The 196579-nt window shown below is 57.7% G+C and carries 179 protein-coding genes, 14 tRNA genes, 1 other RNA gene, 3 pseudogenes and 1 riboswitch (1 of these 198 only partly in view); of the genes and pseudogenes, 95 read left to right on the top strand and 102 right to left on the bottom strand.

The window, feature by feature from the left end:
- The 8 genes from mrdA to leuS all read right to left on the bottom strand — a co-directional run.
- Nucleotides 1–279, bottom strand: the 5' end (the start) of a protein-coding gene (mrdA, locus tag ACKLKD_RS05915) for a peptidoglycan DD-transpeptidase MrdA (RefSeq protein WP_080897283.1). It extends 1623 nt beyond the left edge of the window; the window shows 279 of its 1902 coding nt (coding positions 1–279); the start codon lies at nt 277–279; its stop codon lies beyond the left edge, outside the window.
- 27 nt (nt 280–306) lie between these two features.
- Complete coding sequence (rlmH, locus tag ACKLKD_RS05920; protein ID WP_002894620.1) at nt 307–774, bottom strand: 23S rRNA (pseudouridine(1915)-N(3))-methyltransferase RlmH; 468 nt, start codon at nt 772–774, stop codon at nt 307–309.
- Nucleotides 775–777: 3 nt separating this feature from the next.
- Nucleotides 778–1095, bottom strand: coding sequence for a ribosome silencing factor (gene rsfS / locus ACKLKD_RS05925; RefSeq protein ID WP_002894623.1), 318 nt, complete (start codon nt 1093–1095; stop codon nt 778–780).
- A 222-nt stretch (nt 1096–1317) separates the two neighbouring features.
- Nucleotides 1318–1947, bottom strand: coding sequence for an adenosylcobalamin/alpha-ribazole phosphatase (locus ACKLKD_RS05930; protein ID WP_025711866.1), 630 nt, complete (start codon nt 1945–1947; stop codon nt 1318–1320).
- 75 nt (nt 1948–2022) lie between these two features.
- Nucleotides 2023–2673 carry a nicotinate-nucleotide adenylyltransferase gene (nadD, locus tag ACKLKD_RS05935; RefSeq protein ID WP_025711865.1) on the bottom strand — a complete coding sequence of 217 codons (651 nt, stop codon included), beginning with the start codon at nt 2671–2673 and terminating at the stop codon, nt 2023–2025.
- Nucleotides 2666–3697: a DNA polymerase III subunit delta gene (gene holA, locus ACKLKD_RS05940; RefSeq protein ID WP_025711864.1), complete on the bottom strand. Its 1032-nt coding sequence runs from the start codon at nt 3695–3697 to the stop codon at nt 2666–2668. Before holA ends, nadD begins: the two co-directional genes overlap by 8 nt.
- Nucleotides 3697–4287 carry an LPS assembly lipoprotein LptE gene (gene lptE / locus ACKLKD_RS05945; protein ID WP_025711863.1) on the bottom strand — a complete coding sequence of 197 codons (591 nt, stop codon included), beginning with the start codon at nt 4285–4287 and terminating at the stop codon, nt 3697–3699. Before lptE ends, holA begins: the two co-directional genes overlap by 1 nt.
- 14 nt (nt 4288–4301) lie before the next feature.
- The gene (gene leuS / locus ACKLKD_RS05950) at nt 4302–6884 is read right to left on the bottom strand and encodes a leucine--tRNA ligase (RefSeq protein ID WP_042929189.1); all 2583 of its coding nucleotides are present in this window, start codon (nt 6882–6884) and stop codon (nt 4302–4304) included.
- Nucleotides 6885–7110: 226 nt separating this feature from the next.
- On the opposite strand from leuS, the gene ACKLKD_RS05955 reads away from it, so the two are divergent.
- Nucleotides 7111–7593: a zinc ribbon-containing protein gene (locus tag ACKLKD_RS05955; protein WP_025711861.1), complete on the top strand. Its 483-nt coding sequence runs from the start codon at nt 7111–7113 to the stop codon at nt 7591–7593.
- A 47-nt stretch (nt 7594–7640) separates the two neighbouring features.
- Here the strand turns inward: ACKLKD_RS05955 and ACKLKD_RS05960 are convergent, their stop codons facing one another.
- The 11 genes from ACKLKD_RS05960 to miaB form a co-directional block, all read right to left on the bottom strand.
- Nucleotides 7641–9434, bottom strand: coding sequence for a filamentous hemagglutinin N-terminal domain-containing protein (locus ACKLKD_RS05960; RefSeq protein ID WP_025711860.1), 1794 nt, complete (start codon nt 9432–9434; stop codon nt 7641–7643).
- Between the two features lie 64 nt (nt 9435–9498).
- Nucleotides 9499–11169, bottom strand: a complete 1671-nt coding sequence (locus tag ACKLKD_RS05965; protein ID WP_080897280.1) for a ShlB/FhaC/HecB family hemolysin secretion/activation protein — start codon at nt 11167–11169, stop codon at nt 9499–9501.
- Between the two features lie 371 nt (nt 11170–11540).
- Nucleotides 11541–12266 carry an amino acid ABC transporter ATP-binding protein gene (locus ACKLKD_RS05970; RefSeq protein ID WP_025711858.1) on the bottom strand — a complete coding sequence of 242 codons (726 nt, stop codon included), beginning with the start codon at nt 12264–12266 and terminating at the stop codon, nt 11541–11543.
- Entirely contained in the window at nt 12266–12940 is a 675-nt protein-coding gene (gene gltK, locus ACKLKD_RS05975) for a glutamate/aspartate ABC transporter permease GltK (protein ID WP_087806422.1), read from the bottom strand. Before gltK ends, ACKLKD_RS05970 begins: the two co-directional genes overlap by 1 nt.
- Entirely contained in the window at nt 12940–13680 is a 741-nt protein-coding gene (locus tag ACKLKD_RS05980; RefSeq protein ID WP_002894709.1) for an amino acid ABC transporter permease, read from the bottom strand. The genes gltK and ACKLKD_RS05980 overlap by 1 nt, the downstream gene beginning before the upstream one ends.
- A 164-nt stretch (nt 13681–13844) precedes the next feature.
- On the bottom strand, nt 13845–14756 hold the full coding sequence (locus tag ACKLKD_RS05985) for an amino acid ABC transporter substrate-binding protein (RefSeq protein ID WP_025711857.1): 912 nt from the start codon (nt 14754–14756) through the stop codon (nt 13845–13847).
- A gap of 356 nt (nt 14757–15112) precedes the next feature.
- A complete protein-coding gene (gene lnt / locus ACKLKD_RS05990; RefSeq protein ID WP_025711855.1) occupies nt 15113–16651 on the bottom strand; it encodes an apolipoprotein N-acyltransferase in 1539 nt (512 codons plus the stop codon).
- Between the two features lie 128 nt (nt 16652–16779).
- A complete protein-coding gene (corC, locus tag ACKLKD_RS05995) occupies nt 16780–17658 on the bottom strand; it encodes a CNNM family magnesium/cobalt transport protein CorC (protein WP_004197606.1) in 879 nt (292 codons plus the stop codon).
- Between the two features lie 147 nt (nt 17659–17805).
- On the bottom strand, nt 17806–18279 hold the full coding sequence (gene ybeY / locus ACKLKD_RS06000) for an rRNA maturation RNase YbeY (RefSeq protein ID WP_002894722.1): 474 nt from the start codon (nt 18277–18279) through the stop codon (nt 17806–17808).
- A complete protein-coding gene (locus tag ACKLKD_RS06005) occupies nt 18276–19322 on the bottom strand; it encodes a PhoH family protein (protein WP_004176871.1) in 1047 nt (348 codons plus the stop codon). The genes ybeY and ACKLKD_RS06005 overlap by 4 nt, the downstream gene beginning before the upstream one ends.
- Before the next feature lie 153 nt (nt 19323–19475).
- Nucleotides 19476–20900: a tRNA (N6-isopentenyl adenosine(37)-C2)-methylthiotransferase MiaB gene (miaB, locus tag ACKLKD_RS06010; protein WP_025711850.1), complete on the bottom strand. Its 1425-nt coding sequence runs from the start codon at nt 20898–20900 to the stop codon at nt 19476–19478.
- Between the two features lie 179 nt (nt 20901–21079).
- Here miaB and ubiF point away from each other — a divergent pair, with 179 nt between their 5' ends.
- Nucleotides 21080–22255 (top strand): 3-demethoxyubiquinol 3-hydroxylase, encoded by a 1176-nt coding sequence (gene ubiF / locus ACKLKD_RS06015; RefSeq protein ID WP_025711848.1) that lies wholly within the window; start codon nt 21080–21082, stop codon nt 22253–22255.
- Between the two features lie 119 nt (nt 22256–22374).
- Here the strand turns inward: ubiF and ACKLKD_RS06020 are convergent.
- From ACKLKD_RS06020 to nagB, 12 genes are all read right to left on the bottom strand, one after another.
- Nucleotides 22375–22449, bottom strand: a tRNA-Gln gene (locus ACKLKD_RS06020).
- A gap of 75 nt (nt 22450–22524) precedes the next feature.
- Nucleotides 22525–22599: transfer RNA gene (locus tag ACKLKD_RS06025), tRNA-Gln, on the bottom strand.
- Nucleotides 22600–22646: 47 nt separating this feature from the next.
- Nucleotides 22647–22723, bottom strand: a tRNA-Met gene (locus ACKLKD_RS06030).
- A 23-nt stretch (nt 22724–22746) separates the two neighbouring features.
- Nucleotides 22747–22821: transfer RNA gene (locus tag ACKLKD_RS06035), tRNA-Gln, on the bottom strand.
- Between the two features lie 36 nt (nt 22822–22857).
- A tRNA-Gln gene (locus ACKLKD_RS06040) sits at nt 22858–22932 on the bottom strand.
- A 23-nt stretch (nt 22933–22955) separates the two neighbouring features.
- Nucleotides 22956–23040: transfer RNA gene (locus ACKLKD_RS06045), tRNA-Leu, on the bottom strand.
- Nucleotides 23041–23048: 8 nt separating this feature from the next.
- Nucleotides 23049–23125 (bottom strand) — tRNA-Met (locus ACKLKD_RS06050).
- 236 nt (nt 23126–23361) lie between these two features.
- Entirely contained in the window at nt 23362–25026 is a 1665-nt protein-coding gene (gene asnB / locus ACKLKD_RS06055; protein WP_025711847.1) for an asparagine synthase B, read from the bottom strand.
- A gap of 278 nt (nt 25027–25304) precedes the next feature.
- Nucleotides 25305–26057, bottom strand: coding sequence for an HAD-IIA family hydrolase (locus ACKLKD_RS06060; protein ID WP_025711845.1), 753 nt, complete (start codon nt 26055–26057; stop codon nt 25305–25307).
- Nucleotides 26058–26173: 116 nt separating this feature from the next.
- Nucleotides 26174–27394, bottom strand: coding sequence for a DNA-binding transcriptional regulator NagC (gene nagC / locus ACKLKD_RS06065; protein ID WP_025711844.1), 1221 nt, complete (start codon nt 27392–27394; stop codon nt 26174–26176).
- 8 nt (nt 27395–27402) lie between these two features.
- Nucleotides 27403–28551 carry an N-acetylglucosamine-6-phosphate deacetylase gene (nagA, locus tag ACKLKD_RS06070; protein WP_080897279.1) on the bottom strand — a complete coding sequence of 383 codons (1149 nt, stop codon included), beginning with the start codon at nt 28549–28551 and terminating at the stop codon, nt 27403–27405.
- Nucleotides 28552–28666: 115 nt separating this feature from the next.
- Nucleotides 28667–29467: a glucosamine-6-phosphate deaminase gene (nagB, locus tag ACKLKD_RS06075; RefSeq protein WP_012542446.1), complete on the bottom strand. Its 801-nt coding sequence runs from the start codon at nt 29465–29467 to the stop codon at nt 28667–28669.
- A 315-nt stretch (nt 29468–29782) separates the two neighbouring features.
- Here nagB and nagE point away from each other — a divergent pair, with 315 nt between their 5' ends.
- Both nagE and glnS read left to right on the top strand, forming a co-directional pair.
- Nucleotides 29783–31732: a PTS N-acetyl glucosamine transporter subunit IIABC gene (gene nagE, locus ACKLKD_RS06080; RefSeq protein WP_087806420.1), complete on the top strand. Its 1950-nt coding sequence runs from the start codon at nt 29783–29785 to the stop codon at nt 31730–31732.
- A 178-nt stretch (nt 31733–31910) separates the two neighbouring features.
- Nucleotides 31911–33578 (top strand): glutamine--tRNA ligase, encoded by a 1668-nt coding sequence (gene glnS, locus ACKLKD_RS06085; protein WP_087806418.1) that lies wholly within the window; start codon nt 31911–31913, stop codon nt 33576–33578.
- Nucleotides 33579–33631: 53 nt separating this feature from the next.
- On the opposite strand, the gene ACKLKD_RS06090 is transcribed toward glnS, so the two are convergent.
- On the bottom strand, nt 33632–33784 hold the full coding sequence (locus ACKLKD_RS06090; RefSeq protein WP_410476992.1) for a hypothetical protein: 153 nt from the start codon (nt 33782–33784) through the stop codon (nt 33632–33634).
- 230 nt (nt 33785–34014) lie between these two features.
- Between ACKLKD_RS06090 and chiP the strand changes: the two genes are divergently transcribed.
- Together chiP and chiQ are read left to right on the top strand one after the other, a co-directional pair.
- Entirely contained in the window at nt 34015–35418 is a 1404-nt protein-coding gene (chiP, locus tag ACKLKD_RS06095; protein WP_087806416.1) for a chitoporin ChiP, read from the top strand.
- A 47-nt stretch (nt 35419–35465) separates the two neighbouring features.
- Nucleotides 35466–35798 (top strand): ChiQ/YbfN family lipoprotein, encoded by a 333-nt coding sequence (gene chiQ / locus ACKLKD_RS06100; protein ID WP_025711839.1) that lies wholly within the window; start codon nt 35466–35468, stop codon nt 35796–35798.
- A 50-nt stretch (nt 35799–35848) separates the two neighbouring features.
- Here the strand turns inward: chiQ and ACKLKD_RS06105 are convergent, their stop codons facing one another.
- From ACKLKD_RS06105 to ybfF, 5 genes are all read right to left on the bottom strand, one after another.
- Entirely contained in the window at nt 35849–36292 is a 444-nt protein-coding gene (locus tag ACKLKD_RS06105; RefSeq protein ID WP_165931828.1) for a citrate transporter CitA domain protein, read from the bottom strand.
- 121 nt (nt 36293–36413) lie between these two features.
- Nucleotides 36414–36866: a ferric iron uptake transcriptional regulator gene (gene fur / locus ACKLKD_RS06110; RefSeq protein WP_002894761.1), complete on the bottom strand. Its 453-nt coding sequence runs from the start codon at nt 36864–36866 to the stop codon at nt 36414–36416.
- Between the two features lie 291 nt (nt 36867–37157).
- Nucleotides 37158–37688 (bottom strand): flavodoxin FldA, encoded by a 531-nt coding sequence (gene fldA, locus ACKLKD_RS06115; protein ID WP_002894765.1) that lies wholly within the window; start codon nt 37686–37688, stop codon nt 37158–37160.
- Nucleotides 37689–37839: 151 nt separating this feature from the next.
- Nucleotides 37840–38133, bottom strand: coding sequence for a LexA regulated protein (ybfE, locus tag ACKLKD_RS06120; protein WP_002894767.1), 294 nt, complete (start codon nt 38131–38133; stop codon nt 37840–37842).
- A gap of 133 nt (nt 38134–38266) precedes the next feature.
- Nucleotides 38267–39040 (bottom strand): esterase, encoded by a 774-nt coding sequence (gene ybfF / locus ACKLKD_RS06125; protein WP_025711833.1) that lies wholly within the window; start codon nt 39038–39040, stop codon nt 38267–38269.
- Nucleotides 39041–39223: 183 nt separating this feature from the next.
- Here ybfF and seqA point away from each other — a divergent pair, with 183 nt between their 5' ends.
- The 3 genes from seqA to ACKLKD_RS06140 are packed head-to-tail and all read left to right on the top strand — an operon-like array spanning nt 39224 to nt 41937.
- A complete protein-coding gene (seqA, locus tag ACKLKD_RS06130) occupies nt 39224–39772 on the top strand; it encodes a replication initiation negative regulator SeqA (protein WP_025711831.1) in 549 nt (182 codons plus the stop codon).
- Between the two features lie 32 nt (nt 39773–39804).
- Nucleotides 39805–41445 (top strand): phosphoglucomutase (alpha-D-glucose-1,6-bisphosphate-dependent), encoded by a 1641-nt coding sequence (gene pgm / locus ACKLKD_RS06135; protein WP_002894773.1) that lies wholly within the window; start codon nt 39805–39807, stop codon nt 41443–41445.
- Between the two features lie 54 nt (nt 41446–41499).
- A complete protein-coding gene (locus ACKLKD_RS06140) occupies nt 41500–41937 on the top strand; it encodes a hypothetical protein (RefSeq protein ID WP_025711829.1) in 438 nt (145 codons plus the stop codon).
- Here the strand turns inward: ACKLKD_RS06140 and kdpE are convergent.
- From kdpE to kdpF, 6 genes are read right to left on the bottom strand one after another with little or no spacing between them, the layout of a single operon-like run.
- Nucleotides 41919–42596, bottom strand: a complete 678-nt coding sequence (kdpE, locus tag ACKLKD_RS06145; protein WP_025711828.1) for a two-component system response regulator KdpE — start codon at nt 42594–42596, stop codon at nt 41919–41921. The two genes, ACKLKD_RS06140 and kdpE, sit on opposite strands and share 19 nt — an antisense overlap.
- Complete coding sequence (gene kdpD, locus ACKLKD_RS06150; protein ID WP_087806412.1) at nt 42593–45280, bottom strand: two-component system sensor histidine kinase KdpD; 2688 nt, start codon at nt 45278–45280, stop codon at nt 42593–42595. The genes kdpE and kdpD overlap by 4 nt, the downstream gene beginning before the upstream one ends.
- Nucleotides 45281–45856, bottom strand: coding sequence for a potassium-transporting ATPase subunit KdpC (gene kdpC, locus ACKLKD_RS06155; protein ID WP_025711826.1), 576 nt, complete (start codon nt 45854–45856; stop codon nt 45281–45283).
- Nucleotides 45857–45866: 10 nt separating this feature from the next.
- Nucleotides 45867–47915: a potassium-transporting ATPase subunit KdpB gene (gene kdpB / locus ACKLKD_RS06160; RefSeq protein ID WP_004147607.1), complete on the bottom strand. Its 2049-nt coding sequence runs from the start codon at nt 47913–47915 to the stop codon at nt 45867–45869.
- Nucleotides 47916–47935: 20 nt separating this feature from the next.
- Nucleotides 47936–49615: a potassium-transporting ATPase subunit KdpA gene (kdpA, locus tag ACKLKD_RS06165; protein WP_080897276.1), complete on the bottom strand. Its 1680-nt coding sequence runs from the start codon at nt 49613–49615 to the stop codon at nt 47936–47938.
- On the bottom strand, nt 49615–49704 hold the full coding sequence (gene kdpF, locus ACKLKD_RS06170) for a K(+)-transporting ATPase subunit F (RefSeq protein WP_020323459.1): 90 nt from the start codon (nt 49702–49704) through the stop codon (nt 49615–49617). The genes kdpA and kdpF overlap by 1 nt, the downstream gene beginning before the upstream one ends.
- A gap of 305 nt (nt 49705–50009) precedes the next feature.
- Between kdpF and ACKLKD_RS06175 the strand changes: the two genes are divergently transcribed.
- The gene (locus ACKLKD_RS06175; RefSeq protein ID WP_025711824.1) at nt 50010–50219 is read left to right on the top strand and encodes a DUF2517 family protein; all 210 of its coding nucleotides are present in this window, start codon (nt 50010–50012) and stop codon (nt 50217–50219) included.
- A 184-nt stretch (nt 50220–50403) separates the two neighbouring features.
- Entirely contained in the window at nt 50404–51846 is a 1443-nt protein-coding gene (phrB, locus tag ACKLKD_RS06180; protein ID WP_087806410.1) for a deoxyribodipyrimidine photo-lyase, read from the top strand.
- Here phrB and dtpD read toward each other — a convergent pair.
- On the bottom strand, nt 51818–53296 hold the full coding sequence (gene dtpD, locus ACKLKD_RS06185; RefSeq protein ID WP_025711822.1) for a dipeptide permease DtpD: 1479 nt from the start codon (nt 53294–53296) through the stop codon (nt 51818–51820). The two genes, phrB and dtpD, sit on opposite strands and share 29 nt — an antisense overlap.
- Before the next feature lie 267 nt (nt 53297–53563).
- On the opposite strand from dtpD, the gene ACKLKD_RS06190 reads away from it, so the two are divergent.
- From ACKLKD_RS06190 to nei, 6 genes are read left to right on the top strand one after another with little or no spacing between them, the layout of a single operon-like run.
- Nucleotides 53564–54307 (top strand): type 2 GTP cyclohydrolase I, encoded by a 744-nt coding sequence (locus ACKLKD_RS06190; RefSeq protein ID WP_025711821.1) that lies wholly within the window; start codon nt 53564–53566, stop codon nt 54305–54307.
- Nucleotides 54308–54321: 14 nt separating this feature from the next.
- Nucleotides 54322–54978: a 5-oxoprolinase subunit PxpB gene (gene pxpB, locus ACKLKD_RS06195; protein ID WP_025711820.1), complete on the top strand. Its 657-nt coding sequence runs from the start codon at nt 54322–54324 to the stop codon at nt 54976–54978.
- A complete protein-coding gene (gene pxpC / locus ACKLKD_RS06200) occupies nt 54972–55904 on the top strand; it encodes a 5-oxoprolinase subunit PxpC (protein ID WP_025711819.1) in 933 nt (310 codons plus the stop codon). The genes pxpB and pxpC overlap by 7 nt, the downstream gene beginning before the upstream one ends.
- Nucleotides 55894–56646, top strand: coding sequence for a 5-oxoprolinase subunit PxpA (pxpA, locus tag ACKLKD_RS06205; protein WP_025711818.1), 753 nt, complete (start codon nt 55894–55896; stop codon nt 56644–56646). Before pxpC ends, pxpA begins: the two co-directional genes overlap by 11 nt.
- A gap of 29 nt (nt 56647–56675) precedes the next feature.
- A complete protein-coding gene (pcp, locus tag ACKLKD_RS06210; RefSeq protein WP_025711817.1) occupies nt 56676–57320 on the top strand; it encodes a pyroglutamyl-peptidase I in 645 nt (214 codons plus the stop codon).
- 15 nt (nt 57321–57335) lie between these two features.
- On the top strand, nt 57336–58127 hold the full coding sequence (gene nei / locus ACKLKD_RS06215) for an endonuclease VIII (protein ID WP_080924567.1): 792 nt from the start codon (nt 57336–57338) through the stop codon (nt 58125–58127).
- Between the two features lie 64 nt (nt 58128–58191).
- Here nei and gltA read toward each other — a convergent pair whose 3' ends face one another.
- Nucleotides 58192–59475 carry a citrate synthase gene (gene gltA, locus ACKLKD_RS06220; RefSeq protein WP_025711815.1) on the bottom strand — a complete coding sequence of 428 codons (1284 nt, stop codon included), beginning with the start codon at nt 59473–59475 and terminating at the stop codon, nt 58192–58194.
- Nucleotides 59476–59689: 214 nt separating this feature from the next.
- On the bottom strand, nt 59690–59791 hold the full coding sequence (locus tag ACKLKD_RS06225) for a hypothetical protein (protein ID WP_418133188.1): 102 nt from the start codon (nt 59789–59791) through the stop codon (nt 59690–59692).
- A 324-nt stretch (nt 59792–60115) separates the two neighbouring features.
- On the opposite strand from ACKLKD_RS06225, the gene sdhC reads away from it, so the two are divergent.
- The 29 genes from sdhC to pnuC all read left to right on the top strand — a co-directional run bounded on the left by sdhC (nt 60116) and on the right by pnuC (nt 83390).
- Nucleotides 60116–60520, top strand: a complete 405-nt coding sequence (gene sdhC / locus ACKLKD_RS06230) for a succinate dehydrogenase cytochrome b556 subunit (protein WP_004142216.1) — start codon at nt 60116–60118, stop codon at nt 60518–60520.
- Nucleotides 60514–60861, top strand: coding sequence for a succinate dehydrogenase membrane anchor subunit (gene sdhD, locus ACKLKD_RS06235; protein ID WP_002894949.1), 348 nt, complete (start codon nt 60514–60516; stop codon nt 60859–60861). Before sdhC ends, sdhD begins: the two co-directional genes overlap by 7 nt.
- Nucleotides 60861–62627 carry a succinate dehydrogenase flavoprotein subunit gene (gene sdhA, locus ACKLKD_RS06240; RefSeq protein ID WP_008805685.1) on the top strand — a complete coding sequence of 589 codons (1767 nt, stop codon included), beginning with the start codon at nt 60861–60863 and terminating at the stop codon, nt 62625–62627. The genes sdhD and sdhA overlap by 1 nt, the downstream gene beginning before the upstream one ends.
- A gap of 15 nt (nt 62628–62642) precedes the next feature.
- The gene (sdhB, locus tag ACKLKD_RS06245) at nt 62643–63359 is read left to right on the top strand and encodes a succinate dehydrogenase iron-sulfur subunit SdhB (protein ID WP_002894954.1); all 717 of its coding nucleotides are present in this window, start codon (nt 62643–62645) and stop codon (nt 63357–63359) included.
- A 445-nt stretch (nt 63360–63804) separates the two neighbouring features.
- Nucleotides 63805–66612, top strand: a complete 2808-nt coding sequence (gene sucA, locus ACKLKD_RS06250) for a 2-oxoglutarate dehydrogenase E1 component (RefSeq protein WP_087806408.1) — start codon at nt 63805–63807, stop codon at nt 66610–66612.
- A 14-nt stretch (nt 66613–66626) separates the two neighbouring features.
- The gene (gene odhB, locus ACKLKD_RS06255; RefSeq protein WP_025711811.1) at nt 66627–67853 is read left to right on the top strand and encodes a 2-oxoglutarate dehydrogenase complex dihydrolipoyllysine-residue succinyltransferase; all 1227 of its coding nucleotides are present in this window, start codon (nt 66627–66629) and stop codon (nt 67851–67853) included.
- A 103-nt stretch (nt 67854–67956) separates the two neighbouring features.
- Entirely contained in the window at nt 67957–69123 is a 1167-nt protein-coding gene (gene sucC / locus ACKLKD_RS06260) for an ADP-forming succinate--CoA ligase subunit beta (protein ID WP_025711810.1), read from the top strand.
- Complete coding sequence (gene sucD / locus ACKLKD_RS06265) at nt 69123–69992, top strand: succinate--CoA ligase subunit alpha (protein WP_014169173.1); 870 nt, start codon at nt 69123–69125, stop codon at nt 69990–69992. Before sucC ends, sucD begins: the two co-directional genes overlap by 1 nt.
- Nucleotides 69993–70810: 818 nt before the next feature.
- Nucleotides 70811–72379 carry a cytochrome ubiquinol oxidase subunit I gene (gene cydA / locus ACKLKD_RS06270; protein ID WP_002895047.1) on the top strand — a complete coding sequence of 523 codons (1569 nt, stop codon included), beginning with the start codon at nt 70811–70813 and terminating at the stop codon, nt 72377–72379.
- Nucleotides 72380–72394: 15 nt separating this feature from the next.
- A complete protein-coding gene (gene cydB / locus ACKLKD_RS06275; RefSeq protein ID WP_025711808.1) occupies nt 72395–73534 on the top strand; it encodes a cytochrome d ubiquinol oxidase subunit II in 1140 nt (379 codons plus the stop codon).
- Nucleotides 73535–73549: 15 nt separating this feature from the next.
- Nucleotides 73550–73663, top strand: a complete 114-nt coding sequence (gene cydX / locus ACKLKD_RS06280) for a cytochrome bd-I oxidase subunit CydX (protein ID WP_004100325.1) — start codon at nt 73550–73552, stop codon at nt 73661–73663.
- A 130-nt stretch (nt 73664–73793) separates the two neighbouring features.
- Nucleotides 73794–74078: a cyd operon protein YbgE gene (ybgE, locus tag ACKLKD_RS06285; RefSeq protein WP_008805691.1), complete on the top strand. Its 285-nt coding sequence runs from the start codon at nt 73794–73796 to the stop codon at nt 74076–74078.
- A 149-nt stretch (nt 74079–74227) separates the two neighbouring features.
- Nucleotides 74228–74632, top strand: a complete 405-nt coding sequence (gene ybgC / locus ACKLKD_RS06290) for a tol-pal system-associated acyl-CoA thioesterase (RefSeq protein WP_025711807.1) — start codon at nt 74228–74230, stop codon at nt 74630–74632.
- On the top strand, nt 74629–75321 hold the full coding sequence (gene tolQ, locus ACKLKD_RS06295; RefSeq protein ID WP_025711806.1) for a Tol-Pal system protein TolQ: 693 nt from the start codon (nt 74629–74631) through the stop codon (nt 75319–75321). Before ybgC ends, tolQ begins: the two co-directional genes overlap by 4 nt.
- A gap of 3 nt (nt 75322–75324) precedes the next feature.
- The gene (gene tolR, locus ACKLKD_RS06300) at nt 75325–75753 is read left to right on the top strand and encodes a colicin uptake protein TolR (protein ID WP_002895061.1); all 429 of its coding nucleotides are present in this window, start codon (nt 75325–75327) and stop codon (nt 75751–75753) included.
- 99 nt (nt 75754–75852) lie between these two features.
- A complete protein-coding gene (gene tolA / locus ACKLKD_RS06305; RefSeq protein WP_080897273.1) occupies nt 75853–77169 on the top strand; it encodes a cell envelope integrity protein TolA in 1317 nt (438 codons plus the stop codon).
- Nucleotides 77170–77300: 131 nt separating this feature from the next.
- Nucleotides 77301–78593: a Tol-Pal system beta propeller repeat protein TolB gene (gene tolB / locus ACKLKD_RS06310; RefSeq protein WP_080897272.1), complete on the top strand. Its 1293-nt coding sequence runs from the start codon at nt 77301–77303 to the stop codon at nt 78591–78593.
- A 34-nt stretch (nt 78594–78627) separates the two neighbouring features.
- Nucleotides 78628–79152 (top strand): peptidoglycan-associated lipoprotein Pal, encoded by a 525-nt coding sequence (pal, locus tag ACKLKD_RS06315; RefSeq protein WP_002895068.1) that lies wholly within the window; start codon nt 78628–78630, stop codon nt 79150–79152.
- Between the two features lie 9 nt (nt 79153–79161).
- Nucleotides 79162–79962 (top strand): cell division protein CpoB, encoded by an 801-nt coding sequence (gene cpoB / locus ACKLKD_RS06320; protein WP_025711802.1) that lies wholly within the window; start codon nt 79162–79164, stop codon nt 79960–79962.
- A gap of 161 nt (nt 79963–80123) precedes the next feature.
- A tRNA-Lys gene (locus ACKLKD_RS06325) sits at nt 80124–80199 on the top strand.
- Between the two features lie 125 nt (nt 80200–80324).
- Nucleotides 80325–80400: transfer RNA gene (locus ACKLKD_RS06330), tRNA-Val, on the top strand.
- Between the two features lie 2 nt (nt 80401–80402).
- A tRNA-Lys gene (locus tag ACKLKD_RS06335) sits at nt 80403–80478 on the top strand.
- A gap of 79 nt (nt 80479–80557) precedes the next feature.
- A tRNA-Val gene (locus tag ACKLKD_RS06340) sits at nt 80558–80633 on the top strand.
- 3 nt (nt 80634–80636) lie between these two features.
- Nucleotides 80637–80712 (top strand) — tRNA-Lys (locus ACKLKD_RS06345).
- A 146-nt stretch (nt 80713–80858) separates the two neighbouring features.
- Nucleotides 80859–80934: transfer RNA gene (locus ACKLKD_RS06350), tRNA-Lys, on the top strand.
- 132 nt (nt 80935–81066) lie between these two features.
- Nucleotides 81067–81142, top strand: a tRNA-Lys gene (locus tag ACKLKD_RS06355).
- A gap of 22 nt (nt 81143–81164) precedes the next feature.
- Nucleotides 81165–81300, top strand: a non-coding RNA gene (locus ACKLKD_RS06360) — RtT sRNA.
- A gap of 291 nt (nt 81301–81591) precedes the next feature.
- On the top strand, nt 81592–82635 hold the full coding sequence (nadA, locus tag ACKLKD_RS06365; RefSeq protein WP_040153374.1) for a quinolinate synthase NadA: 1044 nt from the start codon (nt 81592–81594) through the stop codon (nt 82633–82635).
- A 35-nt stretch (nt 82636–82670) separates the two neighbouring features.
- The gene (pnuC, locus tag ACKLKD_RS06370; protein WP_008805696.1) at nt 82671–83390 is read left to right on the top strand and encodes a nicotinamide riboside transporter PnuC; all 720 of its coding nucleotides are present in this window, start codon (nt 82671–82673) and stop codon (nt 83388–83390) included.
- On the opposite strand, the gene zitB is transcribed toward pnuC, so the two are convergent.
- Together zitB and ACKLKD_RS06380 are read right to left on the bottom strand one after the other, a co-directional pair.
- Nucleotides 83387–84331, bottom strand: coding sequence for a CDF family zinc transporter ZitB (gene zitB / locus ACKLKD_RS06375; RefSeq protein ID WP_087805751.1), 945 nt, complete (start codon nt 84329–84331; stop codon nt 83387–83389). The two genes, pnuC and zitB, sit on opposite strands and share 4 nt — an antisense overlap.
- 117 nt (nt 84332–84448) lie before the next feature.
- Nucleotides 84449–84826, bottom strand: a complete 378-nt coding sequence (locus ACKLKD_RS06380) for a YbgS-like family protein (protein ID WP_080897269.1) — start codon at nt 84824–84826, stop codon at nt 84449–84451.
- Nucleotides 84827–85141: 315 nt separating this feature from the next.
- On the opposite strand from ACKLKD_RS06380, the gene aroG reads away from it, so the two are divergent.
- Entirely contained in the window at nt 85142–86194 is a 1053-nt protein-coding gene (gene aroG, locus ACKLKD_RS06385; RefSeq protein WP_012542422.1) for a 3-deoxy-7-phosphoheptulonate synthase AroG, read from the top strand.
- Nucleotides 86195–86267: 73 nt separating this feature from the next.
- Here aroG and gpmA read toward each other — a convergent pair whose 3' ends face one another.
- From gpmA to modE, 7 genes are all read right to left on the bottom strand, one after another.
- Nucleotides 86268–87020, bottom strand: a complete 753-nt coding sequence (gene gpmA, locus ACKLKD_RS06390) for a 2,3-diphosphoglycerate-dependent phosphoglycerate mutase (RefSeq protein ID WP_002895089.1) — start codon at nt 87018–87020, stop codon at nt 86268–86270.
- A gap of 290 nt (nt 87021–87310) precedes the next feature.
- A complete protein-coding gene (gene galM / locus ACKLKD_RS06395; RefSeq protein WP_087805753.1) occupies nt 87311–88354 on the bottom strand; it encodes a galactose-1-epimerase in 1044 nt (347 codons plus the stop codon).
- A complete protein-coding gene (gene galK / locus ACKLKD_RS06400; protein WP_025711793.1) occupies nt 88348–89496 on the bottom strand; it encodes a galactokinase in 1149 nt (382 codons plus the stop codon). Before galK ends, galM begins: the two co-directional genes overlap by 7 nt.
- A gap of 2 nt (nt 89497–89498) precedes the next feature.
- Nucleotides 89499–90545, bottom strand: coding sequence for a galactose-1-phosphate uridylyltransferase (gene galT / locus ACKLKD_RS06405; RefSeq protein WP_025711792.1), 1047 nt, complete (start codon nt 90543–90545; stop codon nt 89499–89501).
- A gap of 9 nt (nt 90546–90554) precedes the next feature.
- The gene (gene galE / locus ACKLKD_RS06410; protein WP_025711791.1) at nt 90555–91571 is read right to left on the bottom strand and encodes a UDP-glucose 4-epimerase GalE; all 1017 of its coding nucleotides are present in this window, start codon (nt 91569–91571) and stop codon (nt 90555–90557) included.
- A gap of 209 nt (nt 91572–91780) precedes the next feature.
- A complete protein-coding gene (gene modF, locus ACKLKD_RS06415; protein WP_025711790.1) occupies nt 91781–93253 on the bottom strand; it encodes a molybdate ABC transporter ATP-binding protein ModF in 1473 nt (490 codons plus the stop codon).
- 67 nt (nt 93254–93320) lie between these two features.
- Nucleotides 93321–94109: a molybdenum-dependent transcriptional regulator gene (modE, locus tag ACKLKD_RS06420; protein ID WP_025711789.1), complete on the bottom strand. Its 789-nt coding sequence runs from the start codon at nt 94107–94109 to the stop codon at nt 93321–93323.
- Between the two features lie 152 nt (nt 94110–94261).
- Here modE and ACKLKD_RS06425 point away from each other — a divergent pair, with 152 nt between their 5' ends.
- The 4 genes from ACKLKD_RS06425 (at nt 94262) to modC (ending at nt 97077) form a co-directional block, all read left to right on the top strand.
- Nucleotides 94262–94411: an AcrZ family multidrug efflux pump-associated protein gene (locus tag ACKLKD_RS06425; protein ID WP_025711788.1), complete on the top strand. Its 150-nt coding sequence runs from the start codon at nt 94262–94264 to the stop codon at nt 94409–94411.
- A gap of 142 nt (nt 94412–94553) precedes the next feature.
- Complete coding sequence (gene modA, locus ACKLKD_RS06430; RefSeq protein WP_025711787.1) at nt 94554–95327, top strand: molybdate ABC transporter substrate-binding protein; 774 nt, start codon at nt 94554–94556, stop codon at nt 95325–95327.
- A complete protein-coding gene (gene modB / locus ACKLKD_RS06435; protein ID WP_087805755.1) occupies nt 95327–96016 on the top strand; it encodes a molybdate ABC transporter permease subunit in 690 nt (229 codons plus the stop codon). Before modA ends, modB begins: the two co-directional genes overlap by 1 nt.
- A 2-nt stretch (nt 96017–96018) precedes the next feature.
- Nucleotides 96019–97077: a molybdenum ABC transporter ATP-binding protein ModC gene (gene modC, locus ACKLKD_RS06440; RefSeq protein WP_087805761.1), complete on the top strand. Its 1059-nt coding sequence runs from the start codon at nt 96019–96021 to the stop codon at nt 97075–97077.
- Here the strand turns inward: modC and ACKLKD_RS06445 are convergent, their stop codons facing one another.
- Complete coding sequence (locus tag ACKLKD_RS06445) at nt 97078–97896, bottom strand: pyridoxal phosphatase (RefSeq protein ID WP_025711784.1); 819 nt, start codon at nt 97894–97896, stop codon at nt 97078–97080.
- Nucleotides 97897–98124: 228 nt separating this feature from the next.
- Between ACKLKD_RS06445 and pgl the strand changes: the two genes are divergently transcribed.
- A complete protein-coding gene (gene pgl / locus ACKLKD_RS06450) occupies nt 98125–99120 on the top strand; it encodes a 6-phosphogluconolactonase (RefSeq protein WP_025711783.1) in 996 nt (331 codons plus the stop codon).
- Between the two features lie 98 nt (nt 99121–99218).
- Here pgl and ACKLKD_RS06455 read toward each other — a convergent pair whose 3' ends face one another.
- The 3 genes from ACKLKD_RS06455 to ycgZ form a co-directional block, all read right to left on the bottom strand.
- Nucleotides 99219–99485 (bottom strand): biofilm development regulator YmgB/AriR family protein, encoded by a 267-nt coding sequence (locus tag ACKLKD_RS06455; RefSeq protein ID WP_025711782.1) that lies wholly within the window; start codon nt 99483–99485, stop codon nt 99219–99221.
- Nucleotides 99486–99536: 51 nt separating this feature from the next.
- Nucleotides 99537–99842 (bottom strand): hypothetical protein, encoded by a 306-nt coding sequence (locus tag ACKLKD_RS06460; protein ID WP_042929181.1) that lies wholly within the window; start codon nt 99840–99842, stop codon nt 99537–99539.
- A gap of 124 nt (nt 99843–99966) precedes the next feature.
- Nucleotides 99967–100212, bottom strand: coding sequence for a regulatory protein YcgZ (gene ycgZ / locus ACKLKD_RS06465; protein ID WP_025711780.1), 246 nt, complete (start codon nt 100210–100212; stop codon nt 99967–99969).
- 329 nt (nt 100213–100541) lie between these two features.
- Between ycgZ and ACKLKD_RS06470 the strand changes: the two genes are divergently transcribed.
- Entirely contained in the window at nt 100542–101753 is a 1212-nt protein-coding gene (locus ACKLKD_RS06470) for a diguanylate phosphodiesterase (protein WP_025711779.1), read from the top strand.
- 154 nt (nt 101754–101907) lie between these two features.
- Complete coding sequence (locus ACKLKD_RS06475) at nt 101908–102642, top strand: MerR family transcriptional regulator (protein WP_025711778.1); 735 nt, start codon at nt 101908–101910, stop codon at nt 102640–102642.
- A 42-nt stretch (nt 102643–102684) separates the two neighbouring features.
- Here ACKLKD_RS06475 and ACKLKD_RS06480 read toward each other — a convergent pair whose 3' ends face one another.
- Nucleotides 102685–103239 carry a helix-turn-helix transcriptional regulator gene (locus ACKLKD_RS06480; RefSeq protein ID WP_025711777.1) on the bottom strand — a complete coding sequence of 185 codons (555 nt, stop codon included), beginning with the start codon at nt 103237–103239 and terminating at the stop codon, nt 102685–102687.
- A gap of 83 nt (nt 103240–103322) precedes the next feature.
- Entirely contained in the window at nt 103323–103535 is a 213-nt protein-coding gene (locus ACKLKD_RS06485; RefSeq protein WP_025711776.1) for a biofilm development regulator YmgB/AriR family protein, read from the bottom strand.
- Between the two features lie 733 nt (nt 103536–104268).
- Here ACKLKD_RS06485 and ACKLKD_RS06490 point away from each other — a divergent pair.
- Nucleotides 104269–104775 carry a hypothetical protein gene (locus ACKLKD_RS06490; RefSeq protein WP_025711775.1) on the top strand — a complete coding sequence of 169 codons (507 nt, stop codon included), beginning with the start codon at nt 104269–104271 and terminating at the stop codon, nt 104773–104775.
- A gap of 16 nt (nt 104776–104791) precedes the next feature.
- Here ACKLKD_RS06490 and ACKLKD_RS06495 read toward each other — a convergent pair whose 3' ends face one another.
- The 3 genes from ACKLKD_RS06495 to ACKLKD_RS06505 are packed head-to-tail and all read right to left on the bottom strand — an operon-like array spanning nt 104792 to nt 109905.
- Complete coding sequence (locus ACKLKD_RS06495) at nt 104792–105715, bottom strand: acyltransferase (protein WP_025711774.1); 924 nt, start codon at nt 105713–105715, stop codon at nt 104792–104794.
- Between the two features lie 38 nt (nt 105716–105753).
- The gene (locus tag ACKLKD_RS06500) at nt 105754–108819 is read right to left on the bottom strand and encodes an efflux RND transporter permease subunit (protein ID WP_025711773.1); all 3066 of its coding nucleotides are present in this window, start codon (nt 108817–108819) and stop codon (nt 105754–105756) included.
- Nucleotides 108820–109905 carry an efflux RND transporter periplasmic adaptor subunit gene (locus ACKLKD_RS06505; protein WP_025711772.1) on the bottom strand — a complete coding sequence of 362 codons (1086 nt, stop codon included), beginning with the start codon at nt 109903–109905 and terminating at the stop codon, nt 108820–108822.
- A 533-nt stretch (nt 109906–110438) separates the two neighbouring features.
- Here ACKLKD_RS06505 and ACKLKD_RS06510 point away from each other — a divergent pair.
- The gene (locus tag ACKLKD_RS06510) at nt 110439–110870 is read left to right on the top strand and encodes a universal stress protein (RefSeq protein WP_025711771.1); all 432 of its coding nucleotides are present in this window, start codon (nt 110439–110441) and stop codon (nt 110868–110870) included.
- 42 nt (nt 110871–110912) lie between these two features.
- Nucleotides 110913–113600: a cation-transporting P-type ATPase gene (locus tag ACKLKD_RS06515; protein WP_025711770.1), complete on the top strand. Its 2688-nt coding sequence runs from the start codon at nt 110913–110915 to the stop codon at nt 113598–113600.
- Nucleotides 113601–113873: 273 nt separating this feature from the next.
- Here the strand turns inward: ACKLKD_RS06515 and ACKLKD_RS06520 are convergent, their stop codons facing one another.
- Nucleotides 113874–115157, bottom strand: coding sequence for a putative acyl-CoA thioester hydrolase (locus ACKLKD_RS06520; RefSeq protein ID WP_025711769.1), 1284 nt, complete (start codon nt 115155–115157; stop codon nt 113874–113876).
- Between the two features lie 154 nt (nt 115158–115311).
- On the opposite strand from ACKLKD_RS06520, the gene hutI reads away from it, so the two are divergent.
- The 6 genes from hutI (at nt 115312) to ACKLKD_RS06550 (ending at nt 123202) form a co-directional block, all read left to right on the top strand.
- The gene (hutI, locus tag ACKLKD_RS06525) at nt 115312–116631 is read left to right on the top strand and encodes an imidazolonepropionase (RefSeq protein WP_165931826.1); all 1320 of its coding nucleotides are present in this window, start codon (nt 115312–115314) and stop codon (nt 116629–116631) included.
- Nucleotides 116628–117584, top strand: a complete 957-nt coding sequence (hutG, locus tag ACKLKD_RS06530) for a formimidoylglutamase (protein ID WP_025711766.1) — start codon at nt 116628–116630, stop codon at nt 117582–117584. The genes hutI and hutG overlap by 4 nt, the downstream gene beginning before the upstream one ends.
- A 57-nt stretch (nt 117585–117641) precedes the next feature.
- Nucleotides 117642–118367: a histidine utilization repressor gene (locus ACKLKD_RS06535; protein ID WP_060876137.1), complete on the top strand. Its 726-nt coding sequence runs from the start codon at nt 117642–117644 to the stop codon at nt 118365–118367.
- Between the two features lie 142 nt (nt 118368–118509).
- Nucleotides 118510–120198: a urocanate hydratase gene (gene hutU / locus ACKLKD_RS06540; protein ID WP_080897263.1), complete on the top strand. Its 1689-nt coding sequence runs from the start codon at nt 118510–118512 to the stop codon at nt 120196–120198.
- Complete coding sequence (hutH, locus tag ACKLKD_RS06545) at nt 120195–121721, top strand: histidine ammonia-lyase (protein WP_080897262.1); 1527 nt, start codon at nt 120195–120197, stop codon at nt 121719–121721. The genes hutU and hutH overlap by 4 nt, the downstream gene beginning before the upstream one ends.
- 98 nt (nt 121722–121819) lie before the next feature.
- Nucleotides 121820–123202 (top strand): amino acid permease, encoded by a 1383-nt coding sequence (locus ACKLKD_RS06550; RefSeq protein WP_025711762.1) that lies wholly within the window; start codon nt 121820–121822, stop codon nt 123200–123202.
- A gap of 98 nt (nt 123203–123300) precedes the next feature.
- On the opposite strand, the gene ACKLKD_RS06555 is transcribed toward ACKLKD_RS06550, so the two are convergent.
- The gene (locus ACKLKD_RS06555) at nt 123301–123777 is read right to left on the bottom strand and encodes a kinase inhibitor (protein WP_008805732.1); all 477 of its coding nucleotides are present in this window, start codon (nt 123775–123777) and stop codon (nt 123301–123303) included.
- 70 nt (nt 123778–123847) lie between these two features.
- Complete coding sequence (gene bioA / locus ACKLKD_RS06560) at nt 123848–125137, bottom strand: adenosylmethionine--8-amino-7-oxononanoate transaminase (RefSeq protein ID WP_025714212.1); 1290 nt, start codon at nt 125135–125137, stop codon at nt 123848–123850.
- 212 nt (nt 125138–125349) lie between these two features.
- Here bioA and bioB point away from each other — a divergent pair, with 212 nt between their 5' ends.
- From bioB to bioD, 4 genes are read left to right on the top strand one after another with little or no spacing between them, the layout of a single operon-like run.
- Complete coding sequence (bioB, locus tag ACKLKD_RS06565; protein ID WP_025714211.1) at nt 125350–126390, top strand: biotin synthase BioB; 1041 nt, start codon at nt 125350–125352, stop codon at nt 126388–126390.
- Entirely contained in the window at nt 126387–127544 is a 1158-nt protein-coding gene (gene bioF / locus ACKLKD_RS06570; RefSeq protein ID WP_080897260.1) for an 8-amino-7-oxononanoate synthase, read from the top strand. The genes bioB and bioF overlap by 4 nt, the downstream gene beginning before the upstream one ends.
- Nucleotides 127528–128283 carry a malonyl-ACP O-methyltransferase BioC gene (bioC, locus tag ACKLKD_RS06575; protein ID WP_080897258.1) on the top strand — a complete coding sequence of 252 codons (756 nt, stop codon included), beginning with the start codon at nt 127528–127530 and terminating at the stop codon, nt 128281–128283. The genes bioF and bioC overlap by 17 nt, the downstream gene beginning before the upstream one ends.
- Nucleotides 128276–128998: a dethiobiotin synthase gene (gene bioD / locus ACKLKD_RS06580; RefSeq protein WP_025714207.1), complete on the top strand. Its 723-nt coding sequence runs from the start codon at nt 128276–128278 to the stop codon at nt 128996–128998. The genes bioC and bioD overlap by 8 nt, the downstream gene beginning before the upstream one ends.
- Here bioD and ACKLKD_RS06585 read toward each other — a convergent pair.
- Nucleotides 128940–129662 (bottom strand): ABC transporter ATP-binding protein, encoded by a 723-nt coding sequence (locus ACKLKD_RS06585; protein ID WP_025714206.1) that lies wholly within the window; start codon nt 129660–129662, stop codon nt 128940–128942. The genes bioD and ACKLKD_RS06585 overlap by 59 nt on opposite strands.
- Nucleotides 129663–129751: 89 nt before the next feature.
- Nucleotides 129752–129961: pseudogene (locus tag ACKLKD_RS06590) on the bottom strand (hypothetical protein); the annotation flags it as partial.
- Between the two features lie 410 nt (nt 129962–130371).
- Between ACKLKD_RS06590 and uvrB the strand changes: the two are divergent.
- Entirely contained in the window at nt 130372–132393 is a 2022-nt protein-coding gene (uvrB, locus tag ACKLKD_RS06595) for an excinuclease ABC subunit UvrB (RefSeq protein WP_025714205.1), read from the top strand.
- Between the two features lie 239 nt (nt 132394–132632).
- Here the strand turns inward: uvrB and pmrB are convergent, their stop codons facing one another.
- The 4 genes from pmrB to yvcK form a co-directional block, all read right to left on the bottom strand.
- A complete protein-coding gene (gene pmrB, locus ACKLKD_RS06600) occupies nt 132633–133730 on the bottom strand; it encodes a two-component system sensor histidine kinase PmrB (protein ID WP_080897256.1) in 1098 nt (365 codons plus the stop codon).
- Nucleotides 133731–133733: 3 nt separating this feature from the next.
- On the bottom strand, nt 133734–134405 hold the full coding sequence (gene pmrA / locus ACKLKD_RS06605) for a two-component system response regulator PmrA (RefSeq protein ID WP_025714203.1): 672 nt from the start codon (nt 134403–134405) through the stop codon (nt 133734–133736).
- A complete protein-coding gene (gene eptA, locus ACKLKD_RS06610; protein WP_025714202.1) occupies nt 134405–136045 on the bottom strand; it encodes a phosphoethanolamine transferase EptA in 1641 nt (546 codons plus the stop codon). The genes pmrA and eptA overlap by 1 nt, the downstream gene beginning before the upstream one ends.
- A 103-nt stretch (nt 136046–136148) precedes the next feature.
- Nucleotides 136149–137054 (bottom strand): uridine diphosphate-N-acetylglucosamine-binding protein YvcK, encoded by a 906-nt coding sequence (gene yvcK / locus ACKLKD_RS06615; protein WP_025714201.1) that lies wholly within the window; start codon nt 137052–137054, stop codon nt 136149–136151.
- Between the two features lie 208 nt (nt 137055–137262).
- Nucleotides 137263–137401, top strand: a riboswitch (molybdenum cofactor riboswitch).
- Here yvcK and moaA point away from each other — a divergent pair.
- From moaA to ACKLKD_RS06645, 6 genes are all read left to right on the top strand, one after another.
- Nucleotides 137389–138378, top strand: coding sequence for a GTP 3',8-cyclase MoaA (gene moaA / locus ACKLKD_RS06620; RefSeq protein WP_080897253.1), 990 nt, complete (start codon nt 137389–137391; stop codon nt 138376–138378). Its footprint overlaps the riboswitch before it by 13 nt.
- Nucleotides 138379–138401: 23 nt before the next feature.
- A complete protein-coding gene (moaB, locus tag ACKLKD_RS06625; RefSeq protein WP_025714199.1) occupies nt 138402–138914 on the top strand; it encodes a molybdenum cofactor biosynthesis protein B in 513 nt (170 codons plus the stop codon).
- A 3-nt stretch (nt 138915–138917) separates the two neighbouring features.
- Nucleotides 138918–139406 carry a cyclic pyranopterin monophosphate synthase MoaC gene (gene moaC, locus ACKLKD_RS06630; RefSeq protein ID WP_080897251.1) on the top strand — a complete coding sequence of 163 codons (489 nt, stop codon included), beginning with the start codon at nt 138918–138920 and terminating at the stop codon, nt 139404–139406.
- Complete coding sequence (gene moaD, locus ACKLKD_RS06635) at nt 139399–139647, top strand: molybdopterin synthase sulfur carrier subunit (protein ID WP_008805749.1); 249 nt, start codon at nt 139399–139401, stop codon at nt 139645–139647. Before moaC ends, moaD begins: the two co-directional genes overlap by 8 nt.
- 1 nt (nt 139648) lies before the next feature.
- Nucleotides 139649–140101: a molybdopterin synthase catalytic subunit MoaE gene (gene moaE / locus ACKLKD_RS06640; protein ID WP_080897249.1), complete on the top strand. Its 453-nt coding sequence runs from the start codon at nt 139649–139651 to the stop codon at nt 140099–140101.
- Nucleotides 140102–140146: 45 nt separating this feature from the next.
- On the top strand, nt 140147–140851 hold the full coding sequence (locus tag ACKLKD_RS06645; RefSeq protein ID WP_046882498.1) for a Bax inhibitor-1 family protein: 705 nt from the start codon (nt 140147–140149) through the stop codon (nt 140849–140851).
- A 906-nt stretch (nt 140852–141757) separates the two neighbouring features.
- Here ACKLKD_RS06645 and ACKLKD_RS06650 read toward each other — a convergent pair.
- The 3 genes from ACKLKD_RS06650 to ACKLKD_RS06660 are packed head-to-tail and all read right to left on the bottom strand — an operon-like array spanning nt 141758 to nt 144722.
- Complete coding sequence (locus tag ACKLKD_RS06650) at nt 141758–142723, bottom strand: lysylphosphatidylglycerol synthase domain-containing protein (RefSeq protein WP_025714747.1); 966 nt, start codon at nt 142721–142723, stop codon at nt 141758–141760.
- Nucleotides 142720–143964 (bottom strand): cardiolipin synthase ClsB, encoded by a 1245-nt coding sequence (gene clsB, locus ACKLKD_RS06655; RefSeq protein WP_025714748.1) that lies wholly within the window; start codon nt 143962–143964, stop codon nt 142720–142722. The genes ACKLKD_RS06650 and clsB overlap by 4 nt, the downstream gene beginning before the upstream one ends.
- The gene (locus ACKLKD_RS06660; RefSeq protein ID WP_025714749.1) at nt 143961–144722 is read right to left on the bottom strand and encodes an endonuclease/exonuclease/phosphatase family protein; all 762 of its coding nucleotides are present in this window, start codon (nt 144720–144722) and stop codon (nt 143961–143963) included. Before ACKLKD_RS06660 ends, clsB begins: the two co-directional genes overlap by 4 nt.
- Nucleotides 144723–144853: 131 nt before the next feature.
- Between ACKLKD_RS06660 and ACKLKD_RS06665 the strand changes: the two genes are divergently transcribed.
- Entirely contained in the window at nt 144854–145264 is a 411-nt protein-coding gene (locus ACKLKD_RS06665) for a YbhQ family protein (protein ID WP_025714750.1), read from the top strand.
- Here ACKLKD_RS06665 and ACKLKD_RS06670 read toward each other — a convergent pair.
- The 6 genes from ACKLKD_RS06670 to ACKLKD_RS06695 form a co-directional block, all read right to left on the bottom strand.
- Nucleotides 145226–146332: an ABC transporter permease gene (locus tag ACKLKD_RS06670; protein WP_025714751.1), complete on the bottom strand. Its 1107-nt coding sequence runs from the start codon at nt 146330–146332 to the stop codon at nt 145226–145228. The two genes, ACKLKD_RS06665 and ACKLKD_RS06670, sit on opposite strands and share 39 nt — an antisense overlap.
- Before the next feature lie 76 nt (nt 146333–146408).
- The gene (locus tag ACKLKD_RS06675) at nt 146409–147542 is read right to left on the bottom strand and encodes an ABC transporter permease (protein WP_080897598.1); all 1134 of its coding nucleotides are present in this window, start codon (nt 147540–147542) and stop codon (nt 146409–146411) included.
- Nucleotides 147532–149271, bottom strand: a complete 1740-nt coding sequence (locus ACKLKD_RS06680) for an ATP-binding cassette domain-containing protein (protein ID WP_080897597.1) — start codon at nt 149269–149271, stop codon at nt 147532–147534. The genes ACKLKD_RS06675 and ACKLKD_RS06680 overlap by 11 nt, the downstream gene beginning before the upstream one ends.
- A complete protein-coding gene (gene hlyD, locus ACKLKD_RS06685) occupies nt 149264–150259 on the bottom strand; it encodes a secretion protein HlyD (RefSeq protein ID WP_025714754.1) in 996 nt (331 codons plus the stop codon). The genes ACKLKD_RS06680 and hlyD overlap by 8 nt, the downstream gene beginning before the upstream one ends.
- Nucleotides 150259–150918, bottom strand: a complete 660-nt coding sequence (gene cecR, locus ACKLKD_RS06690) for a transcriptional regulator CecR (protein ID WP_042930026.1) — start codon at nt 150916–150918, stop codon at nt 150259–150261. Before cecR ends, hlyD begins: the two co-directional genes overlap by 1 nt.
- 73 nt (nt 150919–150991) lie before the next feature.
- Nucleotides 150992–151915, bottom strand: coding sequence for a LysR substrate-binding domain-containing protein (locus tag ACKLKD_RS06695; RefSeq protein ID WP_080897596.1), 924 nt, complete (start codon nt 151913–151915; stop codon nt 150992–150994).
- Here ACKLKD_RS06695 and ACKLKD_RS06700 point away from each other — a divergent pair.
- The 8 genes and pseudogenes from ACKLKD_RS06700 (at nt 151907) to ybiB (ending at nt 161228) form a co-directional block, all read left to right on the top strand.
- Nucleotides 151907–152044: pseudogene (locus ACKLKD_RS06700) on the top strand (hypothetical protein). The gene ACKLKD_RS06695 and the pseudogene ACKLKD_RS06700 sit on opposite strands and share 9 nt — an antisense overlap.
- A 290-nt stretch (nt 152045–152334) precedes the next feature.
- Complete coding sequence (locus tag ACKLKD_RS06705; RefSeq protein ID WP_080897595.1) at nt 152335–153666, top strand: MFS transporter; 1332 nt, start codon at nt 152335–152337, stop codon at nt 153664–153666.
- A 50-nt stretch (nt 153667–153716) separates the two neighbouring features.
- Entirely contained in the window at nt 153717–154466 is a 750-nt protein-coding gene (locus ACKLKD_RS06710) for an SDR family NAD(P)-dependent oxidoreductase (RefSeq protein ID WP_012542384.1), read from the top strand.
- A gap of 13 nt (nt 154467–154479) precedes the next feature.
- Nucleotides 154480–155325 carry a transketolase gene (locus tag ACKLKD_RS06715; protein WP_025714758.1) on the top strand — a complete coding sequence of 282 codons (846 nt, stop codon included), beginning with the start codon at nt 154480–154482 and terminating at the stop codon, nt 155323–155325.
- The gene (locus ACKLKD_RS06720; protein ID WP_025714759.1) at nt 155325–156317 is read left to right on the top strand and encodes a transketolase family protein; all 993 of its coding nucleotides are present in this window, start codon (nt 155325–155327) and stop codon (nt 156315–156317) included. The genes ACKLKD_RS06715 and ACKLKD_RS06720 overlap by 1 nt, the downstream gene beginning before the upstream one ends.
- Before the next feature lie 213 nt (nt 156318–156530).
- Nucleotides 156531–157886 carry an ATP-dependent RNA helicase RhlE gene (gene rhlE, locus ACKLKD_RS06725; RefSeq protein WP_080897594.1) on the top strand — a complete coding sequence of 452 codons (1356 nt, stop codon included), beginning with the start codon at nt 156531–156533 and terminating at the stop codon, nt 157884–157886.
- 187 nt (nt 157887–158073) lie between these two features.
- Nucleotides 158074–160230, top strand: a complete 2157-nt coding sequence (dinG, locus tag ACKLKD_RS06730) for an ATP-dependent DNA helicase DinG (RefSeq protein ID WP_025713988.1) — start codon at nt 158074–158076, stop codon at nt 160228–160230.
- A 29-nt stretch (nt 160231–160259) separates the two neighbouring features.
- Nucleotides 160260–161228 carry a DNA-binding protein YbiB gene (gene ybiB / locus ACKLKD_RS06735; protein ID WP_080897593.1) on the top strand — a complete coding sequence of 323 codons (969 nt, stop codon included), beginning with the start codon at nt 160260–160262 and terminating at the stop codon, nt 161226–161228.
- 108 nt (nt 161229–161336) lie between these two features.
- Here the strand turns inward: ybiB and ybiJ are convergent, their stop codons facing one another.
- The 4 genes from ybiJ to ACKLKD_RS06755 form a co-directional block, all read right to left on the bottom strand.
- Nucleotides 161337–161597: a DUF1471 family protein YbiJ gene (gene ybiJ / locus ACKLKD_RS06740; RefSeq protein ID WP_004176772.1), complete on the bottom strand. Its 261-nt coding sequence runs from the start codon at nt 161595–161597 to the stop codon at nt 161337–161339.
- A 285-nt stretch (nt 161598–161882) separates the two neighbouring features.
- Entirely contained in the window at nt 161883–162149 is a 267-nt protein-coding gene (locus ACKLKD_RS06745) for a DksA/TraR family C4-type zinc finger protein (protein WP_080897603.1), read from the bottom strand.
- Between the two features lie 20 nt (nt 162150–162169).
- Nucleotides 162170–162430, bottom strand: a complete 261-nt coding sequence (locus tag ACKLKD_RS06750) for a DUF1471 domain-containing protein (RefSeq protein WP_087805014.1) — start codon at nt 162428–162430, stop codon at nt 162170–162172.
- 139 nt (nt 162431–162569) lie between these two features.
- A complete protein-coding gene (locus ACKLKD_RS06755; protein ID WP_080897591.1) occupies nt 162570–163184 on the bottom strand; it encodes a flavin reductase family protein in 615 nt (204 codons plus the stop codon).
- A gap of 96 nt (nt 163185–163280) precedes the next feature.
- On the opposite strand from ACKLKD_RS06755, the gene rlmF reads away from it, so the two are divergent.
- The gene (gene rlmF, locus ACKLKD_RS06760; RefSeq protein WP_080897590.1) at nt 163281–164195 is read left to right on the top strand and encodes a 23S rRNA (adenine(1618)-N(6))-methyltransferase RlmF; all 915 of its coding nucleotides are present in this window, start codon (nt 163281–163283) and stop codon (nt 164193–164195) included.
- Nucleotides 164196–164197: 2 nt separating this feature from the next.
- On the opposite strand, the gene ybiO is transcribed toward rlmF, so the two are convergent.
- The 6 genes from ybiO to rhtA all read right to left on the bottom strand — a co-directional run bounded on the left by ybiO (nt 164198) and on the right by rhtA (nt 170798).
- A complete protein-coding gene (gene ybiO / locus ACKLKD_RS06765; RefSeq protein ID WP_080897589.1) occupies nt 164198–166393 on the bottom strand; it encodes a mechanosensitive channel protein in 2196 nt (731 codons plus the stop codon).
- 108 nt (nt 166394–166501) lie between these two features.
- Nucleotides 166502–167224, bottom strand: coding sequence for a glutamine ABC transporter ATP-binding protein GlnQ (gene glnQ, locus ACKLKD_RS06770; RefSeq protein WP_008805775.1), 723 nt, complete (start codon nt 167222–167224; stop codon nt 166502–166504).
- Entirely contained in the window at nt 167221–167880 is a 660-nt protein-coding gene (gene glnP, locus ACKLKD_RS06775) for a glutamine ABC transporter permease GlnP (RefSeq protein WP_002895837.1), read from the bottom strand. Before glnP ends, glnQ begins: the two co-directional genes overlap by 4 nt.
- A 125-nt stretch (nt 167881–168005) precedes the next feature.
- On the bottom strand, nt 168006–168752 hold the full coding sequence (gene glnH / locus ACKLKD_RS06780) for a glutamine ABC transporter substrate-binding protein GlnH (protein WP_025713995.1): 747 nt from the start codon (nt 168750–168752) through the stop codon (nt 168006–168008).
- Between the two features lie 417 nt (nt 168753–169169).
- On the bottom strand, nt 169170–169673 hold the full coding sequence (gene dps / locus ACKLKD_RS06785) for a DNA starvation/stationary phase protection protein Dps (protein ID WP_002895841.1): 504 nt from the start codon (nt 169671–169673) through the stop codon (nt 169170–169172).
- A gap of 237 nt (nt 169674–169910) precedes the next feature.
- A complete protein-coding gene (gene rhtA, locus ACKLKD_RS06790) occupies nt 169911–170798 on the bottom strand; it encodes a threonine/homoserine exporter RhtA (RefSeq protein WP_025713996.1) in 888 nt (295 codons plus the stop codon).
- Between the two features lie 351 nt (nt 170799–171149).
- Here rhtA and ompX point away from each other — a divergent pair, with 351 nt between their 5' ends.
- Entirely contained in the window at nt 171150–171665 is a 516-nt protein-coding gene (gene ompX, locus ACKLKD_RS06795; RefSeq protein WP_008805777.1) for an outer membrane protein OmpX, read from the top strand.
- 90 nt (nt 171666–171755) lie between these two features.
- On the opposite strand, the gene ACKLKD_RS06800 is transcribed toward ompX, so the two are convergent.
- Both ACKLKD_RS06800 and mntS read right to left on the bottom strand, forming a co-directional pair.
- On the bottom strand, nt 171756–173336 hold the full coding sequence (locus ACKLKD_RS06800; RefSeq protein WP_080897588.1) for a phosphoethanolamine transferase: 1581 nt from the start codon (nt 173334–173336) through the stop codon (nt 171756–171758).
- A 268-nt stretch (nt 173337–173604) separates the two neighbouring features.
- The gene (gene mntS, locus ACKLKD_RS06805; protein WP_042929743.1) at nt 173605–173730 is read right to left on the bottom strand and encodes a manganase accumulation protein MntS; all 126 of its coding nucleotides are present in this window, start codon (nt 173728–173730) and stop codon (nt 173605–173607) included.
- A 185-nt stretch (nt 173731–173915) separates the two neighbouring features.
- Here mntS and mntR point away from each other — a divergent pair, with 185 nt between their 5' ends.
- The 4 genes from mntR (at nt 173916) to ACKLKD_RS06825 (ending at nt 177828) form a co-directional block, all read left to right on the top strand.
- Entirely contained in the window at nt 173916–174389 is a 474-nt protein-coding gene (mntR, locus tag ACKLKD_RS06810) for a manganese-binding transcriptional regulator MntR (RefSeq protein ID WP_025713998.1), read from the top strand.
- A complete protein-coding gene (locus ACKLKD_RS06815; protein WP_080897587.1) occupies nt 174386–175498 on the top strand; it encodes an anion transporter in 1113 nt (370 codons plus the stop codon). The genes mntR and ACKLKD_RS06815 overlap by 4 nt, the downstream gene beginning before the upstream one ends.
- A 168-nt stretch (nt 175499–175666) precedes the next feature.
- On the top strand, nt 175667–177043 hold the full coding sequence (locus tag ACKLKD_RS06820; RefSeq protein WP_087805012.1) for a glycoside hydrolase family 1 protein: 1377 nt from the start codon (nt 175667–175669) through the stop codon (nt 177041–177043).
- Nucleotides 177044–177111: 68 nt separating this feature from the next.
- Nucleotides 177112–177828: a GntR family transcriptional regulator gene (locus ACKLKD_RS06825; RefSeq protein ID WP_080897585.1), complete on the top strand. Its 717-nt coding sequence runs from the start codon at nt 177112–177114 to the stop codon at nt 177826–177828.
- A 124-nt stretch (nt 177829–177952) separates the two neighbouring features.
- On the opposite strand, the gene ldtB is transcribed toward ACKLKD_RS06825, so the two are convergent.
- Together ldtB and ACKLKD_RS06835 are read right to left on the bottom strand one after the other, a co-directional pair.
- Nucleotides 177953–178867, bottom strand: a complete 915-nt coding sequence (gene ldtB / locus ACKLKD_RS06830) for a L,D-transpeptidase (RefSeq protein WP_025714147.1) — start codon at nt 178865–178867, stop codon at nt 177953–177955.
- A 198-nt stretch (nt 178868–179065) separates the two neighbouring features.
- Nucleotides 179066–179981: pseudogene (locus tag ACKLKD_RS06835) on the bottom strand (tyrosine-protein phosphatase).
- Nucleotides 179982–180029: 48 nt separating this feature from the next.
- On the opposite strand from ACKLKD_RS06835, the gene ACKLKD_RS06840 reads away from it, so the two are divergent.
- Nucleotides 180030–181622: an ABC-F family ATPase gene (locus ACKLKD_RS06840; RefSeq protein WP_025714150.1), complete on the top strand. Its 1593-nt coding sequence runs from the start codon at nt 180030–180032 to the stop codon at nt 181620–181622.
- 78 nt (nt 181623–181700) lie between these two features.
- Here the strand turns inward: ACKLKD_RS06840 and ACKLKD_RS06845 are convergent, their stop codons facing one another.
- The 6 genes from ACKLKD_RS06845 to moeA all read right to left on the bottom strand — a co-directional run bounded on the left by ACKLKD_RS06845 (nt 181701) and on the right by moeA (nt 189585).
- Entirely contained in the window at nt 181701–182966 is a 1266-nt protein-coding gene (locus ACKLKD_RS06845; RefSeq protein ID WP_025714151.1) for a DUF1479 domain-containing protein, read from the bottom strand.
- Nucleotides 182967–183106: 140 nt separating this feature from the next.
- On the bottom strand, nt 183107–183922 hold the full coding sequence (locus tag ACKLKD_RS06850; protein ID WP_025714152.1) for a Cof-type HAD-IIB family hydrolase: 816 nt from the start codon (nt 183920–183922) through the stop codon (nt 183107–183109).
- Nucleotides 183923–184101: 179 nt separating this feature from the next.
- Complete coding sequence (locus ACKLKD_RS06855; RefSeq protein ID WP_087805010.1) at nt 184102–186534, bottom strand: formate C-acetyltransferase/glycerol dehydratase family glycyl radical enzyme; 2433 nt, start codon at nt 186532–186534, stop codon at nt 184102–184104.
- 4 nt (nt 186535–186538) lie between these two features.
- Nucleotides 186539–187438, bottom strand: a complete 900-nt coding sequence (locus ACKLKD_RS06860; RefSeq protein ID WP_080897584.1) for a glycyl-radical enzyme activating protein — start codon at nt 187436–187438, stop codon at nt 186539–186541.
- Between the two features lie 156 nt (nt 187439–187594).
- Nucleotides 187595–188350 carry a molybdopterin-synthase adenylyltransferase MoeB gene (moeB, locus tag ACKLKD_RS06865; RefSeq protein ID WP_025714155.1) on the bottom strand — a complete coding sequence of 252 codons (756 nt, stop codon included), beginning with the start codon at nt 188348–188350 and terminating at the stop codon, nt 187595–187597.
- Complete coding sequence (gene moeA, locus ACKLKD_RS06870; RefSeq protein WP_087805009.1) at nt 188350–189585, bottom strand: molybdopterin molybdotransferase MoeA; 1236 nt, start codon at nt 189583–189585, stop codon at nt 188350–188352. The genes moeB and moeA overlap by 1 nt, the downstream gene beginning before the upstream one ends.
- A gap of 235 nt (nt 189586–189820) precedes the next feature.
- Here moeA and iaaA point away from each other — a divergent pair, with 235 nt between their 5' ends.
- Genes iaaA through gsiD form a run of 5 tightly spaced genes read left to right on the top strand, consistent with a single transcriptional unit; the run spans nt 189821 to nt 196093 of the window.
- Complete coding sequence (gene iaaA, locus ACKLKD_RS06875) at nt 189821–190762, top strand: beta-aspartyl-peptidase (protein ID WP_008805796.1); 942 nt, start codon at nt 189821–189823, stop codon at nt 190760–190762.
- Between the two features lie 17 nt (nt 190763–190779).
- Nucleotides 190780–192633 (top strand): glutathione ABC transporter ATP-binding protein GsiA, encoded by a 1854-nt coding sequence (gene gsiA, locus ACKLKD_RS06880; RefSeq protein ID WP_087805007.1) that lies wholly within the window; start codon nt 190780–190782, stop codon nt 192631–192633.
- A gap of 38 nt (nt 192634–192671) precedes the next feature.
- Nucleotides 192672–194213, top strand: a complete 1542-nt coding sequence (gene gsiB / locus ACKLKD_RS06885; protein ID WP_080897583.1) for a glutathione ABC transporter substrate-binding protein GsiB — start codon at nt 192672–192674, stop codon at nt 194211–194213.
- Nucleotides 194214–194259: 46 nt separating this feature from the next.
- The gene (gsiC, locus tag ACKLKD_RS06890; RefSeq protein ID WP_025714159.1) at nt 194260–195180 is read left to right on the top strand and encodes a glutathione ABC transporter permease GsiC; all 921 of its coding nucleotides are present in this window, start codon (nt 194260–194262) and stop codon (nt 195178–195180) included.
- Nucleotide 195181: 1 nt separating this feature from the next.
- Entirely contained in the window at nt 195182–196093 is a 912-nt protein-coding gene (gene gsiD / locus ACKLKD_RS06895; RefSeq protein ID WP_025714160.1) for a glutathione ABC transporter permease GsiD, read from the top strand.
- Nucleotides 196094–196579: the final 486 nt, after the last annotated feature.

Raw genomic sequence — 196579 nt, forward strand, 5'->3', positions numbered from 1 at the left:
CTCCGGCATCATCTCCAGCTGATAAATGGTGCGGTTAAGCGCCAGCGGGGTGCCGTTGCGATCGTAAATGATGCCGCGGCTTGGCGGGATCGGCACCAGTTTGATGCGGTTTTCGTTCGAGCGCGTCTGATAGTCGTTGAAGCGAACGATTTGCACATTATACAGGTTGGCGACCAGAACGCCGGAAAGCAGCAAAATCCCCAAAAAAGCGACCAGCGCCCGGCGCACGAACAGCGAGGATTCAGCCGTATAGTCGCGGAAAGAATTCTGTAATTTCATTCGCTGCTTAGTCTACCCTGATCATCATTACTCACGGTGGTACGGGTGGTTGGTGGTAATGCTCCACGCCCGATACAGACTCTCGGCCACCAGTACACGCACCAGCGGGTGAGGTAAGGTGAGGGTCGAGAGCGACCAACTCTGTTCCGCCGCGGCTTTACAGGCGGGAGAGAGGCCTTCCGGGCCGCCAACCAGCAAACTGACGTCACGCCCGTCCTGTTTCCAGCGTTCCAGTTCGCGCGCCAGCTGCGGCGTATCCCATGGTTTTCCCGGAATATCCAGGGTCACGATACGGTTCTTGCCGGCAGCAGCCAACATCATTTCGCCCTCTTTTTCGAGGATACGTTTGATATCAGCGTTCTTGCCGCGCTTACCGGCGGGGATCTCCACCAGTTCGAACGGCATATCTTTGGGAAAACGGCGCAAATACTCGCTAAAGCCGGTCTGTACCCAGTCCGGCATTTTGGTGCCCACGGCCACCAGCTGCAACTTCACGCATTAACTCCAGAGTTTTTCCAGCTCGTACAGACGACGGCTCTCTTCCTGCATGACGTGAACCATCACGTCACCGAGGTCGACGACGATCCAGTCGGCGGCAGCTTCGCCTTCAACGCCCAGCGGCAGCATGCCGGCGGCGCGGGATTCCTGAACCACGTGGTCGGCAATGGACATCACGTGACGTGTGGAAGTGCCGGTGCAGATAATCATGCAATCGGTGATGCTGGATTTGCCATGTACATCAATGGCAACGATGTCCTGACCTTTCAGGTCATCAATTTTGTCGATAACAAAATCCTGGAGTGCTTTACCCTGCAAGTGTTCCCCCTGGGTGCGTGAAGATTGATAATCATAAAGAGCCTGACAGTATACCCGAACTGATGAAAAAGTCGGATGAAATGTCTGTCGGCAGGCGTTCGTGGCGGGCTATCATCCCATCCCTCGCCAGGGATTGCATCGCCATTTTTGTAAAACAATTTCTGCAAACACGTTTCGGCGGATGTTACCTGGCAGCGGAGAATAACAGCCTGCACTGGCCTGTCAATGGTCTGACGGGAATTCTTCCTGCGGCTGCCAGACAGCCCGGCTATTTAATACCCGCAGGGTGGTAAAATCCTCTCGGATGTCGAGCTGGCTCCAGGCGCCATGTTCAATGGGAAAGTGCCACATCGCCGCCGCGGGCATCTGCAACAGCAGAGCCGTCAGCAGGCTCAGGACGCCCTGATGGCCGACAATCAGCAGGTGGTCAAGATGGCGGTGGTCGGTCAGGGTTGGGATAAAATCACTGACGCGGCGGGCAAAATTCTGAAAGCTTTCGCCGTTGGTGGGGGAGGCATGCTGCCAGTCAGCACACCACGCGGCGTAATTTTCCGCATCTTCCCGCTGGAGATCGCGATGGTGACGCATCTCCCAGTCGCCAAAAAACATTTCGTTGAGCGCGGGATGGTGTTCACGAGGGATATGGCGATCGCCAAGCAGCAGATCGGCCGTTGTCCCGGTTCGCGCCAGCGCGCTACACATGACTTTATCGAAAGGCACCGCGCGTAACCGCTCGCCGAGGGCTTGCGCCTGGGCAACGCCGCGCGGCGTCAGGGAGGTAGGCGCGTGGCCGCTATATAATCCGGCCACGTTGGCTTCGGTTTCGCCGTGGCGAACTAACCATAATTTCATGATGATGCTCAAACAGGCGGTAGAGACGTGGCGTTACGATAGCGCGTTTTTCGCGTCAGGCCCAGCCTGCTGGCGTCAGCAATAAAGTCCCTGCTCGCGGATGTAGTCCAGCACCGCGGCGGGCAGCATCTCGGCACAGGATTCCCCCAGCTCGAGTCGCTGGCGGATAATCGTCGCCGAAATGTCGAACCACGGTGTTTCCGCCAGGTAGATGACCCCGGCAGGGCGATTATGCAGGCACTCTACGTCATGAGTTAAATGGCGATTCAGCCAGCGCTGGTCGGCTTCCTGTGCCATGGTCAACGGGTAACCCGGGCGGCGGCAGACAATAAGGTGAACATTGTCGAGAATGGTTTCGTAATGGTGCCAGGTAGGGAAAGTGAGCAGGGAATCCTGGCCAATGATAAACGCCAGCGGCTTCTCTGGCCCCTGTTCCTGGCGCCACTCCTGTAGGGTTTGCGCCGTCCAGGAAGGGGTGTCGCGCTGTAGTTCGCGTTTGTCGAGCGTGAACAGCGGCTTGTCGGCAATCGCCAGCTCCAGCATATGCACACGCTGGGCGCTGGAGGCTTCCGGCTGTGGTCGGTGCGGCGGAACGTTATTGGGCATAATGATGACCTTACTCAGGCCAATCTGATTCGCCAGGATCTCAACCGGCTTGAGGTGACCGTAATGCACCGGATCGAAGGTACCGCCATAGATTGCCTGCAACTGAGTCATATCAACCATCAATAAAAACGTCCGCCAGGGCCTTGTGGCAGAGCAACAACGAAAGACTTTCCAGTTCGGGCCAGACGTCGTGCCCGTAATCCTGTTTAAAGGTCAGTTCGGCTCGGGTCAGTAGCGTCACTGCCTGGCGCAGCTGTTCACCGCTCAGGCGGGCGAGGGCGTCGCTGAGCAGCTGGCGACGGTTTTGCCAGACCCGATGCTTATCAAACAGCGAGCGCAGCGGCGTCTGTGCCGACTGGCGCTTGAGGGTGACCAGCAGCAACAGCTCCCGCTGCAGCGTGCGCAGCAGAATAGCGGGTTCGCAGCCTTCCAGACGCAACTGCTGCAGAACGTGCAGCACGCGCTTGCTTTTGCCTGCCAGCAGCGCATCGACCCAATGGTACGGCGTAAAATGGGCGGCATCGTTAACCGCCTGCTCAACCCGGGGCAGGGTCAGTTTGCCGTCCGGCCAGAGGAGCGCCAGACGTTCCAGCGCCTGCGCCAGCGCCAGCAGATTACCTTCGTAACAGTAGCACAGCAGCTGACTGGCCGCGTCGTCGAGCTGCAGCTGATGCTGTTTCGCCCGGGCGGCGAGCCAGCGTGGGAGCTGCGCGTATTCCGGCGTCTGGCAGCTGACCTGGACGGCCCGCTGCGCCAGGGCGGTAAGCCACGCGGCATTCTCCTGGGCTTTGGTCAGCTTATTACCGCGAACTATCAGCAGCAGATCGTCGTGCAGCAGGCCGACCAGCGTGGCGAGCTGTTCGTTGATCGCCGCGTTGGGGCCGTTTTCCGGCAGGATCAACAGCAGTGTTTGCCGGCTGGCAAACAGGCTCATCGCCTGGCTTAAGGCGAAAAGCGCCTGCCAGTCGGTGCTATTGTCTATGGTGAAGGTGTGGTGTTCGGTAAAGCCCTGCGCGGCAGCGGCTTCACGAATGGCGTCCTGGCTTTCCTGCAACAGCAGGGGATCGTTGCCAAGCAGCAGATAGGCCGCGCGCAGCCCTTCAGTGAGCTGCGCGCGGAGCTGTTCCGGGTACAACCGAATCATCATTGACCCAGCGTGGTGGAGACGCGGTTACCCGAGGAAGCCGGTGCCGTGCTGCCAGCGACCGGTTTCTCTTCCTGCTGGGTTGCTTCAACATCCGCCACCTGTACGCTTGGCAGCTTACGAATCAGCTGTTCCGCCGCTTTGTCGTACATTTCCTGGATAATCATATCCTGCTCGGCGTCTTTCGCTAACGCCGCCTGCGGGTTATCGAAGAACGAACGATAGACCTTGGTGGAAATCGGATAGATATCATGACCCGGGATCAGAACGCTGGCATGAACGGTCATGACCATCTGATATTCCGCGGTACGACCATCCTGGAACACCGATGCCGTATCTTTCTGAATCGACGACCCGTCGAGGCGCAGAGAAGGGACATCCTTACGCAGCGTGCTGGCGTCGATCAGTTCCACGCCATTAAGACGCAGCTGATTACGCACCGCGCGGCTTAACGGCCCGTTCGGATCGCTTGACTGGAAAATCATGGTTTTCATGGTGGTTGGCACCTGCGTAGTGCTACGCAGATGCCAGCCACAGCCGGCGGTGACAAGCACCGCCAGAGATAACAACATTGTTGCCAGATATCGCACGCTTCCTCCCGCGCTTAGCCAACGACCAGATTGAGCAGTTTGCCCGGAACGTAAATCACTTTACGTACGGTTTTCCCGTCGAGATATTTCGCCACCAGATGTTCCTGGCCAGCGCGCTCACGAACCTGCTCTTCAGTTGCATCTACCGCAACGGTAATTTTACCACGAACTTTGCCATTGACCTGGACGACGACGAGGGTGCTGTCTTCCACCATCGCGCTTTCATCCGCCACCGGCCACGGCGCGTTGTCGATATCACCTTCGCCGTTCAGCTCACGCCACAGGGTGAAGCTGGCGTGTGGGGTGAACGGGTTGAGCATACGTACCACCGCCAGCAGCGCTTCCTGCATCAGGGCGCGATCCTGCTCATCTTCCTGCGGTGCTTTCGCCAGCTTATTCATCAGCTCCATGATCGCCGCGATAGCGGTGTTGAAGGTCTGACGACGGCCGATATCGTCGGTGACTTTGGCGATGGTTTTGTGGATATCGCGACGCAGCGCTTTCTGATCTTCGCTGAGGGCCGCGACGTTCAGAGCCGCAACGTCCCCTTTGGTGGTGTGTTCGTAGACCAGCTTCCAGACGCGTTTCAGGAAGCGGTTAGCCCCTTCAACGCCAGATTCCTGCCACTCGAGGGTCATATCCGCCGGGGAAGCAAACATCATGAACAGACGCACGGTATCTGCGCCGTAGCGTTCAACCATCACCTGCGGGTCGATGCCGTTGTTTTTCGACTTGGACATCTTGCTCATGCCGGTGTACACCAGCTCGTGGCCTGCCGCGTCTTTGGCCTTCACGATGCGGCCTTTCTCGTCGCGCTCAACGATAGCGTCAACCGGAGAGACCCAGTTACGTTCGCCGTTTTCGCCCACGTAGTAGAACGCGTCAGCCAGCACCATACCCTGGCACAGCAGCTGTTTCGCCGGCTCATCGGAGTTCACCATACCCGCGTCGCGCATCAGCTTGTGGAAGAAGCGGAAGTAGAGCAGGTGCATGATGGCGTGTTCGATACCACCGATATAGATATCTACCGGCAGCCAGTAGTTGGCCGCTTTTGAATCCAGCATCCCTTCCTGATACTGCGGGCAGGTGTAGCGCGCATAGTACCAGGAGGATTCCATGAAGGTGTCAAAGGTGTCGGTTTCGCGCAGCGCTGGCTGGCCGTTAACGGTGGTCTTGGCCCACTCAGGATCGGCTTTGATCGGGCTGGTGATGCCGTCCATGACCACGTCTTCCGGCAGGATCACCGGCAGCTGATCTTCCGGCGTTGGCAGCACGGTGCCGTCTTCCAGTGTGACCATCGGGATCGGCGCGCCCCAGTAACGCTGACGGGACACACCCCAGTCGCGCAGGCGGTAGTTAATTTTACGCTCGCCCACGCCCATGGCTGCCAGTTTGTCGGCAATGGCGTTGAAGCCGGCTTCATAATCGAGGCCGCTGAACTCGCCGGAGTTAAACAAGACGCCTTTCTCGGTCAGCGCCTGTGCGGAGAGATCCGGCTCGGAGCCGTCGGCAGCCAGGATTACCGGCTTGATGTTCAGACCGTACTTGCTGGCGAATTCATAGTCGCGCTGGTCGTGACCCGGAACGGCCATGACCGCGCCGGTGCCGTATTCCATCAGCACAAAGTTTGCCGCCCAAACCGGAATTTCTTCGCCGGTCAGCGGGTGAATAGCTTTAAAGCCGGTATCGACGCCTTTTTTCTCCATCGTCGCCATGTCGGCCTCGGCCACTTTGGTGTTACGACACTCGTCGATAAAGGCGGCCAGCGCCGGATTGTTCGCCGCAGCCTGCTGCGCCAGCGGGTGACCCGCGGCGACGGCCAGGTAGGTGCAGCCCATAAAGGTATCCGGGCGGGTGGTGTAGACGGTCAGCTTATCGGCGTAGTCGTTGACGTCAAAGGAGATTTCTACCCCTTCGGAACGGCCGATCCAGTTGCGCTGCATGGTCTTCACGGTGTCCGGCCAGTGATCCAGCTTATCCAGATCGTTGAGCAGTTCATCGGCGTAGGCGGTGATTTTAATAAACCACTGCGGGATCTCTTTACGCTCAACTTTGGTATCGCAGCGCCAGCAGCAGCCGTCGATAACCTGTTCGTTAGCCAGCACGGTCTGATCGTTCGGGCACCAGTTCACCGCGGAGGTTTTTTTGTAGACCAGGCCTTTTTTGTACAGCTCGGTGAAGAACTTCTGCTCCCAGCGGTAGTATTCCGGGGTGCAGGTCGCCAGCTCGCGGCTCCAGTCATAGCCAAAGCCCAGCATTTTGAGCTGGTTTTTCATGTAGGCGATATTGTCGTAGGTCCACGGCGCTGGCGCGGTGTTATTTTTCACCGCCGCCCCTTCCGCCGGCAGACCAAACGCATCCCAGCCGATCGGCTGCAGAACGTTTTTGCCCAGCATGCGCTGGTAGCGGGCAATCACGTCGCCGATGGTGTAGTTACGCACGTGACCCATGTGTAGTCGACCAGAAGGATAAGGAAGCATCGACAGGCAGTAATACTTCTCTTTGCTCTCGTCTTCAGTTACTTCAAATGTACGATTTTCGTCCCAGTGAAGCTGGACTTTCGATTCTATCTCTTCCGGGCGGTATTGCTCTTGCATGGCAGCCAGTGGTCCTGTTTTCAATACAGCTACAAAATGTAGCCAATGGATGTGTTATTTCAGATCGGCATAGCATAGCCCAAACGCCCCCGTCAAAACAGCTTTTCGCACATCAACATCGGCAAAAGCTGCGCAGATTATTTCGCGACTCTGTGGGTTGCCAGACACAGCGGGAGAGGAATAAGGTCTATTATCAGAAGACGTTAACCACACCGGAGGCGAAATGATGAACAAGGTTGCTCAATATTACCGTGAACTGGTTTCCTCGCTCAGCGAACGGCTCCGCCATGGAGAGCGCGATATCGATGCGCTGGTGTCGCAGGCCCGGGACCACATCGTCCGCGCCGGCGATCTGACACAGAGCGAGATTGAGTCGGTGATTGCGGCGGTGAAGCGCGATCTCGAGGAGTTTGCCCGCAGCTACGAAGAGAGTCACGAAGACGAGAGCGACAGCGTGTTTATGCGGGTGATCAAAGAGAGCCTGTGGCAGGAGTTGGCTGATATCACCGACAAAACGCAGCTCGAGTGGCGCGAAGTCTTTCAGGATCTGAATCACCACGGTGTGTACCACAGCGGAGAGGTGGTTGGTCTGGGTAATCTGGTCTGCGAGAAGTGCCACTATCACCTGGCGGTATATACCCCGGATGTGCTACCGCGCTGTCCGAAGTGCGGCCACGATCAGTTCCAGCGTCGGCCCTTCGAACCTTAAGCAGTGCGAAAAAACGATGCGCGAGACTTCGCGCATCGTGGACTGCCTTATTTCACCGTGTTGATTTCGGTGCTCTTGAAATACTGATAGCCACCCATGTTGCTGGCATAGCTGTGTGAAGAGTTGAGAACCAGCTTGTTAGCGCTGAGGGTGCCGACGTCACAAGTGTTAAACCCTAACCAGCCGCAGCCGCGTCCACTGTTAACGACCTTTTTCGCATTCATCGTCAACGTACCACCCGCCTGAATCAGGGAATAGTTGGAGATGTTGCCTTTGTTTTGCGTATTCAGCAGCAGGTCTCCGGTACTGTACAGGGTACCTTCGTTAACAATATTGGAATAAGTCGTGATGGAGATATTACCCGCAGAGATTTTGCCGGTGTTATTCACGACGCCATGATCGGTGGTGATGTCGGTAGCTTTCATTGCGCCATTATTGTTGAGCCAGTAGCTATGCGCCGTAATCGCATTGGTGGCATCCATGCGACCACTGCTGCTTTGTGCCAATGTGCCAGTGGTCTGCAGGTTGATATTTTCGCCGGTGATATTACCGAGGTTATAGATTTCCCCGCTGTTTGCGCTGCCATCCTGCTTAAGCGACTGAATGGTGGTTTGGCCGGTAGAGTTAATGTTGCCGGTATTCTTAAAGCTGCTGCCAACGAAAGTCAGGCTGGTGTTTTTGGCGCTGATTTTGCCTTCATTGAGGAAATCACCCATCGCCGTGGCGGCGATCTGGTTATTTGACAGCAGGGAGGCTTTGGCCTCATTGCGGATTTTCCCGCCGCTGGTCAAGCTTAATCCACTGGTGCCGGTCATCGTGCCTGAGTCGCCGTTAGTGATATTACCATTGGCGGAGGCAATCAGCTGGCCGCCGGTGAGGGAGCCGACGTTGACGATATAGTCGCCGCTGGAAAGCATTAAATAATAGGCGCCAGCGATGCTGCCGTTATTGGTAATCCCCGTGGCGGTGGAAACCTGGCTCAGCAAACCTTTGCTCGTTATTGTGCCTTTGTTCAGCAGGTTACCGTTGCTGGTGAGCTGCAGCGTGCTGTTAGCGACAATGGAGCCCTGGTTACGTACGCCAAAGCCGATGTTGTTGCCGACCATGCTGATGCTGTTGGCCTCGATCCCGCCAAGGCTGCTGACGTCGATGCTGTACTGCGGGTTAACCGTCATCTGGATAAGGGTGGCCTGCTTACCGGCGGAGGTCACCGAGCCGGTGCTGTTATCCATGGTGAAGTTGCCTGCGCTGACCAGGGCGTTGTTGGCCTGTACTTTACCGTTAATCTTAATCGCGTCGGCGAGCAGAACCGCGTAGCCGTTAGCGGCGTTCATGCCATTTTCGCCGATGGTGAGGGTGCCGCCCGTCACGGTATAGCTGCCGATAGCGCCGTCGCTGGTCATGTTGACTTTACCGGTGGTCAGGATGGCCTTGTTGGTATTGACAAAGCTACAGCCGGAGCAGGTGATGCCGTTCGGGTTGGCGATCACCACGTCCGCTTTCTGGCCGTTGACTTCGATAAAGCCCTTTAGGCTACTGGCGTTTTTGGAGGTGACCTCGTTCAAAATCACCGAGGCGCTGCCGGCGGTCAGATTATTGTTGCGGGCGATATTGCCAAAGGTGCTGTGGCTGACATCATCGCCGCTGTTATTGAGGATGGTGCCATTGGTGCCAACGTTGAAGTCGCGGTACAGGTTATGGGAGACGCCGGCGGCGTTCGGCTTTTCAATATCGATAACCGTGGCGCCGGACGAATGCGTATAGCTGGTCGGGTCGGCATAGACCACCGACGAGGTTAATACTGCCGCCAGCGCGACATATGAAGCTTTAAACTTAAACATTTTATTTATTCCTTTAAATTAAGATTAATAAACAACGTAGCTGAAAGGGTCGATAATGACTGAATTAATACCTCCACTGTAATGAAAAGCCCATATTCAGGGCGTCGCTATGAAACTTATCCGGCTTACTGAGCGGGGTGCTAATAAACAGATCATATTGTGTTGACCATAGCTGGCCGCGCAGGCCGCTGACGGCGCCGGAAAGGACTTTGCCTTTTTGATACAGATCGGCGCCGATAAGGCGACCCACATCCGCGCCCAGATAGAATTGCCGCTCGTGGGTGGGCAGATCCCAGATAAAATCGTTGCGCCAGTACCATCCCTGATTGCCGGACAGGCTGTTTTCACCGTCAAAACCGCGCACGCTCCAGCGGCTGCCAAGATTGAATTTATTATCGGAAGCGAGTTTATCCGGACTGAACTGGGCGCTCACTCGCGGAGCCCAGGTAAATTTGTCGCCGGTGGCGTCAAATTTCATCATCGCCTGCAGATTGCCATGGACGATACGCGACAGTGGGCTGTATAGCCCGGCTTGCTCTTCTGGCGTTGGCATCGAGCTGAGCCACGGCAGACTGCGCTGGATGCCGATGCTGGCATCGACAATCTTTTTATTAAAGTAGTGCTGGTGGTTGAGGGTGAACTCCCAGGCGGGCGTTTGTTTGCGCATTACCTGTAGTTCACTGCCGCCGAAGTAATAATGCGAGGTGCTCTTGGCAATCCGCAGATCGGCGGTGGTTTTTTGCTGCCGGGTGTGGGAGAGCAAACGGCTCAGCGTGGCGCTGTAGTAGCGATTCTTGCTCTTATAATCCATCGTCGACCAGTTGCCGTTAAACTGCTGGCGATACTGGCTGTATGCCCCGTAGGCGCTCAATGACCAGTAGCCGAAGGGAATAGAATAATACAGGCTGCCGTTGTGGTTGCCGTCGTTGTGCTGGTTGAATTCAATGTCCCCCCCACCGGAAAGGTACAGGATATCGTTGAGGGAGGTCAGGTCGTAGAGATAGAGGGCGCCGCCGGCCTGGTAGCGGCCGCTGGCTTTGCTGCCGGCGTCGTCAAGCCAGGCGCCAAGCTGCCATTTTTTCTCCAGGCTGCGGGCAATCTGGATATCGCTTTCCCCCTCGTGCTGCCCCGGCAGCAGTTTCATGTGCGCGGTGGTGCCGGGCAGGCGTTGCAGATTGGCCATCCCCTGTTCGAGATCGCTTAAACGCAGAATAGTGCCGGAAGAAGTTGGGAGCGAATTCCACAAGCGGGTGCTGTCTGATCCGTCGGCATAGTCGATAGCGCCCACTTTGCCATAGTGCAGCGTCAGCCTGAGAATGCCTTGCTCCAGCGACTGGGAGGGCACATCAATCAGCGAGGTGATGTAGCCTTGCGCGATCAGCTCATTTTGCAAGGTATAGGCCAGCAGACGAATGCCTTCACCACCCAGACAGCGCCCCTGCGCCTGCTGCGCCGTTTTAGCCAGTAATTGGCGGGTAAGCGTCTGGTTATCGGAATCGATATCGACCCGGTTGATCAATTTACACTGCGTTTCCTCGGGAAAAAGGATACCCTGCGGCGTCACGCGCTGTTGTGATGACTGAAAATCCTGCTGCTGTGGCGTCAGCGCCTCCTGGCGGGCTTTATCCTGTTCCGTCTGATGGGGGCTGGTGGTCAATTGTGCGGCCCCGGCGGCAGAGGTGGCGGCGAGGGTCATCAACAGCAGCCCAGGGAGCGTGCGAGAGCGTATTAACATGAAGCAATATCCATTTGTTTCATTGATCCGATTAACCGTTAATTATTTGGCCAGAAGCTATTGTATTAATTGGTTTTATTTCGCACAGGCGAGGTCAGGCAAGAATATTATATTTAAACAATAAAATAATCATGCGGTGAACCTGTTACGAGGCGTTATATGCTAGCGATACAGGAAGGAGAGTTCCACGAATTCATTATTGAATTCTTTATGAATTGATCAATTTAATAAATGAGTTCAGCTTTTATTGGCTTAATTTATTTTTTACGTAAATAATATTAGCGCTATTCAGCGAAATAAATAACATTGATGAATAACGTGGTAATAAAGATAAACTGCGCATACCGGACGGTATGCGCAGAGAAAAACCATTAATGAAGTATTTTGGCGAGGAAATCTTTGGCACGCTCGGATTGTGGATTGGCAAAGAATGCTTCTTTATCGGCATCCTCGACAATCTTCCCTTCATCCATAAAGATGACCCGGTTTGCCACCTTGCGGGCGAAGCCCATTTCATGAGTGACCACCATCATGGTCATGCCCTCGTTAGCCAGTTCGACCATGACGTCCAGCACCTCGTTGATCATCTCCGGGTCGAGCGCCGAGGTGGGTTCATCGAACAGCATGGCGATCGGATCCATACATAGGGCACGAGCAATGGCCACGCGCTGTTGCTGACCGCCGGAGAGCTGCGCCGGGTATTTTTCCGCATGCGCCGCCAGACCAACGCGCTCCAGCAGCTTGAGACCTTTCTTGCGCGACGAGGCTTTATCGCGATTAAGCACTTTGACCTGCGCCAGCGTCAGATTGTCGATAATCGACAGATGCGGGAACAGTTCAAAATGCTGAAACACCATCCCGACGTGCGAGCGCAGTTTGGCCAGGTTGGTTTTTTTGTCGTTGACCACCGTGCCATCAACAATTATCTGCCCCTGCTGTACAGGTTCAAGACCGTTTACGGTTTTAATCAGCGTGGATTTACCGGAACCTGACGGCCCGCAAACCACCACCACTTCGCCTTTTTTCACTTCCGTGGAGCAATCGGTCAGCACCTGAAAGTGACCATACCATTTTGAAACGTTTTTCAGGGTAATCATTACACAGTCCTTTTCTTCAACCAGCTGACCAACAGCGAAGCGCTGAGGCTAATCACAAAATAGACGCCGCCCGCGAACAGGATCATTTCGACCTGGGTCCCGTCACGCTCACCGATGGTGGAGGCGGTACGGAAGAAGTCGGCGAGACTCAATACATACACCAGCGAGGTATCCTGGAACAGGACGATCCCCTGGGTTAACAGCAGTGGCACCATGGCGCGGAAGGCCTGCGGCAGGATCACCAGCCGCATTGACTGCCAGTGGGTCATTCCCAGCGCCAGCGCGGCGCTGGACTGGCCGCGCGAGATGCTCTGGATGCCGGCGCGGATAATCTCTGAATAGTAGGCGGCTTCGAACATCGAAAATGCGACCATTGCCGAGATCAGGCGGATATCCGTCTTCGGCGATAGCCCCAGGACGTTCTGCAGGAAGCCAGGGACAATCAGATAGAACCACAGCAGGACCATCACCAGCGGGATAGAACGGAATACGTTGACGTAGGTTTTAGCAAACCAGGCCAGCGGCAGAAAGCTGGACTGGCGCATTACCGCCAGCAAAGTACCCCAGACGATGCCGATCACGATGGCGATCACCGTAATCTTCAGGGTAATCACCAGACCCGCCAGCAGGTAGGGCATGGATGGAACGATCGAACTCCAGTCAAAATCGTACATTATTTGCCTCCCATATTGCCAGGCAGGCGAACCTTACGCTCGACCACATACATAATCAGCATAATCACCGCATTAATGAAGACGTAGGCCAGGGTGATGGCGGTAAAAGACTCCCAGGCATGAGCGGAGTAGTCCAGCAGCTTGCCCGCCTGCGCGGCCATATCGGCCAGACCGATGGTGGAGGCGATGGCCGAGTTTTTCACCAGGTTCATCATTTCCGAGGTCATCGGCGGCACGATAACGCGGTAGGCGTTCGGCAGCAGCACGTAGCGGTAGGTTTGCGGCAGGGTCAGACCCATCGCCAGGCCGGCATTCTTTTGCCCGCGCGGCAGCGACTGGATGGCGGCACGTACCTGTTCGCAGACGCGAGCGGCGGTAAACAGCCCCAGGCACAGCATGGAGGAGACAAAAAACTGAATGTTTGGGTCGAGTTCCGATTTAAACCACATGCCGATATTTTCCGGCAGGAACTCCGGCACCACCAGGTACCAGGTAAAGAACTGCACGATCAGCGGCACGTTGCGAAACAGTTCGACATAGCAGGTGCCAATCCCCGAGAGGAAGCGATTAGGGACCGTGCGTAAAATGCCGAACAGCGAGCCGACGAGGAAAGCGATGATCCAGGCCGAGATGGAGAGGGCGACGGTTATCTGAAAACCACTCCACAGCCAGCCCAGGTAGGTAGTGTTGCCGAAGGGGGCCTGTTGCAGGAATATCCCCCAGTTCCAGTCTATTGACATACATGACTCCTGGAAAAAAAAGGGTAGCCATTGCTACCCTCGAAGACGGTTGTCCAGCTTGTTTCGGTATTCGCGACGGCTGGGGAACGACCAGCCACCGTATAGTCTGTCCGTGCTGTGACAATCATCGGGAGGGCAGGATATCCCGCCCCTGGTTGTTATAATTAGTTCAGTGCTTTGTCATTAGGTGATTTGAACAGCGCTTTCATGTCGTCAGACAGTTCGAAGTTCAGGTTAAGGTTTTTCGGCGGAATTGGATTTTTGAACCATTTATCAAACCACTTCGCCGCTTCGCCAGAGGTCTGGGCCTGGGCAACGGTTTCATCGACCAGCGCTTTGAAAGACGGATCGTCTTTACGCAGCATGCAGCCATAGGCTTCTTTTGACTGCGCGGTGCCGACGATTTCCCAGTTATCCGGTTTCTTTGCCTTCGCGCGTTCGCCAGCCAGCAGGGCATCATCCATCATAAAGGCCACCGCGCGCCCGCTTTCCAGGGTACGGAAAGAGTCGCCATGATCTTTAGCGCTGATAATGCGCATATTCATTTTTTTCTCATCGTTCAGCTTATGCAGCAGGATCTCTGAGGTGGTCCCGGAGGTGACAACCACCGCTTTGTCCTTCAGGTCCGGGAAATCTTTGATCGGGCCGCCTTTCTTCACCAGCAGACGGGTGCCGACCACGAAGATGGTGTCGGAGAAGGCTGCCTGTTTCTGGCGCTCAAGGTTGTTGGTGGTTGAGCCGCACTCGAAATCAAAAGTGCCGTTCTGCAGCAGCGGGATACGGTTCTGGGAGGTGACCGGGATCAGTTTCACCTGCAGGTCGGGCTTGTTCAGTTTTTTCTTGATGGCATCGACGATGGCGTTGGAGTAGTCCTGAGAGTAGCCCACAACCTTCTGCTGATTATCGTAGTAAGAGAACGGGACGGAAGATTCACGATGCCCGACAACGATAACCCCGTTTTTAGCGATCTTATCCAGAGTGCTCTGGCCAGTCGCCGGGGCGGCATCTTCTGCCTGTGCCAGACCGGCAGTCATCCCCATCACCAGCATTGCTGTGGCCAGTTTACGTAATTGCATATCCAACTCCTTATCCGCAGCGTCAGCGACGCTATTGATACCCATTGTGATTGTGTGTGTTGTTATTAGGGGCACGCATCCACGTGCCGCATTTGTATGTGTTTGTTAGCATTTAGTTTGGCTTAATGTAAAGATTTTGCTGTTTTATTGTTTATTTTTGCGAAGTGCTCCGCACCAATGGGAGGCAAAGATCTTCCATTGCACCAAAATAGCGCGACCATCGAACGTTAATGGTGCAACCCGGTTGCACTGAGGCGGACGACGGCGCTACCCGATAAAAATAAAGCAATGTCTGTGCCAGAATGGCAGAGGGCGGGGTGAAAAAAGCCGGCGACGGGCGTCGCCGGCGGAGAAACTTATCGGCGACGCTGACGCAGACTCATCAGCAGGGCGCCGAAGCCAAACAGCACCGTCAGCGCCCATAGCGGCCAGTTGCCGGTGCGGGCATAAGGCGTTAGGCCGCTGGTGGGCGTAACGGTGGTGGTCAACACCGCGCGGGTAAACTGCGGGATCATCTGCTGGATCTCGCCGCGCGGGCCGATCACCGCAGTAATGCCGTTGTTGGTGCTGCGCAGGAGTGGGCGGGCCAGCTCCAGCGCGCGCATGCGCGCCATCTGGAAGTGTTGCCACGGACCGATGGACTTACCGAACCAGGCATCGTTGGATATGGTCAGCAGGAAGTCGGTGTCCGGCCGGAAGTTATCGCGTACCTGTTCCCCGAGGATTATCTCGTAACAAATGGCGGCGGTGAGCTTCAGATTATGCGCCATCAGCTGCGGCTGCACGTAGGGGCCGCGGCTGAAGGAGGACATCGGCAGGTCAAAGAACGGCGCCAGCGGGCGCAGAATTGACTCCAGCGGCACAAACTCACCGAACGGCACCAGATGGTTCTTGTTGTAGCGATTGGTCGAGTCGTAGCGATACGGGTTATCTTTACCGAGCGTAATGATGGTGTTGTAGGTATCGTAGCGGTTCTGCTTATTGAGACGTGCATCGACAATGCCGGTGATCAACGAGCTGTCTTTTGCGCGCAGCAGATCGTCCATCATGCTGAGGAACTGCTGCTGGTTGATCTCCAGATCCGGGATCGCCGACTCAGGCCAGATAATCAGCTGCGAGTGGCCGATATGCGGCTGGGTCAGCGCCAGGTACGTTTTCAGGGTGTTGACCAGCTGCTTCTCATCCCACTTCATGGCCTGCGGGATATCGCCTTGCACCAGCGACACCTGGGTCGCACGCGCCGGCAGCAGTTGATACCACTGGATATAGCGCAGCGGGAACGGCAGGGCGAACAGCAGCGCGGCGATGACCAGCGGCTTCCAGTTACGCTGGACGAGGGCCAGAGCCAGCAGGCCGCTGATTATCATCAGCAGGAAGTTAATCGCCTCGACGCCCATCACCGGCGCCAGGCCTTTCAGCGGGCCGTCAATCTGGCTGTAGCCGAACTGTAGCCACGGAAAGCCGGTCAGCACCCAGCCGCGCAGGAACTCGGTGATCTGCCAGACGACAGGGGCGGCAATAGCCATGCGGATCCAGCTGGTTTTGGGCCACAGACGGGCGAGCAGGCCGGCAAACAGGCCAGTATAGAGCGACAGATAGGCCGCCAGCAGAACGACGAGGAAAACGTTAACCGGGCCGGGCATGCCGCCAAACTGCGCGATGCTGACATAGACCCAGTTGATACCCGTGCCGAACAGGCCGAGTCCCCAGCAATAGCCGATGCTTGCGCTTTGCAGCGGGCGCCGGTTGAGAGTTAATGCCTGCAGGCCAACCAGCGAAACGATAGCCGCTGGCCAGATGTCATAAGGTGAAAAAGCCAGCGTTCCGCTGGCTCCGAATAACAGCGCCAGCAACAGGCGTACCCGCTGGCGTTCAAGAAGAGAGGCAAATACCATTTAGGTTAATCGTCCCGTTAATTAACGCCTGTTGTCACAGGCTATGCTCTTTGCCAGCCGGGTGAGGGGACAACCAGGTATCGCCCACGGTCTGTCTCCCGGCTGGCCGTGACCTTCGGTGCTGCCGCTTACTCTTCCAGCTTCGGCTGAGGAGCGTCATCCGGCAGCTTTACATGCACCTGAATGATACGACGGCTATCTGCCATTGCTACCTTGAATTGGTAACCATCAATGTCGATAGATTCGCCGCGGGCCGGCAGGTGGCCAAAGGCCTGCATCACCAGCCCGCCAATGGTATCCACTTCTTCATCGCTAAAGTGCGTATCAAAGGCGTCGTTGAAGTCTTCGATGGAAGCCAGAGCGCGCACCGTCCAGGTATGGCGGCTCAGCTGGCGAAAATCGATATCTTCTTCTTCGTCGTACTCGTCTTCGATTTCTCCGACGATGAGCTCAAGGATGTCCTCGATGGTCACCAGGCCGGAGACGCCGCCGAATTCGTCAATAACGATCGCCATATGGTAGCGCTGTGAGCGAAACTCTTTCAGCATGCGGTCGACCCGCTTGCTTTCCGGGACGACAACCGCCGGCCGTAACACTTTTTCCATGCTGAAAGCTTCGGCGTCGCTGCGCATAAACGGCAGCAGGTCCTTGGCCATCAGAATCCCTTCGATGTGATCTTTATCTTCACTGATGACCGGGAAACGCGAGTGGGCGGATTCAATGATGACATCCAGGCACTCATCCAGCGTCTGGTTGCGTTTCAGGGTAATCATTTGTGAACGGGGGATCATAATGTCGCGGACCCGCTGGTCGGCGATATCCATTACCCCTTCGAGCATGTCACGCGTATCTTCATCGATAAGGTCGTTTTGCCCGGAATCACGGATCAGCGCCAGCAGTTCATCGCGGTTTTTCGGTTCCCCGTGAAAAAGCTGGCTGAGTAACAGGGAGAAAAATCCCTTTTTGCTGTTTACTGTGTCACTACTGTGTGAATTGTCGTCGCTCATGGCGTCGTTTGGGTTCTCATGTTGATTTAACTGTCGCTCGTCGCGCGTAAACTCAGCGCCGGACGGCATGGGTTGCCTGACGATCAGGCAGGTAAAACGCAGGAACAGCGGCCGGATGAGGCGCTAGCGCCGCCATCCGGCTGGGTGCTATTCCGCAATCTTCTCGGAAATGTACGGGTCCTCATAGCCCAGAGCAAGCATTATCTCTGTTTCAAGGCCTTCCATCTCTTCCGCTTCGTCGTCTTCGATATGATCGTAGCCCAGCAGATGCAGGCTACCGTGTACCACCATATGCGCCCAGTGCGCCTCAAGTGGCTTACCTTGCTCGCTGGCTTCCTGCTCTACCACCTGACGGCAGATGATCAGATCGCCGAGCAGCGGCATTTCAATTCCCGGCGGCGCTTCAAACGGGAAAGAGAGGACGTTGGTCGGCTTATCCTTGCCGCGGTAGGTCAGGTTCAGCTCATGGCTTTCTGCAACGTCGACCAGACGAATCGTTAACTCTGACTCCTCCTGAAACGGCGGAATGACGGCATCCACCCAGCGTTGAAAAAGGGCTTCGTCCGGCAGGCCGCTGGTCTCTTCGCAGGCCAGCTGTAAATCGAGGATCACCTGACTCATTTTTGCTCCTGTTCCTGGGCTTCGCGTTTGCGCTCGGCGGCCAGCTCTGCTTTACGTTTCTGGTCTGCGGCTTCCCACGCCTCGTAAGCGTTCACGATGCGGGCGACCACCGGATGGCGCACCACGTCTTCGCTATGGAAGAAGTTAAAGCTGATCTCATCGACTTCGGCCAGCACTTCGATGGCGTGACGCAAACCGGATTTGGTGCTGCGCGGCAGGTCTATCTGCGTGATGTCGCCGGTGATCACCGCCTTGGAGTTAAAGCCGATGCGGGTCAGGAACATCTTCATCTGTTCGATGGTGGTGTTCTGGCTTTCATCAAGAATGATAAAGGCGTCATTCAGCGTCCGTCCGCGCATATAGGCCAGCGGGGCCACTTCGATGACGTTACGCTCAATCAGCTTTTCCACTTTCTCAAAGCCGAGCATCTCAAACAGCGCGTCATACAGCGGGCGCAGATACGGGTCGACCTTCTGGCTCAGATCGCCGGGCAGGAAGCCGAGCTTTTCGCCTGCCTCAACGGCCGGGCGGGTCAGCAAAATACGGCGGATCTCCTGGCGCTCCAGCGCATCGACCGCTGCCGCCACCGCCAGATAGGTTTTACCGGTACCCGCCGGGCCGACGCCGAAAGTGATGTCGTGATCGAGGATATTGGCGATGTACTGTGCCTGGTTCGGCGTACGCGGTTTGATTACCCCGCGCTTGGTCTTGATATTGACGGCTTTGCCGTACTCCGGCACGCTTTCGGCGCTCTGCTCCAGTACGCGCGCTTCTTTGATCGCAAGGTGGATCTGCTCTGGTTCAATATCCTGAATCTGACCGCGCATCGGCGCTGTGTCGACATACAGGCTGCGCAGAATATCGGCGGCAGCGTGCACGCACAGGGCGCGGCCGGTCAGTTTAAAGTGATTGTCACGGCGGTTGATCTCAATGCCTAACCGACGCTCCAGCTGTTTGATGTTGTCGTCAAACGGGCCGCACAGGGCTAACAGGCGTGCGTTATCCGCTGGCTCCAGGGTAATTTCACGAGTGTCTATGTTCAAACTGTTCCTCTTTACGCAGGTGGCCGGACGCGGCGCGTGGCCGGCTAATCAGGAAATTATTTACGTCACAGGAAAATGGCGCAAGCATTGCTGTAGATATAGGGACGGAGAGAGGAATTACAAGGCCTGCCGGAACCGACAGGCCTGAAGGGATCACGGCTGATAGATACCCACGCCAAGATCGTTCTCTTTACGGGTGCGGGCAATCACTGATTCGGGTGATTCAGCGATACGCAGACCCATCTCCGCTTCGGTACGCACGATTTTGCCGCGCAGCGAGTTGGTATACACATCGACAATTTCGACATCGACAAACTTACCGACGAGATCCGGTGTGCCTTCGAAGTTGACCACCCGGTTGTTCTCCGTACGCCCGGAGAGCTCCATGATGTTCTTCCGCGAGGTACCTTCCACCAGAATGCGCTGTACCGTGCCGAGCATGCGCCGGCTCCAGGCCATCGCCTGCTGGTTGATACGCTCCTGCAGAATATACAGACGCTGTTTTTTATCGGCCTCGGGCACGTCATCGACCATATCCGCTGCCGGAGTACCCGGGCGAGCGGAGAAGATAAAGCTGTAGCTCATATCGAAATTGACGTCGGCGATAAGCTTCATGGTCTTTTCGAAATCGTCTGTGGTTTCGCCGGGGAAGCCGACAATAAAGTCAGAGCTTATCTGAATATCCGGGCGCGCCTCACGCAGCTTGCGAATAATCGCTTTGTACTCCAGCGCGGTATGGGTGCGTCCCATCAGATTCAGCACCCGGTCAGAACCACTCTGCACCGGCAGGTGCAGGAAGCTCACCAGTTCCGGCGTATCGCGATAGACCTCGATGATATCGTCGGTAAATTCGATCGGGTGGCTGGTGGTGAAGCGAATACGGTCGATACCGTCGATGGCGGCGACCAGACGCAGCAGATCGGCAAAGCTGCCGGTGGTGCCATCGTAATTCTCACCGCGCCAGGCGTTCACGTTCTGGCCCAGCAGATTGACCTCACGCACTCCCTGCGCCGCCAGCTGGGCGATTTCAAACAGGATATCGTCGCACGGACGGCTGACCTCTTCCCCGCGGGTGTACGGCACCACGCAGTAGGTGCAGTATTTGTTGCAGCCTTCCATAATCGAAACAAAGGCGGTAGGGCCTTCGGCGCGCGGTTCTGGCAGGCGATCGAATTTTTCAATTTCCGGGAAGCTGATATCAACCACCGGGCTGCGGTTGCCGCGCACGGCGTTAATCATCTCCGGCAGGCGGTGCAGGGTTTGCGGCCCGAAAATAATATCGACATAGTGCGCGCGCTGACGAATATGGTCCCCTTCCTGGGAAGCCACGCAGCCGCCAACGCCAATAATCAGGTCCGGATTTTTCTCTTTCAGCAGCTTCCAGCGGCCAAGCTGATGGAAAACTTTTTCCTGGGCCTTCTCACGAATTGAGCAGGTATTGAGCAACAGCACATCTGCTTCTTCCGCCACTTCGGTCAGTTGATACCCATGTGTCGCATCCAGCAGATCGGCCATCTTTGATGAATCATACTCGTTCATCTGACAGCCCCAGGTTTTAATATGGAGTTTTTTTGTCATTGACTTGCTCATGCTCAGTAATAGATATCCAAAACGCGGGGATATATACAGGGTGAATTTCGCTTTCCAGGGCGCGTATTGTAATGCTTTGGTCGCCCCCTGACCAGTGCGAGCGTTATCACCGCAAGAGGGCGAAAAATCCGGTAAACTTAACGGATTCTGTTTTAAGGATAATAGCCATGACAATTCACGCAACAGATGTCGCCATCGTGGGCGGCGGCATGGTCGGCGGCGCCCTGGCGTTAGGGCTGGCGCAACAGGGATTTACCGTGACGGTGCTTGAGAAAACGGCGCCTCCGGCTTTCGAACCGGCATCCACCCCGGATGTGCGGATCTCGGCGATCAGCGCGGCCTCTGTCGGCCTGCTGAAGAGCCTCGGCGTCTGGGATGCGGTGCGGGCGATGCGCGTCCATGCTTACCGTCGTCTGGAGACCTGGGAGTGGGAGAGTGCGCACGTCGCCTTTGACGCCGCAGAGCTCAAACTGCCGGAACTGGGCTACATGGTCGAGAACAAGGTTCTGCAATGGGGCTTGTGGCAAGCGCTGGCGGCGCATGAAGGGGTCACCCTCCGCGTCGGCGACGAACTGGAGGCGATGCAGCGCGGCGAGGCGCATACTGCGCTGCATTTACGCGAGGGCGAGGCGATCCACGCCCGGCTGGTTATCGGCGCCGACGGCGCCAATTCCCAGGTGCGGGAGATGGCCGGCATCGGCGTACACGCCTGGCAATATCAGCAGTCCTGTATGCTGATCAGCGTCGAATGCGCCGACGATCCCGGCGATAGCACCTGGCAGCAGTTTACCCCCAGCGGGCCGCGCGCCTTCCTGCCGTTGTTTGACCGCTGGGCCTCGCTGGTCTGGTACGACACGCCAGCGCGGATCCGTCAGCTGCAGAGCATGACCATGACGCAGCTCCAGCAGGAGATCGCCAGTCACTTTCCGGCGCGGTTGGGACGAGTAACGCCGCAGGCGGCCGGCGCCTTTCCGCTCACCCGGCGGCATGCGCTGCAGTATGTCCAGCCGGGACTGGCGCTGGTAGGCGATGCGGCGCACACCATTCATCCGCTGGCGGGGCAGGGGGTTAACCTTGGCTATCGCGATGTGGATGCCCTGCTGGCGATCCTCGCTGAATCCCGCGGCCGCGGCGAAGACTGGGCCAGCCTGCCGGTGCTGAAGCGCTACCAGGCGCGGCGGCGGGCGGATAATTTTATTATGCAGTCGGGAATGGATCTGTTTTATGCCGGTTTCAGCAATGACCTGGCGCCGGTGCGGATGCTGCGCAATATCGGCCTGATGGCGGCCGAACGTGCCGGAGTATTGAAGCGTCAGGCGCTGAAGTATGCGTTAGGTTTGTAAAAGTGGTTTCCCGGGCAGGGGCGTAGCAGAAAGCCCCTGCCCGACAGTCAGTGCTGTGTAAGCATGCCTGAACGCCAATAGCAAAAAAGCCCACCGAAGTGAGCTTTTTTGCATTTAAGTGGCTGGGGTACGAGGATTCGAACCTCGGAATGCCGGAATCAGAATCCGGTGCCTTACCGCTTGGCGATACCCCAATTGTCTGTTGCGCTTTACCGTAACTACCCCGGTTGAGGGCAACAGTGCGTTCATTGCTGAACGACTTTTTAATTTGGCTGGGGTACGAGGATTCGAACCTCGGAATGCCGGAATCAGAATCCGGTGCCTTACCGCTTGGCGATACCCCAACAAATTTTTTACGGATTTATCGATGTGTATCGATACGTCCTGAATATGGTGGCTACGACGGGATTCGAACCTGTGACCCCATCATTATGAGTGATGTGCTCTAACCAGCTGAGCTACGTAGCCAAATTGTCTTACTGCTTCTTCGATGGCTGGGGTACCTGGATTCGAACCAGGGAATGCCGGTATCAAAAACCGGTGCCTTACCGCTTGGCGATACCCCAATACCGTCGCGGTTAACCGCAAATATCGAAGAAATATGGCTGGGGTACCTGGATTCGAACCAGGGAATGCCGGTATCAAAAACCGGTGCCTTACCGCTTGGCGATACCCCATCCGTACAACGCTGACTGGTGAATGGTGCGGGAGGCGAGACTTGAACTCGCACACCTTGCGGCGCCAGAACCTAAATCTGGTGCGTCTACCAATTTCGCCACTCCCGCAAAAAAGATGGTGGCTACGACGGGATTCGAACCTGTGACCCCATCATTATGAGTGATGTGCTCTAACCAGCTGAGCTACGTAGCCATCTTTTTTCGCGTAACCTTATCGGCGTTGCGGGGCGCATTATGCGTATTGGGCCTGCGAGCGTCAACCTCTTTTTCAAGGAAAATCGTTGTAATGTGACTGTTTGGTTAGGTTGCGAACAGCTCGCTGCAATATTCGGCAATTATTGGTTATTTATCGTTTTTCAGCGGCATAAATCCTGCAAAAAGAAAACGGACCCCGGAGGGTCCGTTTCGCGTGTCACCGCCCGTCAGGGCTTATTTGTAGGCCGACTGGTGGACGCCTACCGCACGGCCCGACGGATCGTTCATGGTCTTGAACGCTTCATCCCACTCAATGGCTTTCGCAGAAGAGCAGGCCACCGACGGACCGCCAGGCACACACTCCGCCGCGCTTGGCAGTGGGAACAGTTCTTCGAAGATCTCGCGGTACAGATAGCCTTCTTTGGAGGTCGGCGTGTTGTACGGGAAGCGGAAGCTCGCCGTTTCCAGCTGCTGATCGCTGATCTGCTTCGCGGCCACTTCTTTCAGCGTATCGATCCAGCTGTAGCCGACGCCGTCAGAGAACTGCTCTTTCTGCCGCCAGGCGACGCTGGCCGGCAGGTAAGATTCAAAGCATTCGCGCAGGATGTGTTTTTCCATTTTGCCGTTGCCGCACATCTTATCCTGCGGGTTAATGCGCATCGCCACGTCGAGGAATTTCTTATCGAGGAACGGTACGCGGGCTTCCACGCCCCAGGCGGACATCGCTTTGTTGGCGCGGGCGCAGTCAAACATATGCAGCGCCTGCAGCTTACGCACCGTCTCTTCGTGCAGTTCTTTGGCGTTCGGCGCCTTATGGAAGTAGAGGTAGCCGCCGAACACTTCGTCCGAACCTTCGCCGGAAAGCACCATTTTGATGCCCATGGCTTTAATTTTACGCGACATCAGGTACATCGGCGTCGAGGCGCGAATGGTGGTCACATCGTAGGTCTCGATGTGATAGATAACGTCGCGGATCGCATCCAGCCCTTCCTGCACCGTAAAGTGAATTTCATGATGCACGGTACCGAGGTGGTTGGCCACTTCCTGCGCCGCTTTCAGGTCAGGAGAACCTTCCAGACCAACCGCGAAGGAGTGCAGCTGCGGCCACCAGGCTTCGCTACGCTCCTGATCTTCGACGCGACGGGCGGCGAATTTCTTGGTGATAGCCGAGATGACCGATGAATCCAGACCACCGGAGAGCAGCACGCCGTAAGGCACGTCGGACATCAGGTGGCTTTTTACCGACTCTTCCAGCGCCTGGCGCAGCTCGTTTTTATCAGTAACGTTGTCTTTCACCGCGTCGTAATCGAACCAGTCGCGCTGATAGTACTGACGAATTTCGCCGTCTTTGCTCCACAGGTAGCTACCCGCCGGGAACTCTTTAATGGTGCGGCACACCGGCACCAGCGCTTTCATTTCGGAGGCGACATAGAAGTTGCCGTGTTCGTCATGACCCATGTACAGCGGAATAATACCGATATGGTCGCGGCCAATTAAGTACGCGTCTTTTTCGCTGTCGTACAGGGCGAAGGCGAACATCCCCTGCAGGTCGTCGAGAAACGCCGGACCTTTTTCCTGATACAGCGCGAGGATTACTTCGCAGTCGGAACCGGTCTGGAACTGGTAGCGATCGCCATATTCCGCGCGCAGCGCCTGATGATTGTAGATCTCGCCGTTAACGGCCAGCGCATGGGTTTTTTTGGCGTTGTACAGCGGCTGGGCGCCGGCGTTGACGTCGACAATCGACAGGCGTTCGTGCGCCAGAATCGCTTTGTCGCTGGCATACACGCCAGACCAGTCCGGACCGCGGTGGCGCATGAGGCGGGAAAGCTCCAGCGCCTTTTTACGCAGCTCGCCTGCGTCAGTTTTAATATCCAGTACGCCAAAAATAGAACACATAGCCTTCTCCATTACCCTGTCGTGTTTGATGTTGTGCTGGCTTCGTCTCGTGGCGAAGCCTGAGTGCGTGCTTAAGAAAATGCCGTAAAGGGGGAGCAGGCGCAAGGGTTTTGCGGCCGGAAAAAGAAAAAACGCAACTGCGATTGTTGAATAGTGAAAAAAGAGTATCTTTTGAACGCCTTTATTGAGGAATTCGTATTTATAGGCCGTTTTTATTAGATGGAGTAATTCTGATGGGCGCTATAAATAAAAAACCACGTCCTGAGACGTGGCGGGTATTAGAAAAGATCGATTTCCGCGACGGAAGGGTAAATCCACGATGGGCGGAACGGCATGCTGTCGATGTCGTCGAGGGTGGAGACGCCGGAGAGCACCAGAATGGTCTCCAGCCCCGCCTGGAAGCCGGCCAGTATGTCGGTGCGCAGGTTATCGCCGACGATCACCGTCTGCTCGGAGTGAGCCTGCATTTTATTCAGCGCTGAACGGATGATCCACGGGCTCGGTTTGCCGACGTAAAACGGCTTACGGCCGGAGATCTTCTCGATCCCGGCACACAACGCGCCGCAGGCCGGGTAGAAGCCGCGACCGTGCGTATCCGGGTTGGTGGCAATGAAGCGGGCGCCGTTGGCGACGAAGAAGGCGGCCTTATGCATCATTTCCCAGTTAAAGGAACGCGTTTCCCCGACGATGACAAAATCCGGGTTCACATCGGTAATGGTAAAGCCAGCTTTGTACAGCTCGTGGATCAGCGCGCCTTCTCCCACCACGTAGGCTTTTTTGCCTTCCTGGCGACGCAGAAAATCGGCGGTGGCCATCGCTGAGGTGTAAAAGGCGCTATCCGGCACATCGATGCCGGCGGTGGCGAAACGGTTCGCCAGATCCTGGCCGGTTTGCGACGGGTAGTTGGTCAGCATTACCAGCGGCATGCCTTTATCGAGGATGCGTTTGATAAACTCGGCAGCGCCGGGAACGGCGACGTTATCGTGCATCAGCACGCCGTCAATATCACAAATTATGTTTTGAATGGTCATGGTGGGTCCAGAATCATTAACAAAGACGAAACTATACGCGTCATCGATGAGGTTTCCCACCTCTGACGGGCGAGGCCCGCCAGTGTCAGGGTGACGCGCTATCAGAAAAGGGGCGATTAGCTCTCAAGCAAACGCTGCAGTAATGTGCCGTTGAGCATGGCGCGTTTGACCAGCGCGAAGGCGCCAATCGCAGAACGGTGATCGAGGGTAGAGCGTACCACCGGCAGGTTCTTACGAAACGCCTTCAGCGCCTGGGCGTTAATGCAGCCTTCAATGGCCGGAAGAAGGACCTTTTCAGCTTCCACTATTTCGCCGGCGACAACAATTTTTTGCGGATTGAACAGGTTAATCGCGATGGCGATCGTTTTGCCGAGGTGACGGCCCACGTACTCGATCACCTCACAGGCCAGGGCATCGCCCTTATTAGCCGCTTTGCAGATGGTTTTGATCGTGCAGTCATCCTGCGTCAGGCGGCTCTGGTAGCCCTGCTCCAGCAGGTGGCGAACCCGCTGTTCGATGGCGGCATTGGCCGCGACGGTCTCCAGACAGCCGAAGTTGCCGCAGTGGCAGCGCTCGCCCAGCGGGTCGACCTGAATATGGCCAATCTCGCCGACATTGCCGTTACGGCCAATAAAAATGCGCCCGTTGGAGATGATCCCCGCCCCGGTACCGCGGTGTACGCGCACCAGAATGGAATCTTCGCAATCCTGGCTTGCGCCAAAATAGTGCTCGGCCAGCGCCAGGCTGCGGATATCGTGTCCAACAAAACAGGTGACGTTGAAGCGTTTTTCCAGCGCCCCGACCAGCCCCCAGTTTTCCACTGCAATATGCGGCATATAGCGGATCACGCCGCTCTCCGGATCGACCAGCCCCGGCAGAATGACCGAAATGGCGATAAGCTCGCGGATTTTGCGCTGACAGTTTTCAATAAAGGTGGCGATGATATTCAGCAGGGCGTGTTCCAGCGTTTCCTGGGTGCGCTCGGGCAGCGGGAAGTGCTCCTCTTCCAGCGTCTTGCTGCTTAAATCATAGAGGGTCAGAGTGGCGTCATAGCGACCAAGGCGCACGCCAATGGCGTTGAAGTTGCGGGTTTCTGCGATGATGGAGATGGCGCGGCGGCCGCCGGTGGAGGCCTGCTGATCGACTTCTTTGATCAGGCCGCGCTCAATAAGCTGACGCGTGATTTTGGTCACGCTGGCAGGGGCAAGCTGGCTTTGTTCCGCGATCTGAATGCGCGAGATAGGCCCATGCTGGTCAATCAGGCGGTACACGGCCGCGCTGTTCAGTTGTTTTACGAGGTCAACGTTACCAATTTGAGCTTGTCCGCCTGCTGTCATACTTTTACTTACTCAGTGACGACCTCGTTACCATTAACGATGGTCTTGGTGATTTTATAATCGCGGGTAAAGGCGGTCAGGTTAGCGACCATGCCAGGCGCAATGCTGCCAAGCTGCTTGTCCACACCAATGGCGCGCGCCGGATAGAGCGTGGCCATGCGTAGTACTTCGTCCAGTGCGACGCCGCAATGCTCAACGAGATTACGTACCCCTTCAATCATGGTCAGTGAAGAGCCGCTGAGTGTGCCGTTTTCATCCACGCACAACCCATTGCGGTAGTATATTGTTTTCCCGGCAAAAATGAACTGGTCAATATTCGCCCCCGCCGGTGCGGTGGCGTCGGTGACCAGGCACAGTTTGTCGCCTTTCAGACGCTTGGCGTTGCGCACGTTGGCGTAATCGACATGCATCCCGTCGACAATGATACCGCAGTAGACATCCGGCTCGTCAAAAATCGCCCCGGCCAGACCCGGTTCGCGGCCGGTAATGTACGGCATCGCGTTATACAGGTGGGTGGCAAAGGTAATGCCTGCGCGGAAGCCGACTTTCGCCTCTTTCAGCGTGGCGTTGGAGTGGCCGGCGGAGACAACGATCCCGGCGGCAACCAGTTTGCGGATCACCTCTGGCTCAACGCGTTCCGGGGCGAGGGTGACTTTGGTGATCACATCGGCGTTGTCGCACAGGAAATCAACCAGCGCGGCGTCCGGTTTACGCACGTAGTCCGGGTTGTGGGTGCCTTTCTTGACGATATTCAGCCACGGACCTTCCAGATGCAGACCCAGCGCCTGGTTCGGGTGTTTTTGCAGGTATTCCCGCATCACGCGAACCCCTTGTTTCATCAGGTCGTCGCTGGAGGTAATCAGCGTCGGCAGGAAACTGGTGCAGCCCGAACGTTCATTCGCCTTCTGCATAATCTCCAGTGTTTCAACGGTAACCGCCTCTGGGCTGTCGTTAAACTGCACGCCACCGCAGCCGTTCAGCTGGACGTCGATAAAACCGGGGGCGATTATTGCGCCGTTCACTGAGCGCTGCTCGATGTCTGACGGCAAATCCGCCAGCGGACAGAGACGTTCGATAAGGCCATTAGCGATAACAACCGCATGGTCATCGAGAATTTCATGACCGGTATAAACCCGGCCCTGGGTTAATGCATACATTACGACCCCCGGTATATACGCCTCATCACGCCAGCAATCGCTCTTTTGCCGCCGGCCTGATGTTGCATACAAAGAAAAAAGATGGTCCCGCGCAACGCCGCGGGACGCGACTACATTACAGACCTTTAATATTTTCAGCTTCTAATTCGTTGAAATATTTCAGGGTCTTCACTTTCAGCTCCATAGTGGACGGCTCGTCGCAGACGATCACCGCTTTCGGATGCAGCTGCAGACAGGTAATGGTCCACATATGGTTGACGTTACCCTCTACCGCCGCCTGCAGCGCCAGCGCTTTCTGATGACCCAGCACCAGAATCATCACTTCTTCTGCATCCAGCAGGGTACCCACGCCGACGGTCAGCGCATATTTCGGCACCAGATCCACATCGCCATCGAAGAAGCGGGAGTTTGCCACGCGGGTATCATGGGTCAGGGTTTTGATACGGGTGCGGGACGCCAGCGAAGAGGCCGGTTCGTTAAACGCGATGTGACCATCGTTGCCCACACCGCCCATGAACAGGTGGATTTTACCGTAGGAACGAATTTTTTCTTCATAGCGACGGCATTCCGCATCGATGTCTGGCGCGTTACCATTCAGCAGGTTGATATTTTCTGCCGGAATATCAACGTGGTCAAAGAAATTACGGTGCATGAAGCTATGATAGCTTTCCGGATGCTCTTTCGGCAGGCCAACATATTCATCCATGTTAAAGGTGACGACATGTTTGAAGCTAACCTGGCCTGCTTTATGCATCTCAACCAGCGCTTTGTAGGCGGTCAGCGGGGTGCCACCGGTCGGCAGACCCAGTACGAACGGGCGGTCCGCGGTCGGCTTGAATGCATTAATACGGTTAACGATGTGGCGGGCAGCCCATTTGCCGACCTGCTCAGCGGTTACCAGGGGGATCAGTCTCATTCTTCACCTCTATAGTTAAAGTAGAATCTGGCGGATTGGCGCCAGCACTCTGAGGAGAGTATTGCAGCAACTGCGCCGACCGGGGTCAATCCGTGTTGATTTTTTGAATGATAAAATAAGTTTTCGATGTTAGCCAGTATAAGGCAGGGGGGAATACGATATTTGGTGATAATAGTCACAAAAAATACCCTTTTAATTTGCGATACGAATTAATTTTTCACACACTTTGCCGGTAAGTGATAAAACCGACCTTGTTACACAATAAAAAAGTGGCTTTGAAAATGAGCCTCATTGGGGTCTCATAGGGGGAATAAGATGAATATTTTAGGTTTCTTTCAGCGACTGGGTAGGGCGTTACAGCTCCCTATCGCAGTGCTGCCGGTCGCGGCATTGCTGCTGCGCTTCGGGCAACCAGACCTGTTGAATGTACCCTTCATCGCGCAAGCGGGTGGGGCGATCTTTGATAATCTGGCGCTGATCTTCGCAATTGGTGTGGCATCAAGCTGGTCCAAGGATAACGCCGGTTCGGCGGCGCTGGCCGGTGCGGTGGGGTATTTCGTGATGACCAAAGCGATGGTCACCATTAACCCGGAAATTAACATGGGCGTACTGGCCGGTATTATTACCGGTCTGGTGGCAGGTGCGGTATACAACCGCTGGGCCGGCATCAAGCTGCCGGATTTCCTGAGCTTCTTCGGCGGCAAACGCTTCGTGCCGATCGCCACCGGCTTCTTCTGTCTGATCCTCGCGGCGATCTTCGGCTACGTCTGGCCGCCGGTGCAGCACGCTATCCACTCTGGCGGCGAATGGATCGTCTCCGCAGGGGCGCTGGGTTCCGGTATCTTCGGTTTTATCAACCGTCTGCTGATCCCAACCGGTCTGCATCAGGTGCTGAACACCATCGCCTGGTTCCAGATTGGTGAGTTCACTAACGCCGCAGGCGCTGTGTTCCACGGCGACATCAACCGCTTCTACGCCGGTGACGGCACCGCGGGGATGTTCATGTCCGGCTTCTTCCCGATCATGATGTTTGGTCTGCCGGGTGCGGCGCTGGCGATGTATCTGGCAGCACCGAAAGCGCGTCGTCCGATGGTCGGCGGTATGCTGCTGTCTGTTGCTATCACCGCGTTCCTGACCGGGGTAACCGAGCCGCTGGAATTCCTGTTCATGTTCCTGGCTCCGCTGCTGTACCTCCTGCACGCAGTCCTGACCGGGATCAGCCTGTTCATCGCAACGGCGCTGGGGATCCATGCGGGCTTCTCCTTCTCCGCGGGTGCAATTGACTATGTGCTGATGTACAGCCTGCCGGCGGCCAGCAAAAACGTCTGGATGCTGCTGGTGATGGGCGTGGTGTTCTTCTTCGTCTACTTCCTGCTGTTCAGCGCGGTGATCCGCATGTTCAACCTGAAAACGCCGGGTCGTGAAGACAAAGCCGCTGACGTGGTAACGGAAGAAGCGAACAGCAACACCGAAGAAGGTCTGACCCAGCTGGCGACCAACTACATCGCAGCCGTAGGCGGTACCGATAACCTGAAAGCTATTGATGCTTGCATCACCCGTCTGCGTCTGACCGTCGGCGACTCGGCGAAAGTCAACGATGCCGCCTGTAAACGTCTCGGCGCGTCCGGGGTGGTGAAACTGAATAAACAAACGATCCAGGTTATCGTCGGTGCGAAAGCAGAGTCTATCGGCGATGAGATGAAAAAAGTGGTCACTCGCGGTCCGGTCGCTGCAGCCGCCCCGGCTGGCGACGTCGCCACCGCAGCGCCAGCGGCTAAACCGCAGGCAGTCGCGAACGCGAAGACCGTTGAGTCGCTGGTGTCGCCAATTACCGGTGACGTGGTGGCCCTCGAGCAGGTGCCGGATGAAGCCTTCGCCAGCAAAGCCGTCGGCGACGGCGTCGCGGTGAAACCGACCAGCAATATCGTGGTCGCGCCGGCTGCGGGTACCGTAGTGAAAATTTTCAACACCAACCACGCGTTCTGCCTCGAAACCAACAACGGTGCGGAAATCGTTGTTCATATGGGCATCGATACCGTGGCGCTGGAAGGCAAGGGCTTCAAACGTCTGGTGGAAGAGGGCGCGGAAGTGAAGGCGGGTGAGCCGATTCTGGAAATGAATCTGGACTTCCTCAACGCCAACGCGCGTTCAATGATAAGCCCGGTCGTCTGCAGCAACAGCGATGACTACAGCGCGCTGGTGATACTGGCGAGCGGTAAGGTCGTTGCCGGCCAGACGCCGCTATATGAGATTAAAGGCAAGTAAGGCTCCTGAGTCGAGTTTATGCCTCAGCGGCGAAGGGAAACCTTCGCCGCTTTTTTTTCCAGCAATCGGCCCCATAATCCTCTTCTGATACCTATTTTACGTAACTAATAGTTGTCACTACGCCCTGCTTGTAAGATCATGTGCCGTTATACGTTGTTTACGCTTTGAGGAACCCGTGATGAGTGAGGCAGAAGCCCGCCCGACTAACTTTATCCGTCAGATCATTGATGAAGATCTGGCTACCGGTAAGCATACCACCGTTCACACCCGCTTCCCGCCGGAGCCGAACGGTTATCTGCACATTGGCCATGCGAAATCCATCTGCCTGAACTTCGGCATCGCCCAGGATTACCAGGGCCAATGCAACCTGCGTTTCGATGACACCAACCCGGTGAAAGAAGATATCGAATACGTGGAGTCGATTAAAAACGACGTGCAGTGGTTAGGTTTCCACTGGTCCGGGGACGTTTGCTACTCGTCTGATTATTTCGATCAGCTGCATCAGTATGCGGTTGAGCTTATCAACAAAGGGCTGGCCTACGTTGATGAACTCTCTCCTGATGAGATCCGTGAATATCGCGGCACCCTGAAAGCGCCGGGTAAAAACAGCCCGTATCGCGATCGCAGCGTAGAAGAGAACCTGGCGCTGTTTGAAAAAATGCGCAGCGGCGGTTTCGAAGAGGGCAAGGCCTGTCTGCGTGCCAAAATCGATATGGCGTCGCCGTTTATGGTGATGCGCGATCCGGTGCTGTACCGCATTAAGTTCGCTGAGCATCATCAGACCGGCAACAAATGGTGCATCTACCCGATGTACGACTTCACCCACTGCATCAGCGATGCGCTGGAAGGCATTACTCACTCGCTGTGTACCCTGGAGTTCCAGGACAACCGCCGCCTGTACGACTGGGTGCTGGACAACATCAGCATCCCGGTGCATCCGCGTCAGTATGAATTTTCGCGCCTGAATCTCGAATACACCGTGATGTCCAAGCGTAAGCTGAACCAGCTGGTGACCGAGAAGCACGTGGAGGGCTGGGATGACCCGCGCATGCCGACCATTTCCGGTCTGCGTCGTCGTGGCTACACCGCTGAATCCATCCGCGAGTTCTGCAAGCGCATCGGCGTGACCAAACAGGACAACACCATCGAGATGGCGTCGCTGGAATCCTGCATTCGCGAAGATCTGAACGAAAACGCCCCGCGCGCGATGGCGGTGATCGATCCGGTGAAACTGGTTATCGAGAACTATCCGCAGGGCGAAAGCGAAATGGTGGCGATGCCGAATCATCCGAACAAGCCGGAGATGGGCAGCCGCGAAGTGCCGTTCAGCGCCGAAATCTGGATCGACCGCGCGGACTTCCGCGAAGAAGCTAACAAGCAGTACAAGCGTCTGGTGCTGGGTAAAGAAGTGCGTCTGCGCAATGCCTACGTGATCAAAGCGGAACGCGTAGAGAAAGATGCCGAAGGCAATATCACCACCATCTTCTGCACCTACGATGCCGACACCCTGAGCAAAGACCCGGCCGACGGCCGCAAGGTCAAAGGCGTGATCCACTGGGTGAGTGCGGCGCATGCGCTGCCGGTGGAGATCCGTCTCTACGATCGTCTGTTCAGCGTACCAAACCCGGGGGCGGAGGAAGATTTCCTCGCGGTGATCAACCCGGAGTCGCTGGTGATCAAACAAGGTTACGCCGAACCGAGCCTGGCGCAGGCTGAAGCGGGTAAAGCTTACCAGTTTGAGCGTGAAGGATACTTCTGCCTCGACAGCCGCTATGCAACCGCAACCAGTCTGGTGTTCAACCGCACCGTCGGCCTGCGTGATACCTGGGCGAAAGCAGGGGAATAACGTCTCCGCCATGAAAAGCGTCGCATTGTGCGGCGCTTTTTTTTGTTTCAGAATCAGCCAATTACTCTTTTTATTTTCGCGATGCGAATTAATCCTGTTTCAGGATGGCAATAAATAGATCTTCTGATGTTTCCTGTCATATACAAAAAACCAATGTAATCGCTTTCAGTCTTTTCTTTTTTCCCTGATTTTGCAATGACTTCCATGACAAAATCATCAGAGATAAGACTGTAACAAAACGACATAAATTATGTGCGCTTTGTCATAATCTTAAGCTTTGCCTCACGAAAAACATTGATAATTCGCGTCACGAAAAATAGTCTATCTACAGTGGTTTCGCGGCCTTTTTCACCGCCCCACATTTTGCAGTTTTATTTATTTTTTTAGCGAATGACCCCTGGTCTTCGCCTTTTAAAACGTCAAAGAGGATATGCACATGCGTACGTTTAGTGGCAAACGTAGTACGCTGGCGCTGGCTATTGCCGCCGTCACCGCGATGTCGGGCTGGGTTGTGGTTCCGCAGGCCAGCGCAGCAGGCTTTATCGATGATTCAACCTTAACCGGCGGTATCTATTACTGGCAGCGTGAGCGTGACCGTAAAGATGTGACCGACGGCGACAAATACAAAACCAACCTTTCTCACTCCACCTGGAACGCCAACCTGGACTTCCAGTCCGGCTATGCCGCCGATATGTTTGGCCTGGATATTGCCGCGTTTACGGCGATTGAAATGGCGGAAAACGGCGACAGCGGCCACCCGAACGAAATCGCCTTCTCGTCGCGTAACAAAGCCTATGACGAAGATTATTCCGGCGATAAGAGCGGCATCAGCCTGTATAAAGCGGCAGCGAAATTCAAATATGGTCCCGCGTGGGCACGCGCAGGTTATATCCAGCCAACCGGCCGGACTCTGCTGGCTCCGCACTGGAGCTTTATGCCTGGTACCTACCAGGGGGCGGAAGCCGGCGCCAACTTCGACTATGGCACCGCGGGCGCGTTAAGTTTCTCCTACATGTGGACGAACGAATATAAAGCGCCATGGCATATCGAGATGGACGATTTCTATCAGAACGACAAGAAAACCAAAGTCGATTATCTGCACTCCATCGGCGCTAAATATGATTTCAAAAATGACCTGGTGCTGGAAGCGGCGTTTGGTCAGGCTCAGGGCTATATCGATCAGTACTTTGCTAAAGCCAGCTACAAGTTTGACGTCGCCGGTGCACCGTTGAGCACCAGCTATCAGTTCTACGGCACCCGCGATAAGGTCAGCAATGGCGGGGTCAACGACATCTATGACGGCACCGCATGGCTGCAGGCATTAACCTTTGGCTATAAAGTGGCGGATGTGCTGGATCTGCGTCTGGAAGGGACCTGGGTGAAGGCCGATGGCCAGCAGGGCTACTTCCTGCAGCGTATGACGCCGACCTACGCCTCCTCCAACGGTCGTCTCGATATCTGGTGGGATAACCGCTCTGACTTTAACGCCAACGGCGAAAAAGCGGTCTTCTTCGGCGCGATGTATGACATGAAAAACTGGGACATGCCTGGCTGGGCGTTTGGCGCCTCTTATGTCTACGCCTGGGATGCGAAGCCGGGCAGAATGTCCTCTCCGGATGCGTACTACGATCCTGACTATCGCCTGAAAGAGTCGGCCTACAGCCTGGATGCGCTGTATACCGTGCAGGAAGGTCGGGCGAAGGGCACGCTGTTCAAACTGCACTTTACCCAGTACGACAACCATTCCGATATCCCGAGCTGGAGCGGTGGCTACGGCAACATCTTCCAGGATGAGCGCGATGTGAAGTTCATGGTTATCGCCCCGTTCACTATTTTCTGATACCTGCGCGGCGGGCGTGAGCCTGCCGCACCTCCGGGAGAACGACAATGAAAAAAATGCTGTTCATTGCCATGATGGCATCGGGTCTGGCGGGCTGTACCGCTTCGCCGGCACCCGAAGAAGATTCTAAACTCAGAAATGCCTATAGCGCCTGTATTAATACGGCGGAAGGGAATCCGGACAAGATTGAAGCGTGTCAGAGCGTACTGAATGTCCTGAAAGAGGATAAACAGCACCAGCAGTTTGCTAACCAGGAGAGCGTCCGGGTACTGGATTACCAGCAGTGTATTCAGGCCACCCGCACCGGTAACGATCAGGCGGTGAAAGCGCGTTGCGACCAGATCTGGAAGGAGATCCGCAGCAATAATACGACCCATTAATCCAGACGATAGCGGCAAACGGGCGGAGTCTCTCTCCGCCCGTTTGTTTTTTAGCGCTGGCTCTCTGCCGGTTGGTAGCTGCGGCTCAGACGCACGAACAGCAGGACGGTGGCGACAAACCCGCACAGCGCGGCGCACATTAGCCACCAGCCGGGCGCGCTTTTATCGCCGGTGAGCTCGACCAGGGCGGTAGAGATAGCCGGCGTCAGTCCGCCGAAGATCGCGGTGGCAAGGCTGAAGGCCAGCGAAAAGCCCACCGTGCGGACATACACCGGCATCACTTCGGTGAGCGCCGCCACCATCGCGCCGTTATACATGCCAAAAAAGAACGAGAACCACAGCAGGACCAGCGTCATACGCGTAAAATCGGGCGCGGCGGTGAGCCAGTGCATCACCGGCCAGGTGGTGAGCAGGGCCAGCACGGTAATGCCCATCAGCACCGGACGACGACCGATCCGATCAGAGATCGCCCTGCTGGCGAAGTTCCATATCAACTCTCCGGACAAAGCGGGGATGAGGAAAGTCACCCCAGGGGCGTGTGCGGGAAGGGTGCCAGAGGCGCCCATAAAAAAGCCAACCGGCAGGTTGGCTTTTCAGTCTCAGCGAAACGGGGAATTATTTTTCCACCGCGTCGTGGGCGTGTTCGTCCTCGCGGCAATCCCCTTCCGCACAGTGACCATACAGATATAAACTGTGGTTGGTCAGGCGGATGCCGTGGCGGGAGGCAATTTCACGCTGGCGTAATTCGATCGAGTCGTCGCTGAATTCGATCACTTTGCCGCAGTCGAGGCAGATCAGGTGATCGTGGTGATGCTGCTGGGTCAGTTCGAAAACGGATTTTCCGCCTTCGAAATTATGACGAGTCACGATGCCGGCGTCATCAAACTGGTTGAGGACGCGGTAAACGGTCGCCAGACCGATCTCTTCGCCCATGTCGATCAGGCGTTTATATAAGTCTTCCGCACTGACATGATGGTTATCCGGTTCCTGCAGCACTTCAAGGATTTTTAGTCGAGGAAGTGTGACTTTCAGGCCAGCCTTCTTTAATGCGGTATTGTTGTCAGTCATGCGGAATCTGTCCTGTTGCTAAACGATCTACTTCCTTCAACGGAAGTCATACAGAAATTAACCCGACGTAATGCGTCTCATTATAGAACTGCCACTGGTAAATGAAAACTGCAAGCATCAGGCCTGGTTTGCTGTCAAAAACGAGGCACCAGCTACAAACTGCGTCACGTGCCTCGTAGAATCAGAGGACATTGTACAGATATGTGATTAAAAGTTAAAAACTTGTAGCTATTAGTTTGATTGCTTTTGTCTATTAATGCGACGCAACTCAATAGTTACGCCGCTTAATCATCAGGCGTTTTTGATTTCTTCGAGGTGCAGCTCTTCGGCAACCTGCTTCACCCACTTCTCCACGCGCTCGTTGGTCAGCTCCGGCTGGCGGTCTTCATCGATGGCGAGGCCGACGAAGTGGTCGTCATCCGCCAGGCCTTTGGAAGCCTCAAAATGATACCCGGCCGTCGGCCAGTGACCGACGATGGTCGCGCCGCGTGGCTCAATGATGTCGCGGATGGTGCCCAGCGCGTCGCAGAAGTATTCTGCGTAGTCTTCCTGGTCGCCGCAGCCGAACAGCGCCACCAGTTTGCCATTAAAGTCGATCTCTTCCAGCGTCGGGAAGAAGTCGTCCCAGTCACACTGCGCTTCCCCGTAGTACCAGGTCGGGATGCCGAGCAGCAGGATGTCGTGGGCTTCCAGGTCTTCTTTGCTGCTTTTGGCAATGTCGTGAACATCAGCAACATCTTTACCAAGCTGCTTTTGAATCATTTTTGCAATATTTTCGGTGTTGCCGGTGTCGCTGCCAAAAAAGATGCCGATGATTGCCATGAGTAAAATAACCTCTTGAAACTTAAATGATGTGGTAGGGACGCGATGCCCATAGATAACGGCAATCATAGCAGAACAGGCAAGGGCGCGGAAACAGCAATCACGCCCGACTGCACACTCTGCTACATGAATGCGGGTTTTTCGCGGAAAGTTAGACTTTTCCCTGGCTGCGCAGGGCGGTTAATTGCGTCATCAGCATCTCTTCGATGAGATCGCTGCGGCTCATATTACGCGCTTCCGCCAGCTCGTTGAGCGCATCGACCGCATCCGCGTTGAGTTTTAACTCGACGCGCTTCAGCCCGCGCACTTTATCGCGTTTCAGCTGATTACGTTTGTTGATGCGCAGTTGTTCATCGCGCGACAGCGGATTGGTTTTCGGTCTTCCCGGGCGACGCTCGTTTGCGAACAAATCTAATGTCGTACGGTCCGTTTGTTCTTTTGCCATGATTCTGAGTGACTTCGGGGAAACAAGCAGCCGGGCTCTAGCCGGCGCAGATAGCGCGCCATCATACATCAGGCGAACGGCTGCGCCAACGACCGCGGGCATTCTGCGGCGCGGTCGGGCATATTTTAGCCAATCAGACGGCGATGCTCGTCAGGTAACGACGGATCGCGCGTAATACCGCCTCGGGTTTCTCGGCATGGACCCAGTGTCCGGCGCCGGCGATGACGTGGGCCCGCGCCTGCGGGAACTGGGCCAGCAGCGCTTCACGGTAGGCATCGGTCACATAGGGCGAGTTGCCGCCGGGAATAAACTGCGTTGGGTGTGGCCAGGCCGGAATAGTTTCCCAGCCGACGATATGCGGATACTGGTCCCACAGCACCGGCACGTTGAAGCGCCAGTCGCCGTCGACGAAGGATTTCAGCAGGAACTGAATTACCCCTTCCTCCTGCAGATGCTCGCGCATCACCTGCGCCGCCTGCTGGCGGGTGCTGGCGGCGGATTCGCTGACGGCGCGGATAGCGGCGAAGATCTCATCATGGCGGCGTACGTGATAATCCACCGGCGCGATATCGATCGCCACCAGTCCGCTGATGCGTTCCGGCGCCAGGGCGGTGAGCGCCATCACCGCTTTGCCGCCCATCGAATGGCCGATAAAGGTGGCGCGCTCAATCTGGTGCGCGTCGAGCGTATCGAGCAGATCCTGCGCCATGGCGGGGTAGGTCATCTCTGGCGACCGCGGCGATAATCCGTGGTTACGCATATCGACCTGCACAATATCGTGGTCGGCGATCAGGTCGCGGGCGAGGATGCCCAGGTTGTCCAGGCTGCCAAACAGACCGTGGACCAGCACGATCGGGGAGTGGTTGTGCGAATTCTGTGCAGATTGCGCTCGGCTATTTAATTTCATGGCAAAGTTCTTTTTTTCGCTCCGTCGGGTTAGGGTATTATGTTGGACATTCTGCCATCCGGCTGCAAGACCCAGAAGTTTTCTGAGTTTTACCGCCATCCTGGTTTGACGCTATCCGCCGTTGGGATTTGTACTTATAATCCCAACGATTTGTATTCAGAAAAGATATCGCACTGGATTAAGATGAAAACAATTGAAGTTGATGATGAACTCTATCGCTATATTGCCAGCCACACTCTGCATATCGGCGAGAGCGCATCCGACATTTTACGGCGCATGCTGAAATTTTCCGCCGTTTCCCAACCGGCTACACCGGTCAGCAAAGCCGCGCCGGCACTGGTGCCAGCGCCTGCCGTTGAGGTGAAAGCCGCTAACCCGGTGAAAGATAAAGTCCGCGCCATGCGCGAGCTGCTGTTATCTGATGAATACGCCGAGCAGAAGCGTGCGGTGAATCGTTTTATGCTGGTGTTGACGACCCTCTACTCCCTGGACAGTCAGGCATTTGCTGAGGCCACCGAGTCTCTGCATGGCCGCACGCGCGTCTACTTCGCGGAAGATGCGCGTACGCTGCTGAAAAGCGGCAACCAGACCAAACCGAAACAGGTTCCTGGTACCCCGTGGTGGGTTATCACCAATACCAATACCGGCCGTAAATGCAGCATGATCGAGCACATCATGCAGTCGATGCAGTTCCCTACGGAGCTGATTGAGAAGGTTTGCGGCACGATCTAGTTTTTTAACATTTGCACCAGAAGGATCAGGCAATGGCAATCGATAAACGTGCGGGGCAGCCTGCGCAACAGAGTGATTTGATTAACGTCGCCCAACTGACTGCTCAGTACTATGTGCTGAAGCCTGAAGTCGGTAATGCGGAGCATGCGGTAAAATTCGGTACCTCTGGCCATCGCGGTAGCGCGGCGCGCCACAACTTCAACGAACCGCATATCCTGGCCATCGCCCAGGCCATTGCGGAAGATCGTGCGAAGAACGGGATCACCGGGCCGTGCTATGTCGGCAAAGATACCCACGCCCTTTCCGAGCCGGCGTTTATCTCGGTGCTGGAAGTGTTAACCGCCAACGGTGTTGACGTGATCGTGCAGGAAAACAACGGTTTCACCCCGACGCCGGCGGTTTCCAACGCGATTCTGGTGCATAACAAAAAAGGCGGTCCGCTGGCGGACGGCATTGTGATCACCCCGTCACATAACCCGCCGGAAGATGGTGGTATCAAGTACAACCCGCCAAACGGCGGCCCGGCGGATACCAACGTCACCAAAGTGGTGGAAAACCGCGCCAACGAACTGCTGGCCGCGGGCCTGCAGGGCGTGAAACGCATTTCTCTGGACGCGGCGCTGGCTTCTGGCCACGTTAAAGAACAGGATCTGGTGCAGCCGTTCATCGAAGGCCTGGCGGATATCGTCGACATGGCGGCGATCCAGAAAGCCGGCCTGACGCTGGGCGTCGATCCGCTGGGCGGGTCCGGTATCGAATACTGGAAACGCATTGGCGAGCACTACAAGCTCAATCTGACCATTGTCAACGATCAGGTGGATCAGACCTTCCGCTTTATGCACCTCGATAAAGACGGCGCCATCCGTATGGACTGCTCCTCGGAGTGTGCGATGGCGGGCCTGCTGGCGCTGCGCGATAAGTTCGACCTGGCGTTTGCTAACGATCCGGATTACGACCGTCACGGGATTGTCACCCCGGCCGGGCTGATGAACCCGAACCACTACCTGGCGGTGGCGATTAACTACCTGTTCCAGCATCGTCCGCAGTGGGGCAAAGAGGTGGCAGTCGGTAAAACGCTGGTCTCCTCCGCGATGATTGACCGCGTGGTGAACGATCTGGGCCGCAAGCTGGTGGAAGTGCCGGTGGGCTTTAAGTGGTTCGTTGACGGCCTGTTCGACGGCAGCTTCGGCTTCGGCGGCGAAGAGAGCGCCGGGGCCTCCTTCCTGCGCTTCGACGGCACGCCGTGGTCGACCGATAAAGACGGCATCATCATGTGCCTGCTGGCGGCGGAAATCACCGCCGTCACCGGGAAAAACCCGCAGGAGCATTACAACGAGCTGGCGGAACGCTTCGGTGCGCCGAGCTATAACCGTCTGCAGGCTTCCGCGACCTCCGCGCAGAAAGCGGCGCTGTCCAAGCTCTCTCCGGAAATGGTCAGCGCCGATACGCTGGCGGGCGATCCGATCACTGCCCGTCTGACCGCGGCGCCGGGCAACGGGGCGGCGATTGGCGGTCTGAAGGTGATGACCGACAACGGCTGGTTCGCGGCGCGTCCGTCAGGCACCGAAGATGCCTACAAGATCTACTGCGAAAGCTTCCTCGGCGAAGAACATCGCAAGCTGATTGAAAAAGAAGCGGTAGAGATTGTCAGTGAAGTGCTGAAGAACGCGTAACTACGCACTACTCTCAGGCCCCTTGCGGGCCTGATTTTTTTCGCAAGGATAGCGATGAAAATACAACGGAAGTCCCTGTTTTTGTTCTGGGCGTGGATGGATCTCTTTTTCGTCCTGCAATTCTTATGGTGGAATATTTCCCACCGCCGTCTCCCTTTCTACGACGACATGCTGGCGTATCTTCAGCTGTTGCACACCTGGGGCTCCGCGGCGGTCTGGCTCTATCCGCTGAATGTTCTGCTGATTATCAGCATCCCGCTGTCGATGATCCTTTTTTTCCGCCAGAGCCGCTATGCGCTGTGGCTGGCCTGGGGGCAGGCGCCGCTCAGGCTGGTGTTTATGCAGCCTTCGCTGTCGCTGGGTCTGTGGCTGATTCAGGCTGCCGGCGTCAGGCATGTAGCGATCCTGGCCGGTTTTCTGCTGCTCTCTGAAGGGCTGAAAATCGCCAGCCTCTGGTACTGCAGAGGCGGGGCTCAGGGCATAAAGCGATAGCCAATGCCGGTTTCGGTCAGCAAATGCTGCGGCCGTGCCGGATCGACCTCCAGCTTTTGCCGCAGATGACCCATATAGATCCGCAGATAGTGGCTGTGCTCCACGGCGTTAGGCCCCCACACCTGATTCAGCAGCTGGCGCTGGGTAAGCACTTTGCCGGGATTATTCAACAGCGCCGCCAGCAGACGAAACTCGATAGGCGTCAGGTGGATCTCTTCGCTGCCGCGCAGAATGCGGCGGGCGGGGATATTGACCTCCAGGTCGGCGAAGCGCACCACCGGCTCATCGGCCTGCGCCGCGCCGTGGCGACGCAGCGCGACGCGCAGGCGGGCCTGCAGCTCGCCGATGCCAAAGGGTTTACTTAAGTAGTCATCGGCGCCGGCATCCAGGGCGGCGATTTTGTCATGCTCTTCGCTACGCGCTGACAGGACGATAATCGGTATCTGACTCCACTGACGCAGGTCGCGAATAAAATCGATGCCGTCACCATCCGGCAGGCCCAGATCGAGGATCGCGAGGTCGGGCTTACGGGTGGCGGCTTCAATGAGACCACGCTGCAGGGTTTCCGCTTCAAATACGCGCATGCCGTCGGCTTCCAGCGCGGTGCGCAGAAAGCGACGGATAGCGTGTTCATCTTCGATAATCAGAACGTTAATCACAATTCCTCAGGTAACTCTTCCAGTTCAGGGGGCGCTTCTCCCGGGAGTGTAACACGGAAAGAGGCACCGCCCTCGGGCCGGTTGCTGGCGGAAATGGTCCCGCCGTGGACGTCGACGATGGCCTGACAGATGGCAAGGCCCAGCCCGACGCCGGGGATCGCCGACTCTTTGTTGCCGCGGGCGAATTTATCAAAGATAGCCTGTTCCTGGCCCGCCGGGATCCCCGGACCGTTGTCCCAGACCTCCAGCGACAGCTGCCTGGCGTCCGCTTCGGCGCGGATACCGATGTCTGCCCGGCCCCCGGCATACTTATGGGCATTTTCCAGCAGGTTGATCAGCACCCGCTCGAACAGCGGCCCGTCGACATGCACCAGCTGGAGGGGATCGGGGAGATCGAGCTGAATGTGCTGGCCGCCGAGGCTCGGTTCGAGCATGCGCAGCGCGCTGCCGATCACTTCCTCCAGCGTCAGCCACTCTTTATGCAGATTAAAGCCGCCGGACTGGATCCGCGCCATATCCAGCAGGTTGTTTACCAGCCGGGTGGTGTTGAGCACATGCTGGCGAATTTCGGCGGCCTGCGGGGCATGTTTCGAGCCCTCGCTGGCCAGGTCGAGGGTCAGGATTTCCGCCTGGCCAAACAGCACGGTCAGCGGAGTACGCAGATCGTGGGACAGGGCGGCGAGCAGCGAGTTACGCAGGCTTTCGCGCTCGCTGGTCAGCCGGGCCTGCTCTTCGCTGGCGGTCAGGGTGAGGCGCTCCAGCGCGCTGGCCACCAGCAGGGTGAAGGTCTCCAGCAGCCGCTGCTGCTCCGGGATCATCAGCTGGCGCAGATTCTCTGGCTCCACCACCAATAGCCCCCAGGTTCGGGTGGCGCTCTTCAGCGGTAAAATCTGGTACGGCACCCCGGGCAGGGTATCGGTGCCGGCGCCGGCAGGTTGGCCCTTATCAAAGCTCCAGCGGGCGATGGCGTCATCCCATGGGGTCAGCCCAGGCTGATGGGTTAAGGGCAGCAGTTTTCCCTGGGCGTCCGGCAGCAGCAGCTGGCTGCGGGCCTGAAAGGTAGAGGCGATAAACCGCTCGCTGGTGGTGGCGATATCCTGCTGGCTGCGACCCACCGCCAGCGCTTTAGACATCTCATACAGGTGGCGGGTACGGCGTTCACGGTAGCGCGCCACCCGCGCCTGGTAGCGCACGCCGGCGGTGAGGTTACCGATAAGCAGACCCACGGTGAGCATCACGCCGAAGGTGAGCAGATACTGGACATCCGACACCGCCAGCGTCCCGCGCGGGGCGACAAAAAAGAGATCGAAGCTGATAACGTTGATCACCGTCGCCAGCACCGACGGCCAGCGGCCATAGACCAGGGCGATGATTACCACTCCCAGCAGATAGAGCATCACCAGATTGGCGGCTTCGAAGGCCATCAACCACTGCATGGCTACCAGGGTAATGATGGCGCATAGCGCCACCGCCACCGCGCAGCCCTGCAGCTGCAGGCGCCACTTCTCCAGCGCTGTACGGCTGTCGTTGGCCCGCGCAGGGAGAGGGGACGGTTTTTCATCGAGGGCGATCACCACCAGATCGAGGTCCGGCGCATGGCGAGCCAGACGGTCGGCGAAACCGCTGCGATCCCACCAGCGGCGCTTGCGCTGGCGGCCGATGACGATTTTGCCGAGGTTATGCTCGCGGGCGTAATGGAGGACCGCTTTCTCTTCCGACGGATCGGAGAGGGTGGCGGTTTCGGCGCCCAGCTCCTGGGCCAGACGCAGCGCGGCGAGAATAGCCCGTCGCCGGGCTTCCGGCAGCCGGTGCAGGGAAGGGGTCTCGACGTACACCGCATGCCAGACGCTGCCCAGGCGGGCGGCGAGCCGGGCGGCGGCGCGCACCAGCTTTTCGCTGCCGGTGTTGTGCCCGATACAGAGCAGGATCGCATCGCGGGTGTGCCAGACTTTCTCCTGGCCCTGACGGTCGCGCCAGGCGCGCATCTGCTCATCGACGCGATCGGCGGTGCGGCGCAGGGCCAGTTCGCGCAGCGCAATCAGATTGCCCTTGCGGAAAAAATTTTCGATAGCGCGCTCGGCCTGGCCGCCGATATAGACTTTGCCCTCATTGAGCCGCTGGCGCAGATCGTCCGGGGGGAGGTCCACCAGCACCACGTCGTCCGCGGCGTCAAAGAAGGGGTCGGGGACGGTCTCCCGCACCTGCACGCCGGTGATCCCGCTGACGACGTCATTCAGGCTTTCCAGATGCTGGACGTTAACGGTGGTAAAGACATCAATCCCGGCCTCCAGCAGTTCATCCACGTCCTGCCAGCGCTTTGGGTGGCGGGAGCCGGGCGCGTTGCTGTGCGCCAGCTCATCCACCAGAATCAGCGCCGGACGGCGGGCGAGGGCGGCGTCGAGATCGAACTCATAGACGTACCGCCCGCGATGAGCGAGCCGCCGCGGCGGCAGGGTGCTCAGGCCCTCCAGCATCGCGGCGGTCTCTTTTCGGCCGTGGGTCTCCGCCACGCCAATCAGAATATCCAGCCCCTGGGCGCGCAGCCGCTGCGCTTCCGCCAGCATCGCCCAGGTTTTCCCCACTCCGGCACAGGCGCCGAAGAACACTTTCAGTTTGCCGCGATGCGGGGCGGCGGTGTGCTGCAGCAGGCGGTCAGGGTCCGGGCGCAGCGGCTCGTCACTCATTTACTTATCCTTCAGGGCATCCAGCGCCATATTGAGTTGCAGTATATTCACCACCGGCTGGCCAAGGAAGCTCAGCAGCGGCGTTTCTGTGGCCTGATTCACCAGCTGGGTTACCTGCTCAACGCTCAGCTGGCGCGCTTTGGCCACCCGGGGGACCTGCCACAGCGCGGCGGCCGGAGTCAGGTTGTTATCGAGACCGCTTGCCGAGGTGGTGACCAGCTCGACCGGCACCCGCGGGTCGGCGTCCGGGTTGGCGGCGCGCAGAGCCTGCACGCGCTCGCTCACCGCGTTATCCAGCGCCGGGTTGCTGGCGGCGAGATTGCTGCCGCCCGAGGCCATGGGATTATCCGCCGTCTCAGCGGTGGCCGACGGGCGGCCCTGGAAATAGCCTGCGGCAGTAAAGTTCTGACCAATCAGCGCCGAGCCGCGCACTTCACCGTTCAGGCGGATCAGCGAGCCGTTAGCCTGCGGGTTAAACCACCATTGTCCCAGGCTGGTGGTAAGCAGAGGATAGACGCCGCCGGTGAGCAGCGTTAACAGAACAAATAGCACAAGTGCTGGACGAATCAATGACATCGTTTTTTCCTCACACCAGACCGCTCAGGGTCAGCAGCAGGTCAATGGCTTTAATACCGATAAAGGGCACCAGCAGACCGCCGAGGCCGTAGATCCACAGGTTGCGGCGCAGCATCGCCGAGGCGGAGAGCGGACGGTAACTCACGCCTTTCAGGGCCAGCGGGATCAGGAAGACGATGATCAGCGCGTTGAAGATAACGGCGCTGAGGATCGCCGATGACGGCGAATGCAGGCCCATCACGTTCAGCATGGCCAGCTGAGGATAGACCGCGGCAAACGCCGCCGGAATAATGGCGAAATATTTCGCCACGTCGTTGGCAATACTGAAGGTGGTCAGCGAGCCGCGCGTCATTAACATCTGTTTGCCGATATGGACCACCTCAATCAGCTTGGTGGGGTTGGAATCCAGGTCGACCATGTTGCCCGCTTCCTTCGCCGCCTGGGTGCCGGAGTTCATGGCTACCGCCACGTCGGCCTGAGCCAGCGCGGGCGCATCGTTGGTGCCGTCGCCGGTCATCGCCACCAGCCGACCTTCCGACTGATACTGGCGGATCAAGGCCAGCTTGGCTTCCGGCGTCGCTTCGGCGAGGAAATCATCGACGCCGGCCTCGGCGGCGATCGCCGCGGCGGTCAGGCGGTTATCGCCGGTGATCATCACCGTTTTAATGCCCATTTTGCGCAGCTGGGCGAAACGTTCTTTGATGCCGCCTTTGACGATATCTTTGAGCGCAATAATCCCCAGCACCTTTTCGCCTTCGGCGACCACCAGCGGCGTGGCCCCCTGGCGAGCGACCTCTTCCACCTGTTTATCGACATCGGCAGGGAAGTGGCCGCCGTTGGCCTCCACGTGGCGGCGAATGGCGTCCACCGACCCTTTGCGGATCATGCGCTGATCGATATTGATGCCGCTCATCCTCGTTTGCGCGGTAAAGGGGACAAAGGTGGCGTGCAGCGACTGCAGATCGCGTTCGCGCAGGTTAAAGCGCTGTTTCGCCAGCACCACGATGCTGCGCCCCTCAGGGGTTTCATCCGCCAGCGAGGAGAGCTGGGCGGCGTCGGCGAGGGTTCGCTCTTCCACGCCGCGCGCCGGCAGGAAGGCGGAGGCCTGGCGGTTGCCGAGGGTAATGGTCCCGGTTTTATCCAGCAGCAGAACATCGACGTCGCCAGCGGCTTCCACCGCACGGCCGCTGGTGGCGATCACGTTGGCGCCGAGCATACGGCTCATCCCGGCGACGCCGATGGCCGACAGCAGCCCGCCGATGGTGGTCGGGATCAGGCACACCAGCAGGGCGACCAGTACGGTAACGCTGACCGCATTGCCGCTCCACGCCGAGAAGGGCCAGATGGTGGCGGTGGCCAGCAGGAACACCAGCGTCAGGGCGATCAGCAGGATCGTCAGGGCGATCTCGTTCGGCGTTTTACGGCGCTGGGCGCCTTCCACCATGGCGATCATCCGGTCGAGGAAGGTTTCTCCCGGGTTCACGCTGCAGCGGATCACCAGCCAGTCGGAGAGAATGCGTGTCCCGCCGGTCACCGAGGCGAAATCGCCACCGGATTCACGGATCACCGGGGCAGACTCGCCGGTAATGGCGCTTTCGTCCACCGAGGCGCCGCCTTCGATGACTTCGCCATCGCAGGGGATAATATCCCCGGCTTCCACCAGCACCACGTCGCCTTTGCGCAGGTCTTCCGCCGGCACGTGGTCGACCGGTGCGTCATGCTGCGGGGCGCGCAGTTTGCGGGCGAACGCCGTTTTTTTCACCCCTTTCAGGCTGTTGGCCTGGGCTTTGCTGCGGCCTTCCGCCATCGCTTCGGCAAAGTTAGCGAACAGCACGGTAAACCACAGCCAGATACTGACGGCGGCGGTAAAGGTGGCGCTACCGGTCAGGGCACCGCCCGCCATGGCGATGGCCAGCAGGGTGGTTAACAGGCTGCCGACCCAGACGATAAACATCACCGGATTGCGCCATTGCACCATCGGGCTGAGTTTTTTCACGGCATCCAGCAGCGCCTGGCGCACCAGCGTCGGCTCCAGCAGGGCTAATTGTTTGCGACTCATAACAGGGTGCTCCGCATCGCTCAAAGTAAGGAAAAGTATTCAGCCAGCGGGCCAAGCGCCAGCGCAGGAATAAAGGTCAGGGCGCCCACCAGCAGTACGGTGCCGATCAGCAAACCGATAAACAGGGCGTCGTGAGTGGCGAGGGTACCGGGGCTGGCCGGCTGTATTTTCTTCGCCACCAGCGAGCCGGCGATGGCCATCACCGGAATGATGACGGCGAAGCGGCCGACCAGCATGCAGAACGCCAGCAGCAGGTTCCAGAACGGCGTCGCCGCACCCAGGCCAGCGAAGGCGCTGCCGTTGTTATTGGCCGCCGAGGTGACGGCGTACAGCACTTCGCTAAAGCCGTGCGGCCCGGGGTTGAACATCCCGGCGCGACCGGCGTCGGTCATCATCGCCAGCGCCGTGCCGAGCAGCACCAGCGTCGGGGTGACCAGAATGGCGAGGGCGATCATTTTCATTTCCCGGACATCGATTTTCTTCCCGAGGTACTCCGGGGTGCGGCCGACCATCAGCCCGGCGATAAATACCGCCAGCATGACGAACAGCAGCATGCCGTACAGGCCCGAGCCGACGCCGCCGAACACCACTTCGCCAATCTGCATCAGCCACATCGGCACCATGCCGCCCAGCGCGGTGAAGGAGTCATGCATGGCGTTGACCGCGCCGCAGGAGGCGGCGGTGGTGATCACCGCGAACAGACTGCTGGCGAGAATACCGAAGCGACTCTCTTTACCTTCCATATTCAGGCTACTGTCAGCGCCCAGCGTCAGCAGGTGGGGGTTGCCGCGAGTTTCCGCCCACATCACCACGGCGACGCAAAGGATAAAGATCAGCGTCATTGCCCACAGGATGGCGCGTCCCTGACGGCGATCGCTCACCACCTCGCCGAAGGCGAAGCACAGCGCCGCCGGGATAAGGAAGATCGCCAGCATCTGCACGATATTGGTCAGCGCGGTTGGGTTTTCAAACGGGTGAGCGGAGTTGGCGTTAAAGAAACCGCCGCCGTTGGTGCCCAGCAGCTTAATCGCTTCCTGCGAGGCGACAGGCCCCATCGGCAACAGCTGGTGCGCCCCTTCGAGGGTGGTAAAGGGCTGGTAGGCCAGCAGATTCTGCGGCACACCCTGCTGAATAAAGAACAGGGCCACCAGCAGGGAGAGCGGCAGCAGGAGCCACAGGGTAATGCGCGTCAGGTCGACCCAGGCATTGCCAAGGGTGGACATTTTCTGCCGGGCGAAGGCGCGGGTCAGGGCGAAGACCACGGCGATCCCGGTGGCGGCAGAGAGGAAATTCTGCACCGTCAGGCCGACCATCTGGCTGAGATAGCTCATGGTGCTTTCGCCGGCGTAAGCCTGCCAGTTGGTATTGCTGACAAAGCTGACCGCGGTATTGAGCGCCAGATCCCATGACAGCCCCGGCAGGTGCTGCGGGTTAAACGGCAGCACGCCCTGCAGCATCAGCAGGGCGAACAGGACCAGGCCGCCGAGGGCGTTAAACAGCAGGATCGCCAGCAAATACTGCAGCCAGCCCATCTCCTCGGCGCGGATCCCGGCCACGCGCCACAGGACGCGCTCGACGCCGGCCAGGCCGGGAAGCGGGATATCGTTCACCATCCTCGCCAGACACGCCCCCAGCGGGCGCGCCAGCACCAGCAATACCAGCAGATAGCTGGCTAATAATAAAAATCCCTGGGCAGCCATCAGAATGCCTCCGCATGTATCAAGGCATAAACCAGATAAGCCAGTAACAGGAACACCAGCCCAACGCCAGTGAGTACGCCTGCAGTCACAATCCACCTCCGGGTGTCTTTTTGATTTACCAGGAGAATAGAAATTACGGCGCAAAGATTTCGCAAAAATCCGCGGGCGCGGTGTAAAAAAAGTATAAAAATGACAAAGGCACAAATTAACTGATGGTTAGTATTAATTTAACTTTTTTGTAACTAATTTACGCGATGAATGTAAATTAAGTATAAATACGTGCTTTTTAGTGGTCGGATGAGTAGTAAAATTACAACCAACACGGTACTATTTTGCTCAGACAAACAAGTTAATTTTACCGGCGCTGCTTGCCGGCCTGATAAAGGGGAGAGAAATGATGGCGTTGTACAAAGCTTATCCTGCTCATATTATTTTGCTGCGTCGTGCTTTCGCCGTCGTGGCTGGCGTCGTGGCGCTGCCGGTGATGCTGTTCTGGAAAGATCGCGCCCGCTACTACAGCTGGCTGCACCGGGTATGGTCGAAAACCAGCGAGCAGCCGGTATGGATGGCGCAGGCGGAAAAAGCCGCTCACGATTTTTATTAATCGTCCTGCTGCGAAGAACATAAGAAAACCGCCGGGTTGCCCCCGGCGGTTTTTTTTCGTCGCTTGTCTACACTCGTTTTCATGCGCCGCAACGGAATTGGCAGGTGCTTATTTTGCCGGAGCGCGCTATTTTTGCCGGCTTATATCATGAGATGAGTTTTGCTGACGGATAATGAGGAGTGATATGGCCACCCATCTGGTCTGGTTACGCACGGATTTACGCATTCACGATAACCTGGCGCTGGCCGCCGCCTGCCGCGATCCGCAGGCGCAGGTGCTGGCGCTGTTTATCGCCACCCCGGGGCAGTGGCGTGAGCATTACCTGGCGCCGCGGCAGGCCGCGTTTATCGCCAGCCATTTGCACAGTCTGCACGCCGCGCTGGCGGAACGGGGCATACCGCTGTGGGTCGAAGAGGCGAATGATTTTACCACCAGCGTCGAGCTGCTGGCCCATTTCTGCCAGCAGCATCAGGTCAGTCACCTGTTCTACAACTATCAGTACGAATTCAATGAACGCCAGCGCGATGCGGCCGTTGAGAACACCTTGCGCGACGTGATTTGCCAGGGATTTGACGACAGCGTCCTGTTGCCGCCCGGCAGCGTACTGACCGGCGGCGGCGAAATGTATAAAGTCTTCACCCCGTTTAAGAATGCGTTTATTCGCCGTCTGCGGGACGGGTTGCCGGCGTGCGTGGCGGCCCCGAAGGCGCGCCAGACGCCAGCCCGCCAGGCGCCGCCGGTGCCTGAGCTTAACTACCCGCAAACGCCGTTTGATGGGCTGCTGTTTGCCGCGGATGAAAAAACGGCGCTGGCCCGTCTGCGCGCGTTTTGTCAGCAACCGGCGGCGGATTATGAGGAGCAGCGCGATCTCCCCGCCGTGGAAGGGACCAGTCGTCTGTCGCCCTGCCTCGCCACCGGGGTGCTGTCGCCGCGCCAGTGCCTGCATCGTCTGCTGGCGGAGCACCCGAACGCGCTGGACGGCGGGGCCGGCGCCACCTGGCTTAATGAGCTGATCTGGCGCGAGTTTTACCGCCATCTGATGGTTTACTATCCGAAACTCTGTAAAGGACGCCCGTTTATCGCGTGGACCGATAAGGTCGCCTGGCGTGAAGATGAGGCCGCCCTGCAGGCCTGGCAGCGCGGGGAGACCGGCTTTCCGATTGTCGATGCCGCGATGCGCCAGCTTAACGCCACCGGCTGGATGCATAACCGGCTGCGTATGATTGTCGCCAGTTTCCTGACGAAGGATCTGCGCCTCGACTGGCGGGCAGGGGAGCGTTATTTCATGAGCCAACTGATTGATGGCGACCTGGCGGCGAACAACGGTGGCTGGCAGTGGGCAGCCTCGACCGGCACCGACGCCGCGCCCTATTTCCGCATTTTTAATCCCACCACCCAGGGCGAGAAGTTTGATAAGCAGGGGGTGTTTATGCGTCGCTGGCTGCCTGAGCTGGCAAAGGTGCCGGAGAAGGCGCTGCATCAGCCGTGGGTGTGGGCGGATAAACAAGGGATCAAACTGGATTATCCGCGCCCGATGGTCGATCACAAACAGGCGCGGCAGGAGACGCTGGCGGCCTGGGAGGCCGCCAGAAAGGGGATTACTCCACCGCCAGACGGCGGGTCCTGACCTTCAGCGAGTGATACAGCCAGATGACCAGCACCACGCCGACGCAGGCCAGCGCGCCCCAGGTGATCTGGCTGAAGACCTTGATGTAGGCGTCAATGGAGTAGTTCACCGCCCCGGCGGCGTCGAATGACGCCTGCGAGGTCTGGTCGGCGATGACGCCGGCCAGATAGTTGGCGATGGCCCCGGAGAGCAGCATATAGATACCGGTCAGCACCCCGGTGACCCCCGGGATCTCAATGCGGGTGATTTGCGACATCGCGACCGGATCGATAAACAGTTCGGCAAAGCCCATCACCGCCAGCCCCAGCACCATCAGCGGCATGGACGACTGGCCATAGGCCGCCGACCAGCGGGCGCTAAGGGTCAGAATGCAGAACCCGGCGCTCATCAGGCCCAGACCGAGGGCGAATTTCCCCCAGATGCGTACGGTGCGATTGCCACCCACGCTCTCTTTCACCAGCCACGCCAGCACCATCCCACAGAGCATTACCGCGAAGGCGTTGACCGACTGGAACATGGCGGTGGGAACTTCATAGCTCATGATATGGCGGTTAACGAAGCGGTCGATATACAGGCTGATGGAGCTGCCGCCCTGCTGGGCGAAGGCCCAGAACAGCAGGCTAAACGCGGTGAGGACGACGATCAGCCGCAGATCCTTGCGCTGCTTATCGGTCTCGGCGCGCAGGTAGATCCGCGCCAGTACCACCAGGCCAATCGCGGTCGCCACGATCAGGGCATACACCGACCACTCCTGCCAGAACAGCACCGCAATCAGCAGCGGGGCGGTGACCAGCAGCACCAGCAGCCAGCCCCAGTTTGGTAGCAGAACACGGCGCGCGCACAACGCCTGGCGGTTGACGCCGGCGGTATGCCGGAAGTGACGGTTGCCGCAGAGGAAAATCACCAGCCCCGCAATCATGCCGATGGCCGCGAGGGCAAAGCCCATCGCCCAGCTATACTCTTCCTGTACGTAGCCGCAGGCGATCGGCGCGATAATCGAGCCGATATTGCCCGCGGCATACATCAGCGAGAAGCCGCCATCGCGACGCGGATCGGCGGGTTCGTAGAGTTCGCCCAGCAGACAGCTGACGTTGGATTTAAACAGCCCGTAGCCGCAGACGATGATCGCCAGCGACAGGTAGAGGAAGATAGGAGCCGCTTCGCTGGCCCCGAGCACCAGATGGCCAATGGCCATCAGCAGCGCGCCGAGCATCACCGCCATCCGGTTGCCTAACAGCTTATCGGCCAGATAGCCGCCGAGGATCGGCGTGACATAGACCAGCGAACAGTAGGCGCTGAACAGGGCATAGGCGTGGTTATCGTCATATTTGAGCTGATTGGTGAGATAGAGGATCAGCAGGGCGCGCATGCCGTAGAAGCTAAAATACTCCCAGATCTGCAGCGCCACGACGTAGTAAATCGCCCGCGGCTGCGATGATGTTGTCTTCATATGAAGTGTGGTTCCTGGCGTAAAGCGAAAGTCGATCGTTCTGCATGAATAGCGATGTATTAGTCATATTCATGGCTTGAGGGGCTTTCTGGTTATTTAATATGCTTTATAAGTGCATAAATATACATGAATGCGCGACGGTATGAATAGACAAATTGCGGGATTCGCTAAAAAGTCATGGTCAGCGGCGGTAGCGGACTATCGACGACCCGAATGGATATGGTTATGTTATGCCTTTGTATACCCTGATTATCTGCTGGAGTGGCGATGAAAAATAGCGAACTGGAACAACTGATTAACGACAAGCTCAATAGTGCGGCCATCAGTGATTTCGCCCCTAACGGTCTGCAGGTGGAAGGACGCGACACGATACACAAGATCGTCACCGGGGTGACGGCCAGCCAGGCGCTGCTGGATGAGGCCGTTCGGCTGCAGGCGGATGCGGTGATTGTTCATCATGGCTATTTCTGGAAAAACGAATCGCCAGTGATCCGCGGCATGAAGCGCCGCCGCCTGAAAACTCTGCTGGCCAACGATATCAATCTTTACGGCTGGCACCTGCCATTGGATGCCCACCCGGAGCTGGGCAATAACGCGCAGCTGGCGCATCTGCTGGGGATTAATGTGCTGGGTGAAATCGAACCGCTGGTGCCGTGGGGCGAACTGTCGATGCCGGTTTCCGGCCTCGAACTGGCCTCGTGGATCGAAGCCCGGCTGGGGCGTAAGCCGCTGTGGTGCGGCGATACCGGGCCGGATACCGTCAGCCGCGTCGCCTGGTGTACCGGCGGTGGCCAGAGCTTTATCGACGCCGCGGCGCGCTTCGGGGTGGATGCGTTTATCACCGGCGAGGTGTCAGAACAAACCATTCACTCTGCCCGCGAGCAGGGGCTGCATTTTTATGCCGCCGGCCACCACGCCACCGAGCGGGGCGGCATTCGCGCCCTCAGCGAATGGCTGACGGAAACGACCGACCTGGATATTACCTTTATTGATATTCCTAACCCTGCCTGACGGGAGAGAAAAAAGTGCAGCGAGCGCGTTGTTATTTGTTAGGAGAAACGGCCGTCGTGCTGGAGCTGGAGCCGCCGGTCACGCTCGAGAGCCAGCAACGGATCTGGGGATTGGCCCAGCGGCTGTCTCACCACGAAGCGGTGGTTGACGCCATTCCCGGCATGAACAATATCACCGTGGTGCTCCGCCGCCCTCAGGAGATGGCATGGGAGGCGATAGACCGTCTGCAGCGCTGGTGGGAGGAGAGCCTCGCACTGGAGCCGGAGTCGAGATCATTGACCATCCCGGTGGTGTACGGCGGCGAAGCCGGGCCGGACCTCGGGGTGGTGGCGCAGCACAGCGGCCTGAGTGAAAAACAGGTTGTGGAGCTGCATGCCTCGGTGGAATACCTGGTCTGGTTTATTGGTTTTCAGCCGGGATTCCCCTACCTGGGCGGGCTGCCGCCGGCGCTGGCGACCCCGCGTCGCGCCGAACCGCGCGTGCGGGTCCCGGCCGGATCGGTGGGCATTGGCGGCGCGCAAACCGGCATCTATCCGCTGGCGACGCCCGGCGGCTGGCAGCTGCTGGGGCGGACCGCGTTGACGCTGTTTGACCCGGCGCGTAAGGAGCCTGCGCTGTTGCGCGTGGGCGATAAAATTCGCTTTGTGCCGCAAAAGGAGGGGGTATGTTAACCCTGATCCGCGCCGGTCTGTACACCTCGGTACAGGACGGTGGACGAGAAGGCCTGCGTCAGTCTGGCATCAGCCGCTGCGGCGCTCTGGATTATCCCTCGCTGGTGATTGCCAATCTGCTGGTTGGCAACGAGGCGAACGCCGCCGGGCTGGAGATTACCCTCGGTCAGGTGGAGATCGAATTTGCCCGCAGCGGCTGGTTCGCGCTGACCGGCGCCGCCTGCGAAGCGACGCTGGACGGCAAAGCGGTCTGGGTGGGCTGGCGCACCGCCTACCGGGCCGGGCAACGGTTGGTGCTGAAAACGCCGCAGCATGGCATTCGTAGCTATCTGGCGGTGGCGGGCGGGGTCGCGGTCCCGGTGGTGCTTGGCTCGCGCAGCACGGATCTTAAGGCGGGGATTGGCGGTCTGGAAGGACGCCGCCTGCAGGATGGCGACCAACTGAAGCTCGGGAAAGCCGCTCGGCGCTTTACCACCTCGCGCGGTGTCAAGCAGCTGCCGCTGGGCAACCGCATTCGCGCGCTGCCGGGCCCGGAGTATCATGAGTTTGATGCGGCCTCGCAGGCGTCGTTCTGGCGCTCCCCCTGGCAGCTCAGTCCGCAGAGCAATCGCATGGGCTACCGCCTGCAGGGGCAGCCGTTGAAACGGATCACCGATCGCGAGATGCTGTCGCACGGTCTGCTGCCGGGCGTAGTGCAGGTGCCGCATAACGGCCAGCCCATCGTCCTGATGAACGATGCGCAAACCACCGGCGGCTATCCGCGCATCGCCTGCATTATTGAGTCCGATATGTACCAGCTGGCGCAGATCCCGCTGGGGCAGCCGATCCACTTCGTCGCCTGTTCGCTGGAGGAGGCCCTGAAGGCGCGGGCCGATCGTCAACGTTATCTTGAACAACTGGCCTGGAGACTCCACGATGATGATTGATCTCAATGCCGATCTCGGGGAAGGCGGGGCGAATGATAGCGCGCTCCTCCAGCTGGTCTCGTCGGCAAATATCGCCTGCGGCTTTCACGCCGGCGACGCCGGGCTGATGGTGCAGAGCGTACGCGAGGCGCTGAAGTACGGCGTAGCGGTCGGCGCCCATCCAGGGTATGCCGACCGGGAAAATTTCGGCCGCACAGCGATGGATCTGCCGCCGGAAACGGTCTATGCCCAGACGCTGTATCAGATTGGCGCCCTGGCGGCGATCGTTCAGGCGCAGGGCGGTGAGCTGCAGCACGTGAAGCCGCACGGCATGCTGTATAACCAGGCGGCCAAATCACCGCCGCTGGCGGACGCGATTGCCCGCGCGATCCGTGATGTGAATCCGAAACTGGTGCTGGTGGGGCTGGCGGGCAGCGAACTGGTCCGCGCCGGGCAGCACTATGGTCTGACGACGCGCCAGGAGGTGTTTGCCGATCGCGGCTACCTGGCCGACGGTAGCCTGGTGCCGCGCAGCCAACCCGGGGCGCTGATTGACAGCGAAGAGCAGGCTCTGGCGCAAACTCTCGAGATGGTGCAACACCACCGGGTGCGTAGCGTCAGCGGCGAATGGGCGAACGTGGTGGCGCAGACGGTGTGTCTGCATGGCGATGGCCCACACGCGCTGGATTTTGCCCGCCGTCTGCGGGCGGCCTTTGCCGGGCGCCATATTCAGGTCAGCGCTCAGCTGGACGCAGAAATATGACAATCTGACTGACCGCGAAGGAGAGGATGATGGCGGGAGTACTGATAACCGGGTTTGAACCCTTCGACGGCGAGACGGTGAACCCTTCCTGGGAAGTGGTGCAGCAGCTGGACGGGACGATGATTGCCGGTCAGACGGTGATCGCCCGCCAGCTTCCCTGTGTGTTTGGCGAGGCGCTGTCGGTGCTCTATACGGCGATAAACGCGCTGCAGCCAAAGCTGGTTATCGCCGTGGGGCAGGCTGGCGGTCGCGTCGATATCAGCCTCGAACGTGTGGCTATCAACGTCGATGATGCGCGTATTCCTGATAATCAAGGCCAGCAGCCGGTCGACACGCCGATCGTCGCCGGCGGGCCGGCGGCGTGGTTCAGCACTTTGCCGATCAAAGCGATTGTCAGCGCGCTGCGCGATCGCGGGATCCCGGCGTCGGTGTCGCAAACCGCCGGCACCTTCGTCTGCAATCACGTCATGTACGGCCTGCTGCACAGGCTGCAGGGGCAGACTGAGGTGCGGGGCGGCTTTATCCATATTCCCTGGCTACCGGCGCAGGCGGCGGCCCATCCCGGCGAGCCGAGCATGGCGACCGCCACTGTGCGTGAGGCGCTGGAAACGGCCATTGCCGTGGCGCTGCGTCAGCCGGTAGATAGCAAACTGGGTGGCGGTGCTACCCACTAACAAAAGGATGACAGTATGCCGGAAGGTCCGGAGATCCGCCGTGCGGCGGACAAACTGGAGGCGGCAATCAAAGACGAACCCTTAACTGACGTCTGGTTCGCCTTTCCCCAGTTGCAACCCTACCAAACCTCGCTGACGGGTCAGCGGGTGACGCGTATCGATACCCGGGGGAAAGCCCTGCTGACCCGCTTCTCCGGCGGACTGACCCTGTACAGTCATAATCAGCTGTACGGCGTCTGGCGCGTGGTTGATGCCGGTGAACAGCCCACTTCCAACCGCGTGCTGCGCGTCAGGCTGCAGACGGCGAGGAAGGCGATTTTGCTCTACAGCGCGTCAGATATTGAGATGCTCACGGCGGAGCAGGTTGCCCATCACCCGTTCTTACTGCGCGTGGGACCGGATGTGCTGGATATGACGTTAACCGCGGAGGCGGTGAAAGCGCGGCTGCTGTCGGCCAAATTCCGCCATCGTCAGTTTTCCGGCCTGCTACTCGATCAGGCCTTTCTGGCCGGGCTCGGTAACTATCTGCGGGTGGAAATTCTCTGGCAGGTGGGATTAAGCGGGAAGCGTAAAGCTGCTGAACTGAGCGACAGCCAGCTGGATGCGCTGGCGCACGCGCTGCTGGCTATCCCGCGGCTTTCTTATCACACCCGCGGCCTGGTGGATGACAACAAGCATCACGGCGCGCTGTTCCGCTTTAAGGTCTTCCATCGTGCCGGGGAACGCTGCGAGCGCTGCGGGGGGATAATTGAAAAGACAACGCTCTCCTCGCGGCCGTTTTACTGGTGCCCGCGATGCCAGCATTAAGCCAGTTTCAGACAGATAAAAAAAACGCGCCAACAGGCGCGTTTTTGTCATCCGGACCGCAAGATTAACGCTTAATGTCGGACTGGTAATCGCGTTTGGCGTAGCCGGTGTACAGCTGACGCGGACGGGCGATTTTCATGCCATCGCTGTGCATTTCGTTCCAGTGCGCAATCCAGCCCACGGTACGCGCCATGGCGAAGATAACGGTAAACATGGAGGACGGAATACCCATCGCTTTCAGGATAATACCCGAGTAGAAGTCGACGTTCGGGTACAGTTTCTTCTCAATGAAGTACGGGTCGTTCAGCGCGATATGCTCCAGCTCCATGGCCACCTGCAGCAGGTCGTCTTTGGTGCCCAGTTCTTTCAGCACTTCGTGGCAGGTTTCACGCATCACGGTGGCGCGCGGGTCGTAGTTCTTGTACACGCGATGGCCGAAGCCCATCAGGCGGAAAGAGTCATTCTTGTCTTTCGCACGACGAACAAATTCCGGAATGTGCTCAACGGAGCTGATCTCTTCCAGCATTTTCAGCGCCGCTTCGTTGGCACCGCCGTGTGCCGGTCCCCACAGGGAGGCGATGCCCGCAGCGATACAGGCGAACGGGTTCGCGCCGGAGGAGCCCGCGGTACGGACCGTCGAGGTCGACGCGTTCTGCTCGTGATCGGCATGCAGGATCAGAATACGATCCATGGCGCGCTCAAGCACCGGATTGACTTCATACTCTTCGCACGGCGTGGCGAACATCATGCGCAGGAAGTTGCCGGCGTAGGAGAGGTCGTTGCGCGGATAAACAAACGGCTGACCGATAGAATACTTGTAACACATGGCTGCCATGGTTGGCATTTTGGACAGCAGACGATAGGCGGCAATCTCGCGGTGACGTGGGTTATTGACGTCGAGAGAGTCATGATAGAACGCCGCCAGGGCGCCGGTGATCCCGCACATAACGGCCATCGGGTGAGAATCGCGACGGAACGCATGGAACAGACGGGTGATCTGCTCATGAATCATGGTGTGACGGGTGACGGTGGTTTTAAATTCGTCATATTCGGCCTGGGTCGGTTTTTCACCGTACAGCAAAATATAACAAACTTCGAGATAGTTAGATTCGGTCGCTAACTGGTCGATCGGGAAACCGCGGTGCAGCAGGATCCCCTCGTCACCATCGATAAACGTAATTTTAGATTCACAAGAAGCCGTTGATGTGAAACCTGGGTCAAAAGTAAATACGCCTTTTGAACCAAGACTACGAATATCAATAACATCCTGACCGAGCGTGCCTTTTAGCACATCCAGTTCAATAGCAGTGTCACCACCCAGGGTGATTTTTGCTTTAGCATCAGACATTTATGGTCTCCTTAGCGCCTTTATTGCTTAAGACTGCCGGGTGGTGGATTTGCTTTCGGCCCGCGCCTGCATACGTTACCAGTTTGTTATGTTGCACACAGCTCTGCGTCAGCGAAAAGGGCAGGGTACAGAGCAACGGCGCTTGATGGCACGTTCTTCAGGGCTGCGGTGAAACAACAGCAAATCAGCGTTTTAGCAGTCCGAATATTAAAACCTATATACCACTAATAACTGTCCTGATTACATCGGTCAATACTGACACACTGTTACATAACTTATTCTCAGGTGAAAGAGTGACCCCATAACTTTTGAGCATTATTGCATTTAACTGGTAATGGTTGTAACAAGAATGTTTAATATTTGTCAAATCAGGTGATTAAAAATTAAAAAAATGTTGTTATCGTGACCTTGATCACTGTTCCGGAGAAAACCCAACAAACTATATGTAGGTTAATTGTAATGATTTTGTGAACGGCCTATACTGCGGCCAGGTCTCCGGAACACCCTGCAATCCCGAGCCACCCAGCGTTGTTTAGTGATGTTTTAATGCCTGAAAAGACGTTTTAACATGACTTCTGGTTATAGAAAGGACGCTGTCTGACCCGCAAGCAGACCGGAGGAAGGAAACAATAAGAACAGCATGTGGGCGTTATTCATGGTAAGAAATGTGAAAAAACAAAGACCTGTCAATCTGGATCTACAAACGATACGGTTCCCAATCACGGCGATAGCGTCCATTCTCCATCGCGTTTCCGGTGTCATCACCTTCGTGGCGGTCGGAATTCTGCTTTGGCTGCTGGGCACCAGCCTTTCCTCCCCTGAAGGTTTTCTGACGGCGGCCTCCATCATGGATAGCTTCTTTGTGAAGTTCATCATGTGGGGCATTCTCACCGCGCTGGCCTATCACGTTGTGGTCGGTATCCGCCATCTGATGATGGACTTTGGCTACCTGGACGAAACCCTCGAAGCAGGGAAACGTTCCGCCAAAATTTCTTTTGTTATTACTGTCGTGCTTTCACTTCTCGCAGGAGTCCTCGTATGGTAAGCAACGCCTCAGCACTGGGACGCAACGGCGTACATGACTTTATTCTGGTCCGTGCTACCGCCATCGTTCTGACCCTCTACATCATCTACATGGTTGGCTTCTTCGCCACCACCGGTGAAATCTCATGGGAAGTGTGGACCGGATTCTTTGCCTCCGGCTTCACTAAAGTCTTCACTCTGCTGGCTCTCGTCTCCATTCTCATCCATGCCTGGATCGGGATGTGGCAGGTGTTAACGGACTACGTTAAACCACTGGCTCTGCGCCTGGTTCTGCAACTGGCTATCGTTGTGGCGCTGGTGGCTTACGTTCTTTATGGATTTGTTGTGGTGTGGGGTGTGTAATGAAATTGCCAGTCAGAGAGTTTGATGCTGTTGTCATCGGTGCCGGCGGCGCAGGTATGCGCGCGGCGCTGCAAATTTCCCAGAGCGGACAGACCTGTGCACTGCTCTCCAAAGTATTCCCGACCCGTTCCCATACCGTATCCGCGCAGGGTGGCATCACCGTCGCGCTCGGTAACTCCCATGAAGATAACTGGGAATGGCATATGTACGACACCGTAAAAGGGTCGGACTATATCGGCGACCAGGACGCCATCGAATACATGTGTAAAACCGGTCCGGAAGCGATTCTTGAGCTGGAGCACATGGGGCTGCCGTTCTCCCGTCTTGACGACGGCCGTATTTATCAGCGCCCGTTCGGCGGCCAGTCGAAGAACTTCGGCGGCGAGCAGGCGGCACGTACTGCGGCGGCGGCTGACCGTACCGGCCACGCGCTGCTGCACACCCTGTATCAGCAGAACCTGAAAAATCACACCACTATCTTCTCCGAATGGTACGCGCTCGATCTGGTGAAAAACCAGGATGGCGCGGTGGTCGGTTGTACCGCCCTGTGCATCGAGACCGGTGAAGTGGTCTACTTTAAAGCCCGTGCGACCGTGCTGGCGACCGGCGGCGCAGGCCGTATCTATCAGTCCACCACCAACGCCCACATCAATACCGGTGACGGCGTGGGGATGGCTATCCGCGCTGGCGTGCCGGTGCAGGATATGGAAATGTGGCAGTTCCACCCGACCGGCATCGCCGGGGCAGGGGTGCTGGTCACCGAAGGGTGTCGCGGCGAAGGCGGTTACCTGCTGAACAAACACGGCGAGCGCTTTATGGAGCGTTATGCCCCGAACGCGAAAGACCTGGCGGGTCGTGACGTGGTGGCGCGTTCCATCATGATCGAAATCCGCGAAGGCCGCGGCTGCGACGGTCCGTGGGGCCCGCACGCGAAACTGAAACTGGATCACCTGGGTAAAGAGGTTCTGGAATCTCGTCTGCCAGGCATCCTTGAGCTGTCCCGTACCTTTGCTCACGTTGATCCGGTGAAAGAACCGATTCCGGTTATCCCAACCTGCCACTACATGATGGGCGGTATTCCGACCAAAGTCACCGGCCAGGCGCTGACCGTGAACGAGAAGGGCGAAGATGTGGTGATCCCGGGCCTGTTCGCGGTAGGCGAAATCGCCTGCGTATCGGTCCACGGCGCCAACCGTCTCGGCGGCAACTCGCTGCTTGACCTGGTGGTCTTTGGCCGTGCGGCGGGTCTGCATCTGCAGGAGTCCATCGCCGAACAGGGTACGCTGCGCGACGCCAGCGAATCGGATGTCGAAGGCTCGCTGGACCGCCTCAACCGCTGGAACAACACCCGCTCCGGCGAAGACCCGGTGGAAATCCGCAAAGCGCTGCAGGAATGTATGCAGCACAACTTCTCGGTGTTCCGCGAAGGCGATGCGATGCACAAAGGTCTGGAGCAGTTGAAAGTGATCCGCGAGCGCCTGAAAAACGCGCGTCTCGACGATACTTCCAGCGAGTTCAACACCCAGCGCGTTGAGTGCCTGGAGCTGGACAATCTGATGGAGACCGCGTTTGCGACCGCCGTGTCCGCTAACTTCCGTACTGAAAGCCGTGGCGCCCATAGCCGCTTCGACTTCCCGGATCGTGATGATGAAAACTGGCTGTGCCATTCCCTGTATCTGCCAGAGTCGGAATCCATGACGCGTCGTAGCGTCAACATGGAACCGAAACTGCGTCCGGCATTCCCGCCGAAGATTCGTACTTACTAATGCGGAGACAGGAAAATGAAACTCGAGTTTTCAATTTATCGCTATAACCCGGATGTTGACGACGCTCCGCACATGCAGGATTACACCCTCGAAGCGGAAGAAGGTCGCGACATGATGCTGCTGGATGCGCTGATCCAGCTGAAAGAAAAAGATCCGTCGCTGTCGTTCCGTCGCTCCTGCCGTGAAGGGGTGTGTGGTTCCGATGGCCTGAACATGAATGGGAAAAACGGTCTGGCGTGCATCACGCCGATCTCCGCGCTGAATCAGCCGGGCAAGAAGATTGTCATCCGTCCGCTGCCTGGATTACCGGTGATCCGTGATTTGGTGGTGGACATGGGGCAATTCTATGCACAATATGAGAAGATTAAGCCTTACTTATTGAATAATGGGCAAAATCCTCCGGCTCGCGAGCATCTGCAGATGCCGGAACAGCGTGAGAAGCTCGATGGTCTGTACGAATGTATTCTGTGCGCATGCTGTTCGACCTCGTGCCCGTCGTTCTGGTGGAACCCGGACAAGTTCATCGGCCCGGCTGGCCTGCTGGCCGCGTATCGCTTCCTGATTGACAGCCGCGATACCGAAACCAGCGAACGCCTCGACGGTCTGAGCGATGCTTTCAGCGTATTCCGCTGTCACAGCATTATGAACTGCGTCAGTGTGTGTCCGAAGGGGCTGAACCCGACGCGCGCCATCGGCCATATTAAGTCGATGCTGCTGCAGCGCAGCGCGTAAGCAACACGGTCTGTCCCGGATGGCGCTTGCGCTTATCCGGGCTACCAAAAGCAGTAACCCCGGTAGCGTTTGTGCCACCGGGAAATGAATACCCTAAATAATTCGAGTTACAGGAAAGCCAACGCACATGTAACTTGAAGTATGAAGGGGATAGCAGGAAATCTTTAAAAACCGCCACAAGATGTACCAGTAATCGAGGCGTTCAGTGCGAGGTAAGGCGGCAACTGAGCGCATCCCCGGGAGCATAGTGAACTATGTGACCGGGGTAAGCGAAGGCAGCCAACGCAACCGCAGCCGGAACGCTGAAGATTAATGGCAGTTTTTAAAGGTTCCTTAGCGGATAGAAACCACAACTCGTCCGCAACAAGTGAACCCCGGCACGTACACGCGGTGTGCGTGGTAGTTTCTACGGCGAAATAAGCATATGAATGCTTAAGGGATCACGATGCAGAACGGCGCAATGAAAGCCTGGCTGGACTCTTCTTACCTCTCTGGTTCGAACCAGAGCTGGATAGAACAGCTCTATGAAGACTTCTTAACCGATCCTGACTCTGTTGACGCCAACTGGCGTTCAATGTTCCAGCAGTTACCTGGCACCGGAGTTAAACCGGATCAATTTCATTCCAAAACGCGTGATTATTTCCGTCGACTGGCGAAGGATGCCTCACGTTACACTTCTTCGATTTCCGACCCAGATACCAATGTGAAGCAGGTTAAAGTCCTGCAGCTCATCAACGCATACCGTTTCCGTGGTCACCAGCATGCGAATCTCGATCCGCTGGGACTGTGGAAGCAAGAGAGAGTGGCGGATCTCGATCCGGCCTACCACGATCTGACCGAGGCCGATTTCCAGGAAAGCTATAACGTAGGTTCATTTGCCATCGGTAAAGACACGATGAAGCTGGGCGACCTGATTGCCGCCCTCAAGCAAACCTACTGCGGCTCCATCGGCGCGGAATACATGCATATCACCTCTACCGAAGAAAAACGCTGGATCCAGCAGCGCATTGAATCGGTAGCCGGTAAAGCGAACTTCAGCGCGGAAGAGAAAAAACGCTTCCTCAGCGAGCTGACCGCCGCAGAAGGCCTGGAGCGTTACCTCGGCGCCAAATTCCCGGGGGCGAAGCGCTTCTCGCTGGAGGGTGGCGACGCCCTGATCCCGATGCTCAAAGAGATGATCCGCCATGCGGGCAAGAGCGGCACCCGTGAAGTGGTGCTGGGTATGGCGCACCGCGGCCGCCTCAACGTGCTGGTCAACGTGCTGGGTAAAAAACCGCAGGACCTGTTCGACGAGTTCGCTGGCAAACATAAAGAACACCTCGGCACCGGCGACGTGAAGTACCACATGGGCTTCTCTTCCGATATCGAAACCGAAGGCGGTCTGGTGCACCTGGCGCTGGCGTTTAACCCGTCGCACCTCGAGATCGTCAGCCCGGTGGTTATCGGTTCCGTACGCGCCCGTCTGGATCGTCTGGACGAGCCGAGCAGCAACAAAGTTCTGCCGATCACTATCCACGGCGACGCCGCCGTCACCGGCCAGGGCGTGGTTCAGGAAACCCTGAACATGTCGAAAGCCCGCGGCTACGAAGTGGGCGGTACCGTGCGTATCGTTATCAACAACCAGGTGGGCTTTACCACCTCGAACCCGCTGGATGCGCGTTCTACGCCATACTGCACCGACATCGGTAAAATGGTGCAGGCGCCGATTTTCCACGTTAACGCGGATGACCCGGAAGCCGTTGCTTTCGTCACCCGTCTGGCGCTGGATTTCCGCAATACTTTCAAACGCGATGTCTTCATCGATCTGGTGTGCTACCGCCGTCACGGCCATAACGAAGCCGATGAGCCGAGCGCAACCCAGCCGCTGATGTACCAGAAGATCAAAAAGCATCCGACTCCGCGCAAAACCTATGCTGATAAGCTGGAGCAGGACAACGTCGCGACCCTGGAAGACGCCACCGAGCAGGTGAATCTCTACCGCGATGCGCTGGATGCCGGCGAGTGCGTGGTGCAGGAATGGCGCCCGATGAACATGCACTCCTTTACCTGGTCGCCGTACCTCAACCACGAGTGGGACGAGAGCTATCCGGATAAAGTGGAGCCGAAGCGTCTGCAGGAGCTGGCCAAACGCATCAGCACGGTGCCGGAAGGTATCGAAATGCAGTCCCGCGTGGCGAAAATTTACGCCGACCGCCAGGCGATGGCGGCAGGCGAGAAGCTGTTCGACTGGGGCGGTGCCGAAAACCTGGCCTACGCCACACTGGTTGACGAAGGCATCCCGGTGCGTCTGTCCGGGGAAGACTCCGGCCGCGGCACCTTCTTCCACCGTCATGCGGTGATCCATAACCAGACCAATGGTTCAACCTACACGCCGCTGCAGCATGTCCATAACGGCCAGGGTCAGTTCCGCGTTTGGGACTCGGTTCTGTCCGAAGAAGCGGTGCTGGCGTTCGAATACGGTTACGCCACCGCCGAACCGCGCACTCTGACCATCTGGGAAGCGCAGTTTGGCGACTTTGCCAACGGCGCGCAGGTGGTGATCGACCAGTTCATCTCCTCCGGTGAGCAGAAGTGGGGCCGGATGTGCGGCCTGGTGATGCTCCTGCCGCACGGCTACGAAGGCCAGGGTCCGGAGCACTCCTCCGCGCGTCTGGAACGCTATCTGCAGCTGTGCGCTGAGCAAAACATGCAGGTTTGCGTGCCGTCCACCCCGGCGCAGGTTTACCACATGCTGCGTCGCCAGGCGCTGCGCGGTATGCGCCGTCCGCTGGTGGTGATGTCGCCGAAGTCGCTGCTGCGTCATCCGCTGGCGGTCTCCAGCATGGATGAGCTGGCGAACGGTACTTTCCTGCCGGCCATTGGTGAAATCGATCAACTCGATCCGCAGGCTGTGAAGCGCGTTGTGCTGTGCTCTGGTAAGGTTTACTACGACCTGCTGGAACAGCGCCGCAAAAACGAGCAAAAAGATGTCGCTATCGTTCGTATCGAGCAGCTCTATCCGTTCCCGCACCAGGCGGTACAGGAAGCGCTGAAAGCGTATGCGCACGTGCATGATTTTGTCTGGTGCCAGGAAGAGCCGCTCAACCAGGGCGCATGGTACTGCAGCCAGCATCACTTCCGTGAAGTGATTCCGTTTGGGGCCTCTCTGCGTTACGCAGGCCGCCCGGCCTCCGCCTCTCCGGCGGTAGGGTATATGTCCGTTCACCAGAAACAGCAACAAGATCTGGTCAATGACGCGCTGAACGTCGATTAATTAAAGGATACACAATGAGTAGCGTAGATATTCTGGTTCCCGACCTGCCTGAGTCCGTAGCTGACGCAACCGTCGCCACCTGGCACAAAAAACCGGGCGACGCGGTTGTCCGTGACGAAGTCCTGGTCGAAATCGAAACTGACAAAGTGGTACTGGAAGTACCGGCATCAGCGGACGGCATTCTGGATGCAGTACTGGAAGACGAGGGCGCCACCGTCCTGTCTCGCCAGATCCTTGGCCGCCTGCGCGAAGGCAACAGCGCAGGTAAAGAAACCAGCGAAAAAGCCGATGCGAAAGCCTCCACCCCGGCACAGCGTCAGCAGGCCTCTCTGGAAGAGCAGAACAACGATGCGCTGAGCCCGGCGATCCGTCGTCTGCTGGCGGAACACAACCTCGACGCAGCGGCCATCAAAGGCACCGGCGTCGGCGGCCGTCTGACCCGTGAAGACGTCGAAAAACATCTGGCGAAAGCCCCGGCGGCGCCAGAAGCCAAAGCGCCAGCCGCAGCCGCAGCAGCCGCACCGGCGCCGCAGCTGGGCCACCGCTCTGAAAAACGCGTCCCGATGACCCGCCTGCGCAAACGCGTGGCTGAGCGTCTGCTGGAAGCGAAAAACTCTACCGCCATGCTGACCACGTTCAACGAAGTCAACATGAAGCCGATTATGGATCTGCGTAAGCAGTACGGTGAGGCGTTCGAAAAACGTCACGGCATCCGTCTGGGCTTCATGTCCTTCTACGTGAAAGCGGTAGTGGAAGCGCTGAAACGCTATCCGGAAGTGAACGCCTCTATCGATGGCGACGACGTGGTGTACCACAACTACTTCGACGTCAGCATGGCGGTCTCTACCCCGCGTGGCCTGGTTACCCCGGTTCTGCGTGACGTCGACCTGCTGGGCATGGCAGATATCGAAAAGAATATTAAAGAGCTGGCAGTGAAAGGCCGCGACGGCAAGCTGACCGTAGACGACCTGACCGGCGGTAACTTCACCATTACCAACGGCGGCGTTTTCGGCTCCCTGATGTCCACGCCAATCATTAACCCACCGCAGAGCGCCATTCTGGGTATGCATGCCATTAAAGACCGCCCGATGGCGGTGAATGGTAAGGTAGAAATTCTGCCGATGATGTACCTGGCGCTCTCTTATGACCACCGTCTGATCGATGGACGCGAGTCGGTAGGCTTCCTCGTGGCGATTAAAGAGCTGCTGGAAGATCCGACCCGTCTGCTGTTGGACGTGTAGTCAGTAAGAGTATGACTTACCGTAGGCCGGATAACACGCGTTAGCGCCGTTATCAGGCCTACAGGTTTAAAGATAATTACACCCTGAAGGATGGACTGAACACATGAACTTACATGAATATCAGGCAAAACAACTTTTTGCCCGCTATGGCTTACCGGCGCCGGTGGGTTATGCCTGTACTACTCCGCGTGAAGCAGAAGAAGCCGCTTCAAAAATCGGCGCGGGTCCGTGGGTAGTGAAATGTCAGGTTCACGCTGGTGGCCGCGGTAAAGCGGGCGGTGTGAAAGTAGTGAAGAGCAAAGAAGAGATCCGTGCTTTTGCTGAGCACTGGCTGGGCAAACGCCTGGTGACCTATCAAACAGATGCGAACGGCCAGCCGGTAAACCAGATCCTGGTTGAAGCGGCGACCGACATTGATAAAGAGCTGTACCTGGGCGCGGTTGTTGACCGTAGCTCCCGTCGCGTGGTGTTCATGGCCTCTACCGAAGGCGGCGTGGAAATCGAAAAAGTGGCGGAAGAAACCCCGCACCTGATCCACAAAGTCGCGCTGGACCCGCTGGCGGGCCCGATGCCTTACCAGGGTCGTGAACTGGCGTTCAAACTGGGTCTGGAAGGTAAACAGGTTCAGCAGTTCACCAAGATTTTCATGGGTCTGGCGACCATTTTCCTTGAGCGCGATCTGGCGCTGATCGAAATCAACCCGCTGGTTATCACTAAGCAGGGCGACCTGATCTGCCTCGACGGTAAACTGGGCGCTGACGGCAACGCGTTGTTCCGCCAGCCGGATCTGCGCGAAATGCGCGACCAGTCTCAGGAAGACCCGCGTGAAGCCCAGGCGGCACAGTGGGAACTGAACTACGTCGCACTGGATGGCAATATCGGTTGCATGGTTAACGGCGCAGGCCTGGCGATGGGGACCATGGACATCGTTAAGCTGCACGGTGGCGAACCGGCTAACTTCCTCGACGTGGGCGGCGGCGCAACTAAAGAGCGCGTGACCGAAGCGTTCAAAATCATCCTCTCTGACGACAACGTTAAAGCGGTTCTGGTTAACATCTTCGGCGGTATCGTGCGTTGCGACCTGATTGCTGACGGCATCATCGGTGCGGTCGCAGAAGTTGGGGTTAACGTTCCGGTCGTTGTTCGTCTGGAAGGTAACAACGCCGAACTGGGCGCGAAAAAACTGGCTGACAGCGGCCTGAATATTATTGCAGCGAAAAGTCTGACGGACGCAGCACAGCAGGTTGTTGCCGCAGTGGAGGGGAAATAATGTCAGTTTTAATTAATAAAGATACCAAGGTTATCTGCCAGGGCTTCACCGGTAGCCAGGGGACCTTCCACTCTGAACAAGCGATCGCTTACGGTACGCAAATGGTTGGCGGCGTGACGCCAGGTAAAGGCGGCACTACTCACCTGGGCCTGCCGGTGTTCAATACCGTGCGCGAAGCCGTTGAAGCGACCGGCGCGACCGCGACCGTGATCTACGTTCCGGCGCCGTTCTGCAAAGACTCCATTCTGGAAGCGATCGACGCGGGCATTAAGCTGATTATCACCATCACCGAAGGTATCCCGACGCTGGATATGCTGACTGTGAAAGTGAAGCTGGACGAAGCGGGCGTGCGTATGATCGGCCCGAACTGCCCAGGCGTTATCACTCCGGGCGAGTGCAAAATCGGCATCATGCCGGGTCACATTCACAAGCCGGGTAAAGTGGGCATCGTTTCCCGTTCCGGTACCCTGACCTATGAAGCGGTTAAGCAGACCACCGACTACGGCTTCGGTCAGTCTACCTGCGTCGGTATCGGCGGCGACCCGATCCCGGGCTCCAACTTCATCGATATCCTGAAAATGTTCCAGGAAGACCCGCAGACCGAAGCAATCGTCATGATCGGTGAGATCGGCGGCAGCGCGGAAGAAGAAGCGGCAGCGTACATCAAAGAGCACGTGACCAAGCCGGTTGTCGGCTACATCGCGGGCGTTACCGCGCCGAAGGGCAAGCGTATGGGCCACGCCGGCGCCATCATCGCTGGCGGTAAAGGTACTGCTGATGAGAAGTTTGCCGCGCTGGAAGCGGCCGGTGTGAAAACCGTTCGCAGCCTGGCCGACATCGGCGAAGCGCTGAAATCCATCATCAAGTAAACCCTCTCTGTTTGTCCGCAAGCAGATATCTGTCCGATTTCGACATGGTTGGCCACCGTCAGGTGGCCTTTTTTATGGGCGTTATCTCGCCTCGTCAGTAGCGCAGCGCCAACAGTAAAACCGTTTTTTCAAAAGACCCTATCTATCATATTGATTTTATGTGTTATTTTATTAATATTTTCGCCGTACCCTGGTTGGCAGTGAAAATATCCTCCGGTCATACCGTAGAGAAACAAAAGCGGGAGCGAAGAAAGGTATTGGGCAGGGGATATGAAAGCAGGCAAAATACTGTGAGCAGTCTAACATTATTCAGATCGGTTCGTTTTTTCCCGCGACGTTAAATAATATTACCTATGATTCGCATATCTCTCTTTTTAGTAACCAATAAGGTTATGCTTTAAACATAACTTTAACATTAAGTTCACCAATATTCTTTATTGGGCTACATAATTAACACGAAGGGTAAAAATTGATTTATATCAATACTTAATACTTGGAAAAATCATTCAAAAAACGTTAAATTGTCTCAAGTCAAATTGGCTTAAACCGGCCATCTTCGCTATATATTGATCACCGTCGAAAAATGTAAAACTGGAACAATAAAAACATATTTATTGTAAGGTTATTGCGGCGTAATATATTGGGGAATCAATTGGGTTTTTCGTTAACGTATTTGTAACCTTGTCCTGGCATGGTTTTACCTTCGGTTGAAACCTGCAGTGGGCGGGCAACAAATAAAATTTGTATTGGGGCATGCGTATGAGCCAGAGCTTCTCGGTTCATTTTCGGAGTCTTCATGCGATGAGCAAGGAGTCATGATGTTAGATATAGTCGAACTGTCGCGCTTACAGTTTGCCTTGACCGCGATGTACCACTTCCTGTTTGTGCCACTAACGCTCGGTATGGCGTTCCTGCTGGCCATCATGGAAACGGTCTACGTCCTTTCCGGCAAACAGATTTATAAAGATATGACCAAATTCTGGGGCAAGTTGTTTGGTATCAACTTCGCGCTGGGTGTGGCGACCGGTCTGACCATGGAGTTCCAGTTCGGGACTAACTGGTCGTATTACTCACACTACGTGGGCGATATCTTCGGTGCGCCGCTGGCCATTGAAGGTCTGATGGCCTTCTTCCTCGAATCCACCTTTGTAGGTCTGTTCTTCTTCGGTTGGGATCGTCTCGGTAAAGTTCAGCACATGGCGGTCACCTGGCTGGTGGCGCTGGGCTCCAACCTCTCCGCACTGTGGATCCTCGTCGCTAACGGCTGGATGCAAAACCCGATCGCATCGGACTTCAACTTCGAAACCATGCGTATGGAGATGGTCAGCTTCTCTGAACTGGTGCTTAACCCGGTCGCCCAGGTGAAATTCGTTCACACCGTGGCGTCTGGCTATGTCACCGGCGCGATGTTCATCCTCGCCATCAGCTCATGGTACATGCTGAAAGGCCGTGATTTTGCTTTTGCCAAGCGCTCTTTTGCCATCGCAGCCAGCTTCGGTATGGCGGCGATCCTCTCCGTTATTGTGCTGGGTGACGAATCCGGTTACGAAATGGGTGACGTGCAGAAAACCAAACTGGCGGCTATCGAAGCAGAGTGGGAAACCCAGCCGGCGCCGGCGGCCTTTACCCTGTTTGGTATTCCCGATCAGAATGCGCAAACCAACCACTTCGCGATCCAGATCCCTTACGCGCTGGGCATTATTGCCACCCGCTCGGTGGATAAGCCGGTTATCGGTCTGAAGGATCTGATGGTTCAGCACGAAGAGCGTATCCGTAACGGGATGAAAGCGTACGCGCTGCTGGAGCAACTGCGTGCCGGTTCGACTGACCAGGCCGTGCGTGATCAGTTCAATAATGTGAAGAAAGACCTCGGCTATGGCCTGCTGCTCAAGCGCTATACCCCGAACGTCGCGGACGCTACCGAAGAGCAGATCGCCAAAGCGACTAAAGACTCTATACCGAGCGTCGCGCCGCTGTACTTCGCCTTCCGTATCATGGTGGCGTGCGGCATCCTGATGCTGTTGATTATCGGCGCCTCTTTCTGGAGCGTGATCCGTAACCGCATTGGCGAGAAAAAATGGCTGCTGCGCGCCGCGTTCTATGGCCTGCCGCTGCCGTGGATTGCCGTGGAATCAGGCTGGTTTGTTGCCGAATATGGCCGTCAGCCGTGGGCGATTGGTGAGGTCCTGCCGACGGCGGTGGCCAACTCGTCGCTAACCGCAGGCGATCTGATCTTCTCTATGTTGCTGATCTGCGGTCTGTACACGCTGTTCCTGGTGGCTGAACTGTTCCTGATGTTCAAGTTTGCCCGCAAAGGACCTAGCAGCCTGAAAACCGGCCGCTATCACTTTGAACAGTCCTCTGCGGCTATTCAGTCGGCACGCTAAGACAGGAGTCGTCAAATGATCGATTATGAAGTATTGCGTTTTATCTGGTGGCTGCTGATTGGCATTCTGCTGATTGGCTTCGCTGTCGCCGACGGGTTCGACATGGGGGTGGGCATGCTCACCCGTTTCCTCGGCCGTAACGACACCGAGCGTCGGATTATGATCAACGCCATCGCTCCGCACTGGGACGGTAACCAGGTGTGGCTGATCACCGCCGGCGGCGCGCTGTTCGCTGCCTGGCCGATGGTTTACGCCGCGGCGTTCTCCGGCTTCTATGTGGCGATGATTCTGGTACTGGCCTCGTTGTTCTTCCGTCCGGTTGGTTTTGACTACCGTTCCAAGATCGAGGATACCCGCTGGCGCAACATGTGGGACTGGGGCATCTTCATCGGTAGCTTCGTGCCGCCGCTGGTGATTGGCGTGGCCTTCGGCAACCTGCTGCAGGGCGTGCCGTTCCACGTCGATGAATACCTGCGTCTGTTCTATACCGGTAACTTCTTCCAGCTGCTGAACCCGTTTGGTCTGCTGGCCGGTATCGTCAGCGTGGCGATGATCCTGACCCAGGGCGCCACCTACCTGCAGATGCGTACCGTAGGCGAACTGCACCTGCGTACCCGCACCGTTTCCACGGTGGCGGCGCTGGTGACGCTGGTCTGCTTCGCGCTGGCGGGCGTGTGGGTCTACTACGGCATCGACGGCTATGTGGTGAAATCGGTAATGGATCATACCGGTCCGTCGAACCCGCTAACCAAAGAAGTGGTGCGTGAGGCCGGCGCGTGGATGGTGAACTTTAACAATATGCCAGCGCTGTGGGCCGTTCCTGCCCTGGGCGTGGTGCTGCCGCTGCTGACCGTCGTCTCGACTAAAGCGGATAAAGGCGCCTGGGCATTCCTGTTCTCCTCGCTGACCCTGGCCTGCATCATTCTGACCGCCGGTATCGCGATGTTCCCGTTCATCATGCCGTCCAGCACCATGCTGAACGCCAGCCTGACGATGTGGGACGCGACCTCCAGCCAGCGGACGCTGAATCTGATGACCTACGTGGCGATTGTCTTTGTGCCGATTATTCTGGCCTACACCAGCTGGTGTTACTGGAAGATGTTTGGCCGCATCACGCGCGAAGACATCGAAAAGAACACCCACTCGCTGTACTAAGGTAAGGAGCTATATATGTGGTACTTCGCATGGATTTTGGGAACGCTTCTTGCCTGTGCCTTTGGGGTGATTACCGCGCTGGCGCTTGAGCACGTGGAAGCCACCAAAGCAGGTAAAGAAGAACACTGATGAGTATTGTCGTGATGCGATATACGAAATCATTCGGGTTGCATCGAGGCGGCAAGTCTGTGAATCCCCAGGAGCTTACACCAGTAAGTGACTGGGGTAAGCAGACGTAGCCAACAAAGAGGCGACGTGAATGATAAAGTATATGTATGCGATAATGGACAAGCGCCCGTTAAGGGCGCTTTCCTTATTGATGGCGCTGCTGCTGGCCGGCTGCATCTTCTGGGATCCGTCGCGCTTTGCGGCGAAGACCAGCGAGCTGGAAATCTGGCATGGTTTCTTGCTGATGTGGGCGGTTTGCAGCGGTGTTATTCACGGCGTGGGCTTCCGTCCGCGTGCCGTTCACTGGCAGGGGATTTTTTGTCCGCTTATCGCTGATATCGTGCTCGCTTTAGGTCTCTTCTTTTTCTTCTTTTGAATAAGAGATCTCTGTTAATGGTATGGGCTTGCATAAGCCCATAAAAATTTACGCCCCGTTTACTTTCCCCCATTCCAAACCACCTTTCCCGCGCGTATAGTAGCGAAGTTTGAAAGCTCTAACCTTTTTTTGCATTACCGGGATGTAAAGTGAATACAACGCTGTTTCGATGGCCGGTTCGGGTCTACTACGAAGATACCGACGCCGGTGGTGTGGTTTACCACGCCAGTTACGTCGCTTTTTATGAAAGAGCACGCACAGAGATGCTGCGCCACCATCACTTTAGTCAACAGGTGCTGTTGGCTGAACGCGTTGCCTTCGTGGTTCGCAGAATGACGCTGGAGTATTTTGCCCCCGCCAGACTCGACGACATGCTCGAAGTCCAGACGGAAATTACCTCGATGCGCGGCACCTCTTTGGTTTTCACGCAGCGAATCGTCAATGCCGAGAATACAGTGTTAAACGAAGCTGAGGTTCTCATTGTGTGCGTTGATCCACTCTTAATGAAGCCTCGTGCGCTTCCCAAGTCTATTGTCGCGGAGTTTAAGCAGTGACTGACATGAATATCCTTGATTTGTTCCTGAAGGCGAGCCTTCTGGTTAAACTTATCATGTTGATTTTGATTGGTTTTTCTATCGCTTCCTGGGCTATCATTATTCAGAGAACGCGTATCCTTAACTCGGCCGCGCGTGAAGCAGAAGCGTTCGAGGACAAATTCTGGTCCGGGATCGAGCTGTCCCGTTTGTACCAGGAGAGCCAGGGGCGTCGCGATAACCTGACCGGTTCGGAACAAATCTTCTACAGCGGTTTCAAAGAGTTTGCGCGCCTGCATCGGGCCAACAGCCATGCGCCGGAAGCGATCGTCGAAGGGGCCTCGCGCGCGATGCGTATTTCGATGAACCGCGAACTGGAAACGCTGGAAACCCATATTCCGTTCCTCGGCACCGTGGGTTCCATCAGTCCGTATATCGGTCTGTTCGGTACCGTGTGGGGGATCATGCACGCCTTTATCGCCCTGGGCGCGGTGAAGCAGGCCACCCTGCAGATGGTGGCGCCGGGTATCGCCGAAGCGCTGATCGCCACCGCGATCGGTCTGTTCGCTGCTATTCCGGCGGTCATGGCGTATAACCGCCTGAACCAGCGCGTGAACAAGCTTGAACTGAATTACGACAACTTTATGGAAGAGTTCACCGCCATTCTGCACCGTCAGGCCTTTACCAGCAGCGAAAGCAATAAGGGGTAAGCCATGGCCAGAGCACGTGGACGCGGACGTCGCGAACTGAAGTCCGAGATCAACATCGTTCCGCTGCTGGATGTCCTGCTGGTGCTGTTGCTGATCTTTATGGCAACGGCGCCGATCATTACGCAGAGCGTGGAAGTCGATCTGCCGGACGCCACGGAATCGCAAGCGGTGAAAAGCAATGACGATCCGCCGGTGATTGTAGAAGTCTCCGGGGTAGGGCAGTACAGCGTGAAAGTGGGGCAGGAGACGCTGTCCCAGCTGCCGCCGGAGCAGGTGATTGCCGAAGCGAAGCGACGTCTTGAAGCCAATGAGAAAACGGTGTTCCTGATCGGCGGTGCGAAAGACGTCCCTTACGATGAAATTATTAAAGCGCTGAACCTGTTGCATAGTGCAGGGGTTAAATCGGTCGGCTTGATGACCAAACCTATTTAATCGCTTCAGGTAGGTGCGTCCGCGCGGCGTCCGGTGGCGAGTATCGCTCGCCGTCGGTGCGTATCGCGGGTACAGGCGAACAGTTTTTGGGAACCGATAGTGTCAAAGGCAACCGAACAAAACGACAAGCTTAAACGAGCGATCATCATTTCAGTCGCGCTGCACATCATTCTGATCGCGCTGCTGATCTGGAGTTCGTTTGACGAGCATCTGGATGCCTCTGCCGGCGGCGGTGGGGGATCGTCGATTGATGCCGTCATGGTCGATCCGGGGGCGGTGGTAAATAACTATAACCGTCAGCAACAGCAGCAGGCCAGCGCACGTCGCGCCGCTGAACAGCGTGAAAAACAGGCGCAGCAGCAGGCAGAAGAGTTACGTGAGAAACAGGCGGCGGAACAGGAACGGCTGAAACAGCTCGAACAGGAACGGCTGCAGGCGCAGGAAGCGGCGAAAGAAGCGAAGGAACAGCAGAAGCAGGCTGAGGAAGCGGCTGCCAAGGCTGCCGCGGCGGCGAAAGCCAAAGCGGATGCGCAGGCCAAAGAAGCGCAGGAAGCCGCTGCTAAAGCGGCTGCTGATGCAAAAGCGAAGGCAGACGCCCAGGCAAAAGCGGCAGAGCTGGCCGCAGCAAAAGCCGCCGCTGACGCGAAGAAACAGGCCGAAGCTGCCGCAGCGAAAGCCGCCGCCGATGCCAAAAAACAGGCGGAAGCCGAAGCAGCGAAAGCCGCGGCAGAGGCACAGAAGAAAGCGGAAGCGGCAGCAGCGAAGAAAGCCCAGCAGGAAGCGGAGAAGAAAGCCCAGCAGGAAGCGGCTAAGCAGGCAGCGGCAGAAAAAGCGGCTGCTGAGAAAGCTGCCGCACAAAAAGCAGCCGCTGAGAAGGCCGCTGCCGAGAAAGCCGCAGCCGCTGAAAAAGCGGCGGCAGCCAAAGCGGCAGCAGCAGAGAAGGCTGCCGCCGACAAAGCGGCCAAAGCGGCAGCAGCAAAAGCCGCGGCAGCGAAAAAAGCGGCGGCGGCGAAAGAAGCGGACGGCGTTGACAACCTGCTTGGCGATCTGAGTTCGGGTAAGAATGCGCCGAAAGGTAGCACCAGCGGTAGCACAGGTGGCTCTTCACCTGCTAAAGGAAGTAAACCGGGGCAGGGCGGTGCGTCTCAGGCGGAGATTGCCAGCTATATTTCGCAGGTGCAGGCCGCGATTAAAGGACATCTCTATGACTGGGATACGTACAAGGGTAAAGTATGTACGTTGCGCGTAAACCTGGCTCAGGATGGAACGTTATTGAGTGTGAAATCGGAAGGCGGCGATCCGGCCTTCTGTCAGCAAATGCTGGCGGCAACCAGTCGGATGAGCAAATTCCCTAAACCGCCTTCGCAGGCTGTTTATGAAACGTTCAAAAATGCGCCACTGGACTTCAAACCTTAAGCGCTTTTTCCCTCGCGCCAGCGGGGGAAAAGAATATAGGGCGGTCATGGGTTTTGGTAGTTTTGTGTATTTGGGTTTGTTAACATTCTGCTAAATTATCGTGGGCTTTCCGCCCGGATAAGGGAGATATGATGAAGCAGGCATTACGAGTAGCATTTGGTTTTTTAATGCTGTGGGCGGCGGTGCTGCACGCAGAAGTACGTATCGAGATCACCCAGGGGGTGGACTCGGCGCGCCCTATCGGCGTGGTACCGTTCCAGTGGGCCGGCCAGGGCGCTGCGCCGGAAGATGTTGGCGGTATCGTGGCAGCTGACCTGCGCAACAGCGGTAAATTCAACCCGCTGGATCGCTCGCGTCTGCCGCAGCAGCCGACCAGTGCCCAGGAAGTGCAGCCTGCAGCCTGGTCTGCGCTGGGTATCGATGCCGTGGTCGTCGGTCAGGTCACGCCAAACCCGGATGGTTCTTATCAGGTGGCGTATCAGCTGGTGGATACCGGCGGCGCGCCGGGCACAACGCTGGCACAAGGCTCTTTCAAAGTCACCAAACAGTATCTGCGCTATGCGGCGCACACTGCCAGTGACGCGGTATTTGAAAAGCTGACCGGTATTAAAGGCGCTTTCCGTACCCGTATCGCCTACGTGGTGCAGACCAACGGCGGTCAGTTCCCGTACGAGCTGCGCGTCTCCGACTATGACGGTTATAACCAGTTTGTGGTGCACCGCTCCTCCCAGCCGCTGATGTCTCCGGCCTGGTCTCCTGACGGCGCTAAACTGGCTTACGTGACCTTTGAAAGCGGTCGTTCTGCGCTGGTGGTGCAGACCCTGGCGAACGGCGCAGTGCGTCAGATCGCCTCCTTCCCGCAGCACAACGGCGCGCCGGCGTTCTCACCGGATGGCTCTAAACTGGCCTTCGCCCTGTCGAAAACCGGTAGCCTGAACCTGTATGTAATGGATCTGGGCTCGGGTCAGATTCGTCAGGTGACCAACGGTCGCAGCAACAACACTGAACCAACCTGGTTCCCGGACAGCCAGAACCTGGCCTTCACCTCTGACCAGGCCGGTCGTCCGCAGGTGTATAAAGTCAATATCAATGGCGGCACGCCGCAGCGTATCACCTGGGAAGGTTCGCAGAACCAGGACGCCGACGTGAGCGCGGATGGTAAAATCATGGTAATGGTTAGCTCGGCCGGCGGGCAGCAGCACATTGCCAAACAAGATCTGGAAGCGGGTGGTGTACAGGTTCTGTCATCAACGTTTTTAGACGAAACGCCAAGTCTGGCACCTAACGGCACTATGGTAATCTACAGCTCTTCTCAGGGGATGGGATCCGTGCTGAATCTGGTTTCTACAGATGGGCGTTTCAAAGCGCGTCTTCCGGCAACTGATGGACAGGTAAAATCACCTGCCTGGTCGCCGTATCTGTGATAATAAATAATTGATTATTAAAGGAATCAAAGAAATGCAACTGAACAAAGTGCTGAAAGGGCTGATGATCGCTCTGCCGGTTATGGCAATCGCGGCGTGTTCTTCTAACAAGAACGCCAGCAACGACCAGAGCGGTGAAGGCATGCTGGGTGCCGGCACTGGTATGGACGCTAACGGTAACGGCGGCAACATGTCTTCTGAAGAGCAAGCTCGTCTGCAGATGCAGCAGCTGCAGCAGAACAACATCGTTTACTTCGATCTGGACAAGTACGATATCCGTTCTGACTTCGCTGCGATGCTGGACGCGCACGCTAACTTCCTGCGTAGCAACCCGTCCTACAAAGTGACTGTAGAAGGTCACGCGGATGAGCGCGGTACGCCGGAATACAACATCGCTCTGGGTGAGCGTCGTGCTAACGCCGTTAAGATGTATCTGCAGGGCAAAGGTGTTTCTGCCGATCAGATCTCCATCGTTTCTTACGGTAAAGAAAAACCTGCAGTACTGGGTCATGACGAAGCGGCATATGCCAAAAACCGTCGCGCCGTACTGGTTTACTAAGAGAATTGCATGAGCAGTAACTTCAGACATCATTTATTGAGTCTGTCGTTACTGGTTGGCATAGCGGCCCCCTGGGCCGCTTTTGCTCAGGCGCCAATCAGTAGTGTCGGCTCAGGCTCGGTCGAAGACCGTGTCACTCAACTCGAGCGTATTTCCAATGCTCACAGCCAGCTTTTAACCCAACTCCAGCAACAACTCTCTGATAATCAGACTGACATTGATTCTCTCCGTGGTCAGATCCAGGAAAACCAGTATCAGCTGAATCAGATCGTTGAGCGCCAGAAGCAGATCTTGCTGCAGATAGATAGTCTGAGCAGCGGAGGCGGCGCAGCGGCAGCATCAGGTGCGCAGGCTTCGTCGTCTTCTGGCGATCAGAGCGCGGCTACCGCCAGCGCAGCGCCAGCGGCCTCGTCAGGCGCCCCGGCGATGACCGGCGATGCGAACACCGATTACAATGCCGCCATTGCTCTGGTGAAGGATGCCTCACGCCAGGATGACGCGATGGTGGCGTTTCAGAACTTCGTTAAAAAGTACCCGGATTCAACCTATCAGCCGAACGCTAACTACTGGCTCGGACAGTTGAACTACAATAAGGGGAAAAAAGACGATGCGGCGTTTTACTTCGCCTCGGTAGTGAAGAACTACCCGAAATCGCCGAAAGCGCCAGACGCGATGTTTAAAGTCGGCGTGATCATGCAGGACAAAGGTGATACTGCGAAAGCGAAAGCGGTTTACCAGCAGGTGATCAATAAATTCCCCGGTACCGATGGTGCCAAACAAGCGCAAAAACGTCTTAATGCTCTTGGTTGATTATGGCATGACCAGAAATCGCGTTATTTCTGGTCTTGTCGCCTGAATCGCCAGCAGTTAAGTGATCTTTATCGAAATTTTAGTTGCGCTGAATTCTGAAATCAGTAATATATGCCGCCGTTGCCAAGGGATATCAAACAAGCCCAAAGCGATGCCAGAGTGGGTCGTTAGCTCAGTTGGTAGAGCAGTTGACTTTTAATCAATTGGTCGCAGGTTCGAATCCTGCACGACCCACCAATCGTTCTGGTGGAACGCGATAGTAAAACGTGAAGGATAACGTTGCGTCAGCAACGGCCCGTAGGGCGAGGCGAAGCCGAGTCATCCTGCACGACCCACCACTTAGCAGTATCCAGCGTAGTATCGGGTGATTAGCTCAGCTGGGAGAGCACCTCCCTTACAAGGAGGGGGTCGGCGGTTCGATCCCGTCATCACCCACCACCGGGTCGTTAGCTCAGTTGGTAGAGCAGTTGACTTTTAATCAATTGGTCGCAGGTTCGAATCCTGCACGACCCACCATCTTTAACATCGGACGTCGGTGTTAAACGTGAATGATGGGGTCGGTGGACGCAGTATCAGTAGTATCCAGCGCAGTTTCGGGTGATTAGCTCAGCTGGGAGAGCACCTCCCTTACAAGGAGGGGGTCGGCGGTTCGATCCCGTCATCACCCACCACTCGGGTCGTTAGCTCAGTTGGTAGAGCAGTTGACTTTTAATCAATTGGTCGCAGGTTCGAATCCTGCACGACCCACCAATTTCAGCATTTAACTCAGATGTTGAACGTGAAGGATAACGTTGCGTCAGCAACGGCCCCAAGGGCGAGGCAAAGCCGAGTCATCCTGCACGACTCACCAATTTCACTATTGGTGTCGAGTGAAATTATTCAGGTAGTACCAGAGCGGGTCGTTAGCTCAGTTGGTAGAGCAGTTGACTTTTAATCAATTGGTCGCAGGTTCGAATCCTGCACGACCCACCAATTTCAGCATTTAACTTAGATGTTGAACGTGAAGGATAACGTTGCGACAGCAACGGCCCGAAGGGCGAGGCGAAGCCGAGTCATCCTGCACGACCCACCATCCTGAATGATGACAGCAGTAAAATCCCGCAAGGGTCGTTAGCTCAGTTGGTAGAGCAGTTGACTTTTAATCAATTGGTCGCAGGTTCGAATCCTGCACGACCCACCAATGTAAAAAGGCGCCCTAAAGGCGCCTTTTTGCTATGCGTAGAACTCAACGATTCGAACCTGCCGCAGGTTCGGGTCGAACGTAGTGAGACAACGGAGCCGCTTGCGGCGACGGCCCGAAGGGCGAGGCGAAGCCGAGTCATCCTGCACGACCCACCAATGTAAAAAGGCGCCCTAAAGGCGCCTTTTTGCTATGCGTCATTCTCCACAATCCTACTTCAGCATGACCCCCTGCCGCCGCTTACCGTGACGCCATAAGGCACGAACCGGTAGCCCGGGAAGATGCGTAGCATCGTCCCCGGGGAATAGGTGCTCATGTACAAAATTCATCACGACATTTTGCTCGCAATCGGCTATCTTGTTTAGCATATAAAACACCATGACCGTATTAAGGCGCAGACAGGCCATACTGACGGTCTTAGAGTTAAGCCAGTAAAACGAGATTGCATGATGAGCGTAATGTTTGATCCTGAAACGGCGATTTATCCCTTCCCAGCGAAACCGCAGCCGCTGACCGTCGACGAAAAGCAGTTTTATCGTGAAAAAATCAAGCGCCTGCTGCGCGAGCGCGACGCCGTGATGGTGGCGCATTACTACACCGATCCCGAAATTCAACAGCTGGCGGAAGAGACCGGCGGCTGTATCGCCGACTCGCTGGAGATGGCGCGCTTTGGCGCCCGTCATTCAGCCTCCACGCTGCTGGTCGCCGGGGTGCGTTTTATGGGGGAAACCGCCAAAATCCTCAGCCCGGAAAAGACCATTCTGATGCCGACCCTGAACGCAGAGTGTTCGCTGGATCTGGGCTGTCCGATTGAGGAATTCAACGCCTTCTGCGATGCCCATCCCGATCGCACCGTGGTGGTCTATGCCAACACCTCCGCCGCGGTGAAGGCTCGTGCCGACTGGGTGGTCACCTCCAGCATCGCCGTCGAACTGATTGACCATCTGGATAGTCTTGGTCAAAAGATCCTCTGGGCGCCGGACCGCCACCTTGGCCGCTACGTCCAGCGTCAGACCGGCGCAGACGTGCTGTGCTGGCAGGGGGCGTGCATCGTGCATGATGAGTTTAAAACCCAGGCGCTGACGCGGATGAAGGCTCTTCACCCGGAAGCCGCCGTGCTGGTCCATCCCGAGTCGCCGCAGGCGATTGTCGAGATGGCGGATGCCGTAGGCTCCACCAGCCAGCTGATTGCGGCGGCGAAAAGCCTGCCCCAGCGCCAGCTGATCGTGGCCACCGATCGCGGTATCTTCTATAAAATGCAGCAGGCGGTACCGGAAAAAACATTGCTGGAAGCGCCTACCGCTGGCGAAGGGGCGACCTGCCGCAGCTGCGCGCACTGCCCGTGGATGGCGATGAACGGCCTGAAAGCCATTGCCGAGGGGCTTGAACAGGGCGGAGCTGAACATGAAATTCACGTTGACGAAGCGCTACGGACCGGCGCATTAATTCCGCTTAACCGGATGCTGGATTTTGCAGCTACACTACGGGGATAACCTATTGTCGCGTCGGCAGACGCTGAGGGGATAAAATGGATTTTTTTAGCACGCAGAATATTTTAGTACACATACCCATCGGCGCCGGGGGGTACGATCTGTCATGGATTGAGGCCGTGGGGACCATCGCCGGGCTGCTGTGTATCTGGCTGGCGAGCCTGGAGAAGATCAGTAACTATGCTTTTGGACTGGTCAACGTCACGCTGTTTGCCATCATCTTCTTTCAGATCCAGCTGTATGCCAGCCTGCTGCTGCAGCTGTTCTTCTTTGCCGCTAACGTTTACGGCTGGTATGCCTGGTCGCGACAAAGCAGCAACCATGAGGCTGAGCTGCAGATCCGCTGGCTGCCGCGCAGCAAAGCGCTGGGCTGGCTGGCGGCCTGCGTGGTGGCGATCGGCTTGCTGACCCTGTTTATCAACCCGTTTTTTGCTTTCCTGACGCGGATCGCGGTCAGCCTGATGCAAGCGCTGGGTCTGCAGGTCTCCATGCCGGTGCTGCAGCCGGATGCCTTCCCGTTCTGGGACTCCTGCATGACGGTGCTGTCGGTGGTGGCGATGATCTTAATGACCCGCAAGTATGTTGAAAACTGGCTGCTGTGGGTGATTGTCAACGTGATAAGCGTGGTGATTTTTGCCCGCCAGGGCGTCTATGCCATGTCGCTGGAATACCTCTTGCTGACGTTCATTGCGCTGAACGGCAGCCGGATGTGGATAAACAGCGCGCGTGAGCGAGGTTCTCACGCGTTTTCTGGCTAATGGTGGTGGTGATGATCGTGCCCGGCGTGCATCGTGTTGAGATGGCACTCCGGGCCGCTGCAGGGCTGGTACTCCATCTGCACCGTGGCATGCTCAATTTCATATTTATGTTCCAGGAAATGCAGGATACGGTTGAGTAACGCATCATGATCGTGCGGCGGGACCACCTGAACATGGAGCGTCATCACCGGTTTTTCCCCCACCAGCCAGACGTGGACGTGGTGAACATCGCGTACCTCCGGGATAGAGCGACGGATATCCCGCTGCAGGGCCGCCACATCCAGCGAACGCGGCGCGCCTTCCAGCAGTTCATTCAGACTTTCCTTCAGTAATCGCCAGGCGCTACGTAATACCAGGCAGGAGACCAGCACGGAAAGAATCGGGTCGACAGGCGTCCAGCCGGTGGTGAGGATCACCACGGCCGCCACAATCGCGCCAACCGAGCCCAGCAGGTCGCCGAGCACGTGTAGCGCTGCGGCGCGCACGTTGAGATTCCGCTCTTCGCTGCCACGATGCAGGATCCAAAACGCCAGCACGTTGGCCAGCAGACCGGCGACGGCAATGACCATCATCGTCACGCCGGCTACCGGCTGCGGATGCTGGAAGCGCTGAATCGCCTCCCAGACAATCAGAATGGTGATCACCACCAGAGCAATAGCATTGAGAAACGCCGCCAGGGTGGTTAAACGCAACCAGCCAAAGGTATGGCGGGCATTTGGTGGGCGGCTGGCGAAGCGAACCGCCAGCAGCGCAAACAGCAGGGCGGCGGAGTCGGTGAGCATATGGCCAGCATCCGCCAGCAGGGCCAGCGAGCCGGAGATAGCGCCGCCGATAGCTTCAATCAGCATAAAACCGGCGGTGACGATAAACGCCCAAAGCAGCCGGCGGGCGTTGCTGTTATCCGGAGCCTGAGCTGGGGTGTGCGAATGCGGGTGCGCCATAGTGTCGTCCCTTGATAGTTATCATTATTACGCTATGACATCATAAACAGAGGGCGATAACAAACGAAGAAAAGGCGAGCCGGGCTCGCCTTTCTCTATTTGTACCCACCGCCTCAATTACTGGGTGGTGCCGTCGGTCTTGCTGTTGTCTTGGGTCGTGTTGCCGCCGTTATCCAGTTTTTTCCCGGTATCCGGACAGCGACCGTCTTTACACATCGAGTTTTTATGCACTTCATCACTCGACATATTATCCTGGGTCATCGTCGAGCCGTCAGGATGAAGCATGGTGCCGCCAGAACCTGAATTGATTTGGCTATTATCCACGTTATTTGGCGCCACGTTCTCACGGGCATCCGGCGCCACCTGGCCGGCATCCGCGGAAGCGTTGGCCTGACCGTTATTGGACTGGGCGCCGGTATCTGCCGCCAGGGCTGCGCCGCTGGCAAGACTTAAAGTGGCGGTGAGCAAAAGGGTCGTCAGTTTTTTCATATTCATCGGATACTCCTGTTGAGTCGGGAAGCGGTAAAAACGTCTCCCTCGTTGAGTGTGCCAGGGATCTGACTCGTTATGGTTAAAGACTCCGCAGACGATCGCAGTGTCACTATATAATCCTGAAACGTAAGACTTAATTAGCTTTAACAGTTAAATATTGTAGTGCATGCGCCTGGTTTCGCTACTTTATGGCGTATTTTTGCCTATTTCCAGGATTATTCCATCACTACTGTAAAATCACGTTTACACTTTTTCAGCGAAGAGATAGATTGGAGGGATTGCATTTCATTGAATAAGTATGGCAACGCTGGAAAGAAGATGAATTATCAGAACGACGACTTACGCATTAAAGAGATCAACGAATTATTACCTCCCGTTGCGCTCCTGGAAAAATTCCCTGCTACCGAAAATGCTGCAAACACCGTTGCACATGCTCGCAAAGCGATCCATCAGATCCTCAAGGGCGATGATGATCGTCTGCTGGTAGTGATCGGGCCCTGTTCTATTCACGATCCGGCGGCGGCGAAAGAGTACGCTTCCCGTCTGCTGCCCCTGCGCGAGGCGCTGAAAGGTGAGCTCGAGATCGTCATGCGGGTCTATTTTGAAAAACCGCGCACCACCGTTGGCTGGAAAGGGCTTATCAACGATCCCCATATGGATAACAGCTTCCGCATCAACGACGGGTTGCGCATTGCGCGCAAACTGCTGCTGGACATCAACGACAGCGGCCTGCCGGCGGCGGGGGAATTCCTCGATATGATCACCCCGCAGTATGTCGCCGATCTGATGAGCTGGGGCGCCATTGGCGCGCGTACTACCGAATCCCAGGTGCACCGTGAGCTTGCTTCCGGACTCTCCTGCCCGGTGGGCTTTAAAAACGGTACCGATGGCACCATCAAGGTGGCTATCGATGCGATTAACGCCGCTGGCGCACCGCACTGTTTCCTGTCGGTCACCAAGTGGGGCCACTCCGCCATCGTGAATACCAGCGGTAACGGCGACTGCCATATTATTTTACGCGGCGGCAAAGAGCCGAACTACAGCGCGAAGCACGTGGCGGATGTGAAGATCGGCCTGGCGAAAGCGGGCCTGCCGGCGCAGGTGATGATCGACTTCAGCCATGCCAACTCCAGCAAGCAGTTCAAGAAGCAGATGGAAGTGGGCGCCGACGTATGCCAGCAGATTGCCGGCGGTGAGCGGGCGATCATGGGCGTGATGATTGAAAGCCATCTGGTGGAAGGCAACCAGAGCCTCGAGAGCGGTGAACCGCTGACTTACGGCAAGAGCGTTACCGACGCCTGCATCGGCTGGGAGGATACCGAAACGATCCTGCGCCAGCTGGCGGAAGCGGTGAAAACCCGCCGCGGCTAAGCGAATCTGCGCTGGCGCAGGCAATAAAAAAAGCGTGGAGATTTCCACGCTTTTTTGTTCTCACCGGGAGGAATTACTTCGCTTTACCCTGGTTGGCGACGGCAGCAGCTTTCGCCGCGATCTCTTCCGCGTTGCCCAGATAGTAATGTTTGATCGGCTTGAAGTTTTCATCGAACTCATACACCAGCGGTACGCCGGTCGGGATGTTCAGTTCGAGGATCTCGTCTTCGCCCATGTTGTCGAGGTATTTCACCAGCGCGCGCAGGGAGTTACCGTGAGCGGCGATGATCACGCGCTCACCGCTTTTCAGGCGCGGCAGAATGGTTTCGTTCCAGTAAGGCACGACGCGGTCGATGGTCAGCGCCAGGCTTTCAGTGGTCGGCAGTTCCGCGTCGGTCAGTTTTGCATAGCGCGGATCGTGGCCCGGGTAGCGTTCGTCGTCTTTGGTCAGCTCCGGCGGAGTGACGGCGAAGCCGCGACGCCACTGTTTGACCTGCTCGTCACCGTATTTCTCCGCGGTTTCCGCTTTGTTCAGGCCCTGCAGCGCGCCGTAATGACGCTCGTTCAGCTTCCAGGACTTCTCCACCGGCAGCCAGGCCTGATCCAGTTCGTCCAGCACGTTCCACAGGGTGTGGATGGCACGTTTCAGCACGGAGGTATAAGCAAAATCAAAGCTAAAGCCTTCAGCCTTCAGCAGTTTACCTGCCGCTTTCGCTTCGCTAACGCCTTTCTCGGACAGATCAACGTCGTACCAACCGGTGAAGCGGTTTTCGTTGTTCCACTGGCTTTCGCCATGACGAACCAGTACCAGCTTAGTTACAGCCATTCTCTTACTCCTCTCTACACGCCATCCTTCACGCCGCGAACGGCGCGCTGAACGTGATGGTGTCTGTGTTATTGATTGATAACTATTCTCATTATATTGCCGTGATTTGGCTCACGGCAATGCTTATCCCTAACCATAGCGAAAATAGTGGCTCAGTGTAAGGTGCTTGTAATACACAGGTTATTTTTTTGTCCTTTAATGACGGAAAATAGAGCAGGATGATGAAAAAAGAGGCGGGGAGATAGCGAGGGAGGCGAAAAATAGCGCCCCCCGATGGAGGGCGCTGGCGGTTATCGGGCGATAAACTGATATTCGGTCAGGCTGACATACTCCTGACCCGGACGTAATACACAGTCCGGCTGCGGCCAATGCGGATGGTTCGGCGAATCCGGCAGGAATTCGCTCTCCAGCGCCAGCCCTTGCCAGTCGGCGTAGGGCTGCGTCGTCTGCGACGGCGTGCCGCCGAGATAGTTGCCGGAGTAGAACTGCAGCGCCGGGGCAGAGGTATAGACCGTCATCTGCAGCTTGCCGTCCTGCGACCAGACCTGGGCTGCAGGCTGGTTGGCGTCGCCTCTGGCGTCCAGCAGGAAGGCATGATCGTATCCCTTCACCTTTTGCTGATCGGCGTCGGCGAGGAAGTCGGCGGCGATGGTTTTCGGCTGGAGGAAATCAAAGCTGGTGTTAGCAACATCTTTCAGTTCACCACCCGGGATACCATCGCTCTCTACCGGCAGATACGCCTGGGCGAGGATCTGCAGCTGGTGCTGGCGCACATCGCCCTGCACACCGTCGAGGTTGAAATAGACGTGATTGGTCATGTTCACCGGGCAGGGTTTATCCACGGTGGCGCGATAGGTAATCGCGATGCGGTTATCGTCGGTCAGACGATAGTGCGCGGTGGCCTGCAGCGTGCCCGGAAAGCCTTGATCGCCGTCGGGCGAGGTCAGGGCGAACAGCACTTCCTGCTCGTCGGCGCGGACGATATTCCAGCGACGTTTATCAAACCCTTCCGGGCCACCGTGGAGCTGGTGACCCGCGTCGTTTGACGGCGTGACGTTAACGAGCTGGCCGTCAAGCGGGAAGCGGCTATTGCCAATACGGTTGGCGTAGCGGCCTACCGAGGCGCCGAGGAACGCGGCCTGACGGGAGTAATCTTCCAGCGTCGCGCAGCCCAGCAGCGGACGACGCACGCTGCCATCGGCCAGTGGCACCTCGGCACTGAGCAGCGTCGCGCCCCAGTCCGCCACGGTGACGGTCATCCCCGCCTTATTGCGCAGGGTCACCTGCTGCCATGGCTGGCCGTCCGGCGCCAGCGCGGTGGTTTGCGTTACCATTGGCCTGCCCCCTGTGACGGTTTGCAGACATAGAACGTCTCTTTAATTCCGGTTTTCGCTTCATACTCGTTGGCAACGGCCTGCTGAACGGTATCGACCAGATCTTCCGGCACCAGCGCAACAATACAACCGCCAAAGCCGCCGCCGGTCATGCGTACGCCGCCTTTATCGCCGATCGCGGCTTTAACAATCTCCACCAGGGTGTCGATCTGCGGGACGGTGATCTCGAAATCATCGCGCATCGAGGCATGGGATTCGGCCATCAGCTCACCCATCCGCTTCAGGTCGCCTTTTTCGAGAGCGCTGGCGGCTTCCACGGTGCGGGCATTCTCCGTCAGCACATGGCGTACGCGCTTCGCGACGATCGGATCCAGCTCATGGGCGACAGCGTTAAATTGTTCAAGGCTGACATCGCGCAGGGCGGGCTGCTGGAAGAAGCGCGCGCCGGTTTCGCACTGTTCACGACGGGTGTTGTACTCGCTGCCGACGAGGGTACGCTTAAAGTTGCTGTTGATGATCACCACTGCCACGCCTTTCGGCATCGAGACGGCTTTGGTACCGAGTGAACGGCAGTCGATCAGCAGCGCGTGGTCTTTTTTACCCAGCGCCGAAATCAGCTGATCCATGATGCCGCAGTTGCAGCCGACGAACTGGTTTTCCGCCTCCTGGCCGTTCAGCGCAATTTGCGCGCCGTCCAGCGGCAGATGATACAGCTGCTGGAAAACGGTCCCGACGGCGACTTCCAGTGAGGCTGAGGAACTTAATCCCGCGCCCTGCGGTACATTGCCGCTGATCACCAGATCCGCGCCGCCAAAGTGGCTGTTCCGCTGCTGCAGATGCTTTACCACGCCGCGGACATAGTTCGACCACTGCTGGGTGTCGTGGCTGATAATCGGCGCGTCGAGAGAGAACTCATCGGTCTGATTGTCGTAATCGGCGGCAATCACCCGCACGGTACGATCGTCACGCGGCGCACAGCTGATCACCGTCTGGTAGTCGATGGCGCAGGGCAGCACAAAACCGTCGTTATAATCGGTATGCTCGCCGATCAGGTTGACGCGGCCTGGCGCCTGAATCACGTGGCTGGCCGGGTAGCCGAAGGCGTCAGCAAACAGGGTTTGGGTTTTCTCTTTCAGACTCATCATTACACTCCGGATTCACGAAAATGGACGTCGCTGACGGCGCGCAGTCGTTCGGCAGCTTGCTCGGCGGTCAGATCGCGCTGGGTTTCGGCCAGCATTTCGTAGCCAACCATAAACTTGCGGACCGTCGCGGAGCGCAGCAGCGGCGGATAAAAGTGGGCATGAAGCTGCCAGTGGTTATGGTCTTCGTCGTTAAACGGCGCGCCGTGCCAGCCCATGGAGTAGGGGAAGGAGCACTGGAACAGGTTGTCGTAACGGCTGGTCAGCTTTTTCAACGCCAGCGCCAGATCGCTGCGCTGGGCGTCGGTGAGATCGGTAATACGCTGCACATGCGCTTTTGGCAGCAGCAGCGTTTCGAACGGCCAGGCGGCCCAGTAAGGCACCACCGCCAGCCAGTGCTCGGTGTCGACCACCGTGCGGCTGCCGTCGGCCAGTTCGCGCTGCACATAGTCCAGCAGCATCGGCTGGCCCTGTGCGGCGTAATAGTCTTTCTGCAGACGGTCTTCCCGTTCCGCTTCATTGGGCAGGAAGCTGTTGGCCCACACCTGGCCGTGCGGGTGCGGGTTGGAGCAGCCCATCGCTGCCCCTTTATTTTCAAAAACCTGAACCCACGGGTAGCTTTTCCCGAGGTCCGCGGTCTGCTCCTGCCACGTTTTAACCACGCCTTCCAGCGCTTCAAGGCTCAGTTCCGGCAGCGTTTTGCTGTGGTCTGGCGAGAAGCAGATCACCCGACTGGTGCCGCGGGCGCTCTGGCAGCGCATCAGCGGGTCGTCACTCTCCGGCGCGTCCGGGGTGTCGGTCATCAGGGCCGCAAAGTCGTTGGTAAATACGTAGGTACCGGTGTAATTCGGGTTGGTGTCGCCCGTCACGCGGGTGTTGCCCGGGCACAGGAAGCAGTCCGGATCGTGGGCCGGCAAGGTCTGTTTTGCCGGCGTTTCCTGCGCCCCCTGCCAGGGGCGCTTGGCGCGATGCGGAGAAACCAGAATCCACTGCCCGGTTAACGGGTTATAACGACGATGTGGATGGTCAACGGGGTTAAATACGCTCATGAAGGTTCCTTAGTCTGGATAACCCTGCGGATGACGGGACTGCCAGTGCCAGGTGTCCTGCGCCATTTCGTCCAGGTTGCGCGTCACGCGCCAGTTCAGCTCGCGGTCGGCCTTGGCAGCGTCCGCCCAGTAGGCCGGGAGGTCGCCATCGCGGCGCGGCGCGAAATGGTAGTTAATGGGTTTGCCGCAGGCCTTGCTGAAAGCATTGACCACGTCGAGCACGCTGCTGCCGACGCCGGCGCCAAGGTTGTAGATATGCACGCCGGCTTTGCCAGCCAGTTTTTCCATGGCCGCGACGTGGCCATCGGCGAGATCCATCACGTGGATATAATCGCGCACGCCGGTGCCATCTTCGGTCGGGTAGTCGTTACCAAAAATGGCCAGCGATTCGCGACGGCCAACGGCGACCTGGGCGATGTAAGGCATCAGGTTGTTCGGGATCCCCTGCGGGTCTTCCCCCATGTCGCCCGACGGGTGGGCGCCGACCGGGTTGAAGTAGCGCAGCAGCGCAATGCTCCACTCGGGCTGGGCTTTCTGCAGGTCGGTCAGGATCTGTTCCACCATCAGTTTGCTTTTGCCGTAGGGGCTTTGCGGGGTACCGGTCGGGAAGCTTTCGACATACGGGATTTTCGGCTGGTCGCCGTAGACGGTGGCGGAGGAGCTAAAGATGAAGTTCTTCACGCCTGCGGCGCGCATGGCAGAGACTAATTTCAGTGTGCCGGTGACGTTATTGTCGTAATATTCCAGCGGTTTGGCGACGGACTCCCCGACGGCTTTCAGCCCGGCGAAGTGGATCACCGCTTCAATCGCGTGATCGTGGAGGATCTCCGTCATCAGCGCTTCGTTACGAATATCGCCTTCAATAAAGGTGGCTTCTTTGCCGCCAAGACGTTCAATCACCGGCAGTACGCTGCGCTTGCTGTTGCAGAGATTGTCGAGGATCACCACCTCATGTCCCTGCTGCAGCAGTTGAACGCAAGTATGACTTCCAATGTAACCGCTACCACCTGTAACCAGAACTTTCATGATTCGCTCCATTCGGCTTATCGTTTGTGAGGAAGATAGCATATCAAAGAAGTGAAAAGTGTGACATAGGGCAAGTTAGTGGAATCGTTTACACTTGAGATATAAATAGCGTAAATTTTATATTTTTCATTTTAATTCATTGTGTTATGTTTGTTTGGCGCTATTTTTCTGAAAAATACCAGGGATCTTTCGACCCCTGGCAGAGGGCGTCAGGCCACGGGACCGAGCTGATAAGTGTAACCGTCTCCACTGGGGATAAACGCCAGACGGTGGGTAATACAGTCCGGTGCGTCTTCGGCATGATGTGAGACAAACAGCAGTTGCGTCGCGCCTTCGCCAATCAACACGTCGACAAAGCGCCGCACCAGCTGGCGATTGAGGGGATCCAGCCCCTGCAAGGGTTCATCAAGGATCAGCAGGGTCGGATGCTTCACCAGCGCGCGGACGATGAGCGCCAGCCGCTGCTGGCCCCACGACAGGCTATGAAACGGCGCGTCGGCGGTACGTTTATCGATACCGAGAATATCCAGCCACTGCTGTACCAGTTTGTGCTGTTTGTCGGAAACTGCCTGATAAATGCCGATAGAGTCAAAGTAACCCGACAGAATAACGTTGCGGACGTTGGTGCTGACCCGGTAATCCAGATGCAGGCTGCTGCTGACGTAGCCAATATGCTTTTTGATGTCCCAGATGGTCTCGCCGCTGCCGCGACGGCGGCCAAAGAGCGTCAGATCGTTGCTGTAGCCCTGCGGATGATCGCCGCTGATCAGGCTCAGCAGCGTGGATTTACCGGCACCGTTGGGGCCGACGATCTGCCAGTGTTCGCCCGGGTTTACGGTCCAGGAAAGGTGGTTGATGACCGGGCGATCGTTATAGGAGACCACGCCGTCATTGAGCACGATTCGCGGCGCTGTGTCTGCCAGCGCTTGCCGGGCCGGCGGGACATCCGGCTCCGGCAGGCTGATACCGTCCAGTTTTTCACTGTGCGCCAGCTGGGCCACCAACGCCTGCTGCAGCAGGGACGACGTCGCGCCGGTGTCGATGAGAGTGCAGTCAGCCAGCACGCCGGCAAATTGCACGAACTCCGGGATCTCATCGAAGCGGTTGAGAACCAGCACCAGGGTGATGCCGGCGCGATGCAGGTCGGCCAGCAGGGCGGCCAGCTGCTGGCGGGAACTGACGTCGAGGCCGTCGAAGGGCTCGTCGAGGATCAACAGTTGCGGATCGCTCATCAGGGCCTGGCACAGCAGGGTCTTACGCGTTTCGCCGGTCGACAGATACTTAAACCGCCGGTTCAGCAGGGCGCTGATGCCAAACTGTTCGGCAAGCTGCGCGCAGCGGGCAGGATCTTTTACCTCATCCTGGATAATCTCCGCCGTGGTGCGACCGGTATCTTCTTCACCGGGGCTGAGCAGGTCGGTGTTATTGCGTTGCCACTCGTCGCTGACCAGCTTCTGCAACTGTTCGAAGGAGAGGCGGGTCACGCGGGAGAACTGGCTTTCGCGCTGGCCGCTGAGCAAGGTCAGGTCGCCGGCAAGCGCCCGCGCGAGGGCAGATTTGCCGCTGCCGTTACTGCCGACAAACGCCCAGCTTTCACCGGTGGTCACGCGCAGATGGTCTATTTTTAAGGTTTTTGTATCGCTCAGGCGAAACGTGCCTTGCGAAATTTGCAATGATGACATGATGTATCCCATTTTTTGCAGCGATGTGCATCAGGGATACGTCTTCAGGCGCGTAATGTCAATGGGGTCAGCATAACGTCGCGAGAATGATGCGATCGGCATTGAAGTAAGCGATCGCCTCCGTCCCTTCCGCCAGGCCAGACGTGTGCGCTTGCGGCAGGGTGGCGCACAGGGTCTGGCCGTCCGCCAGGGTCATCAGCACTTCGCACTGTCCGGACCCGCATTCGAGATGGCTGATGCGGCCAGGTAACTGGTTATCAGCCTGGCGGGCCACGTCCGGGTCAAGGGTGATGCCGACCCAGGGCGCTTTCAGCAGCACCAGCACCTCCTGGCCCTCATCGAGCCCCAGCTTCTTAGCGCTCTGCGCGGTAATGGCGACGTTCAGGCGGGTCTGCCCGTCGGCCAGCAGCACCTCGACGTGCTGCTGTACCCGCTGGCGATCGCGACCGGTAATGGTGCCGAACCACTGGTTACGGGCGCTGGTTTGCAGAGAAAAGCGTGAAATAGCCGCCAGCAGGCTGTCCAGCGGCAGGGCATCGTCATCGCTGAGGACGTCAAAGGCTTTCTGCTGGATCTGCGCCAGCAGATCGTACAGCTGGATCAGGCGCTGCCCATAGCGGGTCAACACCGCGCCGCCGCCGCCTTTACCCCCGGTGGCGCGATCCACCAGCGGCTGTTCGCTGAGCTGGTTCATCTCGTTGATCGCATCCCACGCGCTCTTATAGCTGATGCCCGCGTGCTTTGCCCCCTGGCTTATCGAACCGGTCTGGTCAATCTGTTTAAGCAGGGCGATCCGCCGGGGATCGGCAAACAGGCGCTGCTGTAGCTTAAGGGTGAGAAGAATTTCGGCCTGCATAATCGTATCCTGACAAAAAGCCTATTGTGACTGATAGCGGCCCTGATGCAAAATGCTGCTGCGCGGTTTTGTTACTTCCCACCGCACAAATGGGGCGTGTTTTTTCGGCTGAAACCGTTACAATCAGGGTATCGTACTATCTGGAGTGAACCATGTTAGAGCTTTTGAAAAGTCTGGTTTTTGCGGTCATCATGGTACCGGTGGTGATGGCGGTGATCCTGGGGTTGATTTACGGCCTCGGCGAAGTGTTCAACGTCTTTTCCGGTGTAAGTCGTAAAGATCGCAGCCAGCAAAATCACTGATTTCCCGGCGCCCGGTTTAACCGGGCGCTGTGCTATTTCCTTCCTCTATATTTTCCCTTCGTTTTATTGTTCTGAGTCACTATAAAAAAGCCTGGCTTACCGTTATATTATCGACTACATAACGAATTGACAGGAGATTCAGATGGCAGGTTCTTGGTTACGCGGCTTTATCGGGGCATCACTCACGCTGTTCGTCGCCGGGCAGGCACTGGCGCAAGAGGGGAAAGTGACCGTTTTCGCCGCCGCGTCGTTAACTAACGCGATGCAGGATATTGCCCAGGCGTATAAGAAAGAAAAAAACGTCGATGTTGTGTCGTCGTTTGCCTCGTCGTCGACGCTGGCGCGGCAGATTGAAGCGGGCGCGCCGGCGGATCTGTTTATCTCCGCCGATCAGAAATGGATGGATTACGCGGTAGAGAAAAAAGCCATTGATACGGCGACCCGTACGACCCTGCTTGGCAACAGCCTGGTGGTGGTCGCGCCAAAAGCCAGCGAACAGGGGACGATAACCATTGATGAGAAAACCAACTGGACCAGCCTGCTGAAAGGAGGCCGTCTGGCGGTGGGCGATCCGCAGCATGTCCCGGCCGGTATTTATGCCAAAGAAGCGCTGCAGAAACTCGGTGCCTGGGAGACGTTGTCGCCGAAGCTCGCCCCGGCTGAAGACGTTCGCGGCGCGCTGGCGCTGGTGGAGCGCAACGAAGCGCCGCTGGGGATTGTCTATGGCTCCGATGCCGTAGCCAGCAAAGGGGTGAAAGTGGTTGGCACCTTCCCGGAAGCCTCGCATCAGAAAGTCGAGTACCCGCTGGCGATTGTCGATGGTCACCGCAACGCGGTCGTGAGCGCCTTCTATGACTACCTGAAAGGGCCGGAAGCCTCCGCTATTTTTAAACGTTACGGATTTACCACTCACTGATGTTTCTGAGCGAACCCGAATGGCAGGCGGTGCTGCTGAGCCTGAAAGTCTCCTCCCTGGCGGTGGTATTGAGCTTACCCTTCGGGATCTTTTTTTCCTGGCTGCTGGTACGGCGTTCCTTTCCCGGCAAGGCCCTGCTCGACAGTATTCTCCATCTGCCGCTGGTGCTGCCGCCGGTCGTGGTCGGGTATCTGCTGCTGGTGGCCATGGGACGACGCGGATTTATTGGCAGCTGGTTGTATGACTGGTTCGGCATCAGCTTTGCCTTCAGCTGGCGCGGGGCGGTACTGGCGGCAGCGGTGATGTCTTTCCCGCTGATGGTGCGCGCCATCCGCCTGGCGCTGGAAGGGGTGGACAGTAAACTGGAACAAGCGGCCAGAACCCTTGGCGCCAGCCGCTGGCGGGTATTTTTCACCATAACATTGCCCCTGACCCTGCCGGGAATTATCGTCGGCACGGTGCTGGCCTTCGCCCGCTCGTTAGGGGAGTTTGGCGCGACCATCACGTTCGTTTCCAATATTCCCGGCGAAACGCGCACCCTGCCTTCGGCGATGTACACCTTGATCCAGACGCCGGGCGGGGAAGGGGCGGCGGCCCGCCTCTGTATTATCGCCATCGTGCTGGCGCTGGTCTCGCTATTGATTTCGGAATGGCTGGCCCGCGTGAGTCGTCAGCGCATGGGAGGATAATGATGCTGGAACTGGACTTTACCCAGACCCTTGGCAGCCACAGCCTGCAGATCCGTGAAACCCTGCCCGCCAGCGGTATTACCGCTATTTTTGGCGTCTCCGGCGCGGGCAAAACCTCGTTGATCAACGCCATCAGCGGCCTGACCCGTCCGCAGACGGGGCGGATCGTACTCAATGGCCGGGTGCTGAACGACACCGCGCAGCGTATCTGCCTGGCCCCGGAGCAGCGCCGTATCGGCTATGTCTTTCAGGATGCGCGCCTGTTTCCTCACTATAAAGTGCGCGGCAATCTGCAGTATGGGATGGCGAAATCCATGGTCAGCCAGTTCGATAAGCTGGTGGAGCTGTTGGGGATTGCGCCGTTGCTGGATCGCCTGCCAGGCCGACTGTCTGGCGGCGAAAAGCAGCGGGTGGCTATCGGCCGCGCCCTGCTGACCGCACCGGAGCTGCTGCTGCTGGATGAGCCGCTGGCGTCGCTGGACATTCCGCGCAAACGCGAGCTGTTGCCCTACCTGCAGCGGCTGGCGCAGGAGATCCATATTCCGATGCTCTACGTCAGCCACTCGCTGGATGAGATCCAGCATCTGGCCGATCGCGTGCTGGTGCTGGAGGCCGGTAAGGTGAAGGCGTTCGGTCCGCTGGAGGAGGTCTGGAGCAGCAGCGTGATGCACCCCTGGCTGCCGGCGGAACAGCAAAGCACTATCCTCAGCGCCACTGTCGCCGCGCAGCACCCGCAATACGCGATGACCGCCCTGGCGCTGGGGGACCAGCTGCTGTGGGTTAACCGACTCGATCGTCCCGCCGGCGAGAGTGCAAGGATCCGCATTCAGGCGTCGGACGTCTCGCTGACGTTAGCGCAACCGTCCGGGACCAGTATTCGTAATATCTTGCGCGCCCAGGTAGTTCAGTGTCTGGAGGTCAACGGGCAGATTGAGGTGCAGCTCAGGGTGAGCGGTCGTCTGCTGTGGGCCCGAATCAGCCCGTGGGCGCGGGACGACCTGGCGATAGCGCCAGGCCAGCAGGTGTTTGCCCAGATCAAAAGCGTGTCGATTGCTGCCTGATTACAACAACTGGCGGTAGATAAACTCGGCGATGCTGGTGGACTCATTGTCGCCGATAACCACGTTGGCGCGAGCTTTCACCTCGTCCACCGCATTGCCCATCGCCACCCCGGTGCCCGCCGCCTCCAGCATACTGAGATCGTTATAGTTATCGCCGAAGGCAACGACATCCTTCATCGACAGCCCCTGGTCGGCCACCCATTGCGCCAGCCGTTTGCCTTTGCTGTTGCCGGCGCGAGCGATATCCACCTGATCGTGCCACGACCATTCACACTCGAGTCCCAGGGTCTCGCCGACCTGCTGCGCAAACCGCTGCAGACGGGGAATATCATCGTCAGTGAGGGCGAATTTCCATACCGCGTTGACTTCGCGGACCGCCTGCGCCAGCGAGTCGACCTGGCTGAAGACCGGGCGCTGATCCTCCGGTAACGACTGCGCCCAGTTGCGGGTGCGGATCACGTGCCCGGTGGGCTGCTCGAAAAGCATGGCATCATCTACATACGCCAGGCCGTGAATCTGCTGTTCGGCAAGCATAGTGGTCAGGCTGACGGCGTGATCGACCGACATCGGATCGGCGGCCAAAACCTTTTTTGCGTGATAATCATACAAATAGGTGCCATTACAACAAATTGCAGGTGTATCGAGAGCCAGTGCCTGATAAAAAGGATGAATCGCGACGTGATGACGTCCGGTAACGACGATCACCTGATAGCCCGCCTCTCTGGCGCGAGCCAGCGCCTCCAGCGAAGCGGGAAGGATTATTTTTTTGCTGGTGAGCAACGTGCCGTCTAAATCCAGGGCAATCACGCGTGTTGTCATGTGTTATTTCCGGTTGATGTTGAAAAGTGACCTGGCCATGATGGTACACCGCCGTGGCGTCAGGACCAATTTTTCCACATCTGCCGTCAATGTTTGTATGCCCTTTGTGCCGCTGTCCGGCGGAAATCCGCTGGACTTTGCGAGTATCATGGGCGGATGTCTTATAATTTTCAGGGTGCTGTTATCCTGAAAATGAAAATTCCATGTGCAGTGAGGGAAGGAGTAGTCATGAAACAAACCGTTTATACCGCCAGCCCGGAAAGCCAACAAATCCACGTCTGGAGTCTTGAAGCGGACGGCAAACTGACGCTGGTGCAGGTGGTTGATGCCCCGGGGCAGGTACAGCCGATGGTGGTCAGTCCCAACAAGGAGTACCTGTACGTTGGCGTTCGTCCGGAGTTTCGCGTGCTGGCCTATCGCATCACGCCGGATAACGGGGCGTTAACCTTTGCTGGCGAAGCGGCGCTGCCGGGCAGCCCGACCCATATTTCTACCGATCATCATGGCCGCTTCGTGTTCAGCGCTTCCTATAATCAGGGTTGCGTCAGCGTGACGCCGCTGCAGGACGGTCTGCCGGGTGAAACCGTCACCGTGGTGGAAGGCCTGGAAGGGTGCCACTCGGCCAATATCTCCCCGGACAATCGCACCCTGTGGGTGCCTGCGCTGAAGCAGGATCGCATCTGCCTGTTTACGCTTAGCGACGATGGTTTCCTCTCGGCGCAGGAGCCGGCGGAAGTGACCACCGTTGAGGGGGCCGGTCCACGCCACATGGTGTTCCATCCCAACCAGCAGTATGGCTACTGCGTCAATGAACTGAACAGTTCAATCGACGTCTGGGAGCTGAAAGATCCGAATGGCAATATCGAATGTGTACAAACTCTGGATATGATGCCGCAGGATTTCACCGGCGTGCGCTGGGCTGCGGATATTCATATCACACCGGATGGCCGTCATCTGTACGCCTGCGATCGTACCGCCAGCATCATCACGGTATTTAGCGTCTCGGAAGATGGCAGCGTGCTGGCTGTTGAGGGCTATCAGCCGACCGAAACCCAGCCACGTGGCTTTAACCTCGATCACAGCGGTAAGTATCTGATTGCGGCAGGTCAGAAGTCGCACCATATTGCGGTGTATGAAATTGCCGGCGAGCAGGGGCTGCTGCAGGAGAAAGGCCGCTATGCCGTAGGGCAGGGCCCAATGTGGGTGGTGGTCAACGCCCACTAAACCATCAGGCGGCAGTAAAAGAAAAAACCTCGCAGTCGCGAGGTTTTTTTATCAGAGCGGACAGGCTCTGTAGGGAAGGCGCTGTGTTGGCGGACCAGTTAGATATCGTCCATGGTGTAGCCGACGACAATCTCCAGTGTTTTACGGATGACGTCCGCGGTGACCACGTCATCGGTGGTTTCCAGCGCCTGAATCAGCCATAAGATAATGGCCTTATTGTTCAGATGCCCCTCTGACTGCAGAATACTGTTGATGGCGAGCGACATGACGGCGGACTCATCAACCAGTTTATCACCGGCGTTACGGAAATAGTCTGAGAGCGCGGTGTCCTGCAGTCCTGCGTAAATATCGGGTTGCTGATGCATAGTCTGTCTCATCACATTCTCACTCTGTTTTATTCACCATGGTTGGGGCGATCAGTGGATCTTTTTGCTTTCCGACGCCATATTGCTTTGCGCCAGCGATCCTCTGGATTCCCAACGGCCATTGATTTTCTTTACCTGCAAAGGCGCTTGCTTGCGTTGTTGGGCTAGCTTTGCGCAAATTTCTTCGATCACCGCCGCGATGATTTTTCGTCGCTGGCAATCTGGCTCCGTCGCCTGCATCAACCGAAGCCGGACCAGCAGGGTCGGGGTAGTAATTGGGCGATTCGTTTTCAACAGCGCGAGAACCGCCTCGCCGATGATTTCATCGGTTATTTCCTCAGTTTCACTGCTTTTCATAACCGTCTCTCTGCATGCCACTCTTTTCTGAATGGACAAAGGCCATTCAGGTCAGCAGCAGGTTTATGGACAGCGATCGCCCCATCTCTGCTGCGTCTGTTGCATCAGGCGACGATCGATGACGTTACTCCTGACCGGCAAACAGCAAACCAATTAAGGTTTGATAATGGCTCTCTTCTTCGGGAGCACGGGCGCGGTCAAGGCGGTTCAACAGTTTGGTACACAGCGCCTTGCGGTTGAGATGGCGTCCTTCATTAAGAATATCCATCACGATCTGACCCAGCGTCTCCTGTTGGGAAGGTAACGATGCTTTATTGAAATACTGGGCAATTGCGTTCGCTGTATCTGGAATGTAACCATTCTGCTGCATATGTGCTCCTTTAATTTCACTCATCTGTTAACTGCCAATAAACTTATACAATAATTATTAACTTGTACATAGAAAGTTGCGCAATAATGCGGCTATTGTTGTTAAATTTATGATTTTTAATGAAATATTTGTTTTTATTTGGGGTGATTTTGACTTGTAAAGGTAGGGTTTAGCGTTGCATGTTGTACAAGGAAAGAAAAAAAGAAAAAACCTTGCACAAAATATGGTTTTTTAGTGTATCTTTTTTGTTAATACAAAATGTAGTTTTACAAGACGATTAGCCTGATAACTGCTACTGTGAATGCTTATCCCTCCCATCTGGAATCACTATGCTAACCACCATCATTTATCGCAGCCATATCTGCGACAATGTCTCATTCAAATCGATCGAGGCCATGGTTGCCAAGGCAAACGAGCGAAATGGGCAGGCGGATGTCACCGGTATTTTACTTTTTAACGGGACTCATTTTTTCCAACTTATTGAAGGGCCTGAAGAAAACGTACAGGATATATATCAGCATATTTGCCAGGATCCTCGCCACTATAATCTGGTGGAGTTGCTTTGCGATTATGCGCCGTCCCGTCGTTTTGGTAAGGTCGGAATGGAACTGTTTGATTTACGCGAACACGATCGTGAGGAAGTTCTGCAGGTGGTGATGGACCGGGGTACATCAAAATATCAGCTCACCTACGATGACCGGGCGCTGCAATTTTTCCGTACTTTTGTCGAATCCACGGAAAAAGCGAATTATTTTGAGATTCCTTCCGCTGATAGTTGGGTTTTTATTCCGGATAAGGAGACGTTCTATCCTGATACCCCGATTATCGATAAGACGGAAAGCTGCTCCTTTGCGTTCCAGCCGATCGTCGATCCTTTCGCCTGCGAAATCATTTCGTGGGAAGCGCTATTGCGTACACCGGATGGCCAGTCTCCAGGCGCCTATTTTGCCGGTCTGGCCGGGGACGATATTTATCTCGCCGACCTGCACAGTAAACGCGTCGCCCTGTCGCTGGCGGGTAAATTAGGTTTACGTAATAAGGCATTAAGTATTAATTTGCTGCCGATGACGCTGGTCAAAGTGCCCAATGCGGTGGCCTTCCTGCTCGATGAGATTAGCCGCAATGATCTGATTCCGGAGCAGATTATTGTCGAGTTTACCGAGCGGGAGGTCATTTCACGAATGGATGACTTTACCGATGCGGTACGCAAACTGAAGGGGGCAGGGATCAGTCTTGCTATCGATCACTTCGGCGCTGGATTTGCCGGACTGTCGTTGCTGGCGCACTATCAGCCCGACCGAATTAAAATTGACCATGAGCTGATCCGCAACATCCATCAGGATGGGCCGCGCCAGTCGATTGTACAGGCTATTATCAAATGCTGTTTTTCGCTGGAGATTGCCGTCTCTGCTGTCGGCGTTGAGCGTGCTGAAGAGTGGATGTGGCTGGAATCAGCGGGTATTTCGCAGTTTCAGGGGAATTTATTCGCTGGCGCCCGCCTGGGGGGCCTGCCCGCCGTCGCATGGCCGGAGAAGAAATGAACCACTGTCAAATTCGCTAAATATTTTTTCATCTTTTTTCCCGCGCGCTGTGAGCCACAACCTGATATCTTTATCTGTACAAGAAAATAGAGTTGTACAGGATGCCTGAATTCGTTAGTTTAGGTATTAAGTATCAGGTTGATGTGAGGCTGCTATGGCGTTTTACAGTATCGGTGAAGTCGCCGAACGTTGCGGAATCAATCCGGTCACACTGCGCGCCTGGCAGCGGCGTTACGGGCTACTGAAACCGCAACGCAGCGAAGGCGGGCATCGACAGTTTGATGAAGAAGATATCCTGCGCATTGAAGAGATCAAGCGCTGGATAGAGCGCGGTGTGTCCGTGGGGAAGGTCAAAGCGCTGCTGGAGGATAACCTGCCGGTGGCGCGCGATGAATCCGCGCATCTTCAGGAAGAGATGATGTCTATTCTGCGTTATATGCAGCCCGCCAGAATCCGTGCCAAATTAATGGCGCTGAGTCATCAACACCCCGTCGACACCCTTATTGATAGCCTGTTAGTGCCGGTACGTCAGCGCCTCAAGCTCGATCAGAATACCTCGCTGGTGATTAGCAGCCTGCTGGACGGTCTGCTCATTGACTGCGTAGCGCTGTTTCTCGCCGAAGCGCGTAAAAAAAATGGCAAAGAGACGCTGCTGGTGGGCTGGAGCAATGAAGACCGGACGCGTCTGTGGCTGGAGGCATGGCGCCTTTCCCAGCGCGGCTGGCATGTAAACGTCCTCGCCGAGCCGCTGGAGTCGCCACGGCCCGAGCTGTTCCCCGGGCAGCATATCTTCGTCTGGACCGGACGCGCTGCCACGCCACTGCAGGAAGAGCTGCTCAGCCACTGGCAGGAGCAGGGCTTCAGCATCCATTTTCACGGGAATAATTAATCGTCCTGACCTGCTTGTACAGGCCAGGACTTTTGCGCCGGGTTACAGGTGGATCTGACTCCAGGATTTAAAGGCCTCGCTACGGCTGATATTAAAAAAATCGGTCCTACCGCTACAGCCGAGCTTTTTAATCAGATTCAGCCGGATCTGATAAATGGTTTTGATATGCAGATTGAGTGACCGACCAATGCTGGCGACCGCTTCGCCATTACTGATAAGCTGGATAACTTTCTTTTCCCGCTCAGTAAACTGCACCGAAGCGCCCGGCGCTGGGTGGGTTTTGTAATAGCGGGTGGGCTGATGCAGGAAGATTTTTAATTCTTCCGGCGTTGAGTCTGCCGGCAACCGCAGCATAGGGAGTTCACTAAGAAAATTAAGATCGTTACCTTCGGTTAAAAGAATAAATAACGTATCCCGACGGTTATAATCGTGCTGCAGTACCGCGAAATAATTGTCGCTGGTAAAGAAAACATGTTTTTTACGAAAGTAAGATGCCGGCAGGTTATTCAGAATCAGCGACATCCCATAGAGAAGAAAACGATTATCAAACCACAGGTCGTAATGCTCAGAACGATAGCAAGTATTATGGTGTGACATTTTTTTTGCCCCAGTTAGCCGATTGAGACCCAGGCGCGCCGGCAGAGCAGGGCGAAACCTGCTGCCAGCATCGCGGGGGTTATTTAATGATGAGGTTTGCTGTACAGCATATCCAGCGCCTGCAGATAGAGGTCGGAGAGTATTTGATTACTTTCCGTTTGCAGACGGTGCTGGATTTCCGTAATCATCCGCTCATTATTAATCGTTCTGTGCTGCTTAATGAGCGTATTTTCAATATTCTTCATCAGGGCTGAATTGAAGACAAACTCTGCTGGAATGGTATTTTTAATATGCATAGCTCGAACTCTCCCACGTATAAAGCAATTGACAATAAAAGTCTCGGCGTACCGTAGATACGCGCAAAGTCAAAAACAGGAAATGCAAAACCAGGAACCACCACCGTACTCACCGCGCAACCGCTAAACGTTCCCGCTTTGTTGCGCAACAAGCAGTTAACACTCCAAAACTATAGACGGTGATCCCGATATGTACAACTTTTTTCATATCGATATGTACAACGTAACGGATTATTTTTTGTGTGTGTTCTTATTGTTTGATTTAAAAGGTTATTTTTACTTTTATAACTTGTACAAAAAGGCGGGGTTGTGCAGGATAGGTATGTAAAACCAGCAGAGCGGGACTGGCGACGACCGGAAGGAGAACAATGTGTAACATTTGTTACAGTTTTCGTGTCAGGGAAAGCGTGCCGACGCAGGAAGGGGGTACACAGCAACGCCGTCGTCGACAGGTGGCTTACTTCCGCGTCGGATCCCGATGATAGCGGAAAATAGGTGAGGATTTGTCTGTTTTTTGCACAGCAAGGTAAAGGGGAAAATCGCGGACACGGCGCGCTCCGGCCACTTTGTGAGCGGATAAGGCGTGTGCTACGCTTTTTTACTAACGACGTCGCTGTTCAGCACCGTCATCTATTTCCCCATTTCCCTGTCGGATCTTCTGTCAGTATAACGACCGGTAAATACGGCACACGCGTTCTGTCCATGGGCAGGCATAGAGAGTTGAGGAGAGATGATGCGCGGTAAAAGCGTGATGCTCCTGGCCGGGTTAGCCACCGTTGCGCAGGCGAAGGAAATTAACCTCTATTCAGTCAATACCGGTTCCTATGTCTACCATCTGACCAATAACCACGGACAATATACCGAGAATTTCGAAAACCACTTTTTTTCCGTGGAGCGGAAATTCTCTGAACAGTCGAAATACAGCCTGCTGGTGGGCACCATGAATAACAGTTTCGACGATCGCTGCCTGGCGCTGGGGGTCAGAAGAGACTGGTATCACAACGGTAGTGGGTGGACCTTTAAAGGCGTCTATGGCTACACCGGCGAATTCTTCTTCGACGCCTTTGAGCATTGCGGCGATCATGGATCCTATAAAGATTTTAAGGACGCCACCGGGATCGGCTTTTCCCCTTATATCTACCATGCCATCCAGTACAACTTTACCGACTATTTCGCCCTCGAGAGCGGCATTATTATTCCCAGCGTGTTTGTGATAAGCATCCAGTGGAGCTTCCGTTAACTCGTCGCGTTGTCGATTACAGGGTAATCACCTTCTTGAGCCAGGAACTGGAAAGCGCGGCAAGGGAGATGAGGACCGACAGCACAAAGGTCAGCGCGATCACCCCAAGCTTTGCGGCTAATGAGTGAATTGGGATCAGCATCACCAGCAGATGAAATACCGAGTAGTGCAGAATATAGACCCCGGTCATCGCTTTGCTGACCGTCGCCAGCACCGCCTCCTTCAGCTCGCGGTGCTTGTTAAACTGAACAGCGTTAGCGGCGATAACCAGCAGGACGATCAGAATATAAATTTGCGATCCGGTCAGGATGAACGCATTGCGATCGGCTTTAAACAGCGCGAAGAAAAAATGACGCTCATAAAACCAGGTAAATAAATAGACAAAGGGCAGGGCGATAATTGCGGCTTTAATCACCCGGGGATGACGTATCCACTCCGTGACCTTTGGATCGTTGAATAACTGCCCGGTTAAATAAAACAGTAACCAGGTCCACAGGCGATACTGTGGCGGCAGGCTGAAAAGATGTTTGTCCGGGTGGAGCACCGAGAGCAGGTCGTAACCATAGGAGCAGCACAGCAGCGTCAGTACCACGACGAAAAACAGACCGCGCCGCTGACTGAGCCAGGCAATCAGCGGATGAAAGGTGTAGATGACAATCAGGGCGAAAATAAACCAGGGCTGGATCAGATAGCCGCGCTGGTAAGGCTCCCAGACATAATAGACCGTCACCCAGAACAGAAAGACGATCACCACGCTTTTAATTTTACCGATTTGCCAGTTGGCATCGTGGCGGGTCTGCGCATCAAGATAACCGGCCACCACAAAAAACAGCGGCGTCGCGATGGTCGAGATAAAGGTCAGTAGCCCGAGGATCCAGTGATAGTCATAATCATAGCGATCCCAGGTGTTATAGATGGTGAAAAAGGTCACCGCTGTCATACAGCCTAATGTCTTGATAATGCTCAGACCGGTACTGTTCATCGTTGAGGCGTCATATCCTTATGGTGGAAGCAAGCGTAAATCACCGGCAGAACCAGCAGCGTCAGTACGGTGGCAAAGGCCAGCCCGAACATAATCACCACCGCCATACTCTGGAAAAAGACATCGCGCAACAGCGGGGCAAGGCCAAGCACGGTGGTGAAGGCGGTCAGCAGGATGGGCCGCAGACGCGAGGTTGCCGCATCAATAATAGCTTGTCGTTGATCTTTCTCCTGTTTCTGTTGCTCTATCTCTTCCACCAGCACAATGCCGTTGCGGATCAGCATACCGCTGAGGCTGAGCAAGCCGATTAACGCCATAAAGCCAAACGGAATGCCGGTGAGCAAAAACCCGGGCGTAACGCCGATCAGCGCCAGCGGGACGGTCAGCCAGATGGCGACGGCGTTTTTCAGCGAACTGAACATCAGCACTGTAATGATAAACATCACCAGATAGCCGAGCGGCAGGGTCGTGAACAGCCCTTGCTGCGCTTCACTGGAATTTTCGGCATCGCCACCCCATTCAATGCGGTAGCCGTGCGGCAGCGGCAGCGCATCAATGCGCGGTTTCACCCGGGCGAGGATATCACCCGAGGTTTGGCCGCTTTGCGGGCTGGGATCGGTCTGCACCGTGAGCACCCGGGTGCGATCCCGGCGAAGGATCAACGGGTCCTCCCACTCGAGCGAGAAGCCATTGATGACGTTACTCAGCGGGATATACTGCTGGCGGCTTTGGCTCCAGACCAGCACATTATTCAGGTGGTTGGCATCCTGCCGCTCCGCTTGCGGCGGCCGGACGATCACTGGCAGCAGATCGGCCCCTTCACGATATAACCCGGCGCGACTCCCGGAGAAATTCATCTCCAGCGCGTTATCAATATCCTGTTTATCCACCCCCAGCTCGCGCCCCAGCGCCGGGGAGTACTGCGGGCGGATCACCTTGCTACGGTTCTGCCAGTCGTTACGCACACTGTCGGTCGCCGGATCCGCGGCGAGAATGTCGCCCACCTGGCTGGCCAGCATGCGCAGCGTATCCGGGTCGGGGCCCTTAATGCGCACTTCAATCGCGCTATCGCCGGAAGGGCCGAACATAATGCGTTTGGTGCTGGCGTTCACCTGCGGGTAGTTCCTGGCGATCCAGGTTTCCACATGGCGGGTGACCGGGGCGATACTGCGCTGGTCGTCCATCCGCACCATGATCTGCGCGTAGTTGCTATATTGCCGCTGTCCGCTGTAGGTAAGAATAAAACGCATACTGCCCTGGCCGATGGTGGAGACGGTGGTGACCACCCCCGGCTGGCTGGCGATCGACCGCTCAATATCGCGGGTCATCTGCTCGGTGGCATTAATATCGGTCCCGTAGGGCAGCCACAGGTCGACAAAGAAAATGGGCGTATTCGATGACGGAAAGAAATTCTGCCGGACGAAGGTGAAGCCCCAGATTGCCCCGGCTAACAGCGCGCCCATCAGCACCAGCGTCAGGGTCTTTTGCTGCAGCAGTATTCGCAGCGTCTGCTGATAGCCGCGATAGAAGCGGCCGCGGTAGGGATCGGCTTTTTCCTCCGCGATGGCGGCCGGCGGGGCGTTTTTAAACAACCACCACTTAATGAGCACCGGGGTGATGGTCAGCGCGGAAAACCAGCTCAGCATCAGGGAGATCAGCAGCACCTGGAACAGGGATTTACAATACTCCCCGGTGGAGTCCTGCGAGAGGCCAATCGGCGCGAAGGCGAGGATGGCGATGATCGTCGCGCCGAGCAGCGGCAGGGCGGAGCGGCGGATCACATAGTTAATCGCACCCAGCAGCGGCGAGCCTTGCTGGCGGGCGATCAGCACCCCTTCGACAATCACAATGGCGTTGTCCACCAGCATACTCAGGGCGATGATCAGCGCCCCGAGGGAGATCCGCTGTAGCTCGATCCCCCAGATGTACATGATAAGCAGGGTGCCGAGGACGTTGAGCGCCAGCGACAATGCAATAATGATCCCGCTGCGCACCCCCATAAATACCAGCAGCACGCCGACGACAATCGCCAGGGCCATCAGGAAGTTGATAATAAAGCCATTGACCGAGTGGGCGACCTCTGCCGCCTGATCGTAAAAAATGGCGATGTCGATACCCGCTGGTTTATCGGCCGACATCTGCTGAAGTCGGGCTTCGAGGGCATGCCCCACGTCAATGACGTTAACGCCAGGGATAAACGAGACCCCCATGGTCACCGCCTGGCGGCCTTTGGCATGATAGATACTGGCGGGCGAGTCGCTCAGCCCGCGCGACAGCGTGGCAATATCCCGCAGTCGGGTGGTGGCGCTGGCGCCATGCGGGCTGACCAGCAGATCCCCCAGTTCATCGAGGTTCTGAAACTCCCCGGTGGGGTGGAGACGGATCGATTCGCTGCCGGCGCGGATCTCCCCGGCGCTGGAGACCACATTGAGCCGGGCCAGGATAGCGGCAAGCTGGTTAAGGGTGATCCCGCGCGCTGCCATTTTCGCCAGCGAGATATCCACATTGATCTGCGGCGAGATAGCGCCGCCAAGGGCGACTTTACCGACCCCCGGTACCAGAACCAGCTCCCGGCGCAGCTGCTCGGCATAGCGCACCAGCTCGGGGTTGGTGAAACTGTCGCCCGAGATAGCGAAAAAAAAGCCAAACACATCGCCAAAGTCATCGTTGACGAAAGGGGGCACCACCCCCGGGGGAAAAAGCCGGCTGGCGTCCCCGACGCGGCGGCGCAGCTCATCCCAGATTTGCGGCAGTTCGCTGGAATGGTACTGCGAGGCGATATTCACCGTAATTTGCGATAAGCCATTCGACGAGATGGAGCTGACGTTATCCAGCGAGGGAAGCTGCTGGATAGCGTTTTCCAGCGGCAGGGTCACCTCTTCCTCCACCTGCTGGGCAGACGCGCCCGGGTAATGGGTGACGATCACTGCCATTTTGATGGTGAAGGCCGGATCTTCCAGGCGGCCGATATTGAGCAGGGCGAACAGGCCACCCACCCCCAACAGCAAAATGGCTAACCAGACGCGGGTCGGGTTGTTAATAAACTGACGGGAAATGTCCATCTATAATCCTCGTTCACGCGTCCAGATCCGCACCGGCTGCCGGTCGTGGAGTTCACTTACCCCCGCCGCCACCACGTGTTCACCCGCGCGGAGTCCTTCGGTGATCGTCACGCCCTGCGAGGTCACTTCCCCGACCGTGACCCTGCGCTCTTCAAGGTATTGATGTGCGTTGTCGCCTTTTACCACCCAGACAACCGGTTCATTCTTCGGTCGGTTATCGGGGTTAAACACCGCCTCCACCGGTACCACAAGGGCATCCCGTCCGGCGCTGACCGGTAAATTGCCGAGATTGACCGTCACGGTGCCGCTGACCCCGCCGACGGTGGGAAAGTCATCCGGCCGCGGCATGGTTAAAATGATCTGCCAGGTGAGGGTGCTGATATCGCTGCTGCCGGTATGCTCTTTGTATTCCGCGGTAAACTCACGGCCCGGCAGAGTATTGATCCTGACGACGGGGCGGTAGGCGGTATTGCGGATATCCAGCGAGGTGAACAGATTTTCCGGAATACTGAAAACCACGTCCAGCAGGTCGGTGCGCGTCAGGGTGATCACCGGCTGACCGGCAGCGACCACCTGATGATTACGGATATGCACGCCGGCGGCAATCCCGCCGAAGGGCGCGGTGAGGCTCATTTGCGCCAGCTCTTCACGGGCGATTTTTAAGGCCGCGTTGGCGGCATCGCGATTGGCGCGCTGCACGTCCATCTCCGCCTGGGAGATCGCCTGGCGCCCGGCCAAAGTCTGGAAGCGGTCGAACTGACGCTGGGCGAGGGTGGCCGCCGTTTGTCGCTCATTGACCCGCTGCTGGGCCTCGCGGGCATTCAGACGCGCCAGCGTTTGTCCCTCGGTGATGGTGGCGCCCTGACGAATATCCAGCGATTCCACCTGGCCGCCCCGCTTAAACGACAGCTCGGTGGCGTCGCCAGACTCAATGCGTGCCGGAAACGTTCGCTGCTGGGTGTTGCCCACGGCGGTGACTTGCGCCACCTTAACCATGCGTGGGGCAGACTCAACGGAAGGTGCTTTTTGATCGCAAGCGGTTGTTAATAAAATAACAACCGGGATGAGAGAAAAATAACGGTTCACAGTATTCCCCTCAGACTCAGGATTTATTTTACGTTTTTATTCCGTGACGCACGCTTATTCTGCGAGGGCGGCGACAACCAGATAAGTGAATAGTCCCACCAGCGTGCAGGCAACAATGGCCAGCGCGACAAACAATCCCAGACGTAACAGGCTATAACCAAACATAATGTTCTCCCTTCACTCCCACCCGAACCGCGAATGTGATTTCGTCCGGCGCAATGTGTCACCGTCGGATATTCGGTGCGGCACTCCTGCTAGTAATCAGCATAGTCGGAGAAAATATGAAGTGTTAAAAAAGAGAATACCGCGTCGCTGTTGACGTCAAGGGGGGGAGGGCAGGAGATCTGCGGGCATTCGCGGGCTTTTATAATATTTTTCAGTCTATTAATCCGTCATTTTCTACTGTTAATTTTCCTGTGCTACGTTTAATAACATCTATTCCGCTCGCCGCTTCTGTTGTTGAGATTTCGTTCCTCCCCACGTATGGGGCTATTCATCACTACGCATTGTATTGGTAATAAAAGGATTATCTCATGTATAAAAATATCGTTGTTCCCGTTGACGTGTTTGATGCAGGCCTGGCTGACAAAGCGCTCTCTCATGCGAAATTCCTTGCTCAGCACTCCGCCGGGCAAATTCATCTTGTCCATGTTATTCCTGCCTTTTCTCCTGTATTAACCCGCGGATTTATCTCGGACGCCCGAAAGATGGAGGAGCATTTGCTTAATACCGCTAAGGAAAAACTGAATGAGCTGGTGAAGAAAAATGGCCTTGCGGAAGACGCCAGCCATCTTTATGTGCGTAGTGGCAATATTCGCGATCAAGTGATCACCCTGGCCGATGAGCTGAAAGCGGATGTAGTGATTGTCGGCTCGCGCAATCCGGGGATCCAGACGCACCTGCTCGGCTCTGAAGCGGCAAATATCGTGCGCTATGCCCATGTCCCGGTGTTCGTTGTCCGCTGATGACGGGTCCTGACTTCCGCTTCAGAAATCGAGGGAGAGAGTATGAATACAGATAAACCGGGCGCGCCCTACTATCAGCGCTCCGTTGAGGAGACGCTCGCCAGCGTGCAGAGTACGCCGGAGGGGATTAGTGGAGCAGAAGCGGCCACGCGCCTGCAGCAGTATGGCGAAAACGCCCTGCCGCAGAAGCCGGGTAAACCCGCCTGGCTGCGTTTTATTGTGCATTTTAACGATGTGCTGATCTACGTCCTGCTGGCAGCGGCGTTGCTGAAGGCGGTGATGGGCCACTGGATCGACATGTCGGTGATCCTCGCGGTAGCGGTGGTCAATGCGCTGATCGGCTTCATTCAGGAGAGTAATGCGGAAAAATCGCTGCAGAGTATCCGCAATATGCTGTCCAGCGAGGCGGTGGTGATCCGCCAGGGCAACCATGAAACCATCCCCACCACCTCGCTGGTACCCGGCGATATCGTGGTGATCCGCGCCGGCGACCGTATCCCCGCCGATTTACGCGTGACTGAGGCGCACAACCTGCGGGTGGAAGAGGCCATTCTCACCGGCGAGTCGACGGTGGTGGAGAAAACCACCGAGCCGCTAAGCGGCGATTTACCGCTCGGCGATCGCAGCAACCTGTTGTTTTCCGGGACCACCGTCAGCTCCGGCGCGGGGAAAGGCATTGTAGTGGCCACCGGCGGCGACACCGAGCTGGGCCACATCAACCAGATGATGGCGGGCATTGAGAAACACCGCACGCCGCTGCTGGTACAAATGGACAAGCTGGGCAAAGCCATCTTTATCCTCATTCTGGTGATGATGGCGGCGCTGTTCGTCTTTAGTCTGCTGTTCCGCGATATGCCGGTTTCTGAACTGATGCTGTCGCTGATCAGCCTCGCGGTGGCGTCGGTTCCGGAAGGATTGCCGGCGATTATCTCGATTATTCTGTCGCTCGGCGTGCAGGCGATGGCCCGCCAGAAGGCGATTATCCGCAAGCTGCCGACGGTGGAAACCCTCGGCGCGATGACGGTGATCTGCTCGGATAAAACCGGGACCCTGACCATGAACGAAATGACGGTGAAGGCGGTGATCACCGCGGACAGCGTCTATCGGGTGGAAGGGGACAGCTATGAGCCGGTCGGTAAGATCCACGCCATTGACGACCCGACGCCGGTCACGATCGCGCCTGGCTCGCTGTTCGAGCGCTATCTGCGCACCATCGATCTGTGTAACGACAGCCAGCTTATTAAAGAGGAGAGCGGACTGTGGAAAATCACCGGTGGCCCGACCGAAGGGGCGCTGAAGGTGCTGGCGGCGAAGGTCACTCTGCCGCCGCTGACCAGCGAACTGCGCAGTAAAATTCCTTTTGATTCGCAATATAAATACATGTCGACTCTCTACCGGCTGGGTGAAGAGGAGGTGGTGCTGGTTACCGGCGCGCCGGATGTCCTGTTCCGCCTGTGCCAGTATCAGCAAAGCGACAGCGGATTGCAGCCGCTGGATCTGCCGTACTGGGAAGGCAAAATTGAAGAGTACGCCCGGGAAGGGCTACGGATGGTGGCCGCGGCCTGGAAGCCAGCTGCCGCAGGCCAGACCGAACTGACCCATCAGGATCTGCAGCAAGGGGTGATTTTGCTAGGGGTCGCCGGGATGATGGATCCGCCGCGGCCGGAGGCCATCACGGCGATTGCCGACTGCCTGCAGGCCGGGATCCGCGTGAAAATGATCACCGGCGACCACCCGCAAACGGCGATGAGCATCGGCAAGATGCTGGGGATTGGCAATGCGGGAAATGCCATTACCGGGCGCGAGCTGGAGGTGATGGACGACGCGCAGCTGAGTGTGGCCGCGCAGCAGTTTGATATCTTCGCCCGCACCAGCCCGGAAGATAAGTTCCGCCTGGTGCAGGCCCTGCAGAGCAAGAAAGAGATTGTCGGGATGACCGGCGATGGGGTGAACGATGCCCCGGCGCTGAAGCAGGCTGATGTCGGCGTGGCGATGGGGATCAAGGGGACCGAGGTGACCAAGGAAGCCGCCGATATGGTGCTGACCGATGATAACTTCGCCACCATCGCCAGCGCGGTCCGCGAGGGGCGTCGGGTGTATGACAACCTGAAGAAAACCATTCTCTTCGTCATGCCGACCAACCTTGCCCAGGGGTTACTGATCGTGATCGCGCTGCTGGCGGGCAACGTGCTGCCGCTGACGCCGGTGCTGATCCTGTGGATGAACATGGCCACCTCGGCCACGCTGTCGTTTGGCCTGGCGTTTGAAGCCGGCGAGAAAAATATCATGCGACGACCACCGCGCGACCCCAAACTGCACGTGATGGACGGCTTTGCCATCTGGCGCGTGGCGTTTGTGGGATCGATGATTGCGGTCAGCGCCTTTATTCTCGAGGCCTGGCTGCAGCCGCGCGGCTATTCGCCAGAGTTTATCCGGACCGTGCTGCTGCAGACCCTGGTCACCGCCCAGTGGTTCTATATGCTGAACTGCCGCGTGTCGGATGGCTTCTCGTTAACCAAAGGTCTGCTGGCCAACAAAGGGATCTGGGTGGTTAGCGGTGTGCTGCTGGTCCTGCAGCTGCTGATTATCTATGCGCCGTTTATGCAGATGCTGTTCGGCACCACCGGACTGCCGTTCCGCTACTGGGTGATCACCTTTATCATCGGTTTCGCCATGTTCCTGATCGTCGAACTGGAAAAGCCGCTGACCCGCAAATGGCGTTCCGCCTGACGGCGTGAAGCGCTGAACGAAAAAGAAAAGAGGGGGCATCGCCCCCTCTCTGGCTGACGACAAACCTGTTTCGTCATTGTGCTCGCATTTCTGCCGGGTGGCGGCATTCGCCTTACCCGGCCTGCGAAAGACTTCAGTATCAAACCGTTATGCAATTAGCTGTAGGCCCGCGCAAGCGCAGCGCCGCCGGGCAATTCCTGAAGATTGCACGTTGTCAGCAGTCTGAGAGAGGGCATCGCCCTCTCTTTTATTATGGTTCACGCTTGTTGTGCTTTACTGTTTCGGCTCGGCGACCACCGTGCTTCCCACGCCGCGGTTGTTGTACTCCCACATGCGGTTGAAGCCGTTGTCGTTGAGGTTGCGCTGCAGATTGCCTTTGTCATCGGCGCTGCCGGTGTTGCCGTTGAACGGACGGCCGGATCCTACCGCCGCCGCCCACGGCTGGGCAATATTAAAGCCTTCATTGATGGCGCTGTCGCGGATCACCACCTGGCCATTGCTGTTGCCATCGACGTCCAGCGCGCGGCCTAATTGCGCGACGTTATCGCCGGAGGCGGTGAAGCGGCTGTTGGTCGCCAGGAAGCCGTAGGTCACGCTTTTCAGGGTGGCCGGCGCGAAGACGTAGGCCTCTTTCTGGGTGCGCGAGTTCACCACGCGGAAGTCGGTATTATCAAACACCACCGCGCCGCGGCCGGAAACGATATCCACATCGCCTTCAATGTAGCTGTTGGTCACCAGCGTGCGGGTCTGGCGGTTGTCCTGCAGACGGTTCTGCACGCTGCTGTTGGTCACAAAGAAGGTATTCTGACGGCCAAGAATATTGACCTTATTGATCTGCACCTGGTCGCCATCGCTGCGCAGCGCCACGGCCTGGTGAGTGCCGGCGTCCACGCTGTCGCCGAGGTTATTAGCGATAGTCAGGTTCTGCAGCTGCAGACCATTATTCTGTGACCAGAAGACCGCGGAACACATCACGCCGACGGTCGCCGCGGATTTACTTTGGCAGCTGTCGAACATATACCATGCCGGTTTACCCGGCATATATTTGCCGCCTGGATTGACCAGACGGCGCCAGGTGTTGCGATCCATCTCGGAATCAATCGCTTCGCTGATTTTCACGTCAATTGGCTTGTCGCCGGTACCATACAGGGTCAGGGCGCCCGGCGCCGCCGGAACGTAGACGGTGCCCGGGTACTCGCCCGGCATAATCGCGATATACAGACGACGGTTCGAGTGACGGGCAATCGCCGCATCCACCGCCGCCTGAATGGTGGTATGGGTCACGCCCTGGGTTCCCGCGGGGCCGACGATAAAGTCAGGCTGCGCCGGCAGGCTGATGGCAGACGGCGTCCAGGCGGCGGCGTTGGGATCCAGCGACTGGAAATAGGCCGCCGGCGTGAAGTTTTTCGCTTCTTCGGCGTTCAGAATGGGACGCGCGCTGGTGCCCGGTGCAGTCTGCGTTGAGGGCTGTTGATCGGCAGGCGTCGAGCTACAGGCGGACAGCGTCACGCCGAAGGCCAGCGCCAGCGCCAGGCGGGAAACGGAATATGTGTTCATGTTGCTCCGGGCAAAATTAAGCGTAGTGAAATACCCCGGCTGAGACGCCAGGGTATAAGTCCTTTAAAACCTGCTGTTTTATACTAACTTGAACGAAACGGGAAGACATGTGCGGAAAAACTTACCGTCTTTACGCAACGCGTAGTCCTGCCGGATGGTCTGCAGTCACAAAAAAATAACATTTCCCTGCGCTATTGTTGACTTTATCGGCGTTATGAAAATAAATGTCTATACAACCCATGACAAGTTAAGCGCTATGACTGAAGCCACCTCTGAACGCGTTATCTGGCGAAACGCGCGTCTCGCCACTCTGAACCCTGATTCTTCCCAACCGTACGGCCTGCTGGAGCGCCACGCGCTGCTGGTGCGTAACGGCCGCATTGAGGCGGTCGTCGCTGATGCTGACGCCCCCAGCGGGCGCAGTATCGATCTCGACGGCCGGCTGGTAACGCCGGGTTTAATCGACTGCCACACTCACCTGATCTTTGGCGGCAGCCGGGCCCAGGAGTGGGAGCAGCGGCTGAACGGCGTCTCCTATCAAACCATCAGCGCCAACGGCGGCGGCATTAACTCCACCGTGCGCGCCACGCGCGACAGCAGCGAAGCTGAACTACTGGCGCTGGCGCAGCCGCGTCTTGCTCGCCTGCTGCGTGAAGGGGTGACCACCCTGGAGATTAAATCAGGCTACGGTCTCGATCTGCAAAACGAACGCAAAATGCTGCGGGTCGCCCGCCAGCTGGCCAATCATAATGGCGTGGAACTGTCGGCGACGCTGCTCTCCGCCCATGCCACGCCGCCGGAATATCATGGCGACGCCGATGGCTATATCTCGCTGGTCTGCGAGACCATACTGCCGACGCTGTGGCAGGAGGGACTGTTTGAAAGCGTTGACGTCTTTTGCGAAAACGTTGGCTTCAGCCCACAGCAAACCGAGCGCGTCTTTCAGGCCGCGCAGGCGCTGGGCATTCCGGTAAAAGGCCACGTTGAGCAACTCTCGTCGCTGGGCGGCGCGCAGCTGGTGAGCCGCTATCATGGGCTTTCCGCCGACCACATCGAGTATCTGACGGAAGAGGGCGTGGCTGCGATGCGCGAAAGCGGCACCGTGGCAGCCCTGCTCCCCGGCGCGTTTTACTTCCTTAATGAAACCCGCAAACCGCCGGTGGAACTGCTGCGCAAGTACCAGGTGCCGATGGCGGTGGCGACCGATTTCAACCCCGGCACCAGCCCCTTCGCCAGCCTGCATCTGGCGATGAACATGGCCTGCGTCAAGTTTGGTTTAACGCCGGAGGAGGCCTGGGCCGGGGTGACTCGCCATGCCGCGCGGGCGCTGGGGCGGCAGAACAGCCATGGTCAGCTGGCGGCGGGCTTTGTGGCTAACTTTGCCATCTGGGATGCCGAGCATCCGGTCGAGATGGTGTATGAGCCGGGGCGCGCGCCGCTCTGGGGACGCGTGGTACGAGGAGAACGGCAATGATGCTGTGGCAAGCTACGCCCGCCAGTCTCTGGCAGGGGCGTGATGATAGCGCGGAAGCGCCCAATGCGCTGCGCCTGTTCCAGACCATCGCCCGCGCGGAACGCTTCGCGCCGCAGGAGATGTCCGGTGATATCGCGCTGCTCGGCTTCGCCTGCGACGAAGGCGTCCGGCGTAATAAAGGGCGTACCGGCGCCGGACATGGTCCGGAAACGCTGCGCCGGGCGTTGGCCAATATGGCCAGCCATCAGGGCCATGACCGCTGCGTGGATATGGGCACGATTAGCGTCGACGGTGAACAGTTAGAAGCCGCGCATCAGGCGCTGCGCGAGGCGGTGGCCGCCTGTCAACGCGCCGGCAAACGCACGCTGGTGCTGGGCGGCGGCCACGAGACGGCCTTCGGCCACGGCGCTGGGGTACTGGATGCCTTCCCGGGCGAAAATGTGGGCATTATTAATCTCGACGCGCATCTGGATTTACGCTTTGCCGAATGCGCCAGCTCCGGGACGCCGTTCCGCCAGCTGGCGCTGGAGTGCGAGGCGCAGCAGCGAGGTTTTCACTATACCTGCATCGGCGTGAGCCGGGCGGCGAATACCCAGGCGCTGTGGGATGAAGCGGCGCGCCGCCAGGTGGCTATCGTTGAGGATCTGCAGGTGCTGGCGGCCTTCGAAACCTGCGTGTTGCCGGAGCTTGAGCGCAATATCGCGCAATTCGACCGTCTGTATCTGACCATCGATCTCGACGTGCTGCCGGCGCGTGAAATGCCGGCGGTGTCGGCCCCGGCGGCGCTGGGGGTGCCGCTGGCGACCCTGCTGCGGATCGTTGAGCCGTTGTGCCGCAGCGGTAAGCTACAGGCGGTGGATTTGGTCGAGTTTAATCCGCAGTTTGACATCGACGGACAGGGCGCCCGCGCGGCGGCCCGTCTGGCATGGCAAATCGCCCATTGGTGGCAGTAGCCATTCCGGTATATTCTGGGGACTTCGCCGCCCATTTTGCAAAAGGAAAGCCAGGCTATGTTTTCACAGCAACCCCGTTCCGCGCCCGCGCCTTTTTATGAGAAGGTGAAGCAGGCTATCGGTGAAAAGATCCACAGCGGCGTCTGGCGACCACATGACCGTATCCCTTCGGAAGCCGAGCTGGTGGCGCAGTTCGGCTTCAGCCGCATGACCATCAACCGCGCGCTGCGCGAGCTGACGGATGAAGGCCTGCTGGTCAGGTTGCAAGGGGTGGGAACCTTTGTCGCCGAGCCGAAAGGGCAGTCGGCGCTGTTTGAAGTGCGCAGCATTGCGGCGGAAATTGTTGCCCGTCACCATCAGCACCGCTGTGAGGTGCTCCTGCTGGAGGAGACCCGGGCGGATCATATTCAGGCGACGGCGCTCAGCGTCGCGGAAGGTACCCGTATCTTTCACTCGCTGATGGTGCATTACGAAAACGACGTCCCGGTGCAAATCGAAGATCGCTGTGTGAATGCCGCGGTGGTACCGGACTATCTGCATCAGGACTACACCGCCACCACGCCGCATGATTATCTGTCGCTGATCGCGCCGTTAACCGAAGGTGAACATATTGTTGAAGCGGTGCAGGCCACGGCGGAAGAGTGTGCCCTGCTGCATATTCACGCCCACGATCCGTGCCTGCTGATCCGTCGCCGCACCTGGTCGACAACTCACATCGTCTCCCACGCGCGCCTGCTGTTCCCCGGTAGCCGTTATCGTCTGCAGGGCCGCTTTGGCTCCTGATCCACACTGGCGTCAGCAAAACGTGATTGCTGACGCAATATAACAAAATTGTATCATTTCTGTTAAATCCTGGCTTGCACATGCTTGTATAGACAAGTATATGTATCTACGTAAACAACGTTCATTGTCAGGAGAAACCCCGATGTCGCAAAGCAAATATCGCCAGCTGGACGTCCGAGCCCCGAGAGGCACGACGCTGACCGCCAGGAGCTGGTTGACCGAAGCGCCGCTGCGTATGTTAATGAATAACCTCGATCCCGATGTCGCCGAAAACCCGCATGAGCTGGTGGTCTATGGCGGTATTGGTCGCGCTGCGCGCAACTGGGAATGCTATGACGCTATCGTGAAGGCGCTGAAAAACCTGGAAAGCGATGAGACCCTGCTGGTGCAGTCCGGTAAACCGGTCGGCGTCTTTAAAACGCATGAAAACTCGCCGCGCGTGCTGATCGCTAACTCCAACCTGGTTCCGCACTGGGCCACCTGGGAACACTTCAACGAACTGGATGCCAAAGGGCTGGCGATGTACGGCCAAATGACCGCCGGCAGCTGGATCTACATCGGTAGCCAGGGCATCGTACAGGGCACCTACGAAACCTTCGTCGAAGCGGGTCGCCAGCACTATCAGGGCAACCTGAAAGGCCGCTGGGTGTTAACTGCCGGTCTGGGCGGTATGGGCGGCGCGCAGCCGCTGGCCGCGACGCTGGCCGGCGCCTGCTCGCTGAACATTGAATGTCAGCAGAGCCGCATCGATTTCCGTCTGCGTACCCGCTACGTGGATGAACAGGCCACTTCTCTGGATGACGCCCTGGCGCGCATCAAAAAATATACCGCCGAAGGCCGCGCTATCTCCATCGCGCTGTGCGGCAACGCCGCGGATATCGTTCCGGAACTGGTGAAACGCGGCGTGCGCCCGGATATGGTCACCGACCAGACCAGCGCCCACGACCCGCTGCACGGCTATCTGCCGAAAGGCTGGAGCTGGGAAGAGTATCAGCAGAAAGCCGAATCCGATCCGCAGGGCACTATTCTGGCGGCCAAACGCTCGATGGCCGACCACGTTCAGGCGATGCTGGCCTTTAATGAAATGGGCGTACCAACCTTCGACTACGGCAACAACATCCGCCAGATGGCGCAGGAAATGGGCGTCAGCAACGCCTTCGATTTCCCGGGCTTCGTGCCGGCGTATATCCGCCCGCTGTTCTGCCGCGGTATCGGCCCGTTCCGTTGGGTGGCGCTGTCCGGCGATCCGCAGGATATCTACAAAACCGACGCGAAAGTGAAAGAGATCATTAAAGATGATCAGCATCTGCACCACTGGCTGGATATGGCGCGCGAGCGCATCAGCTTCCAGGGACTGCCGGCGCGTATCTGCTGGGTCGGTCTGGAGTGGCGGCAGAAGCTGGGGCTGGCCTTTAACGAAATGGTGCGTAGCGGCGAAGTCTCCGCGCCGATCGTCATTGGCCGCGATCACCTTGATTCCGGCTCCGTCGCCAGCCCGAACCGCGAAACCGAGGCCATGCGCGACGGCTCGGATGCGGTATCCGACTGGCCGCTGCTCAACGCCCTGCTTAACACCGCCAGCGGCGCGACCTGGGTGTCGTTGCACCACGGCGGCGGCGTAGGCATGGGCTTCTCGCAGCACTCCGGGATGGTTATCGTCTGTGATGGTACCGATGAAGCGGCGGCGCGTATCGCTCGCGTCCTGCATAACGACCCGGCGACCGGCGTGATGCGTCATGCCGATGCGGGTTACGATATCGCCATTGAATGTGCGGCGGAACAGGGTCTGAATCTTCCGATGGTTGCGGCAACGCAGGGGAACGCTAAATGAAATCTTTAACGCTCATTCCGGGGCAACTGAGCCTGTCGCAGCTCCGCGAAGTTTACAGCCACCCGCTGAACATCACCCTCGATAGCAGCGCGTTTGCGGCAATCGATGAGAGCGTGGCCTGCGTTAACGCCATCCTTGCCGAAGGGCGGACCGCCTACGGTATTAACACCGGTTTTGGCCTGCTGGCCCAGACCCGTATCTCGACGGAAGATCTGGAGAATCTGCAGCGTTCGCTGGTGTTATCCCATGCGGCGGGCGTTGGCGAGCCGCTGGACGATGACCTGGCGCGCCTGATTATGGTGCTGAAGATTAACAGCCTGTCCCGCGGCTTCTCCGGGATCCGCTTGAGCGTGATCCAGGCGCTGATTGGCCTGGTCAATGCCGGCGTGACGCCGTGGATCCCGGCGAAAGGTTCCGTCGGCGCCTCCGGCGACCTCGCGCCGCTGGCGCATATGTCGCTGACGCTGCTGGGCGAAGGCAAAGCGCGGGTACGCGGCGGCGAATGGCTGCCGGCGACGGACGCGCTGCGTCAGGTGGGGCTGGAGCCGATTACCCTGGCGGCGAAAGAAGGTCTGGCGCTGCTGAACGGCACCCAGGCGTCGACGGCTTTTGCGCTGCGCGGCCTGTTCGAAGCCGAAGATCTGTTCGCCTCCGCGGTCGTTTGCGGGGCGTTAACCACCGAAGCGGCGCTGGGTTCGCGTCGTCCGTTCGATGCGCGTATTCATGAGGTACGCGGCCAGCGTGGCCAGATTGATGCGGCGGCGCTGTATCGCCACCTGTTGACCGATGACAGCGCGATTTCGCAGTCGCACCATAACTGCGCCAAGGTGCAGGATCCGTACTCTCTGCGCTGTCAGCCGCAGGTGATGGGCGCCTGCCTGACGCAGATCCGCCAGGCGGCGGAAGTACTGTTAGCCGAAGCGAATGCGGTCTCCGATAACCCGCTGGTCTTTGCCGCTGAAAATGACGTCATCTCCGGCGGTAACTTCCATGCCGAACCGGTAGCGATGGCGGCGGATAATATCGCGCTGGCGATCGCGGAAATCGGCTCACTCTCCGAGCGCCGTATCGCGCTGATGATGGACAGCCATATGTCGCAGCTGCCGCCGTTCCTCGTCAAAAATGGCGGCGTCAACTCCGGCTTTATGATCGCCCAGGTCACGGCGGCGGCGTTAGCCAGTGAAAACAAAGCGCTGTCGCACCCGCATAGCGTTGACAGCCTGCCAACTTCCGCGAACCAGGAAGACCACGTCTCGATGGCGCCGGCTGCCGGTCGTCGCCTGTGGGCGATGGCGGAAAACACCCGTGGGGTGCTGGCCGTCGAGTGGCTGGCGGCGGCGCAGGGGCTGGATATGCGCGAAGGGCTGACCACCAGTCCGCTGCTGGAAGAGGCGCGTCATCTGCTGCGCGAACGCGTGCCGCACTATACGCAGGATCGCTACTTCGCCCCGGATATCGATAACGCCATTGCGCTTCTGGCGGCCCGTCACCTGACGCGTCTGCTGCCTGCCGTACTGCATTAATCACCGTTGTTCTCTGTACCCGCGTCGGGGGACGTCATTCCCCCGACCGCCCTACATCGCATATTTGTCGTCATATAAAAAAATCAGGACACCTGTATATGCAACAACAACACAAGCCACATCTGCTGCGCGGGCTCAATGCCCGACACATTCGGTTTATTGCGCTCGGTTCCGCGATCGGCACCGGGCTGTTTTACGGTTCGGCATCCGCCATTAAGGCGGCGGGTCCGGCGGTACTGCTGGCCTATCTCATCGGTGGCGCGGCGGTGTTTATCGTTATGCGCGCGCTGGGCGAGATGGCGGTGCGCAACCCGGTTTCTGGTTCCTTCGGCAGCTACGCCCGTCAGTATCTCGGGCCGCTGGCCGGGTTTATTACCGGCTGGACCTATACCTTTGAAATGGTGATCGTGGCGCTGGCCGACGTCACCGCATTCGGTATCTATATGGGATTGTGGTACCCCGATGTACCGCGCTGGATTTGGATCCTCAGCATCATCTTCTTTATCGGCGCCATGAACCTGTGCAACGTGCGGGTGTTCGGTGAGATGGAGTTCTGGCTGTCGCTGGTGAAGGTGGTGGCGATTATCGCCATGATGCTGGCGGGGGCGGGGATCATCTTCTTTGGCTTTGGCCACAGCTTCCCGGCCACCGGGCTGGAAAACCTGTGGAGCCACGGCGGCTTTGCCCCTAACGGCTGGCAGGGCGTCATCGCCTCGCTCGGTATCGTGATGTTCGCCTTCGGCGGGGTGGAGATTATCGGCGTCACCGCCGCGGAAGCGAAAGATCCCCGGAAGGTGATCCCGCAGGCCATCAATACCATTCCGCTGCGGATTATTCTGTTCTACGTCTGCACCCTGGCGGTGCTGATGGCGATTTTCCCGTGGAACAGCTTTGGCGAGCAGGGGAGTCCGTTTGTGCTGATTTTCGACGGCCTGGGGATCCCGGCGGCGGCGACTATTCTCAATATCATTGTGATCAGCGCCAGTATCTCGGCGATTAACAGCGATATTTTTGGCGCCGGGCGCATGATGTACGGGATGTCGAAAGAGGGGCTGGCGCCGAAAAGCTTCCAGCGCATCGCCAGCAACGGCGTACCCTGGATGACGGTGGTGGTCATGGGCAGCGCCCTGCTGGCGGCGGTAGTGCTGAACTATCTGATCCCTGAGCAGGTATTTGTGCTAATTGCCTCGCTGGCGGCATTCGCCACGGTGTGGGTGTGGCTGATGATCCTGTTGTCCCATTTCGCTATGCGCCGGGGATTGTCGGCCGAAGAGCGCAGTAAGATCGAATTCCCCATCCCGTTCTGGCCGGTGGCGCCGCTGTTAACGCTGCTGTTTATGGGGCTGGTCATCGCCGTGCTGGGAATGTTTGCCGAGACGCGGATGGCGCTGATCGCCGGGTTGGTCTGGCTGGGGCTGCTGACGGTGGTGTGGTATGCGCGGGTGCGTAAAACCGCGCTGCAGGTGGTCACCGAACAGTAAAGCAACTCCCCCGGTGGCGCTGCGCTTACCGGGGCTACAAATGGCACTGACCATAGCGAGTAGCCCGGATAAGGCGCAAGCCGCTATCCGGGGGAAGATTAACTGAACAGGGCGGTGATGGAAGCGCTGGCGAGCGAATGGAAATGGACATTAAAGCCGACCATCGCGCCGCTGGCCTCGGCATCGACATCAATCTTATCGATATCCAGGGCGTGGACGGTAAAAATGTAGCGGTGGGTTTCGCCCTTTGGCGGCGCCGCGCCGCCGTATCCCGCTTTACCAAAATCGGTGCGGGTCTGAACGGCCTCTTCCGGCAGCTCCGCCTGACCGGAGCCGGCCCCCTGCGGCAGGACGCGGGTATCAGCAGGCAGGTTAGCCACCACCCAGTGCCACCAGCCGGAGCCGGTCGGCGCATCCGGATCGTAGCAGGTCACCACAAAGCTTTTAGTTCCGGCGGGGACGTCGTCCCACATCAGGTGCGGTGAAATATTATCGCCATCGTAGCCCATGCCGTTGAAGACGTGACGGTTAGGCAGTTTGCCGCCGTCCTGGAGATCGTGACTGATCAGTTTCATGCTTCATCCTCATTGATAATGCGCTGATTAACAAAGAAGTGTAGCCTTCCCGACGACGCAATTCCGCTATTTATTCGCTAAAAAATGTTTCGTCCTGCACGGCCAGGTTGACCGCACGGGTCAGGCGGGTCAGCTGCCCGGGCGTAATGATGTACGGCGGCATCAGGTAGATCAGGCGGCCAAACGGGCGGATCCACACCCCCTGTTCGACGAAAAAGCGCTGCAGGGCGGCCATGTTCACCGGATGCCGGGTTTCAACCACGCCAATCGCGCCCAGTACGCGCACGTCGGCGACCCATTCTGACTCGCGCGCCGGCGCCAGCTCGGCCTTCAGCTGGGCTTCAATCGCCGCCACCTGCTGTTGCCATTCGCCGCTCTCCAGCAGGCGCAGGCTTTCGCTGGCCACCGCGCAGGCCAGCGCATTGCCCATAAAGGTGGGGCCGTGCATAAAGCAGCCGGCTTCGCCATTGCTGATGGTTTCTGCCACCTCGCGGGTGGTGATGGCGGCGGAAAGGGTCATGGTGCCGCCGGTCAGCGCTTTACCCAGACACAGAATATCGGCGGAGATACCGGCATGCTCGCAGGCGAACAGTTTGCCGGTACGGCCAAAGCCGGTGGCAATCTCATCGGCGATCAGCAAAATCCCTTCCCGGTCGCACATTTTACGCACTCGCTTCAGCCACTCCGGGTGGTACATGCGCATGCCGCCCGCGCCCTGGACTACCGGTTCGAGGATCACCGCGGCGATGTCGTGGCGATGCGCGGCCATCAGGCGGGCAAACGGCACCATATCCAGCTCATCCCACTCGCCATCGAAGCGGCTTTGCGGCGCGGGGGCAAACAGGTTATCCGGCAGGTAGCCCTGCCACAGGCTGTGCATCGAGTTCTGCGGATCGCAGACCGACATCGCGCCGAACGTGTCACCGTGATAGCCGTTGCGGAAGGTCAGGAATCGACGGCGCGGCTGGCCTTTCGCCTGCCAGTACTGCAGCGCCATTTTCATCGCCACCTCTACCGCCACCGAACCGGAATCGGCGAGGAAAACGCACTCCAGCGATGGCGGGGTCATCGCCACCAGCTGGCGGCACAGCGCCACCGCCGACGGATGGGTGATCCCGCCGAACATCACGTGCGACATCTGGTCGATCTGCGCTTTCATCGCCGCATTCAGGCGCGGGTGATTGTAACCGTGGATCGCCGCCCACCAGGAGGACATACCGTCAATCAGCTGTTCGCCGCCGGCGAGGGACAGCTCGCAACCGTGGGCGGAAACCACCGGGTAGACCGGCAGGGGGGAAGTCATAGAGGTGTAGGGGTGCCAGATGTGGCGCCGATCGAAGGTGAGATCGTCCAGTGTCATAAGCGACTTGTAAACCATTTTGAAAACATTTAGGTTTACAAGTCTACACTGAACTTACTTACAATGAAACGTACACAAAATATTTCGCGCAGCATCGAGGCGGCAAGCGAGAACATCCCCAGGAGCATAGTTCACTATGTGACTGGGGTGCGCGAGTGCAGCCAACAAAGAGGCTGTGTGAAATAGGAAGTGTACGACCTTTGGAGAGGACAATGGCTCACCCCCCCCGCTGGACAATGTCGCAAGTTACTGAGTTATTTAATAAACCGCTCATCGATCTACTGTTCGAAGCGCAGCAAATCCATCGTCAACACTTTGATCCGCGTCAGGTGCAGGTCAGTACGTTGCTGTCGATTAAAACCGGCGCTTGTCCGGAAGACTGTAAATATTGCCCGCAAAGCGCACGCTACAAAACCGGTCTTGAATCAGAGCGCCTGATGGAAGTCGAGCAGGTGCTGGAATCGGCGCGCCAGGCGAAAAACGCCGGCTCGACCCGCTTCTGCATGGGCGCGGCATGGAAGAACCCCAACGACCGCGATATGCCCTATCTGGAGCAGATGGTGAAAGGCGTCAAGGCGCTGGGGCTGGAGTCCTGTATGACGCTCGGTACCCTGACCGACAGCCAGGCGCAGCGCCTGGCCGAGGCGGGACTCGATTACTACAACCACAACCTCGACACCTCGCCGGAATTTTACGGCAACATCATCACCACCCGCACCTATCAGGAGCGCCTGGATACGCTGGACAAAGTGCGCGATGCCGGGATCAAAGTCTGCTCCGGCGGCATCGTCGGGCTGGGAGAGACCGTGAAAGATCGCGCCGGGCTGCTGCTGCAGTTGGCCAACCTGCCCACGCCGCCGGAGAGCGTACCGATCAACATGCTGGTGAAGGTTAAAGGCACGCCGCTGGCGGATAATGACGATGTCGACGCCTTCGATTTCATCCGCACCATCGCCATCGCGCGCATCATGATGCCCACCTCCTACGTGCGGCTTTCCGCCGGGCGCGAACAGATGAACGAGCAGACCCAGGCGATGTGCTTTATGGCTGGGGCGAACTCGATTTTCTACGGCTGCAAGCTACTGACCACGCCGAACCCGGAAGAGGACAAAGACCTGCAGCTGTTCCGCAAGCTGGGGATCAATCCGCAGCAGACGGCGGTGCTGGAAGGGGACAATGAGCAACAGCAGCGTCTGGAGCAGGCCTTACTCACCCCGGACACTGAGGAATATTACAACGCGGCGGCACTATGAGCTGGCAGCAGCGAATCGATCGAGCGCTGGACGAACGGCGGGCGGCGGATGCCCTTCGCCGCCGTCTGCCGGTAAGCCACGGCGCCGGACGCTGGCTGGAACGGGAAGGGGAGCGCTGGCTCAACTTCTCCAGCAATGACTACCTGGGCCTGAGCCAGCATGGCGCGATTATCGCCGCCTGGCAGCAGGGGGCGGAACGGTATGGCGTCGGTTCCGGCGGGTCGGGCCACGTAAGCGGCTACAGCGAGGCGCATCGCGCGCTGGAAGAGGAACTTGCCGACTGGCTGGGCTATCCGCGGGCCCTGCTGTTTATCTCCGGCTTTGCCGCGAATCAGGCGCTGGTTGCCGCGCTGGCGGAAAAAGACGATCGGATTGTCGCCGATCGCCTGAGCCACGCTTCCCTGCTGGAGGCGGCCAGCCTCAGCCCGGCCCAGCTGCGCCGTTTTGCCCACAATGACCCGCAGCAGCTCGCGCAACGGCTGGCGAAACCGCTGGACGGCCAGCAGTTAGTCGTTACCGAAGGGATTTTCAGTATGGACGGCGACAGCGCGCCGCTGGCTGACATTCAGGCGGCAGCCCGCAGCGCCGGAGCATTATTACTGGTTGATGATGCTCACGGAATCGGGGCGATTGGCGATGAAGGGCGCGGAAGCTGTCATACGCAGGCGGTTCGCCCGGAGCTGCTGGTAGTCACCTTCGGCAAGGCGTTTGGGGTGAGCGGCGCGGCGGTACTGTGCAGTGAGTCGATGGCCGACTATCTGCTGCAGTTTGCCCGTCATCTGATCTACAGCACTGCGATGCCGCCCGCGCAGGCGGTGGCGCTGAGCGCGGCCCTGCGAATCATTCGCAGCGATGAGGGGCAGCAGCGGCGGGAAACCCTGACCACCCGCATCCGTCAGTTCCGCGAGGGAATGAGCGAGGTATCGCTGGGGCTGACCGATTCCGTCAGCGCGATCCAGCCGCTGATCGTCGGGGATAACGCCCGGGCGCTGAGCCTGGCCTGCCGTCTGCGCGAGGCCGGCTGCTGGGCAACGGCGATCCGTCCGCCGACGGTGCCGGTCGGCAGCGCTCGCCTGCGTCTGACCCTGACCGCCGCCCATCAGGCTGAGGACATTAACCGTTTACTGGAGGCGCTGCATGGCCACGGTGAATAAGCAGGCGGTGGCCGCGGCGTTTGGCCGGGCGGCCAGCGGCTATACGCAACATGATGAACTGCAGCGGCGCAGCGCCGATCTGCTGCTGCGCCAGCTAGCGCGCCGCAATTTTGCTCAGGTGCTGGATGCTGGCTGCGGCCCCGGCAGCATGAGTCGCTACTGGCGCGAAGCGGGAAGCGAAGTTACCGCACTGGATCTCTCCTCCGGGATGCTGGCGCAGGCGCAACGCCAAGATGCTGCACAGCATTATCTGCAGGGCGATATCGAAGCGCTACCGTTGCCGGATGCCTGCGTCGATCTGGCATGGAGCAACCTGGCGGTGCAGTGGTGCGACGATCTACGCACAGCCCTCGGCGAGCTGTATCGGGTGGTGCGCCCCGGCGGTAGGGTGGCGTTTACCACGCTGCTGGCCGACTCGCTGCCGGAACTGAATCAGGCGTGGCGGGCAGTTGACGACCGGCCGCATGCCAACCGTTTTCTCAGCGAAAGGGCGGTGCGCGCGGCGCTGAGCGGCCTGCGCGCGACCGGCGAGGTGCATCAGATTAGCCTGCCGTTCACCGATGCGCTGAGCGCTATGCGCTCGCTGAAGGGCATCGGCGCCACCCATTTGCACCAGGGGCGGGCATCCGCCCCGCTTGGCCGCGGCAAACTGCGCGAACTGCAGCTGGCCTGGCCGCAACAGCAGGGCCACTGCCCGCTGACGTATTCTCTTTTTACAGGAGTCATTGAACGTGACTAAACGTTTCTTCGTTACCGGAACCGATACTGAAGTCGGTAAAACGGTCGCCAGCAGCGCGCTGCTGCAGGCGGCGAATCAGCTGGGATTTAACACCGCGGGCTATAAGCCGGTGGCTTCCGGTAGCGACCTGACCGCACACGGGTTACGCAATGAAGATGCGCTGGCCCTGCAGCGCCATAGCCGGGTCGCGCTGCGCTACGACCAGGTAAACCCCTACACCTTCGCCGAGCCGACCTCACCGCACATCATCAGCGCCGATGAAGGTCGGCCAATCGCCGCGGCGGCGCTTTCCGGTGGGCTGCGCGAGTTAGAAAATCTCGCCGACTGGGTGCTGGTGGAAGGGGCCGGTGGCTGGTTCACGCCGCTCTCGGACACCCTGACCTTTGCCGACTGGGTGCAGAGCGAGCAGCTGCCGGTCATTCTGGTGGTGGGGGTTAAGCTCGGCTGTATCAACCATGCGATGCTTACCGCCCAGGCGGTACGCCAGGCGGGGCTGCCTTTAGCGGGCTGGATCGCCAATGACGTGCAGCCGCCGGGCAAGCGTCACGCCGAGTATCTGGCGACGCTGAAACAGCGGCTGGCCGCGCCGTTCCTCGGTGAAATACCGTGGCTTGCGGACATCGCGCAGCGTGGCGATCTCGGCCAGTATCTGGACCTCAGGGCGCTGGATCCGGCGTCATCCACTGCGCCAGCAGCGGCTCATCAAGCGCCATAATATCGCCCTCGGCGACGTTACGCCCCCGGTGCAAGAGACAAAAGCGATCCGCTACCCGGCGGATAAAGGGCAGGTGCTGCTCGGCGAGCAGCACCGTCAGGCCGATATCGCGATTCAACCGCAGCAGTAGATCGGCCAGCTTTTGCAGACAGCGCGGCCCTCTGCCACGCGAAGGTTCATCGAGAATCAGCAGCCGTGGCTGGACGATAAGCGCCCTGGCCAGCGCCAGCTGGAACTGATCGTCGGCGCTCAGCGAGGCGCCTTTGCGCTGTCGCAGGGCATAAAGTTCGGGAAAGTGCTCATAGATTTCGCCGCCGCTGGCGTTTACCCCCGGTTTCCCGGCCGCGAGGGCGATATGTAGATTCTCTTCCACACTGAGCTGCGAAAAGATACGTTGATCCTGGGGAACGTAGCCGATACCGATGGCGCTGCGCGACTGGGCGGAGAGGGGAGTGAGATCCCGCGGCGGGGCGCCAATGTCATGCCAGGTCATGCGGCCGCTGGTCACCGGCAGGTGTCCGACAATACAGTTAACCAGGGTGGTCTTCCCCATGCCCTCGCGTCCCAGTACGCCAATGCACTCTCCCGGGCGTAGTTCAAGATCGACATTCCACAACGAGTGCTGGTTGCCATAAAAATGATTTACTGCCTGTAAATTCAACATGGACGTTTTCTCCTTATCCTGGCGTCAGGGCGACAGAAAGATGCTGCAAAACTCTTGCCAGGAAAAAGAACGCTCGGAAAAAAGCGCGAAACGCCGATACCATCGGGCACCGTCAGCGCCGCAGCTGCACTTTTCCGGTGCCCGACGCTAAAGGGTGGTGCAAAAAGCAGCAAAAATCGAGCGGCTTTAGGCGGATAGTTATCAAAAATAGTTCGATAAAAATTTTTCGCCACGCAGTTTACGGCGAAAGTCGATAAGCGCCGGGCGGCGGCGGTCTTGGGCTGCAGACAGTTATCCACTATTCCTGTGGATAACCTTGTGTATTAGAGTTAGAAAACCTGCGGTAAGCTAGAGCGTGCGCGGCTTGCGGCTGAATTGACGCGAAAGGCGTCTTTTCTTTAAACTCATTAAATATCAGCTTGTTAGATAAAATCAATGGGTGTAAGAAAAGCGTCATCTGCTGCCATAAAACTTTCACCCGTTCGCTTGACAAATGTTAAAAGGTCAAAATTTCTGGGGATAACCCTGACAGTCGGACGATTATTCCGCCCGGCGGGCGTTTTGTACCCAACTTGCCGGCTAAAAAGCCGGCTTCTGGCGCTATCATAAGTAGATACTGGTTAAATATCCAGTATAATTTGTTGGCAAAAAACGGCCCGGGGGGTAGAATTAAACACCGGCCGCTAAATCTTTCTTCAGGTTCTGATCGATGAGTAAATCGTTTGTACTGCATTCTGCCTTTCGTCCCTCCGGAGACCAACCGGAAGCCATCCGTCGCCTGGAAGAGGGGCTGGAGGATGGGCTTGCGCATCAAACGCTGCTGGGGGTCACCGGTTCAGGTAAAACCTTTACCATTGCCAACGTGATTGCCGACCTGCAGCGGCCGACGATGGTGCTGGCGCCAAACAAAACCCTGGCGGCCCAGCTCTACGGCGAGATGAAAGAGTTTTTCCCCGAGAATGCCGTCGAGTATTTCGTCTCCTACTACGATTACTACCAGCCGGAAGCCTACGTCCCTAGCTCCGATACCTTCATTGAGAAGGACGCCTCGGTGAACGAACATATTGAGCAGATGCGCCTGTCGGCCACCAAAGCGCTGCTTGAGCGGCGCGACGTGGTAGTGGTGGCATCGGTCTCGGCTATCTACGGCCTCGGCGATCCGGACCTGTACCTGAAGATGATGCTGCACCTGACGGTGGGGATGCTAATCGATCAGCGCGCGATCCTGCGCCGTCTGGCCGAGCTGCAATATACCCGTAACGATCAGGCCTTCCAGCGCGGCACCTTTCGCGTGCGCGGCGAGGTGATCGACGTCTTCCCGGCGGAATCCGACGATATCGCGCTGCGTATTGAGCTGTTTGACGAAGAGGTCGAGCGCCTGTCGCTGTTCGATCCGCTCACGGGACACGTGGAGTCGACGGTACCGCGCTATACCATTTACCCCAAGACGCACTATGTGACGCCGCGGGAACGCATCGTCCAGGCGATGGAAGAGATCAAGCTGGAACTGGCGGATCGCCGCAAGGTGCTGCTGGCAAATAACAAGCTGCTGGAAGAGCAGCGCTTAACCCAGCGTACCCAGTTTGACCTCGAAATGATGAACGAGCTGGGCTACTGCTCGGGCATTGAAAACTACTCGCGCTACCTCTCCGGTCGCGGGCCCGGCGAGCCGCCGCCCACCCTGTTTGACTATCTGCCGGCAGACGGCCTGCTGGTGATTGACGAATCCCACGTCACGGTGCCGCAAATTGGCGGCATGTACCGCGGCGACCGCGCGCGTAAAGAGACGCTGGTGGAGTACGGCTTCCGCCTGCCGTCGGCGCTGGACAACCGGCCGATGAAGTTTGAAGAATTCGAAGCGCTGGCGCCGCAAACCATCTACGTCTCGGCGACCCCGGGGGCCTACGAGCTGGATAAATCCGGCGGCGAGGTGGTGGATCAGGTGGTGCGGCCTACCGGTCTGCTTGACCCGCTGATCGAAGTGCGGCCGGTGGCGACTCAGGTCGACGATCTGCTGTCGGAGATCCGCCTGCGTACGGCCATCAACGAGCGCGTGCTGGTCACTACCCTTACCAAGCGGATGGCGGAAGACTTAACCGAGTACCTTGAGGAACACGGTGAGCGCGTGCGCTATCTGCACTCGGATATCGACACCGTCGAACGTATGGAGATTATCCGCGACCTGCGCCTGGGCGAGTTTGACGTGCTGGTAGGGATCAACCTGCTGCGTGAGGGGCTGGATATGCCGGAGGTGTCGCTGGTAGCGATCCTGGATGCCGACAAAGAGGGCTTCCTGCGCTCCGAACGCTCGCTGATCCAGACCATCGGCCGCGCCGCGCGAAATATCAACGGCAAAGCTATCCTGTATGGCGATAAGATCACCCCCTCGATGGCCAAAGCCATTGGCGAGACCGAGCGCCGACGGGAGAAACAGCAGCGCTATAACGAAGAGCACGGCATCGTGCCGCAGGGGCTCAACAAGAAAGTGGTGGATATCCTGCAGCTGGGTCAGGGCCTGGCGAAAACCAAAGCCAAAGGGCGCGGAAAAGCGAAGACTGCCGAACCTGCCGGGCTCAGTGGGGTGGATATGACGCCAAAAGCGCTGCAGCAGAAAATTCATGAGCTGGAAGGACAGATGATGCAGCACGCCCAGAACCTCGAGTTTGAAGAGGCGGCGCAAATTCGCGACCAGCTGCATCAGCTGCGTGAGCTATTTATCGCCGCTTCCTGACGGCAGGCCGTAATGTGCGCAGAGGCGCAACGCTGAAAGCCGGCGCGCAATACCCGCCGTCTTGCAGTCACAGTAGCAGAGAAGAAAAAAAGGCCGCGTTGCGGCCTTCTTAATGTTCGCTTAATCTCGCCAGGCGACACTATCCTCAACCTGATGAGGATAGTGCCCATGCAAAAAATCAACTTCCGTGAATATCTGGCGGTCGCCACCGCCCTGGTCATTATTGTTGCCTTTTTCCATCAGTGGGTGTTGACGTTCTGACGCGCACGCTGCGGGAATAATACCCACGCGCGGACCCCTGGCCCCGGCTGGCGGTTATGCAAAAAGAACTGGGCGTCATGCAGTTGAGCGATGCGCGTGACGATGCTCAGTCCGAGGCCTATGCCGCCGTAGCGACTGTCCATGCGCACAAAGGCTTTACTCAGTTCGCCGCTTTTCGCCTCATCAATCCCCGGTCCTTCATCTTCCACGGACAACACCGGCATCAGGCCCGCTTTCACCGACACACGGATCGTCGACCCTTCCGGACTGTAGCGGTGAGCATTCTCCACCAGATTGCGCAAAATGACGCGGATTAGCGTCGCGTCGCCCGAGACGACGGCCTCATTTTCGGCATCCGTCAGCAGCAGCCGCTGCTGACGCTGCGCCAGCATGGTTTCCAGCTCTTCCTGTAACGGTTTCACCACGTCATCCAGCAACAGCACCTGCTGATAGCTGCCGGCGGAGAAGGACTGTCCGACACGCGCCAGCTGCAGCAGCTGGGAAATGCTGTTGGTCATCTGGTCGAGGCGCTGGATCAGCGGGTCGACGCCCATGCCGTGCACTTTCGCCAGCAGCTCAAGGTGCAGCCGCAGGCCGGCCAGCGGGGTACGCAGCTCATGCGCCACGTCGGCGGTAAACAGCCGCTCGCGGTCGAGGGTCAGATTAAGGCGGGAAACCAGCTGATTCAGGGCGGTAGTCACCGCCGTGACTTCGGGCACTGATTCGCTGAGCACAATAGGGGTGAGGTTGTCCGGCGTGCGGCTCTCCAGCTCGCTTTGCAGTCGTGAGAGCGGGCGGGTGATCTTGCGCACCGCCAGCATGCTGATATACAGCGCCAGGCCAACGATCAGCAGGCTCGGCACCAGCAGGCTGGCGACCGCTTCCCGAACCTCATGCTCCACATGTTTCTGGTTGTTGTGGCCTTCGATGGCGCTGGCCACCAGCAGCTGGATCTGCTCTTTACTCTCATGCCATAGCCAGAAGACGCTGATCAGCTGGCAGACCACCAGAATGGTGCCAATGGTCAGCAGCAGTCGGTGGCGCATGGTCCAGGTTTCGGTTGCAAAAAGAGCCATGGTCTATTCCGTGTCGATGCTGTTAACCAGCATATAGCCAAAGCCCCTGACGGTGCGGATCCGCGATTTACCAATCTTATCGCGCAGGTTATGAATGTGCACTTCCAGGGTATTGGTCGCCGGCTCGTTGTCCCAGCTGTAGATATCGTTATAGAGGATCTCGCGATGGACCGGGCTACCGGCCTTCATCATCAGTCGCGACAGCAGGGCATATTCTTTCGGTGTCAATTCCAGCGCCGTCTCACCCAACCATACCAGCCGGCGGGTGACATTGAGGCGCAGATTGCCAACGCTGATTTCGTTATCGCCTTGATTGTTATGCCGGCGGAGCAGGGCGCGAATGCGCGCATTCAGCTCTTCCAGGGCAAAGGGTTTCACCAGATAGTCATCCGCGCCGGTATCGAGACCGCTAATGCGATCCTCAAGCGTATCGCGGGCGGTGAGGATCAGCACCGGCTGGGTCATTTTCTCTCGCCGCATACGGGTGAGAAAATGCAGGCCGTCTTCATCTGGCAGGCCGAGGTCGAGTACGATCAGGCTGTAATGATTGCTGGCCAGCGATAGCGCCGCTTCGTGCGCTGTGGAGACGCCGTCGCACACATATCCTTCACTTTGCATCGCCAGGATCAATCCCTGCAACAGCAGCGCATCGTCTTCAATGACTAAGATTTTCATCAACCAGCCTCTCTACATGGCGTTAAAATATCATCTGCTGCCTGGTACTCGTGGGTGCTGACGCCGAGCAGGCCGAGCAGGGTGGAGAACAGATTATCTTGGGAATAATCCTTCGTCTTAGCCTGTTGTTGCAAACACTGGCTGGAAACACCATAGCGTTGCTGGTAATCCGGCGACAGCCACAGCAGCATGGGCACGTGTTTTTGCGTATCCGGCGCGATGGAGTACGGCAGACCATGTAAATAGACGCCATCTTCACCCAGCGATTCGCCGTGGTCGGACAAATAAACCAGGCTAGTGGTAAATTTATCCTGTTTGGATTGTAGTAATTTTATGGCTTTATCAACGACATAATCGACATATAAAATGGTGTTGTCGTAGGTATTGGTCAACTGTTGTTGCGTACAACTTTGGATTTCATTGGTATCGCAGGTCGGGGTGAATTTTTTGAATTCAGCCGGGTAGCGGTTGTAATAGGTCGGGCCGTGGCTGCCGATGGTATGCAGTACGATAATGCCGTCCTGTTGCAGGTTGTCGATGTAGCTATCCAGATTATGGAACAGCACCTCGTCGTAGCATTCGCCATCGATGCACTGGCCGGTCAGCTTCAGGTCAGTCACGTTCTGGTGCGGCACCCGATCGCAAGCCCCTTTGCAGCCGCCGTCATTATCGTTCCACAGCACCTGAACACCAGCGCGTTGCAGAATATCCAGGACGCCTTCCTGATGGTGCGCCAGTTCTTCATCGTAATGCGCGCGCGGCATATTGGAGAACATACAGGGGACGGAAACCGCGGTTGCCGTGCCGCAGGAGGTGGTTTTCGGGAAGTACACCACGTCGTCCTGTTGCAGGCGTGGGTTAGTCTGCCGCCCGTAGCCGCCCAGCGAGAAATTCCCGGCGCGCGAGGTTTCGCCCAGCACGACAATCGTCAGGTTCTTGCGGGGACCGTTATGCATCACCGGTTTCTGTTTGGCATCTTCGCCAATCTTCACCAGCGGCAGGTTATCCATCCGGTGGTGAGCATACCAGGAGTTGACCGCCACAATGCTGTTGGAAGGGCTCAGGGATTTCACCAGCTCTTTGTTGTTACGGAACACCGAGGCGTAATCTTTATAGAACAGCGCGGCCACCAGAATAATCAGCAGCGTCGAAACGGCGATATTGAGCAGGCGCATCGCCGCGCCGCGCCAGAAAGAGGCGGGCTTACGAACTTTAATCCACCAGGCGACCAGAACCATCAACAGTCCGGAAAGTCCCAGCACGATGACCATTTTCGTCGACAGCAGAGCAAAGCTTTCCGCCGGGGTGGTATCGAAGATATTGGCGATCATCGAACGGTCAATCACCACGCCGAAGGACCAGATAAAGTACTGCGCCGACGCGCTGAGCAGAATAAACAGGCTGATGACCACCCGATCGAGCTTCAGGAACGAGGCGAGGGTGGTGATGATATTCATCACGCTAATGGCCACGATCGGCATACTGAGGAATACCAGCCAGTTATGCAGGCTGTTTACCGGCAGTAGCGGGAAAACCTGGCGATAAAAGGCCAGGTTGAGAAAGATACCGATATAGCAAGCAAAGAGAATCAAATAAGCCGTGCGGCTGAGAACTGGCCGACGCAGAGGTAATAACGACATAATACCTACCCACAGAAAAAGATAAGGGTATAGTGCCAGCCGTATTTTAAGACAACCTTAAGATTTTAAGGTGCGCCGAAAGCAGTCCCTCCGGCGCGCAGCGTCAGCCCGGCAGCTGGATCGCTTTTTCCAGCGCCCCGCGCAGCAGCGCCCGATCATGGCGATAGGGCACATCGCTGGCCTCCAGCGGCGTCTGAATCACCAGCCGGTCGTCGATGCCGCGGATATCGGCCTTCGGGCCGGCGATGACCGCATCCACCACCCGCTTACCCACGTAGCGCTCCATAATCGCAACGCGTTCCGCCAGCGACAGTCTGGCGGCCGGGCTGTGCTCTTTGCCGAGATTATCGATGAACACCATCGGCGCTGGGGTTCGGCGCAGCGCCTGAGCCATTTCGTCGAGCAACAGGATCGGCAGCAGACTGGTGTAAAAGCTTCCCGGGCCGATGAGGATCAGATCGGCTTCGGCGATAGCTTCCACTGCCTCACGGGTGGCCGGCACCGGCGGGGTGAGCATCAGCTCCTGGGGTACGTTGTCGAGCTGATCGATATTCACTTCGCCGTAAACTTCATGGCCTTCATGATCGAGCGCCATCAAATCCACCGGTTGTTCCGACATCGGGATAAGAAACGCGTCGACTTTCAGCAGGTTCCTGATCAAATTGATAGCTTCTAAAGGCCGCACGCTGAGGTGATCGAGGGCCTTTAACATCAGGTTTCCGAGGTTATGCCCGGAAAGTTCGCCATTACCGCTAAAACGATACTCAAACATCGCCGACGCCACGCTCGGCTCGGCGATTAACTGATTGATGCAGTTGCGCATATCGCCCCAGGCAATGCCGCCTTCCGAGCGGCGGATCCGCCCGGTAGAACCCCCGTTGTCGGTGGTGGTCACAATGCCCGTCAGCCGCGAGCCGAGCGAGGAGAGGGAAGACATCACCCGGCCCAGACCATGCCCGCCGCCGAGCGCGACCACCCGATCGAGGTCAGCGAATGTACGATTGCGCATAGAAATTCCTTATTTCACATAAACGGCCACACACTACCCGATCTACCCCTAAAAGACGATGGGAGGAGCCTGACAAACTGACCGATATCAAGGCAAAAAAATGATTTATGGCTATTCTGTAGCGAAAATGCACGAAGTTAGCGATATATACAAGCTTATATAGCGAAATCGCAAATGGCGAAACCGTCCGTAACGCGCTACTATCGGCATAACCTGTTAACACTCTAGCCTCTTCGCCTGTGTCAAAAGATATGGCGGTTTGGCCGCGACCCCTCCGGGTGTCGCCAGGGCGTGGGAAGAAATGACCGCGCCTCCCGTATTTGGAAAGGTGTATATGGCCTCACAGCTTACCGATGCATTCGCGCGTAAGTTTTTTTACCTGCGTCTGTCGATTACCGATGTGTGCAATTTCCGTTGCACCTACTGCCTGCCGGATGGCTACAAGCCCGGCGCCGTCAATAACAACGGCTTTCTCAGCGTAGACGAAGTGCGCCGGGTCACGCGCGCTTTCTCCGCGCTGGGCACTGAAAAAGTTCGCCTGACCGGTGGGGAACCCTCCCTGCGCCGCGACTTCACTGAGATCATTGCCGCAGTGCGTGAAAACAGCGCGATCCGTCAGATTGCGGTCACCACTAACGGTTACCGTCTGGCGCGCGACGTCGAACGCTGGCGCGATGCCGGGCTGACGGCGATTAACGTCAGCGTTGATAGCCTCGACGCCCGTCAGTTCCACGCCATCACCGGCCAGGACAAGTTCCGCCAGGTGATGGACGGGATTGACGCCGCTTTCGCCGCTGGCTTTGACAAGGTGAAGGTCAACACCGTGCTGATGCGCGATGTTAACCACCACCAGCTCGATACCTTTCTCGCGTGGATCCAGCCGCGCCGTATTCAACTGCGTTTTATTGAGCTGATGGAGACCGGCGAGGGCAGCGACCTGTTCCGCCGTCATCATCTCTCCGGCATAGTGCTGCGCGACGAACTGCTGCGTCGCGGCTGGATCCATCAGATCCGCCAGCGCAGCGATGGCCCGGCGCAGGTCTTCTGTCATCCTGATTACGCCGGTGAAATCGGCCTCATCATGCCGTATGAAAAAGACTTCTGCGCCACCTGCAACCGTCTGCGCGTCTCATCCGTTGGCAAACTGCATCTGTGTCTGTTTGGCGATGGCGGCGTCGATCTGCGCGATCTGATGGCCGACGACCGGCAGCAGGCCGAGCTGGAGGCGCGGATCGCCGAAGCCTTGACCCATAAAAAGCAGACCCATTTCCTGCATCAGGGCAACACCGGTATTACGCAGAACCTGTCCTATATTGGCGGTTAATCGTTTTCGAAAGGAGTATTCAGATGAGCCAGGCTAGCGCTGAGTTTATCCCGACCCGTATTGCTGTTCTAACCGTTTCCAGCCGCCGCGGCGAAGAGGACGACACCTCCGGCCACTGGCTGCGCGAGGCGGCGCAGGAGGCGGGGCACCATGTCGTCGATAAGGCGATCGTGAAAGAGAACCGCTACGCCATCCGCGCCCAGGTATCGGCGTGGATCGCCAGCGACGACGTGCAGGTGGTACTGATCACCGGCGGGACCGGTTTTACCGATGGCGATCAGGCGCCGGAAGCGCTGCTGCCGCTGTTTGACCGTGAGGTCGAAGGCTTTGGTGAAGTGTTCCGCATGCTGTCGTTCGAAGAGATCGGCACCTCGACCCTGCAGTCCCGGGCCGTGGCCGGCGTTGCTAACCGCACGCTGATTTTCGCCATGCCGGGTTCGACCAAAGCCTGCCGCACGGCGTGGGACAACATCATTGCCCCGCAGCTGGATGCCCGCACCCGTCCGTGTAACTTCCTTCCCCACCTGAAGAAATAATTTATGTCACAACTGACCCATATTAACGCCGCGGGCGAAGCCCATATGGTGGATGTCTCCGGCAAAGCAGAAACGGTGCGCGAAGCGCGCGCCGAGGCATTCGTCGAAATGCAGGCGGCGACGCTGGCGATGATTATCGACGGCAGTCACCACAAAGGCGATGTGTTCGCCACCGCGCGTATCGCCGGGATCCAGGCGGCCAAACGCACCTGGGATCTGATCCCGCTGTGCCATCCGCTGATGCTCAGCAAAGTGGAAGTCAATTTGCAGGCGCAGCCGGAACATAACCGGGTGCGCATCGAGTCGCTCTGCCGGCTCACCGGGAAAACCGGCGTCGAAATGGAAGCATTGACCGCTGCCTCGGTTGCCGCGCTGACCATTTACGATATGTGCAAAGCGGTACAGAAAGATATGGTGATTGGCCCGGTGCGCCTGCTGGAGAAAAGCGGCGGCAAGTCCGGGGATTTTAAGGCGGGTGAACGCCATGATTAAGGTTCTGTTTTTTGCCCAGGTGCGCGAGCTGGTGGGTACCGATGCGTTGACTCTCGACGCCAGCGACCTGGCGACCGTCGAAGCCGTGCGTCAGCAGCTTGCCGCTCGCGGCGACCGTTGGGCGCTGGCCCTGGAAGAGGGCAAGCTGCTGGCGGCAGTCAACCAGACGCTGACCGCGTTTGACCATCCGGTCGCCAGCGGCGACGAAGTGGCGTTCTTTCCACCGGTAACGGGAGGCTAAGATGACGCAAACCCGTATCGTGGTCAGCCCGGCGCGCTTTAGCGTCGGCGAGGAATATCCCTGGCTGGCCGAACGCGATGAAGACGGCGCGGTGGTCACCTTCACCGGTAAAGTACGCAATCACAACCTCGGCGACAGCGTGAAAGCCTTAACCCTCGAACACTATCCGGGGATGACCGAGAAATCACTGGCGGAAATTGTCGAGCTGGCGCGCGAGCGCTGGCCGCTGGGCCGGGTGACGGTTATCCACCGCATTGGCGAAATGTGGCCGGGGGAAGAAATTGTGTTTGTCGGCGTCACCAGCGCCCACCGCGGCAGCGCCTTCGCCGCCGGCGAGTTTATTATGGATTACCTGAAAACCCGCGCGCCGTTCTGGAAGCGCGAGGCGACGCCGGAAGGCGAACGCTGGGTCGACGCTCGCGACAGCGATCGTCAGGCGGCAGAGCGCTGGTAGTGTGATACGCTTACAGGGTGAAACTTGGTTAATCAGGAGAGAGTCATGGACAGATATCCGCGTTCCGATTCAATAGTGCAGGGCCGTACCGGCCTGCAGACTTACATGGCGCAGGTGTACGGCTGGATGACGGTCGGCCTGCTGCTGACGGCGTTTATCGCGTGGTTTGCGGCCAACACCCCGGCGGTGATGATGTTCGTCTTTTCGAGCAAAATCACTTTCTTCGGGCTGATTATTGCTCAGCTCGCGCTGGTGTTTGTGCTGTCGGGGATGGTGCAGCGGCTGAGTGCCGGGATGGCCACCACGCTGTTTATGCTCTACTCGGCGCTGACAGGGCTGACGCTGTCGAGCATTTTTATCGCCTATACCTACTCATCGATCGCCAGCACTTTTGTGGTCACCGGCGGGATGTTCGGGGCGATGAGCCTGTATGGTTACACCACTAAGCGCGATCTGAGCGGCTTCGGCAGCATGCTGTTTATGGGGCTGATTGGTATCGTGCTGGCGTCGTTGGTGAACCTGTGGCTGAAGAGCGAAGCGCTGATGTGGGCGGTGACCTACATTGGGGTGCTGGTGTTCGTCGGTCTGACGGCGTATGACACCCAGAAGCTGAAAAACATCGGCGAGCAGATTGATACCCGCGATAGCGCCACACTGCGTAAATATTCGATTCTCGGCGCCTTAACGCTGTATCTGGACTTCATTAACCTGTTCCTGATGCTGCTGCGTATTATGGGCAACCGCCGCTAACCCTTTTTATTAAAGGGTTACATCTCCTGACGCCCGGCAAGCGCAGCAACGCCGGGCGAGATATCAGGCACGGTACCCGTGATGTTGCCGGGCGGCGGCTGGCGCCTTGCCCGGCCTACGGTTCGTGCGGCCTGCCGTTAATTTATTCACCTTTCTTGCTGAAACTGCCGGTGCTGACGGCCTCAACATCGCTGAGACGTTCCCGGAAGGCCGGGGCAGCCCGCATGGATGCGGGCTGAGGGCCGTGTTTTGCACGGACGCTGCCTCGGCCCGACCCGAAGCCTGCAGGGATAAGTCGAAGGGACCGCGTAGCGGCGATGTTGCTGGCCGGAGCCCGGGGGTACAGGGGGCGGCGGCGACTGGCCGCCCCCTGTGCGCTCCCTGCGCCGTAAGAGACATAACGCAGAAGACTAACCGGGAGCGCAAACTACGCTGAAGCCACAGATAACATAAATAACCACACTGCAGTGCTTTCCCTCACCCTGTCCCTCTCCCGGAGGGAGAAGGAATCATCCGGCTGGCGTTTAGGCCCGTGCAAGCGCAGCGCCGCCGGGCGAGATTTCAGGCACGGTACCCGTGATGTTGCCGGGCGGCGGCTGGCGCCTTGCCCGGCCTACGGTTTGTGCGGTCTGCCGTTAATTTATTCACCTTTCTTGCTGAAACTGCCGGTGCTGGCCGGAGCCCGGGGGTACAGGGGGCGGCGGCGACTGGCCGCCCCCTGTGCGCTCCCTGCGCCGTAAGAGATATAACGCAGAAGACTAACCGGGAGCGCAAACTACGCTGAAGCCACTGATAACATAAACAACCACACTGCAGTGCTTTCCCTCATCCTGGCCCTCTCCCGGAGGGAGAGGGAATCATCCGGCTGGCGTTTAGGCCGTGCAAGCGCAGCGTGACCTGGTCGTTTTACTCGCGGGCCAGCTTGCGTTCGTTCTTCTGCCGCAGCTTTTTCGCCCGGCTCTCCAGCAGCAGATAAGCCACCGTCGCCAGCAGCAGCGGCAGGAAATAATAGAGTGCGCGCCAGGCGAGCAGAGCGGCAATGATCGCGCCCTTCGTAATCTCTTCCCCGGAGAGCATGGCGATAAATACCGCCTCCAGCACGCCGATCCCGGCCGGAATGTGGATAATCACCCCGGCGATACTGCTGACCAGCAGCACCCCTAATACCAGAAAATAGTTAATCTCGCTGCCCAACAGCAGCCAGATTATCGCCCCCATCGCCATCCAGTTTGCCGCAGAGAGTCCCATCTGCAGCAGCGCGAAGCGCCAGGAGGGCAGCACCAGCCGCTGGCCTTTAATCGTCAGGTGACGGCGTTTGGCGAACGCGCAGCCGAACAGATAGCAAAGCGTGAGAACCAACATCACCCCACCGATAATGCGCAGAGTGGTTTGGCTGATGTACCAGTGCGGCGGCAGCTTCACCAGATCCGCCGTGAATATCACGCCACCGAGCAGGATATAGCCCAGCCAGTTGGTGGTAATGCTTAAGGAAAAAATACGCGTAATGGTGCTGCCGTTCAGCCCCAGCCGCGAGTACAGCCGGTAGCGCATACCGATCCCGCCGACCCAGGTGCTGAGCGTCAGGTTAAAGGCATAACAGATAAACGACACCAGCATCACCTGGCGTTTCGCCAGCTTGTGCCCGCAATAGGCGCGGCCAAGCAGATCGTAGCAGCCATAGATCAGATAGCTGACGATAACCAGCGCAATGGCGCTGCCCAGCGCCAGCCGGTCGTAGCCGCGGATCACCTTCCACACGTCCTGCCAGTCGACTTTCTGCGCGTAAATCACCAGCAGGACGATGACGGCGATAAAAAAGAGCCCGGTCAATACTCTTTTCGCCAACCGCCAGCGGGGATGCGATTTGCTCATAGCGGATTATCCCTGGTTTGTGATTCGACGCGATCCTGGGTTTCAATTTCCGGTTGCACCGGCGGGCTAACCCTCGCCAGGCGCGGGGTATGGGCCGGCAGCCAGCCGACCCACGCCGGGAAGTGGCGCAGAAAGTGGAAGGCCATCACGCTGACGCCCAGCCGCCACCAGCTGCGTTTCGGCAGCATGGATTTATCGATGCGCTGGCAATCCCTGGCGATAAGCCCGTTGAGGTTATCGCGCAGCGTCTGGTTAAACACCCGATCGTGGATGATCAGATTGGCTTCCAGATTCAGTGACAGGCTCAATGGATCCAGGTTGCTCGACCCGACGGTGGCCCAGTGATCGTCTGCGAGGGCGACCTTGCCATGCAGTGGACGGCGGCGATACTCGTAGATCTGCACTCCGCCCTTAACGAGGTAGTGATAGAGCAGGTGGGCGCCAAACTTCACAATCGGAATATCCGGCTCGCCCTGGACGATCAGCTTGACCCGCACGCCGCGCCGCGCGGCATTGCGCATCGCATGCAGCAGGCGATAGCCAGGAAAGAAATAAGCATTGGCAATGATCACCTCCCGGCGGGCGCTGGTCAGCATCTTCAGATAGTGGCGTTCAATATCGTCCCGGTGATCCTGATTGTCGCGCCAGACAAACAGCGCCTGCGCCTCGCCGGGCGTCTGGTTGATCTCCGGCTGGTGACGGCGGCGGCGCCACCAGCGGCGGGTGTGTTCACTAGTGGGCAGATTTTCCAGTTCGAACTGCAGGATGTCGAGCACCACCGGTCCCTCGACCTGCACCGCGTAATCCTGCTTTGACTCGGGGCCGTAGTCGCTCATATGCTCGGCGGAGTAGTTAATGCCGCCGACAAAGGCGGTGGTGTCGTCGATCACCACGATTTTACGGTGCATACGGCGGAACAGATTGGTGCGCATCCCCAGCAGCTTAGGACCCGGATCGTAGTAGCGAAAAATTACCCCGGCGGCAGTGAGTTCGCCGACAAACTCATCGCTGAGATCCGGTGAGCCGTAGCCGTCGAGCAAAACCTCCACCTGGATGCCGCGGCGGGCGGCCTTCAGCAGGACCGCGTGTAGCCGCCGACCGACCTCATCTTCAAACCAGATAAAGGATTCGAGGATCACCCGACGACTGGCGCGGCCGATGGCTGCAAACAGCGCCGGATAGTACTGGTCGCCGTTCTCCAGTAGCGTAATGCGGTTGCCTTCCTGCCAACGACATTTCACAAATGTATCTCCACGCTAAGGGGGGCATGATCGGACAGATGCCGCCATTGTTTGAGCGCCAGCGCCTTCGGTTGGCTGGCATGGGCGTTCTTGACGTAAATGCGGTCAAGGCGCAGCAGCGGAAAACTGACCGGGAATGTGCGCGCTGGTCGCCCGCGGGCGCGGGTAAAGATCTCTTCCAGCCCGGCTTGCGCTTTTAACAGCTGATTCGCCTGCTGACGCCAGTCGTTAAAATCCCCGGCCACCACCACCGGCTCACCGGCGGGCAGGGTATTGACCCACTCCGCCAGCATGGTCAACTGCGCCTGCCGTTGGTCGGCGCGTAAGCCCAGATGAACGCAGATAACATGGATCGTCACGCCGCTTTCTGGCGGCACGATGCGGCAGTACAGCAGACCGCGTTTCTCACCGTTGCCGACCGAGATATCGCGATTTTCATAGTATTCAATGGGAAAGCGCGACAGTACGGCATTGCCGTGGTGGCCTTCCGGATAGACCGCGTTGCGCCCGTAGGCGTAATCGCTCCACATGGTGTCGGCGAGAAATTCATAATGGGTGGTATCTGGCCAGTTCTCGATGTGCAGCGGGTGAACTTCGTGAGCGCCCATCACTTCCTGCAGGCAAACAATGTCAGCGCTGACGCTGCGCACGGCGTCGCGTAGTTCGGGCAAGATAAAACGCCGATTAAACGCCGTAAAGCCTTTATGGGTGTTAATTGTCAGCACGTTCAACGAAAATCCCGACGTTGGCTCAGCCATAATTCTCCAGTAAATGTCACTTTCCTGAATAAAATAGTGTAGTAGACGTCACAAAAAGATGCGGTGATACGGAATTTTCCGTAAAGTGCGGTACTCTGAGTAACAGAGAAAAATCCTTCAGGAGAGAAGCCATGAAGTGGCAACAACGTGTACGCGTCGCAACAGGTCTTAGTTGCTGGCAGATTATGTTGCATCTACTGGTCGTGGCAGTACTGGTGATGGGTTGGATGAGCGGCGCGCTGGTGCGCGTCGGATTGGGACTGTGCGTCCTCTATAGCGTCACGCTGCTGGCGATGCTGTTTTTGCAGCGTCACCATGAGGCGCGCTGGCGCGACGTGGGAGACTTCCTTGAGGAGCTCACCACGACCTGGTACTTTGGCGCCGCCATGATAGCGCTGTGGCTGCTGTCGCGCGTGCTGCACAATAACCTGCTGCTGGCCCTCGCCGGGCTGGTGATACTGGCAGGCCCGGCGGTGGTCTCGCTGCTGGCGAAAGATAAAAAACTAGGCAATCTTTCTTCGGAACATCGCATACGCCGCTGAGCCGGTGGTGGCCGCTATGACCAGTAGCGGCCACAAACTTCCCCACACTATCTTCAGACTCGCATCCTTCAGATAAATTTGCTTGGTGATATCGGTAAAGTGGCGGATCGGGTTGATCCAGGTGACATCCTGCAGCCACTGCGGCATGTTTTCTACCGGCGAGACGTAGCCGGAGAGCAGGATCGCCGGCATCATAAAGACGAACACGCCGATAAACGCCTGCTGCTGCGTGGCGCACAGCGACGAAATCAATAAGCCAAAGCCCACCAGCGATAAGCCATAAATTACCATTGTGAAGTAAAACAGCAGCAGCGAGCCGGCAAACGGGATCTGATAGGCCCAGATCCCGATCGCCAGCACGATAGTCGCCTGCAGGGTGGCGACAATCAGCGCTGGCACCGCTTTACCGACGAAGATTTGCCAGGTGGCAAGGGGAGAGACCAGCAGCTGGTCGAGGGTTCCCTGTTCGCGCTCACGGGCCACCGACAGCGAGGTGACGATCATCACCCCGATGGTGGTGATCATGGCGATAAGCGATGGCACCACGAACCATTTATAGTCGAGATTCGGGTTATACCAGTTGCGTACCACCAGTTCGCTGTTATTCGGCTTCGCTTTCCCCTCGAGCAGTTCCTGCTGATAGTCTTTCACGATCTGCTGCAGGTAGTTGGCGGCGATTTGCGCGCTGTTAGAGTTGCGCCCGTCGAGCAGCAGCTGCAGCGGGGCGGTTTGATAGTTGTCGAGGTTGCGCGAAAAATCGGCCGGAAAGCGCACCACCAGCAGGGCTTTTTGCTCGTCGATGGTCGGCTGGATCGCCTGAGGGCTTTTCAGCAACAGGACATGGGTAAAAGCTTTGGCGCGGGCGAAGCGTTGGGTCAGCTCTACCGCGTGGCGGCCGCTGTCTTCGTTGTAGATGGCGATGGTGGCGTTGGTCACCTCCAGCGTCGCGGCAAAGGGAAACAGCAGCACCTGAATCAGTACCGGCATGATTAAAATCGCCCGCGTCTGCGGTTCGCGCAGCAGCGACTGCAGCTCTTTGCGGATTAATGTCCATAAACGGTGAAACATAGAACCTTCCTCATGTCGGACCCGGGCGACCGAAACCTACCGCAGGCCCGGTCAGCGCAGCGCCACCGGGCAAAACCTAATCCAGACGCCGCTTGGTTTTCAACCATGTCAGACCGATAAACATCACCGCCGACGCAATCAAAAACAGCACGTTCACCAGCAGCACCACCGGAATATTACCCGCCAGAAACAGGCTTTGCAGGGTGCTGACGAAATAGCGCGCCGGGATCACGTAGGTCACCGCGCGGATCACCGCCGGCATACTGTCTATCTGGAAAATAAACCCGGACAGCATAATCGACGGTAAAAAGGCGGCGTTCAGCGCAACCTGGGCGGCGTTAAACTGGTTGCGGGTTATCGTTGAAATCAGCAGCCCCATGCCCAGGGTGCTGAGCAAAAACAAGCTGGTGATGACAAACAGGATCAGCAGCGAGCCGCGATAGGGCACGCCGAGAATAAATACCGATACCAGCATACAGAGCAGCATCGCCAGCATGCCGAGGAAATAGTAGGGGATGAGCTTGCACAGCAGCAGCTCGGCGCGGGTGATTTCCGTCGACAGCAGCGCTTCCATAGTGCCGCGTTCCCACTCGCGGGCCACCACCAGCGAGGTTAGTATGGCGCCGACCACGGTCATAATGATGGTCACCGCGCCGGGGATAATAAAGTACTGGCTGATGGCGGCCGGATTAAACCAGTAGCGCATCTGCACGTCGATCAGCGGTTCAAAGGTTTCACCGCGGTCTTCCGCCCGCTGCTGCTGCCAGATCTGCCAGATACCTTCCACATAGCCCTGGGCGAAGTTCGCGGTATTGGGCTCGCTGCCGTCGGTAATCAACTGAATCGGCGCACTGGCGCCGGCGCGGGCCATCTGGCGGTCGAAATCGACGGGAATGACCACCATGGCGCGAATGCGCCCGGCCTGCATCATCTCAACCAGCTGCCTGCGGCTGTCGCTGACGGTGGCGTCAATATAGGGCGAGCCGGTCATGGTATGGACGAAATCCAGCGCCTCTTCGCTCTGCTGCTCCAGCAATACGCCGACCCGCAGTTTGCTGGAGTCGAGGTTGATGCCATAACCGAAGATAAACAGCAGCAATAGCGGGATCACCACTGCGATCAGCCAGCTGCTGGGATCGCGGACGATTTGCCGGGTCTCTTTGATACACAGGGCGCGGACCCGTCGCCAGGAGAGGAGGTTACTGCTCATGGTCATTCTCCTTATCCCAGCGGTTAATCAGAGTAATAAACGCCTGTTCCATGGTCGGGTCCGTCTGGCTGTCATCCGCCGCCTGCGCCTTCAGCGCATCCGGGGTACCGCTGGCGATAAGCTTGCCGTGATAGACCAGCCCGATGCGATCGCAGTATTCCGCCTCATCCATAAAATGAGTGGTGACCATCACCGTCACCCCTTTATCGACCATGCTGTTGATATGCAGCCAGAACTCGCGGCGGGTAAGCGGGTCGACGCCGGAGGTGGGCTCATCGAGAAACAGAATATCGGGCTCGTGCATCAGCGAGCAGGCCAGCGCCAGCCGCTGTTTATAGCCGAGCGGCAGCTCGTCGGCGGCGTGGCGGGCGATACTTTTCAGGCCAAAAGCATCGCTCATCCGGGCGATTTTTTCACTTTGCGCCCGGCCGCGCAGGCCATAGACGCCGGAGAAAAAGCGCAGGTTCTGCTCGACGCTGAGGTTGCCGTACAGCGAAAATTTTTGCGCCATATAGCCCAGATGCTGGCGCGCCTTGCCGGAGCTGACCTTGAGATCCATCCCCAATACCAGCGCTTTGCCGGAGGTAGGCACCAGCAGACCGCACATCATTTTGAAGGTGGTGGATTTCCCGGCGCCGTTGGGACCGAGGAGGCCGAAGATTTCGCCGCGCTTGACCTGGAAATCGACATGGTCGGTGGCGGCGAAATCACCAAATTTTTTGGTTAATGATTGCGCCTCAATCACCGTTTCGTCTTTGCTGCCGTCAACGCGATGGATGATCGCTCCCAGCGGCGATTCGGCGGTGCCGGCGCCGCCGAGCAGGTCGATAAACGCGTCTTCAAAGCGCGGCGCCGTCTCCGCCACCTGCAGCGGCGGCATGTCGGCCTGCTGCTGGACCTCATCAATAGGGGCGTCTTTTTTCAGGATCAGGCGCACCGACTTGCCCTGGATCACGCCATCGCTAACCTGCGGCAGCTTTAGCGCCCGCTGCAGCAGACGGCGATTGTTCTCCTGCGAGCTGGAGACAAGGAAACTGCGTCCGGCCATGGTTTGCGTCAGCGCCGTCGGCTCTCCCTGGTAGAGTAGTTTGCCTTCGTTCATCAGCAGTACATCGCGGCACTGCTCGGCTTCATCGAGATAAGAGGTACTCCACAGGATCAGCATGCCGTCGCCGGCCAGCTCGTGCACCATCTGCCACAGCTCGCGGCGGGAGATAGGGTCGACGCCGACGCCAGGCTCATCAAGCAGCAGTACTTTCGGGTCGCCCACCAGGGTACAGGCGAGCCCCAGCTTTTGTTTCATGCCGCCGGAAAGCTTGCCTGCCAGCCGGTCGGTGAACGGCCCAAGGGCGGTAAACTCCAGCAGACGGGCAAATATTTTCTTCCGCGCCTCGCCGGTGACGCTGCGCAGGTCGGCGTACAGGGTCAGGTTTTCCATCACCGTCAGATCTTCATACAGGCCGAACTTCTGCGGCATATAGCCAAGCACCGCGTGCAGGGCGCTGTCGTCTTTTAGCGGGTCGAAGCCGATGACGCTGGCGCTGCCCTCATCGGGCTTGAGCAACCCGGCCAGCATTCGCATCAGGGTGGTTTTCCCTGCGCCGTCGGGGCCCACCAGCCCGGTGACGTAGCCGGCGCGGATCGTGCAGGTCAGCGGCGCTACCGCTGGCCGGTCCATACCGGGAAAACGGCGGCTCAGGCCGTTTAAGGCGATGACGGCCTCACTCATGTCCGTTCCCGTTGTTAAAGGAGACGGTCACCGGCATCCCCTGACGCAGCGCGCCGTCGGCGTCGGTCACCACAATGCGCAGACGGTAGACCAGATCGGTGCGCAGATCGGGAGTCTCGACGGTCTTCGGCGTGAATTCAGCGCTCGGCGAGACAAAGCCGATTTTACCGTGATAGGGCTTGTCCGGCCGGCCGTCGGTATAGAGCAGCACTTCTTGTCCCGGCTGCGCCTGGCCGAGGTTTTTCTCGTCAACGTAGGCGCGGACCCATACCGGATGGGTTAAGGACAGCGTCAGCACGGTGCCGCCAGCGTTCAGCATGGTGCCGGGCTCGACGGCGCGGGTCATCAGGGTGCCGTCAGAAGGGGCGGTGAGCACGGTGTCGTGCAGGTCCAGTTTGGCCTGGGCCAATGCCGCCTGCGCTTGTTCCAGGCTGGCTTTGGCCTGCGCTATCTCCTGCGGGCGGTTACCGGCGCGGTACTGACGCAGCTTATCCTGCGCCGATTTGAGCGTTGCCTGCGCCTGGTCACGTGAGGAGCGGGCGTTCTCCAGATCGTTGGCGGAAATGGCGCTGCTGGCGCGCAGCCCGAGCTGGCGCTGATAAAAGTTTTGCGCATAGTCGTAAGCGGCCTGCGCCTGTTTTACCGCCGCCGCGGCCTGGGCAATCTCTTCCGAGCGGTAGCCGGCCATCATCAGGTCATACTGCGCCTGGGCGGTGGAGACATTGGCCTGGGCCTGCAGCAGGGCGTTTTCATAGGGGGCACGGTCAAGCTCGCCGAGGGTTTGCCCGGCGCGGATGCTGTCGCCTTCGTCGACGGTCAGCGAGGCTAGCCTGCCGCCGACGCGGAAGCTCATGTTGACGGTGCGGATATCGACATTGCCATACAGGGTCAGCGGCTGCTGCCGGCTGTTCTGGTACCACCACCAGCCGCCGCCCAGCGCGGCGAGAATAATCACAATCAACAGAATGACGACGACGGGTTTTTTCATCAGCCCAAACTCCTTTGCGATAACCCATGCAGAATGAAATCGATATGGCAGGTAATGACTGCGAAAATTTGTTCGGTTTTTTGCGCGTCAAACTGCGTCCAGCCGGTGCGCAACAGAATGGTTTCGCGCCCGAGACGAAAAGCCAGCACCTCGCCCAGCAGGGCGTGGGTGTGGAGGATCATTTGCGTATCACCGGCATCGCGGCCGGTCCAGGCGGCAATCAGCCGGGTGAGATAGTGGTGCAGGGGGGCGATCACCTGCTGGTGGATCAGATGGTACGCGGCGGTCGGCGCCAGCTGCTCACGGGAAATGAACTTGCTTAAGTTAACCGTGTCATCCTGGGTCAGCAGCAGGATCATGTTGTGGCAGGCGCTGAGGATCAAGGTGCGTATTGCCTGGCGATCGGGGGCCTCACTGGCAAGCAAGGCCTCTGCCGCTTCAGCGTGCGGACGAAAATTATCCCCGATAAAATCGGCGATCCACTGGGCGCAGGCGAGGTACAGGTCGTCTTTCGAGCCAAAATAATAGGTGATCGCGGCGATATTCTGCCCGGCCTGGGCGGCGATATCGCGGGTGGTGGCATGCTGGCCGTATTCGCCAAACTGGGCGATAGCGGCTGCGATAAGCTGACTTTTTGCCTGTTCGCCTTTAGTGGTCATCGCGTTCTGCAAAAATTAATCAATCGATTGATTAACTTTAGGCGCCGACTGGCGGTTTGTCCACCCGCCAGGACTAAATATGAAAACCGTCTTCCTGTAGCTCCCCGGCGACCCAGGTGAAGAAGCGCTGAACCTTCTCCTTCTGTTCATTGGCGTGGGGGAGAACGAAGTGGTGCGCGCCGACCGGCATACTCCGCTCGTCGGCAAATACCGGCGTCAGCTGCCCCTGGCGCACATGGCCGCCGGCCAGCAGATTGCTTTCAAGGATCACTCCCATCCCCATTCGGGCTGCCTCAATACTCATGTATGACCGGTCGAAGTTAAAGATAAAGTTTTTGTGCCAGCCGCGGACCTTGTGCCACGACAGCCAGTTGCTCCAGTTAATTAAGGTACTGTCGGAGTGGATCAGATCGCAGGCCAGCAGATCTTCCGGGGTGCGAACAGGGTGGTCGGCTAAATAAGAGGCTGCGCTGTAGGGCAGTACGCATTCATTTTTAATGGTTCTGACCATCAGCGTCGGCCACTGTGACAGGCCGTGGCGAATATCGATATCAATATTATCCCGCGAGAACTGGATGCTTTCATATGAGCAGGTCAGGCTGATTTTTAACGTCGGCCACGCCTGGCGGAATTTATCCAGACGAGGCATCAGCCACAGCAGGCCGAAACTCGGCGCCGAGTGAATACGTAAATAATCCTGATGAATATCGTTGATCACCTGGCTGGTGGCCTGGCCAATCATATTCAGCGCGCCGGAAACCTCTTTGAGATATTTTTCTCCCACCGCGGTCAACATGACGCCCTTGCTACTGCGGGAGAAGAGTTTTTTCCCCAGAAAGTGCTCCAGGCTGGCTATCTGGTGGCTGACCGCCGAGGCGGTAATGTTGAGATTCTCTGCGGCCAGGTTGAGACTGCCGGTATCGGCGACTTCAATAAACGCCTGGATATTGCGTAAAGAGGGCATCGGCAAATTTTTATTGGGCAGCGGTTGACTCATGACGGCATCCTGCGCAGGGCGCGAATAAAATAAAATAGCGAACAGCGTGGCGCAGCCAGGATAGCCAGCATAGGGAAAAGCGAAAAAACAACGTTAATTTGTGATGGGCTTAACAATTTATCTCATTAAAAGAGCGCCTGTCAGTAAACGCTAAAAATTTGCGGGAAGTCACTAACTCAATTTTTCTCAATCATAATTGAGGTTTTTTGAATACCGTTTCATTGTGGGGTTGTTATATTCCTCTCACAGGCCTGATCACAAACGGCGATGCGTTGAGATCGCCATAATAAAACACCTAACCACCTGTTTAGCTGAGCGAAAAGATATTTATCTCCTGCTGCTGTATGGAAAGTGAAAACGCGGTGATCCGAAGCGGCAACGGGCAGTGAGGTGGATGAGGTATAAGATGAGGAAACCCTATGTCACGTATAGATACACTAGTCTGTACTGACGCCAGGAAAACAAAATATCGTCTCGTAGTTTTGACGATGATTTTTCTGGTGTATGCCATAAATTACGCCGACAGAACAAATATCGGCGCGGTACTGCCGTTTATCATTGATGAATTTCATATCAACAATTTTGAAGCCGGGGCGATTGCCAGTATGTTTTTCCTCGGCTATGCGGTAAGCCAGATCCCGGCCGGCTTTTTCATCGCCAAACGCGGTACCCGGGGGCTGGTCTCACTGTCCATTTTCGGTTTCTCCGCCTTTACCTGGCTAATGGGCACGGTAAGCTCGGTGTTTGGCCTGAAGCTGGTGCGGTTGGGACTGGGCCTTAGCGAAGGGCCATGCCCGGTGGGGCTGGCTTCCACCATAAATAACTGGTTTCCACCAAAGGAGAAAGCCACAGCAACCGGCGTATATATCGCGGCCACTATGTTTGCGCCGATTATCGTCCCGCCGCTGGCGGTGTGGATTGCGGTGACCTGGGGCTGGCGATGGGTCTTTTTCTCCTTCGCGATACCCGGGATTGTGGCAGCGATAGCCTGGTATTTATTGGTGAAGTCAAAGCCATCAGAAAGCGGATTTGTTTCACAAAGCGAACTGGCAGAGATTAATGCCGGGCGTGAAAGTCATAATAATAGCGTACGCGAAAATATATTAATTGCCGATCGATTCACCTGGCTGGATAAAATCATTCGGGTAAAGAAGATGGCGCCAATTGATACGGCGAAAGGCTTATTCACCTCAAAAAATATTCTCGGTGACTGCCTGGCGTATTTTATGATGGTTAGCGTGCTGTACGGATTATTAACCTGGATCCCCCTGTATTTAGTCAAAGAGCGTGGCTTTGATGTAATGAGTATGGGCTTCGTAGCCAGTATGCCGTGCATCGGCGGCTTTATTGGCGCGATCGGCGGCGGGTGGATTTCAGATAAAGTCCTGGGCCGCCGACGTAAACCCACCATGATGTTTACTGCGGTGTCAACGGTGGTCATGATGTTAATTATGCTGAATATCCCGGCGAGCACCCTGGCGGTCTGTATTGGATTATTTTTTGTCGGTTTTTGTTTGAATATCGGCTGGCCGGCTTTTACCGCTTACGGTATGGCCGTTTCGGATAGCAAAACCTATCCGATCGCTTCTTCCATAATTAATAGCGGCGGCAACCTCGGTGGATTTGTCGCGCCGATGGCAGCCGGTTTCTTACTTGATAAAACGGGGAGTTTTAATTCTGTATTTACCTATTTTGGTATCTGCGCCGCCATTGGTTTGGTGGTGATTCTCTTCCTCGATGAACCACAATAACGGAAATATATCCTGTTAATTAATATGACGTAATGTCATGGAGTGAAACTATGTTATTAAAAGATAAAGTCGCCATTATTACTGGCGCGGCCTCCGCACGCGGTTTGGGTTTCGCCACCGCGAAATTATTCGCCGACAACGGCGCGAAAGTGGTCATTATCGACCTCAATGGCGAAGCCAGCAAAACCGCGGCGGCGGCGCTGGGTGAAGGCCATCTTGGCCTGGCGGCCAACGTCGCCGACGAAGTGCAGGTGCAGGCGGCCATTGAACAGATCCTGGCGAAATATGGTCGGGTCGATGTACTGGTCAATAACGCCGGAATTACCCAGCCGCTGAAGCTGATGGATATCAAGCGCGCCAACTATGACGCCGTGCTCGATGTCAGCCTGCGCGGCACGCTGCTGATGTCGCAGGCGGTAATTCCCACCATGCGGGCGCAAAAATCCGGCAGCATCGTCTGCATCTCTTCTGTTTCCGCCCAGCGCGGCGGCGGTATCTTCGGCGGCCCGCACTACAGCGCGGCAAAAGCTGGGGTGCTTGGCCTGGCGCGGGCGATGGCGCGCGAACTGGGCCCGGATAACGTCCGCGTTAACTGCATCACCCCGGGGCTGATTCAGACCGACATTACCGCCGGCAAGCTGACCGACGACATGACGGCCAACATTCTTGCCGGGATCCCGATGAACCGCCTCGGCGACGCGGTAGACATCGCGCGCGCCGCGCTGTTCCTCGGCAGCGACCTCTCTTCCTACTCCACCGGTATCACCCTGGACGTTAACGGCGGCATGTTAATTCACTAAGCGAGGCAAACAGATGAAGATCACCGAATCACAAAAAGTCGCCGCGGCGGCGTGGCGTATTCGTCGCTACGCCCTGCAAATGGGGGAAGTTCAGGGGCAGGGCTATATCGGCCAGGCGCTGGGCTATGCCGATGTACTGGCGACCGCCTTCAGCCACGCGATGACCTATCGCCCGGAAGATCCCGAGTGGGAGGGGCGCGATCGCTTCCTGCTCTCTCACGGTCATTACGCCATCGCCTATTATGCCGCGCTGCTGGAGGCGGGCATTATCCCGGAAGCCGAGCTGGAAACCTATGGCTCCGACGACAGCCGCCTGCCGATGTCCGGTATGGCGACCTACACGCCAGGGATGGAGATGTCCGGCGGTTCGCTGGGGCAGGGGCTGTCCATCGCCGTCGGTATGGCGCTCGGGCTGCGGCAGAAACAGAGCACGGCCTGGGTCTACAACTCCATGTCCGATGGGGAACTGGACGAAGGGTCGACCTGGGAGGCGGCGATGTCGGCGGCTCACTATGGCCTGACCAACCTGATTAATCTTGTCGACGTCAACAAACAGCAGGCTGACGGCGATTCACGCAAAATCCTCGGCTTCGAGCCGCTGCATGAAAAATGGGCCGCATTCGGCTGGTACGTACAGCGCGTGGACGGTAACGATCTGGCGGCGGTGATGGCCGCCTTTGACAACGCGAAAAGTTATTCCGGCAACCAGCCGCGGGTCATTTTATGCGACACGCTGATGGGCAAAGGGGTGCCGTTCCTCGAAACCCGCGATAAAAACCATTTTATTCGCGTCGATGCAGACGAATGGCAAAAAGCGATCGCCGTGCTGGATGCTAACAAACCGGAAGGAGTGCTGTAATGAGCCAGAGTCAACCCCGTTTAAAAACGTCGGCGATGATCGCCTCGATTGCTGATGAAGGCCAGGCGACCGTCTCTGCGCCCTTCGGCGTCGCGTTGTCAAAACTGGCGGCGCAGCGCCCGGAAATCGTCGGCATGACCGCGGATCTGTCAAAATATACCGACCTGCATATTTTCGCCCAGGCCTTCCCGGATCGTTTTTTCCAGATGGGAATGGCCGAACAGCTGCTGATGGCGGCGGCAGGGGGGATGGCGAAGGAGGGATTTATTCCCTTTGCCACCACCTATGCCGCCTTTGCGACCCGTCGCGCCTATGATTTTATCCATCAGGTTATCGCCGAAGAGCATCTGAACGTGAAGATCTGCGCGGCGCTGCCGGGCCTGACGACCGGCTATGGCCCTAGCCATCAGGCCACCGAAGATCTGGCGATTATGCGCGGTATCCCCGGGATGGTCATCGTCGATCCTTGCGATGCGCTGGAGATCGAGCAGGCGGTGCCGGCTATCGCCGATCACCCTGGTCCGGTGTATATGCGCCTGCTGCGCGGTAAGGTGCCGCTGGTGCTGGATAAATACGACTATCAGTTCGAACTGGGTAAAGCGAAGCTGCTGGAGGAGGGCAACGATGTGCTGATCATCTCCTCCGGGCTGATGACCATGCGCGCGCTGGAGGCGGTTGAAAAGCTGCGGGCCGATAACATCAGCGTGGCGGTCCTGCACGTGCCGACCATCAAACCGCTGGATGAAAAAGCGATTATTGAACAGGCGTCGAAGCCGGGTCGTCTGGTGGTAACCGCCGAGAACCATACCGCGGTCGGCGGGTTAGGGGAGACGGTGGCCGCGCTGCTGATGCGTAAGGGCGTGCGCTGTGAGCTGGATAGCGTGGGGCTGCCCGACGCGTTCCTGTTAGCCGGGGCGCTGCCGACCCTTCACGATCGCTATGGCATCTCCACCGCGAAGATCGTCGAAAAAATTAAGTATCGTCTGCGTTAACCGCGCTGCAATGACGCACCAGGCCGCTGAGCGCGCTCAGCGGCCTGCTCCCCCCGCCAGATAAACCCGGCATTCTTTTGCAGATTTTATGCGGCCTGTCACAAAATCTGCTAGACTGCGCCCCTTCATGGCATTGTGGTTTTTGCCATCTCTATCGCAATAATCTCCCTGAAAACTACGCCCTTCACCGGGCCGGGGCGGTTCGGAGTTGTTATGTCTTTTGATTCCCTTGGCCTGAATCCCGATATCCTGCGCGCTGTCGCTGAGCAGGGCTACGTTGAGCCGACCCCTATCCAGCAGCAGGCCATTCCAGCGGTACTGCAGGGCCGTGACCTGATGGCCAGCGCCCAGACCGGCACCGGTAAGACGGCGGGCTTTACCCTGCCGCTGCTGCAGCGCCTGATCCAGAATGAGCCGCACGCAAAGGGCCGTCGTCCGGTACGCGCGCTGATCCTGACCCCGACCCGTGAGCTGGCGGCGCAGGTGGGCGAGAACGTCCGCGATTACAGTAAATACCTGAATATTCGCTCGCTGGTGGTATTCGGCGGCGTGAGCATCAACCCGCAGATGATGAAACTGCGCGGTGGCGTCGATATCCTCGTCGCCACCCCGGGCCGTCTGCTGGACCTTGAACATCAGAACGCGGTCAGTCTGGATAAAGTAGAAATCCTTGTGCTGGACGAAGCGGACCGCATGCTGGATATGGGCTTTATCCACGACATCCGCCGCGTACTGGCCAAACTGCCGGCGCGTCGGCAGAACCTGCTGTTCTCGGCGACCTTCTCCGACGAGATCAAGGGCCTGGCCGAGAAACTACTGCACAACCCGCTGGAAGTGGAAGTGGCGCGCCGCAACACCGCGTCCGAGCAGATCACCCAGCACGTCCATTTCGTTGATAAGAACCGCAAGCGCGAACTGTTGTCGCAGCTTATCGGCGAAGGCAACTGGCAGCAGGTGCTGGTGTTTACCCGTACCAAGCATGGCGCCAACCACCTCGCGGAGCAGCTGAACAAAGACGGCATTCGCAGCGCGGCGATCCATGGCAACAAGAGCCAGGGAGCGCGTACCCGCGCGCTGGCCGACTTTAAATCCGGCGGCATTCGCGTGCTGGTGGCGACCGATATCGCTGCCCGTGGTCTGGATATCGAAGAGCTGCCGCACGTGGTGAACTACGAGCTGCCGAACGTACCGGAAGATTACGTCCACCGTATCGGGCGTACCGGCCGCGCGGCGGCCACCGGCGAAGCCTTGTCGCTGGTGTGCGTGGATGAGCACAAGCTGCTGCGCGATATCGAGCGCCTGCTGAAAAAAGAGATCCCGCGCATCGCGATTGCCGGCTATGAGCCGGATCCGTCCATTAAAGCCGAACCTATCCAGAACGGTCGCCAGCAGCGTGGCGGCGGTCGTGGTCAGGGTCAGGGACGCGGCGGCCAGGGGCAGGGGCGCAGCGGACAGCCGCGCAGCCAGAGCAGCGCCCCGCGTCGTCAGGACGGCGAGGCGCCGAAAGCGCGCACTCAGGACGGCAAACCGCCGCGCCGCCGTCGCCCGCGTAAGCCGGCTGGCGAATAACGCGCTGGTGCCCCGGCCGCGATAACGCGGCCCGGCTCAGGCCCGTCTGTCCGCTACGCGGCGGCGGGCCTTTTTCTTTCCGTTACACTATTTGTCGAGCACGCTTCCACTCTCAGCAGAAAGCAATACCTCCGGGCAGGCAAAAATGGCACAATAGTGGCTGTTTATACAGTATTCAGGTTTTCTCATGGCTTTGACCGCTGCGCTGAAAGCGCAAATCGCCGCCTGGTATAAGGCGCTTCAGGAACAGATCCCGGACTTTATTCCCCGCCCTCCGCAGCGGCAGATGATCGCCGATGTGGCGAAAACGCTCGCCGGGGAAGAGGGCAGGCATCTGGCTATCGAAGCGCCGACCGGCGTCGGTAAAACGCTGTCATACCTGATCCCCGGGATCGCTATCGCCCGTGAGGAGCAAAAAACGCTGGTGGTCAGTACCGCCAACGTCGCTCTGCAGGATCAAATCTACAGTAAAGACCTGCCGCTGCTGCGTAAAATCATTCCCGATCTGCGCTTCACCGCCGCCTTCGGTCGTGGGCGCTACGTCTGCCCGCGCAACCTGACGGCGCTGGCCAGCACCGAGCCGTCGCAGCAGGATCTGTTGGCGTTTCTCGATGACGATCTCACCCCGAATAACCAGGCCGAGCAGAAGCTGTGCGCGACCCTGAAGCAGGATCTCGACAGCTACCGCTGGGATGGCCTGCGCGATCACACCGACAAAGCCATTGACGATGCGCTGTGGAGCCGGCTGAGCACCGATAAGGCCAGCTGCCTGAACCGTAACTGCCACTACTATCGCGAGTGCCCGTTCTTTGTGGCGCGGCGGGAAATTCAGGAGGCGGAAGTGGTGGTAGCCAATCATGCGCTGGTGATGGCGGCGATGGAAAGCGAGGCGGTGCTGCCGGAGCCGAAAAACCTGCTGCTGGTCCTCGATGAAGGCCATCATCTGCCGGACGTCGCCCGCGACGCGCTGGAGATGAGCGCCGAGATCACCGCCCCCTGGTTTCGCCTGCAGCTGGATCTGTTCTGCAAGCTGGTTGCCACCTGCATGGAGCAGTTCCGCCCGAAAACCACGCCGCCGCTGGCCAATCCGGAGCGGCTCACCGGCCATTGCGAAGAGCTGTTCGAGCTGATTGCCTCGTTGAATAATATTCTCAATCTCTACATGCCCGCCGGTCAGGAAGCGGAGCATCGTTTCCCGATGGGCGAACTGCCGCAGGAGGTGATGGAGATCTGCCAGCGGCTGGCGAAGCTCACCGAGATGCTGCGCGGGCTGGCGGAGCTGTTCCTGAACGATCTCAGCGAAAAGACCGGCAGCCATGACGTGGTGCGCCTGCATCGGGTGCTGCTGCAGATGAACCGCGCGCTCGGTATGTTTGAAAGCCAAAGCAAGCTGTGGCGCCTGGCGTCGCTGGCGCAATCCTCGGGTGCGCCGGTGACTAAATGGGCGACGCGGGTGGTGCGCGACGGCCAGATCCACGTCTGGTTCCATTGCGTCGGCATCCGCGTCAGCGATCAGCTGGAACGGCTGCTGTGGCGCAGCGTGCCGCATATCGTCGTGACGTCAGCGACGCTGCGCTCGCTAAACAGCTTCTCGCGCCTGCAGGAGATGAGTGGTCTGAAGGAGAAAGCGGGTGACCGCTTCGTGGCGCTGGATTCGCCGTTCAACCACGTGGAGCAGGGGAAAATTATTATTCCTCAAATGCGCTATGAACCGTTGATGGATAACGAAGAGCAGCATATAGCCGAGATGGCGGCCTATTTTCGCCAGCAGGTAGAGAGCAAGAAACATCTCGGGATGCTGGTGCTGTTTGCCAGCGGGCGGGCGATGAACCGCTTCCTTGAGCATGTGACCGATCTGCGCCTGATGCTGCTGGTGCAGGGCGACCAGCCGCGCTATCGGCTGGTGGAGCTGCATCGCAAACGGGTGGAAAGCGGCGAACGCAGCGTGCTGGTGGGTCTGCAGTCCTTTGCCGAAGGGCTGGATTTAAAGGGCGAGCTGCTAAGCCAGGTACATATCCATAAAATCGCCTTTCCGCCCATCGACAGTCCGGTGGTGATCACCGAAGGCGAATGGCTGAAAAGCCTCAATCGTTACCCTTTCGAGGTACAGAGTTTGCCCAGCGCCTCCTTTAATCTTATTCAGCAGGTGGGGCGTCTGATCCGCAGCCATCACTGCTGGGGAGAGGTGGTGATTTACGATAAGCGCCTGTTGACCAAAAACTATGGCGCGCGTCTACTGAACGCGTTACCTGTTTTTCCCATAGAGCAGCCGGGCGTCCCGGAGGTTATAGTAAAACGGAAAGCAAAACAGACAGCAAAACAGACAGGCCGCAAACGTCGCTGACGCCGGCGCGTGATGCACCAGGGGGAGCCATGGAGTACAGCAAAATTATAAAAGAGGTGGGTCGCGGTAAGAATCATGCCCGCGACCTCGATGAAGAGACCGCCCGCGCGCTCTACGCGCGGATGCTGGACGGCGAGGTGCCGGAGCTGGAGCTGGGGGGAATATTAATCGCCCTGCGTATCAAAGGCGAAGGCGAAGCGGAGATGAAAGGGTTCTACGCGGCGATGCAGCAGCATACGCTGCGCCTGACCCCGCCCACCGGCAAGCCGATGCCGATCGTTATCCCCAGCTACAACGGCGCGCGCAAGCAGGCGAACCTGACGCCGCTGCTGGCGATGCTCCTGCACAAGCTGGGATTTCCGGTGGTGGTTCACGGCGTCAGTCACGATCCCACCCGGGTGCTGACCGAAACCATTTTTACCCTGCTGGACATTCCGGTCACCCGGCACGCCGGACAGGCACAGGCGCAGCTGGAGGGGCATGAGCCGGTGTATATCCCGGTGGGCGCCTTCTGTGCGCCGCTGGAGAAACAGCTGGCGATGCGCTGGCGGATGGGCGTGCGCAACAGCGCCCATACCCTGGCCAAGCTGGCCACGCCGTTTGGCGAAGGGGAGGCGTTGCGTCTCTCCAGCGTGTCGCATCCGGAATATGTTCCGCGGGTGGCGAACTTCTTTCGTGAGACCGGTGGCCGCGCGCTGCTGATGCACGGTACCGAGGGCGAAGTGTACGCCAATCCGCAGCGCTGCCCGCAGATCAGCCTGATCGATGAGCAGGGTGTGCGGGTGCTGTACGAACGCCAGACTGCGACGGCAGCGGAGGCGGTGGTTCTGCCGGCGTCGAAAGATCCCGAGGTCACCGCGCGCTGGATTGAACGCTGCGTCGCCGGTGTCGAACCGGTGCCCAATTCGTTGAAAATTCAGCTTGCCTGCTGTCTGCTGGCCAGCGGGGAAGTCACAACCCTGGAGCAGGGCTTCAGCCGCGTCGACGACTGCTGGTAATCGGATCTGCAGGATAAAAAAAAGCCCGTCCGGTGGCTCGGACGGGCAAGGCAAGGGTATTAAAGGCCTTTTCAGGGTTAATTCAGTGGCTTACCGAGGGAACAGCGATTATTTGTAGATAACCGCGGTACCGCTCAGTTTGTTGTTGGTGTTGGCGGAAGTGATGCTGTAGCCGGTTGCGCCAGCGGCTTCGGCTTTAGCAGCCAGTTTTGCTTCCAGACCATCTAAAGTGGTTGCGCCTTGCGCAGACACCACGCCAATTTTATTCATGCTTTCAGCCTGAGCGGGGGTAACCGGCTCAGCGGCAAAGGCACCGAAGGAAAGGGCGGTCAGGGCGATGGCAGCGGCAGCATATTTAATATTTTTCATAGTTAATCTCTCGCAGGTTGTTCTGTTCAGGGGACGATGTTCCGTCGATGTGATAAGTATCACGCTTTTTTGCGAGAGATAAAATCGAAGGAAATTCACAGTCTTCATCGAATTTTTTGAATGATTAATAATTTACTGATTATTAATAAATTATTTCTCATTCTTTTCGTCACGAAGCGTAGCGAGGAAGACCGACGCGTTTAAGGGCACATATTGCGACTTTTTCCGCTAAAAAATGTGCGCGAAAAGATAATGCGAAAGGCTGTCATGAACGGTAAAGGCAAGTCAGCGTAGCTGGCTATCCTTGGATCCGCGACGATTATATCCTGAAAATGTATTGTTATGTAAATCTTTCTCCTGCTGGCACTTCACACAGTATTTGACCCCAGGAATGGCCTGTCGACGGGCCTCCGGAATCGGCTCTCCGCATTCATCACAAAATTTGTTGCTTTCACCGCGCGGAAGCTCGCGGCGGGCGCGAGCCACCGCATCGTCAATGGTGCTGTCGATCTGATCCTGAACGGCGCCATCGCCTGCCCAACCTGATGCCATCATCTGCCTCCTGTAAAAGGTTATTGATAAATTATAGCTGAACCGTACAGCCGGTTGCCGCTGCTGGCGGCATTGACCCGCCAGGCCAGTGCCCGCTGGCGGTGGGCCTTATCTGCGAGAGCGGCAACCAGGTCATCAAGGGTGCTGGCACCGGAGGCGGAGACGGTACCGACAGGCCGGAGCGGCCCGACCGGCGTCGGGGCATCTGGCGGCGGAAGGGAAAAGGCTGCGTTGGCATAGATGACAAGCGCAGCGGCGAACAGCAGCGAGGTAATTTTCATCAGCATATCCTCATAAACAGCATGGGACATAGCTTAAGTGTAGGCCCGTCAAGGCTGCGTGTGAGGGGATTTTTTATGTAAAAACAAGGATTTTTGCTGCAACCGGCGCAGGTATGGTTCTCCGCGCCGATGTTGTGCGTTAGCGGGCGTCCGGGCGGATCATGTCAAAACGCAGGCTGTCATCAATACTGTAGTAGGCGCTCGGGCCGCCGGCGCGCAGGATCGGCTGGGCCCGGGCGGTTTGATAGATGCCGTTGTCCAGCAGTGATTCATCAATATGCACGGCGACCACTTCGCCGAGCACCAGCCACGTATCGACAGGGTTGCCGTCGGCGGTGGTGAGCTGAATACACTGCGACAGACGACACTCAAAGTTCACCGGGCTCTCCGCGACCCGGGGGGCGCTGACCAGACGGCTGGCGGCGGCAGTGAGACCGGCGCGGACGAATTCGTCCTCATCGTGTGGGATTGAGGCGGAAGTTTCGTTCATCGCGGCGGCCAGCGGGCGCGTCGCCAGGTTCCAGACGAACTCTTTCGTTTCGACGATATTTCGCACGCTGTCTTTCCAGCCGCTGCTGGCGAAACCAATGATCGGCGGCCGATAGTTAAAGCAGTTAAAAAAGCTGTATGGCGCCAGATTACGCTGGCCCTCAGCGTCCTGTGAGGCGATCCAGCCTATCGGACGAGGCCCGATAATCGCGTTCAGCGGGTCATGCGGCAGGCCGTGGCCCTGCGAAGGTTGATAAAAGTACATGCTGCACCTGTCACGGATAATAGAGATATCCAGACTCCCTTATTTACCGCGCCGCCGTCAACGGGTATCTTACGCGGCTGTTCAAAGGAGATTGTCATGAAAGCCCAGAAACCGGGGTTACACCCGCGTAACCGTCACCATCAACGCTACGACCTGCCCGCGCTGTGCCAGGCGCATCCTGACCTGCAGGGATACATTACGCTCAATCCGCTGGGTGAGCAGACTATTGATTTTGCCAATCCGCAGGCGGTCAAGGCGTTGAATAAAGCGCTGCTGGCGCATTTCTACGCGGTTAAACACTGGGACATTCCTGACGGCTTTCTCTGTCCGCCGGTGCCCGGGCGGGCCGATTATATTCATCATCTGGCGGATCTGCTGGCCGGAGACAGCGGTGAGGTGCCGAAGGATGCCACGATCCTTGATATTGGCACCGGCGCCAACCTCATCTATCCCCTGATTGGCGCTCACGAGTACGGCTGGCGTTTTACCGGCAGCGAAATCAGTCCGCAGGCCTTCGCCAGCGCACAGGCGATTGTCAATGGCAACCCCGGCTTGACCCGACAGATCCGTCTGCGCCGGCAAAAAGAGAGTCAGGCCATCTTCCACGGCGTGATCCACAAAAACGAGACCTACGACGCCACGCTGTGTAATCCGCCGTTCCATGACTCTGCAGAGAGCGCCCGGGCGGGCGGTGAGCGCAAGCGCCGCAATCTCGGACTCGGCGCCGACAGCGGGCTTAACTTTGGCGGTCAGCAGCAGGAGCTGTGGTGCGAAGGGGGCGAAGTGGCCTTTATCTCGCAGATGATCCGCGAAAGCCAGGACTTCGCCCGCCAGGTGAAATGGTTTACCTCGCTGGTGTCGCGCGGCGACAATCTGCCGCCGCTCTACCGCCTGCTGACCGAGGTTGGGGCCGTGAAAGTGGTGAAAAAAGAGATGGCCCAGGGGCAAAAGCAGAGCCGCTTTATCGCCTGGAGCTTTATGGACGACGCCAAACGCCGCCGTCCGTTCTAACGCTACTCCGCGGCCGGGCTGTCTGAGCCCGGCATCGGCAGCTGTTGCCAGGTCTGTACCGGCGCGCGAACCCCGGCGCGATCGAAGTGCTTTTTCACCTGAGTGTCGAGGGCAAAGCGCACCGTCCACTGCTTCAGTGGCAGGGTAGTGAAGCTGACGCGTAGCGTAAAGGCGGTATTGCTCAGCCCCACCAGCCCGGCGAATGATGGTTCGCCAATGATCAGGCCGCGGATCTCCTCCTGGGCCAGCAGATCGTCCACCGCCGCCTTCAGCGCCTGGCTGGCTTTATCCAGATCCTCATGACGGTCGACATCATAGTTGGCGACTACCGAGCCAATGCCGCGCACGAAGTTGGCAAAAGTGGTGATCGAGGACCAGGGAATAATGTGATAGGCGCCGGTATCCTGGCGCACCCCTACTGAGCGAATCGACATGCGTTCCACGGTACCGGTCAAAGGGCCGATGGTGACCAGATCGCCGGTGTTCATCCCGTTTTCAAACTGGATAAATATGCCGGTGATAATGTCTTTGACCAGGGTTTGCGCGCCAAACGAAATCGCCAGCCCTAACGCCCCGGCGCCCGCCAGCAGCGGCGCAATGTTAACCCCAATCTCCGAGAGCAGGATCATCACCGTGATGGTGCTGATCACCACCGCCAGCGCGTTGCGAAACAGCGTCAGCAGCGTTCGGGCCCGCGCGCTGGGCAGCGGGCGGCCATGAATATCCGAGGCCAGCCGGTTTTCGATCAGGCTGGCCAGCACCGTCCAGCCGATGGCAGAGAAGAAGAGGATGAGGGCGATGCGGATCAGCACATCCACCGTTTTTTGTCCGGCATCGTTATGCAGCCATTCGCGGAAGTCAAACAGGCCCCAGGCGCTCAACAGCAGCATGATGGCGACGCAGACGGTGAGAATACGCGCCGCCTTCAGCGAGGCGGAGATCCAGCCGTTGAGCCGCTTTTGCAGCTCAGGATAGTTTCGCTGGGTCGCGGGCGACAGGGTGATGGTTTTGGCTATCCAGCGCGACAGGATGCCGGACACCAGCGCCGCACCGCCGATAATCGCCAGGCTGCGCAGAGTGGCGCCCATCATGAATTTCAGGCTGTTGCCCGGGTCGAACAGGGAGAAGAAAAAGAGCACCACAAAGTAGGCGCAGGCCAGCCAGTGCCAGACCAGCGCGAAGGCGCGGATAAACAGGCTAAAGAAGGCGAGTGAGTGGTCGGCCAGGTGGATCAGCCCCTGAGTAATCACCGCTTTGTTATGAAAGATCAGATACAGCGCCCACAGCGTAATGCACAGCATAATCACGACGTTAGCCAGTGCGCCAATCTGCACATTCATCTGGTTGGAAATAATCGGCACGGCGACGATCAGGCCGTAGCCGATCAGGCTGCTGAGCGCGCTCAGGCGCAGACTCCAGTATGACGCGGCCTCGTCGCCGAGATTAAAGGGCCTGAGCGCCGGGATGCGTGGGCAAAAAATGAGCCGCAGAATGGCTTTAAAGAACTCAATCAGCGCGAAGGCGTTGAGGAAAAGGCTCTGCTGGAAGGCGATGGTGGGGTTATTACCATTCAGGCGATCGCTTAACAGCTGACCGACAAACAAGGTCAGCGTCAGCAGCAGCAGGTCGATGATAAACGCCCCGGCGATGGTCAGGGGCAGCTGGAGCCAGTTACCGCGATCGCGATTTTTATGCCGTCCCCATTCGCCCATTTTACGATACAACGGCAGCGCTGCGAGGCGCACCAGCCACCAGAAGGCAAACACCAGCCCGGCCAGTAGTAAAAAATGCCAGGCCGCGCTGGTAAAGGTTTGCAGATTAAAGGGCTTATGCGGTGAGCCGGTGATATTGCGCCACAGCTGGGAAAAGCGTGACGAGAGCTGCTCACCGTATTCCCGACTGATCTGGGTGACGTTCTCCAGCACCGTGGTCTCTTCTTTCACCGCCGGTGGCGTCAGCGTCGGGGTGTTATCGGGCGGCGGCGTGGCGGCCGCTTTCCGCAACTGGTCAATAAGCTCCTGACGGGCGCTGTCGTTGGCCAGCACGTCGGCCAGGGCGGCATAAGCCGCTCTTTTCTGTTCTACATCGGGTTCGCTGGCGCTGTTTTTATCGGTGTTGGCCGCCGGGACGCCGGGCAGGGCGGCGGCGGAAAGCGGGGCAGTAAACAGCGCGGCGAGCAAAAGCAGGATCCACGGCATGGGCACCTCCGTTGCAACGTAAACGGGTAAGTATAGAAGCCGATGGCGAAAGGGGAGGGAAGAGGAATCTGGAAAGCGGCTCTCTATGGGGGAGAGAGCCGCTGTGGATTAAGCGACGTGCTGCAGGAATTCGCGCAGGCGCGGGCTTGGCGGGTTCTTCACCAGCTCCTGCGGGTTGCCGTCTTCGGCGATCCGGCCTTTATCGATAAAGATCAGCCGCGAGGCCACTTTTTCGGCGAAACCGATTTCGTGGGTCACGATCACCATCGTCATGCCTTCTTCCGCCAGATCCTGCATCACCTTGAGCACTTCATGGCGCAGTTCCGGGTCGAGTGCTGAGGTCGGTTCATCAAACAGCATCATCTTTGGCTTCACCGCCAGCGCGCGGGCGATGGCTACACGCTGCTGCTGGCCGCCGGAGAGTTCAGACGGATAGTGATGCGCGCGCTCAGCCAGACCGACTTTCGCCAGCAGATCTTTCGCCTGTTTCTCTGCCGCCTGCTTGCTGGCGCCGCGGACCCGCAGCGGACCAAACATGACGTTCTCCAGCGCCGTCAGGTGCGGGAACAGATAAAACTGCTGAAATACCATCCCGGCTTCCTGACGGATCAGACGTTCGTCCACCTTCGGGTCGTTGACCTTCAGGCCATCGACAATCAGATCGCCGCTGGTGATCTCTTCCAGTTTATTGATGCAGCGCAGCATCGTTGACTTACCGGAGCCGGAAGGGCCGATAATGACCACCACCTCACCCTGATTAATCTTCAGGGAGATATCGTGCAGCACCTGGGTCGGGCCAAAGTGCTTGGAAACGTTTTTAAATTCAATCACAGGATTTTCATCCTTCTTTCAAGACGGCGCAGAATAAAGCTCAGGACCAGGGTGATAATCAGGTAAATCACGGCAACGGCGCTCCAGATTTCCAGGGCGCGGAAGTTGCCCGCGATGATCTCCTGTCCCTGACGGGTCAGTTCGGCGACGCCGATGACGATGAACAGCGAGGTGTCCTTGATGCTGATGATCCACTGGTTGCCCAGCGGCGGCAGCATGCGGCGCAGCGCCAGCGGCAGGATCACGTGGCGAATGGTTTCGCGACGCGACAGGCCCAGCGCCAGGCCCGCTTCGCGGAAGCCTTTATGAATGGAGAGCACCGCGCCGCGGGTAATTTCCGCGATATAGGCGCCCGAGTTAATCATGATGGTCACTACCGCTGCGGAGAAGGGGTCGATGCGCAGGTCGCTAAAGGCCATCGGCAGCGCAAAGTAGATGAACATGACCTGCACCACAATCGGGGTGCCGCGAATGATTTCAATAAACACCAGTGCGATGTGGTTGGCGATCCAGCCGCCGAAGCAGCGGGCGAAACCGGCCACCAGACCGATTATCAGGCCGCCGGCCAGGCCGAGGACGGAAATCCACAGCGTCATTTTGGCGCCTTCCAGCAAAATCGGAATGGCAGGCCAGATGGCACTCCAGTCAAACTGCATAATACGTTCCTGTTACCGTGTCGAGAGCAGAGGAATGCCTCCGCCAAAATACGCTCTTCCGCACAGCGGGCATCGGAAGATCGTGGTTATTTCGCCGGACCTGCGTCCGGCGAAGTTGATTCTTATTATTTTGGTTCAGTGCCGAACCATTTTTTATAAATTTCGTTGTAGGTGCCGTTCTCGCGCAGCGTTTTCAGCGCGCCGTTCACTTTCTCACGCAGCTCGTCGCTGCCTTTCGGGAAGGCGATACCGTAGTTTTGCGCTTCCAGTGATTCCCCTACCGCTTTGAACTTGCCGTTGCCGGCGGTCTTGATGAAGTAGAGAATATTCGGTGTATCGTGCAGCACGGCATCAGCGCGGCCGGTACCCAGCTCCATGTAGGCGTTATCGATGTTCGGGAACTGACGCAGGTCTTTGGTTTTGATATTGGCTTTCGCGTAATCAACGGAGCCGGTACCGCTCTTCACCGCCACCACTTTACCGTTCAGATCTTTGACATCTTTGATGTCGTTATTGTTGGCGTTAACCATCACCAGCAGGCCGCTTTTGTAGTAGCCGTCGGAGAAGTCGATCGCTTTTTTACGTTCTTCGGTGATAGTGATCCCGGCCAGCGCCAGATCGATATTTTTAGTTTGCAGCGCCGGGATAATGCCGCTGAAGTCCATTGGCTTCAGGGTGTAGTCGAGCTTCAGCTCTTTAGCGATAGCCGCCCACAGGTCAACGTCAAACCCGACATATTTATCGCCTTGCTTAAATTCGAACGGGACGAACGCCGTATCGGTGGCGACAACCAGCGTCTTATTGGCGGCATGGGAAGAAACCGCAAAAGCCAGGGTCAGTGCAGCCAGTGAAACTTTAAATACAGACTTCATAGCATTTCCTTTTATATCCACGGGACGATCCCCTGCGAGAACGACTAGCCTAATGAAAAAATCGTGCCACTTTTACAACTTGTTGTTTTCTAACAAACGAAGCGGCAGTGGTTGCACAATATCGATCGTTTGGGATAGCGATCGCACCATAACGGGGCGTTATTTTGGTGCATCATCAGGTCGCTGAATTACGAGCCCATTTTTAGCGCAAACACTGACGGGAAAACAATCTCGGTGTAACGATTGTGTGAGGTGATTATTACAATTGTTTTACTTTTGTGCGCATTTTCATCAATACGCTGCCCTAAAAAGGTGCATGACCCGCTGTTGATGAATGGCTTGAGAAGAAAAGGGAAAGGAAAAGCGGTAGGAAAAGTAACAGGCGCCGCCGACCGCGAAGCAGCCGGCGGCAGAGCCTTATTCAATATTCGCTTCGATGAACCACAGGAATTTATCCAGATCGCGGGAGGCCGCGGTGAAAATATCTGCGGTATCTTCGTCTTTGGCTTCGTCGATCGCTTTGCGCACATCGTTCGCTACCACCGCATAGCGGTCAGCCAGTGCTTTCAGGTGATCCTGAACGTGATGGATGTCCAGCGGGTAGCTCTGCAGCGGCGTTTTGCTGTTAATGACCTGAGTGGTGCCCAGGGCGACGCCGCCCAGCTGTACGGCACGCTCGGCCATGGTGTCCAGATGTTCGGTCAGCGCGGTACGGAAGCCATCCAGCATTTCGTGCACGGCGATAAAGTTCGCACCGCGCATATTCCAGTGTGCCTGCTTGGTGATAAGAGACAGGTCAATGAACTGGATCACCTGGCGATTCAACAGCTCAATGGTCGCTTTCTTTTCGCTGTCAGCGACATCGTTGCGGGTATAGACCAGATTAGACGCTTTTGATTTAACCAGTTTTGCGGTACTCATCGTTTCATATCCTCTTGATATTGATGCTCGTCACATTTCAAATCGGAATGATGTGGAGCGTTGTCCCAGGTAACTTCGGGACTAAGTATAGCAAGGGATTTTAAGTATGCGGCATCGGCAGGCCATATCACTCTGATAGCGCAAAGCGGTTGGTTATTTAAAAAGAACTGAAGGATCAGACGGTTAATTGATAAAAACGGGCCCGCAGGCGCTGCGGGCTGCCGCCGTAACAGAATGTTAATTGATATCGACTTGCTCGATTTTACTTTGTCGCTGCATGGTCAGCGTGGCGCCCATTGAGGCGATGATAATCGCGCCCAGCGCCAGGGTCTGGGAGAGCTTCAGGGTTTCACCGAGAAAGACCATACCAGAGAGAGCGGCTAAGGCTGGCTCAAGGCTCATCAGCGTGCCGAAGGTGCGCGTCGGCAGGCGCGTCAGGGCCATCATCTCGAGAGAATAGGGCAGCGCGGTGGAGAGAATGGCGATCCCCAGCCCCAGCGGCAGCAGCGACCACTGCCACAGCGTATCGGTGGCCTGCGCCATGCCTAACGGCACAAACACCAGCGAGGCGATAAGCGACCCCATCGCCACCGTGGCTGGCCCATGCTCTTCACCAGCACGTTGCCCGGTCAGGATATAGACCGCCCAGCACGCGCCGGCGCCAAGGGCGAACAGCGCGCCGGTTAAATCAACCTGCGCCACGTTCTGCCCCAGCGGCAGGAGATACCACAATCCGAGGATAGCCAGCGCCACCCAGACGAAATCCAGCGGACGACGCGAACCGAACAGCGCCACCGCCAGCGGGCCGGTAAATTCCAGAGCTACCGCCACGCCGAGCGGAATGCGCTGCAGGGATAAATAAAAGAGGTAGTTCATCGCCCCGAGCGCCAGGCCGTACAGCAGCAGCGGCACGCGCTGCGCCGGTGAGAAACGTAGCCGCCATGGCTTGAATACCACCACCAGGATCAGCGTCCCGAGCGCCAGGCGCAGGGCGGTGACGCCCGGGGCACCGACCACCGGGAACAGCGATTTGGCGAGCGAGGCGCCGCTCTGAATTGAGGTCATCGCGACTAAAATCACAACTATCGGCAACCATGCCGCTGTTTTTCGGGATGGACCGGGCATCCTTTCTCCTGTCAGGTTTTGTCAAAAGTCGTAAAAGTTCCAGTGTACTGGAATTAGCGGGTAGCGGTTGAGCTAATGTTGAAAAAAACGGGGCTAAAAACAGTACAATGGCGAACATGGCTGAGAAATGCGCCCGTCGATTAGGATTAATCTGGATGCTTGCGAATTTCTTAATGAGCGTTAAGATGTAAGTTAACGACAAAAACTGTTGTTTTCCATATTGTTATAGAAATATGGAAACTTTTGGTTACATGAAAAAGTATGTTAGACAATGTAAACTCCAAAGAGTTTCCCAAAAATTTTTGATATATTTAAGGCTTAGGACTTATTAGAAACACATTTGAGGTGGTTATGAATAAAATTGCACGTCTTTCAGCACTGGCCGTTGTTCTGGCTGCATCCGTAGGTACCACTGCATTTGCTGCAACTTCTACCGTAACCGGCGGTTACGCGCAGAGCGACATGCAGGGTAAAGCGAACAAAGCTGGCGGTTTCAACCTGAAATACCGTTACGAGCAAGATAACAACCCGCTGGGTGTTATCGGTTCCTTCACCTACACCGAAAAGGATAACACCAGCAACGGTACTTACAACAAAGGTCAGTACTACGGCATCACCGCAGGTCCGGCTTACCGTCTGAACGACTGGGCAAGCATCTACGGCGTAGTGGGTGTTGGTTACGGTAAATTCCAGAACAACAACTTCCCGAACCAGAAATCCGATATGAGCGACTACGGTTTCTCTTACGGTGCTGGTCTGCAGTTCAACCCGATCGAAAACGTTGCCCTGGACTTCTCCTACGAGCAGTCTCGTATTCGTAACGTTGACGTCGGTACCTGGATTGCTGGCGTGGGTTACCGCTTCTAATCACTCCGGTGATATGAAAAATCCGCCTCTCGGGGCGGATTTTTTTTGCCTGCTGGCAGGCGGCCCGGCCGGTTGGCCGGGACTGAACGATTAGTTGACCGTGAACTCATCGGTGCCGAGGTGGGAATAATCGACCTTCTGCAGCTGGAAGTTGGTGATATACACCGGACCGGCCTTTTGCTCGGAGATAAACCGGTAGCGCGGGGCGATCTCTGCCGCCTGAATCCCGGTCCACTGGGAGAAGAAGCTGAGGAAATCATTCGCCGAACGCTGCGCCTTAATCACTTTATGCGCTTTGTCATCGCTGGAGAGCACCATAAACGGCACCTGGAAGTTCTGCTGGAACTTATCGTCATGCGCCAGATACTGCACCTCTTTTCCCCGCTCCTTGAACGCCAGGCCATGATCGGAAAAATAGGTCAGTGAAAAGGTATTGCCGGAGTTTTGCAACTGGCTATAGAGCTTAGCCAGCAGCGTGTCGGTCTGCGTCATGCTGTAGAGATAGCAGGAGGTCTCCTTTGACTGGACGAACACCGTGTATTTGCCTTTGGTGCGGTCGCAGGCCTGCGGATGAGAGCCCATCAGATGCAGGACAATCAGCTGCGGCTGGGTGCGCTGGGTGGAGAGCACCTGCTCGGTCAGCTTTAATAACTGCTCGTCCTGGGTATTTTTATTGGCTTCGAAATCGCCGTTTTTCAGGAACTGGACTTCATCCGCACGTTTGGCAATGCTGGCGATAGCGGTGTCGTACTCGCCAATCTGCCCCTGGTTGGAGAACCACCAGGTCTGGAAACCCGCGCGGTTAGCGAGGGTGACAAAGTTATCCTGAAACTGCGGTTTGCCGTCGACCACCCGGTTAAGCGTCAGGCCGAGTGATTTCTGCGTCGAGCCGCTGGCAGCGACATAGTTGTTAAACAGATACCCGTTCACCGAGCTGGCAAATGGCGTGTTGTCCCAGTGGCCACCGAAGGCGCCGAGGGCGTCGCGGCGCGCGCTTTCACCGATCACCACCACATAGAGATGGTACTTTGGCTTCACCGCCAGCACGTGCCAGCTGTCTTTCATGCCGGCCAGCTGCGCCATCCGCGCCTGTTCGTCCAGCACCTCGTTGTTATTTACCACCACGTCTTTGACAAAACGAAAGGCCGGATAACCGGTATCAATCACCTTGAACACGCCGCCCCAGGCGAGGTTTTGCACCGGCTGGAGAAAGAAGACCCCGAGAGTGAACAGCAGGCCCAGGGTTTCCATTTTTCCCCAGCGGGAGGGCGCGACGATCCTGCGGCGGACCGCAATGATACCCAGCGCGAAAATGAAGACCGCCAGCAGATAGTTGTACCACGGGAAGATGGTCAGAATTTCGGTGGACTCTTCCACGTTGGTGGCGTGAAGCGCCAGTAAGGTGTTGAAGTTAGGAGCGCCGTAGGCCTGGCCGAAGGGGTAGTACAGGGCTGCCAGCAGCGAATAGGCGCCGACCACCACTTTCTGGACGCGCGGAAAAGCGCGCCACAGAAGATGTAACACGCAGGTAAATGCCACGGTATAGAGCAGGCTAAATTCATAGCCCAGCGCCAGATTAATTAACAGCGATTGTAAAAAGTAGAATCCTGTCCATGGGTTCGGTGCCAGTCGGCGGGCAACCAGCGTATCTTTCAGGGTGGTGACATTCATAGTAAACAATCAAAAAGAGGCCATGCGCATCCCCTGGCGTCAAGGGGTAAAACCTGCTGGACAGTGCGTGAAGAGGGTCTCTGCGAGCCGCGAATGTGGCAGGGCTGTGCAAAGATAGGGCTTGTAAATGGTAAGGTCAACCAGACATAACAGATTGTTTTGCGAGGACGCTTACAAAACTTGAAAAAAGGTCAGGGAAACGGGGGGAACTGGCCATTTTACCGGCAGAAGATGACAGAAAAATGAAGCGGCGTACCGCGACGCCGCTTCAGGGATTGGGTTTGTCTTGCTGCGGTTTACCGTTGATCATCTCGCACAGCATACCGATCAGCATTAATCGTACTTTAAAGGGTGAATGGCTAAACACGTTTAAGCACCTCTTGAATTCGCTCATCTGCTCTCCTCCTGCCTGTTCACGCCGTCTATCCATGATGGCTGTTTGCATTACATACAGATATAGCACAGGCTATATTTTATAGCTATGGCTAAAACGTTAATTTTTTGTGCTCTTGCCGCAATCCATTACAATGTGGATCTTTTTATATGATGCTTGACGCGTCACACGAATGAGGAAGCACAATGAACCGTCGCGCAGGTAAGCCAATAACAAAAAAAGTGACGCAGTTAGTAAATGTTGAAGAGCACGTGGAGGGGTTCCGTCAGGTGCGGGAAGCGCATCGCCGCGAGCTGATCGATGACTATGTCGAGCTGATCTCCGATCTGATCAACGAAGTGGGGGAGGCGCGCCAGGTGGATATGGCGGCGCGTCTTGGCGTTTCGCAGCCCACGGTCGCCAAAATGCTCAAACGCCTGGCCAGCGTCGGTCTTATTGAACAGATCCCCTGGCGCGGGATCTTCTTAACCCCGGAGGGAGAGAAGCTGGCCCAGGAAAGCCGCGAGCGCCATCAGATTGTGGAAAACTTTCTGCTGGCGATTGGCGTCAGTCAGGAGATTGCCCGCCGCGATGCGGAAGGGATGGAGCATCACGTGAGCGAAGAGACGCTGGCGATGTTCCTGAAATTTACCCAAAAACAGGGATCCCAGGAAGTATGACTCTTCCCTTCGTCCAGTCGCTGTTGCGCGACCGGTTTTTACACCTGCTGCTGATTATCGCCTGCGTGCTCAGCGCCATCGTGCCGTTTGTTCCGGCAAGCTGGCCAGCGGCCATTGACTGGCATACCATCGTCACGCTCAGCGGTCTGATGCTGTTGACTAAGGGAATTGAATTAAGCGGCTATTTTGACGTGCTGGGGCGTAAAATGGCCCGCCGCTTTGTGACTGAGCGGCAGCTGGCCATCTTTATGGTGCTGGCGGCGGCGCTGCTGTCCACCTTTCTCACCAACGACGTCGCCCTGTTTATTGTGGTGCCGTTGACGCTGACGCTGAAAAAGTGGTGCGCCATCCCGGTGAACCGGCTGATTATTTTCGAAGCGCTGGCGGTGAACGCCGGGTCGCTGCTGACGCCGATCGGCAACCCGCAGAATATTTTGCTGTGGGGACGATCCGGCCTCTCTTTCCTCGGGTTTATCGGCCAGATGCTGCCGCTGGCGGCGGCGATGATGCTGACCCTGCTGGTGCTGTGCTGGTTCTGTTTCCCGGCGAAGCGGCTCAGCTACCAGAGCAGCGACAGAGCGCCGTCATGGCAGCCTAAGCTCGTCTGGAGCTGTCTGGGATTGTATGTGGTGTTCCTGACGGCGCTGGAGATGAATCAGGCCCTGTGGGGACTGGCACTGGTGCTGCTGGGCTTCCTGGTGCTGGCCCGGGCGGTGATCGTCCATGTCGACTGGTCACTGCTGCTGGTGTTTATGGTGATGTTTATTGACGTCCATCTGCTGACCCAGCTGCCGGCCCTGCACCAGGTGCTGAGCGGGGTAGGGACGCTCTCCGGCGGTGGACTGTGGCTGACCGCCATCGGCCTGTCGCAAGTGATCAGTAACGTGCCCTCGACCATTCTGCTGCTCAACTATGTTCCGCCGTCGATCCTGCTCGCCTGGGCGGTTAACGTGGGCGGCTTTGGCCTGCTGCCGGGTTCTTTGGCCAATATTATCGCCCTGCGCATGGCCGGCGATCGGCGCATCTGGTGGCGCTTCCATCTGTACTCCATCCCCATGCTGCTGTGGGCAGCGCTCACCGGCTACTGGCTCTTCAAACTCAGCGCCTGATCTCAGCAGCATTGTGCCCTCATCCACGTCGATCGCCAGGATCGCCCCCCGGGGCGATCTTTTTTTGTCCGGCTCACAGAAACCGATCCCGGACTTTGCTTACCTGTTCGCTTTTCTGTATATGACTAGTCATGAGTTTTAAATGACTAGTCATATACAGAGGTGAGTATGAAAAAGACGCTACCGGCAGATTTTTTATGGGGTAACTCCGTCTCCAGCATGCAGACGGAAGGCGCGTGGAACGAGGGCGGCAAGGGGATGTCGGTGTACGATATTCGTCAACCGGCGGAGTTCGCCTCGGACTGGAAGGTGGCGACTGACTCGTATCATCGCTTCCGCGAAGATTTCGATTTGATGCAGGATCTGGGCATGAACTGCTACCGCTTCCAGATCGCCTGGAGCCGGGTGTGCCCGGAGGGGGATGGGGAGTTTAATGAAGAAGGGATCGCCTTTTATCATCAGTTTATCGATGAGCTTATTGCCCGCGGCATCGAGCCGATGATCTGTCTGTACCATTTTGATATGCCGCTCTCCCTGGCGGAGCGCTACAACGGTTTTACCGACCGTCGGGTAATGGATGCCTTTATCCGCTATGGTCAGAAGATGATCGACTGTTACGGCGATAAGGTGAAGTACTGGCTGACCTTCAATGAACAGAATCTGTACCATTCGCCGGAAGCGTTTCTGATTTCCGGCTACCTGCAGGGAGAGAAAACCCTGCGCGAGCTGTATATGATCCAGCACCATGTCATGATGGCGCATGTCCATCTCACCCATTATCTGCATCAGGCGAAGCCGCAGTGTCTGATGGGTGGGATGCTGGCTCACGCGCTGGTCTATCCGGCCACCTGTAAGCCGCGGGATATTTTCTGCGCCCAGCAACTGGATGAGTTTTTAAACCAGAACCTGCTGCGAGCCTATGCCGGCGAGGGTTACAGCCCGGAGGTGATGCACGTTGTCGCCCGCGAGGGCTTTGACGATATCTATCGTCCGGAGGATCTTGCGCTGATGGCGACGGTGAAGGTCGATTATCTGGCGTTCAGCTATTACGCCAGCCGCACACTGAATAGCGACGTCATCCCGCCGGGAACTGCGGTCAATAATTATATGTTATTTGGTAACCAGGATAACCCGTTCCTGAAAGCGACGGAATGGAACTGGCAGATTGATCCGCTGGGTTTCCGGGCGATCATTACTCGCTACTATAACGACTGGCGCCTGCCGGTGTTCCCGATTGAAAACGGCATCGGGGTGATCGAATCCTGGGACGGTGAACATCCCATTGCCGATGATTACCGCATCGCCTACCATCGCGACCATATCAACGCCATGAAAGCGGCCATCTTTGAGGATGGGGCGCAGGTGATTGGCTATCTCGGCTGGGGATTAATCGATATCCTGAGCTCACAGGGCGATATGCGTAAGCGCTACGGCGTGGTGTACGTCAATCGTGAGAACCATGACCTCAAGGACCTGCGGCGGGTGCCGAAGAAGAGCTATGCGTGGCTGAAGCAGGTGATCCACAGCAACGGCGAAACGATGTAACGGTGTCCTGGCGGTCAGATGGTGTATTCTGCCCGCCAGCCACTCACTGAATGGATAAGGACCGGGGAATGACGGCGAAGTATCAGCAAATCGCGCGGGAAATAAAAAAACGTATCATCAGCCAGCAGTATCCTGCCAGCGCGCCGCTACCCGACCAGTTTGCGCTGGCGGCAGAGTTCAGCACCAGCCGGATGACCATCCAGCAGGCGATGCGCCAGTTAATCGTCGAAGGGCTGATCTATACCCGTAAAGGGCAGGGCACCTTTGTGCGGAAAAATTTCCTTCAGCTGTCGCAGTGGGAGCTGCCCGGCAGCGACTATTTTGGCGCCACCAAAACCTGGGAGCATCTTGGCGAGGTACAAAGCGAAGTGGTGCGCTTTGCGGTGCGCTTTCCCAGCGACAAGGAGCAAAGCTCGCTGCTGATCGACGCCGATGCCCCGGTGTATGACTTTGTCCGCCTGCGGCTGCTCAACTGCGAGCCAGTATCGCTGGACCTGACGGTTATGCCGGTGGGGCTGGTGCCAGGGTTAACCAAAAACCATCTGGAAGGGTCGGTGTTTCGCTACCTGCAGGAGACGCTGGGGCTGAAGCTGATGGGCTCTTACCGTGTGGTACGGGCGATGAAACCGGACGAGCTGGACAGGCAGCATCTTCACTGCGAGCCGACCGATCCGGTGCTGGAGGTGGAGCAGGTTATCTATCTCGAAGACGGCACGCCGCTGGAGTATGCCCACTGTCACTACCGCTACGATCACGGCGGGATTATTCTCGTTAATAACGGTTAATGTGAGACCCCCGGCTGGCGCTGCGCGTAGCGGGGCTGCGATGTGGCACGGTTTAGTCGTCCGGGAAAACACAGATAAAAAAACGGCGGGCATCAGGCCCGCCGTTTTTCTCGTCATGCAGAACTTAGTTCAGACGCACCGGCATACCGGAGCGGTTCTGAATAGCCTGCTCAACCACGTTCTGATCGACATCAGACTGGCTGGTGATCGCCTGTACCGGCTGAGTCAGAGTGATCGGCACAATCTCGCCGCCCTGGAACTGCGCTTCGGTGGTCGACAGCGGGTTGTGAACTTCAATATAACGGCTGCCATCCGGCTCGGTGGTGGCTTTTACCGGTTCATCGATAAACTGCACGCGGGTGCCGACCGGCACGTTCTCAAACAGGAATTTGATGTCATCGTTGCGCAGACGCACGCAGCCGTGGCTTACGCGCAGGCCGATACCGAAGTTAGCGTTGGTGCCGTGGATGGCGTACAGACGGCCGATATACAGCGCGTACAGGCCCATCGGGTTATCCGGGCCGGCCGGTACGACGGCTGGCAGCGGGTTGCCGGCAGCGGCGTATTCAGCATGCATCTTGGCGGTCGGCGTCCAGGTCGGGCCGGCTTTCTTACGTTCGACTTTGGTGGTCCAGTTGATCGGCGTATCTTTGCCTAACTGACCGATCCCGATCGGCAGAACGATGACGGTGTTGGTGCCTTTCGGGTAGTAGTACAGACGCATTTCTGCGCTGTTGATGACAATCCCTTCATGCACGGTATCCGGCAGGATCAGCTGCTGAGGAATGTTCAGTACGCTACCGCCTTTCGGCAGATAGGTGTCCACCCCCGGGTTGGCTTCCAGCATGTTGGAAAGCCCCATCTGATATTTCGCCGCGAAGTATTCCAGCGGCTGCTTGTTATCATCCGGAATGGTGATGACCTGGTTCTGACCAACCAAACGGCTGCCATCGGTTGGCAAAGGATAGGTGACAGCAGACGCTGTATTGCAAAAGCCTACGATGGCGAAGGCTGCCGCTAAGAGTGTAGATAATTTCATAGTCTTTAATGTCGTGTGCGAAATCAACGCCACACAGGCCTTTGTTAAATGATTCAGACAGTAGATGGGAGCGCATTATATGTGCATTCCGCTGAACAGGTAAATCAGATGTGTACGAAATCACATTTTTTTCCCTGTCGTCCCTGCTGCCGCGTCCCGGCGGGCGACACCAGCGCCCCCTCGGGGTAGAAAAAAACGCTATTCTTCCAGCAGCCGGGTCTGCAGATCGGCGCGAACCGGAGCGGTGAGCTGATACTCTTTCGCCAGCCAGGCGTCGACGGTGCCATAGCGCTGGTGGATGGCCGACAGCGCGGCGGCGAGATAGGACTCTTTCACCGTCAGGATATCCGCCAGACTCTGGCGCCCCTGGGCGGTCAGGTCGTTGCCCAGCCTTTCCAGCATCCACTCCTCCACCGGCGTTAACATGCCGTGGGTAAGCAGGTACTCCTCCATCACCGTTTCGCTGTCGCAGCCGACGGCGAACAGGGTTAACGCGCAGCCGACGCCGGTGCGATCTTTGCCGACCGCGCAATGTTGCAGTAAGGCGCCGTCAAAAGGGGTGGTAAGCCACGCGGCGAGCTGGCGATAGGCCGGGTTGTTAAACGGCAGCTGGCGATAGAGTTGCAGCATGAACTGTTCACCGTTCAGCGCGTTAAGGGTGGCGGCATTCAGCTCGGTAACCTTCGCGTTGACCTCGCTGACGGGCGGATTGGCCGGCGCGTTGAGATAGTGGGTAAGCGGGCTCAGTTTGTCCGGGGTGCGCTGCACTTCGCCGGGGTCGCGATAGTCGAGCACCCGGCTGAGCGGCAGGGTATCCAGGTGGTTGAGATCCTCTGCGGTCAACCGGTTTAGCGCGCCGGAGCGCAGCAGCTTGCCGCTGCGTACACGGCGTCCGTCGGCGGCACGCTGGCCACCCAGGTCGCGAAAATTAATACCGCCCTGCAGGGATAAAAAGGCCGGATGTCGCGGTAGGCTGGTGGTCATGGGGCTCCTCATAATGACGTACAGAATAACCGTTTGAGCGCGGGTTTCCGCCTCATCTGACAAAGACCTTAGCACAAGCGCCGCGGCGGAATTTACCGCAGGCCGTGAAAAGTGTGTCATTTGCTGGCATAATGTCTGCTGTATCACACCCCTCATACTCTTTTTTCAGGATATCCCCGTGCTAGTATCCAGCAACGTTACCATGCAGTTTGGCAGTAAGCCGCTGTTCGAAAATATCTCCGTTAAATTTGGCGGCGGCAACCGTTATGGTCTGATCGGCGCCAACGGCAGCGGTAAATCGACCTTTATGAAGATCCTCGGCGGCGATCTCGAACCGACGCTGGGCAACGTTTCTCTCGATCCGAACGAGCGTATCGGTAAGCTGCGTCAGGATCAGTTCGCCTTTGAAGCGTTCACCGTGCTGGATACGGTCATCATGGGCCACGGCGAGCTGTGGGAAGTGAAGCAGGAGCGCGATCGCATCTACGCCCTGGCGGAGATGAGCGAAGAAGATGGCTACAAAGTGGCCGATCTGGAAGTCAAATATGGCGAAATGGACGGCTACTCCGCAGAAGCGCGCGCGGGCGAACTGCTGCTCGGCGTCGGCATTCCGGTTGAACAGCATTACGGCCCGATGAGCGAAGTCGCGCCGGGCTGGAAACTGCGTGTTCTGCTGGCGCAGGCGCTGTTCTCCAATCCGGACATCCTGCTGCTTGATGAACCAACCAACAACCTGGACATCGACACCATTCGCTGGCTGGAACAGACGCTGAACGATCGCGACAGCACCATGATCATCATTTCGCATGACCGTCACTTCCTGAACATGGTCTGCACCCATATGGCGGACCTTGACTACGGCGAGCTGCGCGTCTATCCGGGCAACTACGACGAATACATGACCGCGGCCACCCAGGCGCGGGAGCGTCTGCTGGCGGATAACGCCAAGAAAAAAGCGCAGATTGCGGACCTGCAGTCCTTTGTTAGCCGCTTCAGCGCCAACGCTTCTAAATCACGTCAGGCGACCTCGCGCGCGCGTCAGATTGACAAAATCAAGCTGGAAGAGGTCAAAGCCTCCAGCCGTCAGAACCCGTTTATCCGTTTCGAGCAGGACAAGAAACTGTTCCGTAATGCGCTGGAAGTGGAAGCCCTTACCAAAGGCTTTGATGAAGGTCCGTTGTTCAAAAACGTCAACCTGCTGCTGGAGGTGGGCGAGAAGATTGCCATTCTGGGCGCCAACGGCGTGGGTAAATCCACCATGCTGAAAACCCTGGTAGGCGAACTGCAGCCGGACAACGGCAGCGTGAAATGGTCTGAAAACGCGCAAATCGGCTACTACGCGCAGGACCATGAGTACGAGTTCGAAAACGACCTGACGGTCTTCGAGTGGATGAGTCAGTGGAAGCAGGAAAGCGACGACGAGCAGGCCGTGCGCAGCATCCTCGGCCGTCTGTTGTTTAGCCAGGACGATATTAAAAAGCCGGCTAAGGTCCTCTCCGGTGGCGAGAAAGGGCGCATGCTGTTCGGTAAGCTGATGATGCAGAAGCCAAACATCCTGGTGATGGACGAACCGACCAACCACCTGGATATGGAATCCATTGAATCGCTGAACATGGCGCTGGAGATGTATCAGGGCACCCTGATCTTCGTCTCCCATGACCGTGAGTTCGTGAGTTCTCTGGCCACCCGCGTCCTGGAGATCACCCCGGAACGCGTGATCGACTTCAGCGGCAACTACGAAGATTACCTGCGCAGCAAAGGTATTGAGTAATCCCTGTCCGTTACCCGGGTGGCGGTTTCCGCCTTACCCGGGTGACTAACGACATGAAACGCCGGGGCCGTATGACGATTAGACCGGCATACCCAGCGCCCGTTTGCCGTGAATATTCAGATCCTGCAGGGTGAAGCGGCCCTGCCAGCTGGCTTCATAGTCCTCGCGCGGGAAATCTCCCGGCGAGGCGCCTTTTTCCAGAGCGGCTTTCACCTTCTGCGCATAGGCGAGATTCTTCTCGCACATCGGCGCGGCGGGGATGTACATCACGTTGCCCCAGCCCTGTTGATTTTCCACCGGCGCCACCGAGTGAATCACATCGCAGTGCCACCAGACCGAATCGCCGGCATTCAGCGCCGGAATCGAGCTTAACGCTTTAATTAAGAGCGGGTGCCACTGCTCAGAGATCGGCAGCACTCTGCCCGGCGCGACGCCGCACAGCTCATCTTCTGGCACATCGTCAAGCAGCGGGCGCAGCAGCACATAAGCCATCGCCTCGGGGATCGGCACCACGTGCAGCAGCCCCTGTCCCGGGATCATGTCCGACAGCGCCGTCCAGCCCTGGAAGGTGCGGAACACCGAGCATTTGGTGGTGTTGTCGACGGTGTACTCTTCCACTTCGGTACGGTGCGCGGCGTCCCACGGATCGTAGGCGTCGATATGGCCATTAAAGACGTTGGCGAAGACCTGCTGGTAGGCGGGGAGCAGCCAGCGCTCCAGCGCCCCGGAATCGGTATGCGCGCCCAGCCCCTTCGAAGTGGTTCCCGGCGGACGGCGGCGAATACGGTCGGGGTAAATCACGCTGACATCCGGGTCGAACCAGCGTGTGCCGTCCTGCTCAAAGCGCCACAAGCGGTTAAGGAAGGATTGCACTGCCGCCATTTCATTACTCTGGCGCGCCTGCATTTGCGAGGGCGACCAGTAGATCGGATAGATCTCCGGGCGCGAAGCCTCCAGCGAACCGAAGAAGCTGTCGCCGGGGCCTTTGTACACGTCGTCGAAATGATTGCGATCCAGGTATTCCAGCATGGCGTTATCCCAGGCCAGCGCCTGTTCGCGCGGGAAGTGCCCCTTGATCACCGCGCAGCCGCGGCGCTTAATCGCCGCGCGCTGGGCATCGCTCACTCTTCCTTCGGCGATATCGCTGAACGGGATCGTCGGCCAAACCTCCTGGCCGGCGGCTTTCAGGGCCTCAATTTCGTCCAGACGCTCTGTGATGTGCGCGGAAAGTTTATCAAATACCGCCTGAACGTCACCGATTTGCGCGCGTAGGGCCTGTTTCATCTGGCGAATCGCCGCTTTGTGATCGGCAGGTAATGTTTCGTGGGTCGGGAGAGCAGCCATAATAACCTCGCTGTTTCTTTCGTTCGAAAGTATTAAATCTTACAAGCGTTAATTTAAGTTAAAATGGAGTTAATGCAAGTTTAAAATCTTGCTGCGGCGCACAAAATGGAAAAGCCGGGGCATGAGACCCCGGCGAAGGGTCACGCGTTGAAGGGAGTGGTACTATCGAGGACGGCCTGAATGACGTTCAGCGCGCCGTCATGGTTATTATCGTCGGTGGTATAACCCGCAATGGCCTTAATGCTGTCGGCGGCGTTACCCATGGCGAAGGCGTATTTCACCAGCTTCAGCATTTCGGCGTCATTGCCGCTGTCGCCGATGGCGACGCACTGCTGCGGCGAAAGGTTCCAGCGTTTGAGCAGGCGGCTGATGCCGTTGGCTTTATGCAGGCCAGGGATAATCAAATCGACAAAGCCAAAGCCGCTGGTGACCGGCTTCATGATGCCGTCGAGCGACACGTGCAGCTTATCGATCAGCTGTGGGATCTCGCTGTCCGGCAGATTAAGCGAGAATTTAAACAGGGTGTCGTTGATGGCGTGATAGTCGCTCACTCGCTGCAGGCGATGGTAGTGCTTCGCCATCAGCGCGACAAAGGCGTCCGGGGCTTTATCGCTGACGTAGGCACTCTGCAGGCCGCAGGCGACAAAGTTCAGCTGCGGATCTTTCAGCAGTTCGCCAATCACCACCTGTGATTCGTGACGGGTCAGTTCGCCGTGGAACAACTGCTTGCCATGTTCATAAACCAGAGCGCCGTTTTCTGCGACGAATGAAATCTGCTCGCGAATTTCCGGGAAAAAGGAGATCAGCTGATAGTACTGGTTACCGCTGGCGACAACAAATTCAATACCTTGCTGCTTGAGCTGCGCAAACTGGGCGAGGAAACGCGGGCGGTCGTACTGCTTGGCGTCATTGAGAAAAGTTCCGTCCATATCGGTGACGATAACTTTAACGGTCATAAGAGAGTGCTCCTGGCTTAACTTCGACCAGTAACATTCTAATTACAATGTGATGGGGAGCACAAATTTATTTCGAATGAAAGTGCACGCAGAGAAAAAATGCCGGGTGGTGGAGTGGCCTTACCCGGCCTGCTGAACTGGGTTGGCCCGCTAAGCGTAGCGCCAGCGGGCACGAAGGGTTACAGCGTATGCTCGGTACGGGCGATGATATCGTCCTGAGTATCCGGCGACAGGGCGGTGAAGAACGCCGAGTATCCAGCGACGCGGACCACTAAATCGCGGTACTGGTCAGGATGTTTCTTCGCCTCCAGCAGCGTCTCGCGCGACACGATGTTGTACTGGATATGCCAGCCTTTATGCACCTCGAAGAAGGTACGCAGCAGCACCATCAGCTTCTGCTTGTCGGACTCGTTCTCCAGCGTTGATGGATTCAGCTTCTGGTTAAGCAGCACGCCGCCGAGGATCGCCCCGGTGGGCAGTTTACCCACTGAACTGATGACCGCCGTTGGCCCCAGATGGTCGGTACCGGAGGCCGGGCTGGCCCCTTCCGCCAGCGGGGCGTGCGCTTTACGGCCATCCGGCGTGGCCATGGTCTGCGCGCCGAACGGGACGTTGGCGGAGATAGACGATGTCCCGGCGTAATAGTTGCCGCCAATCGGGCCGCGGCCATAGCGCGGGTTGTGATACTGCTTCAACTCATCGATATAGGTCTGATAGGCCCGCGCCAGCAGTTCGTCCACGCTGTCATCATCGTTACCGTACTTCGGTGCACCGTTGATCAACCGTTGGCGCAGCTGCTCGTGAGTCAGCCCTTCGAAGTCTTCCGCCAGCGCCTTCGCCAGTTCCTGTTGGCCAATGGCGCCCTGATCGAAGACCAGTTTTTTCACTGCCGCCAGGCTGTTGCCGAGGTTGGCGATGCCCACCTGCAGGCCGGAAACCCAGTCATACTTCGCGCCGCCTTGCTTAATGCTCTTCGCCCGTTCGATGCAGTCGTCCACCAGCGCCGAGCAGAGAATATCGTGGACGTTCTCCTCCAGCATGGTATCAACCACATACTCAATCTCAATCGACTTCCGGGTGTAGTAGCGGATCTGGGTATCCCAGTCGGCCAACACCTGGTCGAAGTTAGCGAAGTTGCCTTTCGACAGGGCGTGCTCCTGCGGCAGGAACACTTCGCCGCTGGTGGCATCGCGGCCGCCTTCCAGCGTCGCCAGCATCACCCGCGCGAAGTTAATGAAGCTCATGCCGGTGCAACGGTAGCCCCACTTACCGCCGACCGCGGTTTCGATACAGCCGATAGCGGCGTAATCGTAGGCGTCCTGCGGCTCGATGCCCAGCTTAATGAATTCCGGGATTACGATCTCGTCATTGTTGAAGGCCGGCATACCGAAGCCGCAGCGGATCACCTGAACGCAGGCGTCAAGGAAGTCGTTGCTCATCCCGGCGTGGTAGCGCACGCTGAGGTTCGGCTGGGTAGAACGCAGACGACCGCAGGATTCAAGGATGGCATACGACAGCGGATTGACCGCGTCCTGCGGCTTCCCGTCTACCAGATTCTGGCCACCAATGGTGACGTTCTGGTACAGCGGGCTGCCGGCAGAAGCCTTGGAGTGTGAGCCGGAGCGGATCTTGTTGACCTCCAGCAGCTTCAGCCAGCAGCTATGCAGCAGCTCAATGGCCTGTTCACGATCCAGCGACTGCTGGATCTCAACATCGCGACGATAGTACGAGTACAGGTACTGGTCCATACGGCCAAAGGAGACCGAGTGACCATTGGATTCAATCTGCAGGATCAGCTGAATGAAGTAGCACAGCTGCAGCGCCTGCCAGAAGGTTTTCGGCGGCTCATGGGCGATGATGTCGCAGTTTTCGGCTATCGTCAGCAGTTCGTGGCGGCGTGATTCACGGGATTCTGCTGTCGCCATCTCGCGCGCCAGCGCGGCGAAGCGTTTGCTGTGGTCGCTGACCGCTTCCAGAACGATATCAATCGCTTTCAGGAATTGTTCGCCGTGCAGGTCTTCCAGTACCGTCAGGTTAATGCGCGAGCGGCGTTCGGCGACTTTGGCGCGCATCCCGTCGAGCCCTTTTTCCAGCAGCAGTGGGTAGTTGACCGCCAGGTGAGCATCACCGGAGGTCATATTGCCTTCCGCTTTGATGATACCGGTGGCGAGCAGCGCCTTTTGCTCATCGGTAAACATACCGTAGCAGCGGTCCTGCACGGTCTGGCCGCGCCACCATGGGCACACTTCATGCAGTACGCGTTTGTTTTCTTCGCTGACCGAGAAGCCGGCACCCGGGCGATCGGCGAGATCGTCGATCTCTTTTTCAATCCAGCTGACAGTGTATTCCGGGAAAATCGGCGCGGCGCGCACTTCGCTGGCCTGGTTGCCGACGATCAGCTCATCGTGCTTGATCCAGATGGTGCGCTCAGCCAGATGGTGAGCCAGCGCCAGCGCACGGCGCACCGGGATCGGTTTATCAAGATGCTGCTGATACATCTCAGTGTAGTGGCGGGCGCGCTCGGTACAAACTGGCGGCTTGACGATATGCACCAGCGCCATTTTATGGGCCTGGATGCGGGCGCTGAGCGTGTTGAGTTTCAGAGTAGTCATAGGGTTATCCTCGTAATATCGCCGTTAGCCCCTTGCTTCGCGCGTAATCCTGCGCAAAGGCGAGCAGCTCAGGAGCATCCAGCGGTTTATCCGGTGCAGTATAGGGCTGACTGAGTAGTTGGTATTTATTCATTCCCAGCGTGTGGTACGGCAGGAAATGGATTTCGCTGACCTGCAAACGGTCGGCAGCAAAATTGATAATGGCGGTAATGTCGGCTTCGCTGGCGTTGAACCCCTGGATTAACGGCACGCGAATAATCATTTTTTTCCCTGCCTGCGCCAGGCGCTGCAGGTTATCTAACACCCGTCGGGCGCTGCCGTCGGTCCATTGCTGGAACACAGCTTCGTCGACATGCTTGAGGTCGGCCAGAAACAGGTCAACAGAGGGCAGGGAGGGAGCAATGTATTTCCACGGCACGTGCAGGCAGGTTTCCACGGCGGTATGAATGCCCGCGTGATGACTGGCCTCGAACAGCGCCTGCGCCAGCTCCGGGTGCATAAAGGGTTCGCCGCCGGAAAGCGTAATACCGCCGCCGCTGCGATCGTAAAACGGTTTATCGCGTAGCACCGTCGCCATGATCTCTTCGACGCTTTTCTCCTCGCCGCAGACCGTCAGCGCGGTCGTGGGGCAGCAGTCGCGCAGCGCGGTAATATGCTTATCGTTAACCTTTTGCCGATGAATGATCAGACCATCCAGGGTACGGGTGATGACATCCGGCGCCGCCCGCTGGCACAGATCGCAACCGGCAAGGCACAGGCGCGGGTCATACAGCAGGTCTTCGCTGCGGGCACGGCTTTCCGGATTCTGGCACCAGCGGCAGCCCAGCGAGCAGCCTTTCAGGAAGACGACGGTGCGGATCCCTGGGCCGTCATGGGTGGAATAGCGCTGGATGTTGAAGATCATGATTTACCCTCTTGTTTGCGTATGAATATAAAAACACTTTCGAATGAAAGTTATATTGACGTGAATCAACAAGCGAGAGGGGGATAAGCCAGCGGGGAGAAAATAACGAGAGAGGTCGCAAAACCACCGGCGACTTTCGTTGCCGGTGGTGGGGTGTTAATGCGAGCCGCAGACCTCGCACTGCGGGTGGCGCGGCAGCTTCATTTCGCGGAACTGGCAGGTCATGGCATCGTACATGACGATTTTCCCGCTGGCAGGCGTGCCGTAGCCGCTCAGCAGTTTAATGGCTTCCATGGCCTGCAGCGAACCGATAGTGCCCACCAGCGGGGCCATCACCCCGGCTTCGACGCAGGTGAGGGCGTTTTCGCCAAACAGGCGGCTCAGGCAGCGGTAGCAGGGTTCGCCCTCCTGATACGTGAAGACGCTAATTTGCCCCTCCATGCGGATCGCCGCCCCGGAGACCAGCGGGGTGTGATGGCGAAAGCAGCCGGCATTGAGCTGGTTACGAATGGCGACGTTGTCGGTACAGTCGAGCACCAGATCGTGATCGGCAATCTGCGCCGCCAGCGCGGTCTCATCCAGCAAGGCATTGAGCGGCACCAGATGAACGTGCGGGTTAATACGCGCCAGCGCCTCGCGAGCGGAATCCACCTTCGGCTGGCCGAGGGTGGCGTCGCTGTGCAGCGTCTGGCGCTGGAGGTTGGACAGCGAGACGGTATCGAAATCGAGCAGGGTAAGCTGGCCCACCCCCGCGGCCGCCAGATACTGGGCGGCGGCGCAACCGAGCCCGCCGAGGCCGACCACCAGCACGCGAGCGGCTTTTAACCGCTCCTGACCGTCAAAATCAAAACCGCGCAAGACGATCTGCCGGTTATAGCGCAGCATCTCTTTATCGCTCAGCTCCACGGCCATTACAGCCCCCCAAACAGGTGACTGAACGGTTCGACCTCGACCCATTCGCCTGCTTCCACGTGGCCGCGCTCACGCTCCAGCACGATAAAGCAGTTGCCGAGGCTGAAGGAACTAAATATGTGCGAGCCCTGATGACCGGTGGTGGTTACCACCAGTTCGCCGTCCGGGTTGCGCTGCAGAATTCCGCGCTGAAAATCGAGGCGGCCCGGGGACTTTTTCAGCCGCGTGGCGGCGCGAACCCGCAGACGGGTCGCCTGAAGCGAACCGTGGTTACCGGATAGCTTCGCCAGCAGGGGTTGCACCAGCTGACAGAAGGTGACGGTGGCGGAAACCGGATTGCCCGGCAGGCCGCAGAACCAGCTGCTGCTGAGCTTGCCGAAGGCGAAGGGTTTGCCCGGCTTGATCGCCAGCTTCCAGAAGCCGATTTCGCCCAGCTCTTCAAGAATGGTTTTGGTGTAGTCGGCTTCGCCCACCGAGACGCCGCCGGAGCTGATGACCACGTCGGCCTGCTGGTCGGCGGCGATAAACGCGTCACGCAGCTTCGCCGGGTCGTCAGGAATAATGCCGAGATTAATGACCTCGTAGCCCAGCTGCTGCAGCATCAGGTGCACCGCCAGGCGGTTGGTATCGTAAATCTGGCCGTCGCCGAGCGGTTGACCCGGCAGCTGCAGCTCATCGCCGGTTGAGAAGACCGCGACGCGGACCTTGCGCACCACCTCGACCTCGGCAATGCCCAGCGAGGCCAGCACCGGCAGCTCGGCCACCGTCAGGGGCGTCCCCGCCGGGAAGACCACCGCGCCGTGGGCGATATCTTCTCCGCGACGGCGAATGTGCTGCCCGGCTTTCACCGGCGCGGTAAAGTGCACGCCGGCGTCGGTCTGTTCGGTCTCTTCCTGCATGACCACCGCGTCGCAGCCCGCAGGCACCGGCGCGCCGGTCATGATGCGGATACAGGTGCCGGTGGGCCAGGTCTCGTGAAACGGTTGGCCGGCAAAGGCCTTACCGGCGACCGGCAGCGCCGCGCCGTCGCGAAGGTCGCTTAGCCGGACGGCATAGCCATCCATCGCGGCGTTATCAAAGCCGGGCACATCCAGCGGGGAGACGATGTCATGGGCGGTCACACGCGAGAAGGCCTGCAACAGCGGTACAGTTTCCGTCGCGTTCAGCGGCGTAATACGATCGAGCATCTGGGCGAGGGCTGTGTCGAGCGGCATCAGTCCGGCGGTAAAATCCATGGGTCACTCCTGCGGGCAAAACAGCGAAAACGCCTATTATGGCAGAAAAGCGGCGCGGGCTGTATGCCACCTGGGTACGAGGCTTTACATCGCCCGCCGCTCTTTCTATATTCAAAAATTGTATAAGACATTCAGCAATATAATGATATCAATACCCTTATTCCTGACGTGACCGGCGCCGCGCCGCGGTACGACGGGGCAGGGGCGATCCACTTCATCGTTAAGGACTGGCGAAATGGGCAAGGCGGTTATAGCAATTCACGGCGGCGCAGGGGCGATTTCTCGCGCGCAGATGACGCCGGAGCGGGAGCGAGAGTATGTGGCGGCGCTGTCGACTATCGTCGAAAGCGGGCAGAAGATGTTGGCTGCGGGCGCCAGTGCGCTGGATACCGTGACCGAGGCCGTTCGGCTGCTGGAAGAGTGCCCGCTGTTTAATGCCGGGATGGGCGCGGTATTTACCCACGATCAAACCCACGAGCTGGACGCCTGCGTAATGGATGGCTACAGCCTGCAGGCGGGCGCGGTGGCCGGGGTCAAACATTTGCGTAATCCGGTGCTGGCGGCGCGTCTGGTACTGGAGGAGAGTCCGCACGTGCTGCTGATTGGCGAGGGCGCGGAAAATTTCGCCTTCTCCCGGGGGATGGAACGCGTGGAAAACGATCTCTTCTCCACGCCCGAGCGCCTGCTGCAGCTGCAGGAGGCGAAAGCGGGCGGGGAGATTATCCTCGACCACCACGCCGCCCCGCTCGATGAACGCCAGAAAATGGGCACCGTCGGCGCGGTGGCGCTCGACCTGGCTGGCAATCTGGCGGCGGCAACCTCCACCGGCGGCATGACCAACAAACTGCCCGGACGCGTCGGCGACAGCCCGCTGCCGGGCGCGGGATGCTATGCCAACAATGCCAGCGTGGCGGTCTCCTGCACCGGCACCGGCGAAGTTTTTATGCGCACCCTGGCGGCCTACGATATCGCCGCCCTGATGGAGTATGGTCAGTTGAGTCTCTACACCGCCTGCGAGCGGGTGGTGATGGAGAAACTGCCGGCTCTCGGCGGTAGCGGCGGGCTGATTGCCGTCGATCGCGAAGGTAACGTCGTTTTACCGTTTAACAGTGAAGGCATGTACCGCGCCTGGTGCTATGCCGGCGATACGCCGACCATTGGCATTTATCGCGAATAGAAGAAGGGAGAGGGAGAGTGTCGCAAACTCACGAAACCGATACCTGCGAAGTGCTGGTAGTGCGCAACCTGAACGTGGCCTTTCGCCAACAGGATGCGCCAGAGGTGCAGGCCGTGCGTCAGCTATCCTTCAGCCTGCGTCGCGGCGAGACGCTGGCGATAGTGGGTGAGTCCGGTTCGGGAAAATCGGTGACCGCGCTGGCGCTGATGCGTTTGCTTGACGCCGCCAGCAGCGAAGTGAGCAGCGAGGGGCTGTGGCTGCGGCGGCGTAACCGGCAGGTGATCGCGCTCAATGAGCAAACGGACGCCGAGATGCGCCGGGTGCGCGGCGCGGATCTGGCCATGATTTTTCAGGAGCCGATGACCTCGCTGAATCCGGTTTTTACCATCGGCGAACAAATCGCCGAATCCCTGCGCCTGCACCAGGGGCTGGGGCGCGAAGAGGCGCTGCGCGCGGCGAAAAAGATGCTCGACCAGGTGCGTATTCCCCAGGCGGAAGAGATGCTCTCACGCTATCCGCACCAGCTCTCCGGCGGCATGCGCCAGCGGGTGATGATCGCCATGGCGCTCTCCTGCCGGCCGGCGGTGTTGATAGCCGATGAGCCGACCACGGCCCTGGATGTCACCATCCAGGCGCAAATTTTGCAACTCATTGCCGTCCTGCAAAAGGAGATGGCGATGGGGGTGATCTTTATTACCCACGATATGGGCGTCGTGGCCGATATCGCCGATCGGGTGCTGGTGATGTATCGCGGTGAGGCGGTAGAGACCGGCAGCGTTGAGGAGATCTTTCGTTCGCCGCAGCACCCTTATACTCAGTCGCTGCTGGCGGCGGTTCCGCGGCTGGGGGAGATGCGGGGTCAGGATCTGCCGCGCCGTTTTTCGCTTCCCGGTCAGCCGCAGGCGGAGACCGAAACGCCAGACACGGTGGCGGCGGGGGAGCCTATCCTGCAGGTGCGCGACCTGGTGGCCCGTTTTCCGGTGCGCGGTGGGCTGCTCAATCGCGTGACGCGCGAAGTGCATGCGGTGGAGAAGATCAGTTTTGATCTCTGGCCGGGAGAGACCCTGTCGCTGGTGGGAGAGTCCGGCTGCGGCAAGTCGACCACCGGCCGGGCGCTGCTGAGACTGGTCGAAACCCAGGGTGGCACCATTACCTTCGACGGCCAACGGATTGATACGCTCTCCGGCAGCAAGCTGCAATCCCTGCGCCGTAATATTCAGTTTATTTTTCAGGATCCTTACGCTTCGCTTGACCCGCGTCAGACGGTCGGTGACTCGATCATGGAGCCGCTACGGGTGCATGGCCTGCTGCATGGTGAAGCCGCGCGTGAGCGGGTTTCCTGGCTGCTGAAGCGCGTGGGGCTTCAGCCGGAGCATGCCTGGCGTTACCCCCATGCCTTTTCCGGCGGCCAACGGCAGCGGATCTGCATTGCCCGCGCGCTGGCGCTGAATCCGAAGGTGGTGATAGCCGATGAGTCGGTGTCGGCCCTGGATGTCTCCATTCGGGCGCAGATTATCAATCTGATGCTCGACCTGCAGCGCGAGATGGGTATCGCGTTTCTGTTTATTTCCCATGATATGGCGGTGGTGGAGCGCATCAGCCACCGCGTGGCGGTGATGTATCGCGGTCGCATTGTCGAAATAGGCCCGCGCCGCGCGGTGTTTGAAAACCCGCAGCACCCCTATACCCGTAAGCTGATGGCTGCCGTACCGGTGGCCGACCCGACCTTTCGTCATCCGCAGCGGATCCTGCTGTCGGATGACGTCCCGGGGAATATCTATAAGCGGGGCGAAGAGATCGCCAGCGCGCCATTGCAGCAGGTAGGCCCGGGCCACTTTGTTGCCCGCGAATCCGCCGATGTGCTGGGCTGAACATAACAACACATAATGCACCTTTTCAGGAGAACACGATGACACAACCTGTTTCACGCAAATGGTGGCTGGCGCTGAGTATCGCGGCAGCCCTGGCGAGCGCTCCCGCCTTTGCCGCCAAAGATGTGGTGGTGGCGGTCGGGTCTAACTTCACGACCCTTGATCCCTATGACGCCAACGATACGCTGTCGCAGGCGGTGGCGAAGTCCTTTTATCAAGGCCTGTTCGGCCTTGATAAAGAGATGAAGCTGCAAAACGTCCTCGCCGAGAGCTATACCGTGTCACCGGACGGCCTGGTGTACACCGTTAAGCTGCACAGCGGGGTGAAATTCCAGGATGGCACTGACTTTAACGCCGAGGCGGTAAAGGCTAACCTCGATCGCGCGAGTAACCCGGATAACCATCTCAAGCGCTATAACCTGTATAAAAATATCGCCAGCACCGAGGCGGTCGATCCGACTACGGTCAAAATTACCCTGAAGCAGCCCTTCTCGGCGTTTATTAACATTCTCGCCCATCCGGCGACAGCGATGATTTCGCCGGCGGCGCTGAAAAAATATGGTAAGGATATCGGCTTCCACCCGGTGGGCACCGGGCCGTATAAGCTCGACACCTGGAACCAGACGGATTTTGTGAAGGTCAGCAAGTTCGATGGGTACTGGCAGCCGGGGCTGCCAAAGCTGGATTCTATCACCTGGCGTCCGGTGGTGGATAACAATACCCGGGCGGCGATGCTGCAGACCGGCGAGGCGCAGTTCGCCTTCCCGATCCCTTACGAACAGGCGCCGCTGCTGGCGAAAAACAGCAAACTGGAGCTGGTGGCCAGCCCGTCGATCATGCAGCGCTACATCAGCATGAACGTGACGCAGAAGCCGTTCGATAACCCGAAGGTGCGCGAAGCCATCAACTATGCGATTAACCGTCAGGCGCTGGTCAAGGTGGCGTTTGCCGGATACGCCACCCCGGCAACCGGCGTGGTGCCGCCGTCGATTGCCTACGCCCAGACCTACACCGCCTGGCCCTACGATCCGGCGAAAGCGCGCCAGCTGCTGAAAGAGGCCGGCTATCCTGACGGCTTCAGTACCACGCTATGGTCGTCCCATAACCACAGCACCGCGCAGAAAGTGCTGCAATTCACCCAGCAGCAGCTGGCGCAGGTGGGGATTAAGGCACAGGTGACGGCGATGGACGCCGGTCAGCGGGCGGCGGAAGTGGAAGGCAAAGGGCAGAAAGAGAGCGGGGTACGGATGTTCTATACCGGCTGGTCCGCCTCCACCGGTGAAGCCGACTGGGCGCTGTCGCCGCTGTTCGCCTCACAAAACTGGCCGCCGACGCTGTTTAACACCGCGTTTTACAGCAACCCGCAGGTGGATAAAGCGCTGAGCGAGGCGCTGAAAACCACCGATCCGCAAGAGAAAACCAGACTCTATAAAGAGGCGCAGGATACTATCTGGAAAGAGTCGCCGTGGGTGCCGCTGGTGGTCGAGAAACTGGTCTCCGCCCACAGCAAGAACCTCACCGGTTTCTATATCCAGCCGGATACCGGCTTTAGCTTCGAGCAGGCGGATCTGACGCAGTGATCATGTCTATCCTCATGCGTTCCCTCTCCCGGGATGGGAGGGGGAGATGCTGAATTATGTGATTAAGCGCCTGCTGGGGCTGATCCCCACCCTGCTTATCGTTGCGGTGCTGGTGTTCCTGTTTGTGCATATGCTGCCCGGTGACCCGGCGCGGCTGATTGCCGGACCGGAGGCCGACGCTCAGGTGGTGGCGATGGTGCGCCAGCAGCTGGGGCTTGACCAGCCGCTGCATGTCCAGTTCTGGCACTATATCACCAGCGTACTGCGCGGCGATTTTGGTATTTCCATGGCCTCGCGGCGTCCTGTTGCCAGCGAGATAGCCAGCCGCTTTATGCCCACGCTATGGCTGACGCTGGCCAGCATGAGCTGGGCGGTGCTGTTCGGAATGGCGGCCGGGATCGCGGCCGCGGTGTGGCGTAATCGCTGGCCTGATCGCCTGGGGATGGCGCTGGCGGTGAGCGGTATTTCGTTTCCGGCCTTTGCTCTCGGTATGCTGCTGATGCAGGTGTTTTCTGTCGAGCTGGGCTGGCTGCCGACGGTGGGGGCCGACAGCTGGCGGCACTATATTTTGCCTTCGCTAACCCTTGGCGCGGCGGTGGCGGCGGTCATGGCGCGCTTTACCCGCGCATCGTTCGTCGATGTGCTCCATGAAGACTATATGCGCACCGCGCGGGCGAAAGGAGTGAGCGAAACGCGGGTGGTGCTTAAGCATGGTCTGCGCAATGCGATGATCCCGGTGGTGACCATGATGGGGCTGCAGTTCGGCTTTCTGCTCGGTGGGTCGATCGTCGTGGAAAAGGTGTTTAACTGGCCGGGGCTGGGCCGATTGCTGGTCGATTCGGTGGAGATGCGCGATTACCCGGTGATTCAGGCGGAAGTCCTGCTCTTTTCGCTGGAGTTTATTCTTATCAATTTAGTGGTGGATGTGCTGTACGCGGCCATAAACCCGGCTATCAGGTATAAGTAAGGTGCGATTGCTCAACTGGAGAAGGCAGGCGGCGCTGAACGCCATGCCGGGTATCAGACCCGGCGAGATCCATACCCCATGGCATGAGTTCTGGCGGCGCTTTCGTCGCCAGCCGGTAGCGATGGGCGCCGGTATTTTCGTGCTGTTGCTGATTGTGGTAGCCATCGTTGCCCCATGGATAGCGCCGTACGATGCGGAAAATTATTTTGACTATGACCGGCTTAACGAGGGGCCCTCGCTGGTGCACTGGTTCGGTGTCGACTCCCTGGGGCGGGATATTTTCAGCCGGGTGCTGGTCGGGGCGCAGATCTCGCTGGCAGCCGGGGTGCTGGCGGTGCTGATTGGCGCGGCCATCGGCACGGTGCTGGGGCTGCTGGCCGGGTACTATGAGGGCTGGTGGGACCGGCTCATTATGCGACTTTGCGACGTGCTGTTCGCCTTTCCAGGGATCCTGCTGGCGATCGCGGTGGTTGCCGTCATGGGCAGCGGGATGGCCAACGTGATCATCGCCGTGGCGATCTTCTCGATCCCGGCATTCGCCCGTCTGGTGCGCGGCAATACGCTGGTGTTAAAGCAGCAGACCTTTATTGAATCGGCGCGCAGCATCGGCGCCAGCGACGCCACCATCCTCTTCAACCACATCCTGCCGGGGACGGTGTCATCGATCGTGGTTTACTTCACAATGCGTATTGGGGTGTCGATTATTTCGGCGGCCAGCCTGTCTTTTCTCGGCCTTGGCGCGCAGCCGCCCACCCCGGAGTGGGGCGCGATGCTTAACGAGGCGCGGGCGGATATGGTGATGTCCCCGCATGTGGCGCTGTTTCCGGCGGTGGCGATTTTCGTGACCGTGCTGGCGTTTAATCTGCTGGGCGATGGTCTGCGCGATGCGCTGGATCCGAAGTTAAAGGGGTAGGGTGGGGGAAAGCACCGCCGTGCGGTGCTTTATATTATTTGTGGCTTCAGCACACATTAATCTTCTGCGTTACGTCTCTCATAGCGCAGGGAGCGGTGTGGGGCGAAACGACTGCCGGACGGTTCCCTCTCCCTCCGGGAGAGGGGTAGGGTGAGGGGAAGCTCCGCCGTGCGGTGCTTTATATTATTTGTGGCTTCAGCGTAGTTTGCGCTCCCGGTTAGTCTTCTGCGTTATGTCTCTTACGGCGCAGGGAGCGGTGTGGGGCGAAACGACTGCCGGACGGTTCCCTCTCCCTCCGGGAGAGGGTTAGGGTGAGGGAAAGCTTCGCCGTGCGGTGCTTTATATTATTTGTGGCTTCAACGCACATTGCGCTCCCGGTTAATCTTCTGCGTTATGCCTGGCATGGCGCAGGGAGCGTACAGGGGGCGGCCAGTCGCCGCCGCCCCCTGTACCCCCGGGCTCCGGCCAGCAACATCGCCACTGCGT

Source organism: Klebsiella sp. 10982, from assembly GCF_048589245.1.
GTDB lineage: Bacteria > Pseudomonadota > Gammaproteobacteria > Enterobacterales > Enterobacteriaceae > Klebsiella > Klebsiella quasivariicola.

What these genes read in the sequence shown, in the direction of transcription:
- ACKLKD_RS05930 (WP_025711866.1), bottom strand. Translation starts at nt 1,947, where the DNA reads ATGAAATTATGGTTAGTTCGCCACGGCGAAACCGAAGCCAACGTGGCC.
- nadD (WP_025711865.1), bottom strand. Translation starts at nt 2,673, where the DNA reads ATGGTTGATATGACTCAGTTGCAGGCAATCTATGGCGGTACCTTCGAT.
- holA (WP_025711864.1), bottom strand. Translation starts at nt 3,697, where the DNA reads ATGATTCGGTTGTACCCGGAACAGCTCCGCGCGCAGCTCACTGAAGGG.
- leuS (WP_042929189.1), bottom strand. Translation starts at nt 6,884, where the DNA reads ATGCAAGAGCAATACCGCCCGGAAGAGATAGAATCGAAAGTCCAGCTT.
- ACKLKD_RS05955 (WP_025711861.1), top strand. Translation starts at nt 7,111, where the DNA reads ATGAACAAGGTTGCTCAATATTACCGTGAACTGGTTTCCTCGCTCAGC.
- ACKLKD_RS05960 (WP_025711860.1), bottom strand. Translation starts at nt 9,434, where the DNA reads ATGTTTAAGTTTAAAGCTTCATATGTCGCGCTGGCGGCAGTATTAACC.
- ACKLKD_RS05965 (WP_080897280.1), bottom strand. Translation starts at nt 11,169, where the DNA reads ATGTTAATACGCTCTCGCACGCTCCCTGGGCTGCTGTTGATGACCCTC.
- ACKLKD_RS05970 (WP_025711858.1), bottom strand. Translation starts at nt 12,266, where the DNA reads ATGATTACCCTGAAAAACGTTTCAAAATGGTATGGTCACTTTCAGGTG.
- gltK (WP_087806422.1), bottom strand. Translation starts at nt 12,940, where the DNA reads ATGTACGATTTTGACTGGAGTTCGATCGTTCCATCCATGCCCTACCTG.
- ACKLKD_RS05980 (WP_002894709.1), bottom strand. Translation starts at nt 13,680, where the DNA reads ATGTCAATAGACTGGAACTGGGGGATATTCCTGCAACAGGCCCCCTTC.
- ACKLKD_RS05985 (WP_025711857.1), bottom strand. Translation starts at nt 14,756, where the DNA reads ATGCAATTACGTAAACTGGCCACAGCAATGCTGGTGATGGGGATGACT.
- lnt (WP_025711855.1), bottom strand. Translation starts at nt 16,651, where the DNA reads ATGGTATTTGCCTCTCTTCTTGAACGCCAGCGGGTACGCCTGTTGCTG.
- corC (WP_004197606.1), bottom strand. Translation starts at nt 17,658, where the DNA reads ATGAGCGACGACAATTCACACAGTAGTGACACAGTAAACAGCAAAAAG.
- ybeY (WP_002894722.1), bottom strand. Translation starts at nt 18,279, where the DNA reads ATGAGTCAGGTGATCCTCGATTTACAGCTGGCCTGCGAAGAGACCAGC.
- miaB (WP_025711850.1), bottom strand. Translation starts at nt 20,900, where the DNA reads ATGACAAAAAAACTCCATATTAAAACCTGGGGCTGTCAGATGAACGAG.
- ubiF (WP_025711848.1), top strand. Translation starts at nt 21,080, where the DNA reads ATGACAATTCACGCAACAGATGTCGCCATCGTGGGCGGCGGCATGGTC.
- asnB (WP_025711847.1), bottom strand. Translation starts at nt 25,026, where the DNA reads ATGTGTTCTATTTTTGGCGTACTGGATATTAAAACTGACGCAGGCGAG.
- ACKLKD_RS06060 (WP_025711845.1), bottom strand. Translation starts at nt 26,057, where the DNA reads ATGACCATTCAAAACATAATTTGTGATATTGACGGCGTGCTGATGCAC.
- nagC (WP_025711844.1), bottom strand. Translation starts at nt 27,394, where the DNA reads ATGACAGCAGGCGGACAAGCTCAAATTGGTAACGTTGACCTCGTAAAA.
- nagA (WP_080897279.1), bottom strand. Translation starts at nt 28,551, where the DNA reads ATGTATGCATTAACCCAGGGCCGGGTTTATACCGGTCATGAAATTCTC.
- nagB (WP_012542446.1), bottom strand. Translation starts at nt 29,467, where the DNA reads ATGAGACTGATCCCCCTGGTAACCGCTGAGCAGGTCGGCAAATGGGCT.
- nagE (WP_087806420.1), top strand. Translation starts at nt 29,783, where the DNA reads ATGAATATTTTAGGTTTCTTTCAGCGACTGGGTAGGGCGTTACAGCTC.
- glnS (WP_087806418.1), top strand. Translation starts at nt 31,911, where the DNA reads ATGAGTGAGGCAGAAGCCCGCCCGACTAACTTTATCCGTCAGATCATT.
- ACKLKD_RS06090 (WP_410476992.1), bottom strand. Translation starts at nt 33,784, where the DNA reads ATGGAAGTCATTGCAAAATCAGGGAAAAAAGAAAAGACTGAAAGCGAT.
- chiP (WP_087806416.1), top strand. Translation starts at nt 34,015, where the DNA reads ATGCGTACGTTTAGTGGCAAACGTAGTACGCTGGCGCTGGCTATTGCC.
- chiQ (WP_025711839.1), top strand. Translation starts at nt 35,466, where the DNA reads ATGAAAAAAATGCTGTTCATTGCCATGATGGCATCGGGTCTGGCGGGC.
- fur (WP_002894761.1), bottom strand. Translation starts at nt 36,866, where the DNA reads ATGACTGACAACAATACCGCATTAAAGAAGGCTGGCCTGAAAGTCACA.
- fldA (WP_002894765.1), bottom strand. Translation starts at nt 37,688, where the DNA reads ATGGCAATCATCGGCATCTTTTTTGGCAGCGACACCGGCAACACCGAA.
- ybfE (WP_002894767.1), bottom strand. Translation starts at nt 38,133, where the DNA reads ATGGCAAAAGAACAAACGGACCGTACGACATTAGATTTGTTCGCAAAC.
- ybfF (WP_025711833.1), bottom strand. Translation starts at nt 39,040, where the DNA reads ATGAAATTAAATAGCCGAGCGCAATCTGCACAGAATTCGCACAACCAC.
- seqA (WP_025711831.1), top strand. Translation starts at nt 39,224, where the DNA reads ATGAAAACAATTGAAGTTGATGATGAACTCTATCGCTATATTGCCAGC.
- pgm (WP_002894773.1), top strand. Translation starts at nt 39,805, where the DNA reads ATGGCAATCGATAAACGTGCGGGGCAGCCTGCGCAACAGAGTGATTTG.
- ACKLKD_RS06140 (WP_025711829.1), top strand. Translation starts at nt 41,500, where the DNA reads ATGAAAATACAACGGAAGTCCCTGTTTTTGTTCTGGGCGTGGATGGAT.
- kdpD (WP_087806412.1), bottom strand. Translation starts at nt 45,280, where the DNA reads ATGAGTGACGAGCCGCTGCGCCCGGACCCTGACCGCCTGCTGCAGCAC.
- kdpC (WP_025711826.1), bottom strand. Translation starts at nt 45,856, where the DNA reads ATGTCATTGATTCGTCCAGCACTTGTGCTATTTGTTCTGTTAACGCTG.
- kdpB (WP_004147607.1), bottom strand. Translation starts at nt 47,915, where the DNA reads ATGAGTCGCAAACAATTAGCCCTGCTGGAGCCGACGCTGGTGCGCCAG.
- kdpA (WP_080897276.1), bottom strand. Translation starts at nt 49,615, where the DNA reads ATGGCTGCCCAGGGATTTTTATTATTAGCCAGCTATCTGCTGGTATTG.
- ACKLKD_RS06175 (WP_025711824.1), top strand. Translation starts at nt 50,010, where the DNA reads ATGATGGCGTTGTACAAAGCTTATCCTGCTCATATTATTTTGCTGCGT.
- phrB (WP_087806410.1), top strand. Translation starts at nt 50,404, where the DNA reads ATGGCCACCCATCTGGTCTGGTTACGCACGGATTTACGCATTCACGAT.
- dtpD (WP_025711822.1), bottom strand. Translation starts at nt 53,296, where the DNA reads ATGAAGACAACATCATCGCAGCCGCGGGCGATTTACTACGTCGTGGCG.
- ACKLKD_RS06190 (WP_025711821.1), top strand. Translation starts at nt 53,564, where the DNA reads ATGAAAAATAGCGAACTGGAACAACTGATTAACGACAAGCTCAATAGT.
- pxpC (WP_025711819.1), top strand. Translation starts at nt 54,972, where the DNA reads ATGTTAACCCTGATCCGCGCCGGTCTGTACACCTCGGTACAGGACGGT.
- pxpA (WP_025711818.1), top strand. Translation starts at nt 55,894, where the DNA reads ATGATGATTGATCTCAATGCCGATCTCGGGGAAGGCGGGGCGAATGAT.
- pcp (WP_025711817.1), top strand. Translation starts at nt 56,676, where the DNA reads ATGGCGGGAGTACTGATAACCGGGTTTGAACCCTTCGACGGCGAGACG.
- nei (WP_080924567.1), top strand. Translation starts at nt 57,336, where the DNA reads ATGCCGGAAGGTCCGGAGATCCGCCGTGCGGCGGACAAACTGGAGGCG.
- gltA (WP_025711815.1), bottom strand. Translation starts at nt 59,475, where the DNA reads ATGTCTGATGCTAAAGCAAAAATCACCCTGGGTGGTGACACTGCTATT.
- ACKLKD_RS06225 (WP_418133188.1), bottom strand. Translation starts at nt 59,791, where the DNA reads ATGCTCAAAAGTTATGGGGTCACTCTTTCACCTGAGAATAAGTTATGT.
- sdhC (WP_004142216.1), top strand. Translation starts at nt 60,116, where the DNA reads ATGTGGGCGTTATTCATGGTAAGAAATGTGAAAAAACAAAGACCTGTC.
- sdhD (WP_002894949.1), top strand. Translation starts at nt 60,514, where the DNA reads ATGGTAAGCAACGCCTCAGCACTGGGACGCAACGGCGTACATGACTTT.
- sdhA (WP_008805685.1), top strand. Translation starts at nt 60,861, where the DNA reads ATGAAATTGCCAGTCAGAGAGTTTGATGCTGTTGTCATCGGTGCCGGC.
- sdhB (WP_002894954.1), top strand. Translation starts at nt 62,643, where the DNA reads ATGAAACTCGAGTTTTCAATTTATCGCTATAACCCGGATGTTGACGAC.
- sucA (WP_087806408.1), top strand. Translation starts at nt 63,805, where the DNA reads ATGCAGAACGGCGCAATGAAAGCCTGGCTGGACTCTTCTTACCTCTCT.
- odhB (WP_025711811.1), top strand. Translation starts at nt 66,627, where the DNA reads ATGAGTAGCGTAGATATTCTGGTTCCCGACCTGCCTGAGTCCGTAGCT.
- sucC (WP_025711810.1), top strand. Translation starts at nt 67,957, where the DNA reads ATGAACTTACATGAATATCAGGCAAAACAACTTTTTGCCCGCTATGGC.
- sucD (WP_014169173.1), top strand. Translation starts at nt 69,123, where the DNA reads ATGTCAGTTTTAATTAATAAAGATACCAAGGTTATCTGCCAGGGCTTC.
- cydA (WP_002895047.1), top strand. Translation starts at nt 70,811, where the DNA reads ATGTTAGATATAGTCGAACTGTCGCGCTTACAGTTTGCCTTGACCGCG.
- cydB (WP_025711808.1), top strand. Translation starts at nt 72,395, where the DNA reads ATGATCGATTATGAAGTATTGCGTTTTATCTGGTGGCTGCTGATTGGC.
- cydX (WP_004100325.1), top strand. Translation starts at nt 73,550, where the DNA reads ATGTGGTACTTCGCATGGATTTTGGGAACGCTTCTTGCCTGTGCCTTT.
- ybgE (WP_008805691.1), top strand. Translation starts at nt 73,794, where the DNA reads ATGATAAAGTATATGTATGCGATAATGGACAAGCGCCCGTTAAGGGCG.
- tolR (WP_002895061.1), top strand. Translation starts at nt 75,325, where the DNA reads ATGGCCAGAGCACGTGGACGCGGACGTCGCGAACTGAAGTCCGAGATC.
- tolB (WP_080897272.1), top strand. Translation starts at nt 77,301, where the DNA reads ATGAAGCAGGCATTACGAGTAGCATTTGGTTTTTTAATGCTGTGGGCG.
- pal (WP_002895068.1), top strand. Translation starts at nt 78,628, where the DNA reads ATGCAACTGAACAAAGTGCTGAAAGGGCTGATGATCGCTCTGCCGGTT.
- cpoB (WP_025711802.1), top strand. Translation starts at nt 79,162, where the DNA reads ATGAGCAGTAACTTCAGACATCATTTATTGAGTCTGTCGTTACTGGTT.
- nadA (WP_040153374.1), top strand. Translation starts at nt 81,592, where the DNA reads ATGAGCGTAATGTTTGATCCTGAAACGGCGATTTATCCCTTCCCAGCG.
- pnuC (WP_008805696.1), top strand. Translation starts at nt 82,671, where the DNA reads ATGGATTTTTTTAGCACGCAGAATATTTTAGTACACATACCCATCGGC.
- zitB (WP_087805751.1), bottom strand. Translation starts at nt 84,331, where the DNA reads ATGGCGCACCCGCATTCGCACACCCCAGCTCAGGCTCCGGATAACAGC.
- ACKLKD_RS06380 (WP_080897269.1), bottom strand. Translation starts at nt 84,826, where the DNA reads ATGAATATGAAAAAACTGACGACCCTTTTGCTCACCGCCACTTTAAGT.
- aroG (WP_012542422.1), top strand. Translation starts at nt 85,142, where the DNA reads ATGAATTATCAGAACGACGACTTACGCATTAAAGAGATCAACGAATTA.
- gpmA (WP_002895089.1), bottom strand. Translation starts at nt 87,020, where the DNA reads ATGGCTGTAACTAAGCTGGTACTGGTTCGTCATGGCGAAAGCCAGTGG.
- galM (WP_087805753.1), bottom strand. Translation starts at nt 88,354, where the DNA reads ATGGTAACGCAAACCACCGCGCTGGCGCCGGACGGCCAGCCATGGCAG.
- galK (WP_025711793.1), bottom strand. Translation starts at nt 89,496, where the DNA reads ATGAGTCTGAAAGAGAAAACCCAAACCCTGTTTGCTGACGCCTTCGGC.
- galT (WP_025711792.1), bottom strand. Translation starts at nt 90,545, where the DNA reads ATGAGCGTATTTAACCCCGTTGACCATCCACATCGTCGTTATAACCCG.
- galE (WP_025711791.1), bottom strand. Translation starts at nt 91,571, where the DNA reads ATGAAAGTTCTGGTTACAGGTGGTAGCGGTTACATTGGAAGTCATACT.
- modF (WP_025711790.1), bottom strand. Translation starts at nt 93,253, where the DNA reads ATGTCATCATTGCAAATTTCGCAAGGCACGTTTCGCCTGAGCGATACA.
- modE (WP_025711789.1), bottom strand. Translation starts at nt 94,109, where the DNA reads ATGCAGGCCGAAATTCTTCTCACCCTTAAGCTACAGCAGCGCCTGTTT.
- ACKLKD_RS06425 (WP_025711788.1), top strand. Translation starts at nt 94,262, where the DNA reads ATGTTAGAGCTTTTGAAAAGTCTGGTTTTTGCGGTCATCATGGTACCG.
- modA (WP_025711787.1), top strand. Translation starts at nt 94,554, where the DNA reads ATGGCAGGTTCTTGGTTACGCGGCTTTATCGGGGCATCACTCACGCTG.
- modB (WP_087805755.1), top strand. Translation starts at nt 95,327, where the DNA reads ATGTTTCTGAGCGAACCCGAATGGCAGGCGGTGCTGCTGAGCCTGAAA.
- modC (WP_087805761.1), top strand. Translation starts at nt 96,019, where the DNA reads ATGCTGGAACTGGACTTTACCCAGACCCTTGGCAGCCACAGCCTGCAG.
- ACKLKD_RS06445 (WP_025711784.1), bottom strand. Translation starts at nt 97,896, where the DNA reads ATGACAACACGCGTGATTGCCCTGGATTTAGACGGCACGTTGCTCACC.
- pgl (WP_025711783.1), top strand. Translation starts at nt 98,125, where the DNA reads ATGAAACAAACCGTTTATACCGCCAGCCCGGAAAGCCAACAAATCCAC.
- ACKLKD_RS06455 (WP_025711782.1), bottom strand. Translation starts at nt 99,485, where the DNA reads ATGCATCAGCAACCCGATATTTACGCAGGACTGCAGGACACCGCGCTC.
- ACKLKD_RS06460 (WP_042929181.1), bottom strand. Translation starts at nt 99,842, where the DNA reads ATGAAAAGCAGTGAAACTGAGGAAATAACCGATGAAATCATCGGCGAG.
- ycgZ (WP_025711780.1), bottom strand. Translation starts at nt 100,212, where the DNA reads ATGCAGCAGAATGGTTACATTCCAGATACAGCGAACGCAATTGCCCAG.
- ACKLKD_RS06470 (WP_025711779.1), top strand. Translation starts at nt 100,542, where the DNA reads ATGCTAACCACCATCATTTATCGCAGCCATATCTGCGACAATGTCTCA.
- ACKLKD_RS06475 (WP_025711778.1), top strand. Translation starts at nt 101,908, where the DNA reads ATGGCGTTTTACAGTATCGGTGAAGTCGCCGAACGTTGCGGAATCAAT.
- ACKLKD_RS06480 (WP_025711777.1), bottom strand. Translation starts at nt 103,239, where the DNA reads ATGTCACACCATAATACTTGCTATCGTTCTGAGCATTACGACCTGTGG.
- ACKLKD_RS06485 (WP_025711776.1), bottom strand. Translation starts at nt 103,535, where the DNA reads ATGCATATTAAAAATACCATTCCAGCAGAGTTTGTCTTCAATTCAGCC.
- ACKLKD_RS06490 (WP_025711775.1), top strand. Translation starts at nt 104,269, where the DNA reads ATGCGCGGTAAAAGCGTGATGCTCCTGGCCGGGTTAGCCACCGTTGCG.
- ACKLKD_RS06495 (WP_025711774.1), bottom strand. Translation starts at nt 105,715, where the DNA reads ATGACAGCGGTGACCTTTTTCACCATCTATAACACCTGGGATCGCTAT.
- ACKLKD_RS06500 (WP_025711773.1), bottom strand. Translation starts at nt 108,819, where the DNA reads ATGGACATTTCCCGTCAGTTTATTAACAACCCGACCCGCGTCTGGTTA.
- ACKLKD_RS06510 (WP_025711771.1), top strand. Translation starts at nt 110,439, where the DNA reads ATGTATAAAAATATCGTTGTTCCCGTTGACGTGTTTGATGCAGGCCTG.
- ACKLKD_RS06515 (WP_025711770.1), top strand. Translation starts at nt 110,913, where the DNA reads ATGAATACAGATAAACCGGGCGCGCCCTACTATCAGCGCTCCGTTGAG.
- ACKLKD_RS06520 (WP_025711769.1), bottom strand. Translation starts at nt 115,157, where the DNA reads ATGAACACATATTCCGTTTCCCGCCTGGCGCTGGCGCTGGCCTTCGGC.
- hutI (WP_165931826.1), top strand. Translation starts at nt 115,312, where the DNA reads ATGGTCTGCAGTCACAAAAAAATAACATTTCCCTGCGCTATTGTTGAC.
- hutG (WP_025711766.1), top strand. Translation starts at nt 116,628, where the DNA reads ATGATGCTGTGGCAAGCTACGCCCGCCAGTCTCTGGCAGGGGCGTGAT.
- ACKLKD_RS06535 (WP_060876137.1), top strand. Translation starts at nt 117,642, where the DNA reads ATGTTTTCACAGCAACCCCGTTCCGCGCCCGCGCCTTTTTATGAGAAG.
- hutU (WP_080897263.1), top strand. Translation starts at nt 118,510, where the DNA reads ATGTCGCAAAGCAAATATCGCCAGCTGGACGTCCGAGCCCCGAGAGGC.
- hutH (WP_080897262.1), top strand. Translation starts at nt 120,195, where the DNA reads ATGAAATCTTTAACGCTCATTCCGGGGCAACTGAGCCTGTCGCAGCTC.
- ACKLKD_RS06550 (WP_025711762.1), top strand. Translation starts at nt 121,820, where the DNA reads ATGCAACAACAACACAAGCCACATCTGCTGCGCGGGCTCAATGCCCGA.
- ACKLKD_RS06555 (WP_008805732.1), bottom strand. Translation starts at nt 123,777, where the DNA reads ATGAAACTGATCAGTCACGATCTCCAGGACGGCGGCAAACTGCCTAAC.
- bioA (WP_025714212.1), bottom strand. Translation starts at nt 125,137, where the DNA reads ATGACACTGGACGATCTCACCTTCGATCGGCGCCACATCTGGCACCCC.
- bioB (WP_025714211.1), top strand. Translation starts at nt 125,350, where the DNA reads ATGGCTCACCCCCCCCGCTGGACAATGTCGCAAGTTACTGAGTTATTT.
- bioF (WP_080897260.1), top strand. Translation starts at nt 126,387, where the DNA reads ATGAGCTGGCAGCAGCGAATCGATCGAGCGCTGGACGAACGGCGGGCG.
- bioC (WP_080897258.1), top strand. Translation starts at nt 127,528, where the DNA reads ATGGCCACGGTGAATAAGCAGGCGGTGGCCGCGGCGTTTGGCCGGGCG.
- ACKLKD_RS06585 (WP_025714206.1), bottom strand. Translation starts at nt 129,662, where the DNA reads ATGTTGAATTTACAGGCAGTAAATCATTTTTATGGCAACCAGCACTCG.
- uvrB (WP_025714205.1), top strand. Translation starts at nt 130,372, where the DNA reads ATGAGTAAATCGTTTGTACTGCATTCTGCCTTTCGTCCCTCCGGAGAC.
- pmrB (WP_080897256.1), bottom strand. Translation starts at nt 133,730, where the DNA reads ATGGCTCTTTTTGCAACCGAAACCTGGACCATGCGCCACCGACTGCTG.
- pmrA (WP_025714203.1), bottom strand. Translation starts at nt 134,405, where the DNA reads ATGAAAATCTTAGTCATTGAAGACGATGCGCTGCTGTTGCAGGGATTG.
- eptA (WP_025714202.1), bottom strand. Translation starts at nt 136,045, where the DNA reads ATGTCGTTATTACCTCTGCGTCGGCCAGTTCTCAGCCGCACGGCTTAT.
- yvcK (WP_025714201.1), bottom strand. Translation starts at nt 137,054, where the DNA reads ATGCGCAATCGTACATTCGCTGACCTCGATCGGGTGGTCGCGCTCGGC.
- moaA (WP_080897253.1), top strand. Translation starts at nt 137,389, where the DNA reads ATGGCCTCACAGCTTACCGATGCATTCGCGCGTAAGTTTTTTTACCTG.
- moaB (WP_025714199.1), top strand. Translation starts at nt 138,402, where the DNA reads ATGAGCCAGGCTAGCGCTGAGTTTATCCCGACCCGTATTGCTGTTCTA.
- moaC (WP_080897251.1), top strand. Translation starts at nt 138,918, where the DNA reads ATGTCACAACTGACCCATATTAACGCCGCGGGCGAAGCCCATATGGTG.
- moaD (WP_008805749.1), top strand. Translation starts at nt 139,399, where the DNA reads ATGATTAAGGTTCTGTTTTTTGCCCAGGTGCGCGAGCTGGTGGGTACC.
- moaE (WP_080897249.1), top strand. Translation starts at nt 139,649, where the DNA reads ATGACGCAAACCCGTATCGTGGTCAGCCCGGCGCGCTTTAGCGTCGGC.
- ACKLKD_RS06645 (WP_046882498.1), top strand. Translation starts at nt 140,147, where the DNA reads ATGGACAGATATCCGCGTTCCGATTCAATAGTGCAGGGCCGTACCGGC.
- ACKLKD_RS06650 (WP_025714747.1), bottom strand. Translation starts at nt 142,723, where the DNA reads ATGAGCAAATCGCATCCCCGCTGGCGGTTGGCGAAAAGAGTATTGACC.
- ACKLKD_RS06660 (WP_025714749.1), bottom strand. Translation starts at nt 144,722, where the DNA reads ATGGCTGAGCCAACGTCGGGATTTTCGTTGAACGTGCTGACAATTAAC.
- ACKLKD_RS06665 (WP_025714750.1), top strand. Translation starts at nt 144,854, where the DNA reads ATGAAGTGGCAACAACGTGTACGCGTCGCAACAGGTCTTAGTTGCTGG.
- ACKLKD_RS06670 (WP_025714751.1), bottom strand. Translation starts at nt 146,332, where the DNA reads ATGTTTCACCGTTTATGGACATTAATCCGCAAAGAGCTGCAGTCGCTG.
- ACKLKD_RS06675 (WP_080897598.1), bottom strand. Translation starts at nt 147,542, where the DNA reads ATGAGCAGTAACCTCCTCTCCTGGCGACGGGTCCGCGCCCTGTGTATC.
- ACKLKD_RS06680 (WP_080897597.1), bottom strand. Translation starts at nt 149,271, where the DNA reads ATGAGTGAGGCCGTCATCGCCTTAAACGGCCTGAGCCGCCGTTTTCCC.
- hlyD (WP_025714754.1), bottom strand. Translation starts at nt 150,259, where the DNA reads ATGAAAAAACCCGTCGTCGTCATTCTGTTGATTGTGATTATTCTCGCC.
- cecR (WP_042930026.1), bottom strand. Translation starts at nt 150,918, where the DNA reads ATGACCACTAAAGGCGAACAGGCAAAAAGTCAGCTTATCGCAGCCGCT.
- ACKLKD_RS06695 (WP_080897596.1), bottom strand. Translation starts at nt 151,915, where the DNA reads ATGAGTCAACCGCTGCCCAATAAAAATTTGCCGATGCCCTCTTTACGC.
- ACKLKD_RS06705 (WP_080897595.1), top strand. Translation starts at nt 152,335, where the DNA reads ATGTCACGTATAGATACACTAGTCTGTACTGACGCCAGGAAAACAAAA.
- ACKLKD_RS06710 (WP_012542384.1), top strand. Translation starts at nt 153,717, where the DNA reads ATGTTATTAAAAGATAAAGTCGCCATTATTACTGGCGCGGCCTCCGCA.
- ACKLKD_RS06715 (WP_025714758.1), top strand. Translation starts at nt 154,480, where the DNA reads ATGAAGATCACCGAATCACAAAAAGTCGCCGCGGCGGCGTGGCGTATT.
- ACKLKD_RS06720 (WP_025714759.1), top strand. Translation starts at nt 155,325, where the DNA reads ATGAGCCAGAGTCAACCCCGTTTAAAAACGTCGGCGATGATCGCCTCG.
- rhlE (WP_080897594.1), top strand. Translation starts at nt 156,531, where the DNA reads ATGTCTTTTGATTCCCTTGGCCTGAATCCCGATATCCTGCGCGCTGTC.
- dinG (WP_025713988.1), top strand. Translation starts at nt 158,074, where the DNA reads ATGGCTTTGACCGCTGCGCTGAAAGCGCAAATCGCCGCCTGGTATAAG.
- ybiB (WP_080897593.1), top strand. Translation starts at nt 160,260, where the DNA reads ATGGAGTACAGCAAAATTATAAAAGAGGTGGGTCGCGGTAAGAATCAT.
- ybiJ (WP_004176772.1), bottom strand. Translation starts at nt 161,597, where the DNA reads ATGAAAAATATTAAATATGCTGCCGCTGCCATCGCCCTGACCGCCCTT.
- ACKLKD_RS06745 (WP_080897603.1), bottom strand. Translation starts at nt 162,149, where the DNA reads ATGGCATCAGGTTGGGCAGGCGATGGCGCCGTTCAGGATCAGATCGAC.
- ACKLKD_RS06750 (WP_087805014.1), bottom strand. Translation starts at nt 162,430, where the DNA reads ATGAAAATTACCTCGCTGCTGTTCGCCGCTGCGCTTGTCATCTATGCC.
- ACKLKD_RS06755 (WP_080897591.1), bottom strand. Translation starts at nt 163,184, where the DNA reads ATGTACTTTTATCAACCTTCGCAGGGCCACGGCCTGCCGCATGACCCG.
- rlmF (WP_080897590.1), top strand. Translation starts at nt 163,281, where the DNA reads ATGAAAGCCCAGAAACCGGGGTTACACCCGCGTAACCGTCACCATCAA.
- ybiO (WP_080897589.1), bottom strand. Translation starts at nt 166,393, where the DNA reads ATGCCGTGGATCCTGCTTTTGCTCGCCGCGCTGTTTACTGCCCCGCTT.
- glnP (WP_002895837.1), bottom strand. Translation starts at nt 167,880, where the DNA reads ATGCAGTTTGACTGGAGTGCCATCTGGCCTGCCATTCCGATTTTGCTG.
- glnH (WP_025713995.1), bottom strand. Translation starts at nt 168,752, where the DNA reads ATGAAGTCTGTATTTAAAGTTTCACTGGCTGCACTGACCCTGGCTTTT.
- dps (WP_002895841.1), bottom strand. Translation starts at nt 169,673, where the DNA reads ATGAGTACCGCAAAACTGGTTAAATCAAAAGCGTCTAATCTGGTCTAT.
- rhtA (WP_025713996.1), bottom strand. Translation starts at nt 170,798, where the DNA reads ATGCCCGGTCCATCCCGAAAAACAGCGGCATGGTTGCCGATAGTTGTG.
- ompX (WP_008805777.1), top strand. Translation starts at nt 171,150, where the DNA reads ATGAATAAAATTGCACGTCTTTCAGCACTGGCCGTTGTTCTGGCTGCA.
- ACKLKD_RS06800 (WP_080897588.1), bottom strand. Translation starts at nt 173,336, where the DNA reads ATGAATGTCACCACCCTGAAAGATACGCTGGTTGCCCGCCGACTGGCA.
- mntS (WP_042929743.1), bottom strand. Translation starts at nt 173,730, where the DNA reads ATGAGCGAATTCAAGAGGTGCTTAAACGTGTTTAGCCATTCACCCTTT.
- mntR (WP_025713998.1), top strand. Translation starts at nt 173,916, where the DNA reads ATGAACCGTCGCGCAGGTAAGCCAATAACAAAAAAAGTGACGCAGTTA.
- ACKLKD_RS06815 (WP_080897587.1), top strand. Translation starts at nt 174,386, where the DNA reads ATGACTCTTCCCTTCGTCCAGTCGCTGTTGCGCGACCGGTTTTTACAC.
- ACKLKD_RS06820 (WP_087805012.1), top strand. Translation starts at nt 175,667, where the DNA reads ATGAAAAAGACGCTACCGGCAGATTTTTTATGGGGTAACTCCGTCTCC.
- ACKLKD_RS06825 (WP_080897585.1), top strand. Translation starts at nt 177,112, where the DNA reads ATGACGGCGAAGTATCAGCAAATCGCGCGGGAAATAAAAAAACGTATC.
- ldtB (WP_025714147.1), bottom strand. Translation starts at nt 178,867, where the DNA reads ATGAAATTATCTACACTCTTAGCGGCAGCCTTCGCCATCGTAGGCTTT.
- ACKLKD_RS06845 (WP_025714151.1), bottom strand. Translation starts at nt 182,966, where the DNA reads ATGGCTGCTCTCCCGACCCACGAAACATTACCTGCCGATCACAAAGCG.
- ACKLKD_RS06850 (WP_025714152.1), bottom strand. Translation starts at nt 183,922, where the DNA reads ATGACCGTTAAAGTTATCGTCACCGATATGGACGGAACTTTTCTCAAT.
- ACKLKD_RS06855 (WP_087805010.1), bottom strand. Translation starts at nt 186,534, where the DNA reads ATGACTACTCTGAAACTCAACACGCTCAGCGCCCGCATCCAGGCCCAT.
- ACKLKD_RS06860 (WP_080897584.1), bottom strand. Translation starts at nt 187,438, where the DNA reads ATGATCTTCAACATCCAGCGCTATTCCACCCATGACGGCCCAGGGATC.
- moeB (WP_025714155.1), bottom strand. Translation starts at nt 188,350, where the DNA reads ATGGCCGTGGAGCTGAGCGATAAAGAGATGCTGCGCTATAACCGGCAG.
- moeA (WP_087805009.1), bottom strand. Translation starts at nt 189,585, where the DNA reads ATGGATTTTACCGCCGGACTGATGCCGCTCGACACAGCCCTCGCCCAG.
- iaaA (WP_008805796.1), top strand. Translation starts at nt 189,821, where the DNA reads ATGGGCAAGGCGGTTATAGCAATTCACGGCGGCGCAGGGGCGATTTCT.
- gsiB (WP_080897583.1), top strand. Translation starts at nt 192,672, where the DNA reads ATGACACAACCTGTTTCACGCAAATGGTGGCTGGCGCTGAGTATCGCG.
- gsiC (WP_025714159.1), top strand. Translation starts at nt 194,260, where the DNA reads ATGCTGAATTATGTGATTAAGCGCCTGCTGGGGCTGATCCCCACCCTG.